This window comes from Jejuia sp. G7-7 (assembly GCF_055808955.1).
On the sequence record NZ_JBVVSZ010000001.1, the window covers coordinates 922744 to 1153429 of the forward strand.

Here is a 230686-nt window from a genome sequence, read left to right on the forward strand (position 1 = left end):
TGTTTGGCTCTCCACAACGAGATATTACTGCTGAAACTGCTGTAAAAATGATAAAAGCTCTTTTATAAAAAAACAACTTAAACTAAATTTTACTCAACTGAGAACCTGATATGTCGTAAAAAACTATCAGGTTTTTTTATTAAAATGTTAAGAGTTCTTTAATCTTTGTGTTAAAGTATCTTAATACTATATAACCTATTTGTCAAAATACTTTAATTTGAAATTCATTATAAAAAACCATGGTATTAAGAATTCTTATTTTAGCACTATTCCCTTTTTCAATGTATTCTCAAAGCATAAAAGGGAAAGTTTATGATAATGAATCTACCGTTAAAGGCATCAAGATTTTTAATATTAGTAAAAAAACAAAAACTTATACAGATAACGAAGGTAGTTTTATAATTGCTGCAAGCGTGAAGGATACATTGATATTTGAATCACTATTTCATCATGAAAAAAGTGTAATACTAAAACCTAGTGATTTCAATAATATTGTCGTTTTTGAACTAAAAAAAATATTGAATGAGCTCGGGGAAGTTCTAGTAATTGATGAAAAAGTCAAAACATTTAACCCTATTGAATATTCAGAAAATACTGGACTTCAATTAGCTAATGACATGAAAAACAATCCCCATTTGTACATGCCCAAATCCTCATATTCTAGTGGTATTAATTTTGTTGAAGTTGCTAAATTGATAGGTAAACTTTTTAAAAAGAAAGACAAGCCTAAAGTACAACCTGTAGAATTAATCACTTATAAAACTCTAGATTCTCTTTTTAAAAAAGACAAACTATTCAATTTGAGATTACTAAATCAAGATTTAAATATACCGCAAGAATACGCACACCTTTTTTTGGATTACTGTGATTCTAAAAATTTGAATAAACAGTTAACTTCAGAAGAAAACAAAGTGGTCTTTTTAGATTCTTTATTTAAATTTAGTAATGAATTTTTAGAAATCACCCGAGAATATGAGAAAACAATAGATTCTTTTTCAGTAAAAAAGTGATTTCATAATAATTCTTCTTTTCAAAAGTTATATTTTTAGCCATTAATTACTTTTGCTTTAATGAAACGCTATATCTACTTTACAATTACCATATGTTTTTTAATTCTTTGGAGTTCTTGTCGTAAAGATTTTGAATTTGCTCCAAGTACTGGAAGTCTTGAATTTTCAAGAGACACAGTTTATTTAGATACGGTTTTCACAAACATTGGTTCTAGTACGTATAACCTAAAAGTTTACAATAAAAGTGATGATGACATTCTAATACCTAGTGTAAGATTAGCAACGGGTGATGCATCTCAATACAGACTAAGTGTTGATGGAATTGCTGGAAAGACCTTCGAAAACATTGAGTTATTGGCAAATGATAGTCTATTTATCTTTGTTGAAACTACACTTGATATCAATACTACTCCAAATATAAATGGTGAATTTTTATATAACGACCAAATTGAATTTGATTCTGGAGGAAACATGCAAAAAGTTGAGTTAGTTACCTTAGTTAAGGATGCAGTTTTTATATATCCAAACAGGGATAACACCACAAAAATAGTGGATACACTTACGCTTAATATTGGCGGGCAACAAGTTATTACTAATTTACAAGGACGTGAATTTTCACCCAATGAGTTAACCCTTACCAATGAAAAACCTTATGTTATTTATGGTTTTGCTGCAGTACCAAGTGGACAAACATTGAATATAGAAGCTGGTGCTAGATTGCATTTTCACGAAAACTCTGGAATTATTGTACAAGCTGGAGCCTCAATAAATGTGAATGGCGCTTATAGCCCAGATCAAGAAACTTTAGATAACGAAGTAATTTTTGAAGCTGATAGATTAGAGCCAAACTTTTCGGAAAGACCAGGGCAATGGGGAACTATTTGGATTTTAGATGGCAGTATTAACAATACATTTAACTATGCCACTATAAAAAATGCTCTTGTTGGTATTTTATGTGATGGCAATGCCAATAGCTTTTTTAATAAATTAACCATTAACAATTCGCAAATATATAATTCTGGAAGTTTCGGTATTTTAGGAAGAAACACTTCCATTACTGGAAAAAATGTGGTTTTAAATAATGCTGGTCAATCTTCACTTGCAGCTACTTTTGGTGGAAAATATAATTTTACACATTGCACCATTGCTAATTATTGGCAAAACAGCTTTAGACCCTTACCCGCACTTTTAATTAATAATTTTGTGATTGATGAAGATGAAACCGCTATAGTTGCTGATTTAACTGAAGCCAATTTTAATAATTGCATTATCTACGGAAACGATAATCCTGAATTTCTATTAGATGAAGTTGAAGATGAAGCTGTGAGTTTCAATTTTAAATTCACTAATTGTTTAGTTCGCTTTGAAGATAGAAACAACAATTTTACTGGTGATAATTACGATTTTGAAAACACCTCTCTTTATGAAGGTATAATTTTTAATGAAGACCCTGATTTTAAAGATCCAAGTAAAAACATGCTGATTATTGGTGATGATTCTGCTGCAAATGGTCAAGGAAATTCAACATTTGCGAGTCAGGTACCAAATGATATATTAGAAGTTAATAGAACTGCTAGTACCGACATTGGAGCATATCAGCATATTACTTTTCCTGAACCTGAGGATAATTAACCTCTTTTAGTTTTTCTAAAATACTAGCAGCTGTATTTTCACTATTTGTGTTCATAAAAATGAGTTGCAAACCCCAACCGTTATCGATATTTAAAATACCATAGTCTTGATTAAACAGCATTGGACCATTTCCATCATCCCAAGAATCTATGGATTGTAACAAATTAAATTTATTTTTCGATAAATTAAGATTCGAGTATGAAAATTTAGTTTCACATTTAAAGTCTGTATCCCCAAAACGTATAAGTCTTGAGTTAATATTATAAGTTAATGATATGTCCTTCTTTTTATTATTTAAATTGAGATATTGATATTTAATTAAACTATCCGAATTTATAATATGCAACTTATAGTTTTCTATACGTTTTAAAGAGTCTAAATCGAAAACATGCAAATTCCTTGGTTCAATTTTATTTTTTGATTGTTGACAACCAGCAACAATTATAGAAGTAATTAAAATATAAAACCACGTTTTCGTTTTCATTAGAAAATAGTTTAACTATTCACTCTCCAACTGTTCCTTATACAACGATAAATTAGCTTTTGTTTTATCATCTAATTCTGGTTCTACAATATCAGTATATGATTTTAATGTATCATACAAAATTTTAGCAACCATATATCTTGCAACAGGTTTATTATCTGCAGGAATAGTATACCAAGGCGCATGAGGCTTGGATGTTCTATTAATAGCATCTTCGTAACACTCCTGATAGTTATCCCAAAGTTTACGCTCTTTTAAATCGCCAGCAGAAAATTTCCAATTTTTTTCCTGTTTATTTAAGCGACGTAATAATCTGTTTTTTTGCTCATCCTTTGATAAATTCAAAAAGAACTTAAAAATAAGTGTACCATTTTCAGCAATATGCTTTTCAAAATTATTGATTTGGTCAAAACGTTTATCCCAAAACTGGTCGTCTATATCCTCAACAGAATTTATATCTGGTAAGTTTTCGCCTAAAATATAATTAGGATGGACTCTGGTTACCAAAACATTCTCATAATGGGTTCTGTTAAATATACCAAACTTTCCTCTTGAAGGCAGCGCAATGTAATGTCTCCATAAATAATCATGGTTTAACTCTAATTCTGTAGGCACTTTAAAACTATGCACTTCTACACCACGAACATTAAAATCTTTAAACACTTCACGGATTAAACTATCCTTTCCAGAAGTATCCATGCCTTGTAAACAAATTAAAGCAGCATATTTTCCATGTGCATACATGGTATCTTGAAGCTTCCCTAAGTCTTTTCTAACCTTTTTTAATTCTTTCTTTACATCATTATCTTCTACTTGTAAGTTTAAGTTAGTAGTACAATTACTAAGCTGTATTTTACTTGTAACTTTAAAATCTTCTAAATTAATATCTTCCATAATATCTTATTTACTTGCAAATAGTTTTACATCTTGTTCGCTAACTTCAGTTCCTCCTAAGATAATTAAACGTTCTACAACATTACGTAATTCTCGAATGTTTCCTGTCCAATCATAATCTTGAAGTAATTTTATAGCTTTATCAGAAAAGTTCTTTAGAGCAGTACCTTGTTCATCTGAAATCTTTTTGAAAAATGGTTTATTAGCATAGGAATATCGTCTCGCCTTTCATTTAAAGCTGGTACTTTAATTAAAATAACAGCTAGTCTATGGTATAAGTCTTCACGGAATTTACCATCCTCAATTTCTTTTTTAAGGTTTTTATTTGTAGCTGCTACAACTCTTACATTCACTTTAATGTCTTTATCACTACCAACTCGTTGAATTCTACTTTCTTGTAAAGCACGAAGCACTTTAGCTTGAGCCGATAAACTCATATCTCCTATTTCATCTAGAAAAATAGTACCACCGTTTGCTGCTTCAAATTTACCTGCCCTATCTTTATTAGCACTTGTAAAGGCACCTTTTACATGGCCAAACAACTCACTTTCAATAAGTTCACTTGGTATTGCAGCACAATTAACTTCTATCATTGGTGCTTTAACACGTTCGCTCTTTTCGTGTAACCAATGTGCAACTAATTCTTTACCTGTTCCGTTTGGTCCAGTAATTAAAACTCTAGCATCTGTAGGAGCTACTTTATCAATAATATCTTTAATTTGAGAGATGGAATCGCTCTCTCCAATCATTTCATATTTCTTACTGACTTTTTTCTTAAGAATTTTGTTTTCAATAACTAGCTCTTTTCGGTCTAAAGCATTTCTAACGGTATTTAATAATCGATTTAAATCTGGCGGTTTTGAGATATAATCAAAAGCCCCTAAACGCATTGTATTTACTGCAGTATCTAAATCGCCATGGCCAGAAATCATTACAATTGGAGTTTCTGGTTTTAGTTTTCTAGTAGCTTCTAATACTTCAACACCATCCATTTTTGGCATCTTAATATCACAAAGTACCAAATCATAATCTTCTTTCTTTATCTTTTCTATTCCGCTTAAACCATCATCAGCTTCTTCTACTTTATAAGTATCACTTTCTTCTGAAAGAATTTTAACCAACACACGTCTAATAGCAGCTTCATCTTCAATTATTAATATTTTCGGCATAATTTTATATTTTAAATTTTATTCCTGTTCTTAAGTAAAACGCATTTATGTTGTCTAATTTAAAAACTTCATCTCTATTTTTATTACGTAATACATTATTTAATCTGAATGTGTAGCCTGTATACAAATACCCTACCAAATGTTTACTAAATAAATATTCGTAGCCTAAACCACCAACAGCTACCGATAATGATATATGATCTACTTCTTGACCATTAATAATATATTCTTCTTGTAAATGTGCTAAATAACCATCCAAAGCTACAAACGCTTGTACATTGTTTTTAGAATTTACGGCATATTTTAAATTAGATTTTGGTACACCTACATTAAAGCTCCATTTTTCGTTTATGGCTCTAAAATAACTTACAAAAGGTAGCGGAAATGGTATTCCTGTTGTAGCGTTATAGGTTAATCCTAAAATTAAACGATATGGTCTTTTTAAATTTTCTTCTTTTGTTCTATCATTAATCAAAAATAGGCCGCCATTCATAAAATAATCATCAGATCCCAAACTCTTTGTTAATGTTGAAGCAATTCTTGGATTTAACTTTAAACCTACTCTCCATTTTTCATTCCATTTAAATGTATATGCTAAACTTAAATCTATAACATGTATTCGATTTAATTTATTGACATCAAATGGATAATCTTCTTCAAGATTTAAAATGATATTATTATACTCTGCTCCTATTATAAAATAACAATCTTCTTTTATTTCTATAGGAAAATTTAAAAGTGCTCTTAATCGAGTATATTGATCTTCTGAATTACTCTGAGGAATAAACGAATATTCTAATCGTGCCAAATCGGTTAATTGCGCAAAACTAGAGTTACAAACACCTATGAATAGCAAAATACATAAAAACCATTTTAACCTATAACTCATACTATTCTTTTGAATCTTTTTCTAAAGGTTTCTGAATAATATGAATATCTCTTTGAGGGAAAGGTATGGAAATGTTATGAGCTCTAAATAACCTATCTATTTCAAAACGAATTTCACTTTTTGGAATTACGCCTTGAAAACTATCATTTATTGTAAATACTAACCTGAATTCTAGAGCGCTATCTCCAAAATTATCAAAAAACACATATGGAGCTGGATGTACTAAAACCTTATCATTGCTTGATGCGGCTTCTATTAATAGTTTTTTAACCAATTGCACATCACTACCATAGGCAACGCCTATTGTAACACTTTCTCTGGTGGTTGATCCATTTTGAGTCCAATTGTACAAGCTATTGGTTAGATATAAATGATGTGGAATAATAAGAACTTTATTGTCTCTTGTTACTGCTCTTGTGGTTCTTAATTTAACTTCTTCTACTCTACCTACTTTACCATCAATTTCTATAATATCTCCAACATGAATGGTTTGATCTAAAAGAATTAAAACACCAGCAATAATATCTTGAAACAATGTTTGCAAAGCTAAACCAACACCAATTAATAAAGCCGCAGATGCTGCAAAAACAGCAGTAACATTTACACCAATAGCATTAAAGGTAATTAACAGGATAATGAGATAAACTATCCATTTACCATAACCAAACAAAATTTTAAACTTAGTTTTATCATCATCAGGCAATCGCCTCGTTAATACTCTTCTAGCGATATTTAAAACTAAAGAAGTGATAAAAATCACAAATATAACAAGTAAAACGCCTTTAATTGTAATACTTATATCCTTTGTAATTGACAGGTCAGTATTCAATATCTCGCCAATTTTAGACCAAATAGAACTTTTCTCAATCTCTTCTTTTATGTTCTCTATTTCCTGATACATTAATATTTAATCCATTTGATTAATTCTCTGTAGGTTGGCTTTTTGCCATACATTAAAATTCCCACTCTGTATATTTTGGCAGCTATCCAAACAGTAAATATAAAAGTCGCAATTAATATAAGTAAAGATAGTATTTGTTGCCATATGGGCACACCAAAAGGAATACGCATTAACATTACTACTGGAGAAGTAAGCGGTATAAAAGAAAACACAGTAGATACTGTTCCATGAGGATCTTCAATAACCGTAAAAATCCCAATATAAACTGCTAATATTAGAGGCATTATTATTGGAAGCATAAATTGTTGTGTATCTGTTTCGTTATCAACTGCAGCCCCTATTGCTGCATAAAGCGAACTGTATAATAGGTAACCACTTATAAAAAACAGAACAAAAGCTATAATTAAATTGGCTAGTGGTAAATTATAAAACCCTTTTAATACTTCTTGAATTTTCACATTAATATCAGGGTTTTCCATGGCTTGTTCTATAACTGCTTGCTGTGGTGTTTGCATTTGCGCCATATCTATTCCCAATATAGCAGAAACTACGAAAAGTAAAATACTACCCAGCACAATCCATATGGTAAATTGAGTAATTCCAGCCAAAGAAGTCCCAATAATTTTACCAAGCATGAGTTGTATTGGTTTTACAGAAGACACTATTATTTCTATAATTCTACTGGTTTTTCTTCAATAACACTTCGCATAATCATGTTTCCATAAATAATGATAAACATAAACAGCAAATACCCTGCTGCGCCTCCAAAAATGAGTTTGATAACATTATCAGTAGTTGAAGATGTTTCTCCTTCAAAATTTTCTTGAAAAATTGTGACATTAACTTTTGATGCTTCTATTTTAGCAATATCAATCTCTAAATTTTCATAATTTAATTTTGTGAGTCGTTTTGTTAATTTATTCTCTAAACTTGAAATTGTGGAAAGTGAAGGCGAATCTTTTGAGTAAAATCGAATCCCTTTAGAAAGTAAATTGATATCACTATTATTTTGAATATGCAATAGTCCATACCCCGAAGACTCTATTATCATTTCTTTTGCTACATCTAAAGAAACACCATCTAATATGTGATATGTAGTAGTCTCGTTATTTTCAAAAACATCTTTTACTAATCCAGATTCATCTAAAATTGAAATAACTCGAACTTTATCATTATTTACTTGTGATAAATATGCAACTACACTAACAAGCACTATCATGATAATAGGACTTAAAAATGTCATTATAATAAACGATTTATTTTTAACTTTAGACAGATACTCACGCTTTATAATTAGAGGTAAATGATTCATCAATTATTGTAGGTTATTTTGAGTTACAGTTTGAATAAAAATATCATTAACACTAGGAATTAACTCCACAAAATGAGACACTTCTCCTTTCGATGTTAAATAATTCAACAAATCATTAGGTTGCTGGTTTTCATTAAGCTTTATGTTTAACTTTAATTCTTCATTTAAGGTTTTAAAATTTGCTTGTGAAATTTCAAAGGTCTTTGATAATTCATTTTCAAGAATTGCGGTATCAGATGTTTTAACACCAACCTCATAAGTATTAGTTTTATAACTTCGTTTTACGTCCAAAATTTTACCATCCAAAATTTTATTCGATTTGTGGATTAAAGCAATATCATCACATAATTCCTCAACTGATTCCATGCGGTGTGTAGAAAATATAACCGTAGCACCATTTTCGCGTAAACGCAAAATTTCATCTTTAATTAAATTGGCATTAATAGGGTCAAAGCCTGAAAATGGTTCATCAAAAATAAGTAGCTTAGGTTCGTGCAAAACAGTTACCACAAACTGAATTTTTTGCGCCATACCCTTTGAAAGCTCCTGAATTTTCTTGTTCCACCAATCTCCTATTTCTAATCTGTCAAACCAATATTTTAAGCGTTCTTTTGCTTGCATTTTACTTAAACCTTTTAGTTGTGCTAAATACAAAGCTTGTTCTCCAACTTTCATGGATTTATATAAACCACGTTCTTCTGGGAGATAACCTATATCTTTTATGTGAGAGCTATTAAGCAGCTCTCCATCAAGCTTTACAGAACCAGAATCAGGCAAAGTAATTTGATTAATAATTCTTATTAAAGTAGTTTTTCCAGCACCATTGGGTCCTAGAAGACCATAAATACTACCTTTTGGCACAGAAATAGAAACATTATTTAATGCAGTAAAATCTCCAAATTTTTTACTTGCACCATTTACTTCTAATATGTTATTCATTCACAATTTTTAATTGATAAGGAGTTGTAAAGATATTAAATGTAGTTGAGCCTTTATTAAGTAAGTAAAGAAAATATAAAGCAAAAAAGTAGTGTAAAACGTCCTAAAAACAAAACCCACCCTCGATAAAATCAAGGATGGGAAAAAAATTGCTATGAAAAAGAAAAATTATCACTAAAGTTAATTAGCGATAATCAAATATAGTTTTTTTCTGAACTAATAGCAAAACTATTAGAATAAGTTAACACTTACATAAAAAAATTCCGCTTTCACGGAATTTTAAAATCTAGCATATTGATTTTCAACTAAGAAAACATATCCTTTACTTTTTCAAAAAATGATTTATCTGACGTTTCTGGTTTTGGTGAAAAATGGTCATCATCCAACATAGTTTCAAAAAACTCTTTCTGTTCTTTATTCAACGTTTTGGGTGTCCAAACATTAACATGAACTAACAAATCGCCTTTTCCGTAACCATTTATGCTAGGAATTCCCTTTCCGCGTAAGCGTAAGATTTTACCAGATTGTACACCAGCTTCAACTTTGATACGTACTTTACCAGTAACAGTATCTATTTCTTTTGAAGTTCCTAAAACTGCTTCTGGGAAACTCACGTACAAATCATAATGTAAGTTATCGCCTTCTCGCTGCAAGTTTACATGATCTATTTCTTCAATGGCCACTAATAAATCTCCTGAAATTCCATTTCCAGGAGCTTCATTACCTTTTCCTGAAACTTTGAGTTGCATACCATCAACAACACCAGCAGGTATTTTAATAGAAACTGTTTCTTCTGAAACTTTTAAACCTTGAGCATCAGCATCAGCAGGTTTTTTATCAATAGTTTGCCCTGCACCACCACAAGCATTACAAGGGGCAGACGTCTGCATTCTGCCTAATATAGTATTTGTTATACGTGTAACTTGACCCGCACCATTACAAGTAGAACAAGTTTTATAAGTTGTTCCTGGCGCTTGAATTTTACGTTTTACTTTTATCTTTTTCTCAACACCGTTGGCAATTTCTTCAAGTGATAATTTTACACGAATACGAAGGTTACTACCTTTTACACGACGTTGACCGCCTCCGCCACCAAAACCAGAGAAACCGCCGCCAAAGCCACCTCCACCGAAAATATCACCAAACTGACTGAATATGTCATCCATATTCATGCCACCACCACCAAAGCCACCTCCACCTTCAAAGGCCTGATGTCCATATTGGTCGTAACGTGCTTTTTTATTGTCGTCACTTAATACTTCATAAGCTTCGGCTGCTTCTTTAAATTTAGCTTCAGCATCTTTATCATCTGGATTTTTATCAGGATGAAACTCTATAGCTTTTTTCTATAAGCCTTTTTAATTTCTGCTGCAGATGCACCTTTATTTATGCCTAATATTTCGTAAAAATCTCTCTTTGCCATATTTCTATTTTATTGACCTACAACTACTTTAGGAAAACGAATAATAGTTTCTCCAAGTTTGTATCCTTTTTCAACTACATCAACAATTTTACCCTTTAAATCATCACTTGGTACAGGTATTTGTGTGATTGCCGTGTGAATATCAGCATTAAAAGTATCACCTTGAGACACTTCAACAATAGCTAATCCCTTTTTCTCTAAGGTGGATAGCAATTTTTGGTAAATTAATAACACACCTTTACGTAATTCTTCAGCTTCTTTATCGTCTTCAATGTGTGTTAAAGCACGTTCAAAATCGTCAAGAACAGGTAATAACTCAATCATTACTTCTTTTCCTGCAGTTTTAAATAATTCTACGCGCTCTCTAGAAGTACGTTTTTTATAGTTTTCAAACTCTGCAAATAAGCGTAAAAATTTATCCTTTTCTTTTTGAACTTCTTCTTGTAATTTTTCTTCAACAGTTAATTCCTCAACTGCTTCATGCTCTTGTTCTTCAACTGCTGCAGCCTGATTTTCGGCGCCGTTTAGTTGCTCTTCTTGTATATCTTTTGCTTTATCTTTTTTACTCATGGTGTATCTAATTAAACACTACTACATTTCGGTTGGCAAAAGTACTGCCAATATTGTTAAAATGCCACATTGTCATTAATTAATTTGACACAAATTTTGTTTAACTTTTTTTATTCTGTAAAACAATTTGTTTAAATTTGACACTTAACTTTAAAAATTGAATACAAATGAAAATGAATTTTAGAAATATCTTATGCGTTGGAGCTCTAGCATTAGCGTTAGTTGGTTGTAAAGACAAAGCTAAAGAAGCTGAAACAAGTGCTGCCGAAGCCGCTGCTGAAGCAAAAGTAGAAGCAGTTAAGTATACTGTAGATACCGAGGCATCTGCAATTGAATGGAAAGGTTTTAAACCTACAGGTTCTCATAACGGAACTATTAAGTTAGACTCTGGAGTTTTTGCACTTAGTGGAAATACTATTGAAAGTGGCTCTTTTTTAATTGATATGACATCTATTACTGTTTTAGATATTCCTGCTGAAGAAAAAGGCAATGCAAAGTTAGTTGGCCATTTAAAAAATGATGATTTCTTTGATGTTGAAAAACACCCAAGTTCTGCTTTTGAAGTAACTGGTGTAAGCGAAACTGATGGTAAAACAATGCTTTCTGGAAACTTAACCATTAAAGGCGTTAAAAATAACATTACAATTCCTGTATCTGTTTCCGAAACTGCTGGTATAGTAAGTTTAACGAGTGAAACTTTTACTATTGACCGTTCTAAATGGAATGTACAATATGGTTCTAAATCGTTCTTTGATAATTTAGGAGATAAATTTATTAATGATGATATTGAATTAAAGATTAACGTTACGGCTAAAAAAGGCTTAATTAGTAATTTAGCTGACGGAAATATTATTTTAAAACCACCTTTTGAGGTGGTTTTTTTGTTTTCAAATTATAGTTTTTGAAGTTATCAAAAATTTCAACTACTTTTGTTTAAATAACATACAAAATATATTAGATTACGCCTTTTTATGTAATTATTTGCTAACATTATCAAGAATAAATTAAATAATATGAATCACCTTAAAATATTGAATAGATTAAAATATATCATACTATGCGTTATAATTCTAAATATAGTTTCATGTACAAAAAAAGAAGAAGGCTGCGAAACTGAAACTGTCTGTTTTGGAGAAGGAAATTGTATAGAAAAACCAATACCCGGAACTTGTTTTTAGTTGCTTATTATTTTACATAAACAAAATTAAATCTTTCAAACTTATGAAAATTAGAATCCTACTTATTTCCTTTATATCCTTAATCATTTTATCATGTAGCAAATCTGATAATCCTGCCGAGGATGATAAAATTGTTGATATTTTAAAACCAGTACTTACAGTTAATGGGTTATCTGGGATTATTGAAAAATCCACTAAAATATCAGTTAGTGTTGTTGACGATTCCACTACAGAAACTAAAATATTTCATGATGGTAAAGAACTTGCTGCTAGTACAGAAAAGCAATTTGATGTAAACTTAAGCCCATATGCACTAGCTGTTGGTCAAACAGATTTTATAGTAGTATCAAAAGACGCTTTGGGTAACGAAACATCTAAAACATTTTCTGTTGAAATTAAGCACCTTTTATTGGAATACGAGTTTAATCCTCATGAAATTGATGAAAATCAGCATTGGTTATTTTTCAACAATTTGGATGGTACTGAACTTGAAAGCACTTTAATTTCAAGTGGAAAACAAAAAATTTATACCGATAAAATAATTCTTGATGAAAAAGTTTATATTTCTAAAGCCGATAATGCTGTAAAATTAAATGGAAGATTAAAACTTTTTAATATTTCAACTTTCAAACTCTTGTTGGGCAGCTCAAAACTTCCTGAAATTGCGGAAATGCCTCTTCAATTTAGTCACACCTTAGATTTAAAAATTAATAATGTTCCTTTTGAAAATCAACCACGCTACTATGCAACTGGTTATGGCTATGGAGCCAGTCCATATTCTGGTACTGCACAATACTCTACCATAACAATTAAACATAATGCAGATAGACCCATTTATTTAAGAAAGAGTTTCGTGGGGTTAGCATCAAGCTTAATTGGAAAAAAGGAAAGTTACGATTACTTGAGTTTTACCCCAGATACAGGAAATACCAATAAAGAAATTGATGCAAATCAATTCATAAATGCTGAAGAAACCACAAAGATAGATATGCCAGACCACGACAATGGCTCATTATTTTGGTTAAGAAATGGGTTTAAAAACGAAGCAGAATTAGAACTAAATCAAGGTCATCTTATATATGATGCAACCGAACCTGATCAAGAAAGTATTGATTATTTAGATTTACCTATTATATCTGGACTAAGTCAATATCGTAACCGATTTTCTTATAGTAAAAATGGAATAACATATATTACTCAAGGTGCTGATGGAGAAATAGAACTTAATATTCCAAATTGGACTGCGAGTGTAGAAGTATCAAATACATCGATTAAATTAAATGCTAGTAATAGCGATGTAGATTATTACTCTGTTGCTCTAAACAAACGATTGAATACGAGAACAGGTAGTCAATTTGTAAGCAGAAGCATGTATTGGACTTACAAAGTTTTTGCAGAAGATGGTATGGAAAAGATTGTTCCTCGTTTGTCGTTACCAAATTCAATTATTAATGCATTAGAAGATTCATTTTTCCATACAACAAATGATTTAGAACTAAATGATGGAATTAAGGCATATGATTACGACAAATATAATTCCTATGATGAGATAATGGAATGGGAGTTTTTTAAAACTAATATTCTTGAAATTGATGAAGACAATTTTCGCCTTATAGAATTTCCAAAACCTCTGTAATTTATTTTAAATAGAAATTTAATATTTGCTTACCCCAACAAATCCTGTAAAGCAGATTTTAAGCAATAATATTCAAATTGAAAGCCTTTGTTTTCAATTTCTTTAGAGCTTACACGTTGGCTTTCAAATAGGATAATATGCATTTCTCCTAAAGCTAATTTCATAACAAACTTTGGAATGTTTGGCAGAAAAAGTGGTTTATTTAAAACGCTTGCTGCGGTTTTGGTAAGCTCTTTATTTGTTACAGGGTTTGGTGCTACGCCATTATAAATACCAGTTAGTTTATGCTCTAAAACATATAGAAATACTCTTGCTAAATCTTTTATATGTATCCAAGATTGCCATTGTTTACCACTACCAAAAGCTGCTCCAACGCCATATTTTATGGGCTTCACTATTTCTTTTAAAGCGCCGCCTTTATCACTTAATACCAAACCTATTCTAACTTTGGAAACTAACACATTAACTTCTGAAAACCTATCAACTACTGCTTCCCATGCGTTTACGACTTCTCCTAAAAATGAAGTACTTATTTCTTCATGAGTTTGGTCGTAATAATTGGTTAACGAGTCTGGATAAATTCCAATGGCACTCGCTGAAACTACTTGTTTTACTGAATGTGTTAATCCCTTTAGTGTGTTAATCAGTAATTCTGTGCTTTCTACTCTGCTTTTTAAAACTATTTGCTTGTAACTTTCTGTCCACCGCTTTGAAATTGTGGCACCTGCTAGATGTATTATGGCTTCTACGTCTTTAAAACAATCAGTATCTATTTCTTTGGTATCTGGATTCCAATGAAAGCCTTTGTAATTTTCTGTATCGGTAATTTTAGACTTCCTAGTAGTTAAATAATTGACATTTATAGCTTTAGAATGGCACAGTTTTACTATTTCCTGACCTATCATCCCCGTTGCTCCTGTAATTAATATGCGCATTTATCTTTTTTTATTAAAGTTACAAAATGTGGTATGGAGATACTAAAGGTTTAAGTTAGGTTTAACAGTTGAAGTGGATGAAATAAATGGACAGAAGACTGGTGACAAATGACGGTGCATTTGAGCTTGGGTGGAAAATTGATTCAGAATATTGAAATCATAGACATTACTACTGAATACTGTAACTGTGACTGTAACTGTGACTGTGACTGTGACTGTGACTGTGACCTAAAACTTAAAAAAATTCTCTCGCAAAGACGCAAAGAGTTTAGGAATGATAAATAAAGGGTTATAATATTTTTGGATGCTACTTCTGAAAACTCACTTAGTTGCTCTAAGCATTTCTCGTTTTCCAGGTGGACCTTGGAGTCTTTCTACTGTGAAACCTACGGATTGCATGGCTCTACGTACACTTCCCTTTGCGGAATAGGTTACCAAAACGCCATTCTCTTTTAGTGCGTTATACATGAGTTGGAAGATGTTTTCTGTCCAAAGTTCGGGTTGTACTCTAGCGCCAAAGGCATCGAAATAAATGAGGTTGTATTCATTTTTATCATCAATTTGATGAAACATTTTTTGTTGTTTTTTTAAACTGAATTGTGGATTGATTTGATGGTGTTTTTCCCATGATAATTGGTGTAATTGCCCAAACAGTTGTTGTTTTTTCTTTTACTTTTAATTCTGAAGGATAATTTAAAAGTGAAACTTCTTCTGGAGGAACTGGGTATGCTTCTACCCCATTATAATTGATGTTTATATTTAATGTTTCGGCTTCTAATAAAGTGATGAATGCGTTTAACCCTGTGCCGAAACCTATTTCTAGGATTGAGATTTCCTGATGAGATTCTGAAACAAGTTCAGAACTAACGAAATGATGTAAGCCGTGTTTTATAAATACATGATATGCTTCTTGAATGGCGCCGTGTTTAGAATGGTACTGCTCGTCCCAATCTGGAAGATGTATGGTTGAAGACCCATCGGCTGTTATTACAACTTGTCTTTTCATGTTTTACTTTTAGAATTTTATAAATATGATTTAAGATTGTTAGTTATTACTGATTATTGCAGATTTGCCTGCGTTAGGGATTGCAACGGCATCCTTTTTTAAGAATAAAACCAACAAACCTTATTTTGAACTAACATTTAACAGATAGCCACGTCCTTCGTCCTCGCTATGACGCTTAAAAAAGATATAGAGGAAAGCCCGACCCCTTTTCGGGGTAACGCCCAAAAACTTTAAAGGCTTAATACTATTAATTTATTGTGTTATTAAAACACCATCGGCTTCAAAAGAATAGGTGCGTTTTGGTGTTGTGATTGCGGCTATATCTTCTGGAGATTTCCCTGCATCTTCGGCGTAATGACGCTGTTCATCTACCGAAACTTCTTTTACATAAGCTTTTCCGTTTACGATAACTTCTTTTCCTGAAATATCTTTTGGCACAAAAAAACCGTAGTCTTTAAATTTTACCATAACCTCTTTTCCATCGGCTAAATTTAACGTCATCCAGCAGCCTTTGGCTTGGCATACGTTATTTACTTTGGCTTTTATCTTGGAATTTATGCTATCGCCTTGTTGCATGGTTTGGTAATGTGCTGCCATTGATTTTGCTGCAACGGCATCATCTGCTATAATTTTTTTGCCGAAAGAAGCGTGTTTATCTTCGCATGAACTTAAAGTTAAAATGCAGATTATGAGTAGTATTATAGGTTTCATTGAATAAAAATTTGAATTTTAACGCTTTTATGTAAATATACCGTTTTTTTGACAATGATTTTTATAAATTTGTAGGCTAAAATAACAAGACATGAGTGCTATAATCAAAGACATCGAGATTATAAAAACCAAAGCTACAAAGATTAACGATGTAGATTTTGATGATTTAAAGTTTGGAAGCGTATTTTCAGACCACATGCTTGTATGCGACTATAAGGATGGCAATTGGCAAGCGCCTAAAATTATGCCTTACCAGCCTATTACCTTAGACCCTTCGGCTAAGATTTTCCATTACGGACAATCGATTTTTGAGGGCATGAAAGCATACAAAGATGCCGCTAAAAATGTCTGGTTATTTAGACCTGAAGATAACTGTAAGCGTTTAAATATTTCGGCAAAACGTTTGGCTATTCCTGAATTGCCTGAGGCCTATTTTATGGATGGCTTAAAGGCTTTGTTGGAATTGGACAAAGATTGGATTCCTACTAATGATGGAAGCTCATTATATATTCGTCCGTTTGTATTTGCATCTGGAAATGGATTCCATGCCTCCCCTGCCGATGAATACAAGTTTGTGATTTGTACTGCACCTTCGGGATCTTATTTTTCAGGCGAAGTAAAAGTTTTAATTGAAGAAACATATTCTCGTTCTGCTAATGGCGGTGTAGGTTTTGCTAAGGCTGGTGGAAATTATGCGGGTCAGTTTTACCCAACCCAATTAGCTAAAGCTAAAGGCTATCAACAGGTAATTTGGACAGACGACCATGAGCATGAATATATTGAGGAAGCTGGTGCAATGAATATTTTTGTACGTATTAATGATACTTTAATTACGGGACCTACTAGTGATAGGATTTTGGATGGTATTACTCGAAAAAGTATTATTGAATTGGCCGAATCTGAAAATATTCCAGTAGAGGTTAGAAAAATAACTGTTACCGAAGTTGTTGAAGCTGCCAAAAATGGATCGCTTAAAGAAATGTTTGGTGCTGGTACTGCAGCGGTTATTTCTCCTATTGCTGGTTTTGGATATAAAGATACTGATTATGATTTGCCAAAAATAGAGAAACCGTATGCTGATTATCTTAAAAAGCGAATTACGGATATTCAGACTAATAAAGTGGAAGATCCTTTTGGATGGCGTGTTAAGGTTTAGAAAAAGCCCTTCCTATCTCTTCCCAATTGGGAAGGAAATACTCAACTAATAACAAAGAGAAGCAAATTGCTTCTCTTTGTTATTTAATACTAAATAATTTTTTTCGAGATTCTGTATCAAATTCAGAATAACAAAAGTCTATTTATTTAAAATCTCTTCTATATTTGGCTTAAAATAATTTGGTCCTTTTAAAACTTTTCCATCTTCACGATAAATAGGCTGTCCGTTCTCCCCTAGTTTACTCATGTTACTACGTTGTATTTCTTCAAAAACTTCTTCTATTTTATATTGCATACCGTGCTCTATAATTGTACCACATAAAATGTAAAGCATATCGCCTAGAGCATCAGCAACCTCTACTAAATCGTTATTATTTGCTGCTTCAAAATACTCTTCGTTTTCTTCTTTCATTAAGTTGAAACGCAAGGTGTTTTTATCTAACCCCAAATCTGCTTTTGGTGTTTCTCTATGTCCAATTTTAAATGCGGTATGAAATGCTTTTACAGCGTCAATTTTATTCTTCATAAATACTTGTTTTGTTATTACCGCAAAGGCGGGAATCTCATCTTTATTAATTAAATTTGCATAAAAATAACTATATGTTTAGTAAAGGTCAAATCATTTTTGGAATTATCTTCTTCATCGTCTTTGCTATTGTTATTGGTTATACCTATCGCAGAGATTTAAAACTGCATAAAAAGTTTTATAAAGGTAGCTTTTGGGTGCTATTGGCTTTTATTGGTTTTATTGGAATGATAAGTGCTATTAAGTTTTTCTTCATGTAAAACCTTACTTCGGTTTTATTTGCGTTTTGTCTATTTTTTAAAGTCGTCTTTTTAATTTCTTTTAACTTAAATGAGAAATATACCCAGTAACGGGTATTTTTTATTGCTTACTTTTTATTGAAGTTTGCAATATAACTAACCATAAAACCCTTTGAATTATGAAAATCATAATGATTTTATTTGGCATGTCCATTTTTTTATCTCAATGTAAGAATGAAACTAATCAGTCAAAATTAGATAAGAATTGTGAAGAAGATTTATTAACAATGAAAGCTAAAAACGATAGCTTATCAGATGATTTATATGATATTGAGAAATATTTTACTGAAATTTACGGGTTGAACCTTGATTTGAGAAACCAACAAATCATTGACATACAGAATCGTACTCAGCAACACAAAAGGTATCAAGCATTTGGCACCATAAAAAATAACATATTAGATATTAATATTCCTGTTTCTGACAAAGCATTGAAAATCGAAACATGTGTAAACATTTCCAATAATAAATTCAATGTCTTAGTTATCGGTTTGAACAAAAAAACAACGATGGCTCCGAAACTGATTGTGAAGCTAAATATTTGATTAAAAGGAAATTTGACATCTCTAAACTAAGATATAACAGCAACCTTAAAAAATTATGTATTATTACCATAAATACTAATAATTTTAATTACAAGCATATTATTAAATATAGTAATACTGTGTTTAAATGCTCAAATTACCAAGAAATTAACGACAGTATTAATGCTAGTGGTTGTGATCCTGACAAAAATAATTTAAGACCAGATGAAGATGGCGGAAGCACTATTCCATAATAAAACCATCCCCATAATATTATTTATCCTCTTGTGCCAAATTAATTATGCACAAGAGGATTATTCTATTTTTAACAGAATAGATTCTCTTTTCTCCAGAAAAAACTATGAGGAGATAATTAAAATTCACAAAAGCAAAAAAAACAATTTACTTGATGAAAAGACAAAAGCAAAATTAAATTTTTTAGTAGGAAATTCTTTTGATAATATAAATCAAGCAGATTCATCTCTAATTTATTATCATAAATCTTTAAATCAATATGAAACTCTGGAAATTAAAGAAAAAATAATTGAACTAAAAGTTAGTATTTTTGAAGTACTAAAAAGTCAAAACAACTTAAATTTTAAATCGGATAAATATTTAAAAGACATATTTGATTATTCAAAACAAGAAAAAAACAAAATGGCTTTCATACTATTACGCAAACATTGGGATAGCCTTTTACAAAGAAAATTTGTTAGATTCAGCAAAACACTACTTTAAGAAAGCTTTATCTCTACCCAAGTCACATAAAGATTTTTATTCTAAAAGTGAACTTTTCTCTCTTATGGGTTTGCTATATAGCATAAAATACAAAAAAAATGACTCCGCTTTATTTTATTACAATAAAGCTTTAAAAACACTCTATCAAGACACTTTATTAAATAAAGACATAAATAAAAAATTTAATCTTTTTAACAACATTGGGAATGTTTATAGAAGGGCTAAAAAATTTGACAGTTCATTAGTTTATTATGCTGAAGCTGAAATAATGAATTTACCCAAACTCAATAGAAAAAGTAAAAAAATCTTATTCAATAACATGTCGACAACCTACTATCACATGAAGAATTGGGAAAAAGCTTATGACTATTTGTATAAATATGATTCCATAAAAGAACTTATAAATCTTAAAGAACAAAACGTACTTATTTCTGACATCAAAGAGCAATACGACAACGAAAAACTACGCGCCGATAACCTAGAAATAGAAAGTAAGCGGAAACAAAATAAAAATTTACTTTTAGGAGCTTTAGCATTCATTTTTTTGGTGGGATTACAGCATTTTTAATCCATAAAAACACAAGAAAAAAACAAAAACTAGCTGAGCAAGAAAAAACACTTGAAACCCAAAAACTAGCAACAGTTTTAAAAGAACAAGAATTAGTTAGTATTGATGCGATGATTGAAGGCCAAGAAAAAGAACGTCAACGTATTGCCAATGATTTACATGACGACTTAGGTGGACTTATGGCAACCGTAAAATTGCATTTTGAAGTTTTAAAAAACAAAAAAACACCCGAATTATTTGATAAAACCACTACCCTACTAGATGAAGCTTACCATAAAGTACGTTCTATAGCCCATGCTAAAAATTCTGGTGTAATCGCCAAACAAGGCTTACTGATTGCAGTACAGAATATGGCGGATAAAATTTCAGCCTCCAACAAAATAACAGTTGATGTGATTGATCATGGTTTAGAAAATCGTTTGGAAAACAGCTTAGAATTGACAATTTTTAGAATAATCCAGGAATTAATTACCAACGTTATTAAACATGCTGAAGCTACCGAAGCAAATATACATTTAACCAATCATGAAGAAACCCTAAACATAATGATTGAAGATAATGGCAAAGGTTTTAACCCAAGCCAAGTTACAACCAAAAATAAAGGCATGGGTATTAGTAGTATCGACAAACGTGTAGAACACTTAAATGGCAATTTGACCATAGAATCTGAACCTAAAAAAGGCACTACCATAATAATAGATATCCCGATATGATAAAACTAGCTATAGCAGAAGACCACCAGTCCCTAATTGATGGTATAAAATTACTTTTAGATTACGAAGATGGCATTTCCATTGTAGGCACCGCCAATGATGGAGAAGCGCTTTTAGAAATTGTAGAAAAAAACAGCCTAATGTTGTCTTGACCGATATAAGAATGCCAAAAATGGATGGCATTGAAGCTGCCAAACACATTAAGAAAAACTACCCGTCTATCAAAATTTTGGCGTTTACTATGTTTGATCAAACCGAAGCTATTCAGCAAATGTTAAATGCTGGGGCATCTGGTTATATTTTAAAAAACTCATCACTTGAAGAAGTGCATAAAGCAATTATTTCTGTGTATAATGGAGAAACTTATTTTGATGCCAATATTAACACCAATATTTTAAATTCTGAAGCTTCAAACAAGTCAAAAGGTATTTTAACCAAACGTCAAATTGAAATTCTAGAACTTATTGCTCAAGGTAAAACCTCTCGAGAAATAGCTGATATTTTATTTATTGGGATTCATACCGTAGACACACATCGAAAAAACATGGTGCGAATTCTAGGACTTCAAGGTAAAGGCGAATTGCTGCGGTATGCTTTGGAGAAGAAATATAAATTTTAAGACCAATAACTATGAAAAATTCCCTTACTACGCTTATTTTTATAAACTTTATTTTAATTTTTCAATATCAAGCCTGTGGGCAAAATGATATTAAATTAGGATACTTTTATGAACTTACTAAAAACATAAAAGCTCTGGAATTAACAGAGACTCAAAGTACTTCTCCGTTAATTGGCAGAACCAACATTACCATTTCAGAATTTGCAAACGACCAACCTCAAATAAACTCCAAAGGTATTAGAGCAGAATTACCTAAAGGTGCATTATTGAAAATTTTAAAAAAAGATCCAAGTCAACAATTATATGTAATTCAAATTTTTGATGATTCAGATTTCGAAAATAGGTTATTTGGACTTACTGAACTTCAAGTAGTTAATTATACAAGAATTTATGATGGAGACAAACCCAAATGGAGTTTCGTAAGTACAGCAGTAACGATACCAGTAAAAATCCGACCAGGAGATGGTAAAGACGATACTGAAAAAAAACGCTACTTTGATTTTGAAGGCAATGCAAACATTGGACTCTCTGCAGGTGTTAGAAGGCGCATTGCTTCTAATGGCAGTAGTTATTTAAGTCTTTTTGGAGGAATTAGTATTGGTTCTTCTAAGTTAACAATGGAAAATTCTGATGTAACCTCAGAAACAAACATTAGTACATTAACGCCATTTATTGGGTTAATGCTTGAATATAATAATTTTGAGGTTGGTTTAATTACAGGCTGGGATCATGCAAGTGGAAAAATTGGACAAAGTTGGGATTACAATGCTTTACCGTGGTTAGGTTTGGGCTTAGGGTATAATATTTTTACATCCAAAAACAAAAAACCAGATTAACATATTATTGAATTTAATATTAAAAATCCCCAGTACTGGGGGTTTTTTGGCTTTACTCCGTTTCATAAATTTGAAGAGGTATTAATTATTAAAACTCTTAATTATGAAACAATTATCTCTTCTTTTTACGTTATCAATTTTCACATGTTTTAATTTAACTGCACAAATTTTATGGCAGAACACCATCGGTGGTGATAGCTACGATGATATTGAAGACGTTATTTATACATCTGATGGCGGTTTTTTACTCGTTGGTTTATCAGAATCAGGGATGGCTGGAGATAAATCTGAAACTTCTAGAGGTGGCACAGATTATTGGATAGTAAAAACTAATAATGTTGGCGTTATAGAATGGGATAAAACCTTTGGTGGTAGTGGTAATGACTATCCAGTATCGGCCATAGAAACTTCAGATGGTGGTTTTGTTATTGTAGGCGAATCAAACTCTAATATTTCTGGAGATAAATCTGAAAACTCAAAAGGCAATACTGATTTTTGGGTTATAAAAACAAATAATTTAGGTACTAAAATTTGGGATAAAACTTTTGGTGGTTCTGGTAACGAATATGCTGTTTCAATAAGAGAAACAGCAACTAATGATTTAATTATAGCAGGAGACTCAGATTCTGATATTTCTGGTGATAAATCTGAAAACTCTAGAGGATTTACAGATGTTTGGATGATAAAAATAACAAGTACTGGTACATTTGTATGGGATAAAACTTTTGGAGGTGATGCTGATGAGGAGGTTACAGGTCTTGTGTTAACATCAGATGGTGGTTATGCACTAGGAGTTATTGCCGAATCTGGTATTTCTGGAGATAAAACTGTAAACTCAAGTAATAATGAAGATTACTGGTTACTTAAAATAAGTAATACAAATACCATTGATTGGCAGAAAACTTATGGTGGTACTACTACTAATTCAACTAGTTCAATATCAAATTTAATTCTTACTTCTGATGGAGGTTACCTTCTAGCTGGTGATTCAAACTCAGATATTGGAGGAGAAAAAACAGAAAACACAAATGGAGGTACAGATTTATGGTTTATAAAAACAAATAGTACAGGAGATATACAATGGCAAAATACAGTTGGTGGTTCTGATGATGAATATTGGCCTCTTGGATTTGAAAAGCCAAGTGGTGGTTATATGTTTGTTGCAGAAACATTATCGAATATATCTGGAGACAAAACTGAAAATAGTAATAGTAACGATATATGGTTGGTGGAATTAGATACAAATGGTAATGTAATAGCTGATAAAACCTTTGGGACAAATTCTACCGAGTATCCTGAGCAAATAATACAAACTAACGATGGCAATTTTGTAATAGTTAGTAGTATAGACGAATTATCTGGAGATAATACAGAAGCTCCCAATGGCAATACCGATTATTGGTTGTTTAAAGTTGATAAAAACACATTATCAGTTTCATCAATTTCAATAAACTCAAACTTACAGGTCATACCTAACCCTGCACATAATTATATAAATATCATATCGGAAGCTACAATAGAATCTGTTGATATTATAGATGTAACAGGTAAATTGGTATCAAAAGTTGAAACGCCATATAAAACATTAAATATTTCAGAACTATCAAGAGGTATGTATATTTTAAAATTCCACTCTAAATTTGGAACAGTAAATAAACGCATAATCAAGCAATAGTTAAAAACCAACCGTTTAACGATAAACTTTTCGACCAATTACCTTAAAATCCCCAGTACTGGGGATTTTTTTGCTTTAAAGTGTTCCATAAATTTATCTAACAATTAATTAATCAATTAAAACCCTCTCATTATGAAACGATTATTACTCTATTGTACTGTTTTTTTAGCTCCTTTTTTCATTAATGCTCAATTTTATTTTGAAGAAATTGCTAATTCTGGAATACCATCTGTAAATCAAGGTTCTACTGATTTAGCTGATGTAGACAATGATGGAGACATGGATATATTTATTACTGGAAACCAAGTTGGCACTTATATTGCCAAACTTTACCTAAATGACGGTAATGGCATTTTTTCAGAAAGTACTAGTAATAATTTTGAAGGCATCACCATAAGTAAAGTTACATTTTTTGATGCTGATGGAGATAATGATCAAGATATAATATATTTGGGATTCAACGGAAACAACAGAGTAACCAAACTTTATTTTAATGACGGCAATGGCAATTTCACCGAAGACACACAAAATAATTTTATTGGTATAAGCCGTGGAGATATAGCATTTGGTGATATTGATGGAGATAATGATAATGACCTTATATTAAGTGGAGAAATAGGTGCTACTGCAATTACAAACCTCTATTTAAATAATGGTAATGGTGTTTTTTCTATTGTAAGTAATACAGATTTCCCGCAAGTATCAGTAAGTAATTGTGAATTTCATGATATTGATGGAGATAATGATTTAGATTTATTTATCATGGGATATGATGGTACTGAATACTTAACTAAGTATTACTTTAATAATGGCTCTGGTTCTTTTACAGAGCAACCGTACCATCAATTTAATTCTGGAAATGGAAGTCTTTTATTCTTGGATGTAGACAATGATTCCGATGAGGATATAATAATTACTGGGGCTAATAGCAACACAAGTGGACAAAACACATCTGCCACAATATTCTTAAACCGAGATGATGCTCCTGGGTATTACACCTACCAAGGCCAACTATCTTATTTTTCTACTGTAGCCCATACTTACAGTTCCATAGATAATTCAGATCTAAATAATGACGGTAACCAAGATATAATTCTATGTGGTCTTGATGCATCAAACAATGCAAATACAAGTATTTATTTTGGTAATGGCGATGGTACTTTTGATTTATCGTTCGATTATGCTTTAATCGGTGTATACGACACAAAAATTAACCTTTTAGAAGATATTGATGGAGATGGGGATGATGACTTGTTTATAATTGGAAGTGATTTCTCTACAGCACAAGTTTATGGAAAAGTTTACAGAAATAATGAATTAGATATTATTAATCACCCAGATTATAGTGCTTTATTAGCTTTATATAATGAACTTAGCGGTGATAACTGGTCCAACAACACCAATTGGTTAGACATCACAAAACCTATTTCATCTTGGTATGGTATTACCGAAACTAATGGAAGAGTAACACATATCAATTTAAGACAAAATAACCTAAATGGTACTATCCCAAATTCGATTGAAAACCTCTCTAATCTTACGTTTCTTGATTTAGCTCAAAACAATCTAGTAGGTGAAATACCTAGGAATTTCGGTAATATTCAAACACTAGAATGGTTGGATCTTGCTGTGAATAATTTATCAGGATTTATACCAAATGAATTAACAAATTTACCAAACTTGACAAGATTAGGCTTAGGAATAAACAATTTAACTGGTACTATTCCAGATTTTACTCAACAGAATTTATTCGTTTTGACTTTTGACAACAACAATTTCCAGTTCGGTGATTTTGAAGATGAGTTTGTTTTCTACCAAAATAATATTTCTCAATTTTTATACACACCCCAACAAAATCTAGATGAAAACCATACTGTAGAGCAAACTTTGAATGTTGGCGATAATGTTACACTAACTTCAGCACCAGCAAGTGGAACGAACACCTATTACCAATGGTTTTTTGGTAACAATGCTATACCTGGCGCGAATTCTACATCATTAGAATTAGAAAATATTCAGTTGAATGAAATGGGAGTTTATACCTGTTATGCTTTTAACTCTATAATTCCTGGACTAACACCAAGAACAGGAATATCTACTCTAAATAGAAATCCTAGTTTACATCCAGAATATGATGATTTGGTAGCCTTTTACAATGCCACAAATGGAGATAATTGGACTAACAACACCAATTGGTTAACGGATGCACCAATAAATACTTGGTATGGCATTGGCACTTTATACGGAGATGGCAATTCAAGGGTAACATCCATTTATTTGAACAATAATAACCTATCTGGAATTATTCCAATTGAAATTGGAAACTTTTCTAATTTATTTAATTTAGGGTTATCCAATAATAATTTAAAAGGAAATATCCCGCAATCTATTGCTAATTTAATCCTGCTTGGAGGGATAGAAATTCAAAATAATAACTTAAGCGGTAATGTGCCCAACTTACTATTAAACAACTCTAACCTAACGTATCTCTATATGTGGGACAATAATTTTCAGTTTGGTGATTTTGAAAATGAATTCGCAAGATACCAAGTGCAAATGGGTAACGATTTTATATTCGCTCCACAAAAGAATATAGGTGAATTTTATAGCGAAGCCATAGGAGTTGGAAACTCAACAACGTTCAGTACCAATGTTAGGGGATCTCAAAATAACTATAACTGGTATAGAATTAATTCAGATGGAAGCGAAGGTGGTTTTGTTTCATCTGACGAAAGCATAAATGTTGCCATAAATACTACAGATGACTATAAATGGTATTATTATTACATAGCAACCAGCAACCTTGTCCCTGGGCTTGACCTTAGAAGTGAATATTTTAAATTAGGAGACCTTCCAACAAACCACCCAGATTATGATGCGCTTATAGCAATATACAATGCATTGGACGGCTCCAATTGGGACACCCCATGGAACATAAACGTACCAATACATGAATGGTCACCGTTTTTACATTTCCATCCTGAAAATGGTAGGCTAACCGCACTAAACTTACCATTTGGAGAATCAATTACTGGTGAAATACCAAAGGAGGTTGGAAATTTAACAGAATTAGAAAGGTTAAATATATTGGGACAAAACATTACAGGCAACGTTCCTTCTGAAATTTGGACCTTAACAAAATTGAGATCATTAGTCCTAGGGTCACAAGGCGACAGGCAATTACGTTTGCCCAATGGAGTTCCTCCAGAAATAGCCAATCTTCAAAATTTAGAATGGTTAAACATTACTTCAATCCCACTTACGCAACCTTTACAGCCAGAATTGTTCAATTTACCAAACTTGATAGGTTTAGAAATATCAGATTGTGGATTAACGGGAACACTCCCTATTGAGCTTGCCGAAATAGACTACGTTATTGCTCATAGCAACATGTTTGAAGGTGCAATTCCTTCTGAATTTATAAACTCGAGTGTCAACACCCTTCTTAATATTCGTAATAGCTACTTTGATTTTAACGATTTAGAACCCTTGGTACAGGCCAACAACTACGCAAATTTGCTGTACTCTCCTCAACGCACAAAAGACACACCTTTAGATTTGGAGTTTGCACCTGGAACAGACATTACCTTGACTATAGATGATACCAGACTCAACAAAAATAAAAACTCCAAAGGCGTGGGCGACAACTACCAATGGTTTAAGGATAGTGTGGCTATAAACGGAGCCAATGCAAGTAGCTATACTATTACAAATTCACAAGAATCTGATAGCGGTGTGTATTATTGTGAAATCACTAATAATTTGATTCCAGATTTAGTAATTATAAGGGCAGATATAATACTAGTCATTGATGCTAATTTATCAGTTTATGAAAATGATAAAAATAGTTTTAGTATCTACCCCAACCCAACTAAAAATAACATCAATATAAAATTAGAAAACTATAAAGAAGCTCATGCCACTTTATTCGATACTAACGGAAGAAAAATTTTAGAGCAAAAATTTAATCAAGGAAAATACTATTATGGATATAAGTAACTTAAATACTGGCATGTATTTATTTCATATAAAAACTAAAGACAATATTTTCATAAAACGTATAATAAAACAGTAGTTTAATTTTTAGTTTAGTTTAGTGAGTTTAAAATCCCCACTACTGGGGATTTTTTTCTATTACACACTTTTTGTATGTTTGAAAGCTATTATTAACCAATCAATATTCAATATGAAAAATTTAATTACCTCTTCCCTTTTACTATTTAGTATTAGTATTTGTTCTTTCTTAAATGCTCAAAGCTATGTTGGCTTTGCAGTAGATAATTATGCTGGAGTACACGGTTTAACATCTAATCCATCCAACGTTGTAGATTCTCGTTATAAAGCAGACATAAACTTAGTTTCTGCAAGTGCTTTTGGCGGTAGTGATTATTTTGGTATCAATTTAAGCGACGTTATTAAATCTGAAGATGGTTTCGATTTTGATGTGGATACTGAAAAATTTCCAACCAATGCCAATAACTTCTTTTTAAATGCGGATGTTTTAGGGCCTTCATTTATGTTCAATCTATCCCCTAAAAGTAGTGTTGGTGTTGTGAGTAGAGTGAGAGCCTTTTTCAACATAAATAATATCAACGGTGAACTTTATGAAAGTATAGCTGATGGTTTTGATATTGCAGAAGATTTCAGTTTTAACTCTGAAAACTTAACAGGCACAGTACATGCTTGGGCTGAAGTTGGTCTAGTTTACGGACGTATACTTATGGATAACGATACTAACTTTTTAAAAGCGGGTGTTACCTTAAAATATCTTCAAGGTGCTGGTGGTGTATTTGTAAATAGCCCTAATTTTAATGGGCAGTATAGTGCTGCAAACGAAACACTTACAACTACAGGAGAATTAGTTTATGGTATTAGTCAAGATTTTGACAACGACGATATTGAATTTGATAACTTAACTTCTGGTTTTGGTGCAGATATTGGATTTACTTATGAATTTAGACCCAACAAAATTAAAGATTCCTTAACTTCGAGAAAGCAAAACAAATATAAATTAAAAATTGGTGCGTCTATAACAGATATTGGCTCAATAGATTATAGCGAAAGTACCGTTACAACTTATAATGTAAATGGTACTGCCGATACTTCTGGCTATAGTGAAGACGACGATACTGAAGATTTCTTAGATGATAACTATACATTTACTGAAGCAACCGCTTCTCAAAAATTACAGTTACCTACAGCCTTTCATTTTTTAGCTGATTATCAAATTAAAAACAAATTATACATCAGTTTACAAACCAATTTATCATTAGTTAAAAAGAATACTGCTAATGCTAACAGTATCATAAACTCTGTTGTAGTATCGCCACGTTTAGAAACCAAATGGTTTAGCATTTATTCTCCAGTAAGTTTTAGACAATACGGAGATTTTGCCTGGGGTACCGGTTTAAGACTTGGGCCATTAATGGTAGGCTCTAGTTCTGTAATATCAAATTTAATATCAGATACATCAAAAACTACCGATGTTTATGTTGGTCTAAAAATACCAATCTATCAATAGAAATTAGATTAAAATAAAGTTTAAAAATCCCCACTACTGGGGATTTTTTGGTTTAAAAGTGATAATTAAATTTGAGAACTAATCTTAAAGTTATTCACAATGCAACCTCTTATAAAAAAACTCCTATTAATTGTCTTAATAGGTATTTCAAAAAGCTTGCTTGGACAAGATGCCCCTAAAACTGACATTTTAGATATTACAGGTAAAATAAAAAACAATTTACATTACTTAAATGCCACAACTGAATCTACTGATACTTTAGTTAAATATTTAAATTTTATTGAAAAAACAGAAAAATCAAGACGCAAAATTACTGGTTCTATTTCTTTTGGTTTAAATGGTAACGAAGTAGATAATAACAACTTATACATCATCACTACGGGTATGGAAGCTAATTATGATAATTATCCTTTAGAGGTTAGTGCAAAAACAGATTTACAAACTCAAATTACAAATGGAAAATTTGAAGAGAATTTTTCAACGCTTGATATTTCAATGGATTACAATCTTTTTAATTCTATTAATCATGAATCTTATGCTTTTGTAAAACGTACTAAAATTAAATTTTTAGGTATAGACCAACGCTATGAAATTGGAGGCGGCTACATATATAATTTTTATTCATCTTATCACAAGAATGGTGATGTCAATAAAAAACACCAAAGCATCCTAAAGAAAGGAACAAAACTATTAGACGAACTATATAAATGGAAAAAGAAATATTCTAAGAAAAAATTAACGAAAAAAGAAATCTATAAATGCCTTACTAATAATCTTTGTAGAAAAACAAAAGTTATTGACAAATCTGAAGTAGACACCTTATTTTCTGCCATGAATGACTATGAAAATATTTTTAAACGAAAATATAGTCATTTTAGAATTGCCTTTCTATTTGGCATAAACTATGAAATTGAAAAAACTCAAGATAGTTTGAGTTTATATGGCAAATCAAATGATACTATTTTTAAAAATACTTTTGAACCGACCAACCTTTACAGATTCGTTTTTGCTCCAAAATTTGAACTTCGGGGTGAAAAATATAAATGGAAAACAACCTGCTATTTTAAACAAGCTTTTATAAATTCAGAAGATAATATTTATACCAATGAGAGCTTGCTATCTACCCCTCCAACACAGCAAATATTAACCGATAAACAATCAGATTATTTCATAGACATACTAACATCTTTTGAATTTGAATTAAACAAAAGCTTAACTTTAATAGCGAGCTGGAACTACATTTATGATAATGCACCAAAAAGACAATTCTTTTTGGATACGGATGGTTTGTATAAAATTGCTAAAGCTGAGAATTCATTTACAGCAATAAATTTTAAATTGAAATATAAATTATAATGTAAACTAACTTGTAATTAGGTCTAAAAACCCCCACTAATGGGGATTTTTTTATGCTCATATTTCATCTAGATTTATAGAAACATTAGCAATACTTATGATAGCCCACAAAGAAATTATTAAAACTATAAATAGTCTAAAAAACGATGGAATTGTACTATCTAAAGATGGTATTTTAAAAGTCCTGAACGCCACAAAATCTATCACAGTCCATACGAAAACTGTAGAATCACTAATTTTCTTTTTATCTACTTTGGATACCATAAATGAACATAGAATTGATAGACTCACAAAAAGAGAATTGCAAATTCTAAGACTTATTGGTCATGGTAACAATTCTTCTAAAATAGCCGAAGAATTCAATCTAAGCCTATCAACTATAGAGACACATAGAAAAAACATAAGAAAAAATTAAATTTAGTAGGTAAAGGCAAACTCATTGAATTTGCCATATTACATAATCTAAGCAGACCTGATTAATATTACTAATCTATAATTAGGAAAAACTGAACCTAACCTGTTATATAAATATAAAGTGTGTATTACGCAACCTTTTTGAAAATGTGCATCTTATTAATAACTAAACACTACTAAAATGAAAATATTTCTAATAATTAGCTTACTTATAGTAGTCAATCTAATTTTCTTAGCTTTTAGTTCAAACGGAAAAACAGAACCTTAAATTATTTTTGTGATGACATTTTGGTAGTAAATGAGATGTACTAGTATACAACCATTCAAAAACTAATAACATGAAAATTGTTTTAATCATCACAGTATTGCTGCTTATCAATGGAATTCTTTTAGTATTCAGTACAAACAAAAAAACAGAACCTTGATTTAAGATTCTGTTTCTAAATTTGTCAACTCTAAAATTATCTAATTTACTTCTGGTAAAAAATTGTATTGTTTACTATAATTCAACATCTGTTCAGAAAAAGATTTTGGTTGTTCTACTTTTATCTTGGTAATTTCTCCATACTCATTATCAGCAACCAAAACAGGATTTACAAAACCACTATACGGGGCCGATGTAAATTGCTTGTTTCGTTCTAAAACTTCGGCATGAATTGCTTGATTTACTTTTACGCCATAACCTTCAACTAAAGCCTCTACAGCAGCATAATCACCTTCAGACTTTATACGTTGCGTTTCTCTTAATAACTGACCAAAAAGTTCATGTAATTTATCATAGTCGTTAATGTTGAAATAGGTTTTACCATCTCTAGTTACTTTTTCAATAACGTTATCCTTTTGCCCTTTTTCAAAAACCCAAGCAGAAACCCATTGCCTGTTTCTCATATGTGCTTCTTCTACATTATCGCCTAAATTTAAACGAATTAATTGCATCATTAAACCGTTTCTAATATAACCATCATAAGCTGCCATTCCTATTTTTTTCCAATCGTCAACTAATCCTAGTTCTTGTAATTTAGAATCGTATAAATAATACAAGCCTACCAAATCTGCACGCCCTTCTTCTAAAGTAGAGGCATAATTCTTTAAAGTTTCTTTGGTCTCTCCTACTCCCGGATTTAATTGTCCAGAGGCATGCCCAATCACTTCGTGCAATGCAGTATGTAATTTATCTGCTTGTTGTCCATATTTTTCTTCTAATTCATACTCTTCATCATCATGTACAAATTCTTTTAAGCGCCCTGAACTTCCAGCATTATTATAAGCATTCGTAATATTTCCTAGTGAAACCGATTTACTACCAACTGCTGCACGAATCCAATTTGCATTTGGTAAGTTTACACCAATTGGAGTACTTGGAGATGCATCTCCTGCCTCTCCTGCTACGTTTACAACTTTATAAGTAACACCAACAACATTTTTCTTTTTGTGAGCGTCCATTAATGGCGAATTATCTTCATACCATTGTGCGTTATCTGATATTACTTTCATCTTTTGAGACATATCAAAATCGTTTATCTGAACTATAGTTTCATAAGAACCTCTGTAGCCCAATGGGTCGTTATATACTTCAATAAAACTATTGATATAATCGATATTTCCCTCAGTAGCAGCAGTCCACGCAACATTATAGTCATCCCATGTCTGTAAGTCTCCTGTTTTATAATAATCAATCAGTAAACCTAGAGCATTTCCTTGAGCTTCGTTTTCAGCAACACCTTTTGCTAGTTCTAACCACTTGGTAATTTCATCAATAGCAGCGCCGTATAATCCGCCTGATTTGTAAACACGCTCTTTTAAAACACCATTTTCTTTAACCAATTGAGAGTTTAAACCATACGACAAAGGTTTTTCAGGGTTTGGCGATTTTTTGGCTTTGTAATACGCTTCAACATCAGCATTTGTAACATTTGGTCCGTAAAAATTAACTGCCGAAAGTCCTACATTATCAACACCTTTCGCTTGGTTTACTTTTTTAGAATCTTTATCATTAAAAATAACCGCAAAAGCTTCGCCTTCTAAAGTAGTATTCGTCTGCTTTAATAATTCAGCTAAATAATCAGAAGTGAATTCTGGTTTTATTTTATCATTTGAATAATGATGATGAATCCCGTTACTGAACCACACTCTCTTTAAATAAGTTTCAAAAGCGTTCCAATTATCTGAAGTTTTATCGCCTTTGTAATTCGTGTAAATGTTTTCTAAAGCTTTTCTAATTGTTAGGTTATGACGGTAATTTTGATCCCACATAATATCGCGCCCAGACAACCCAGCCTGAACCAAATAATACACTAGTTTTTGCTCTTTTAAAGTTAATTTTTCCCAACCAGGAATTTGATAACGTAGCACTTTAATATCCGCAAACGACTCCACATTATAGTCAAAACTTTTAGATGTTTTTGTTGAGGTAGTCTCAGTTTTTGTTGCGGATGTATCATTTCCACAGGATAACAGGGTTACCGCAACCATAAAAAGGCATAAATATTTTAGTTTCATAAGTTTTTTAGAATTTAATTTATTATCAGAAATTAGAGAATTAACGCTTTTTGATTATTGATTATCGTGAAATTTCAATTTTTAGTTATTGAAAATTCAATTTCACAGTAACAAATGTAACAATTTATTAATCGAAAATTAAAAATGTTTATATTTGTTTTACACAAACTAAACAACAAATTATGAAAGCGTTAAAGTATATTTTCTTTCTCTTGCTTATTGCCATAATAGGTCTTGCCATTTACATTGCGGTGCAGCCTAACTCATTTGAAGTAACGCGTACAAAAACCTTAAATGCACCCACTCCTGTTGTGTATAATAATGTGATTGACTATAAAAATTGGGAATCGTGGTCGTCTTGGGCAGATGAAGATCCTGATATGAAAATTACACTTGCAGAGCAAACCAATGGTGTTGGCGGATCTTACCAATGGGAAGATGAAGATGGTATTGGCACCATGAAAACTACTGCGGCTATACCAAATACCTCTATTACACAAGAGATGCAGTTTGCAGATTTTCCAAAGTCTGATGTTACATGGGATTTAAAACCTAATGAAGATGGCACAACAAAGGCTACTTGGACTATTTCTGGTAAGGATTTACCATTTGGCTTTAAGTTTTTTTCAGTTTTGATGGGAGGCATGGAAAAACAAATTGGCCCACATTACGAACGCAGTCTGGAAAAACTAGATAGTATTTTAGTAGCCAGTATGAAAAAATATAGTGTTACTGTAAATGGAGTTACAGAGCATGGTGGTGGTTTCTATATTTATAATACGGTGTCTTGTAAAATTCCTGATATGCCAAAGCATATTCAACAAATGATGCCGAAGTTGGGGGAATACGCCATGAAGAACAATATTAAAATGGCTGGAGCGCCTTTTAATTATTATCATAAATGGGATGAGGAAAATAATACTGTTATGTTTTCGTGTTGTGTGCCAACAATTGATAAAGTAACTTCTAATGAGCCCGATATATTAACAGGGCAATTACAATCTTTTAAAGCTATAAAAACAACACTTAAGGGCAACTATAGCAATTTAAAAGAAGCATGGGAAACAACTATGAAGCACATTGAAAAAAATGGTTTAATTACAGATGAAAACGGACCTGCATTAGAAGCCTATACTAACGACCCGATGGAACATCCAAACCCAGCAGATTGGACTACCGAAATTTACATTGCCTTAAAATAATATGAAACAACTTTTATTAGTTTTTTTAGGTGGTGGCGCTGGTAGCGTATTGCGTTACATTATTGGTAAATATTTAAATAGCCCCGAAACAGGAATTCCTTATGGTACATTTGCTGCCAACATTTTAGGGAGTTTATTAATTGGTGTTATTTTAGGATTGGCTGCAAAAAATGATGCGCTTTCTCAAAATCAAACTTTATTATTAGCTACTGGTTTTTGTGGTGGTTTTACAACCTTTTCTACGTTTGCTTATGAAAACCATGTGTTTTTAAAATCTGGTGATTTTATGAGTTTTGCAATTTATACTATTGCGAGTTTTGTTATTGGATTTTTGGCTGTTTTTGCTGGGATTTATTTTGTGAAGTAAGACTTGATTTTGTAAAAAAATCAGCTAACTTCGTTTAACGTCGGATATAAAACATTAAAACGATTTCATATCCGCTGAACAATTGGCAATAATTATGAAGAACAATTTGCAAAATTTGATTTTCACTCTATTTATGGGGCTTTCTCTTGTTTCACATGGACAAAGGGAAAAACCAAAGTATACCTTCAAAATGGACAAAGTTGCTGCGGAATTTGAATCTGAGCTTTCTCGAAAAAAGTGGATACGATAATGCAGGCTTTCTATCTGTTTGACAATGGACGAGGACCTGATGCAACTAAACTGTTTTTTTGGACGGAGCAAGGGAAAAGCTTTGTTAAGGCGATAAAAAATGCTAAAAAGAATGGAGTAAAAGAATTTGATTCGAAAGAATGCCCGGAGTTTTCAACGATGCTTGACTATTATTTTGAAAATATAAAAAATATCTCAAGCCCTATTTCAAAACCTAGATTGTCCGTTAGTCACAGCTATGGCTATTTAGTTAAATTAGAAATTAACAGAACGGAATTCAAAACGTATCTTAGAAATGAGAGACTAATGGATAATAACCACGCTCTAGTGGAATGGATTAATATGATTGCGGAGGTGGCTAAACCATACATTACGGATAAATAACTATTGCCAACAAAACCTAAAATTCATTGCTTGCGGATTTCCTAAACGGAAATCACGCGCAAAAAGTTATCTTTAGGTTCGGCTGGATTGTCCTTCGGACGAATCACAGCAACGAACCTTAGCCGAACCGTTAAACGAACTACCTCTTCTTAAACTTCATAACCCCAGCTTCCACCCTAGTTTTTAAATAATTTACTCTTGGTACAATTGGGCAAGAATATTTATCATTATAAGCGCAATATGGGTTGTAGGCTTTGTTAAAATCTAAAATTAGGGTATCGCCTTCTGGAATTCTAGCATCAATGTAACGGCCTCCACCATAACTTTCCAGTCCGTTTGTTTGGTCTAAAAAAGGTAAAAAGAGATAATCTTCAAAGCCTTCTTTGGTCATTAAATCTTTGCCTTGGTAAATGTTTAATTGGTATGGTTTGCCTTTTAATTCAAAATGCAATACGCCATATATGCGCTCTTTAGAGACACGTTCGGTTGTGGTTTTCATGTTAAACCATTCTGAATCTGGATTGTGTTTTAATGTTGCTTTTACAACATAGGTAGAATCAAACTTAAAAAATCCAAACCTTTAAATTTCTTCCTATCCTTGGTTTTTAATGGCGATGTGGATGCATCTTTATATTCGGCATTTAATTCTTTTTGAAATGCTGTTTCTCCTTTTAATGGTCGTTTTTTTGTGCACAACTTGTGCATACTATAACCATTACAAGCAATACTGACAATAATGTTTTGGTAATTGTTTGCTGATTTTCTCGCGTTAGGGATTGCAGAGTAAAGCCCACAGCCCGACGTAGGAGGTGCGAGGACTTGAAACGGAAAGCCCGACCGTAGCTTTTGCGGAGGTAACGCCCAAATAATTTATGCATTAGTTTTCTGGATTGAATGATGGATTGATATTGGTTTGATAATTCTGTAATAAATCTGTGGAAAAGGCATTAAAGGTATTCTCGTCAGCAAAGGATTTGATTTTATCTGGATCGAAATTTCCTTGTAAATAAAACGCCGAAATATCTGTGCCTTTACTTATAAAAATGATAGCATCTGTAACTATTACGCCTGCTTCTTTTACGGATATTATTTTGGTGTTTTCTAATTCGTTTTTTCGAAAAACATCAATATAATTGGTTTTTGTTACGGCATTCATTTCTGTAATTAAACTTTGCCGTTTTAGTGCATTTACGTTTTTAAACTTGATGTATTTAAAATCTGAAATATTACCTATGGCATGTTTTACTTGGGGAGAAATGTTACTGAGTACGGCTTTCATGAAATTAGGAACTTGGAAAGATGTGGTTCCTAAATCGGCTTTATGATTATTAAAAAATGATTGAAAACTGCTGCCGCAAGATGTGATAAAAAAGCAGAGTGTTATTACTAAAACTAATTTCTTCATTTTAAATAATTATAGTTGTAAACTGCAAGTTAAATATATTTTACCTAGATTTGAACTCTAAAAGAAATAAAAATGCGTAATAACGTCACTATTTATAGAAAGCAATGGACCTCTTGTTTAAAGACAAGTTGTTGGGCTGGTTATATATTGTGCTGATGTTTTTATGAATATTACAATATTGAACAGTCCGACTTCTTAGTCGGACTTTTTTTTGGTCTAAACTTTAAAATTTAAAAAAATGATTATGACATCGATTAACAAAAAACTTAGGGTCGCTTTAGCACAAACGGGAACTCAAAACATTGAACACATCAGATTCTTGCATCAGCAAGAATGACAAAAACATTAGAAAAAATTAGAACTCATAAACCATTCATAAGCTAAAAGTTAATGCCAGCGAAAAAAATCATGAATGCACCATGTATCCTCTAAGAAATAAGAATTACCAGATGAAAACACTTTACCACAATTACCTAAACACTTTTAAAGGCTTATCTCAAGAAGTATGGTGGCTTGCATTAATCACGTTGATTAATAGGGCTGGCACCATGGTTATTCCGTTTTTATCATTGTATTTAACTGAGGATTTAGGCTTTACGGTAAGTAATGTGGGTACTATTATGGCATGTTTTGGATTAGGTTCTGTTATTGGTTCGTGGTTGGGTGGAAAATTAACCGACAAAATTGGATACTACAAAGTAATGGTAAGGAGTTTGGTAAGTACTGGAATTTTGTTTATTGGTTTGCAATTTCTAAACACATTTGCATCTATCTGTTTAGGGATATTTTTGGTAATGTTGGTGGCAGATATGTTTCGTCCAGCTATGTTTGTTGCGTTAAGTGCTTATAGCAAACCAGAAAACAAAACCCGAAGTGTTACGCTTATTAGGCTTGCTATAAATTTAGGTTTTTCAGCGGGTCCTGCAGTTGGTGGTTTAATTATTACATCTATTGGTTACAGCGGTTTATTTTGGGTAGATGGCATTACGTGTTTATTGGCTACAGTTTTATTGATTTTAGTGTTGCATCCTAAAAAATCTAGAGTTCAAGATGATGTTAAAGTAGCATTACCAGAATCTGCTTATGGCGATAAAGCATTCATTATATTTTTGTTTGCTATGTTTTTATTTGGGTTTATATTTTTGCAATATTTCTCAACAATGCCTTTGTATTACAGAGATAGACATGCTTTAAATCCGTTTGATATTGGTTTGCTTTTAGGTATGAATGGTTTTCTGATTTTTTTACTAGAAATGCCATTAATTACTTGGTTAGAAAACAGCAGATGGTCTAAAATTTCATTGATTCTATTTGGTGGGTTTTTAACGGATTTAAGTTTTTTAGTATTGAATTTAACGAGTTGGACTGGAGTTTTAGTTATTGGCATGTTATTAATGACTATTGGAGAAATGATAGCGTTTCCTTTTTCTAATGCATTTGCTTATGACCGTGCAAAAAGGGGAACCAAGGCGAATATATGGCGTTGTATTCCATTGCTTTTTCTATGTCGCACATTTTTAGTCACAAGGCTGGAATGGAAATGGTTGCGCATTTAGGTTATGATAATACTTGGTATATCATTACAGGAATAGGTGGTATTTGTGTATTTTTAGTGTTCATTTTAAAACACTATTTGAGTAGTAAAAAAGAGTTGGTATAAATGAAAGATGTTATTATAATTGGCGGAGGCCCTATCGGTATTGCTTGCGCTTTAGAATGTAAAAAACGAAACTGGAATTATTTAATTATAGAAAAGGGAGCCTTAACCAACTCCCTTTTAATTACCCAAAGAACATGACGTTTTTCTCTACTTCTGAAAAGTTGGAGATTGATGCTATTCCATTTATTAGTAATAATTCGAAACCTAATAGAGATGAAGCTTTGGAATATTATAGACGTGTTGCAACTTCAAACCAAATACATATTAATTTATTTGAAACGGTTGAAAATTTAACGAGTGTTGGAGAACATTTTAAGGTTTCAACCAACAAATCTGATTATAAAACCAAGAAAATTATTTTGGCTACGGGGTTTTATGATATTCCTAATTTATTGAATGTTTCTGGGGAGGATTTACCTAAAGTTACCCATTATTACAAAGAAGCCCACCCATATGCTATGCAAGATATTGCAGTAGTTGGTGCAAGTAATTCATCAGTTGATGCTGCATTAGAAATTTATAGGAAAGGTGGACATGTAACTATGATTATTCGTGATAAAGAAATTGGTAAGCGCGTAAAATACTGGGTACGACCAGATATTATAAATCGTATTGAAGAAGGCAGCATTACTGCATATTTTAATTCTGAAATAACCGAAATAAAAGAAGATACGCTAACTTTTAAATCTCCTAGTGGTTTAAAAACAATTCCTAATGATTTTGTAGTTGCACTTACAGGCTACAAACCAAATTTTGACTTATTACATCAAATAGGAATTACATTATCTAATGATGAAAAAAAGCTTCCGCAATATAATTCTGAAACTATGGAAAGTAATGTAGAAGGGGTTTATTTAGCTGGTGTAATTTGTGGCGGTATGGAAACCCATAAATGGTTTATTGAAAATAGTAGAATTCATGCGAAACATATAGCAAATCATATAGAAAGATCCCTAATTTTTTGATTAAGACTACTACACTTAAAACCTTAGAATTACTTTATAGGAATAATTTCCTTTTGTTTTATAACACGAGATAAAACAATTTGAGTCTTAGATTCTCCATAAATAATTAAATTATCAATAAAAGCTTCTAAGTGCTTTTGATTTTTTAAAACCACTTCCATTACAATATTTTCATCGCCAGTAATCCGGTAGCAATTTACCACCTCATCAAAGGTTTTTACTTTTTCTAAAAAAGGTTTTAATTTCCCCATAAAAGCGCGTAATGTTATAATTGCTTTTAATTGATACCCTATTTCAAAAGGAGAAACTAGTGCTTTGTAGCCTTCAATAATACCTAAATCTTCCATTTTTTTTATACGCTCTGATACCGCTGGAGAACTTATCCCAACTTGCCTGCCAATTTCAGCATTAGATTGCCTCGCGTTTTGTTGTAAACACTTTAAAATCTTTGTATTAAGTTGATCTATATTCATTTAAGGTCTTTTGATAATAAAAACATAATAATTAAAGCAAATATACTAATTTACTTTAATTATTAAAGTTGAATGTCAATTCTTGTGACTAATTTTGGTACTGTTGCTAAGAAAAAATAGTCATGTCACACAATACCCCAGTAAATCTATCGGAATTACCGATTTATAAAAAAGCAATTGAGATATTTGCCTTGTCTCAAAATATTTCATTGTACTTAAATGAAGACTTAGCACCATTACAAGATGATGGTTCTGAGGACAATAACATTTATTTCTCTGGAGATATAGTTCAACATTCAGTTTCTTTAGCTCCTGAAATTGCTAATGCAGAACGTGAGCGTTATTCAGAAAGAAAGCATAGACATCTTGCTTCTCTCAGACGTCTTACAAATACTTTATATAAAAATTCTTATCGTTTAGAAAAAAGTAACAGTAATGGCAAAGACTTTCTACCTGTTTTAAGACGTGAGTTAAAAAATTCAAAAAGTTGCAACATAACTGGATGTTGACTTTATAATTTTAGTTTACTTTTTCAAATTTTTGAGCACACCCTTCTATACATTGATACCAAAGTATTAAGTTTCCACTTACGGGTAAATCAAAATATACTCGTGCAGAACGAGAACTACATGTGTTAGGGATAATTTCTCCATCATTTTGTGTATCAGAATCTGTGATGAGTTTATAAGTTCCTGTTTCCTTATCTCCTACTTCACTAGACATAAAACACAATACGCCATTAATACTTATAGTGCCATCACTAAAAAATTCAATAACCCGATTACTAGAGATAGGTTGAAACGTTCCACTACCATCTCCTGGATCTGCTAGTTGTTCTATGAGTTTCCATTTTCCTATTAGTCCTGTTTCATCGGTTGGTTTACCATCATCTGATGAACAACTCTCTAAAATTAGTAAAGTAAAAATGAATAAATAAGTTCTCATAATTTGAAAGTTTGTTTTTATTAAGATGAACAAATTGCAAAATGGTTGCGTAATAAACTTTATCAATGTGATTAAGTTTGCTTTCATTGATAGAACTAGTTTATTTAGATCCCGAGAAAACTCGGGATAAGCGATTCACACAAGTTTTTTTCAAAAACTTGGTGCTCTGCTTACATGTTTCTACGATACTGCCCTCCTACTTCAAACAATGCTTTAGTTATTTGTCCTAAAGAGCATACTTTACAAACTTCCATTAAAGCTTCAAAAATATTTTCATTTTCTACCGCTTTTTTCTGCAAGTCTTTTAATAATATTGAAGTATCATTTGCTTTATGAAGATTTTCTAAAGTCTTGATTTGAAATTCTTTTTCTTCTTCCGTAGCTCGAATCACTTCCGCAGGTAAAACTGTTGGAGACCCTTTACTGCTTAAAAAGGTATTAACACCAATAATTGGGAATTTCCCATTGTGCTTCAATGTTTCATAATACAAACTCTCTTCTTGGATTTTAGAACGCTGATACATAGTTTCCATAGCGCCTAAAACACCTCCTCGTTCAGTAATTCTATCAAACTCTAATAAAACAGCTTCTTCAACTAAATCAGTTAACTCTTCAATAATAAATGATCCTTGAATAGGGTTTTCATTTTTAGCCAACCCTAATTCTTTGTTTATAATCAACTGAATAGCCATGGCACGACGTACAGATTCTTCGGTAGGGGTTGTTATAGCCTCATCGTAAGCATTGGTGTGAAGCGAATTACAATTATCATAAATAGCATATAATGCTTGAAGTGTGGTACGAATATCATTAAAATCAATTTCTTGAGCATGCAAACTTCTACCTGAAGTTTGAATATGATACTTCAGCATTTGCGCTCTGGCGTTAGCTCCATATTTATGTTTCATCGCTTTGGCCCAAATTTTACGAGCAACACGACCTATAACAGCATATTCTGGATCGATTCCGTTTGAAAAGAAGAACGATAAATTTGGACCGAACTTATTGATGTCCATGCCTCTACTCAAATAGTATTCTACATATGTGAATCCATTTGATAAGGTTAAGGCTAACTGCGTAATTGGATTCGCACCAGCTTCTGCAATATGATAACCAGAAATAGACACCGAATAAAAATTACGAACATTATTATCTATAAAATACTCTTGCACATCTCCCATTAACCGCAATGCAAACTCCGTTGAAAAAATACATGTGTTTTGTGCCTGATCTTCTTTTAAAATATCTGCTTGAACTGTTCCTCTAACTTGAGCAATAGTTTTTGTTTTGATATCTAGATAAATAGCTTCTGGTAACACTTGATTTCCTGTAACACCTAAAAGCATTAACCCTAAGCCATTATTCCCTTCTGGTAAATCACCACTCGTATTTTGGACGCTCTTTTTGGTTATAAATTTTAGCTATTTTGGCTTCTACTTCTTTTTCTAAACCTTTTTCTCTAATGTAGATTTCGCATTGTTGATCTATGGCTGCATTCATGAAGAAACCCAACAACATAGGTGCTGGTCCATTAATAGTCATGCTTACAGAGGTCATAACATCTGCAAGATTAAAACCAGAATACAGTTTTTTTGCATCATCTAAACAACAAATTGATACTCCTGCATTACCAATTTTTCCGTAAATATCTGGTCGATAATCTGGATCGTTTCCATAAAGTGTAACACTATCAAAAGCAGTAGATAAACGTTTTGCTGGCAAACCTGCGCTTACGTAATGAAAACGCTTGTTTGTGCGTTCTGGTCCACCCTCACCTGCAAACATTCTCGCAGGATCTTCTCCGGTTCTTTTAAATGGATATAAACCTGATGAGAATGGAAATTCCCCAGGAACATTCTCTTGTAAACACCATCTTAGAATATCTCCCCAAGCTTGATATTTTGGAAGTGCTACCTTAGGAATTTGAGTATGTGATAAAGATTCTGTTTGAGTTTCTATTTTAATTTCTTTATCTCTTACTTTAAAAGTGTAAATAGGGTTCTGGTATTTATTAACTTTTTCATCCCAGCTTGTAATTACTTCCCAATTGTACGGATCTAAATCGAGCTTTACTCTATCAAATTCTGAAATTAATAGTTTTATAAAATCTTTATTATCGTCCTGAACTTGCTTTATGATTTCATCAGAATCAATTCCAGACTTACTCAAATGAGATTTCTCACTATCGTTCGAAATGACAGCAACAGAACAAATAGTCTTATAGATGCCATAAAGCTTTTGAGACACTTCTGCCTGTTCTGAAGCTTTTTTATCATAAGCACGATTATTTTCAGCAATCTCAGATAAATATCGCGTTCTAGAAGGCGGAATCACAAAAATCTTTTCACTCATTTCATTTGAAATAGCAAAAGTAGAATTCAAATCTGAATCTGCTTTTTCAACCAGCTTATCCATAACCGCTTTGTATAGCGTATTCATTCCAGGGTCATTAAATTGAGAAGCAATCGTCCCAAAAACTGGTAAGTCTTCTTGGGCAACATCCCAAAGATTATTATTACGCATATATTGCTTTTTTACATCACGTAATGCATCCAGAGCACCTCTTTTATCAAACTTGTTTATGGCAACTAAATCAGCAAAATCTAGCATATCAATCTTTTCAAGTTGTGTTGCTGCACCAAACTCAGAAGTCATAACATATAAAGAAACATCTGAATGTTCAATAATTTCAGTATCAGATTGCCCAATTCCAGAAGTCTCCAAAATAATTAAATCGTATTCTGCAGCTTTTAAAACTTCAACAGCTTCATTAACATGTTTGGATAATGCTAAATTAGATTGACGTGTTGCCAAACTTCGCATGTAAACCCTAGAGTTATTTATGGAATTCATTCTAATTCTATCACCTAATAAAGCACCACCAGTTTTACGTTTTGAAGGATCAACAGAAATAATCCCAACTGTTTTCATTGGGAAATCAATTAAAAAGCGTCTTACCAACTCATCAACTAAACTAGATTTCCCTGCACCTCCTGTACCAGTAATTCCTAGAACTGGAGTTTTTGAATTTTCATTTTTGGTGTGAATTTTATCTAAAGTATCTTTTGCTATTTCATGAAAATTTTCAGCAGATGAAATAACTCTTGCAATAGCTTCTGGTTTTTTATCTTTTAGATTATTTACTTGAATATTCAACTTATCTCCAATTGCAAAATCAGATTGCTCAACTAAATCATTAATCATCCCTTGCAAACCCATCTCTCGACCATCATCTGGCGAATAAATTCGAGAAATACCATAATCCATTAAATCTTTGATTTCAGAGGGTAAAATAACACCGCCTCCACCTCCAAAAATCTTAATATGTTCAGAACCTCTTTCTTTCAAGAGGTCATACATATATTTAAAATACTCATTATGCCCACCTTGGTAAGAGGTTAAACAAATAGCATTTACATCTTCTTGAATAGCAGTATTTACAACTTCTTCAACACTTCTATCATGCCCTAAATGAATTACTTCTACACCTGTTGCCTGTATAATACGACGCATTATATTAATAGACGCATCATGTCCATCAAAAAGTGATGCTGCTGTTACAATTCTAACTTTATACTTAGGCTTATAAGTGAAAGGTTGATTCATTCTGAAAAAAATTAGATTTTATGTGATGCAATTTACGAATAATTCAAAATAATAATCAATTCATAATAAATTATTCAAAACTAATTATAGGGTGCATTACTAAATGATTTTAATTTAAATTTGATGTCTTAGTACAAGAGAAACTCATGAATAAGATTACTATTTTAATACATTGTAAAGACAGACCAAACATTATTGCATCTGTAACTAATTTTATAGCAAACAATGGTGGTAATATTGTTTATATAGATCAGCATGTAGATAGAGAGCAAAATATCTTTTTTATGCGATTGGAAAGTGAATTTGATGCTGAAACATTTGCTACAAATAGTTTTAAAACTTCTTTTGAAAACGATTTAGCAAATACATTTGATATGAAATGGCGTATTTATTCTTCTGAGAAGAAACCAAAAATGGCATTATTTATTTCTAAATATGACCATTGTTTATATGATATACTGGGGCGTTATAATTCTGGAGAACTAAACTTGGAAATTCCTTTCATCATAAGCAATCATTTAGATTTAAAACCTATTGCTGATAATTTTAAAATTCCGTTCTACCATATTCCCGTTACAAAAGATACCAAACAACAAGCGGAAGACAAGCAGTTGGAGTTACTCCAAGAGCATAAAATCGATTTTATAGTACTTGCCAGATACATGCAAATTGTATCTAGTAAACTAATTGACAAATACCCTAATAAGATAATTAACATACACCACTCCTTCTTACCAGCATTTGTTGGTGCAAAACCTTACCATTCAGCATATAAAAGAGGTGTTAAAATTATAGGTTCTACGAGTCATTATGTTACTGAAGAATTGGATGCGGGGCCAATCATTGAGCAAGATGTTACACGAGTAACACATGCACATTCCATATCTGATTTAATTGCTAAAGGTCGAGATTTAGAAAAGATTGTACTGGCCAATGCTATTAAATTGCATTCAGAACGTAAAGTAATGGTCTTTAATAACAAAACAGTTATCTTCTCATAACTACTGATTATCAGTTAATTATGTTTTTATTGTAAACAAATGTTAATTTTTTTGGCATAAACAAATGTTAATTGTGACTTAATTCATTACTTTGTGTCTCAAAATTAAATAATAAAAACACCATTAACTAATTTCTTAATTTTTATGAAATCAAATTTTATTTTATGCCTAACTTTTTTATTAGGTTTCGGAATGTCCCAAGCACAAAACTTACCTGCAAATCCTGATCCAGGTAAATGTTATGTAAAATGTATTACTAAAGATGAGTTTAAAACTGTTGAAGAAACTATTGAAGTTTACCCAGCATACACTAGACTTGAAGTAGTACCTGCCACTTACCGCACAGTTGAAGAGCGTGTATTAATTAAAGAAGCTTCGAAAAAATTCGTTTATGTACCAGCTACATACGAAACTATTCAAGTTCCTTATGTTAAAAAAGAAGGAAGATCAGACTTAAATGTTAATCCTGCAACATTTGGATCGAACTCTAGAACTTTTGAAACGTATCCTAAAACTTCTGGTTGGGAATACAGAGAAACTGCTTGTGACTCTCCTAACAAAGAGGATTGTATGGTAGCATGTTTTGTAGAGTATCCTGCTCAATTTAGAGATGTAAGTTTTACAACTTTAGCAAACGATGCTACAACTAGTAGTTCTCCAGTTCCTGAAGTAAGCACAACTTACAAAAAACGTGTGATTAAAACTCCTGCAAGAATGGATGAAGTTGAAATTCCTGCTGAGTATTCTACAATTAAAAAGCAAGTTATTGCTACTCCTGCTTCAACAAGAAGCGTAACAGTACCTTCAAAAAGCAAAACTGTAACTAGAACAGTATTGGCTAAAAAAGGTGGTCTTACAACTTGGGAAGAAGTAGATTGTGGGTTATTAAACGCTAACGTTTTACCAATATTCTATGAACTAGGTAGCGCTCGTATTACTCCAGCTTCTAAGAAAATTATTGATGAAACGTTATTACCATTGTTAAACAGCAAGCCTGTAAGCATCGAATTAATGTCTCATACAGATTCTAGAGGTAATGATGATTTCAATATGTCTTTATCACAACAACGTGCTAATTCTGTTGTAAACTATTTAGTATCTAAAGGTATTTCTAGAAGTAGATTATCTGGTAAAGGTTACGGAGAATCAAGATTAGTAAACCGTTGTTCAAATGGCGTTGAATGTTCAGAAGGACAACACCAAAAGAACAGAAGAACTGAGTTTAGAGTTATTAATAACTAAGATTTAGTTAGTAGTTTTACTATACAAATAACGAAAAAGACACCTTTTAAGGGTGTCTTTTTTTTGTTGTAACATTGTTTTTAGGCAACTACAAACCGAATAGTAAATACGCAAGATTTATCGTAAGATGCTTTCGCTAGTAATTAATTTTATAGAGTGTTGCAGTCAGTTTTTTCTTTTATATTCTTTCCCCAAGCAATAACTTTTACTCCGTTTGAGTATTGAATTTTGTTTGGTTCGTTTTTAATTAGTTTACCAAATTTTGGATAATTAAATTCTAAATTTTTCAATTCAATTTTATTAATTGGCCATTCCAAATGGTGGATTTCAAATTCGTTAATCGATTTTTCTGTGTCTTGAAAAAGAGCATATCTTTCGGTTAACCATTTTTCCAATTCCGTTTTCTCAGTAATTTCTTTTCCAATCTCAAACTGAATATTTAATTTGTCATTAAATTCCGAGTTATTGGATTCGTATTGATTTTCAGTCCGTTTAATTTTTGAAAACCTATATGGAAGTTCAGACATTCCTTTCGCAACTTTACAAGACAAACTTTTTCCTCCTTCAATGCTCAAAAAATACACTCCCGTTTTGTTATTAGATTTTATATAAGTTCGGATATTAATTTCATCAAAATCCGAAATCGGCGGGAATGCAGGTAAGTTTTTCGGTCTTATCCTTTCCATAGTAAAAGCAACTACCGAAATCCAAGGTTTACCGTCAAAAAGGTCAATTTCAAGTTCCTTTGGGATAAATTTTTTCAATTCGGATAATTCCACTTGCCAATGAAGAAATATTACATTATTCCACTCTTGATAAAATTTCCAATTTTCCTTTGGGATTTTCCAAGGTCTGTGTGCTGTAGTATTTAATATTTCTTGGATTGTCATTTCTCAAATTGACTACTAGTTATAAGTTCTTATTAAATATCAAACATTGAATTAGTATTACTAAAGATATATCTAAGCGTAACGTAAAATAAATACTCTTAACGTTTCTTCTTTGTTATAGTATAATTTGGATAATCAACAACTTTTTTTCAATCTTAACACCATAAGTGTCACTTAATATCGAAGACATCAAATCAAAATACTTATAATGAATTTCCCAATCATGAAGTTCATCAGCCATTTTAAAGTTACTAGTTATAATTGGCATCTCTAATAAATTAGCTAATTGATAACTTACTTCATTAAGCGATACGTTATCTGCTTTTATATCGGTATCCCCTATTAAAAAATTAGGTGTGTCATTTCCCCAATCTATTTGATATATATCCCAAAATTGAGCCGCATCAATATCTAAAAACAAAACCTCTCCGTTTACTAAATTACTTTTTTCATGAAATTTCAAAGCCTTGAGAATAGTTTTAGCTTTGTGTTTTGATGCTTTAGTATCGTTCTTAAAACGCACACGATAGTGATTATTAATATCAGATTCTACATTTACCTGATTTCTATAAACACTATTTAAATACGCAATAATATCTTGTAAACTCCCTGCTAATTCTAAAAAGTCTTGTTTTTTAATAACTTGTAAACTGAAAAGAGGTTCATTAAGTTCACTTATCTCAAAATCTTTTTTTATGGGTACTTCTTTAACAGCTATTACTGGCTCATAAGATTTTAGTTTAAGCATATCATCAACAGCCACAGTTTTCTTATTTGTACTTAAATAGCCTTCAAGATGGTAATTTTTAAATTCTGCTGGATGACCTTCCCATAACTTTTGACCATTGGCATTAAACAAAATTCCATAAGGGAGACTGCTAATATTATATTTTGAAAACGTTTCTCCATCGTAATCAATAGCAACCGCTAAATCTAACGGATGTTTTGTCATAAATCGTTTTACTAAATCCGGATTTTCCTGACTTAAAGAAACTATATAGAAGTTATCTGGGTATTGTCTCTGCAATGATGTTAAATATTTAGAAACATGAATACAAGGCCCGCACCAAGTTGCCCAAAAATCTACAAAATATAACGCATTATTTGAGTTTATTGCTATTTCTGATTTTTGAATATTTTCTGAAATTTGTATTTGTCCAAAAAATAACGCTGGGAACAAACAAAATAAAATACCTATTGAGAGCTTATTGATTTTCATTTTTATCTTTTATCCGAATGATTTCTAGTTAAATATAACAACTATTGTGCTAAAATAGTATTTATACCATTTATCATTCGAAATTACCATAATAAAATGCCCTTTTTTTCTTTCTTCTTCATTAAAAAAACAAAACGTAACTAAGGCTATGCTTTATTTTTTATAACTCAAATAAAGAAAAAATCATCGTTTTCTTTACTATAATTCCAAATAACAAATGGTACTAAGTGAAAATACTTGAAATTTGATGCATTATTTTTTTGAAATGTGACCGATCAAATTATTATGTGTCTTATAACAAAATGACTAAATCAAATTAATTGAGGGATTAATCTGATTTCCATATAAAAAGACACTCAATTTTATTGGGTGTCTTATTTTTTTATCTATTATAGACTTATATTTGACAAATAAAACCCCATATCATGATACGCAAAATTCTTTTCATTTTTTTATTTTTAATATTACTGCATGTGCAGAATTACAAGGTGTTATTGATCAATTACCTCAAGGTGGTCCAATTTCAAATTTAGAAATTGCTTCTGGTTTGAGACAAGCCTTAGATTTAGGAATTGACAAACAAGTTACCAAACTTACCCAAGAAGATGGTTTTTATAAAAATGAACTAGTTAAAATTTTACTACCCGAAGAACTTCGAAAAGTAGATAAAGCATTAAGAGATATAGGTTTAAGTAAATTAGCCGACGAAGGGTTAAAGGTTCTTAATCGTGCTGCTGAAGATGCTGTTAAAGAAGCTACTCCCATTTTTATAGATGCTGTTAAAGGCATTACCTTTGCTGATGCCAAAAACATTTTATTAGGTAATAACGATGCTGCTACTCAATATTTAACTTCAAAAACAAATACTGCTTTATACTCAAAATTTAATCCAGTTATTAAAAATTCTTTTAGTAAAGTTGGTGCAGATGATATTTGGAATAACTTAATCAACAAGTACAATACGCTACCTTTTACAAAAGATGTGAATCCAGATTTAACAGATTATGTAACTACTGAAGCACTAAAAGGAGTTTACACTATGATTGCGGTTGAAGAAAAAGAAATTAGAACCAAAATAGGTTCTCGAACAACCGATTTGTTAAAAAAGGTTTTTGCGCTTCAGGATTAAATAAAATATTTAAAAATGAAAAACCGAATAAGAGATTATTCGGTTTTTTTATTTAGCATTTCTTTAACTTTTACAAAACATCTAATCCTCATAAATTCTCGTATTTAACTTAAAACAAGAACATTATGAACACCCATTTCTGTAGAGTTGGTAAAATTAAAGCCAATACAAGTCCCACAATTAGTCTAAAAAAACTAGAAAAAAGAATTTCAAATTTTGTTGATGATATTAACAAAGTAGAATTTTCTAAAGATTTAAACGGAGCCTTTTAAAATAACTAAAGGCTTTCGTTAGTCTTGAACCATACCAAGAAAAGAACTCTCCATCCACTAAAAGTATTTTTGCTTTTGGATAAAATTTTTGTAGCTCCTTTTTATGCACTTCTTTAAACGGAAATGGCTCACTAGATAATAAAACTAATTCTATATCATCATTGGCTTTTAATTCTATCTCAGGATACCTTTCTGTATTACTAAAATAATTTTCAAACTTATTTAAATTTAATAAGTGATTGATAAATGTGGTGTTACCAACTACCATCCATGGGTTCTTCCAAATAAAGTATGCTGTTCTTATACTTTTTTATTCTTTATAAAAGCTCTAAAATCTTCAACTTCATTTTTAATTTTAGAAATCAATTTAAAAGCTTCATCGTTTTTATTGAATAGAATTCCATATTGTTTTATAACATCCAAACTATCTTCTAAAGTAAAAATATCTGTTAAGTGTACTTGACAAACCAACTCACAAGCTTCAACAATTTCTCTAGTATTTTCTTCTTTATTACAAAGAATAATATCTGGTTGCAGCGCTCTTATCTTATCAATATGAATTTGTTTTGTACCTCCAACTACTGTAACTTTAGCCTTTATATGATTAGGATGCACACAAAACTTTGTTACTCCAACAAGATGATTTTCTAAACCCAAATCACATAATAACTCTGTTTGACTAGGTACCAAAGAAACAATCCGTTTTGGATGACTTTCAAATTGAATTCTTCTATTTAATTGATCTGTGATTTTTAACATTTCGTTTTAAACTTCAACACTTTTCCAATTTCCTCTTTTAAACCAAATTATAGCAATAACAGCAATGAATATTTCTGCTAAAGTAACTGCCCAAAATACTCCCGAAGGCCCAAAATCCAGAGTAATAGCCATAACATACGCAAAAGGTAATTGCAGAATCCAAAAACAAAAAAGTTTATATATGTTGGGGTTTTAGTATCTCCGGCACCATTAAATGCATTGATGACCACCATGCCATACGCATAAAACACATAACCAGCAGCAAGAACTCGTAAACATAAACCGCCATACTTAACAACATTTGGAGTGTCATTAAATAAAACGATGATTTGTGGTGCAAAAACAAGATATACTATGGAAACTATACCCATAAATATTGCACAATACTTCCCTGTTTTCCAAACGGATTGTTCTGCACGGTCTGGTTTTTTAGCACCTAGGTTTTGTCCAACCAAAGTAGCTGCTGCATTGCTCATTCCCCATGCTGGCATTAAGGTAAACATCATAACTCTAATGGCAATGGTATAACCTGCAAGAACTTCACTTCCAAACTCGCTCATAATTCTCATTAAAAAAACCCATGAAGATGTTCCAATTAAAAACTGACCAATTCCTCCTAATGACACTTTTATTAGGTTTAACATTACGCCTACTCTCAAGACTAAATCTCTAATGCCTATTTTGATTTTACTAAAACCAAAAAATAGAATTCCCAGTTGAAACAATACTGCTGTTCCTCTACCAATTGTAGTTGCAATTGCGGCTCCTTCTACTCCAAAAGCTGGAACAGGTCCAAAACCAAAAATAAAAATTGGGTCTAAAATTATATTAAGTCCGTTTGACAATACCAAGGTCCACATTGCAACAGAAGCATTACCAACACCTCTAAATATAGCATTGATTAAAAACAGTAGCATTATTGTGATATTGCCACCAAGAAGTACTTTTGTATAGCCATAACCTTCTGCAATTAAATCTGGTTCGCCACCCATAAGCCCTAAAATTTCTTTAGGATACAGGGTTCCTATCACACTAATAATTATGGCTACAAATGTGCCTAAAAATATAACCTGTACTGCTGCATTTGATGCACCTTTTAGGTCTTTTTCTCCTGCTCGTCTAGCTACAATTGCTGTTGCCGCCATACTTAAACCAATAGCTATAGCATATACTAAAGTGATTACTGATTCTGTTAAACCTATAGTTGCCACGGCATTGACACTAACTTGTGATACATACATAATATCTACAAGCGCGAATATAGATTCCATGAGCATTTCCAAAATCATAGGAATGGATAACATAAAAACGGCACGCCGAATACTGCCAGAAGTAAAATCCTGTTCCTTACCTGTAATGGCAATTTTTAAATAGTTGAGAAACTGTTTTATAGTGATTTTCTGTGATTGCATTTCTGAATATTTTTTATAAATAAGACATGACTAATCAAAAACATGATTAGTGCTTTTTTCGAGAGAACCTCGATAAGTACGGAAGTCAAATTATACAATCATAAGTAACAAAGATGTTGAATTAATTTGAAACTACAAAATGAATTTTTCTAGGTGTTTCTCACTTCTTAACATATCTTCGCAAAAAAATTAAGATGCTAAAAGCTGTTATTTTTGATATGGATGGGGTTATTATAGATAGTGAACCTATGCATAATAAGGCATATCATGATATGTTTGATGAAGTTGGAATTGAAGTTTCAGCAGCATTATACGAATCATTCACAGGACAATCAACACTAAACATTTGCAAGCGTTTATGTGATAAATTTAATTTAAATGAAGCACCAGAAACTTTAGTTTCTTTAAAACGAAAACATTATAAACAGTTTTTTGATACAGATTCTGATTTAGGTTTAATTGATGGTGTTTTAGATTTAATAAAGAATTATCACAGTAACGGATTAACTCTGGTTTTAGGCTCTTCTGCATCCATGGCTGGCATTAACATGATATTTGATCGTTTTGATTTAAATAAGTACTTTACAGCAAAACTAAGTGGTGCCGATTTAAAACAATCAAAACCACATCCCGAGATATTTAAAAAAGCAGCTGAAGCAACGGGTTTTAATCGCAACGAATGTATCGTAATAGAAGATTCAACCAACGGTATTGAAGCTGCAAAATCTGCTGGAATTTATTGTGTAGGGTATGACAGTTTTCATTCTAAAAACCAAGATTATTCAAAAGCAGATAAAGTAATAAGTGATTTTAAAGCTATTTACTTTGATGAAATCTCTAAAGAATTTTAAAATTTATTATTTCAAATTATATTTACGCTAAAAGAATATTTATAATACTTCTATTTCGCTTTTAATAACGCATTTTGCTCTTCCATTAACTGCGTTAATTTATCTAATAACTCGATATCTTTTGGAGTAGCCACAGTCACATCTTTTGTATCTTGAGCTTTTTTCTTCAATTTATTCATAAATTTCACAACAATAAATACTGTAAAACCTATAATCATGAAATCGATAAACGCTTCTCCTAAAGCCCCATAACCAATAGCTACTTCTTCAGTAATAATAGTTCCTTCAGCATTTTTAACGATTTCTTTTAAGATGATTTTTTTATTCTGAAAATTAACACCATCCGTAAGTAACGATAGGGGCGGTAACATCACTTTCTTAACTAAAACATCAATTACCTTGTTGAATGCAGCACCAATAATAATACCAATGGCCATATCCATCATATTTCCTTTTACAGCAAACTCTTTAAACTCTTCAAATAATTTCATAATTTCTAATTTTAGAATTACAAAACTATTGAATTATAATATGATAGTTAACTGCAAATACAACAAAAGTGAACGAGATTAGTATTCTTATTTAAAAATTTACTTTTGATAATACTTAGCGTATCCACGATACCCAAAAAACCTAAGATAGCCCAAATTACTAAAGCTCCTAGAATAAATTGAATACTTACAATTTGGTCTCCGCTAGCATAAGAGTGCAGTCCTGCTAAATAAAAGTTCACACCAAAATAGGTCATTAAAATACTCGCAAAAGCGAAAATTGACATCAAATTAAAAAACCATCTACCACGTAATCCAGGAACTAATCGCATATGAATTACAAATGCATACACCATAATACTGATTAATGCCCAAGTTTCTTTTGGATCCCAACCCCAATAGCGCCCCCAACTTTCGTTAGCCCACATACCTCCTAGGAAGTTTCCTATGGTAAGCATTACTAAACCGACTGTCAACGCCATTTCATTAATTATGGTTAACTCTTGTATATTAAGCCCCATAATCTTCTTGTTCTTTTCAGTAGTAAAAGCCATTAAAAATAAAGACACAACTCCTAAAATCATTCCTAAGGTAAATGGACCATAACTTGCTACAATAACTGCAACGTGAATCATTAACCAATAACTATTTAAAACGGGTTGCAGGTTTGCAATTGCAGGATCCATCCAATTCCAATGTGCAATCATTAAAATCATTGAGGTTACAAACGCCGATGCTGCTATGGTTAAATCAGATGATTTCCCTCTAGTAATACCTGTAATTAAACCAAACAACATTGTAGACCAAGCTACATAAATCATAGATTCGTAGGCATCACTCCAAGGTGCATGCCCCGAAATATACCAACGCACAATCAATCCTGTTGTATGTAATAAGAACAAACCTACAATGATATATTTGAAAACATTTACTGTAATATTTATAGCTTTGTTTTTGTTATTAAATATTTGAATAATTAAAAATACAAACATCAAAGTACCAGCATACATAAACCATTTATAAAGCTTTTTAAAAATATCATATTTATTATAAAGCACTTCAGTTTTTACTTTGTCATCACTTAGCATGACATCTCCACCATAACGATGTTGTGTCTTTTTAAATGCTTCTAGCAATTTTGAAGCCTCAGAGAAATCCCCTGAATTTTTTGCATTATTCAATGTATATAAATAAGCTCTAAATCCATTTTTCACAAAATTACTATATAATGAATCCCTTATTTTTGTTGGTTCTAATCGGTAGTCATAATTAGAAATCCACTTATTATTCTCATCATTAGGGATTGGAAATATTTTAAGCGAGCGCCCTTCAATAGTATTAAATAATAAACTTACACGTTGATCAGTTTCCTTTAACTTCTTTTGATAGCCATTGGGAATAGCAGCACTATAAGCTTCATTCAAATAAGGTGCCAATTTGTATGAGCCATCTTGATTCAAAAAATCTACTAGCGCAAAATGTTTGCCTTCTTTTGAAACACCAATAATATTTCTTAAAGAATCCGTTTCCATAGGTCTTAAGTAAATGATTGGGATATTATACCATAATCTAGGACTCTCTTGAATGGACAAAAACACCTGATTAGCATCTAAATCTTCATAAGTATCACTTTTGCTTAACTTCCGAAGCATTTCAGAAGCATACGTATTCACGGGCATCATACGCCCGCTTAAATCTTGAATTACCAAATGTCCAAATTTTTCAGCATGCGCTTTTGGTGTAACATTTGCAATTAAAACAGAATCTATTTGCCTTTTAGTTGGTTTCTGAATTTCACTATGCTTATGCCCATCATCTGCTGAATGTTGCTCATCTTGTGCAAATCCATTCAAACCAAAACATAACATTAAAACTGCTAAAAACTTCGCTTTTTTCTCTTTAACATTTTCTAAACGTTCCTTTAAATCTGTAAAACGAGAACCTTTGCTAAATAGAATTGCCATTAACCCAAAGTAAAGCATCATATAACCTATGTAGGTTATTAAAGTGCCCGAATAATCATGGTTTACAGAAAGTACAGTCCCTTTCTCATCAGGATCAAAATTCGACTGGAAAAATCGATATCCGCGATGGTCTAGAATATTATTCATAAAGATTTTATAATCAAAATCGCCTTCTTTTTCATCAATTACAGTAACTTCACTAGAAAATGCCGAAAAACTTCTTTCTGTCCCAGGATACCGTTCTGCTTCAAAATCATTCAGCTTAATAGAAAATGGTAATTCCAGCAGTTTAGAGCTATACTTAAGCGCAAACTCCAACCCGCCTACTTTTATTTCTTTATGATTATTATTGATATACTGTCCACCTAATAAACCAACACGTTTAGTTTCTCCATTGGCTGTGATTTTAAGCAATACTCCATTTTCACTACTTCCTTTTAATAATTTTGACTGCTCAACAACATCAAAAACACCTTTAACAACTGGCTTAGGAAACACCATTTGCATGTTCCCAATAACATAACGAGAACGTAGGTGTAATGGCTGTAAACTATCTTTAACTAACTGTCCTTTCGCTCTAGTAGCCATCGTCATGTACTCACCTTCAAAAGGAGATTGAATTGATAATGAATCGCCTTGATAAGTTATATTTATGGCACCGCTGGTAGGTTTATTTAATGCAATCAAAATATTATGAATACTAGAAACCTGACCTACTTTTAAGAAATGATTATGTGGGCCATTGGTACCAGCTTCAACCAATTTTAAATAAGAATCACCATTTGCATCTGGAATAATATCTTCTTCAGCACCTTCAATAAACTTTTCTAGCTCAATTGTAATAGGTAGTTTGTTATACTCTGTTTCTACTTTAAAGTCATTATCCAATCGAGGAGAAAAATCTACTTCTTGCTCAAAAACTCGCATCTGGCTTACGCCATTAATTTTAAAATCGCCATAAATATTCCCAGATATATATGTTTTTTGAGATAAGAATGTATTAGCAGTTGCACCTTCACGAATAGGCATCATACCTTCAAAACTCACATAACGCGTAATAAAAGCACCTAGTAAAATAAAAATGAATGCTATATGCAAAATAAAAGTCGCCCACTTTTCTTTTTTATATAATCGAAATCTAAAAATATTACCTGTAAAATTGATAACAAAAAACACCATAATTCCAGTAAACCACCACGAGTTATATATCAATGCTCTAGTATAAGGCGTTGGAGATGTATCCATATGCCTATCCATAAGCGTTCCTGTTGCCATCGCAACAGCAAAAGCAACAAATAAAATAGCGGTAAGACGTGTAGAAAATAGAATTTTGGCGAGTTTCTCTTGCATAATAATTGCTCAATTTTTACTCGTGCAAAAATACGGATTAATGTTTATTTTATTTCGTTTTTAACGAAATATAAAGAAGTGAGTTACAGAAGCTAATACTACCCTTCTATAACATCCTTATATTCTAAAAAGAAACTCTCAAATAAGCTCATAGTTTCATTAAAAAACTCCATAACATCGCGCCAAGAGTTTTTATTATGAATAGACACTTTTTGCTCTAGAGGCACATAAATTCTGGAAATTTCTTTACCGTTTTCTAAAAAAAATTCTTCTTCAAAAATAGCATCAGGTAAGTATTCTTCCTGTAAAATAGATTTTAAAGCTTCGAGTTTTTCCCAATGTTTTATGCGGTATTCCAAATCGTCTTCTAAATCTAAAGTTACCAAAGCTTTTTTAGTATCAAAATGAAATTTGAGGCTCAGCCCCTTTAATTTAGTATCATACAGAATCCACTTTCTGGGAAAAGACTTCCCAAAACTTATCCAAAACTCTTCTCTTAAAATTCTTGATTCTTCTTTTGAAAACATATAAACAGCCCCATCTTAATCTTCCCTATTAGGGAAGAAACACTCAAACTTAAAAAACAACTTTTTCAACACATCAATTACTATCCCCTTCGGAAAGGGTTAGTAAAAGGTTTCTTTTCTAAATAAAATAAGCAATCCCAATCCCTAAAATAATAGACACAAATTTAGAAAGGTTAAACTTATGCCCTTCTCCACTTTCAAACAAAATGGTTGTAGAAATATGAAAAAATATACCAATTACAATAGCATTAATACCATGCACAAAATGCTCACTTAAATTAGCCGTGTTAGAAATTAAAGTCCCTAAGGGTGTCATAACAGCAAAAACCACTAAAAATGTAACTATTTGTATGGTGTTGTAGTTAGACTGAAACAAAAAAGCACTAACCAAAGCCGCAATAGGAATTTTGTGAATCAAAACACCATAAACCATATCATTATGCTCATGTATCGGGAAACCCTCTAAAAAACTATGTATACACAAACTAATAAACAATAGCCAAGGAAAAGCTGTTTCGTTTTTATGAATATGAACATGGCCATGTTCTGCACCTTTTGAAAATAATTCCAAAATAATTTGCAACAAAATACCAAGCATTATAAAAAGCCCCGTCATTTTAGTATCCAAATGACTGTACACCTCTGGTAATAATTCAAAAAGTGTTAGCGCCAATAAAAAAGCACCACTAAAAGACAATAGCAACTTCGTATTCCAAGTCTTTTTATTCTTGGAGAGTTTTGCAATAACAACACCCAAAATAACTGCAAGTATGGGAAACAAAAATTTATTCATTAAAACACCAATTAAATTCTAGTACTAAAAGGATTAACAGTAAACAAAACTAAATGTCGATTATCCGCTTATTTAAAAATCATAATTAAACGTTCAGAGGTTTTTGCATCAAACTTTCGCAATTTATAATCACCAAAAACATCCAATAAATGCACACCAGCAGCTTCAAACAACTTTTCAAAGTCCGCTAAAGTAAACGCTTTTACCCGTTCCTCAAAATTATATGTTTCTCCATTGTCCACAAAGTTAATCTGCTTCACAATGTAACCATCTTTCAAAAAGCGTTTTAAGTTAAACCTAATACCATCAACAGTTTTAGAATTTTCTGGCACTAAGTTATCAAGCACAAATTCAGTATTCATAAAATCAATTACTGCAAAACCAGTCTTGTTCAAATCGTCCTTAATCGCTTTTATGGTATTTAAATTATCTTCTTCGTTATCAAAATACCCAAAACTGGTAAACAAATTAAAAACCGCGTCAAACCTTTTATGGTAAGGCTTACACATATCGTGCACTTCAAATTTCAACCGATGATTTTCAAACTGTTTCGCAAAATCAATACTGTTTTCACTCAAATCAATCCCGGTAACATCATACCCAATCTTATTCAAATATCTTGAATGTCTGCCCTTTCCACACGCTAAATCTAGTATAGTTCCATGCTCAGGTAAATTCAAATAATTCGTCAAATTATCCATAAAAACCTGCGCCTCGGTATCGTCCCTGTCTCGGTATAAAATATGGTAAAATCTGGTATCAAACCACGATGCAAACCATTTTGTAGTCTCTTTTATCATGTGTTATTTTGGGGTTACCCTAAAGGGTCGGGCTTTACGCTACAAGTCCTCGCTCGTACCTCGCTGTGGGCTTTCCACTTCAATCCCTAACCCAATATCTGCTTTCGCTAGTTAATTGCCGCAAAATTACGTTATTTTTGCAATCTATCAGACGAAAAAAATGGGAGAAAATTTCAATATGGTTGCCAAAACATTATTTGGCTTTGAAGATTTATTAGAAAAAGAGCTTACACAACTAGGTGCAATGTACGTAAAAAAAGGTGTGCGTAACGTAGCATTTTCAGGCGATAAAGGCTTTATGTACAAATGTAATTTGGCATTGCGTACAGCAATAAAAATCTTAAAACCTATTCATTCGTTTAACGTCAATAATGAGCAAGATTTATACAATAAAATCTACGCTATGGATTGGAGTCAATACCTAAAACCAATAGGCTCTTTAGCTATTGATGCAACAATTCATTCGGATTTATTTTCACATTCGCTATACATCGCTCAAAAAACAAAAGACGCTATAGTAGATAAATTTAGAGATACCGACGGACAACGACCAAACGTAGATCTAAAATTTCCTGACCTAAAAATAAACGTTCATATTGACAGAAGAAAATGTACAATCTCTCTAGATTCCTCTGGAGATTCCTTACACAAACGTGGTTACAAAACTGCCACCAATATTGCGCCAATAAACGAAGTATTGGCAGCTGGGCTAATTATGTTATCTGGTTGGGACGGGCAATCAGATTTTATGGACCCTATGTGTGGTTCAGGAACCATGCTTGTTGAGGCTGCAATGATAGCCTGTAACATACCACCAAACCTCATGCGAAAAGAATTCGCCTTTGAGCGTTGGCAAGATTGGGATGTAGAATTATTTGAAAAAATAGAAGAATCCTTACTCGGAAAAACTCGAGATTTCCATCATAAAATCACAGGCTACGATAAAGCACCAAGCGCTGTAAACAAAGCCAAAGAAAATGTAACAAACGCCCAGCTAGAAGATTTTATAGACGTAAAACACGAAGATTTCTTTAAAACCCAAAAAGGCGGCGACAACAAATTACATATGGTATTTAACCCACCCTATGGCGAGCGTTTAAATATCGACATGGAAGAGTTTTACGCCAACATTGGCGATACCCTAAAACAAAACTACCCAGGTACAGATGCGTGGTTTATTACATCAAATTTAGATGCCTTAAAGCATGTAGGATTGCGACCTTCAAGAAAAATACAACTTTATAATGCTAAATTAGAATCACGTTTGGTTAAGTATGTGATGTATGAAGGGAGTAAAAAGGGGAAGTATATGAAATAATAATTCCTGTGAACGTAGGAATCTCGTAATATCAATCAAATATCGCATGTGTGATTTCTCCTTTCGTCGAAATGACAAAGCTTACCGTTAAAAAAATGGCAACCTCTCAAACTGTGCAATTAAAAACAACTTCCCACATGCGCGCGCATCAGATAGCGCATCATGATGTTTTAAAGCAATATTGTGCACTTTACAACACGCATCCAATTTTGCAGGTTTATAGCCTTTTATACGATAAATTTTAAGAGTACATTCCCAACGTTGTTGCATTATTAAATCGGTGTGTGGAATATTATAATCATTCATCGTTTTAAGTAAAACGCCTCTATCAAAAGATTCGTTGTGTGCTACGGTGGTAATACCAGAAATACGTTTTTTAATTTCAGGGTATATACTTCTAAAATTAGGAGCAAATCGAGTATCGTCCTCAGTAATACCATGCACTTGTATATTGTGCCAATTATAAGCGTTATTTGGCGGTTGTATTAACGCATGAAATTCATCTACAATAACACCATCTTTAAACGTTACAATACCCACAGAACAAATATGATGACCTCTTGCGGTCTCAAAGTCTATGGCGGCGAAAGTGTTTGACATGGTTTTGATTTTGAGCTTGAAGTTATGGATTTATGTTGTTAGTTTGGTTTTAATATTTAATCAGTTTTGCATAACAATTAATCTTCTTGTTTTGGGTGTTGTGTTAATCGTTATTGTATATGGCACGTTGCCATTTGTTACTAAGATAGTAAAAAGCGTTTAGTGCTAGAACTTCGTGAATAGTCTTTAAACGACTTTGACAATATGCTATATACGTTATTGGCAACTAGTTTTATTCAGTTCGTTTTTTGGTGTTAAGAAAAATTAGGTAGGATTTTTTCGCCAATCTCTTCTATCAATTTATCTGCTGGCCCTGAACCGTATTTTAGATTCAGGATGACATGATTTACACCATATGATTCTAATAGCTTCAAATGCGCATTTAAATAATCGGTTCCCGATTTGAATCCAAGATGAATTGGTGTCGGCTTAACCGTTGAATCTTTAGTGATGTCGACATATAAGGATTGCATAAAGGGTTTCCAATCTTTTTTTGCTTTAGACAATGCTTCTCTCCATTGATACATTACCATTTGTAGTGTTTTGAAATCTCTTGGATAGTATAACCAACCGTCTGAATGCTCTGCAATCCAGTCTAATGATTGTCCAGAATGTCCAGTTACAAGCATTGGTGTTCTTTTATAATATTTTGGCAGTAAGTCTACGCCACCATTTGTGCTTCCATAAAATTTTGAAGTATAGTTTGGAAAGTCTCCTTGTAACGCTTTTATGTAGAAGAAGCTATCTCTAAATAACTCAGATTTATTTTCCAAGTTTTGATTAAAAGCAGGATATTCTATGGGTCTATCGCCTGATGCTACACCTAAAACCAATCTTTTGTTTGAAAGTATTTGAAGACTATTAATTGATTTTGCGGTATGTACTGGATGACGCAAAGGCAAAATAATACTTCCTGTAGCTAAAGCAATGTCCTTTGTGTTATTCATTATATGCGTCATATAAATCCAAGGATCATACAATTGTCCAGCATCTCCAAAATTTGGATCATTAAAAGGGACATCTCTAAACCAAAGTGCTTTAAAACCCAATGCTTCTGCTCGTTTGGCAAGCTGTTCTTGATTTTCCATTTTTGCAATAGAACCACTATACGCTTCTAATGGAAACACCAATCCCAAGGTTAATTTGCCTTTGGATGCTATTTTAGAATAAACATTCATCTATGAGTTTAAAATTTTGTTCGTTTCAGAAATTAATTGATTTATTTTTTCCTGATTGTAAGCGTCATTATGGGCATCAGAAAATATTCCTTTGTCATTATCAAAGTATCTTCCGTTACTTTCTTGATATTCTTCTAATATGGTTAATTCGTATAATATATCTGCTCCTTTGTCCGCCGAAGACCAATGATGGCCATAGGCTTCTTTAACCATATTTGTGTTTAATAAAGAACCAGGATTTACAGCAATGGTTGTTATACCTGAATTCTCTTTTGCGAAACCGAAACTCCACATAGTTAAAGCTAATTTGCTTTGAGCGTAAGCTTCATTACTTGAAATTAGTTCGTTTCCTTTTAATGCTTCTATCGAAACAGTTGATTGTGCTGCCGAACTTAAATTAATAATTCTTGGTGAAGTGCTGTTTTTTAGAATGGGCAACAATCCGTATGTAAGCAGGTAAGGTGCAAAATAGTTTACTGCAAACCGCATATCTAGCCCATCTTTATTTTGGTTAACAGAGCTCTTAAAAACCCCTGCGTTATTGATTAAAACATCAATGGATGAAAATTCATTTGATATTTCGGCAATCATTTTTTCTATACTACTGAAGTCTGACAAATCCGATACGAAACCGCTAATTTTAACGTTGTTTGATTTTTTCTTAATCTCTGAAATAGTATTTATTAACTTCTTTGAATTTCTTCCGTGTAAAAGTATTTGATGTCCACTTTCAGCTAGTTTTATTGCTGTTAACTTACCAACGCCGTCTGTACTTCCTGTTATTAATATAGTCTTCATAGTTCATTAATTTTAATACTTCCGTTAGTTCTTATGTATAAAATAACTTCATTGTCTGCACTTGAAACTGCATGAATTGCTTTGTCGGTTGCACTAAAATAGCTTCCTACATCGAGGGTTTGGGTTTCTTGATTTTGAGGTAAGGTATAATTCAATACACCTTGTATGACAACGGAATGTAAAACGGTTCCATCTGTTTTTATTGTTCCATTAAACGTTTTTGGAAGCTTTATAAATAGTCCTTTGGAATCTGAATCATCCCAAAGAAAACATATTTCTGCTTTACTTTCAGTATCTATCCAATTTGTCTTTTTACTATTCAACCAAACCAAATTAGAGGCATCTATGTTGATTGGTCGCTCTCCGTTGTCAAATGCTTCCTCAATAGGTTGAACTAAATAAGGACCTTTATCTATTTCAACCAAAGCGATACTTTCACCTTTAGAAGCCGTAATATGGGATTCGCCTAATGGTTGCGTCCAGAAACTTCCAGGTTTCATCCACATAATTGCTGCTTTTGGATCGTCATTATGTATGCTTCCTTTGATGACAACCGCTCTATAAGTTGCATTATGAATATGTGGTGGTGAAGAAAATCCGTCAACAAACTTTGCTAAAAACCCAGTCGCAACTTCTTCTTTTCTATCTCCCCAAAGTGTCCCTGCTTGTGGACTTTGGTCTCCTCTTGCCGGATTTAATTTTTCCCAAATGATTTCTGAACTCAAAAGAACTTTGTTCGTTGGATTTTGAATCTGTTCAGAAATATTATTTTCAGTTTCATTTTTAATCCGTTTACTATCATTACACGACGAGACTAATAATAAAAGTGTAACTATAAGAGATGTGTATGCAATTCTTATATTCATATTGTTATTTTTTAATTTTCCACAACAACTTTACCAATAGCTTTTTTGCTTTCAAGTCTTGTATAAGCTTCGCCTATGTTTTCTAATGAAAATTGATACTCATCAAGTAAAGGTTTTAAATTTCCTGCTTCAACAATTTTGGTAATATTACTCAAAATTTCACCGTGTTGTTCTCTTTTAAAATTATGTAGCATTGGTATCAACATAAATACTACGTGTAGTGATAAACCTTTAAAGTGCATTGTACTTAAATCAAGTTCGCATAAAGAAACTGTAGATGCAACTTGACCATTTAAAGCAGCAGCTTCAAAAGATTTAAGCATATTTTCTCCTCCTACAGAATCAAAAACAATATCAAAACCAACTCCATTGGTGTATTTGTTTACATAATCTTCAACTTGTTCTGTTTTGTAATTTATGGGTTCAGCACCAAAATTTTTGATAATCTCCATTTGATGTTCTCCACCACAAGTTGCATAAACATCTGCTCCAAAATGTTTTGCTAATTGTACAGCAATGTGTCCAACACCACCAGTTCCGCCGTGTACTAAAACTTTTTGACCGCTTTTTATGTTTGAACGAATTAAACCCTCGTAAGCGGTTATTCCAACCAATGGAAGAGCAGCAGCTTCTTTCATCGATAGGTTTTTGGGTTTTAGTGCAATAAGTTTGCTATCAGCAGCAACATAATCAGCAAGAGTTCCTTGCAAGTCTCCCAATCCACCTACACAACCATATACTTCATCTCCTGCCGAAAATTCGGTAACATCTTCTCCTACTTTTTCAATTGTTCCAGCCAAGTCCATTCCAAGTATTGCAGGGTTTTCAGGCGAAAAAGGCAAATCGTCACCCATACTTCGAATCATTGTATCTACGGTATTGACACTCGATGCAGAAATTTTAATAAGTACTTGACCACTTTTTAAAGTTGGCATTTCAACTTCTCTGGAATTAAAGGTTGCGTTTTCTCCATATTCATTAATTGTCATTGCTTTCATCATATATTGTTTTTATTTACTATAAAAATTATAGTTGCAAAAGTAAGTATAGTATTCTATCTTTGCAATAACGGTCAAAAATGATAGTATATATTTTATGGAAACAGGAGAACAAAAAATGCTCAAATTTAGAGGGAATGAATATCCTTGTTGTGCAAGTTTAACGATGGGAATTATTGGTGGGAAATGGAAAACGGTTATTCTATACCATTTAATGACTGAAAAATTGAGGTATAATGAGTTAAGGAAATCAATGCCAACAGTTACTGAAAGGACTTTAAGCTTGCAACTAAAAGCTTTAGAAGAAGACGGATTAATTAAAAGAAAAGTTTATACTTCAAAACCACCACTCAAAGTTGAATATTCTCTAACAGACTTCGGTAAAACTTTAATTCCGTTAATTCAGTCTATTGCGGATTGGGGCGATTCTGTGGTTGAAAAATTTTCGAAGTAGGTTTTCAGTTCAGCATGTTACAAACTTTAATGATATAACTTCGTTTTATTGACTTATATCAGTAGATAAGCGAAGTTAGAATTTTTCCCACTCAAAAAGCAATACCTATAATCCAACCCATTCCGTACCTTTAAAAAAAATAAACCAATGTCCTACAACCACATCTTCAAAGCCAAAGTAAACTGGCAATTAGGTAGTAACGAAACCACACAAAACCCAAAAGGTTTTAGTAGAAACCACGTGGTTACTATGGCTAATAAAAAAGCCCCATTAGAAGTATCGGCAGCAAAGCCATTTAGAGGAGATGAAACACTTTATAATCCAGAAGATTTGTTGTTATCTGCGTTGGCGTCTTGCCACATGATGTCGTATTTATATGTTTGCGCACAACATAACATCGCAGTTTTAAACTATGAAGATAACGCCGAAGCTATTTTAGAAGTAGAAGCATCAGGTAGTGGACATTTTAGAAAAGTAACTCTAAATCCTGTAGTAACCATAAAAGATGCCTCTAAAGAAGTACTCGCTAAAACGCTTCATGCCAAAGCCAATAGTTTATGTTTTATTGCTAACTCTTGCAATTTTCCTGTGGAGCATCATGCTGAAATTATAATTTTTAAATAAAAAATTAAGTATCTATTCGTCCTTCAAATTTAAATAAACAAAAAAAAGTCCGATTTTTAAAAAATCGGACTTATACTATTTTACTATTAATTGAAATTTTATTCGCCCATTGCAGACATAACTGCCGCCGATAAACGCTTATATGTTCCATTTACTAATCTATCTCTAATAGCATCAAAAGCATCCAAAGTTTCACTTACATCTTCTAAAGTATGCGTAGCTGTAGGAATCAATCTTAATAAAATTAATCCTTTAGGTATCACAGGGTAAACCACTATAGAACAGAATATTCCGTAATTTTCACGTAAATCTTTTACCAATGCCATGGCTTCAGGAATACTTCCTTTTAAGTAAACTGGTGTTACACAACTTTGTGTTGTACCTATATCAAATCCTCTCTCCTTTAATCCAGATTGTAATGCATCAACTACCTTCCATAGATTTTGCTTTAACTCTGGCATAGTTCTTAACATATCCAAACGCTTTAAAGCTCCTTTTACCAATTGCATTTGCAAAGATTTTGCAAACATTTGAGAACGCAAATTGTATTTTAAGTAGTCTATAATTTCTTGATCTCCAGCAATAAAAGCTCCTGTACTTGCCATAGATTTTGCAAACGTTGCAAAATATACATCAATATCATCTTGAACACCTTGTTCTTCTCCTGCTCCTGCTCCTGTTTTTCCTAGAGTACCAAAACCATGAGCATCATCAACAAATAATCTAAAATTAAATTTTTTCTTAAGCGCTACAATTTCTTTTAATCGCCCTTGCTCTCCACGCATTCCAAACACACCTTCAGATATTACTAAAATACCTCCACCCGTTTGTTCTGCCATTTTAGTAGCACGCTCTAAGTTTTTTTCTAAACTTTCAACATCGTTGTGCTTATAGGTAAAACGTTTACCCATATGTAAACGAACACCATCTATAATACATGCGTGTGCATCAACATCATAAACAATAATATCATCTTTAGCTACTAAAGCATCAATGGTAGATACCATGCCTTGGTAGCCAAAATTTAAAAGATATGCTGCTTCTTTACTAACAAATTCAGCTAACTCGTTTTGTAGTTTTTCATGCAAATCGGTATGACCAGACATCATACGCGCCCCCATTGGATATGCAGAACCATATTCGGCAGCAGCTTCAGCATCCACTTTACGAACTTCTGGATGATTAGCCAAACCTAAATAGTCATTAATACTCCAAGTAATTACATCTTTCCCTTGAAATTTCATTCTATTAGAAATTTCTCCTTCTAATTTTGGAAACACAAAATAACCTTCAGCGTGGGCTGCCCATTTACCTAATGGCCCTTTGTCTTTGTAAATCTTCTCAAATAAATCTTTCATCTACTATTAAATATATAAACTTAAAATTAAGCATAAATTAAAGAACAAATAATTATCTGCTCTTTTATGTTTAGAAATGAAGTTTTTAGTTCTTAGTTAGTTGGTGCAAAATTAAATATTTATCTGGTTTGAACATAATTTTTACACTCCAATTATTGACAAAATAAAAAAAGAGACAACTTTTTGCGTGTTTTGCAAAAAACTGTCTCTTAAAAAGTATAGATTTACTTACTTTATTTGATGTACTGAATTTTTTGTGATGCTTCTTCATGGATGCTATCAAAGAATCCTTGATCGTTCATCCACTTATCAGAATATACTTTACTCATGTAGCGCGATCCATGATCTGGAAATATAACCACTACATAATCATCTTTTTTAAATCTCTTCTCTTCTCCTAATTGTTTGATAGCTTGAGTAACAGCACCTGAAGTATAACCTACAAACATACCTTCTGTTCTTGCTATTTCTCTAGCAGTATGTGCACTATCTTCGTCATTTACCTTTACAAACTCATCTATAATATCGAAATCTGTAGCAGCAGGTATTAAATTTTTACCTAAACCTTCAATACGGTAAGGGTAAATTTCTTTAGCATCAAACTCTTTAGTTTCATGGTATTTCTTTAAAACAGAACCAAAAGCATCAACACCAATAACTTTAATATCAGGATTTTGTTCTTTTAAATATTTTGCTGTTCCAGAAATAGTACCTCCTGTACCACTACAAGCTACTAAATGCGTTATTTTACCTTCAGTTTGTTCCCAAATTTCTGGACCAGTTGACGCATAATGCGCATCTATATTCAGCTGATTGAAATATTGATTGATGTATACAGAACCCTTCATTTCGTCATGCAAACGCTTTGCTACTTGGTAATACGAACGAGGATCGTCTGCACTAACATGAGCTGGACAAACATAAACTTTTGCGCCCATTGTTTTCAGCATATCAATTTTATCTGCAGATGACTTTGAACTTACGGCCAAAATACAATCATAACCTTTGATGATACTTACCATTGCTAAACTAAAACCAGTATTACCAGAGGTAGTTTCTATGATGGTATCGCCAGGTTTTAAGATACCTTGCTTTTCAGCTTGCTCAATAATATAAAGTGCTATTCTATCTTTGGACGATTGCCCAGGGTTGAAAGATTCTACTTTTGCGTAAAAACTTCCTTTTAATTTTGAAGTTATTCTATTAAGTCTAACAAGCGGTGTATTGCCAACTAGATCTAATACATTATCAAAAACTTTATTTCTATGTTTCATAAATGTAATTTATAAGCTACTTTCCGAATTTGATAAATTAAGTACCTTAAAACTTGGCAAAAATAAGGATTTTTTTTTAGTTACTAATTTCCTCTAAATCTAATAAAAAAGCGTATTCCAAAGCAACATCTTTCAAACTTTCAAATCTTCCAGATGCACCACCATGGCCTGAATCCATATCTGTATGCAGCAGTAGTTTATTAGTGTCTGTCTTTAAATCTCTTAATTTTGCTACCCATTTAGCTGGCTCCCAATATTGTACTTGAGAATCGTGCAAACCAGTTGTCACTAGCATATTTGGATAACTTTTGCCTTCAACATTGTCATAAGGCGAATACGATTTCATATAATTATAGTATTCTTCCTCATTAGGGTTTCCCCATTCGTCATACTCTCCTGTTGTTAAAGGAATACTATCGTCAAGCATCGTGGTCACTACATCAACAAAAGGAACAGCCGCTAAAACTCCATTATATAATTCTGGATTCATATTTATTATGGCTCCCATCAATAATCCTCCTGCAGAACCTCCATACGCATATAAATGCTTTTTTGAAGTATAACCCTCTGAAATTAAATGTTTTGAACAATCTATAAAATCGGTAAATGTATTTTTCTTTGTTAACAATTTTCCGTTTTCATACCAATCACGTCCTAAATATTCTCCACCTCTAATATGACTGATTGCATACACAAAACCTCTATCTAACAAACTTAAACGAATACTAGAGAACGATGGGTCTATAGTTGAGCCATAAGAACCATAAGCATATTGTAACAAAGGATTTGAACCATCTAAGACTATTCCTTTTCTATAAACTAAGGAAATAGGAACCTTTACACCATCTCTAGCTACTGCCCAAATACGCTTAGATTCATAATTTTCTTTTTTAAAAGTACCTCCAAGAACTTCTTGCTCTTTTAAAACTTCGCTGGTTTTAGTTTTTAAATTGTATTCAATAACCGAACTAGGCGTAGTTAAGGAATTATAACCATATCTTAATTTATCGCTATCAAAATCAGGATTATTACCAATAAAGGCATTATAGGTTTCGTTATCGAACAGCAAATTATAATCTTCATTGCCATTCCAAGTCATAATTCTTATGTTGTTGAGTCCATTTTCACGTTCGTTAACAACTAAATAATCTTTAAAAATCTCAATATCTTCAACAAGAACATCTTTTCTATGCGGAATTACATCTTCCCAATTTTGTTTTTCTGTAGCAGTTTCAAGTGTTTTAGATACTTTAAAATTGGTTGCTCCATCTGCATTAGAAATGATATAAAAATTATCATTATAATGTGCTATCGAATATTCTAAATCCTGAGTTCGCTTTTGAAATACAGTAAAGTTTTCATTAGGTGTATTAGCATTCAAAAAACGATATTCTGAACTTAAAGTACTGGACGAACCAATAACGATATATTTCTTAGATTTCGTTTTATAAACAAATGTATTGAACGTATCATCTTTTTCATGGAACACCTCAACATCTTTACTAGAATTAGTGCCTAAAACGTGCTTAAAAATTTTATACGAGCGTAATGTTGTGTCATCTTTCTTAGCATAAAACAATGTTTTGTTATCGTTTGCCCAAGTAATACTTCCTGTTGTATTTTCTATTTTATCAATAAAAATTTCTTCAGACTTAATATTTTTAATTTGAATAGTATACTGTCTCCTACTTAAAGTATCTGTTGAAAAAGCAGCCATAGTATTATCTGGACTTATTGAGATGCCCCCTAGTTTAAAATACGCATGCTCTTTTGCCATTTTGTTACAATCAAACAATGTTTCTTCAGGCGCTTCTAATGTTTCTTTTTTCCGAACGTAAATCGGATAACCTTTTCCTGTTTCAAATCGTGTTTGATACCAATAGTCATTTAATTTATAGGGGACTGAAGTATCGTCTTCTTTGATACGACCCTTCATTTCTTCAAATAAATTGTTCTGAAATTCTTTGGTATGCTTCATTATCGCTTTTGTATAGGCGTTTTCAGCATTTAAGTAATCAATAACTTTTGGGTTTTCTCTGTCATTTAACCAATAATAATTATCAATTCTAGTATCTCCATGAATGGTTAATTCTTTTGGAATTTTATTTACTATTGGTGGATTAGGTATACTTATTACACTCATATCGTCATCTCGTTCTGTTCTTTACACGAATGCGCAAAAATAATGCTAAAGATTAAAATAGCGACTTGTTTATTCACTTTAATAAAATTTGTTATTAAACTATTGTTTATTTTAATAATTTAGCTAAACAAATGTTTTAAATACAAGAAGCTATGTTCGGAGATATGATGGGTATGATGGGAAAACTTAAAGAAACCCAAAAAAAGTTGAAGAAACTAAAAAGCGTTTAGATACTGTTTTAGTTGATGAGGCAAGTAATGACAATAAGTTAAAAGTTACTTTAACCGCCAACAGAACTATAAAGTCTATTGAAATTGATGATGAATTGCTAGAAGATAAAGAGCAATTAGAAGATTATTTAATTCTAACGTTAAATAAAGCTATTGAAAAAGCAACTAGTATTAATGAAGCAGAATTAGCCGCAGTTGCCAAAGAAGGCATGCCTAATATTCCTGGGATGGATATGTTTAAATAGTTGTTAGTCGTTAGTAAAATTAATTTTCTGCAACATACTTATCATTTTTTCATGCATTTTGTTAGTATAATCTATATGAGTTACCATTCTGAGTTTTCTACCCCCATTCCAATTATTAGGATATTTTTTTCTTTTAATTTTTGAATAAATTGAGATTCATCTACATCGCTATTCAATTCGAAAACAACAATATTGGTTTCAATTGGCTCAACCGTCTTGATATAAGGTAATTTAGCTAGTTCCTCTCCTATTTCTTTGGCCTTTTTATGGTCTTCTTCTAATCTATCAATATTATGATCTAAAGCATAAAGTGCAGCTGCAGCCAAATAACCCGTTTGCCTCATGTTACCACCAAAAACCTTTCTTATTCTAATAGCTTCATTCATTATTTCAGAATCTCCAACCAAAATAGAACCTACAGGACAGCCCAAACCTTTACTAAAACAGATAGAAATAGTATCAAACAAATCTCCATATTGTTCAGAAATTTCATTTTTAGCCACTAAAGCGTTCCATAAACGTGCACCGTCCAAATGAATACCTAGATTGTTAGCTTCACAAACTTTTCTGATTTTAGATATCTCATTTATGTCCCAACAAGCACCACCACCTTTATTTGTTGTGTTTTCAATTTCAACCAAACTTGTTTTACTATAATAATAGGCATCTGGATTTATAGCTTCTTCAACTTGCAGAGCTGTAAACATACCTCTGCCCCCATCAATTAATTTGCAGGACACACCACTATTAAATGAGGTTCCACCAGATTCGTAATTATAAATATGAGCATATTTATCACAAATCACTTGATCTCCAGGAGCTGTATGTAATTTTATAGCAGTTTGATTTGCCATAGTGCCGCTAGGAAAAAACAACGCTTTATCTTTACCAAACATTTTGGCAACGCGCTGTTCAAGGATGTTTGTAGTTGTATCTTCTCGAAATACATCATCGCCAACTTTGGCATCAAACATAGCTTCTAACATTGCTTTTGATGGCTTTGTAACTGTATCACTTCTAAGGTCTATTATCATAAAAAATTTAAATAGTTAAAATTAAACTATAATTTGAAAAAACAATACTTATTGATTTATCTTTAAACTTTAAAAATTACAACTTTATTTAATGAAAAAGATTACCACCTTCTCTATCTTATGTATTTTATTATGTTCTTTTTCTTTAATATTCCAAAATCACTTTACTGAATTAGTAGATGAAAAACTTGAAGAATATAGCACAGCAAATTCTCCAGAAAAGATATATATTCATACTGACAAGCCTTTTTACTCATTAGATGAAACCATATGGTTTACAAGTTACTTAGTTGACGGTATTACCCATGAAAAAAGTAACAAAAGTTGGGTAATTCATGTTGAACTAATTGATGAAAAAGATAGCTTAGTCTCTAAAAAAAGTTATTTACAAATGCTATTTCTGTTGCTGGAGATTTTAAAATTAAAAAAACTGGAAATCTGGAAAATATCTTTTGAGGGCCTACACTAATTATATGAGAAATAATAGTCCTGATTATTTTTTTAAAAAAGAAATTAATATTTGGTCTACTGATAAAGCTGATAGTTTAAAATTAGCATTAGTAAAACCTCAAGATGTAAGTCCGAACACTAATTTTCATCAAATAAAACCTGACTTACAGTTTTTTCCAGAGGGAGGAGAGTTGGTAGAAAACATTAGAAGCAAAGTTGCTATTAAAGTAAAAAATGTAGGCTTAAAAGACATTACTTTTTCTGGTAAAATTATGAACACTCAAAATGATGTAATTTCAGATTTCAGTACTTCTAAGTTTGGACTGGGTGTTTTTACAATAAGCCCTGAGCCAGAAACCACATATTTTGCTCAACTAGAGGTAAACGGCATAGAATACAAATATCCTTTACCCAAAGTGTTACCAAATGGTCATACTTTAGGAGTAATTAATACTGGGAATCATTTGATAATAAATGTAAAATCTAGTGAAACTCTGAATTTAAACAATACTTACCTTGTGGTTCACCAAAGGGAAAACAAATTTTAAACAAGTTTGAACCCAATATAAAAAACAATTACACACTTAAAATCCCTATTGATAATTTAAAAGATGGTGTAGTGCATGTTACGCTATTTAACTCCTCAGGAAATCCAGTTTGTGAACGCTTAGTATTTGTTATTAATGAAAATAATGAAGGTGTAATTGAAATTAAAAAAGATAAAGAGGTTTTAGGAACTAGAAAACAACAAACCATTCAAATTACATCAAAAAACAAAAATGGTGAAACGCTCCCTAGTTATTTGTCAATGAGTGTAAGAGACTTAAATGCATTTCCTTATAACAAATTCAATAAAAACATTAAAACATATTTATTGTTAAATTCAGATTTAAGGGGTGAAGTTGAAAATCCTGGATATTTTTTTGATGACATAGATAATAGAAAACGTTACCTACTAGATTTAGTAATGCTTACTAATGGCTGGAGACGCTTCACTTGGAAAGACTTACTATACAAAAATTCAAAAAACACTTTTGAAGCTGAAAAAGGGATATATATTTCAGGAAAAACAAAACGCTTAAAAAAACCATATGGGCCAGTAGCTGCTCCAACAAGGTTAACGTTTTATAGTAAAAACATTGTTCAAGAGCCAATTAAACAATCTAGTTCAAAAGGTGATTTTAAATTTGGACCTTATATTTTTTTTGATTCTATTCAAACCATAGTTGAATCAAGACTAACCAATTTTAAATCTAAAAAAAACACAGACAGAAACATACTTATTTTGATTAATCAGAATGAAGAACGTCCTAAAGTAGACAGGAATAAGATTTATAAAAACAATATGTCTTCCGATTTACAACTAGAAAACTATATAAAGATTACGAAATACATACAACAATTAAATTTTGAGCTTGATCAACAAATACAACAATTGGAAGAAGTAACTATTACTGCAAAAAGGCAAGAAGATTTTGAAAAGCGGATAGAAAATATGAATAATCAAACTGATTATGGATATCCTACTAATAGATTAGATCTTGAAACAGATTTTACAGACAATGGGCAAACAGTTTTTGATTTATTAGCAACCGTCCCAGGAGTTAATGCTTACAATGATAGCATATCTATACGAGGAGGTACAGGAAGCCCTTTGGTGCTTCTAGATAAATTTCCAGTAGATATAGATTTTTTATTAACACTTCAAGCCAATGAAGTATCTTTTATTGATGTATTGAAAGGTGCAGATGCAGCTTTTTATCCAAATAGTGGAAATGGTGTTGTAGCAATTTATTCTAAAACGGGTAATATAAACTTTTCTAGAAATGTAAAACGAAAGCCTGGTATTATAGATTTTCCTGCACAAGGATTCTATACCGCTAAAAAGTTTTATGCACCAGACCATCTAATAGGTTTTGAAGAAGCAAGCAAACCAGATATTAGAACTACGTTACATTGGGAACCTAAAATTATCATAACTGTTGAAGGTGCTCAGGAAGTTTCTTTTTTTACAAGTGATTCTAAAAGTGATTATTTAATTGAGATTGAAGGTGTTTCACAATCTGGTATACCATTGCATGGTGTTAGCACCTTTGCTGTTAATTAATGATATTCCTTTTAAAATTCCATAGTATTATTATTGATTTATTCAATAATCTATAATAAGTCAATATTCATCTCACTTCTATCGACAAAATGTAAATTGTATCTAAAATCTTTACGAATACTGTGGTTTTAACGTAAAAACTTACGATTTATCTAAAAAAATCGTATTTAATCTATTGAACCCTAAAAAGTTGGGTTTAATCTATTAATCGAAAAAATATCGGTTTTAACAAAAATTTAATAGGTGATATAACTCTTTTTATAAATTTGACCCAGTTAACTATTAATCTGATAAACACAAATTTAAAATCATGAAAAAAAATCTACTAATGCTACTTGGTGTAGCAGTAATGTTTTTCGCTTGTCAAAACGAAGCGGTAACAGCAGAACAAGAACAAGAAGCTCAGGTAACTGAGGAATCAATGGAAGATGAAATCATCGTTCCTGACGGAGAAGAAGATGCAACACTAGAATTTGACAACGAAAGTGAAAATCTAGTTGATACTTCATCAGATTTAAGTTTTGATTTAGCAAGCTTATCTAAATCTGATGGCCCTAAAGTTGTACAAAAGTACAAAGCTATCAACTTAAATCGTTGTGATGGTATTCAACCAACTGCCAACTTTTGGTGGCCAAGTCATCCAACAGATTGGAATAATGGATATTTTGCTTCAACTGAAGATAAAGCATTAACTTTTACAACGTATGAAAACGGAACAGCAAATATCAAAGGACAAACTGTTCTTGGATCTTGTACTGTAACGGTTAACGTTTGGCTTAAAAACAAATTAGACTGGGATGGTTTTGTTGCAGACGGAGGTTCTCATAAAAATGAGACAAACGATTGTACTGATATAGATCCAACAATTCTTGATTATTATGTTATTGATTCTTCAAGAAGTACAATATCTGCATCAGGAGATTGTTTAGAAGAAGGTACTTTTGGAGTTGAACAAAGACCAGATCCAGAAGATGGTAACACACCACACTTAGGAGTATTAGTTGGAAAAGGTGCAGGATTATTTGATGCTGCTAATAAAGACATGGATGGCTTAAGTACTTGGGGTTGGTTAACCAAAGATGGAGAAAGAAAATTTATAATGGATTTTAATTTCAACTTAGAGCCTATTGAAGAATGTCAAGATTGTAAAGGTGATGTTGATGAATTAACTTTAGAATTTGATTGGTGTAGAAAAAGAAGAGTAAGAGTTTACCAAAAAATAGATGGACAATGTTGGGCTAGAAAAATATTTGATAAAGAATTAGCACCACATGAAAAATTCACTCTTAACGGTAAAAATAGTGATGGATCATTTGGTAGATATATTTACATCAAAATTGGACATTGTTATTACACTAAAATCAATACTAACTGTTGGACTAAAATCGGTCCTGGATACGAAAAAGGAGTATTTAATGTAGTAAGTGGTACTAGTACCGATGGTGGCGAACTTTGTGAGTATGTAAAGCCAGATAACAAATGTTACAGACACTGGTTCTGTAGATACTACAGCAAATGTAGATATTGGTAGAATAACCAATCTCAATAAAAGAATAGATAGAGGCTACCAAATGGTAGCCTCTTCTTTTTTGTAATAAAGACTTCTCTATACTCTATTTAGTTTTGGTTTATAAAAGAGATGACGATATAAATCTCAAAAACGCACACTCCTCTATCACTTTTTTAGTAGCTCTTAAAAAAGGTTTAATTTTCTAATACAGTATAATGGTGGGATTACTAAAAAAACTATGTATTTAAATTCTCTTAAGAATAGGATTAAACATTTTAAAAAGGGAAAAGAATATATATTTATTATTAAATAATCTAGATAAGAGAATGTAGACAAACTTATTATAATCGTTACCTATAAAAGAATCCAAAGGATAAGCCCCTTTAGTTTTCATAAGTTGCAAGGTGGATTTTATTTCTTTAAATTCTATATTTGAACGCAACATTCTTACCATCATAAAGAAAACAAATGATTGTTGTTGTTGTTTTAAGCGATTAACAACTTTAGCGTTTAAATTATTTTCCAGGTTTTTTATGCTATTTATAATAGGGTTATAACCATTTATAACTTCTACCATAGCATAAATCATTTTTAACTTATCTTCTTCACTTTGAGTACTCATTATTGAGCCTACTCTTTTTATATATCTATGAGCATCAATTGGTAAGTTAGAAATTTTATTTGCCTTCAATAGAATAGTAATTGTGAAAATCGCATCTTCTAACCATCTATCTTCAACAAATTTAATCTCTATTTTTTTTACATATTCTCTTTTAAGAACATACCACCAAGCCTCATTTCTATATCCGAATTCATTAATATACTCGTAACCATTTATAGACCTTTGAGAAAATTTTTCTAATGATTTAGTAGTAGACTCCTCTAGGTTAAAATCATTAGTTGTTGTAGATAAAAAAGTTAAAACGTCTAATTCATTCTTATAAGCATAAGAAATCATTTTATCTAAAACATTGTTAGCTAAATAGTCATCAGAATCAATAAAATAGATATAATCTCCTTTTGCCAATTCCATCCCAATATTCCTAGTTGCTCCTAAACCTTTATTCTCTTGGCTAAAGACTTTAATATTAGAATGTTTTTCAGAGTATTCATTTAAAATTTCTAGTGAATTGTCTTGAGAACCATCATTAATGAGTAAGATTTCATAATCACTTGAATCTAAATTTTGATGCAGTAAACTATCCAAACACCTTTCAATATATTTTTCTACATTGTATACAGGAACTATAATACTTAATTTCATCATTTAAATTTTGAATAGATTCGTGTTATAAAATATAAGGTTTTCTCATTATTTATAATTTTAATCAAAAATTTATACAAGATGGAATTATATTCTTCTCCAATAAAGTTTTTTAAAGGGTAAGCTTGATATTCTTTTAGTTGATTTATTTTCAGTTTTAGTGCTTCTAAATCAGGATTAGTTCTAATCATTTTAATTAAAGTAAAAAACGACAACTTATCTCTGCGAGACTTAATATTAACAATTGCTTTTCTGTAATGATTAGGGTTTTCTTCTATTAGGTTATTAATAAATTTACTAATTTCAAAAATAGACAAAAACATATTTTTAATTTGCATAAGTCTCTTTTGAAAATCGCCATGTCTCATTACAGAATCTGGTGTTTGAATATACCTGTGAACTGATGCCGGATAAAAAACAAATTTATTTGCTCTTATAATTAAGTCAAGTGTAAAGACAACATCTGAATTGAATTCATTTTTACCAAATTTAATTTTCGTTTTATCTAAAAAGGATTTTTTTATAAAGTACCACCAAACTTCATTTCTTATGTCTCGATTATTTTCTATATAGTTTAGGCCAGTTTCTTTCTGTATATCAAACTCTTCGTCTTTTAAAGTAACATCATTTAAACTATTAGTCACTACTGTTTTAAAACCAATAATCTCCGCATCAGTTTCTATTGCAATGTTTAAAATTCGTTTCAATGAATTATTAACAATATAATCATCAGCATCAAAATTATATATATAATCACCTTTCGCCATACTCAACAATTTATTTCTTGTTGAAGACTCTCCTAAATTACTTTGAGAATGAAGTACAATATTCTGATATTTTTCTGCATATTTTGATACTAGTTCAAAAGAATTATCTGTTGAACCATCATCTAAAATAACAACCTCGTATTCACTTTTTGGTAAATCTTGATTAATTAAACTTTCCAAACAATAACCAATATACTTACTGGCATTATACATAGGAATTAAAACACTCAATTTTATGCTCACAACTAATATATTTTTATTAGGTTAAATCTGTAAAGTAATCGTAAAGGATAAAGAAGTAAAAAAACAAATACTTATTATTAAAAATAAAATATGTGAGTTTAAATTTCAAACTATTATATCTTTCTCCAATAAACCCTCTCATCGGATAAGAGTTATTATCTTCTAATTTTTTAGCAAATTGTTTATTTCCTTAATAGACAATTTTGATTTTATAAGCTTTAAAAACATAAAGTATGTACTACTTGTTTTTTTAAAAGATATGTTTTTTACTATTTTGGGGTTATAATTATCCTCCTTTAATATGTTTTGCACTAAAAGTTCTAATCTACATATTACACTTACAAATTCTTCTATAAGCTTTCTTAAATGATGCTCGTCTTCACTATTCATTATAGAATTTGGAACATATACATATCTATGGATATCTAATGGCAAGTATATTACTTTTTCAGCATTTAAAAATATTCTGAATGTAAACAGCATGTCAACTAAATACTCACCTTTATCGAAATACAATCCTACTTCATTAAAATAATCTCGTTTAATAATATACCACCAAATTTCTACGCGATGATCTTTATGTTTCTCAAAAAACTCTACACCATTAATTACAGAATAATCACTTAAATTATTAGTATTAGAAGATTTATGTAAACCCAAATCTTCTGTTTCTATAGTGTTAAAAGCTAATATATCTAAATCTTCATTTATTGCTGTAGTAAGTAACTTGTCCAAACAATTATCAACAATATAATCATCAGCATCTAAATTATAAATATAATCTCCTTTAGCTAGTTTTAATAGCTTGTTCCTTGTAGAATATGCTCCAGAATTTTTTCTTTATATAAGAAAATATTTGAATGATTTGCCATGAATCCCTCAACTATTTTAACTGAATCGTCTGCTGACTCATCATCAATTATGATGATTTCATATTCATTCTCAGATAAATTTTGGTTAATTAAGCTATTTAAACAATTACTAATATAACTACTAGCATTGTACATAGGAATTAATACACTAAGCTTCATATATAAAGATTGATTTTAAAATCTAAAAATAAAGTAATAACAAATCAAAGCATTAAAAAATCGATAATATAACTTAAATAACTTTAAAATTTACTCACAATAAATTTTCATCTCTAACTTTAAAACATATTTTTGTTTAAAATAGAAAAAGAATGATAACATCCGATCAAATTAAAGATCTCAATACCCGCCTCGATAAACTTAGGCACTATCTTTGACATAGATGCCAAACTTATAGAAATACAAAACGAAGAAGAACAAACCTTCGACCCTAACTTCTGGAACGACCCAAAAGCTGCTGAAGCCATTATGAAAACGCTTCGTGTCAAGAAAAAATGGGTGCAAGACTACAAAGATTTACAAACCTTAATTGAAGACTTAGAAGTAATTTATGAGTTTTTTAAAGAGGAAGAAGCTACAGCTCAAGATGTTGAAAACAGATACAATAAAGCATCTTCGTTACTTGAAGATATTGAGTTTAGAAACATGCTTTCTGAAGAGGGAGACAGTTTAAGTGCCGTTTTACAAATAACGGCAGGTGCTGGCGGAACAGAAAGTTGCGATTGGGCGAATATGCTCATGCGAATGTATTTAATGTTTGCCGAAAAAAGTGGCTTTAAAGTAAAAGAACTCAACTTTCAAGAAGGAGATGTTGCTGGCATTAAAACGGTAACTTTAGAGCTAGAAGGCGATTTTGCTTTCGGGTGGCTAAAAGGCGAAAACGGCGTGCATCGTTTGGTACGCATCTCCCCTTTTGATAGCAATGCCAAACGTCATACAAGTTTTGCTTCTGTTTACGTATATCCATTGGTTGATGACACTATTGAAATTGACATAAACCCAGCCGATATTGATATTACAACAGCACGATCTAGTGGTGCTGGTGGACAAAATGTAAATAAAGTTGAAACCAAAGTTCAGTTAACGCATAAACCCACCGGAATTCAAATTTCATGCTCAGAAACACGTTCACAACACGATAATAGATCTCGAGCAATGCAAATGTTGAAGTCTCAATTGTATGAAATTGAATTGCAAAAACAATTGGCACAACGCGATGATATTGAAGCTAGTAAGATGAAAATTGAATGGGGAAGCCAAATTAGAAACTACGTGATGCATCCCTATAAATTAGTTAAAGATGTTAGGACTGGTCATGAAACTGGGAATGTAGATGCTGTAATGAACGGCGATATTGATGCGTTTTTAAAAGCGTATCTAATGACAATGGGGCAAACTATTGAAGACGACAACCAACTGTAATGAAGATTGATACAATTATTTTTGACTTAGGTGGTGTTTTAATAGACTGGAACCCTGAATATGTTTTTCTTGATGCTTTTGATGGTAATAGAGAAAAAATGGATTGGTTCTTTAAAAACATCTGTACTATGGATTGGAACGAAAACCAAGATGCAGGTTATCCCATACAACAAGCTACTGAGGATTTGGTAAAACAATTTCCTGAATACGAAAATTACATTAGGCTGTATTATGGAGATTGGGAAAACATGCTTGGTGGCGCAATTGAAGGTACTGTATCTATTCTTGATACATTAGTTGAAAATGAGAACTATAAAGTTGTTGCATTAACTAATTGGAGTAGTGAAACCTTTCCTATTGCCCAAAAACGATTTGAATTTTTAAATTGGTTTGAAGGCATTGTGGTTTCAGGTAAAGAAAAAACAAGAAAACCATATAAAGATATTTTTAATATCACTTTAAAACGATTCAATATTATACCTGAAAACTCAATCTTTATTGATGACAATTTGAGAAATATTGAAGCTGCTAGTACTCTAGGGATTAATGCCATTCATTTTAAAAACCCTGAACAATTAACTTCAGAATTAAAAAATATAACATTCAATTATAATGATCAAAATTTATCACAATAACAGATGTAGCAAATCACGTTGCGGATTAGATTTACTCGAAAAATCAGGAAAAGAATTTGAAATTATAAAATATCTAGAAGATATTCCTTCAAAGAATGAATTAAAAGAAATTATCAAGCTACTTAATATCAAACCTATAGAATTGGTTAGAAAGAATGAAGCCATTTGGAAATCTGATTTTAAAAATAAAACTTTATCTGATGATGAAATTATTACAGCAATGGTTGAAAACCCTAAATTAATAGAACGTCCAATAGTTATTAATGGTAATAAAGCAACTATAGGTAGGCCTCCTGAAAATATATTAGCAGTTCTATAAACTGACTGCTACAGAATAACTCTTTTTAACAAACATTTAACCCTACACGATTAAACTTAGCTCTAATTTTGCGGTCAAAATAATCTTACTCAATTCTTGACATGAGCAAAACCACTTTTGTTGTTATAATTTTACTCCTAGTTTCTTCTTTAGCAATTGCACAAAAACCCCAGCAAAAAGAAGTTACAATTACTGGAAAGGTTTTAGATAAAGAAACGAAACAACCTCTAGAATATGCCACAATTGCTTTTTTTAACAAACGTTTAAACAAAATAGTTACTGGTGGCATTACAGATATAAAGGAAATTTTAGTATCCCAGTTAATACTGGCCTATACAATATTTCCATTGAATACATTTCGTTCAAAACAATTACTCTTGAAGATCGAAAAATCACAAAATCACAAAATATTGGTGTTTTTGAATTAGATTTAGATACAGAATCTTTGGAAGCTGTTGAAATCATTGCAGAAAAGACAACAGTTGAAATTCGTTTAGATAAAAAGATTTATAACGTTGGAAAAGATTTAACGGTTAGTGGTGGTACTGTTAGTGATGTTTTAGATAACGTTCCTTCCGTTTCTGTAGATGCAGAAGGTAATGTTGCGTTAAGAGGAAATGATAATGTTAGAATACTAATAAACGGGAAACCATCTGGCTTGGTGGGTTTAAATTCTACTGATGCTTTACGACAACTACCTGCAGATGCTATTGAAAAAGTAGAAGTAGTTACATCTCCTTCAGCTAGATATGAAGCAGAAGGAACTGCTGGAATCCTTAATATAATTTTAAGACGTAGCAAACTACAAGGTCTTAACGGCTCTATAACTACTAATGTTGGTCATCCCGATGCTGCTGGTATTTCTGGAAATATAAACTATAGAACTGGGAATATTAATATTTTTAATACCTCTTCTTATAATTACACAGAAAGACTAGGAAGATGGTATAACGATGTAAGATACTTTGATATTAACACGCCTGATTTAGATGAAAGAAGAGATTGGACGGAGACTAGAAAAGGTTTAACCACAAACACAGGTATTGAATGGTACATCAACGATTCTGCATCGTTAACAACAGCCGTGGTTTACAGAGATAATAGTTCTGAAAATAATTCTGTTAACAATCTCGTTCAATTTAATAAAGTGAATAATACAACAAGTACCAGTTTTAGATTAGACCCTGAGTTAGAAGACTCTAAAACCATTCAATACTCGTTGAATTTTACCAAAAATTTTAAAGAAACAAATCATAAGTTTTCACTTGATTTTCAATATGAAAACAATAATGAAGATCAAAACTCGATAATAAATGTAAATGGAATAGATTCAGAAATTGTTACTACAAAAGAAGATCAATCAGATATCTTATTACAAACTGATTATGTTGTGCCTGTTGGAGAAAAAAGTCAGATTGAAATGGGTTACAGAGGTAATTTTGACACTAGGTCTACAGATTTTGAAGTGTCACTTTTTGATCCTAATTCAGGAGATTTCGTTATCAATACCAATCTTACCAACATATTTAACTTCAAGCAATACATCAATGCTTTATATACTCAATTTGGAAGTAAAACTGGAAAGTTCTCCTATTTATTGGGTCTAAGATTGGAAGATACGAAACTAACCCTAGACCAACCTACATCTGGAGATTTTGAAAGAAAACAGTTTACTGGCTTATTCCCTACCGTAAATTTGAATTATGAGTTTACTGAAACGCAAAGTATAAGTTTAGGGTTTAATAGAAGGATAAGACGTCCAAGAGGATTCATGTTAAACCCCTTTCCTTCTCGATCAAGTGTAACAAGTGTATTTCAAGGCAACCCGGGGCTAATACCAACTTTTGCCAGTACCTTAGAATTGGGGTATATCAATAGATTTAATAAAGTTACGTTATCAACTTCTGTATATTATGCTCATGCTACCGATGTGATGAGTTTTGTAAGTAGAAGAACTGGAGAAAACGTAATAGTAAATGGAGAGGAATTTCCTGTTATTGAAAGAGGTCCTGTAAATCTTGGAACAGATAAACGTATTGGATTTGAGTTTAATGCAAATTACAATCCTACAAAAAAATGGCGTATAAATACCGATTTCAATATTTTTAATTTTAAAAGAGACGGTACTTTTAATGGTATAGACTTATCAGCTAATAATCTTACATGGACTGCTAGATTTAGTAATAAGTTAACGTTACCATATGCTATAGATTGGCAAACCAATATAAATTATAGAGGTCCAAGTAAGGATGCTCAAAACGATAGAAAAGGCATATTTTCAACAAATCTTGCATTTAGTAAGGATTTATTTAAAGAGAAAGCATCAATAGCATTCAATATTAGGGATATGTTTAACACTTCATTTTTTAGCAATGATATTACTGCGGAAACATTTACTGCATATCTAGAAGCTCAATTTAGAGGTGGTCGTATTTATAATTTATCTTTTACCTATCGATTTAATCAGAAGAAAAAACGTGAACGCCAAGGCGGTTATGATGGCGGCGGAGGAATGGACATGTAAATAAAATAATGTTATTTTGAAATTATAAAAAATAAGTGCATAAAAAAAGGAAGCAAATTTGCTTCCTTTTTTTATATGATATTAAATTATGTACTAACTCTGTAAGCGTTTAGCTTTCTTTTCTTCTCTAATTTCTTTTAATCTTTCAATTAAAGAACCTCCAATCCAATAAGGAATAACAAAAGTTAATAAAAATATCATTAACCAAAATCCTAAAGTTAAAATGGATAAGAATGCTAAAAATCCTAAATACTGGTCAAAGTCAAACATAATAATAAGTGTCTTTTTAAAATCTGTTGCAAAGTTACTATAAAGTCAATTATTTTACAATACTAAATCAAAAATTATTAACATATTTTTTAACTAATCCAAATTTGGCTGTGGTGTTGTACGTAAATATGGCTTTACTACCTTATGTCCTTTTGGAAACATACTTGGTATATCTTTAGTATCAATTGCAGGCGATACCACAACATCATCACCTTGTTTCCAGTTTGCAGGTGTAGCTACTTTATGATATGCAGTTAATTGTAATGAATCAATAACTCGCAATAATTCATCAAAATTTCTTCCTGTTGAAGCTGGATATGTTATAATTAACTTTACTTTTTTATCATTTCCGATAACAAATACTGAACGCACCGTTAATTTACTATCTGCATTTGGATGAATCATATCATATAATTCAGATACCTTTCTGTCTTCATCTGCTATAATTGGAAAGTTAACCGATGTGTTTTGAGTTTCATTAATATCCTTAATCCATCCATGATGAGAATCAATACCATCAACGCTTAATGCTACTACTTTTACATTTCTCTTATCAAATTCATCTTTATATTTTGCTACTGTTCCCAATTCTGTGGTACAAACTGGTGTGTAATCAGCTGGATGCGAAAATAAAATTCCCCAACCGTCTCCTAACCATTCATGAAAATTGATAGTACCTTCTGTAGATTCTGCTGTAAAATTTGGAGTTTCATCTCCTAATCTAATTGTTGCCATAATATTTTTATATTGAAATTTTTATTTCCTACTAAATTAATAGATTTAAGGTTAATTACCCAATGGTATTCGTTATTTAAATGTTAAAAAGAAGTTGTAAAAACTAACAAAAATCATAATATAAAAAGCTCTAAAAGAATTAACTTTGCAGCTTACATTTAACACATACAAATCATGAGTTTCAGAATAGAAAAAGACACAATGGGCGAGGTAAAAGTACCTGCTGATAAACTTTGGGGAGCGCAAACCGAACGTTCTAGAAATAACTTTAAAATTGGGCCTAGTGCTTCTATGCCTCTAGAAATTGTTTACGGATTTGCCTACCTTAAAAAAGCTGCAGCTTACACCAACTGTGAACTTGGAGTTTTAGCTATTGAAAAACGTGATTTAATTGCTCAAGTTTGTGATGAAATCATAGAAGGAAAGCACAATGACCAATTCCCGCTTGTAATTTGGCAAACTGGTTCTGGTACTCAGAGTAACATGAATGTAAATGAAGTTATTGCCAATAGAGCGCATCAAATTGCTGGAAAAGTTATTGGAGAAGGCGAAAAAACAATTCAACCTAATGATGATGTAAACAAGTCTCAATCTTCTAACGACACCTTCCCTACAGGAATGCATATCGCAGCTTATAAAAAAGTTGTAGAAACTACAATTCCAGGAGTAAAACAATTAAGAAATACATTAAGTAGAAAATCTAAAGATTTTAAAGACGTTGTAAAAATAGGCAGAACTCACCTTATGGATGCAACGCCTTTAACACTTGGTCAAGAACTTTCTGGTTATGTAGCGCAACTAGACCATGGCTTAAAAGCACTTGAAAACACACTCTCTCACTTAAGTGAATTAGCTTTAGGTGGAACTGCTGTTGGTACAGGCTTAAACACACCCAAAGGCTACAGTAAGCGTGTAGCTGAATACATTGCAGAATTTACAGGACTACCATTTGTAACTGCACCAAATAAATTTGAAGCTTTGGCTGCTCATGATGCCATAGTTGAAACTCACGGCGCGTTAAAACAATTTGCCGTTTCTCTAAATAAAATCGCTAACGATATTAGAATGATGGCTTCTGGACCACGTTCTGGTATCGGAGAAATAATTATTCCTGCTAATGAACCCGGAAGTTCTATTATGCCAGGAAAAGTAAATCCAACACAATGTGAAGCTCTAACCATGGTATGTGCTCAAGTTATTGGTAATGATGTAGCTGTTTCTGTTGGAGGTACTCAAGGGCATTATGAACTTAATGTATTTAAACCTCTTATGGCTGCAAATATTTTACAATCTGCTGAATTAATTGGCGATGCTTGTGTAAGTTTTGATGTGAATTGTGCTGTTGGTATTGAACCAAATCGTGCCGTTATTAAAGAATTATTGAATAATTCGCTAATGTTAGTTACGGCATTGAATACAAAAATAGGATATTATAAGGCTGCTGAAATAGCTAATACCGCTCATAAAAATGGTACTACATTAAAAGAAGAAGCCATCAATTTAGGTTACGTATCTGCTGAAGACTATGATGCATGGGTAAAACCAGAAGAAATGGTTGGGAGTTTAAAATAACTACAACTCAATCATATAAAAAAAGCAGGTAATAAATTACCTGCTTTTTTGGTTGGTTGTTAGCTATTAATCCTCTAATATTAAATATCCAGAAGACTTCGCTACAAATATATACTTAACAACATTCTTAAAAGATAACATTTGTTAATTAAATTGTTGTTTTAGTTTTTTCTTATTCGGCTAAGTTGAACAGGTGTAATACTTAAATAAGAAGCAATATGGTACTGTGGTACTAATTTGTCAATGTTAGGAATATCTTTTTTTAGTTTTTTATAACGCTGAGATGCATTCATAGAAATAAGTTCTAATTGTCTTTTTTCATATCGCATAAAAACCTTTTCTAAAATTCTAGTATATAAATTGCTTATTATTATATTCTCTTCACAAAGTTTATTCATAGCAGTAAAATCTATTTCATAAACTTCACATTCAGTTAATGTTTCGTAAACTATTTCGGAAGGGGCTTTTCTAATCAATGCAGTTAAAGAACCTGCAAAATCCATCGAAAAAAAGAATCTTTTATTGAATTCTTTTCCTGATTCTGATGTAACGTAACAGCGCATTACACCTGAAATAACAAGATAGATTTTTGACGGTATTTTGCCCAATTTGTCAACTTGGGTATTAGCATCAATTCTTTTGTACTGAGAGATTTTTTTTAACTTATTAAAAACTTCCTCTGGTATGTATCCAAAAGAGTTTAAAAAGTCTTCACTTTTTAACATGGTTTGATTGTGGTTGGTTGGTACACGCAATATAAAACATGTTCTACTAATGCTAAAAAAATCTTCATAAGGTAAAATATAAGGTATAAAAAAACCCAAAAGAAATTCTTTTGGGTTTTTTAACTTTAATATAGTCTTTATTTAAGTGTAAACTCTGATGTAGACACTAAGTCTTTTTGGTTAAACACATTAACTACATAACGTCCTTTTTCAAAATCTTCATCACTATTAGCAGTAACAAACTCACAAACGTTTAAGTTGCTTTTTTCATAGTTAAACTTACTTACTATGCTGTAATTTAATGTTTTTTCCCCAAAAACTACTTGTTCGTTTGCGCCTAATATATTGTTTTTTGGGTCAATAACTTGAACATATAATTCTTGATCTCCTGCTTGTACTAATGGATTTTTTGCAACTGTAAAACAAACTCTAATTTTATCTGCTCTACGAGCTCTTTCAGTAGGGATTAATTTCCCAGAAGTTCTTTCAATAACTCCAAAACCCTTTAAATCAACAGTATTTAAAATTGAAGCATTTTCAACAACTTCAGCAAGTGCTGTATTCTGTACCAACAAAGAATCTGTAAACATTGTACGCTCTTCTAGCCTAACACGAGTACTATCCAATGACGTTGCTAGATATGAATTCTCAACTTTTAAGGAATCATTTTGAGCCAACAACACATTCATCTCCTTCTTAAGATTACTATACTTTGTTTTGTAACGCCATAAACTTTTCACGTTAGTTTCAGAAATTCTTAAAGAATCTATTAACCCTTGAATACGGTCTCTAGCAGAAATCAAGTCTTCATTAGCAATTTTATTTTCACCAATAGCTTCATCGTATTGTTTTGCCATAGCACTTAATTCACTCATAACCTCTTTCTTTTCCTTATTTAAGTCACTTGTAATTTTATCGCTCTCACCTTTTAAATTCATTGTATAAAAACCGGTGGCTACAAATAAAACTAATGCTATTCCTAAAGCGACTTTTAACCCAGTATTACTTTTGTTGTTTTCCATAATTATTTGTGTTTTTTAGAGTTATACTAACTAATTTTATTAGTTAGTTATTTATGTTAATTGCTAAAAGACAATTGATTCTATCTTTCAAAAACATATACGCTTAATTATATTTTTTAGATGTTTTGCCACATCTCTACTATGCTTAAACAAATATAACTCTATTATTTTCAATGCCTTACACTTAAATTAAAATTTTGTTAATATAATTGAAAATAATAAAAATAGGATTAAAATACACAGGAAATAAAAAACAGAGTGTATTAGTATTACACTCTGCTTATAGCTAAAAATTTATTTTTAATATTTACTCATCTTCTAGCTTCCATGTTCTAACCCAATCAATTCTCATGGTATTAATTGTGTTATCTGCTAAATCAGATTTTGGAGGAAGTCCACCTAACCAACCTGCTGCATTAGTCCAAACATCGAATATAATTTCCAATTCTCTAGTGAATTCTCTATCGGCATATACACTACCAGATCTATCTTCTCCTACAACTACACTTCCTGCTGGCTCTCCGTTTAAATAAAATTGTATGTTTTTTGAATCTTTCCACCAAGCACCATAGATATGATAATCTTCATTCCACCCCTTATTTTTAAGAGGATTTACATCTAAAAGATTGGATCTTTGGAAATTACCATAATTCCTAATTGTTCCTGGACTTCTATTTGAATCAGCATGAAAGTATTGTGAATTCATTTGCGCTGGAAATGCTTCTGCTTCACAATTAGTACAAGAAGGTTTAGAGTTATTTTCTATAATGTCAATTTCATCCCTATTATTAATATCTCCATTATTTAACCAATACGTATTATAGGCAGAAATATGAGCAGTTTTAATTCTTGCTTCAGTATACATTGGATATTTTGTCTCAGCAATAGAATGTATTCTTGCCGTTTGAAACCATCTACCTTCAGCATTTGACTCATTAACTGTAGGCTTAATCCATAATTTACCATCTGTTACTCCAGAATTTTGGACTGAATTAGAAACTGATACTGGAACTGGGTAATCCCATGTAGATTTGAACCACTTAGAACTATCCCAAGTATCAAACTCATCGGACATTGCATCAAACTTAACCCACTTTTTACCATCAGGTGTTGTATCGTCTATGGAAGTAAATGACGGGAAATCTGGATTCATATTGTTAAAATCTTCAGCGGTTGGTCCATCTGGAATGTTAGTTACAGTAACAGTAACCTTAGCAGTATCTGTATCTCCATCTTTATCTGTAATGGTATAAGTAAAACTATCAGTTCCATCAAAATTAGCATTAGGTATATATTCAAATACACCATCACTAACCTCAGTTACGCTTCCATTAGATGGAGCTGTAAGTAAACTATAATCATCTCCATCTCCACCATCATCTCCAATATCGTCATTAGTAGAAACATTTTTTTGATTTGCAGTTCCAGCAACACTATTTTCTACTACTACTATAGTATCATCTATAGCAGTAGGCATATCATCTGGATTCTCTTTTGGATCTTCTTCAGTACTAGCATCGCTACTACAACTTGCTATTAAAATAAATAGTGAACTAAATAATAAAGTAATAATTCGTTTTTGCAAAGCATTTTCTTTTAACATAATTTTTATTTAAACATTATGAATACAAAATTAATGAAGACTTGAAATTTTAAAAGTATCATTTATTGCTTTTTAACTAGCAAATGGCTTTTTTAAATTTAAAAACCACTAGAAAAAAACTCAACAAATCCATTAACTAAGAAAAAACAGTACTTTTTGATATTAATCCACATCAATATCATCACTAGGCTCCCTTCTCAGTAAATCTGCTTCTAAGCATTTCTTTAGCGCTTTCGAAAAATGTAAATACTTAATATTATTATTACACAAATTTTGATGCATACTTTTTATAGTATTGTGTTGCATTTTAATTCTTGGAATATAAATTTCATTAATCTCTAATTGATAATCATTATATAAACCAAGCAACTTTTTTTGCTTATTTATTTTAATCCAATTAAAATTTTTAGCATAGTAGTCTAAATTTTTAATTAATAATTGTTTAGCTGGCCTATTATATTCTTCATTCTTACCTAGATATTTATCTAAAATGAGATGTATTATCTTGTACAAATCATTTTTTTCTTTGTGTTTTGATTGTGATACATTAATGAAGTTTATAATAGTATCTGAGAAGAAATCATTAGTTTTTTCATCTATAGGTTTAAGAGTTTTAAAATAGTAATCTTTTGAATTAATCTTAAAGGCATTGAATAAGTATGTTTTTTTATCTTTAAAATAAATAATTTCAATTCTTCTATTATTTACCAAATTAAGAATTGCCAAACTAAAGGTTTCAAAAACTAAAGTGCCCCATTCTTGCTTTTCGCTAAAAGAAACGTTATTATATTTTAATCTTGGATACTCACCCACCAAATAAATACCGATATTTTCACATGGGATATCTTCAATCTTTAAGCTAAGTACTTTCTCTGAAATTCTTGAACGTTCATATAATTTTAAGCCAAAAAAGTCAAAACTAGAAATTATCATAAAACAACTTAGTTTGAAGCAGCTTTTAAAGAATCAATCTTTTTTTGAAGTCTTTCAATTTCTTCAGATTTTTCATCAACAGCAGGTATTTTTAGTATAGTATCTATACTTTGTTGAACCATATCAATAGTTTTAGTTTCTTCAACAAAATAATAACCAATCTTTTCGCTAGAACGCCATGCTTCATTAAGTTGATCATAGACGGTTTTGTTCCATTGACTTGGATGTTTAACGTCTATCCAAACCACATCACGATATTCACTATCAATCAATACTAAATCTGGAGTTGCAGAACCATCAAATTGTTTAGAATCTGTATCGCTAATTGAAGATACCGTACCCATAAAAAACATACGTTTTTTGCCAGCAATATCTTTTATGTATGGTCTAAATTCAACAGGTGTGTTAGCTGTCCAATCATATTCTTTTCTAGACTCTTTCACTTTTAAAGGCATAGCAGAAACACCAGCGTATCCTTGTTTTTTAGCAGCGTGATTGTAATAATACAACTTATCAGTACCATCAGCAGGAACAAAAACACTAAAACTTAAACTGGTGCGCTCATCACCTACTGGCTCTAACCCAAACCAATGATACAAGCCACTAAAAGCACCTGTATCGGTATCTGAAAAATCAAAATCTGTTACATAAGGCTGTTGGTTTTGGTCTTTTGGCATTTCAGGAATCTTAACCGCTGTTTCCATATTCCATGGCAACGGATCGCTAAACCCGCCTAAAAATTTTAAAGACTCCGCTTGTAGTCTTGACACTTTTTCTGCTAATGTATTTTGTCTAGTTAAGTATTTATGGTTTCTCATGTTTTCAGGGCTAATGTAAGTTCCTTTTCCAATGAGAATGCGTTCTATATAATCGTTAAAATCATGTTCTCCATTATCTACTACCATAACTCCTCCAAAAGTTGGATAAGGAAATAGAAAACCCTTCCATTTAATTAAGCTCACTACTTGCACCCATTGTCCTGAATCGTTTTTCATATAATACGTATCGCTAGGTTCCATGGTAAACAATTGGAAAAAGTTGAAACGTTGTACTACGGCATTATAGGTGTTTCTACTAAACTTTAAAGATTCCCCAATTGAAAAGGTTACTGGAATTCTATTTTCGCTTGAAAATCTTGGAAATGGTGTTGTACTTGATACTGCAAAAACCTCTTCGGTATTATCAGTCATACCTTGCCACATGTACTTTTCAGTAGGCTGAATGGCCATGGTCCATTTATTTTCGTCTCCAATTCTAACTAAATGTGGAAGTGATACATCTTTAGTCTCTCCTACACTTTCATTAGCCATAGAGAATACATTGCGAAGCGGTTGAATACGTTCGTTTTGGGTTAAGGGTAATTCAGCAATTTCAACTTTATTAAGATGATTAAAAACATTATATGTTTTCATATAATCATACATTTTAAAGTGCCAACCAACTACATACAAAACTCCAAAGAACACAACCAAAAGTCCTAAAATTGCTAATCGTCCTGCAGAACTTGCTGATTTTCGAAACTTCCTCAAACCTAAAAATAGCACAATACTACTTAGGAGAATTATGAAAATAAATTTCCTAACAAATAGTAATGCAGGTTGATAATCATCTCGTAATACAAATAATGTTACAAGTAAAATTAATGAAACAATAATGGTAATTGTTTTTTGCTTTTTTCCTTTATTCCAGTAGTTTTTTATCATCTATAATTTTATTTTTCATTTCCGCAAATAACGGAATGACAGTTACATTAGGCCTTTATCCTTTAAACGTTGTCTCGCACTCTTCTCTTCTACTTTTGGAGTTTCTTTAGCCTGCTCAACAACTTCTTCTGCATCTTTGGTTTTCAAATCTTCAATAAAGTCTTTTCCCTTTTCGATGGTATCTTGAACCATATCCTCAATGGAATCACTTTTTTCATCAATTACTTCACTAGATTTAAAAATAAAATTTGCTAAATATGTTCCTGCTATTGTTCCCACTATCATAGATGCAAAAATGGAGATTGTTGCAATATCAATAGGAATTAAAAAACGTGTTACTACTATTCCGATTAAAAACAGAAACCCAACAAAAACTAATCGTAGTAAAAACGTTTGCTGATACACAAAACCTGTTTTATCTTCAGGCTTCATTTGAAGCTCTTTAGAGTTAATTATTTTATTAAAAAATCGGTAAAGCCCGTTACCTTTAGATTCTCTCCAATATAAAAAGATTCCGAAAAGTATAGCGGCAATAAATACAATGAGTTCTAGTGTCATGATGTTTTATATGAAGTTGTTTTCTATAAAATTAGTCTATAATTATTAAATATTGTTACTAATCGTTTCAATTGCCCAGTCTTTTAATGAATCATCCCAAGTTTTAAAACTGGCATAAAATGCTTCTTTATCATACCAATACCAATATAAAACGTCTTTTTCTGAAATATTAACGAGTAACTTCCAGATTAAATCTTGATGCTTAGCATCTAATGAAGAATGCGGTTGGTGTAGGGCTTCAAAAAGCTTTTCATCTACAATATCAGCTATTTTGTATTGATTGCTCGTTTCTAACTTCTCCAAATAACGCTCAACACTCATCACTTTTTTTCTAGCCTTAATATCAAGTTTATTCAAATAACTTTTGAATAATATCGGATCATTTAAAATATCTTTAATTGAATGCTGAGGCTTTTTAAGATGCTGAGCCATTTCAAATTTCTTGATACGCTCATAACGTTTGGTTTCAACTACTTTTTCTAAATCATACTCAATAATCACATGGTCTCGAAGTTTATCCATAAGTTCAGGTTGCTCAATATGATAAATCAAAACATCATGATTGGTATCTTTAATAGATTCTTTATGCCAAGTTTCATCCTCAAAAACAACTATTGGTTTTATAAAATCTCTTAACACATAAACACCTCCAAATGCTCTGGTGTAAAATGAATCAGTTTCAAATTGTAATTGATGTAAATTTAAATCACGCTCTCGTAAATCGCCATAAGCCTTAGCTGAATCTAGAAGCTCTTGATGCAATACTTCATCTATAAAATTATTGCCAGTATTGAATGTTTTAACAAGCTCTAACTGCTCTTTTTGAATATACCACAACCTATCAATCAAGTGAAAATTAATAGTTATTTTATTGTATTTTAAAACATCTAAGGGGTCATAAAAGGCATCAATACCCTGATCGAAATCTAAACAAATAGCACAATCTCTTGTGATATCTTTAATTTTTTCGCCATGAATTTTAAAAACAAATTTCATGATATCTCTATCAAACGTATGAAACGGTAAATACACCGGTTTTCCTTTTTGAAGTGGGGAAATGATAATCCCATGCGGGTTAGCTTCTCCATTATTTAGATAGCTATTATCTTCCTTTTCTTTAGCAACTTCAGGACTCCACCCAATACCATCAATATGAAACGTTTTTAGTTTAGTTTCTGTAAAACCAAGTTTTACTAAGCATTTATTGTAACGCTCAACGAGTTTTCCGCTTACTGGAATAAGTTCACTTCTATATAATTTGGCTTGTTTTAGTTTGTTCATTTATTTACTCTTGATTACTATAGTTTTAGCCACTATATCTCCTATTCGCTTTTTGTTTTTATTTGTACAGGCTATAATTAAACCCATCAAAAACATATAATCTATAAAACCAAAAAAGAACCTAACAAATGATTTTTTAAATCCTATATCTTCATAATTATCTGAAACAACTTTCAAATTTAAAAAGCCCTTACCTATGGTCTTACCAAAAAATCCTTCACTTACAGGCCATAAACAAAAACCTATGAAAAACATAAATAATGCTGGCAACCCATTTAAATGAACTCCAATTTCATTTTCAATTGGCTCGCCAAAAAAATTCCTACCACCATAGTTATTAACCAAAAAACAAAAAAATCAATTACAAAAGCTAAAACTCTATAACGAATTTTAGCAAGCTCAAGTTTAGTTTTTTCTTCAAATTCTTCAAACATAAAACTAACCAAGTAACTTATGAATTATAGCATACTGCAACAATACAATTGTTCTTGTATCTACAATTTCTCCATTATTCAACATTTTAGTAGCTTCTTCAAAAGAAATTTCCAATACCTCAATATCTTCATGCTCTGAATCTAAACCACCACCTTCATTCACTTTCATATCATCGGTGTATTCACCAACAAAAAAGTGCATTTTCTCTGTCATTACTCCCGGCGAAGAATAGGCTTCATATACTTTTTTTACTTCTTTTAACCTATAACCAACTTCTTCTTCAGTTTCTCTAATTATACAAGCTTCAGGGTTATCTTTATCCAACATGCCTGCAGCAACTTCAACCAACATACCATCTTTATTATCATTCAAATAGGTTGGCATTCTAAATTGCTTAGTTAAAATAACAGTTTGTTTTTCCTTATTATAAAGAAGAATTCCTGCACCATCTCCTCTATCATAAACCTCGCGCATTTGGTTTACCCATTTGCCATTAGGCATCAAATAATCAAAATTGACTCTATTGAGAATATAATAGTTGTCCGAAAGTAACTTTTTCTGTATGTTTTTTATTTGCTTATCACTCATTTTCAAAAGTTCTTCTTGCTTCAGTTTCTATATTTAACTGATTCACTCTAGCATCTACTTTTCGTTTAAAATCTGTATCAGCAATAGTTGCAACATTATCTAAATAACGCACAACTTCTTGTCTTCTAATCTCTGAGAAATCTAAGCCTTTCATATTACCTCTCATTAATTCTTGAAGCATATTAAATTTGGTTTCATAATCTTGCTTGAAATAGATTTCTGGATTTTCAAACCAATCTTCTTCCAAATCAAAATCGGTTAATCGCAATGAAATAGCCGATTGAATATTACGAACATCACGAGATGAAAAGAACGGAAACACAGCTTGCATTTCTTTATACAAATTCGCATAAAACAAATGCTGATTTGTTTTAAAATGTTTTTCTACATTATCATAAATGGCATGAACACGAGCTTCAGTAGGTTTATCAACGTTACTCAAAATATCGCCCATATTTTTTGCTAACCCTTGATCTTGCAGATAACTATAATTTTCTGGTCCTTGCATATTTACAAAATCTGGCATGGTGTCATCTAATTTTCTCCACCATAAATGATCTTGATCTAGAAAATCATGTTCTGTTCTTGCTCCATCAATTTTAAAACGCCCTTGCACACGAGAAATCACAGCTTTATCTAACATTTCTGGTAGGTTTGTAAATAATCCTATAGAACTGTTTCCGTAATTTACAGCATAAGCACCTTCAGTATATCGTAAAAACACACCAATAACCTCCTTTACACCAGCCGAAACACCTTGAGCAGTTCTTTCTTGTAAGTTATTTTCAGCATCATCAATAGGTGCAAAAATTAATTTTGAAGGATCTTGCATCGGTTTCATCCACTCCACCATTTTTTCAGCTGAACCACCTTGAAATGTTGAAATTAAGGTATCTGGCATAGGGTGAAACAAAAAAGGAATATCTAAAGTATCACAATGTTCTTTTAATCTTGTTGCTATAGCTGCAATCAACATACTTTTTCCTGTACCAGGAATGCCATAGCCCATAAACACAGGCATAAAACCACCTAGTTCTTGAAACGGATTTTTCTTAGCAGTAAAATCGTAGCTTAACATACGTTCTGTTAAACGACGTGCAAAATGTTTTGCATCACGATTACCAACAATTTGTTCAAATTGAATTTTATTAAATTCTACACTTTTTGCTGTACCTTGAAATACGTTATTCCAACCTGAAACTGCAAACTCCGATTTTTCTAACTTATACGTTCTGTCTTCAATAGTTTCAGTATATTCTAAACTTCTTTTTCGTAATTGAATCTCATCAATTAAAGCTTCGAAATAAACTACTGTAAAATCGACAACATCTTTATCTGATTTGATAATTTCTGGATGATCTAAATACTTGTCATAATAAAACAAACAGCAAGAAATTCCTTTAATTGGAGACATTATAGACACCTCTGGAATACCTGCAAACTTTTGCTTCATCACACTTAAATCATCTGATGCAAATGGTTTTAAATCGTGCAATATTTTATAAGCTTGAGCAAACAACATAAACGCTGTAGCGGTATGCATTTTACTTTCAAACTCGCGTTTTCCGTTAGTATCTAAAGCCGATTTATTCTCATTTAAACTTGATAAACCCGAAGCATCATAGTAGCTATCCTTAATCCAAATACCCAATGTTATCCCCTCTTGAACCGCATATAAAGTTTGGTTTAAATAAATAGGAATAGCTACTGAATCTGGCAACAAACGCTTTTTTAAAGCTAAAATGGTTTTAGATACCGAAGTAATACTTGCAGTATTAGTACCATTGTTGGCGCGAGACAAATACAATAAGATAGATTCATCTTTAGCACTTTTATCTCTATTTTTTGCACGAGACCCTTGCTCCCATTGTATGCTTTTTAAGTATGAAGACGCCTCGTCTCGAAGCATGTCTAATTCTGATAATTTTATAGGGAAAGTTGAGTTGTGCTCCATATACTTTGGTTAGTTTTAATTATTTTTTCAATTTATAGGATTGAAAAATAAACAAATTCAATCACTCTATAAAATTAGTATTAAAAGAGTAGCTTTTGTTACTTCTTTGATATATTTTTTATAATTTACTCTGAGACACTTATTGTAAACTCAGAATTACATATTTAAAGTTAAAGAAAAGTATTTTCGCTTAAAATAATTGTTATTCGAATGAAATTTAAAAACTACAATTCAAGTTATTATTTTTTAGCTTCTGTTTCTTATGTTTTTTCTCACTTACGGCTCAGGACATTGTAAATCCTTCAGAACCTTTAGGCGAACAGAAAAACAACAATTTTTACTATGGATTTGAAGCAGCTGGAAATTTAGCAAAATGGGGAACTTCTCAACCTGCAAATTGGACAACTACTATCGAGCAAAGTACACAAGGTAGTAAAAGTTTAAAATTTACTCTTGATGAAACTACTAACGCTATTACAAATTTTGTTACACCTTACACCATTTCAAAAGTTAGAAATGCAGTAAGTAGTGGACAATCCATGATTATTGCCAGCAGTTATGATGGTAGAGTATTAGGAATGGACTTTAGCAATGGTAATATTCTCTGGGATATTGAATTAAAGCCTTCTAATAGCAACGAACCTTCTGGTGTTGGAAATAACGACATTTTTTGCTACGATTTAGATAACGACGGTAATGATGAAATATTAGTAGCTAGCGCTGATGGTAAATTATATTGTTTAGATTCTAGTAACGGTGCTAAATTATGGGACACCTTTTCTGTTAATCAAATAAGTGGTGTGACTCCAATGTATGCTGTTTGCGTTGTTAAAAAGAATGGCACTCCTTATATAGCTTGTGGTAATTTTGATAATAGTATTTATTATTTAAATTCTAATGGTTCTTTTAACAAAGAAGTTGATTCTAAAAACTATTCAAATGCTAACGTTTTTGGTGATAAAACTTATAATCTCTTTCCAAACAAAACACACATCGCTAATTTTTTGAGACCAATCCCTCAAGATGCGAATAACGACCACTTAGGCATGATTGCCACTAATAACAGTATGCAAGTAAATGGTACGTTTTATCAATTTGAACCTCTAGAAGATTTACCCATTCAAATACCAGGAGCAGGAACTAACGCAGGTATTACTTTGAGTACTATGAAACCCGTGGGTGATTTCAAATTGGTTAACGATCCTTCCAATAACGAACCCATAATACTTTTAGGTAATAGTACGCAACGTAATAGATCTGGAGCATTCACATTAAATCCTGATATTGATAATTACACCTCTAATTCAACTGTTGGAGGACAACCCATTCAAGGTGTTTTGGTTGATTTAATAGGAAATGGTTATACCAACGTCAACGGTTATCGCGTTCCTCAATCTGAAGTTGTAAATACTACAACTGGTCCTGTATTCTTAACACTTTTTGGTTCAGATATCATCATTCAAGATGAAAACCGAACGTCAAGTAGACGTATTCAATCAACATATGCCTACAATGATTTATGGAAAGATTCTGTTTCTGGAAAACTTTTATTTGCAGGTAGTCAGTCAGGAGGCAGCTGTGTACATGTTATTGATACTATGAATCCAGATTGGGAACAAAACTATATAGATTTAGTTCCTCCAGGAAAAATAAGTGCATTATTAGCAAATGTACAAAACATAAAAACACAAGTATCAACTTTTACCAGACCAAGCTATGAGGTGCCAACTACACCAAATAATGTTTATTTTGTAACAGGGTTAAATAAAAACACAAGTAGCACAACAAAATCTTTTATTACTAGTATGGAAGCTATAGATCCAACAAATGGTCCTAGAGTTTTAGAAAACGTATTTAACCAGAGGTATAGAAATTGGGATCGAGTATCTGATATTTCAAGTGTAACCTATCAAAACAAAAGAGATAGTAGATTTACTTATTTAGATTGTACTGAAATTCCAGATATTTCTATCTGTAGTGATGATTATAAAAATGTAACAGAAATAAGAATTGATGCTTTAAACAGAAATCCTCATGGTGTTTCGTTTTGGGGTGGCCACGGTAATGACCCTGCACCTTTTTCTCAACCCGTACTAAATGAAATAATGACTGCTGATACCAGTAAAATGAAAGTATTCATTTATCCAGAAATTGTAGATTTAGATTCTGAATTTGAAAGTTTTATGGATGATTATATTTATGAAATAACTGATAATATTGAAAATAATAACCTGAATACCAAAATGCATATTAGAACCAAACATTCGTTTTGGCAAGGTGATGTTCATAACCCAGCTTGGGATAGATTAATTTCTGGAGAATTTGCAGATGTTTTTATTCCTTCTATGGAAGAGACTCAAGACAAATCAATGGAATTAAGTATTGCAGGAAGAATGGGCGTATGGATGAGTGGGGCAGTAAATGATTGGGGATCTAGAAGCGTACCTGATAATGCATCATATGATAGACTCAGACAGTTTAGTCATGCTAGATCTGGAAATCATTATTTAAGACATACTATTTATGCTCTTGCAAGTGGTGCAACTCATTTTAATAATTTTGAATCGTTTGAAAGTGATTGGATGCAATTAGTATTAGAATTAACTGCCAAAGGCGCGATTTATGTACCTGAACGTAATCAGCTATTAAGTATTTCTCCTGTAAGATTAAGTGTGGTAAATCCAGATTTGCAATATTTATACAAATCAACTTCGGTAAAGTTTTTAACCGCTTTTGATAAAACGGCAGGCGAAGAAAAGTTTGTTTTTGGTAGACTACATGGAGCATTTCCTGGAGCAAAAAACACACCTTATGATTTTTCAACATATGCTGCCGGAGTAAAAGAAAGACGATTAAACTTTATTCCTCCTTATGAAAACGGGATGGTTTTAATAACACCTCCAGATGTACCAAATGGACAACCACAACCTGTAAGAGGAAAAATAGAAGATCATATGCATCCTTTCTACACAGGAAAAACTAAAGAATATTTTACTGATGGAAAAAAGTATTATTCTGATTTTAATCAAACCGCTGCTTTTGATCCTGACAGTAATTATTATGAAACCATAAAGACCGATATCGAAAATTCAGCAGACTTATTACCTATAAAAATTTCAGGAAATGTGGCATGGGTAGTTTGTCAGACTGATAAAAGGCATTTACGATTAACACTCATTGATACAGGCTATTTAAATCCACACGGAGGTACTGCTAAAGTTCAAATAAATGCATCAGAAATTAGTGTTTCAAACATAAAAAACATTCTTGATCCTTCAGAAACTTATAGCGGCAGTAACATCGATGTTGATATTCCTATTGGAGGTTTCAAGTTTTTTGATATTACACTTTCAAGTGATTACTACTAAAGTTTTAGACATGAAAAAGACATTATATTTTATATTCATTTTTACTGTAAGCATCAATTTCGGGTATTCGCAAACGTATACTTTTAATTCTTTTCCCACAGTACCAAGTTCTCGTTATACACTTGCTGCTAATAAAGCACATAGCATTCAGTTAAGTGTTTTTATAGATTCCAACTCCACTTTAAATGGCTTTACAACAACGCTTGATAACGATTATGAGCTTACTTGGGATTTAACTGCATTTAATAAAAACGAATGGGTAGACTTAAAACACGATTTTACAACAACAAGTGAATTAGTAGATCCCATATTTAAAATAGAAATAATTGACGACAATACTACAGGAACTGGATTTGGAACGTTTTACATAGACAAAATAAGAATCTTTGATAATTCAGCATTATCTATTGATGATGTTAATAATCAAATTAGCATAGCTCCGAACCCAGTTGAAAACAAGCTTACTTTAAAAAACATACCTGTTAATTCTGAAATAAAACTTTATAATATTTTAGGAACTGAATTTAAAGCCAATAAAACTGGTAATGGAAGTGAATTTAATTTAGACATGTCGAATTTATCATCTGGCGTTTATATTTTGAAAATAGTAAATGATATAGGAAGCCTTTCTAAAAAGATTATTAAGAGATAATTAGCTGACTACTTACTTTTGTCTATTGTAAAACTAGCTATTTCAATAGGTGCTTTAGCGAGATTATTCATCATCTCTGGGGTTTTGTTATAGAGCAATTGTATTATTCTATGTGGTGCTAAAACGTATTTTTGTTTAAATACATCGTCCCATTTTTGTAGAATTTGTTTACTAAAAAAACCACCTTCTTTAAATTCACTTTTAGAACTGACTTCATCAACTCGCAATGAAAACGCATACGATTCTAGAGGAATTTCTTTTTTGCCAATACTTTCTAGAATAGTGTGTGTTACTTTGTGCTCATCTTTTGCGAAAACATTGTGTAATGGTCCTAAATCAATTCGTTTAATACGTTTTGGTGAAACTTTTGGCAGCTTTCTATCAATGGTATACGCCATAGCATCCAAAGACATATCTCTATCTGCTACTGTTTTTAAAACCGAATAAATTTCATCTCTGTAATCGTTTATTTTATTACCATCATAATTGAAATACATAAAACAGACGAATGGACGATTATGAGAAACATCATAAAAACTCCAGCTTGTAACTAAATCTGCTTCGTCGTTTTCTGGTACTCCTAAAATTTTACCTTGTACAAAACGATTAAAAATGTATTGTTTATTTACAGACGAATAATAGACTATAGATGCTGCTTGAAAGAGCTTGCTCTTTTTTACAGGTTGTTTTTTTCGCATAAGCGAATCTAAAAACTCATCTTTTAAAGTCGCTATTGGTGTTAAACGTTCAAGATATTCATCGCGTAATTCTAAATCGTTGAACAAATACCTAAACTCTAGATAATTAGGAAATCCAGAATCTGTTAAATCAACCTTCATATTATCTTCATCATCGTACATGTACTTAACACGCATAGCTTCGATAGAATACAATAACAAATCGCAATATTGTTTAAACAATTGCACCTCGATACCATTACATATTTCTTCTCTTTGAACAGCTACAATTAATTCTTTAAAAGCAAAGTCTACCATTTTATGATAGAATACATAATGCTCTTTGGAATCGAGTATTGCAGAATCTAAAGGTGTTACTATGTGGTTGATTGACATTTATTTAGTATTCGGTAAGTGATTTTTTAATGCTTATTTCAATAATTTCTTAAAATTAAATCTTGCTTTGGTTCTTTGCCACAGAGAAATATTTTCATTATCGTAATTTTTATTTCTTATTTCGACTTTTTTAGTAAGTTTATCAAATTCAAAATATTTTGTTTCCCATTGATAGTTTGATGAATCAAACAATCCAGCAATTTTATTATCATCTTCTTGTTCTATCTTTATCCAATCAAGTGAGTTCATTTTTTTATTTCAGTTAAACAATCTTCAGAATCCAAAATAAAAAACCCCATCCAATTAGCTAATAAACATTCTTTCTCATTAATTTTAGTACCCAAAATAATACTATCTAAATCAATTTCGGATTTTAAAGAATTAGTTTCATTATAAATCCTATAAGCTTTTCCTGATGCAATAATTATAAATTCATTATTGGCTTGTTCTATAATTGCTCTAACTCCTGTTTCTCCACATTCAAAACTTCCTCTCCAAATGGAGCTATCAGATTTTTGAAATTCAATCCACATACTAACTGACCCAATATTTCCGAAATGAAATTCGGGGTAGAATCTGATGTTGGAATGAAATTAAATTCTTTAGCATAACTCATAAATATAAACGCGTTAAGGATTGAAGCGGCATCCTTTTTTGCCATTAAAAGCAAAAAAGATATAGCGGAAAGCCTGACCCCGATTTCTCATCGGGTAACGCCCATGTTATTTTAAGACAATAAATCGTCGTCGTTAGCTTCTGGTTTTGGTTTTCCTGCTGGTTCACCATCGTCTCCTGAAGGTGCATTGGCATCAGCATTATAATAGTCTTCAAAAATCTCTTTCATATCGATACCGTAACGCTCTGCGAAGTTCTTTTGGATCTCGCCATCTTTCGCACGAATTTCTTGTAAAGCCTCGGCATAACTACTGTAAACGCCTTGCATCACTTTCTCGTGTACTGGAATATTATCCATCATATCTTGACGTGCTTTGGCACTTGCTGTATGCATAGACGCTAAAGTTTCACCAATATGCTCATCGGTTTTTACGCCTAAATGCTCTAAAATAGCTGCGAATTCTTGATCGGTTCTGGCTTTTAATGCCACTACGTAACCATCGTAATATTTAAGACGCTCTTCAGTATCTGACTTTAATTTTGCTCGATGCGTTTGCAGATTGCTACGTAAAGACGTTAACACTTTTATAGTTAAATTGTGCTTGTGCACAAAGCTATCCTTACTGGCAGCTAATGTAGTATAAGCGTTTTTAAGACCTTCAAGTTCTTCTACTTTTTGCTCTAATTCGGTAACTTTTGCAATGGCTTGAGCATATTCTGCAGATTGTTTGTCGGCAATATCTTCAAGCTCTTGACGTGCTTGTTTTAATAAAGCATATTGCTCTTCTAACTTCGCCTCTACTTCCTTCTTTTTCTCTAGAGCTTTAGTATGGTTTTTTGAAGCTTCTACAATAGCATCTTTAAGCTTTTCTTCAACTTCTTTAATCTCTACCTCACGATTTTTTAAACGTGTAACTGCTGCTTGAGATTTATATGATAATTCGCTTAAAAGTGTTTGTACATCTGCGCTTTCAATACGTTCTTGAAACATAGCTTTGGCTTTATTGTCTGCCCCTGCTCTAACTTTTTCAGCGTCTTTTAATGCAGATTCTGCTTTGGCTATTTTGCTCTTACGCCCCCATAGGTTATTCCACCACGTATCTGGTTTTGCTTGTGCATCTTCTAATTCGATTTTTGCACGTTCTAATGCTTTTTGAGCATCATCAATAACTTTTTGCTCTGTTGGATTTAACGCCGAAAACTTCTCAAATATAATACCTACCTCATCTTGATAGTCAGTTAAATCTTTAATAGCATCTAAAAGTGTAGTTCTGTCTTTTTCTGCCATGTGTACTACATCATCCAAAGTAGCATTCAATATTTTTTGACGCACTTCTGGATCATCCTCTTGAGACAATTTAGATTTCATAGTGTCAATGGCTTTACCCCAATTAACATCTACTTTCTCAGTTTTTTCATTGGAATTTGTTTCTAATAAATCAAAATCATCAGACATATTATATTTCGTGTTTTAAAGTTGAACAATTTTATGGACAAGCAATTTCGTTAAAAAAGATGACTTTTAAAATTTAATTGGCTTTAATTTATCAGTATAATTTCTAATCAAAAAGTTACAAAAAACAAAAAACAAACAATTATTACGTAGGACTATACATCAAATTAAGTGAGCTAAAACCCTTGAACTCTAATAGATTAGATGAAATCAATATATAAATATGTTAGCAAAATAGTAGATACTGACTTCATTTTTAGTTGATTAGTAAATAAAAAGCATTATATTTGTAATGCTATTAACCTAAATCTTTCATTACAATGCTCCTCCATAGTTTACTTTTTAAACCTATTCCAATTCTCATAAGTCAAAGTCAAATCGTAACAATATTATCTATTGTTGTAGTGTTTTTCTTAATTCTTTTAATCTTAGGTGTAAGAAAATCTTATGTTCTTAAAAAAGAAAATGATAAATTAAGTAAATCCAGTCCCTCTCTACAAAGTGATGAAGACAATAAAGCTTATAAGGATTTTACCGACGGACATATGTATGGTAATAACTAAAAGTAAACTTTACGATAATTCTAATCTTCTTTATTACCTTCTTTTGTTTTATTATTTTTAATATGTAATAATTTTATAGAAGAAAAAAATATCAAGGAATTTGATTTTAATAAAAAGACTCTAGATAATATTGAACTTTTTAATTATAATTTAGGATCTGGACATTTGTATATATAGTAAAAATCAAATGCATACATTTTAACACAAAAAAAACAATTTATATTATAAATATACTGAGTTTTTTATTTATGATATGCTAATCTATCTCACTAGTTTCTTATACTTAATCCGCTTAGGCATCAAGTCTCCGCCCAAACGTTTCTTTTTATTTTCTTCATAATCAGAAAAACTGCCTTCAAAGAAATACACTTGAGAATCGCCTTCAAAAGCTAAAATATGTGTACATATTCTATCTAAGAACCAACGGTCGTGACTAATAACCACCGCACAACCTGCAAAGCTTTCTAAACCCTCTTCTAACGCACGTAATGTATTCACATCAAGATCATTGGTAGGCTCATCTAGAAGTAACACATTACCTTCCTCTTTAAGTGTCATTGCCAAATGCAGACGGTTACGTTCGCCTCCAGAAAGTAATTTTACTTTTTTATTTTGTTCTCCTCCAGAAAAGTTAAATCTGCTTAAATAAGCTCTAGAATTCACTTCCTTGCCTCCCATTAAAATTAACTCTTGCTCATCACTAAAGTTTTGCCAAATGGTTTTTTCTGGGTCTATATTAGAATGTTTTTGATCTACATAAGCTAATTTAGCAGTATCTCCAACTGCAAACTCACCTTTATCGGGAGTTTCTTCTCCCATTATCATTCTGAAAATTGTGGTTTTACCAGCACCGTTTGGTCCAATAATACCAACAATTCCGGCTTGTGGCAAATTGAAGTTTAAATCATCATAAAGCAATTTATCATCATAACCTTTAGCGACACCTTTGGCTTCAATAACATTAGTTCCTAAACGTGGTCCGTTAGGAATATATATTTCTAGTTTTTCGTCAAGTTGTTTCTGGTCTTGACTCATTAATTTATCATAATTCTTTAAACGTGCTTTTTGCTTAGTTTGACGCCCTTTAGCACCTTGACGCACCCATTCTAACTCACGCTCTAATGTTTTCTGGCGTTTAGAAGCAGCTTTACCTTCCTGAGCCATACGCTTCGATTTTTGGTCTAACCATGATGAATAGTTCCCTTTCCAAGGAATCCCTTCACCTCTATCTAACTCTAAAATCCAACCTGCTACATTATCTAAAAAGTATCTATCGTGTGTTACTGCAATTACAGTTCCCTTATACTGTGCTAAATGGTGTTCTAACCAATGAACAGATTCAGCATCCAAATGGTTAGTAGGCTCATCTAAAAGCAATACATCTGGTTCTTTTAAAAGTAAACGGCATAAAGCCACACGTCTACGTTCACCACCAGAGAGCACTCCAATTTTTTTATCGCCATCTGGAGTGCGCAACGCATCCATGGCTATTTCAAGCTTAGTATCTAATTCCCAAGCATTTGCTGCATCAATTTGATCTTGCAATTCTGCTTGACGATTCATCAATTTCTCCATTTTATCTGCATCAGAATATACTTCCTCTAATCCAAACTGTTCGTTAATTTTATTGTATTCGTCAAGGATAGCAACAGTTTCTGCAGCGCCTTCACGAACTACTTCCATAACCGTTTTATCATCATCAAGCTTTGGCTCCTGCTCTAAATAACCAACAGAATAATCTTGTAAAAAGGTTACATCACCTTGAAAATTTTTGTCAACACCTGCAATAATTTTAAGCAAAGTAGATTTCCCAGAACCATTGAGTCCTAAAATTCCAATTTTTGCTCCATAAAAAAACTCAAGTAAATATTCTTTAAAACAGGCGTATTTGCCCCAGAAAATGTCTTGGTTAAACCAGACATTGAAAAAATCACTTTTTTATCGTCACTCATTTGTTATAAGTTGTAATTCGTTAATTTATAAAATTGTAAGTCCGCTATACCCTTCCTTTTAATGCATTAAACACCCATGCAATAGCAAAAAAGCCAATACCAACAGTTGCAAAGCCCCAACCAGCAACATCATCATATCTGTATGCGCCCATTAAAATGAGAACAACACCCATAATTATCATTAGAATTGTTGCCCAAGCTAAAACTGTATTTTTATTCATCGCCATAATCTTTTCTTTTTATTTGGTTGAAAAGCAAATATCGTAGTTTTTAATAAAAAAACTTCTATTTACCCCATTTTTGCTTAATAACTTACCAACACTATCTTTACTGAATCATCTTTCAACACTTTTCTTACGTCAAAAAAGGATTTAAACGTACTTGAATTTCCTAAAATCCAGATGTACTTATCTTTTTTAGGAAATTCTTTTTCCATTATCGAATAATTTGAAAAATTTGAAGAAACCCCTATTTCTGGTTGTAATTGAAGTATTTTTTTAATGTATATCAAAGTGTCTCGCTTTTTGTTTTCATCTAAAGCATTAAAATATGGTAAATAATAACTTGTTTGATACCCTGAATTAGTAAAAACAGAAAGTGTGCTTGGATATCTTGATTCTATTAATACATCGCCCTTTTCAATACTCATCAACTTTAACTCATTATCAATTTTAGTAAAAATAGCATCACTATTTGAAGGTGTTAGGTTTTTTATATCAAGCCATAACTTGGTTTTCTTATTCTTTATATAAGTCAAATAATTACTAAAAGAAAGGTTGATAGATTTTGCTGGAGGGTGATTGACATCCAATATATTTAAACTATCGATGTAAACCAAATCAATCTCTAGTCCATTAAAATAGTTTTGCCCAAGCTTTAATCTTTCTAAATCATTGGCACGGTGTCCCCAAATTTTTGTTGAATAATAACCAGAAAATTGCACTTTATATGTTGAAAAATGATTGATAACAACCAAAAGAATTACCAAACATATTGGTACAAGAAACAAACCCAATTTATTCTTCTTCCTTATCATAATCTATTCCTTCTCTTACAAGTCTGGTTTTCTCTATAAAATTAGAGCTTATTATACTTTTATTTGGTTCGTACAAATTATGAGAAATCCCTAACAAATCGGTAAAAGTATGCTCAAAATCTTCAAGATTATATTTTCTATCTAAATATCCTCTAATTTCACTACTATTTATTTTAAGAGAATGTTTAGGTGATAACCAAAGTAAAAAAGGAACTTCATACATAGGGCGTGTGGCATTAAACTCGTCATGGCCTACACTATCGTAGCTAGTATCATAAACATCGTCCCCATGATCAGAAAAGTAAATTACAGAACTATCGTCTGCTATTTTCTTAACCATATCTATAATATTTCTAACTATATAATCATTATATAACACAGCGTTATCATAATAATCAATAACTTCTTGATTTGATTTTTTGAATAATGAACCTTCTTCATAGTTATCTTTCGTAAAAACATCAAAATCTTTGGGATACCTATAATTATAACGACTGTGAGTACCCATTAAATGTATAAAAATCACCTTTTGGCTACCACCATCTTTTAAAATTTCTTCTAATTTATTAAATATAATCTCATCATAAATAGTAGCAGAATCACCATCTCCGGCCAGAAAATATGTGTTGTGTGCAGCCGAGCCAATTACTGTCGCTACAGATTCATGTAAACCTGTAGCTTTTTGATTGCTCAACCAATACGTTTCAAACCCAGCCATATTAGCAAGTTGAACTACAGAAGCATTATTTTTTTTATTACTATTTAAATAATCCGAAAAAGTTAAAATCTTATCCAATGACAGAATGGTATGAACATTAGGAGCTATAACGTCTTTAAAAATGTATAATTGATCACTAACTTCTTTTAACCTAGGATTTGTTTCTCTCTCGTACCCATAAAGTTGCATGTGCCAACTGGAAGTCGATTCTCCAATTATAACAACAGATGTATGACTATTTGAAGCATTATTGTCTACTTTTAAATTATTACTGAAAGGCTTAGACAAATTATCTTTAGATAAATTTTTATAGCTCTTATACTCTTTATATGCCACAACACTAGAGACAAATAAATTAAATCTTTGAAATTTGACATAAATAGTACCTACACTCAATAGAATAGCTATTGTAAAAAAAGATATTCTTGTTTTTTTGTTCTTGAAAATTTCCAAATTAAATTTCGAAGCATCATTCTTACTAAAAAAAACAATAAACAACAGTAAGGAAATTGTTACAAAAACAAGTAACAAAGTTACTGAACTGGTGAGATAAACATCCAAAAAACCTATAGATTCTTTTTTATTAGTCTCAAAAATCAAATAAAAAGCAGATGCATTAAGTCTTACACCATAATTAATATAAAAACTAAGTTTTATAAATACCAATAAGTGTAAAATAGATATAAAAAAGCTAAAAACCATTTTCTAATAACATTAGAATAGATTAAAAAAAATAAAGATTGACCAATTAAAGTGATAAGCCCAAAATTTATAAACTCCTTTAATAAGGTTTCAATAGGTATTATAAAAAAGTACCCAACTAACGCTAAAGTTAAAAGCGGAATATATACAAACAAAAAAGGGGACTTTACTACAAAAGATATGTTTTTAATCAAATTAAAAAATAATATAATACATTATTAAAAAAATAAAAAACTAGCTATATATATATAGAATTTGCTTAAGTCATAGGCACTTCAACAATAATAAGTTTAGCATTTTCTTGAGCAGAAATTAAAGTATTCTGAACATCTGAAACTCCTATTGCATCTCTAGCACCTAAACTATTACTGCCAACCAATAGTTTTCCTTCAACAACAAATATATACAATCCGTTATTATGGTCTTTCAAAAAAACATTAATTGATTGTCCGTCATCCAAATCAGCTCTATAGATATAAGCCTGTTGATTAATAGGCAACGCATCACCTATCAATTTACCCTTAGGAGCCACAACCGTTTGCAACCTGTTTTTTTGTTCTAAAATATTAAACTCCCGTTGTTCATAATTTGGCGTAACACCCTTTTCTTCAGGAATAATCCAAAGCTGCAAAAAGTTTACGGCATCAGTTTTACTATCGTTAAATTCCGAATGCGTCAAGCCCGTTCCCGCACTCATCACCTGCACTTCTCCTACTTCAATCGCGCGTTTATTCCCCATACTATCTTTGTGCGATAACGCTCCTTTCAACGGAATTGATATAATCTCCATATTCTGGTGCGGATGCGTTCCAAAACCCATTTTAGGCTGCACCACATCATCATTCAACACACGCAACATTCCAAAATTCATCCGTTCTGCATCTTGATAACTCGCAAAACTAAACGTATGATGCGATTGTAACCAACCATGATTTGCAAAACCTCTAGACTCTGATTTGTGAATTATTGTTTTCATTCTTATTTAATTTTTTCTAATTATTAGTTTGGGCGTTACTGCAAAGGTCGGGCTTTACGTTGCAAGTCCTCGCACCTCCTTTGTCAGGCTGTGGGCTTTCCTCTGCAATCCCTAACGCGCCACTATTTTGTGTTTACTCAACCTTTAAAAAAATCTGCATGGTTTTAAAATCATGCAGATTTATTTTTAAGCAGGTAAAAATCCCATTTTCCCCATTTGAAAATCGCGCATCGCCTCCATAATCTCAGTTTGCGTATTCATCACATAAGGTCCATATGTGGTTACTGGCTCATTAAAAGGTTCTCCCGAAAGAAACAATAACTTACTACTTGCACTCCCTTTTATTGAAATCCCTTCACCATCTTTATTAAACTCAATTAATTGATTGTCATTCAATTTTAAAGTTTCTAAACCATTAATTACCACATCACCTTTTAACAAATAAATCGTCGATTGATGCGAATTAGGCACTTTAATATCAAAAGCTCCACCAGATTCAACATCCAGTATGAAAGCATTTACAGAAGTTTGTGTTTTAATGCGTCCGTAAACACCATCAAGTTCCCCAGCTATTATTTGAACATTCACTTTACCATCATCAGAAATCACAACTCTAAAATCTTCGTTTTTAACATGTTGATAATTAGCTTCAATCATTTTCCTTTCAGCTGGTAAATTCAACCATAATTGAACCCCTTCTAAAACACCGCCTTTTTGTACAAAATCTTTTGTTGGAGCTTCTGCATGAATAATACCGCGTCCAGCTGTTGTCCATTGGACATCTCCGGCATTAACCACACTTTCATTTCCAAGAGAGTCTCTATGTAATTGTTCCCCCTGTATTAGAAATGTAATCGGTTCAAAACCTCTATGGGGATGCGGACCCAAATCAAAAGGGTTATTTTGTTCCGAAATATCATATGGTCCGTAATGGTGTAATAATATAAACGGATCTATATTATCTATCTTTCTTGTTGGTATAGGCTGCCTTAATTCTATAGGCCCCATATTAACAAAATCACTCCGCTCTACTGTTTTTATTGTATTTAGTTTCATAATAATTACTTTTAAAAATACTTTCCATGGAAAGTATTTGATTAAAAAATATGCTATTATTTTATGAGATACTGAAACAAGTTCAGCATGACAAACAACAAGTTTATCATCGCATTTTATCAAGCAGATTACTTAATTGGTCTGCCTCTTCTTCACTCAAATTCTTTAATAATGCCGCATTAAAGTTATTTGGTATAGATTCTAGAAAATCTTTACCTTCTTTAGTTATGGCTATTTTAACCACGCGTCTATCATTTTCTGAAGGACAACGTTCTATTAATTCTTTAGCACACAATTTATCCATTAATCGTGTGGCGTTGGGAGAGCGTTCTAACATTCTATCTTTAATCGTTTGAACATTCAAAGGCTTATTAGCACCTTTCAAAATTCTTAAAATATTGTATTGTTGAGGAGATATTCCAAAAGATTTAAAAAATTCATTTTGATGACTCGTTATCCAATTCGCAGTATAAATAACATTCAATAATGCTTTTACTCTGCTATTTGCAAATTTAGAATTAATATCTTTTGATAAATCTCCCATTTTTTTCAGTTTTGGTCTAGGTTATATGCTCTTTTTAAAAACTTCAACTTTATCCTTCAATGCTGCATTAAACTCATCATTAGTAATCTTTCCCTCTGAGAAATTATCTCCAAACGATGGAAAACTAAAATCCGCAACTATATTTCCACCCATATATTGAAAACGTCCTTTTGCTATTTCTAAAACTGTAGCGCCTCCTCTACCTCCTGGAGATGTCGCCATTAAAAGCATCGGCTTCTTACTCCAAAGCTTTCCGTCTATTCTAGACATCCAATCAAATAAATTTTTAAATACGGTGGCATAGGCACCATTATGTTCTGCTAAAGACAAGACAATACCATCTGATGCTTTTATGAAGTTCAAAAATTTATGTGCATTATCTGGAATTCCCTGTTTATTTTCTAAATCAATACCATAAAGCGGTAAATCAAAGTCATTTAAATCTAAAACTTTAGCTTCAACATTCTCCACTAAACCAGCTGCATATTCAGCTAATTGTTTGTTAATTGATGTTTTACTATTACTTCCTGCAAAGGCTATTATATTTTTCATATTATTCTTATTTATAGTACAAAGGTAGGAATAAAAATATTATATTCCAAGGAATATAATTCCATGTAATATATTTTAACAAATTATTCACTTTTAATACAGGAATAGGTTTCGTAAATTCGTGTAAAATAAACTTCTCATATGGATATCAACTTCAATAAAAACGAAGATCATAATAAACTCCTAGTATCAGAATTACAGAAAAGATTTGCTAAAGTTAGTTTAGGTGGCGGTAAATCTCGTATAGAAAAACTACACAGCAAAGGTAAAATGACAGCTAGAGAGCGTATTGATTATCTATTAGATGCGAAAGCTAAATCTATTGAAATTGGTGCATTTGCAGGAGAAGACATGTATGCGGAACACGGCGGATGCCCTTCTGGTGGTGTGGTTGTAAAAATGGGTTACGTTAAAGGAAAGCAATGTATTGTTGTGGCTAATGATGCTACCGTTAAAGCTGGTGCATGGTTCCCCATTACAGGAAAAAAGAACCTTCGCGCACAAGAAATAGCCATAGAAAATAAATTACCTATTATATATTTAGTGGATTCTGCAGGCGTCTATTTGCCTTTACAAGATGAAATTTTCCCTGATAAAGAGCATTTTGGGCGTATTTTTAGAAACAATGCCATTATGAGCAGTATGGGGATTACTCAAATTGCAGCAGTTATGGGAAGTTGTGTTGCTGGTGGTGCCTACCTCCCTATTATGAGCGATGAAGCTTTAATAGTTGATAAAACAGGAAGCATCTTTTTAGCAGGCAGTTATTTGGTAAAAGCTGCTATTGGAGAAAGTATTGATAATGAAACCTTAGGTGGCGCAACAACGCATTGCGAAGTTTCTGGTGTTACAGATTATAAAGCCAAAGATGATAAAGATGCTTTAGAAAAAATAAAAAATATTATTGATAAAATTGGGGATTACGATAAAGCTGGTTTTAATAGAATTGATGCAAAAAAACCTTCAGAAAAACCAGAAGACATCTTTGGTATTCTTCCTAAAAGTCGCGCCGACCAATATGATATGTATGAAATTATTAAACGCTTAGTTGATAATTCAGAATACGAAGAGTATAAAGCAGGCTATGGACAAACCATAATAACATGTTATGCTCGTATTGATGGTTGGGCAGTTGGTATTGTGGCAAATCAACGTCAGATTGTAAAAACTACAGGTTCTAAAACCAAACCTACCGAAATGCAATTTGGGGGTGTGATTTACAATGATTCTGCTGATAAAGCTACGCGTTTTATTGCCAATTGTAACCAGAAAAAATACCATTAGTATTTCTACAAGATGTAACTGGTTTTATGGTGGGCAGTAAAAGTGAACATGGAGGGATTATAAAAGATGGTGCTAAAATGGTAAATGCCGTTAGTAATTCGGTAGTACCAAAATTCACCGTTATTATTGGTAATAGTTATGGTGCAGGTAATTATGCCATGTGTGGTAAAGCTTATGACCCAAGATTGATTTTTGCATGGCCTAGTGCAGAACTAGCTGTTATGAGTGGAAATTCTGCAGCTAAAGTTTTACTTCAAATTGAAAAAGCTTCACTTGAAAAACAAGGCGAGAAAATTACTCCTGAAAAAGAAGAAGAACTCTTTAATAAAATAAAAGACCGTTATGATAACCAAGTCTCGCCATACTATGCAGCTGCTAGAATATGGACGGATGCTGTTATTAATCCGTTAGATACTAGAACTTGGATTTCCATGGGTATTGAGGCTGCTAACCACGCTCCTATTGAAAAACAATTTAATTTGGGGGTTTTACAGGTTTAAAGAAAAAAATAAAGCGACTTAAAGTCGCTTTTATTTATATGACTAATTATAAGTTCTGATATGATGACACTAATCTTTTAAATTCTGATCTATAACCGTTATCATCATTCCCTCTTCCTGCTTTAGCTAACCTAACTACATTCTCAATAGTAGAATTGTTATGATACTTAGATTGCCTTAATTGCATACCAAATAAAGCTACAGCAGATGCGAATTTTAAATCTTCTGATGCTTCAGAAACTTTATCTTTCTGAATGTGAATCATTTCAATACTTTTATCCCCATTAGGTTTTTTATAGCGAAACTTAACAGTAAACAATTCATCTGAATAATTATTAACCACTTGTGGCTTAGTATATTTTAAATCTGAAACATCTTTTAAATAATCAGTTTTAACACCAACTGGTACAACTTCATATAGAGCAGTTACAGTATGTCCGCTTCCAAGTTCCCCAGCATCTTTAGTATCATCAACAAAATCTTCATCTTCTAACATTCTATTTTCGTAACCTATCAATCTGTAAGCTTGTACTTTACTAGGGTTAAACTCTACTTGAATTTTTACATCTTTAGCAATAGTAAAAAGTGTGCCTCCAAATTCTTTACCAAACACCTTTTGTGCCTCTTGCATATTATCTATATAAGCATGATTTCCATTTCCTTTATCGGCTAAGGTCTCCAATTTTGAATCTTTATAATTACCGTAACCAAATCCTAATACTGATAAAAATACACCAGACTTACGTTTTTCTTCAATTAACTTTTCCATAGCTTTATCGCTCGATGCTCCAACATTAAAATCGCCATCCGTAGCTAGAATCACTCTATTATTTCCATTTTTTTTAAAATGCTTTTCAGCTAACTTATAAGCTAATTGAATTCCTGCTCCTCCAGCTGTAGACCCTCCAGAATTTAAATTATCCAAAGCTTTTAAAATCTTGTTTTTATGTTTTCCAGACGTTGGTTCTAAAACTACCCCAGCAGCTCCTGCATAAACAACTATTGAAACTTTATCTTGTTCTCTCAACTGATTTACCAAAAGTTTAAAAGCCGATTTTAGCAATGGTAATTTATTCTGAGCCCCCATTGAACCAGAAACATCAAGTAAGAATGTTAGATTTGATGGAGGTAATTCCTCATTGTCATAAGTCTTTCCTTGTAGGCCTATTTTAACGATTTTAGTATCATTATACCAAGGTGTTTTAGCCACTTCAGTATTTATAGAAAAGGGATGTTCTCCTGTTGGTTGTGGATATGAATAATCAAAATAATTAATCATTTCTTCAATTTTCACCGCATCTGGTGCTATCGACATGCCGTTATTAATCATTCTCCTAATATTACTATAAGACGCTTTATCAACATCTATTGAAAATGTAGAAAGTGGAGATAATGTTGTTCTTTCAAAACTATTTTCTTCAATAACAGCATAGCTTTCATTATTTTGAATTCTAAAATTACCTTGATGGGTTGTAATTACTATACAGCCATGTTTTGCTATTTTTCCATATTTATCTTTTGCATCTTTTTTACCATACTCAATTTTACTATCAATATCCGTTTTTGGAATATTTTGAATAATATAATTATTCTCTTTTTTTATTGGTTTGCCATCTACAATATACAAGGGAGATTTTTCTTTATTTTGCTTATTATTCTTGGTTGAAATAAGAATAACGCCATTACTACCTCTACTTCCGTAAATTGCGGTTGATGCAGTATCTTTTAAAACATCTATAGCATTAATATTATTTGGATTAATTTGCTCTAATCTATTATAAGGAGAAACAACCCCATCAATAACTACCATTGGAGTACTATTTCCAGAAATAGACGAAATTCCTCTTATTAAAATTTTAGAAGTAGAACCAGGGTTTCCTTTAGCTCCTGAAACATTAACTCCTGCAATTTGTCCTTGCAATGCTTTTTGAATAGAATTAGATTGAATTTGACTCGCTATTTGATTATGATAAGCTTTTTTCTTTTGACGTTTAATCTCCGAAGCTGATGGTTTGTACGAAGAAATCGCTCCTGTAAAATCAGATTTTCGTTGAGTTCCATATCCAATCACAACTACTTCTTCTAAACTCTGTAAATCTTCTTCTAATGCTATGGATAAAGTCTGTTGATTTTTAATTGTAACTTTTTTTGTTAAGAATCCTAAGTAAGAAAATATTAAAACATCATTTGATTTTACTTTTATTTCATACTTACCATCAAAATCTGTTACCGCGACTTGTTTACTTCCCTTTACTATAATATTTACGCCAGGTAGTGGTATATTATCACTTGCCGATGTTACTATTCCTCTAATAAACCGTTCTTGAGATTGTGACTGTAGTGCTATAGCAAATGTAAAAAAGAATAAGAATACTGTTTTCATAATAATTGGTTTTAAAATTTAGTTCAAAACTATAACCAACTACTATTTTATAAAACCAAGAATGAGTAAAGTGTGTTTTTGATTGAGTGAAAACATAAAAAAAGAGACTCTCATATAGAAAGCCTCTTTTAATTATAGTATTCCTGCTTTCGCAGGAATATGTTATTTAATCTCCGTACTAAAAGGAAACAATAACTGCACACCTTTTTTCTGAGATAAACGTTTTACTTCCTTAATTAACTTGTAATTTTCTTCTCCTAATTCTTCAGCTAAAATAGTTTCTTTAGCTTTAGCTAAGCCTAAGGCTTCAAACATTTCGTCAAGATTTTTTTCAAAAACTGGAAACTCTTTTAATTTATAATCTTCAATTTTGGCAGCTGCAGCAGCATATTTAAGCGCTACATCAAGACCTCCTAATTCATCAACTAAACCGTGTTGTAAAGCATCAGTACCTGTCCAAACCCTACCTTGAGCAATTGCTTCAACTTCATCAATTGTTAATCCACGCCCCTCTGCAACTCTTTTTCTAAATAAACCATAAATATCTACAACACCTTCTTTAATAAAATCATGCTGTGCTTCACTTAAAGGTTCAAAAACACTATATGTCACAGCGTTATTATTCGTTACAACTTGCTCAGCATTTATGCCTATATCATCCGCTAATTCCTTAAAATTTGGCAAAGTTCCAAATACACCTATACTTCCAGTAATAGTTGTAGGTTCAGAAATTATTTTATCGGCATTTGCAGCAATATAGTAACCTCCAGAAGCTGCCAAATTCCCCATAGAAACAATTACTGGTTTTACCTTTTTCGCCAATTCAATTTCCCTCCAAATTAATTCACTAGCTAGAGCACTTCCTCCTGGAGAATTGATGCGTAATACAATGGCTTTGATTTTTTTATCTTCTCTTGCTTTTTGGAAAGACTCATTTATTGTAATGTGTCCAACAACACCTGCTTCTCCTTCTCCATATATAATATCCCCTTCTGCATAAATAATAGCAATTTTATTTTTACTAGACTTAGCCTTAAGTTTTGGTGCTACATATTTCGCATAATCTGCAATGGTCACAACTTTTAAATCTTTATCTTCTGAAATACCTACAGCATTTTTCAATCCATTTACATATTCATCATGATAACCGATTTTATCGATTAAATTCGAAGTCATTGCCAATTTAGAAGTTCTAGCTAACAAACTATCTGCAATAACATCCAATCTATCAACAGGAATATTTCTGCTCTCGCCTACTTCTTTCTTTATTTCTGTCCAAAGTCCGTTTAAATAAGCTGCAATTTGCTCTCTATTATTATCACTCATTTCGTTTTCTAAAAATGGCTCTACAGCACTTTTGTATTTTCCGTAACGAATCACTTCCATTTTAACGCCCGATTTTTCTTGAAAATCCTTAAAGTATAAACGTTCTGTATACAAACCTTTAAACTCCATCATACCAACTGGATTGATAAAAATAGTATCAGCTACCGAATTTAAATAATAATCTTTTTGCGTATAAATATCGCCATAAGACATTATGAATTTTCCGGATTTTTTAAAGTGTATCAGAGCATCCCTCAGCGCTTTGGTTTGCGAAATTCCTGCACTAATAAAATTATTATCGATTGAAATCCCTTTTATTTTATCATCAGTCTCAGCATATTTAATCGCATCAATTAAATTGAAAAGTCCGTTTTTATTGTCTTCATTTAAAAAAGGATACTCTTTAAATACCGTTTTTCCGGCATAATCGTTTATCGGGAAGTCTAGTTTTAATTCTAAAACAGAATTTGATTTTACAACAACTACATCTTCAGAAGACCCACCAAATAAAGCACCTAGCAAAAATAGAAACAAGAAACAGATAACGCAAAACACGATAATACCTGTAACGGTGGATAATACTCTCTTTATAAAATTCATTATTATTTAATGTTTATTTATTAGTACAAAAAATGAAATATTGTTACACAACCTTGACTTTTAAATTTAGCCAAATTATCATTTCACTCTATTTTGCAAATCTAGAAAACTTAACCTAAAGAATTTATAACTTTGCGTTTTCATTTTTGATATATAAATACAAGTGATACACATTCACGAAAAGACATTACAGGATTTAGAATTCCAAACGGTTTTACAACAGGTAAGTGAGCTATGTGTTACGCCATTGGGAAATGCTGCCACTTTAAAAATTCTACCTTATAAAACTGAAGAGGAATTACGTAGTGCTTTAAACCTGACGAATGAATACGTATCGTCTTTCTACAATGACAACCGCATACCCAATCATGGCTTTGATACCATTGCCAAAGAATTACAACTTTTAAATATAGAAAACACTTATTTAGAAGTTCATGGTTTGAAAAAAATAGTAGCGATGTCTATTACGGTAAATAATATTGTAACTTTTTTAAAGAATTTTGAAGAATATTACCCTAATTTGAATGCTCATGCATCTCATATTGAAGTCACTAAAGTACTGATAGAAAAGGTAGATACCATTGTTGATCGTTTTGGAGATATTAAAGACAATGCTTCTAATACGTTGTTTGACTTACGACAGTCAATTAACAAAATAAAAGGAAAAATAAATCAAAGTTTTTCTTCTGCTTTAAACACCTATCATAATTTAGAATATCTAGATGATATTCGAGAATCGGTTGTAGAGAACAAAAGAGTTTTGGCGGTTAAAGCCATGTACCGACGTAAAGTAAAAGGTGCCATAATGGGTGGCAGTAAAACTGGAAGTATTGTTTACATTGAACCAGAAACTACGCTACAATACACACGAGAACTCAACAATTTAGAATACGAAGAAAAGCAAGAAGTAATTCGGATTTTAAAGGAAGTTACTGATTTTATTCGTCCATATTTTCCTTTACTTAAAGATTATCAAGCATATTTAATTGATATTGATATGATTTCTGCGAAAGCGAAATATGCAAAATCTATGAACGGTATTTTACCAGAAATCTCTGAAGACAAGAGCATGTACCTCCGTGATGCATACCACCCACTACTCTACTTAAATAATTTAGAAAAAAAGAAAAAACATTTCCGCAAACTTTAGCACTTAAAAAAAACAGTAGAATTATTGTTATTTCTGGACCAAACGCTGGTGGAAAAAGCATCACTTTAAAAACCGTAGGATTGCTACAAGTAATGCTACAAAGTGGAATGTTAATACCTGTACATGAGCGTAGTACTGTGTGTTTATTTGATAGAATATTAAGTGATATTGGAGACAATCAATCTATTGAAAATCATTTAAGCACCTATAGTTATCGTTTAAAACAAATGAATTATTTTCTTAGAAGATGTAATAAAAACACACTATTTCTAATAGATGAATTTGGTACAGGAAGTGATCCAGAACTTGGTGGTGCTTTAGCCGAAACCTTTTTGGAAGAATTTTACCATCGAGAAGCTTTTGGCATTATTACAACACACTACTCTAATTTAAAGATTTTGGCTACCGAATTACCTGATATGATAAATGCCAATATGCTTTTTAACGAACGCACATTAGAACCTATGTTCAAATTAGTTGTTGGGCAAGCTGGAAGTAGTTTTACGTTTGAAGTGGCTCAAAAAAATGGCATCCCTTACAGTTTAATTAATCGTGCGAAAAAGAAAATTGAACGTAGTAAAGTCCGTTTTGATGCGACTATTGCTAAATTACAAAAAGAACGTTCTAGACTTGAAAAAACAGGGCAGTCGTTAAAACAAAATGAAAGAAAAAAAGTGAAGAAGCCGATAAACTTGAAGAAATAAATGCAAAAGTTCAGAGAAAACTGGAAAATTACCAAGAACTCTACGATAGCAATCAACGTTTAATTTATCTCGGACAAAAAGTAAATGATATTGCCGAAAAATACTTCGAGAACAAGCAAAAACGTGAGTTAATGGCTGAGTTATTCAAATTGGTGCAAATTGAAAACTCTAAACGTAAAAAAGTTTCTGCAAAACAAAAAAAAGTTCAAAAAGCCAAAGAGCGCCAAGTAAAACAAGAGGCTGAAAAGAAAGTAAATGTTATTAGAAAAAAGAAAAAAGCAGAAAAGAAAAAAGCTATTGAAGTTCCAAAACCTAAACCTGTTTTAAAAGTTGGAGATAGAGTGCGTATGGAAGATGGTCGAGCCGTTGGAAGCATTGATAAAATTGAAAAAAACAAAGCTGTTGTAAATTATGGTATGTTTACTACAAATGTTGCCTTAGATTTATTGGAACTTGTAGAATCTATAAAGTAGCTAACTAAAATTGGTTAACCAATTTTAGTTATATTTACAAAAAAATATAATGAAAAATAGTTACTTTATTTTATTCATTAGTTGCTTTATTCTATTTTCAACTTGTAGCTCTAGTCCTGATGCACCCATTATTGAGAATGAAAAAGAAGGGGAAGAAGAAACTCCTAAAGATGTTTCCAAAATTATTTGGAAAAATTGGTACCTCTCAATACCAATTAATCGAGGTAACGGCAAAGCAACCTCTATTTTTTATCAAGATATTATTAATGACAAGCTTAATACTGAAGAATCAAAGTACTTTTATAAAAACAGCGACGGTAGCTATACTATGTTTACTAAATTTACTGGATTTACAACCTCTGGTTTATCACAATTAGGGGAAAAATATTGTAGGACAGAATTGCGCGAATTTTGGAGAGGCAACCAAAGCACAAGTGATAACTGGTCTATGACTACTGGCACTCATATTCTAGAAACTACGTTAAAGGTAAATTATGTTCAAGGAAATGGAAGAACAATTGTTGCACAAATTCATGGTATTGAAACACCTGGTTTAGTTGGTTCTCCTGCTACGGTTAAAATCAGATGGAATAGCGGTCAAATTCAAGTAGATCATTATACTAAACCCGATAATAATGAACCTTGGACTAGCAAATATGACAAAAAAGTAAATGTAGGACAGGTTGACAATGAAATTTTTACTTTCAAAATTAAAATAGAAAATGGAAAGTTTTATTATGGATTAATTTGTGAAGCTAAAAATATTAATACCGACTTCACTTTTGTTTTCGATTATGTCAAAAATGGTTACGGATATAATAACTACTTTAAAACAGGTAATTACTTTGGTTGGAATACAGATTATGAGAAAACAGCAGAAGTAGTATTGTATGAAGTAAAAACTCAGCATTTATAAAAAACAGCCAGCACCAAGTTGTTGAATCACAACTTAAGGCACCAACTGCTTTAACTATTCAAAATATTCTTAAAGTTTATTTTCTCCTAATCCCAACTTCGGTACAAATACCAATAAGGTTTCTTTTCGAGCAAAAAGCCTCAAATTTTTTATCTTTTGTCATGTAGCCTTCATTAAACTCTCCCATGTGTTTCCATGTAAAGCCATCTTTAAATTCAAATTGCACTTTAACATCATGTGCTCCATTAGCAGGTTGAGATGCAACCGGAGCAACGTTTTTCTTCACAGTTTTCCAATTGCTATATGCAACAGTATTTGTTCCCCTCTTTTTGTAACGAAAACGAAATCGCACATCTTGACTAATATTATTATCTAAAAATGCATTGGCGTGTACAAAAGGCTTTGTACTACAATCTTCAATTTTATAATCGGTAGTATAGCCCATTTTGGCAAATGTATTATCCTTTAAATATCTAATAGTATATGCAATTGGCACACCTGGATTGTCTCTACTATATACTGCATTTTTACCTGTTATAATATGTTTTAATGACTCAAAACCTGTGGCGTTAACTGCTTCAGAAGCTACTTCGGCATTACCTCCTATTGTAACTACTGTAATACTTGATTTCTTTAAAACCTCATCATATTCAGAATTCACAGTTCCGGAACCACTTGCTGCTCCTGTGGCGTATTCTAATACCAAATCTAAATCTATTGATTTTCTCATGTCTGTAGTTTCCATTCTAAACATAATAATCCTACCATAAGAAACAGAATTGATATAAGCTGGTGGCGTTCCTGATGTTATTTTTGATTCTACTTCTTCATAAGTTACATCAGCTCCAAATACACTTACTGGAGTTTTTGGTGTGTCCATTGTCACGGTATAAAATACTTGTTTATAAACCATTGCAGCCACACGCTTTGTGGTACTACTTTCGTATTCTAATTGTGAAGCTACTGAACCATTTGCCCATTCTATATTCAATCCTACATCTAAACTTAATTGTTTTGATGAATATGAGGTTTCAGCCTGATATGTAGAATTTGAAGCATTTACATAGCCCTCTTGATATGCATTGGCATTCCACCATTCTAATGCATTATCAATACTTGATTGTATATTGGAGTTTCTTGGATCTTCAACTACAATTGTTCCTTCATTGCCCATTCCTGGTAAATCCAATCTTAACGTTACTGGAGCTCTGTCCAAAGTAATTGGATCTGGCATCCCATCAAGCATACCTTGATTTCCAACAACTAATGCTCCTGGCCATAAAATACCATTAGTTGGTCTTAATATGGCAACATCATTAAAATTTGATTCTAAAGTGTAAAATTTAGTATCGCATTTTTGATAATAGCCTTTAATAGGGTTGGTAGTAGATGGTGTTGTTTTATTCAACGTACGTTCGGACGGTGCACCTCCAGTATCTTTTACATTTAAAAGTTTACTGGCATCATAACTTAGGTTTGAAATTAAATCTGAAATTTCAGCAGCTTCAGGATTAATTTTTGGCCCGGGGTCTACTGCTTCTTCGGTACTACATCCTGTAAATGTAAAAAATGTTAGTAAAAAAATTGTTTTTAAAAGTGTTCTGTTTGTTAATAGCTGTGTTTTCATAATGATATATTTTATTGATTCAACACTCCAAACCTAGGTATTAAAACAAGCTATATCTAATTTTTTGAGTGGACAAAAAGGGGACATTAGTCTAAAATACACCTAGATTAACCGCAGGACAAAACATTCATGAATGCAAAAAAATAGTTTTAAATATTTGATTACCAATTACTTAAAATTACAACCAATAACAGCAACAACTATAAAAGCATGGACAAGCGATGGACAAAGGCTTTTATACTCTTATCCATTACTGTAATATGAATTGATATAATATTTAACTTAGCAGAAGCAAATTAACTTTTGAAATAATGAAAAATATAATACTCCTTTTATTTATTTTCTGTTTTAATACCAAGATGAGTTTTTCCCAAAACACAAAATTGATTGACAGTTTAAAAACAGAATTGAATTCAAGAAAAGAAAATGACTCAGTAAAAGTTATGATTCTTACTAGACTTCATGAAAAGCTCATGTTCTCTAAACCAGATGAAGCAAAAAAATATGCGCTTCAAGAATTAAAAATTTCAAAAAAGATTAATTACACCAAAGGTATAGCAGTTGGAAATATGCACATTGCGGACTATTTTGCAAATAGAAGCGAAAATGATTCTGCGCTACATTACTACTCTATAGCAAAAGAATACTTTAAAAAAGCCAATAGCACACGAGGTATCATATTTGTTAACCATTCTTTATCTTCAATTGAAAGTACCAATGGCAATTTAAATAAGGCTATAGAAATATCAAAAGAAAACATTGAGCTGATTAAACTACATGAAAAAGAAGGAGAAGCTAAAACTAAATTTATTGGTGCTCAATACAACGCTCTGGCTAATATTTATATTGAAAAAGGAAACTTTAAAACAGCATTAATATATGCTTTTAATGCTTTAAAATGTTTTAAAGAAATTAGCCATGAATCTAGAAAAGCAGATGCTTTAAAGCAAATTGGAGACATAGAAAGTGGTTTAGAAAATCATGAGTCTTCAATAAAATATTTCAATGAAGCATTAGAAATATACAAACGTTTTGAGGAAACTTTTTATGCAGCTTACACTTATAACTCACTAGGTATATCTTATCAAAATTTAAAAGATTACGAAACTGCTGAAACTTTTTTTGAATTAGCCGTTAAAAATGCTAAAACTGTTGAAGACAAATTAGGAATATCTAATGCGCTACACAATCTTGGAGACATTAAAAGGCGACAAAAGAAGTATACTGAATCTAAAAAAATATTACTAGAAGCTAAGGGCATTGCAGAAGAGGAAAACATTAAATTAGGTAAAGTAAACGTGCTTCATAGTCTTTCAAAAATCGACTTTCACTTTAAAAATTATTCGGGAGCATTAAAGAACAATCAAGAGGCTATAACGATTTCAAAATCATTGGGTGCCATGTCTCATTTGGCAGATTTGTATAAATATCGTTCCACAATATTAGAAGGTTTGAATAAGAATAATGATGCCTTAGAGTTTTTAAAACTCTACCAAACCATAAATGATAGCTTATTTACAACTAAAAAATCGCAGCAAATCGAGGAATTAAAAGCCATTTATGAATCTGAGCAAAAGGAATCAGAAATTGCATTACAAAAACAGGAAATTAAAGCTTTAAGCGTGCAAACTAAAAATGATAAATTAACAAAGACATTATATGGTATTGGTATGATTGCGTTCCTGATTATTGCTGGTTTAACTTATTTCAGTTTTAAACAACGCCTAAAAAAGAATAAAATAGAACGCGAAAGACAAGAAGCTATTTACCAACAAGAAATAGAATTCAAGAAAAAAGAACTTGCTACTCAAACGCTTCATTTAGTTCAAAAAAACACATTTATCCAAGAATTAAAAGAAAATTTGGTAAAAATAAAACAGTCCCCAGAGCTATTTAAAGTAGAATTTAGACGCCTAGTAATGCTACTTAAAAAAGAAAGTGCTGAAGATAAAGATTGGGAGGTATTTAAAAGTTACTTTACTGAAGTTCACAACAATTTTGATCTTAAATTGAAAGCAGTTTATGAAGATATTAATGAGAAAGAAATGAGACTAGCATCTTATTTACGTATGAACCTTTCTACCAAAGAAATAGCATCAATGCTTAACGTATTGCCTGAAAGTGTTTTAAAATCAAAATACCGACTTAAAAAGAAGTTGAATTTAGACAAAGCAACAGATTTAAATCAGTTTTTAAGTGATTTGTAAAGTGGTATCTTTGCAATATGAATTTTGGAGTACCAAACGATAAAAAACTAATACTGTTTGATGGCGTTTGCAACCTTTGCAACAGCTCTGTTTTGTATGTTATTAAACATGACAAGAAAAATTTATTTATGTTCGCGCCCTTACAAAGTGAGATTGGACAAAAAATTACTGAACACCACAACATAGATATTTCAAAAACAGATTCTATTCTATTATATACTCCAAAAAATCGTATTGATTACAAAAGTACTGCTGCTTTAAAAATAGCTTCAAAATTAGGGCTCCCTAGAAATTTAATGGGTATTTTCTTCATTATTCCGGCTTTTATTCGGAATTGGATTTATGATTTTATTGCAAAAAATCGGTACAAATGGTATGGAAAAAAGATGCATGTATGATTCCAACACCTGAGTTGAATAGTAAGTTTTTGGACTAGCTGTTTAAAAAAACTTAAATTTCAAAAGATATTATGAAAACAATATATTGGTCATCTACTGTATTCTTATCGATTTTCTTGATATGGAGTGCTTATACTTACCTTTTTAATAAACCCACAATTGACGGGGTTAAAAAATTAGGGTTTCCAGGTTATTTTAGAGTACAACTTGCTATTTTAAAAATAATAGCAGTTATTATTCTTTTAACACCTCAAATCCCCATTCAAATAAAAGAATGGACTTATGCTGGGGTTGGGTTGTTTTTTATTACAGCAATTGTAGCCCATACTGTTCACAAAGATTCATTTATTATTACCATAATAAACTTAATTTTTATATCCCTGCTAATTATTTCTAACATATATCTGCATAAACATACTGGTGTTTGATGTAGATGATTTTTATATTTTAATAAATACATAAAAACTCATTCAAATCATCACTTAACTCACTAATAACTACAAATTACTCATTTCTCATTTTTTAATGACTTGATTGGTTATAGTTTTATCAAAAACTTAAAATAACCAATTATGAAACAACTTTGTATTTTATTTCTATTATGTAATTCTATTCTTTTTGCTAACAACACCAAACCTACATCATCTTCAGTTAAAGCAGTAACCGTTTTTGTAGATGGTGCACAAGTTACCCGATTAGCCACTATTACATTACCTGCTGGTACTTCGGAGTTCTCGTTTACCAAGTTATCTCCTCATGTACAAGAAAATAGCATTCAGATTTCTGGATTAGATAATGCATCTATATTATCTATAAATTATGCAATAAATCATTTATCTAAATTAGATAAATCAGAAAATATTGAGAATCTTCAGAATAATATCGAAAAACTTAATGATGCTATTCAATTAGAAGAAGATATTATGGAAGGCTTAGTACAGGAAATAAAGATTATTGAAGAAAACAGAAAACTAGGAAATGAAAACCAAGTAGTAAGTCTTGAAAAATTAAAACAATTTGCAGCCTATTATAGAGAACGTATTACGGAAGTGAACAAACTCATTTATAAATCACTAAAAAAGAAAAAGGATTATAACGAACAAATTAACGATATTAAAAGACAGTTAACAGAATTAAATGTTGATGATAAAATTCAAACTGGAGAAATAAAAATAAAGCTAAATACAACTGTAAGTAAACAATTAAATCTTAAAATAAAATACAATGTAAACAATGCAGGTTGGTTTCCTATCTATGACTTAAAAGCAAAAAACATCAATAAACCACTCGATTTACATTACAAAGCACACGTGTACCAAAATACTGGAATTAGCTGGGAGAATGTTAAACTTACTTTATCTACAAACGACCCAAACATCAATAATATAAAACCTGATGTAAACACTAAATACTTAAACTTCATTAGCCGTTACAGTAATTATAAAAGTGAAAACTCAACCAAAAGCTATAACTTTAAATACAACCCTTTTATAAAACAAATTAGCGGAATTATTACTGATGCATCTGGCACACCGTTACCAGGAGCAACAGTTTTAATAAAAGGAACAGCTAATGGAACTGTAACCGATTTTGATGGTAATTTTAGCTTAAAAACTGAAGGAGGAAAAGAACTAGAAATATCTTATGTAGGATATAGAAGTGAAATTATTCCAATACACTCAAGTGTGATTAATTTAAGTTTAGCAGAGGATGTTAGTGCTTTGGATGAGGTTGTGGTTATTGGCTATGGTACAACCAAAAAAGATGTAACAGGTGCTGTGGCTTCTGTAAAGTCTGAAGATATCGGAAATGCACTTCAAGGACGTGCAGCTGGTGTTAGAGTTAGAGGGATGAGTTCATTTAAATCTAATTCAGAACCACTTTATGTTGTTGATGGTGTTGCTATGAGTGCAAATAAATACAACACTATAGATGAAAATATGATCGCAAATATTGAGGTTGTTAAAGATGTTTCTGCTACAAGTATTTACGGGAACAGAGCAGCTAATGGAGTTATTATTGTAACAACTAAAAAAGGAAACTATACATCTTCTGGCGATATTATTACAGAAGGCATTACAAACACTAACTTTGAAATCAAGAAACTTTCTACAGTAGAAACTGATGAAAATATTACAGTAATAGAAATTGATAAATACGCTGTTCCAGCAAGCTTTTCATACTTTGCTGCTCCGGTGATAAATGAAAACGTATTTCTAACTACAAAAATTGGAGATTGGCAAAAATATAATCTATTACCGGGAGAAGTAAATATATATTTTGAAGATAGTTATTCAGGTATTACAACTATTAATCCCTATGCAACAACAGATAGCTTAACTATTTCATTAGGCGTTGATCCAAATGTAGTCATTAAAAGGAAACCTATAAATAACTTTAAGAAAACTACTTTTATTGGCAATAATAGAGTTTTGGATAAAGCTTATGAAATTGAATTAAAAAACAATAAATCAACAGCAATTGACATTGTAATTGTTGATAGAATTCCTGTGAGTCAAAATAAAGATATTAAAGTTGATGATATAGAAACTGGAACTTCAGATTATAATACTAAAAAAGGTATTTTAAAATGGAAAACTACAATTTCTCAAAATCAATCTAACACCTATAAATTCTCATATTCTTTAAAATATCCTAGATTTAGGAAAATCAATCTCTAGAAATTCAATACTAGAAAAAAACAACCATAAAATCGCTATGAAACAGAAACCTCAACAACTCATAAATCTTTAGAAAAAGTTATATCTTTGCTCCAGATTTCAGCATCATGATTTACAGATTTAGAGTTATTTTAGATAACGATACAGAGGAAGATATTTTTCGCGATTTAGAAATTCGAGAAACAGATACTTTAGAAGATTTACATAACATTGTTACACAATCTTTTGGATTTGATGGTTCAGAAATGGCATCATTTTATATTAGTAATGATGCTTGGGATCAAGGCGAAGAAATTTCATTATTTGATTTAAGTGAAGATAATTCTGCACGTTTAATGAATGAAACGTCAATTAATGATGTTGTACATGAGGTACAAACTAAACTAATTTATGTGTACGATTTTTTAAGTATGTGGACGTTTTATGTAGAGTTAGCAGAAATTGTTGATGAAACTGAAGGACATGATTACCCAAACTTAATGTTTGTACAAGGGCAAGTCCCTGATGAAGCCCCTGAACGTTTATTTGAAGCAGATGTAGATGATAATTTTAGCGAGTTTGAAGATGATCTTGATATTGAAGATTACGACAACCTAGACTTCAATGAGAACTGGAACTAAAATACATTAACTATTAATATTTAAAGGATTTACGTTTTCATAATTACGTGTTAAAAATTCTAAAGAATACTTTAAAATTTCACCCATACCTTTACTTTTCTTAAAATTCACATCATGTGTATAATTAAAAATAGTTGTTGATAATAGTTCAACATGAGCATCAGTTGAAATCTTATCTTTTTGCATACTAGCTATTAACTTATCAATTCTACGATGAAAACTCTTTAAGCGTTTTACCAAAATAGAACGTTCTTCGGTTTTATATTGATCTATGGATAATTTCTGTATACTGTTAGAGACCAATTCAACCATTTCGTAATTTTCTTTAAAAAATTGAGGTCTATAAATATTGAATTTCCCCTCATAGGATTGTTGATCAAAATCAATAGCTCTTATTTTATAAACCACCTTGTCAAAATCATGAGTTGGCACAATAACATAATTATAAGAGCGCATATCTCCAAGAAGCCTAATCATACAACGTTCATTAAACTTAACAAACTCTTTTGCTATTTGAGACTTCTCAGATTTACTACACTTTGGCAGCATATTTTTAATAAATTCATCGCCAGGGATTCCCACTATATGCTCCTCTATTAATGTGTTTTCATGCACTAAAAAATTTAAATTATATGGAGACAACATATGCTCCAACTCTAATCCATAAACACGCGATGCATCAGCGGTTTTTACATAAAAATAAGTGGAATTATCATTTAAGATATTCCTAATTTTAATTCTAAAAGGTTTTGAGTTTCCAAAAGTGCAATAATCAATAGCATCAACACTTAAAAAAGGTAATATATTTTCGTTTCCATCAGAATGAAAAATGGTATAGACTTTTTTTAATGACGATTCAATTTCTTCTCTTTCAAATTCATTATAGTACACCCTAATCCAAAGTGTATCATTATCATCTTTATCATAGACAACAATAGATCCTTGAAAACGCAATAAATCCTCATAAAAAATTGGAATTTCTACATTTCTGTTATATCTGGATAAATAAGCATCTAATTTTTCAGAAATTGGATAAGAGGGTTTTCTCTTTGAAATTTTTAAATCTTGCATAATTTGTTAATTCCTCAAATTTAAGAATTTCTTAGTATTAATGTAACAAAATTACTGGACCTTCGTCTTAAAAATATAACTAATAACTTGCTGAATTATTTCAGTCTAAAATATTTGCGTTTGGAACCAATCTTAACTATCAACAATCTCACTAAAAAATTCGGCTATTTAACCGCTGTAAAAGACCTCACGTTTACTATAAATAAAGGTAATGTTTACGGTATTTTAGGCCCTAATGGTAGCGGAAAATCAACAACACTAGGCATTGTGTTAAACGTTGTAAACAAAACCGCTGGAGATTTTAAGTGGTTTGACGGCAATACCACAACACATGATGCACTTAAAAAAGTAGGTGCCATTATTGAACGCCCAAATTTTTACCCTTATATGACGGCGACGCAAAACCTTAAATTAGTATGTAAAATTAAAGGTGTTGATTACAGTAAAATAGATGAGAAACTTGGAATAGTTGGACTTCAAGAACGTAAGGATAGTAAATTCAGAACTTTTTCTTTAGGAATGAAACAACGTTTAGCTATTGCTTCTGCTCTATTGAACGATCCTGAAATTTTGATTTTAGACGAACCTACAAACGGTTTAGATCCTCAAGGTATTCATCAAATTAGACAAATTATAAAAGATATTGCTAATCAAGGTACTACTATTTTATTGGCCTCTCATTTATTAGACGAAGTTGAAAAAGTATGCTCTCATGTTGTTGTTTTAAGAAAAGGTGTAAAATTATATTCTGGTCGTGTTGATGAAATGATTTCGAGTCATGGTTTTTTCGAATTAAAATGTAATAATCAAAAACTATTACTAGAAGCCTTAAATGACAACCCAATATTTGGAAAAACAAAAATTGAAGGAGATTTAGTAACAGCATTTTTAAATAAGCCACTAGCATCTGAAGATTTCAACAAACAGCTTTTTGAAAAAGGAATCATTTTAACACATTTAGTTCAGCGTAAAGAAAGCCTTGAAGAACAATTTTTACAACTAACCGACAACCAATAACCCACTACTACACATGTTACGTCTTTTAAATTTAGAATTACAAAAGTTACTGCTTAACAAAACAAGCAAAGTACTTATTTTTATATCATTTATTTTACCACTTTTCATCATACTTATTTCATCATTTAAAATACCTGTTTTTGGTTATTTTACTATAGAATTAGGGGAATGGGGTGTTTTTAATTTCCCTATGATTTGGCACTTAGTCACTTACTTTGCTGCGCATTTCAAGTTGTTTTTTGCTATTGTAGTAGTGAGTATGATTGGTAATGAATACAGCAATAAAACCATTAAGCAAAACCTCATTGACGGGTTAAGTAAAAAAGAGTTTATCCTTTCAAAGTTTTACACAATTGTGTTTTTCTCGTTCGTATCAACAATAATCATCTTTATTTTGAGCTTATGTATCGGTTTATTCTATTCAAGCTATAATGAATTTGGAATAATCATTAGAGAAACTGAGTTTTTATTTGCTTATTTCGTGAAACTTATCGGTTTCTTTAGCTTGTGCCTTTTACTAGGTATGTTGGTAAAAAGGTCTGCTTTTGCATTAGCTTTTCTATTCGTTTTATTTCTTGTTGAATGGATATTATATGGTGTTATATGGAAAATTAGTACTGAAGAAATAGCGACAAAAATCCAAAATTTCTTTCCATTAAAATCAATTTATAAGCTAATAGATGTGCCTTTTATGAGGATTGCCGCTTCAAAAGCTCCTGACAATAAAGAGTTTATACATGATTACGCCGTACATTGGCATGAAATAGGAATTGTTTTAGCTTGGACTGCCCTATTCATCTTTTTATCGTATAGATTATTAAAAAAGCGAGATTTGTAATATCTTTGATAGCATTTGCTATGTAAAGATGAAAAAGACTGCAATATTCATAATTCTATGGGTAATAGCCCTTAGTGTTTCTGCCCAAAAACAAGCCGCTAATTGGTATTTTGGTGAGAATGCTGGTCTTAAATTTGATTTAGATAATAGCATTGTTACAACACCTATTGATGGTCAACTTAGCACTAGAGAAGGTTGTGCTAGTATATCAGATGATAATGGCAATTTATTATTCTATACAGATGGCGTTACCATTTGGAACAGAAACCATATTGCTATGAGTAATGGTTCAGGCTTAAATGGTGATTCATCGAGCTCGCAATCTGCTATTATAGTTCCTAAACCAGAAAATCCTGATATTTTTTACGTTTTTACTGTTGATAATTTTTTGGACGGTAACAATACTGGTTTAAACTATTCTGAGGTAGACATTAGTCTTGATGGAGGTTTAGGTGCTGTTAAAGTAAAAAATACTAATCTTTTAAGTCTTTGTTCAGAAAAAATAACCGCAGTTATAAAAGACTGCTTGGATGGATCTATCTGGGTTTTATCGTTTGCCTCAGAAGATGGAGATTCTAGTATCTATGACACATATCACGCATTTGAAGTTTCAAACAATGGTGTTAACAAAACTGCAGTTAAAACTACTTTTAGTTCTGGAATATCCGATGCTCGTGGCTATCTAAAGCTTTCCCCAGATGGTAATAGAGTAGCCTCTGCCCATGTTACTGGCGGTTTGTTTGTTTATGATTTTGAATCATCCACCGGAAAACTTTCAAATGAAAGATCTTTAAATATAAATGGAGCCAATAATGCTATATTTCCTTATGGTGTTGAATTCTCTCCTAATAGCAGTTTGCTTTATGTTAATTCATCAAACAATTTTTTTGATCCAGATAGCCAAAGTAACTCAAGGAACCCTTCCAATCATTTCGCAACACTAACGCAATTTGATTTAAGAGAAGATTTATTACAAACTACAGAAATAACACTAGACGAACGTCAATCCTACAGGGGTGCATTACAATTAGGGCCTAACGGAAAAATTTATAGAGCTTTAAGTGCCAGTTATATTGATGGACTATCTACTTTAGGAGTGATAGAAAATCCAAATCAGATTGGAACTTCATGTGAATATAACCATAATGCTATTAGCCTTTCCCCTCTCTTTCATCACAAGGTTTACCACCATTTATAGCATCGTTTTTTAACTCTCAAATAGATATTATAAAAAATGGAAAAAGCACCATAAATCTTGATATTTGCGAGAATGGGTCTTATACTTTAGAGTCTGTTGATATTCCGGGTGCTACATATATTTGGACTTTAGATGACACGCCTTTAGCTGATATTGATTTTGACTTAAGGGTAGATAAATCTGGCCATTATGAAGTATATATTGATCCAAATAATGGAGAATGTGCCATTGAAGGACAAGCTTTTGTATTTTTTAATCCCAACCCAAGTGCATTTCAGCAAACTATTTATCAATGTGATGAAGACGGAGTCGCAGACAATCGCACTACCTTCAACCTAAAAGAAGCTGAAAGTGGTTTAACTGGTAATGTAGCAACCTCAGGTGCTAGGTTTTATTTAGACGCAGCAAGAACTATTAAAATTACCAACCCTGAAAGTTTTTTAAACACCTTAAATCCTCAGATTATTTATGTGGAAGTTATTAATCTTAATACATCTTGTTTTACTAATACCGAACTAATTTTAGAAGTAAGCGGCACAGATTCTTTTGACACAGAAATTTCAGTTTGTGATGAAGATGGTACAAATGATGGTTTTCATGTTTTTAAATTAACTGAAGCTAATGATGCTATAATAAATGGACTACCTCTAGGCCTAGATATTTCATATTTTGAAACTTATGAAGATGCGCTAGTAGAGAAAAATGACTTAGGAGACACCTATACTAATACTAAAGCATTTTCACAAATAATCTATGCTAGAGTAGAAAACAAAAACAACTGTTACGGCATAAGCGAAATCACACTCACAGTTGATGACTCCCCCGATGTTAAAACTAGTGATTTAGTATACTATTGCTCTAATTTTTTTCCTAAAACTATTACAATAGATGCCGGGCTTAATAACACAAGTTTTTCTGACTATACTTATAACTGGTCTACTGGAGATACTGGGTATCAAATACCAATAAATAAGATTGGTAGCTACACCGTTACAATTACCAATAATGCATCAGGTTGTTCTACAATTAGAACCGTCACAGTTGAGCCTTCAAGTAATGCTACCATAAAAACTTTCGAGGTAACTGATGCCTCTCAAAATAATACAATAACGGTTATTGCTGAGGGTAATGGCACTTACCAATATCAATTAATGGATCGTAATAAAACCGTAGTTACATCGTTTCAGGTTAGTAATTTTTTCGAAAATATAAAACCTGGTTTTTATTTGGTAGCCGTAATGGATGTTAAAAATGATTGTGGTACCATAGAAGATAATGTTGCAGTTATTGGCTTTCCAAAATTTTTCACACCAAATAATGATGGAAAAAATGACACTTGGCAAGTATATGGAGTTTCAAAAGAATCTCAACCAAATACCAAAATAAAAATTTATAATAGATATGGTAAACTCATAAAAGAGTTAAGTCCACTTTCTGCAGGTTGGGATGGCCTTTTTGAAGGACAAAAACTTCCTTCTGATGATTACTGGTTTGCTGTAAAATTACAAGACGGAAGAATTTATAAAAATCATTTTACATTAAAATATTAACTTTTTGATATCAAATTTAAAATCAATACTTCTAGTAAATATCATTTTACTTTTCAATTTTGTTAACGCCCAAGTGCCTACAGATTGTATAGATGCTGTAATTGCGTGTGGTAATTCTCAAATCAACCTTGATGTTAATGGTGCAGGGACTCAAGAGTTATCTGGTAGCAACACATGCTTTAGTCAAGAAAACAATAGTGTTTGGTTAAAAGTTACAACAGTTACTACAGGAACACTAGGTTTTACATTAAAACCTGCAAGTACTGATATAAATGAAGATTATGATTTTTTTGTGTTTGGTCCTAATGTATCATGTAGTGCTATAGGCCAAGCAATTAGATGCTCTACAACAAATCCATCAAATGCAGGTTTATCAAGCAATTTTACTGGTATGAATGGTGTTTCTACTGATATTGCTGAAGGCCCAGGAGCAGATGGCAATAGCTTTGTAAGATGGATTGATGCACAAGCTGGAGAAACCTATTTTATAGTAATTGACAGACCTATTGGACAAAGTGCATTTTCTTTGGAATGGACTGGGACTGCCACATTCTCCTCACCACCCACAAACGAAGCTACAACCGCGGGGACACCTTTAAATTTGGAAGATTGTGATGTTACTGCCCCCTTTGATGATGGTTTTACACAATTTAATCTAGAAACAAATACTAATGCTATAAAAGGTTCTCAAGCTGATGTCTCTATAACGTATCATGCCTCTGAGAGTGATGCAAATATAGGTTCTAATCCAATCAAAAGCCCTTTTATAAACACCTCAAATCCTCAAACCATCCATACTAGAATAACTAATACTATTACTGGATGTTTCGAGTTATCTAAATTTAATCTTAATGTAAATATTGGACCACCTTTTACAGAACCCTCAGATTACATATTGTGTGATAACTTAGATGATGGAGATAATACAAATGGTAGAACTGTTTTTACTTTGTCAAGTAAAAATTCTGAAATTTTAAGCGGACAAAATATGGCAGACTATAATATTTCCTATCATAATACAGCTACTGGAGCAGAATTTAATACTCCTGGAACTCAATTGCCAGATTCATACTATAATAATACTGAATTTACAGAAGACATCTTTGTAAGGATTGAAGATGCTATTAATCTAGATTGTAAAAGTGTAACACCATTAACTTTAATAGTAAATCCGCTCCCGGATAGTATAGATCATACTATTTTGCAATGTGATGAAGATGGTACTACAGATGGCATTACACTATTTAACCTAACAGAAGCAAATGATGCTTTAACTGCTGGATTAGCAAGTCTTACTACAAAATTTTATTCTGATTCAGCAAGAACATTAGAAATAATACAACCAAACAATTATAAAAACACTAGTAATCCTCAAACTATTTATGTTGAAATAATTAATGGCAACACAACTTGTAAAAACAATGCCGAATTAACCTTAAGCGTTAGCCTAACTGATGCTTCTGATACGATACTCACCGAATGTGACGATGATGGCACAGAAGATGGTTTACATATATTTAATTTATCTAATGCAGATATAGCCATTACAAATGGCTTACCTACTGGATTAAACATTGCTTATTATAAAACTTATGAGGACGCTTTACTAGAACAAAATGTACTGAATGCTAATTATACAAACGAAACTGCATACTCTCAAGTTTTATATGCAAGGGTAGAAAATGATAATAATTGCTATGGCATAAGTGAAGTTACACTTATAGTAAATGAATTACCAAATATATCAGTAGAAGAATTGACCTATTATTGCACCAATTTTTTTCCTAGTACAATACCTATCAATGCTGGTTTAAATAATACTAATTTCGCAGATTATTCGTTTAATTGGGATAATGGCGAACAAACTTATATCATACAAATTAATACAGAAGGTAACTATAAGGTTACAGTAACCAATTTAAATACAGGATGCTCAAAAGACAGAATAGTAACTGTAAACCCTTCAAACACAGCAATCTTTGAAACTATAAACGTTATAGATGCATCTCAAAATAATATAATAACAGTTAACGTTTCTGGAGATGGTATCTATCAGTATAGTCTACTTAATCAAGACAATTCTATTTACATAGATTTTCAAGATAGTAATGTATTTGAAAACATAAAACCAGGCATATATACCATTGCTGCTAGAGATATTAAAAATAATTGTGGAACGGTTAATGATATTGTGTCAGTAATTGGTTTCCCTAAATTTTTTACTCCAAATAATGATGGAAATAATGATACATGGCAAGTTTATGGTATTTCTAGCATGTTTCAACCAAATACTAAAATTAAAATTTATAACAGATATGGTAAACTCATGAAAGAATTAAACCCATTAGGAGATGGATGGGATGGTTTGCTTAACGGACAAAAACTGCCATCTGATGACTATTGGTTTTCTGTAAAGCTGCAAGATGGCAGAGTAATTAATAACCATTTCACACTTAAATTATAAACCTAAAAACTTAATTAAATGTATTTTGTCCGATATTTTTGCATTTCATCCAAAATATATTTACATTCGAACCCAAAATGAACCTTTGAATAGTGTCATTTTCCCAAATATATAAAATTGAAGAAAGCCCTACATTTTTGCATTTTTATTGCAACCCTCGTGTGTTGCTGCCATGCTGTACACTCTCAACAAATTTCTGTTAATGGAAATGTTACTATTAGAGAACTTATTGAAGATAATTTAGTAGATGGTTGTGTTGAAGTATCTAATATTATTTCTACTATAAACGGTAACGCAACTGGTTTTAGAAGTTATGCTGAGTTTAATAGAGGAACTTCAAACTTTCCATTCGAAAATGGTATTATGTTAACAACTGGTGCCGCAGAGTCTGGTGGAAACAACCTTACAACTACTCCTCTTAGTGAAGGTGCTACAACCTGGGGAACTGATCCAGATTTAGAAACAGCTTTAGGCATCACAAATACATCAAATGCAACTTCAATCGAATTCGATTTTGTTTCAATATCTAATCAAGTTCAATTCAACTACCTTTTAGCTTCAGAAGAATATTCAGGAATCAATCCGTGTAATGTTTCTGATGGCTTTGCTTTTTTGATTAGAGAAGTTGGAAGTGCGCTTCCATATCAAAACATAGCAGTTGTACCAGGTACAGCCACACCTGTAAATACAAATACAGTTCATGATGAAATTGTTGGTGTATGTGCAGCTCAAAACGAACAATACTTTGATGGGTATAATATTGGAGATACAAACTATAACGGTAGAACCGAAATATTTACAGCTTCAGCATCTATTACACCTTATGTACAATACCATATAAAATTGGTTATTGCTGACGGATTTGATGAAACGCTAGACTCTGCTGTTTTTATTGAAGGTAATAGTTTTAAAATTCTTGATTTAGGAGATGATATAGAGACCTGTGCACAATCTGTACCGCTTAATGCAGATATTGGAAACCCAACTTCCACCTACGAATGGTTTTTTAATGGAAGCCCAACACCTATTCCTGGACAAACAAACCCAATTTTGGATGTAACACAAAGCGGAACTTATAGAGTTGAAATAACAAATCAACTTAATAGTTCTAATTGTATTGAAGAAGATGAAATTGTAGTTAATATATCAAACGAATTAACTCTGGATCCTTTAAGTGATTATATGCTATGTGATGATTTAAGTGGAAATGAAATAGAAACTTTTGATCTTTCTTCAAAAGACACAGAATTACTGGGCATTATTACTTTTGCAAATCCTGATTATTCTTATCATTTAACTGATTCTGATGCGAGAAACGATATCGATCCTATTACAACACCTATTCAAAATTCATCACTAACCCAACCTATTTTTATTCGAATTGATGATATGGATTCTGGATGTATTGCTTACTCAACATTCAATTTGGTGGTGAACCCAATTCCTAATATAGTTGACCCAACAAATCTACCTGTTTGTGATAGTGATAATAACCCAAGTGATGGTATTACAGCAATTAATTTAAGAGAAAAAGACAATGAGATTACTAACAGCCAATCAGGATTAGTAGTATCATATCATTACAATAGTTTAGACACTACAACAGGTAATAACCCAATACCTGATCCTGAAAATTATGTAAATACAAACACCCCAACAGAAACTATTTATGTAAGGGTTGTAAACTCTGCTACTGGATGTTATAATAACTCAAGCCTTACAATAGATGTTACAAATGGCCCAGTTGTTAATAGAGAACCAATTCCATTAGACGGCTGTGATGCAGATCATGACGGTACAGATAATTTTGATTTAACCCAAGCTATAAGTGATATTTTAGAAGGATTAACTGGAGCTACAACAACATTTCATGAAAACTTAACAGATGCTGAAGATAATATTAATGCGATAGCCAATGAAACTAACTATCAAAACATTACACCAGATGTTCAAACAATTTTTGTAAGAGTAGAAGATAATGTTACGGGATGTGCATCAATAGTACCCTTACAAATTCATACAAATTTATTATTAACAGGAACAGATACAGGCGATTTTGCACTTTGTGACGACCCAAGTAATGATGGTATTATAAATTTTGATCTTTTTACAGTTGAAAGATTCATACTTTCAAATTTTGCTGATGAAAATGGAGATATTCCTTCTGAATATAAAGTCACTTTTTTTGAGTCTGAAACAGAATTTAATAGTAACAATCCAATTGATAAAAACGTATTCTATTCAGCATCAAACCCCACTACACTTTTCATTCAAGTAGAAAGTGGTTCTTGTAGCGAGATAACCGAAATAAATTTAATAGTTAACCCTGTTCTAGTATTTACTCCTATTGATCCTGTTGAATATTGTGATGATGACGATGATGGTGTAGTAAGTATAGATTTAGCTTCTTTTGATGATTTAATTACTGGTGGAAATACAGACTTTATAGTGTCTTATTTTGGCTCTCAAACCGATGCTGAAACTAATTTCAACCCTCTACCACCATTTTATGCGAACTCACAGCCAACAGAAACTGTTTTTGCAAGAGTAGAAAATGAAGGTACTGGTTGTTTTACCGTTAACCCTTTTGAAATTTCAGTTGTTCCAGCCCCTGCCATAACTAATCCAGACCCTTGGTTAATTTGCGATACAGATCAAGATGGTTTAAGTATTTTAGATTTAGAAGATAGATTTGATAGCGAGAATATTGTAGCTAACAGAACAGGTTTGATTATTAGTTATCATACAACACTAGATGATGCCAATAATAACACTAACTCAATAGATACTCCTACAAGTTTCGAAACTGGCACACAAGATATTTTTATTCGTGTTGAGAGTATTACATCTGAATGTTATGCCATAGCAACTCTTGAAATTTTTGTGAATACTTTACCTCAAATTACTTCAATTGACAATTTTCAAATATGTGAAGATGATGATGATGAAATGGCAGAGTTTTTATTTTCCGATTGGGATGAATCAATTTTAAACGGACAAACAGAAAAAGAAGTATTTTACTTTGAAGATGCTGCACTAACAATTCCTATTGATAAAAACACACCATACATAAATACATCAAGCCCACAAACTATTCATGTAAGAGTAGAAAATATAACTGATCCAGATTGTAGCGCAATAGCTTCATTTTTTATAGAAGTTGGAGCAAATCCTTCTTATAATACTCCCGGTTCGTTCTTAATTTGTGATGATGCCTCAAATGACGGTATAGGGATTTTTGATTTTAATAGAAAAATCAACGAAATTTCTCAAGGCTCCACTACTAATTTAGATGTTCTTTTCTTCGCTAGCGAACAGAATGCTCTGGATAATATAGACCCTCTCCCTTTACAATACACAAATACACTTAATCCAGAAACAATATATGTTAGAATAGAAAATCTAGACTCTTCTTGTATTTTATTTGAAGATTTTGGTATAAACGTTGTAGCCTCTCCTGATCTTTCTGATGCTGAAGTACTTTCTCTTTGTGATGAAGATTATGATGGTATGACTGAATTTAACCTAGATGATGCTGTATATGAAAATTTTGATAGATTCCAAACAGATATAACCATCAACTATTTTGAAAATATTGCAGATGTTGAGAATGATGCCTTAGCCATACCTAATCCTAATACTTATATTTCTAGCTCGAAAACTGTCTTTATTAAAGTAAGGAATAATCAAACCACATGCTACACCGCTATCCCTTTAGAACTTGAGGTCATGCCAATACCTGTAGTTAATTTTAGTAGTACACTACAAATTTGTGACAATAACACAAATACTTTCGATTTATCTACAGTAGATAATATGTTAGTTGATGATACAAGTACAGTTATAATTAATTATTATGATAGCGCAATAAATGCACAAAATAACACAGGTGCTCTCAGTAGCAACTTTACATACACATCTACCAGCCATGTAATACATACTCGCATTGAAAGTACTGCTAATAACTGTATAGCATTGAGTAATTTCACTTTACAAATTAACCCTAATCCAGTTGCAAACACACCTCAGGATTTAATTAAGTGTGATGATGATTTAGATGGCCTTTTAATTTTTGATTTAACTGAAGTAAATAGTGATATTTTAGGAGTGCAAGCTTCAAGTGATTATACTATTACTTATTATAACACATTAACTAATGCAGAAGCAGAAACAGATCAAATAAACCCCATGCATGAATCTGTAGATGGGGAAATAATATTTGTACGAATAGAAAACAATACTACTGGATGCTTTGATACAACTCAATTTACAACCATTATCAACCCTTTACCAATTATTCCTATTGCTGAATCTGTAACGTTATGTTTAGATGATTTACCACTTATTATTGATGCCAGTACAGGTAATCCAAATGATAGTTACCTATGGTCCACCACATTAAATCCGGGAGTTAATAATTCAACCTCTCCATCTATCGTAGTCAATAATGCTTCACAAATAGGAGAATATACTGTAACCATAACAACTCAACACGCTAATGCTGATAATTGTGTTAATGCAAAAACCATAACTGTAATTGAATCTGAAAAAGCTACAAACATCGTATCAACAACAGCAGATTTCACAGACCCTAATAGAATTACAGTTAATGTTAGCGGCATTGGGAATTATGTATTTTCATTAGATGGTGGTGAACCGAAAACGTCAAACATTTTTGAAAATGTAACTATTGGCCCACATACAGTTACAATTGAAGATTTAAATGGATGCGAACCCATTTCAACAGAAGTTTTTGTTATTGACATTCCAAAATTTGTCACACCAAACGGAGATAATAGTTTTGATACTTGGCATATAGTTGGTATAGAACAATTGCCAGGAACTTTAATTTACATTTATAATAGACACGGTAAGTTGTTAAAAATGCTACCTCACACTTCTCCTGGTTGGGATGGCACATTTAACGGTCAAAATATGCCTGCAGATGATTATTGGTTTTCTGCAGATATTATTCAAAACGGAGAATCGTTCAACATTAGAGGTCACTTTGCTTTAAAACGTTAAATTCTTAAACTTTTCGTAACTTTTTTACACAAAGGATCATAAAAACTGTTTTTTTAACACTAAAAATTAAACCTTAGACGTTTATTTAAGTCAAAAAGATTAAAAATCTTTTACTTTAGTAAATTACTAATGTATTAATGCTCCTTATATTAAATGTTTAATAGCCATCCGTTTAAAAAAGTACTATTAATTTTACTTGTTCTTTTCAGTTACAAAGGATTTTCTCAATTAAGTAAAAAACACTTTATTCCACCTTTAACAAGTGCAGAATTTGGAAACGCAAATCCTGAGGATCAATACATATATTTATCCACACCCAACAATGGCAACGTACCATATACAATAATTCCTGTAGGACAACCTATGGCTAATTACATTACTGGCACGGTTTCTAACGCTGCTCCAGAAGAAATTAATATCGGCACGGGAAATGGACAATTATTTATTCCATCACCTCAAACAAGCGTTGTAGCAAATAATAGAGGTTATATTATTGAAGCTGAAGCACCTGTTTATGTTTCCGTTAGAATGAATGCTGGAGGAGGAGCGCAAGCTGGAGCTTTAGTTAGTAAAGGAGCATCTGCTTTAGGTACAACTTTTAGAGTTGGCAGCTATACAAATGAAAACCCACAGAATAATTACCTTAATTTTGTATCCGTTATGGCTACAGAAGATAATACTCAGGTAAATTTTAGTAATTTACCAGCAGGACTTATCATAAAAAATTATACTGGAACTACACCAATAAATGTTACTTTAAATGAAGGTGAAAGTTACACAATTGCAACCAATAGTCTTGATAGTACTATTAACAGAGACGGTTTAATTGGGTGTCTTGTAACATCTGATAAACCTATTGTTGTTAATTGTGGCTCCGCAAATGGTAGTTTTGATAATGGCAATGGTAGAGACTATGGTATAGACCAAATAGCTGGATTATCAAAAATTGGAAATGAATATATTTTTGTTAAAGGAGGCGGTAACAACGATTGGGAAAATGTATTATTAGTTGCTCACTTTAATAATACTATAATAAGAATTAATGGAAACGCTCCAATTGCTACAATAAATGCTGGAGAGTATTATTTAATTGAAGGCAATCAGTTTAATGCTGCTGGAAATATGTACATTGAAACATCTGAACAGGTTTTTGCTTACCAAGGTGTGGGCTCTAATTCTGAAGCAAATCAAGGTATGTTTTTCGTACCTCCGCTAAGTTGCGAAACCAGAGGTAATATTGATAATATAGCTAATATAGATGATATTGGTAACACGCAATACGCTGGTGGCTTATCTATAGTCACTAAAGCTGGAGCCACCGTAACAGTAAATAATCAACCTTTAACTAACTTTTCTACCGTAGGGCCTAGTATTGTTAATGGAAAAACAGATTACATCACATATAAAATTACAGGACTAAATGGAAACGTTTCTGTTCAAGGGGATGATGAATTGTATGTTGCATATTTTAATGTAAATGGAGCTGCAACATCAGGAAGTTTTTATTCTGGTTTTCCTTCCCCTCCAGAAATTAATTTCGATGCTCAATTTGCGACCTTAGGAAATTGTATTCCTAACATCACACTAGAAGCAGCAAATACTCAAAATTTCGATAGTTTTGAATGGCAATTTGATGATGGTTCGGGTTCTGGTTTTCAAGACTTAATGCTTACCACAACTTCAATTACACCAACAATTCCTGGCAAATACAGGTTAATAGGAATTATTACCTGTACTTTGGAGCGGCTTGAATCTGCAGAAGTACCTGTAAGCATATGTCCAGATGATAGAGATAACGATGGTATTATTGACAATTTAGATATCGATAATGATAATGATGGTATTCTTAATTGTACAGAATCTAGAGGAGATGTTGTTATGGACCTATCAGAAACAAGGCCTCCAAGGCTAAGATTTCAAGATGGAACAGTTGATACATCTATAGCATCTGACAATATAATAATAAATCGTTCTGATGCAGGAAATAGTTCTATTAGACTAACTGGAACAGGACTTATTGAAAGCACTATAGATGCTACTGCAAATGGAGAAAACACCTATGAATTATCTTTTACTGAATCTGTAAATGTTAAGTTTTCTGAAGACCTATCAATTGCTGATACTGGGTTAGATGATGAATTTTTTATTGTTAGTGTTTTACCTGCTAGCAAAAATATCACCTTAGTCGATCCTGATGATAGACTATTAATAGACTCTAATTTTGATGGTATTTTTGAAACTGGTGTAACGCAAATTTCTGGTTCAGAAATACATTTTAGAATCAATGCTTCCGCCACAGGAAGTAATCCTTATCAATTTTTTGCAAACCAAGTTGATGGGTTTATCTTCTATCATAAATCTGAAGATGTTGCTACCACATCTGGAATTAATGCTATTATTTCGCTAACCTGCTTTAAAAAAGATAACGATTTTGATGGCATAAAAGACGCTTTTGATTTGGATAGTGATAATGACGGCATTCCTGACTTTATAGAAAATCAAGGTACATTAATTCCTTTATCAGGAAACGATGTTGATGCAAACGGACTTGATGATGCCTATGACGCCTCTCTCTTACCAATAGATACCGATGCAGATACCGTATTAGATTTCTATGACCTCGATAGTGATAACGATGGTATTACAGATTTAATTGAAACAGGAATTTTAGGCACCTTATCTGATACAGATTTAAATGGAATTGTAGAAAACAACTTAGGTTCAAATGGGTGGGCAGATGAAGCTGAAACTGCTCCCGATAGTAATTTCATAGGCTATACTCTTAACGATTTTGATAACGATACAATATTTAGCTATACAGATGAAGATAGTGATGGCGATAGTTGTAGCGATGTTATAGAAGCTGGGTTTTCTGATGGAAACGGAGATGATTATCTAGGAGATAGCATTGTAGTTGTTGATACAACTCCAGATACTATTAATGGACAAGGCTTAGTTACAAATGCCACAGATGGATACACATTACCAAATGCTGATTATTTGGATACTGCTCCAATTACAATTACTACACAACCAATAGATACTGAAATTTGTGAATTATCAAATGCTTTAATTTCGGTCGTTTCTCCTGAAGCAGAAACTTATCAATGGGAGTTGAGTACTGACGGTGTAAACTGGACACCAATTATAAATGATGCTACCTATTCAGGTACATTAACTGATGTACTTACAATTAGTAATGTACCACTAACTTTTAATGATAATCAATATAGACTAAGGTTAGATAGAAGCGGTAATACTTGTGGGTTTTATTCTGATGAAATAGATTTAACTGTTATTCTTTTACCATTAGCTAATACAGCTCCAGTAATACGTTTATGTGATGATGACAATAATGGCACAATGCCTTTTGATTTAACTTCTCAAGACAACTCTATCAGTACTCAAGCAGGAATGACGATTACCTACCACCCTACCCAAGCTGATGCAGATGATAACCTCAATGCAATCACAAGCCCTTTTGAAAGCGGAAATACTACAATTTTTGCAAGAGTAGAAAACGATGCAAATACATCATGTTATGCAACCTCTAGTTTTGACTTAGAAGTATATGATAGTGCTGTTCCGACAAATGCTACGACAATGAGCAGATTGCAAGAATGTGATAACACTTCCGTGGGAACAGATACAGACGGTTTTATAACTTTTGATTTAACAATTAAAGAAATAGAAATTCTAAATGGACAATCTCCTTCAGATTTTAATTTAACCTATTTTACTGATATTGGTTATACAAGCCAAATTCCTAATCCAGAGGCTTTTAATAATTCGGTTTCTGGAACACAAACAATTTACGTTAGAGTTACAAATAATTTATTCACAGATTGTTTCACAGATACATCATTTGAAATTGAAGTTTTTGAGTTACCACAAGCTAATAATCCTGACACTTATGCACAATGTGATGACGATTCAAATGATGGTCAAGCGTTATTCAATTTAACTTTAGATACTATAAAAGAAGAGATTAACACAAACTACATCGCCGAAGTTTTAACGTTTACATATTATGAAACCCAAACTGAAGCTCTAAGCGCTACAAACGCTATTACAAATCCAGATATGTACCAAGACGCTTTAGGTTTTGTTGCAGAAACTGTTTGGATTCGTGTTGAAAATCCTAATACATGTTTTAGAGTTGTTCCAATAACTTTAGAAGTTAACCCTAGTAGTGCAGCATTAGCAACTTACAACCCTACAGCGAAATTTCAATGTGACGATGGTACAGATGTTCGTGATGGGATTGCAACATTTGACATGACAGATATTAGAGATGAAATATCCAATAATATTTTTCCAACAATAAATGTCACAGTCCATTTTTATGAAAGCCAAACTGATGCCGAGTTAGAAACCAATGAAATACTAAATATTGCAAACCATGAAAACACAAATTCTCCAAATATTCAAAGTATTTGGGTAAGAGTCAAGAGTGATTTAGGCAACGATTGTTTGGGGCTTGAAGAATTTCAAAATTTATTAAATGTTGAAGCACTGCCAGTTGCAAATCCTGTAACTATACAAAGACAATGTGATTCTGACTTGAGCGATGCTGTTTTAACTTACCCGTTTGATACATCACAGTTAGAATCGGACATTTTAAATGGACAAAATCCAACTAATGTAACTATTACTTATTTTGATGCTACTGGTTCCGCATTGCAATATACAGATGGCTCAATGGTTACAAGTCCAATTCAAAATATATTTTTATCTGATAATCAAACTATTACAATAAGAGTAACCAATAACAACACACAAGATCCTGATGGCCCTTGTTATGATGAAACTTCATTAGCATTTGTTGTAGACGAACAACCTATAATAAACCCTATTGCTCCACAAATTGTTTGTGATGGTGCTCTAGGCGATATAGATGATGATGGTTTTTATGAATTTGATACTTCTAATTTTACAAATACTATATTAGGAACGCAAACAGGAATGCTAATATTTTATGATTACATTGACAATACTGGAGATGTTATTACAGACAGCCCTGTATTACCTCCTATATTAGCTTCAAAAAATCAAACTATATTTGTAGAGGTTATAAATCCCAACAATCCTTCATGTTCTGCGAGTACTAGTATAGATTTAATTGTTAACCCGTTACCTGAGTTTACAGTAGACACTCCAAGACTTGTCTGTTCTTCAAACCCAACATTCAGCATCAATTTAGAGCCATTTGAAGCTACTAATGAAACGTTTGATTATGAATGGTTATGGACTAGTTTAGATGGAACTACTACAAATCAATTTCTTGCAAATACAAGGACTATCGATGTTTCAAATCCTGGAACTTACACCATAACATTAACAAAAACTGATGGTACAAGTTGTTTTCGATCAAGAGAAATTTTTGTAGATGCCTCAGAAATAGCAACTATAACTCTTGAAGATGTTACCATTGTAGATTTAACAGAGAATAATTCTGTAACCATAGACCCAACTAATCTCGGTATGGGAGATTATGATTATGCTTTAGTTGAAAAAGATTCCAATTTTATTACCTACCAAGACGAACCATTCTTTAATAATGTTAAGCCTGGTTTCTACACCATATATGTTAGAGATGAAATTTGTGGTGTATCCACTTTAGAAATCTCAGTAATAGGCTATATAAGATTTTTTACGCCCAATGGAGATGGTTTTAATGATGTCTGGCAAATAAAAGGAGTTGACGAAAATAATCAAGCAAACAGTACTATTCATATTTATGATCGATATGGAAAATTGTTAAAACAAATTGCAACCTCATCCAATGGTTGGGATGGTACTTTAAATGGTTCATTAATGCCAACAGATGATTATTGGTTTAAAGTTTTTCTAGAAGATGGTAGAACGTTTATGGGGCACTTTACATTGAAACGATAACACTTATTTTTGTAGTTTTGTAAGATGCAATTTAAAATTGAATCTGAATTTAAACCTACTGGAGATCAACCACAAGCTATTAATAAACTTTCGGATGGTATCTCCTCAGGAGAAAAATATCAAACTCTACTTGGTGTAACTGGTTCTGGTAAAACGTTTACCGTTGCTAATGTTATTGAGGAAGTACAACGACCTACACTAGTTTTAGCTCACAATAAGACCTTAGCAGCACAATTATATTCTGAATTTAAACAGTTTTTTCCCAATAATGCAGTTGAATATTTTGTATCTTATTACGACTATTATCAACCGGAAGCTTATATTCCTGTATCAGGAGTGTATATAGAAAAGGATTTATCTATAAATGAGGAGATTGAAAAAATGCGTTTAAGTGCAACTTCATCTTTACTTTCTGGGCGTAGAGATGTTTTGGTTGTTGCTTCCGTCTCTTGTATATATGGTATTGGAAACCCAATAGAGTTTCAAAAAAACGTCATTACTTTAAAGCGAGATCAAGAGATTTCGAGAACACAATTACTACATCAATTAGTTCAAAGTTTATATTCAAGAACTGAAGCAGATTTTAGACATGGTAATTTTAGAATAAAAGGAGATACTGTTGATGTTTTCCCGAGTTATGCTGATGATGCTTTCAGAATTCACTTTTTTGGAGATGAAATAGAAGATATTGAATCTTTTAATATTCAAACCAATCAAGTAGTTGAAAAATATGACCAACTCACTATTTATCCAGCAAACATGTTTGTGACTTCACCAGATGTGCTTCAAGGTGCTATTAAAGAAATTCAAGATGATTTAGTGAAGCAACACGATTATTTCAAAGAAATAGGTAAACACTTAGAAGCAAAACGCTTGAAAGAACGTACTGAATTTGACTTAGAAATGATACGTGAATTAGGCTATTGCTCTGGTATTGAAAACTACTCACGTTATTTGGACCGCAGGCTTCCTGGAACACGTCCATTCTGTTTATTAGATTATTTTCCTGACGATTATTTAATGATTGTAGATGAAAGTCATGTAACTATTTCACAAGTGCACGCCATGTATGGAGGAGACCGAAGCAGAAAAGAAAATTTGGTAGAATATGGTTTTAGGCTTCCAGCTGCGATGGATAATAGACCATTGAAATTCGAAGAATTTGAAGCCATTCAGAATCAAATAATTTATGTAAGTGCCACTCCTGCCGATTACGAATTACAAAAAACAAATGGTGTTTACATCGAACAAGTTATTAGACCTACTGGATTATTAGACCCTATTATAGAAGTGCGCCCAAGTTTAAATCAAATTGATGATTTAATTGAAGAAATTCAGCAACGTATTGAAAAAGACGAACGCACATTAGTGACCACACTTACCAAACGTATGGCTGAAGAGTTGACGAAATATCTAGATAGAATTCAAATTAGATGTCGTTATATTCATAGTGATGTTGACACCTTAGAGCGTGTAGAAATAATGCAAGATTTAAGAAAAGGACTATTTGACGTTTTAGTAGGTGTCAATTTATTACGTGAAGGTTTAGATTTACCAGAAGTTTCTCTAGTTGCTATTTTAGATGCTGATAAAGAGGGTTTTTACGTTCTACGCGTTCATTAACACAAACTGTTGGAAGAGCAGCAAGACACTTAAATGGTAAAGCTATAATGTATGCTGATAAGGTTACTAAAAGCATGCAAAAAACGATTGATGAAACGGAATACAGACGCGAAAAACAAATTGCCTATAATACAGAACATAACATTACACCAAGAGCTCTCAATAAAAGTTTAGATAATGTACTTTCAAAAAATTCAGTCAGCACATATAGTTACGAACTAGAAGCTGCACGAGCTGCAGAACCTGAAAGTGAATATTTAAGTAAACCTGAATTAGAAAATAAAATTCGCGAAAAGCGTAAGCTTATGGAAGAAGCTGCAAAAGCATTAGATTTTATAATTGCTGCACAGTTGAGGGACGATATCAAATCTTACCAAGATAAATTAGAAAAGCTAAAAGTTTAGAACTTTTAGCTTTTCAAAAAATATAGCCGATTAACAACTTTCCAGTTGTCAAAAAAATAATTAGTTGTATTGTGTTTTAAATATATCTATTAAAACATCCGGAGGGACAATTTTATTTGGAAAACTTTCCATAAGGTACAACACTTTTGAGATAGATTCGTGACTTAATCCCATTCTTAATCCAAAATTATAGAGTTTTATAACACCAGCAGAAGTATTGTTATTCTCATGTTCTTGTTCAATGTTCATTAATAAAACAAGTCTATGAAACTGAACAATACGTTCACTATGAGATTTTAAATGTGTATAATTTATTGGATGTTTAATTAAATACTCAAAATCTTCACGAGAAATATCTAATTGTTTGGCAACACCTAACAAAAAGTTATATTCTATTTTCTTAATATCCTTTTCGTATTGCGCAAAGGCAATCATTTCAGATAAAAGACTTAATTTTTCTACTCTATTAATCATTCCTTAGGGTTCTTTTTTATTATGATATAAATTTACATAGAAAGGGTTTTTAATAATCGTAGATATAATGTCTCTTATCGAAAAAGAGGCTGTTTTTAATCGGCTATTTTATCAACTTCATCAATTCTTTTTTTAATCTAAAAAAATGCATGTCAACATTTCATCGATATTTAATTTTAATCACAAAAAAACAATTTAAATTACTGATTAATAGATGTTTAAACATATTAATTCTACATAAAAACACATTTAGAGTAAGAATTTTTGCGGTATATTTACAAAAATTATAAAAACGTTAGATATGCATCTATCAATTTTCAAAATCGATGAAATGCAGCTATAAATTACATTAAACCAAAATATATGACCAATAATGATGTTCTAAAGAAATTACGAGTTGCATTAAAATTACGTGACGATGATATTGTAAAAATATTAGCGCTTGTAGATTTTAGAATCTCTAAAAGTGAATTAGGTGCTTTTTTAGACGTGAAGACCACCCAAAATATATGGAGTGTGGCGATCAAATTCTAAGAAATTTCTTGAACGGTTTAGTGATTCATTTAAGAGGACCAATGCCTCCAAAACAAAAATCTACTCCAAAGGGAGCACATAGATCACAAAAAAAGAGCAACACATAATTAATGTATTGCTCTTTAATATTTATATAATTCTTTTTTAACTTAAGACAGCTTGTACTTTATCAGCAGCTTCTTGGAATTGCGTTGCACTTAATACATCCAATCCAGAGTTATCTATTAATTCTTTTGCTATGTCAGCATTAGTTCCTTGTAATCTAACAATTATAGGAACGCTAATATTACCCATGTTTTTGTATGCGTCAATAACACCCTGAGCAACTCTGTCACAACGTACAATACCTCCAAAAATATTGATCAATATCGCTTTAACAGCTGGATCTTTTAATATTATTTTAAAAGCAGCTTCTACTCTAGCAGCATCAGCAGTACCACCAACATCTAAAAAGTTTGCTGGCTCTCCTCCAGCTTGTTTAATTAAATCCATTGTCGCCATAGCTAAACCTGCTCCGTTTACCATACAACCTACATTACCTTCCAAATCTACATAGTTTAAACCAACTTCATTTGCCTCAACCTCTATAGGGTTCTCTTCACGTAAATCTCTTAAATCTACATAATCTTTATGTCTGTATAATGCATTATCATCAATAGTAACTTTTGCATCAACAGCCATTATTTTATTATCACTTGTCTTTAACACAGGATTAATTTCAAATAATGAAGAATCAGATTTTACATAAGCTGTATACAAAGCTGTAACAAATTTTGTCATCTCTTTAAAAGCAAGACCAGACAATCCTAAGTTAAACGCAACTCTTCTAGCTTGAAATGGCATTAAACCAACAGTTGGATCAATTTCTTCATGGAAAATTAAATGAGGTGTTTCTTCAGCAACAGTTTCGATATCCATTCCACCCTCAGTAGAATACATAATCATATTTTTACCAGTACCTCTGTTTAATAAAACAGACATATAAAACTCATTAGTTTCAGTTTCTCCAGGATAATAAACATCTTCAGCAACTAAGACTTGATGCACTTTCTTACCTTCAGCGGAAGTTTGAGGTGTTATCAAATTCATACCTATAATTTGTCCTGCAATCTCTTCAACTTCTTTTAAGTTTTTAGCAAGCTTAACACCACCACCTTTTCCACGTCCACCTGCGTGAACCTGAGCTTTTATTACATGCCAGCTTGTGCCAGTTTCTGAAGTTAATTGTTTTGCAGCCGCAACTGCTTCATTAGCATTTTGTGCTACAATACCACGCTGAATGCGCACACCAAAACTGCTCAATATTTCTTTACCTTGATATTCGTGTAAATTCATAGTCTGCTATATCTTTTTAAGAAGAACAAATGTAAATAATCACTCTTAATTAAGCTAATATTTAACGTAGTATTGATTATAATTTATTCGAGCTATTTTTTTGTTAAATAATTAACACAATGTTTAATTTGTTTAAATTTGAGTTATTTGTTTGTTTTTATAAGTAAAAAAATATCTTTGTCCGAAATTATTAAAAAGCCGATGGAAAACGCACAATTATTAAAAATTGCCCAAGAATTTAGAAGCCCTGTATACGTTTATGATGCAGAGAAAATTGAATTTCAATATAACAGACTTACCAATGCTTTCAAATCTGTAAAAAAATTAAAGCTTAATTATGCTGTTAAAGCATTATCTAATATATCCATATTAAAACTATTTAAACAATTAGGTTCTGGTATAGATACTGTTTCTATTCAAGAAGTAAAATTAGGTTTAGCCGCTGGTTTTTTACCAGAGCAAATTATATATACGCCAAATGGTGTATCGCTTGATGAAATTGAAAAAGCTGCCAAACTAGGGGTTAAAATTAATATAGACAATTTATCTATTTTAGAACAATTCGGTACTAAGCATCCAAACACACCTGTTTGTATTAGAATAAATCCTCATGTAATGGCTGGTGGAAATGCTAATATTTCTGTCGGACATATAGATTCTAAATTTGGAATTTCTATTCATCAAATACCACATTTACTGCGTATTGTTGAAAACACAAAAATGAATATTAATGGTATACATATGCATACTGGTAGTGATATTTTAGATATCGATGTATTTTTATATGCTAGTGAAATTTTATTTGATACGGCTAAACAATTTAAAAATCTTGAATTTATAGATTTTGGATCTGGATTTAAAGTGCCTTATAAAGTTGGAGACATTGAAACTAATATTGAAGAATTAGGTAAAAAGCTTTCCGCTAAATTTAATGCGTTTTGTAAAGAGTATGGAAAAGATCTAACACTTGCTTTTGAACCAGGAAAGTTTTTAGTAAGTGAATCTGGTCATTTTTTAGCACAAGTAAATGCTGTAAAGCAAACTACTTCAACAGTTTTTGCTCAAATAGATTCTGGTTTTAACCATTTAATTCGCCCAATGTTTTATGGTTCTCATCATGATATTGATAATATTTCAAATCCAAAGGGTCGTGAACGTTTTTATTCTGTTGTAGGCTATATTTGTGAAACAGATACATTTGGAAATAACAGACGTATTAATGAAATAAACGAAGGCGATATTTTAAGATTTAAAAACGCTGGTGCTTATTGTTTCTCTATGGCGAGTAACTATAACTCAAGATTTAGACCTGCAGAAGTACTTTGGTATAAAAACAAAGCCCATTTAATAAGAAAGCGTGAAACATTTGATGATATTATTCACAATCAAATTGAAGTTGATTTTTCAGTTAAAAAAGAAAAAGTGACTACCGCATAAAACAAGAAAAGCGTTTCATTCATGAAACGCTTTTTTTTATTCTTATAATTTAAAAACGATCTCTTATTGTTTAACAAATTTTTTGGAGGCAAAGCCAATATCTGTTGTTATTGTAGCAATATAAATTCCAGAAGTAAGCTCTGCTACGCTCAATGCGGTTGCATTTGTCTTTTTATTTAAAACCTGTCTTCCTGTAATATCAGAAATGGTAATCGCATTAATTTTAGCATCGTCATTACCTAAACTAAGTTTTAAAACATCTTTAACTGGGTTTTCAGATATAGTCAACGAGGCATCTGTTAATTGAAACTCATCGTTATTTAAAGTGCTTTGTGTTAAAGATTCCATTATAGTTACATCTTCATTTAATAAAGCTGAAGTAATTATAATTCGAGAAGTTCTAAATACCAAATCTCCATTGTTATCATCATAGTAATAGTAAGAAGTTTGAGTTGCTGTTCCATAAAGATTAAAAGCAGCAACAAACAAATTCAAACTTTGCTCAACTTTGAGTCTAGTTACCGCACCGTTAAAAGAGCTATCGCAATCATCACCAGAGGCACAAGCGTTATTTAAAATTAAAGTCCCATGTGCATCAACATTAACCAATATTGTACTAGGTGAACTAATTTCAGGTTTTGAGGTATCATTATCAATAATCCCAGCTACTGTAATAGCCCCATTATCAAATACAAAATCCCCATCAACAATATCTGGAGTTCCTGCTGGATTGCTAAAACTCATTGGGAAATTACCTATAAAAGCATTATCGAGGCTGTATCGTAAATCTAAACCTTCTATTAAAAGACCTGTAAATGAAACATCTTGTGTTTCATTAGGTGCAACCCCAACAGTAACTTTTTTTAACAACATTTTATTTTCTGAAGTTAAATTAGCGGTAGAAACTACAACATCAGTTGTTCCAAAATAATTAGTAGGTTCTGGTGCAACAGGTGCTCTTTGTACGTCTACAGATGTACCATCTTTTACTAAATCGTTAAAAGTCCATGTTTGATTTCCTCCTCCAACAGCATGAACAACATTTGAGGAGGTTACAATTAAAAATTTCGATCCATCAGTACTTTCAAAATTTTGAATATCTGTCTGAGAGTAACCTATTACCGTAATAAGAAATATAGATAGTAATGATAAAGTTGTTTTCATAATTAAATAGTTAGAAAAACAAAAATATCATTCTTGCTTAATTATTAGAACTTTAACATATGAAAAGCTAAAATAATAGTTGAAGTAACATTTGACTCTTAATTAATTTACAAATCAAATATGCATTGATTATTTTTTTAAAGTCCCACTAAACACACTAACTTTTGAATTAAAAGGATTTCCAGAAGCACGACGTAGCATTACCACTTGTCCACAATGCCATAAAGCATCTGCAATTGGTCCGTTAATGATATTCCAAAATGGAAATTTATCGTTATCAAAAGTTGACAAATCTTTGGTAGATTTTAAAATATTGGATGCTTTTTCAAAATTTAAAAGCGTTTGTTTTCTTTTTGATTCAAAATCTGCATGTTTTAATTCTAAAGCCTTTTCGTTCGTCATTGAAGTTAAAATAAAATTAGATAACCCGTATAAATGGTCTATTGTTTCAGCAGATGTTCTTCCAGATTCGCTTGGTTTATATTCTAAATCTTCAGGTCTTAAACCTTCAGTTGCCCAATAATATCTAAACCCTAATCCATCTACCATTCTTGAGGCTACGGCTCCTGTCGTATAAGTTTCTGATGCTTTTGGTATTTCGTAATATGGCAATTTTTCTGTGTTTTGCGCCATGATAAAAGTTGATAAGAATAAGGTAAACAGTACAATTAGTTTTTTCATTTTTGATAATTTATTTTGGTGGTAAACTCATCACATAATCATAACTTTCGTTAAAGAGGTTTATCATAGTTTCTGAGTCTTTTAATATATCGTCTGGAATTAATACATAACCTTTCATGGTCGCCCCGTAAGATTTGTATAATGATGAAGGGAATACTTCGATATATTTTTCTTGTACTTCTTTTGAAAACCGAATCCCAATTTCTCCAGCTTTATTTAATAGTGAAAACATATAGCCATTAGCAGAGGTGTAAATCATGGATTTCCCCTTTATCTCAAATCTTGGACACATCTCTACAAGTGCATCATATCGTTTTAGTTGTTTTTCCCACGTCATGACATTAATTTTTGGTTTTCTAAATATAAGGTTTATGTAAATTTTAGCGTGTAAAAGGAATCTTAAAATTTGATAATTCTGACTTCTCTTTTTTTAAATAGACGGATTCGCGTTAAGGATAGAAGCGGCATCCTTTGTACGAAGCTTTAGGTGTCAGAATTTTCAAGTTTAGTAATATGTTTTTAGGTTGGAGATATCACGAAGCTATTATGAGACTGCTTCGCAGAAAGATATAGCGGATAGCCTGACCCGTTTGGGTAACGCCCAACTCCAAGATGCATAACGCTTTCACGTTACACTCGAAACAAAAAAATCCCGCACAAGGCAGGATTTTAATTTATGCATTTAGGATGAGGTTACACAAATAAAGGTTTATCCTTCATCATGGCATTCACTCTTTCTTTAACTGACTCTAAAACTGTTTCGTTATCAAAATTGGTAACCACTTCGTCAATAAGCTCTACTATGGTAAGCATATCGTCTTCTTTACAGCCACGTGTAGTTATTGCTGCAGTACCTAAACGGATTCCAGAGGTTACAAACGGCGATTTATCATCGAACGGCACCATGTTTTTATTTGCAGTAATATCGGCTTTTACCAACGCTTGTTCTGCATCTTTACCAGAAACGTTTTTGTTTCTGAGGTCTATTAACATCATGTGATTATCAGTACCTCCAGAGATAATATTGTAACCTTTTGCTACCAATGCATCTGCCATGGTTGCTGCATTTTTCTTTACTTGTAATTGGTAATTCAAGAAATTATCAGTTAACGCTTCTCCAAAGGCAATTGCTTTTGCTGCGATAATATGCTCTAATGGACCTCCTTGATTCCCCGGGAAAACCGCTGAATCTAACAAAGATGACATTTTTCTAAGTTTTCCACTTTTTAGTGTGATCCCAAATGGGTTTTCAAAATCTTTACCCATCATAATCATCCCACCTCTTGGGCCTCTTAAGGTTTTATGAGTTGTTGTAGTTACAACGTGACAATGAGGTAGTGGGTCATTTAAAATACCTTTTGCAATTAATCCCGCAGGATGCGAAATATCTGCCAATAAAATAGCACCAACGCTATCTGCAATTACTCTAAAACGCTTAAAATCTATATCTCTTGAGTATGCAGACGCTCCAGCAATAATTAATTTTGGTTGCTCTTTAGTAGCTATCTCTTGAATTTTATCGTAGTTTAAAACACCTGTTTCTTTTTCAACACCATAAAAACTGGGTTGTACAATCTACCAGAAAAGTTTACTGGCGACCCATGTGTTAAATGCCCTCCGTGAGACAAATCGAAACCTAAAATAGTATCTCCAAGTTTTATACACGCATGATAAACCGCTGTATTTGCTTGACTTCCTGAGTGTGGCTGTACATTTACATACTCTGCATTAAACAAGGCTTTTGCACGATCTATAGCGATTTGCTCTACTTCATCAACCACTTCACAGCCTCCGTAATAACGCTTTCCTGGGTAACCCTCAGCATATTTATTGGTTAAAACAGATCCTCCAGCTTCCATCACTTGGTCACTTACAAAATTCTCTGATGCTATAAGTTCTATACCATGTAATTGGCGCTGTTCTTCAGCTTGTATTAATTCAAAAATTTGTTCGTCGCGTTGCATAAAAATAAATTGTCGTTAAATAATTGCGCAAAAATAACAAATACAACACTTAAAAACATCAAAATACATATATTTACTAAGCAAGTTATACACCGATTTATTAACCTTGTAACGAAACCTATATTTTATTGATTTTTTTCTATAAAAATGAAAAAATTATGTAGGTTTGAGTAGTAATATAAAACCTTACTTATGCCCTTATCAGCAAACAACCCAGATAGAACGTCGTGGTTACACGTCGATAAAAACTCCGATTTCCCAATTCAAAATATTCCTTTTGGCGTGTTTTTAACACGCGATGATATTATAACCATTGGCACTCGTATTGGCGATACAGCTATAGACCTAGGCGCTTTACACCAATTAGGGTACTTTGAAGGTATCCCGTTAACCGATGATATTTTTCTTCAAGATACTTTGAATGATTTTATTGCAGACGGCCGTAAAACATGGCGTCTTGTAAGAAACCGCATTGCAGAAATTTTTGATGCCGAAAACGCTACCTTAAAAAACAACAAAAAAGATAAGGAGACGGTTTTGTTCCGTTTAGATGAAATAGAAATGCAATTGCCAGTTCAAATTGGCGATTATACTGATTTTTATTCCAGTATAGAACACGCCACAAATGTAGGCAGCATGTTTAGAGACCCAGAAAATGCGCTTTTGCCAAACTGGCTGCACATCCCTGTGGGCTATCACGGTAGAAGCTCTTCCATAATTCCTTCAGGAATCCCGGTGCATCGTCCACAAGGACAAACACTACCTGGCGATGCAAAAACACCAATTTTTGGTCCCAGTAAATTGGTAGATTTCGAATTAGAAATGGCATTTATTACTACCGATGCCAATGATTTAGGAGAGCCCATTCCTATCGAAGAAGCCGAAGAATACATTTTCGGACTTGTATTATTAAACGATTGGAGTGCGCGCGACATTCAAAAATGGGAATATGTGCCACTCGGCCCATTTTTAGCAAAAAATTTCGCATCGTCTATTTCTCCATGGATTATCACACTAGATGCGCTTGAGCCTTTCCGTGTTCAAGGTCCAAAACCACAGAAAAAGCAATTGCCTTACTTACAATATAAAGGCAAAAAAAGTTACGATATTAATTTGGAAGTTTCCATTCAGCCAAAAGGCGCAAAAGAAACTGTGGTAAGCAAGTCCAACTTCAAACACATGTACTGGAATATGGTGCAACAATTGGCACATCATACCGTAAACGGATGCCCAGTAAATTCGGGCGATATGATGGGTAGTGGTACCATTTCAGGCCCAGCAGAAGACAGTTATGGCTCCATGCTAGAACTCACTTGGAAAGGCGAAAAACCTTTAAAAATGAACAATGGCACCGAACGTAAATTCATTAACGATAACGATACGGTCATCATGAGAGGTTACTGTGAAAAAGACGGCACACGCATCGGTTTTGGAGAAGTTTCCACGAAGTTATTGCCAGTTTACAGCAAGAAATAATTTAGATGTTTTTTAGTTTTTTTGGGCGTTACCCACAAGGGGTCGGGCTTTCCGTTGCAAGTCCTCGCACCTCCTTCGTCGCGCTGTGGGCTTTCCTCTGCAATCCCTAACGCTAGGAGGTTCTGAAAAGTAAGTATCTATTCATAAGTCATCACTATCCTTTAAATGTTTAGGTGTTTAGGTGTTTAGGTGTTTAGGTGTTTAGGTGTTTAGGTGTTTAGGTGTTTAGGTGTTTAGGTGTTTAGGTGTTTAGGTGTTTAGGAAATTGAAAAAGCTTTAAATAAAAACAATAAAATAGTAGAAAATCAACACCCGAATCAATTCGAAGAATTGAACGTCAAGACGCAGAATAGATGCAGAAAAGCTCCGAGAACAGGAGAACGCAGTTCGACGCGGAGTTTTCAAATCGGTTTTCATTCCTTTTTTTGGGCATGAAAAATTCCTCGGCTTGATCTTGATTTTTTGGTTCGTTTTTTATCAAAAAAAAATGAACAATATAAAAAGCATCAAACATCAAAGCAAAACAAACAAGAAATCATATTAAAAGCTAAAAAGTAATAAACAACCTACTTTTTTAACAAAAATATCGTATTTCATCGTATTTATTAGTCCGTTAATCCAATATTTACTATTTTGGCACAACTATTGAAAACTACCTCAAATAACCAAAACAATAGACCCATGAAAAAAGCATTACTTTTTACACTATTAGTTTCAATACTACTATCATGTAGTACAAGAAAACAAGTTGCAACAGCAGTAAATTCTGGGAATTACGACCAAGCGATTACAACTGCTTTAAACAAACTTAGAAAGAACAAGAACAAAAAGCGTAATTATGATTATGCAATTATGTTAAAAGACGCCTATTACAAAGTTGTAGAGCGCGATTTAAATACCCTTTCTCATTTAAAAAAGGATAACAATCCAGAAACATTCAAAAGAATTTTTGAAATGTATTCAGATTTAGATGCTCGACAAGAAGCTATAAAACCTATTTTACCTTTAAACGTAAATGGTAAAAATATTGCGTTTGATTTTAACAATTACAGCAATGATATTTTAGTATCTAGAAATAAGTTGGCCGATTATTTATACGAAAAAAGTATCGATCTCTTAGAAAGTGATGACAAGCGTTTAATACGTGAAGCCTACAATGAGTTATCATATTTGAATGATATTAGCCCAAATTACGAGAACACTAACGAATTGTTAACAGAAGCTCATGAACGTGGAAAAGATTACGTTCTAGTATCTATAAACAATACCACAGAGCAAGTAATTCCTGTGCGTTTGGAAGAAGAGTTACTAAACTTTGATACCTATGGCTTAAATAAATTTTGGAGCGAATACCACGCCAATAAGCAAGCAAACCGTAAGTACGATTTTGCAATGCAATTAAATTTAAGACAAATAAACATTTCGCCAGAGCGTATTAACGAACGTGAGTTTTTAAGAGAACGTGAAGTAGCAGATGGTTGGGAATACGAAAAAGACCGTAAAGGCAACGTTGTAAAAGACAGTTTAGGAAACGATATTAAACACGAAAAGTTTATTAAGGTAAGCGGGCGCTTATTTGAAACCATACAAACCAAATCTGCGCAAGTAGTTGGAGATGTGGTGTATTTAGATAACGATACCCGTCAAACCTTAGACACCTTTACCATTGATAGTGGTTTTGTATTCGAGCATATTTTTGCAAGATACAGAGGCGACAAACGTGCCTTAACTAGTGAAGACAGACAATTGTTAAATAACAGACGTCTCCCCTTCCCAACTAATGAACAAATGGTTTTTGATACTGGCGAAGATTTAAAACTCCGACTAAAGGATATTATAAATTCCTATTCTGTAACAACAAGATATTAAAACGTAAAAACTCCCAAAGTGATTTGGGAGTTTTTTTCGCTACATATTGTAAAACTTAACTGAATAGCAGAAAGCTATTTTTTAGTTGTAATTACAACTACACCATTGGGCGCATTATATTTTTTTATGGCCTGCTCGCCTTTAAAAACATTAATACTCTCAATGTTATTAGGATCCATCTTATCAAGTTGTGCTTTCTTAGTTACTTTCCCATCAATAATTATCATAGGCTCGTTGTCCCCTCCTTTGATTCTTAATGTAGGTTCAACTGACTTTTTTTAATTTTTGTAGTAATAAGTACAACACCATTTGGGGAATTGTATTTTTCTAATTTCTTAGCATCTTTAATAACAAACACAGATTCAATTTTACTTTGATCTATCAACTCTACTGGAAAATCAAATTTCTTTTCATCTACATAAATATGTGGTTTTGCATCTTCTTTTAACTTTACAAATAGTTTATCCAAATTTGGTGCTCCTACTATAACTTTTTCTTTGTCTTTGGCTTTGTTTTTATCTTTCTCTTTATCTTGTGCTTGCACCATAGAAACGGATAAGCATAATGCAAAAATTACTAGTACTATGTTTTTCATCTTTTTAAATATTTAACTGTTCGTATTATTTTGATTTAAATGTTTTAAGGCTTGGTATATACAATTACCAAATCATCTTCGTAAATAATGTTTTGTGAGGTTTGTACCTGTTCTGTTTCCGGGAACATACTCAGAGCTTCGTCAAGCAACGCCTTTTTCTCTGCATAGCTTAACTCTTTTGGCTGAAAACTATTTATAGTTATCGTAATTAATAACAAAACTGATGCTGCAGCGGCTATCATGCCAATTTTAAACCTTGGGCTTTTGAAATTTTTATTTTCAAAATCATCCCAAAGCTTAGCATTGAAACCTTCTGGTGCTCGCTTTTTATGGTTTTTTACAAAAGCTGCCAAAGCTTTTAATTTAGGTGCTGAAGTATCGGCAGTTTCAAACAGAAATTGCTCTTCTTCTAAAGTACTCGTACCAGCTTCGTACTTTTCAATCAGGGTTTTAATATGCTCCTTTTTCATAGCTGTATGTTTTTTCTAATGCTTCGCTTATTTGTTTTCTTGCTCGCGACAATAAAACTCTTGCATGTTCTACTTTAATTTCTAGTGCTGCGGCTATTTCTGAAAACTCATAACCATCTATATCTCGCATCATAAATACGTCTTGCTGCTGCTCTGGAAGTGTTTTAAGGATATCTTCTACAATAACACTTAACTCATTATAAGCTATATCTTTATGCGCGTTTCCTGATTTTAAAACTTGAAGGTAAGGTGTGGCATCATCTACCATATTCATCTTTTTACGCAACACATCAATACAATAATTACGAGCGGTTAAGAATACAAAACCTGTGACATTAGGATGCTGCTCAAGCTGTTTACGTTTGCTCCAAAGCTTTACCATGATATCTTGAATGGCATCTTCTGCATTGGCATTACTCCCTAACATACGAGCCACCATTGGAAATAACCGTTCGGATAACGAAAACACTTTAAGTTTAAAATCGTTCTTGTTCATTCTATTTTAATAACGTTAAAATAGATGTATTCATAACAGCATTTTTTGATTTTATTTTTGAAATAAGTAAAAGTGGATCAATAATCTTAAGTATATCAAAGTTTTTAGCATCAAAATAATCATAAAAAAAACTCCCAAGTGTATTGAGAGTTTTCAAAAAAGCATTTAACATAATGTCATTGGCAAACTATCTTTTTCAATCTATGTATTATTTACCATCTAAACTCGGGTTATACTCATAGCCTTCGCTATTCCTATAATCTTGAATGATTTGATGTGCTTTATTTACAGTATTACCATGCTCTAAAGATAAATTACAATCAAAACGTACAAAATGGTAATACGGATATACTTTATGGCCAACGCCCCAAGTGATACCTTGCCCTGGTTGCTCATCAACATCGGTGTAATTTCCTGAGCGATATACACCACCACCCCAAGGTAAACTCAAGCCTTGAATTACAGGATGAAAATTTATACCATCCTCAGAGAATAGAATACTATTACGCTCCGGGCCTTCAGGCAATGTAGCACATACACCATTTCGGTATGGCCAAACCATACTCCCATGACCTCCCATTAATACTGGGTTGTATTTTGATTTAATATATGGGCCTTCAGGATTATCGGCAATGGCAACTCCTGTAGCTAATGGCATATCAGCATGTTCTTTATTAAATTCTCCTGGAGTGATATTTGGTGTCCATGGCAAACGACCTTGGCTTTTGTAGTATAAAAAATATTTACCGCCTTTAACAAAAAATGTAGGTTCGTGTATCACTTCTCCATCCCAAGCATCTTGCGAACCTGGTGTTAAAATAGGGGCATCTAATCCCTTCCATGGCCCATTAGGAGAATCGGCTACTGCCATACCAATAACGTTTGGTGCAAAATCTCCTGCCGTTGCAAATGTTTTCGCCCAACGTGCATCTTTTAAACTTGCTGCCGCTTGATATGCCAAATAATACTTGCCATTTGCAACCAATATATCTGGATTAAATGCGCTACGATGATCAAAACGTCCTTTTGCACCACGTTGGATTGCTACACCTTGTTCTTCCCATGTAATACCATCGGCAGAAGTGGCATAATATACATCGCAAATATCCCAATGGAATGCTCTTGTGTTATCATTCGCCTTATTTGGCCCTACTACTGCTGTACCAACTTGTGGTTTGGAATACCACATATAGTATGTATCTTCTACTTTTATAACACTTGACGGATAATACCGTTCCACACCGCCTGCAAAATCAAAGCCTTCAAGTTTTACATATTTAAAATCGGTATGAAACTCATTAAACTTTTCATAGCGAATCTTACCCTCACGAAAACGTTTATACGATGCACTTTCAAAGGCTTTCGTATCTTGGTCTGATTCTTTAGTGGTTTCTTGGTTTGACTGCTGGCATGAAAACAAATTCATTATTACCAATGCTAAAACAATACTGATTTTTTTCTTCATGGTGGATTTTAATGTTATAATACTTTACCTCTATTATTTATCGAACTAAAATTTAAAAAAATTAGGTTACCCTTAAATCTTGATAACAAAATCTTAAAGCGTAAGGATTAAAGCTAATGATAATAGCGAAAAACCCAAAATGCTCAAAATGCTATTTATTGCGTTTTACGTTTCAATATTTGGTAGAAAAAAACTCAAATTTTTAACAGATTATAACCTTATTACTGTAATACTTTAATAACAAAGGTCTTACAATTATGAGCTTTCACAATAAAACGTATTTAATATAATATTGAAGATGAACACTTTAAATGGCTTGTTTAGTTTTTATCTAGTAAATTAACGTTTATTTGACTACAATAATTTCTGAGAGCAACTTTTTGTTTACATTTTTTTCATAAGTTTAGATTCAAAGAATAATTAACACCTTTTTTAATAGATTCATTATGAAAATTAACATTAGTACAAGTAACAACAAAAACAACATTAGTTTAAACCCTATTTACAGATACTGCATCATTGCTTTATTTTTATTTTTAGGTACAAGTTTTGGTTACGCCCAAAAGGCAGATGCGAAAAAAGAAACCAAAGAAGAAGCAAAAGTTATTGGCTTGAAATACATTTGTGTACATGTGCTTCAACTTGAAAAATCACTTAAGCTATACCGTGAGATTCTTGGTTTTAAGCTTGACAACGCAGAAGTACTTCATGGACCAGGATTAGAAGGTATGCTAGTAATGAAATTAAAGGCAAATGATTTAACCATTGGATTATCAGTTACTGCTCCAGAATTTCAACACACCATTGGGCCTATTGGAAACACGAACCACAACCACTTTATGCTTAAGGTAAGTGATATTGGACCTATTGGAGATAAGTTGAAAGAAGAAGGTTATGAATTAGAAAATGAGAACTACAAACGTGACAAATACACATTTTTTGTAGGACCAAATGGCGAAATCATTGGGCTTTCGGCATGGGATTAAATATATTTATTTTTAATGTGATGTAAAACTAAAAAACTCCCAAGAAAATTCTTGAGAGTTTTTTTATTCTTAAATGTTACTTTGTCTGCTTGTTTTCTCTAAAAAAGTGCTTTTTGTTTTTGAGTTAGTGAATCTATTTCTCTAATTCTTATGTCTTTAAAAAACACTTCGGCAGCTTCACTTTGCAATTGAATTTTCCCTTTTATTAAAGGCACTCCATTACCTTCTTCATCAATATATCTAGAGTTTTTGAGAATCATAACAACTTCTCCGTTTACCACATGTAAACTCTTACCTTCGTAACAGTATAAATCAAGAGTATTCCATTCGTCATGTGGTTTTTCATAATTACCTTTTCTTCTACAATAGTTTCTGTACGGACTATTCATTCCAACAGGTAAAAATTCCTGAGACTCATGTGCCAAAGGATCTAACACAGACTCTGGTTTATAAGCTCTGATATCTATAGCAGAATTTTTCTGACTCCAAAAATCTCCTGTATGCCCCTCCATAATTTGAAATTCTTGAGACAGCATCCACGATCTCCAATACTCAACACCCATTGGGCCAACGGAATGGTAAAGAATACCAGAATCTTTTAGTAAATTTTTTCGATAAGCCCATGTTTTATCTCCCCATTTGTATTTTAATTGGAAGTGATAGTTTTTATACTCTTCTTTGGTAATCAAGCATCCATAATATTCACCAGTATTTTTTATAATGGTTTCAGTTCCTTCTTGAAACGTTGTAAAAACATCATAACCTGGTTTATTTAATCCGATAGGTGGAATTAACTCCCCATTTTCATCTTTTGGCTGCGAACCATCATAACCCACTTGGTGCTGATAGCTTAAAAACACATCCCATTTGGATAGGTCCGTATCAATCAAATTTTTCCAATTATAGTTTTCTGCAAGATTAGAGGTTTTTTCAGTCTTAACTTGAGAACAAGACGTTATTACTAAAAAAATGAAGAATGATATTTTACTGTAGTTCATTTACTGATAAATTTTTATTAATTATTTTACTTTTTACTTAGATAGTTTTTTCACATTTGTTTCATTACTATAGCAATTTTACAAAATTTCATTACTTATAAAATACTAATTTTTGACTTTAAATTGTTTGTTAAGTTTTAGTTCAGTATAATTTTACTTCTAATTTTTAGCTTTTTTGCTAAGTTACTATCACGATGTATTACTTGAAAAATTAAATTTTATGTTAGAAACTTAAAAAGGCGCTTCACAAACAAATTCTAAAACTTCTTGTGTTACTGGGTGTATGAATTTTAAAAGTTCAGCATGTAAATGTAATCGTTCTCCTCTGGTACCATATAAATCATCGCCAACAATTGGAATATTCAATCCATCAGCATGTGCAGCATGAACACGTAATTGATGTGTACGCCCAGAAATAGGATAAAAGTGAATACGTGTGTTGCTGTTTTCAATAGCAACCACTTTGTATTTTGTTTGAGCAGGTTTACCATGTTCATAGCACACCAATTGCTGCGGACGATTATCCAAATCTACTCGCAATGGCAAATCTATAACACCTTTTTTTGTTTTAAGTTTACCATCCAATATAGCAACATACCTTTTTTTATAGTACGCGCTATGAATTGCTTTTGAAGATTTTTGTGTGTTTTCTCGTTTTTAGCTACCAATAATAATCCTGAGGTTGACATATCCAAACGATGCACCAATAAAGGCCCTTTAGCTTTTGGCAAATAGCGTTTCATTCTATTTAATACCGACTCTTGAATATGCTTCCCAGGTACCGATAAAAACTCATGAGGTTTGTTTACTAAAAGTAAATACTCATCTTCATAAAAAATCTCCAATGGTGCCTTATATTCAATACTATGCTGAATAGGGTTTTCAGCAACATTCAAACCTTGCATCATATGCCCCAAAATAGGTTCGCATTTGCTACGGCATGATGGATAGAACTGTTTGTGTTTCCGCACTTCTGATTTTGGCGATGTTCCCCACCAAAACTCCGCCATAGCAATCGGCTTTAAATTATTCTCATAGGCATATTGAAACAGCTTTGGTGCGGCACACTCTCCTGAACCGGCAGGCGGTGGCACTAGAGCATCTTTGAATATATCTAATAAATCTTTTATCTGGCCTTTCGCATTCAAGAAACGATATTGCTCATGCAAACGCTTTTGCAAAAACGCAGATAGTGCAGCCCGTTTTTCTCTGAGACTTGCAATAGGTTTTACTATAGTGTTTAATTCAGAAGTAGCACTTTTAATTTTAGTATCCCAATCTTGTTTTAAATCTTTCAAACGGAAATGATAATAAATACTCTGCTGTTTTAAATCTTCATCTAAAACCTCGTAATCTGTTTTAGATAATTCGTTTAAAGCGGTTTCACGTTTTGCCCTTCGCTCTTTTCTCTTCGCTTTAATCTCAGCTTTAAAATCTTTTAATTCAGTATCATAACGCTTAAGAGTTTTATCTAAATTAGATTTTGCTACTCTTAATTCTGGAGCTGCTTCTAAATGTTCTATATCACGATTTAACCTGTTTAATTCGGCTTCTCCTCTTTTGTAAAATCCGTTTTCATCTAAGGTATCATAAACTGTAGGCACAAAACCGTTATGGTAATTATTCTCAGCTAATTTCCCTGAAAACGCTGCTAAATAGCCTAATTCGTTGTTTACATTTTGCACTACCATCACGCCAAACATCTTTCCTATTACTAAGCCTTTTTGTTTTTGATTTAATCCGAAATTATGATCAAAATCAGTTTGCGTTTCTAAATACTGTTGCAAATCTTTAGCAGCAAGACGACTTAATGCATGTGGTTCATAATAAAAAGGAAAAGTGAATTGTTTTGGTAACTCAAACTCCAAAGGAACATCAAGCGTATGAAAAAAAGTATCGGTAAACTTAGGTGTGCGCATCGTTTAAAAAATCCCCAGATAAAATCCGTTTTTTATCTTTTAAATTCTGGTTGTAAAGATACACCCAAGAATTTACAGAATTTCCATTTTCCAAAAAAACTGTTGTGATGTCTCTAAAAAATAAACTAGTTTTAGGATGATTTATATCACAACCTTCATAATTATCTAAAGTTTTAAATATTTTAAAAGTATCTTTTAATTTAAAAACAGTACCGTAAATATGTTCAGAAGTATTTTCACTTAAAACAGCTCCTGGAAACCAAGAAATAGCATATAACTTTCCCAATATAGAACCTCTACCTATAATTTCAGAATTGTTTGATAAAAATTGAGACATTTCATTATCTAAATCTTTTTGTAAGGTGCCGTAAACAAACAGGTAATCAGAATTCAATAGGGAGATTGACTAAATAAATCGATTCAAATCAACTTGATTAATTTGCCCATGAGAAGCATGTGCCACCAATTCACCATTTTTTATAACCAAAAGTTGTGGAGATTCATGTATTAATTGAAAAACATAACCTACTTCATCAGAAATTTGTCGATAACTCAATAAATCCAAATAGTATAAATCTATTTCTTTTTCACTAAAATTATAGTCCTTAATAAACTGGCGTTGTACCATGCTACTAATTCCACAACGCGTAGAATGTTTAAAAATCACTTGTGGTTTTATGCTCGACTTTTTCTTAATATAATCAATTTGCTGCAAATCATTAAAAGGTATCCAAGGAATTACCTTTTCTTCTTTAACTACTTTATCTCCTCCAAATATCTTATTCAATAATCCCATATCACTATTAACTCTTTACTATTTTAAACGTAAAATTCTCGTTTACATTGTTTTATTTTGGACGTTATCCTAAAGGGTCGGGCTTTACGTTTCAAGTCCTCGCACCTCCTACATCGAGTTGTGGGCTTTACTCTACAATCCCTAACGCGCCACTATTATGTGCTTACTCAAACCTTAAGTCGCATATCAATTTAAAATCTTACATCTGACGAAAAGTCACTTATTTCAAAGAAATTCACGACATTTTGTCTTGAAAAAGAGTGCTTTTAAAATTGGTAAGATAATTGACTAAAACAGGATGTAAAGTTAAGTAAAAAGAATACAAATTATATAAAAATGAATTTTAATAATTATACCATAAAATCTCAAGAAGCCATACAACAAGCGCAACAAGTTGCTCAAGGTTTCGGGCATCAACAAATTGAAAATGAACATCTATTTAAAGCCATTTTTGAAGTTGATGAAAACGTATTACCATTCCTATTAAAAAAATTGAATGTAAACGTTTCGATATTAGAACAAGCGCTTGATAAACAATTAGAAAGTTTTCCTAAAGTTTCAGGCACAGATTTAATGCTTTCTCGCGAAGCTGGAAAATCTTTAAATGAAGCATCTATCATCGCAAAAAAAATGAAGGACGATTTTGTGTCCATTGAGCATTTAATTTTAGCTGTTTTTAAATCGAAAAGCAAAATTGCGCAAATGCTTAAGGATCAAGGAGTGACCGAAAAAGGACTTAAAGCTGCAATTGACGAATTACGTAAGGGAGAAAATGTAACCTCTCAAAATCAAGAAGAAACTTATAATTCTTTGAGTAAATACGCTAAAAATTTAAATCAACTTGCTAAAGACGGTAAACTAGACCCTGTTATTGGGCGAGATGAAGAAATACGTCGTATACTCCAAATCTTATCTCGTCGTACTAAAAACAATCCTATTTTAGTTGGAGAACCTGGAACAGGTAAAACCGCTATTGCTGAAGGTTTAGCACACAGGATTATCGATGGAGATATTCCAGAAAACCTAAAAGACAAACAAATTTTCGCTTTAGATATGGGTGCACTAATTGCAGGTGCAAAATATAAAGGAGAGTTTGAAGAGCGTTTAAAAGCCGTTATCAAAGAAGTTACTACTAGTGACGGTGACATCGTGTTATTTATAGATGAAATTCACACTCTTGTTGGAGCCGGTGGCGGGCAAGGTGCTATGGATGCCGCAAACATTCTAAAACCTGCTCTTGCCCGTGGCGAATTGCGAGCAATAGGCGCAACCACTCTAGATGAATATCAAAAATACTTTGAAAAAGATAAAGCCTTAGAGCGTCGTTTCCAAAAAGTAATGGTTGATGAACCTGATACTGAAAGTGCGATTTCAATCTTAAGAGGTATCAAAGAAAAATACGAAACGCACCATAAAGTGCGTATAAAAGATGATGCTATTATTGGTGCAGTAGAATTATCGCAACGCTACATTACAAACCGTTTTTTACCAGATAAAGCTATTGATTTGATGGACGAAGCTGCTTCTAAAATGCGTATGGAAATCAATTCAAAACCAGAAGAATTGGATGTTTTGGATCGTAAAATCATGCAGTTAGAAATAGAGATAGAAGCCATTAAACGTGAAAAAGATGAAGCGAAATTAAAAACGTTACGTTCTGATTTAGCAAATCTAAAAGAGCAACGCAACGATTTAAATGCCAAATGGAAAAGTGAAAAAGAAGTGGTTGATAATATCCAAAATACAAAACAAGATATTGAAAACTACAAGCTAGAAGCTGAAAAATCCGAACGTGAAGGCGATTACGGAAAAGTTGCAGAATTACGTTATGGAAAAATCAAGGAAGCCCAAGAGCAACTTGAGGTATTTCAAAAGCAATTGCAAGCTCAATCTGAAAACTCTTTAATAAAAGAAGAAGTAATTTATGATGATATCGCAGAAATTGTTGCAAAATGGACAGGTATCCCTGTAACTAAAATGATTCAAAGTGAGCGCGAAAAATTATTAAAACTTGAAGACGAATTACACAAACGCGTAGTTGGTCAAGAAGAAGCTATTGAGGCTGTTAGTGACGCCGTAAGACGTAGTCGAGCTGGTTTACAAAACCCTCAAAAACCTATTGGAACATTTCTATTTTTAGGAACTACAGGTGTAGGTAAAACCGAATTAGCAAAAGCCTTAGCTGAATATTTGTTTGATGATGAAAACGCAATGACTAGAATTGATATGAGTGAATATCAAGAACGCCATGCAGTAAGCAGGTTGGTTGGTGCTCCTCCAGGATATGTGGGGTATGATGAAGGCGGACAATTAACAGAAGCTGTGAGACGTAAACCTTATTCTGTTGTATTGTTAGATGAAATTGAAAAAGCTCACCCTGATACGTTTAACATCTTGTTACAAGTTCTAGATGAAGGACACTTAACAGATAATAAAGGCCGTGTAGCAGATTTTAAAAACACAATCATAATTATGACTTCCAATATGGGAAGCACTATAATTCAAGAACGTTTTGAAGCCACAAAAGACATTGATTCCGCCATTGAAGCTGCAAAAGTTGACGTACTAGCGTTGTTGAAGCAAACTGTAAGACCAGAGTTTTTAAACAGAATAGATGATACAGTAATGTTTACACCATTAAGCAAAGAAAATATTGTTGATATTGTTGGCCTACAATTAAAAAGTGTTACTAAAATGATTGCTCAACAAGGTATTACTTTTGACGCTACACAGCAAGCTATAGATTACCTAGCTGAAAAGGGTTATAACCCAGAATACGGCGCTAGACCTGTAAAACGTGTCATACAAAAAGAAGTGCTAAATGCATTGAGTAAAGAAATTTTAGCAGGAAAAGTAACAACAGACAGTATCATTCTACTAGATGCTTTTGATGATAAGCTAGTATTTAGAAATCAAAGTGACTTGGTAGAAAACATATAATAATTAGTTTGGTTGGTTAGTTGAGAAGCAACGTGAGTCTTTTATAAGATAGCGTTGCTTTTTTGTTATTATAAAAAATATACCGATTGGTATATTTTTTATATATTTGTCCTAATATGTTAACAAAAGCCGAACTTACAGCACAACACATCATAGAAATTTCTGCTCCAATATTCAACAAAAATGGGTATGCAGCAACTTCAATAGCAGATATCACAAAGGCAACAGGGCTTACTAAAGGCGCCATTTATGGGAACTTTAAAAACAAAGAAGATTTAGCTTATGCCTGTTTTAAATTTATGGTAAACTACTTAATGAGACCAATAGCTAATCATTTAGAACAAAGCGACTCACCCATCCAAAAATTATATCTAATTACAGATTTTTATAAAGATTACTATCCTTTTAGCAAAAAAATGGGAGGTTGTCCCGTTTTAAATATCGGTGTAGATGCTAATAATAGTAATTCAGAATTATTAAGAAAAGTCCGTGATGTTATTCAACGCATTCAAGATAATTTATGTACAATTATAGAAAGCGGTATAGAAGCAGGTGAAATTTCATCTGAAATTAATTCAATGCGTTATGCCAAAAGAATAGATACCATTATTCAAGGAGCAATTTTTATGACTTATACGATGGATGATGAATTTTATATGAAAGACGCCATGAAATACATCAATCAAATGATTAGAACCGAACTAAAAAAGTAAAAAATTTACAATAAAATATACCGATTGGTATATTATAACACTAAAATTATGAAAGCACTTCCAAAAATATTAGAAACAAGCACAAAAATTAGATTTCAACATTGCGATCCATTTAATCACCTTAACAATGGAAGTTATATTGATTACTTTATGAATCATCGAGAAGATGCACTAATTAAACACTATAATGTTGATATTTTCAAAATGGCAAGGTTAGAAGGCAAAAGCTGGGTATCTAGCAGTAATCAAATTGCATATTTAAAACCAGCTTTTTTAATGGAAACTGTAATTATTGAATCACAACTTATTGAGTTTGATAATAGTGCTTTAAAAGTTGAAATGCGCATGTTTAATGAAAATAAGACTCATTTAAAAGCCATTATTTGGTGCGGCTATGTTCATTTTAATCTTTTGAAGCAAAAACGAGAAGTACACTCCGAGGATTTTATACAATTATTCAAAAAAGTAAATTACCCTGTAACTGCTTCTAATTTTGAAAACAGACTGCTACATTTTAAAAATAAAACTATAAAAAACGTTTAAATTAATCTTAATAAGTATCGATATAAAGTTTCAATTCGTCGAATATTCAAATTATATCTAAAAATACTCTACAATAATGCCTAAATTTAAATGTTTATTACTCTGTTGATAAAAAAATAACATATCTCCCTCTTGTTGGTCCTAAATTTTTAATTTCACAGTTGTCTTATCGCTCCAATCAAGACAGCAAAAAACTATTAATTTTTAAAGAAAACCTACTTTTTATTTATGAATTTATCTAACTATATTGATTACACATTTTTAAAACCAACAGCTACTGAACGTGATATTATAAATGTGTGTAAGATAGCAAAGGCAAATAATTATTTTTCTGTATGTGTTAACGGATGTTACGTGCAATTGGCGAAACAACTTTTAAAAGATACCGATGTTAAAGTATGTACTGTAGTAGGGTTTCCATTGGGTGTTACATCTACAAAAAGTAAAATTTCAGAAGCTTTAAATGCTATTGAAGATGGTGCCAATGAGATAGACATGGTTATTAACTTAGGTTATCTTAAAAGTAGAAATCATGTATCTGTTTTAAGAGATATTAGTGATGTAAAACGTGCCGTTGGAGATACACCTTTAAAAGTAATTTTAGAGATATCTGAGTTGAATAAAAATGAGATAGTAAAAGCTTGTGAAATATGCGTAGATGCTAATGCTGATTATGTAAAAACCTCAACAGGTTTTGCTTCTGGTGGTGCAACATTTACCGCGGTTAAAATCATGAAGAAAATCATAAAAGATAAAGCTAAAATAAAAGCTTCTGGTGGTATTCAAGATTTTGAAACTGCTGTAAAGTATCTAGAATGTGGTGCTGACAGAATTGGAACATCAAAAATGCTTAAACCAGAAAGCGATACACTACAAAAAAGAAATTCTAAAATTTACAGACGTTATATTGAAACCTCTCAAAAAAGTGAAGTTTCAATTACTAATTTGAATTTAAAAGAAAGTAAGGTTTAATATTACTTTAGTTTAAAACACACAGCGTTCCCTGTAAACTTTTGTGCTAAAATAGCAATAGCATTTTCAGATAATTGCATAACTCTGGGATAACCACCAGTAGTTTGGCTATCTCGCATTAAAACTATTAATTTCCCTGAAGGTGTTAATTGTATTGTCCCTGGAAGTACTGACGAGGTAATAATTGAGGCTAAATCATTTTCAAGCACCTCTTCTAATTGATACGCCATTCTATTATTTTCTTTTGAAATAGTGAAATCTTTAGAAAACAACATTTCTATTTGTTTTTCTGAAAGTTGGTTGAATTCTGGTCCTTTAAAAACCTCTAATACTGAAGATTCTAAATAATCCATATCAATTTTTACACTAGAAAATTTCTTTTCATTAGAACTATTATGTTCAGAAATTTGAAGTTCATCCCCTTTTTTAATTTGAATTTGCTCAGTAATTCTAGGATACATACTTCTACTTTCCATTACAGGTTGGGTTCTAATTCCTCCAAATACTGCTAAATAACTTCTAAAACCTGATACTAATTTCCCAAAACTTAAAATATCTCCTTTTGAAACAACAATTAAATTATTATTTTTAATTTTATTTCCATTTAACTTAGGACTCATATCCCCCCTGCAACACAAATCGAAGTGTTTACCAAAAATTCTATTTTTGGACCACTCATGGTTATCTCCAAAACTGCAGCATCAACTTTATTTCCTAATAATATATTGGCTGTTTTGAGAGCTCGTACATCCATAGCACCAGAAATTGGAACTCCATATTGCTGATACCTCTCTCTTCCTAAATCTTGGACTGTGGTATAAAAACCAGAAGTTAAAAATTTAAGCATCTAATACCTCACTTTCTATTTGATACACACCAGCTTCAACTAGCGTCTTAATATTTTTATGTTCTTTTAAAGTAATAGGGTAAAACTGAAGAGTATCTCCGGCTTCTGCAAAACATGGAGTGTTTTTAGTAACATTGAAAAATTCTATTGGAGAATTTCCAATGATATGCCAACCCCCTGGACTTTCAGAAGGATAAACTCCTGTTTGCTCTCCACCTATGGCTACTGCCCCTTTTTGAATTTTTAATCTAGGAGTTGATTTTCTAGACATAAACAACATTTTATCTAGTCCGCCTAAATATAAAAAACCAGGTAAAAAACCTATAAAATAAATGGTGTATTTTGGTTGACAATGACGTTTTATAATTGCTTCAATTGAAAGGTTTTTTTCTTTGGATATGCCTTTTAAATCCATACCGAAACTAGAATCATAACAAACTGGTATCTTCCATGTTTTTGAAAGTTTTTTTAACTTCAACTGTCGAATTATAAACTAATTTTAACTTTTTAACCTCTTCATTTAAAACTAAAGGTTCATTGTTGTAAGTTATTAATATTGAATTATATGCGTGATTTACAGAAATAAAATCTGAAGTATGATTCATTTCAATTTTACGCTTAAAATTTAAAATATCATTTAAGATGTTTTCATCAATTTTAGATGGCCATTCAATAAGAATTGAACGCTCTCCAAATGGAATATATTTTAATTGAAATATCATTTTACTATTGAACACAAATCCCTTTTTCTTCTAATTGATTATTCAATTTATTGAGCAAACCAATTGCTTTTGGATTATCTCCATGAATACAAAATGTTTGAGCTTCAATATCTTTTTCTTTACCTGTAATAGTTATAACTTTTTTTTCTAAAATCATTCTATATACATGTTTAAAAACATCTTCTGGATTATCAATAAGCGCACCTCTTTCTTGTCTAGAAACTAATGTTAGATCGTCATTATAATTTCTATCAGCAAATGCTTCGTATATAATTGGAATGTTATTTTCAATGGCAATTTTAGCAATAACAGAATTATAAGGCACATAAAGCGATACAGGTAACTGCATACTTTTCATGACTTCAATAATCACAGTAGCTACTTTTTCATCTTTCGCAGCCATATTATATAACGCCCCATGAGGTTTAACATGGTGCAAACTCATATTTTCCTCTCCGAGAATTTCAATTAATAAATTAATTTGATCTTCAATAGATTTAAACAGAGCTACACATGGCATATTCATCTCTACTCTTCCAAAGTTTTCAGTATCTGGAAAAGATGGATGTGCGCCTATTTTTACTTTATGAATTCTAGCAAGTTTCACAACAAATCGCATTGTATCTTCATCGCCAGAATGACCTCCACAAGCAATATTACAAGATGAGATAAAAGGCATTAATTGTGCTTCGTTACCAATACCCTCTCCTAAATCGGCATTTATATCTATAAAAAACTTATGCATTAAAATAAATTCAAATGAAATACCTTATTCAGAGCTGCACTAGCCAATAAAACACTCACTAAAAATATAATTAAACCAAATATATTATTGACTATTGAATTCTTATATTTTCCTAAAAGTGCATTTCTATTCATTACCCACATTAAAAAACCAGTAATAACGGGAAGTAACAACCCATTAGCTACTTGTGCAAATTTAATTATTTCAATTGGTTTTATACCCGATGATGATAGCATTACACCTAAAATTAAAATAAAAGCCCAAACGCTTCTAAATTTTATAGATTTTAAATTTGAATCCCAACCTAAACAACCACTAGCAACATATGCGGCTGCTAATGGGGCAGTAATTGCACTTGTAATTCCTGCAGCAAATAAGCCTATTGCTAAAAAATATTTTGAAAAACTTCCGAATAATAGCTCTAATCCAAGTGCCAAATCTGCTGCGTTATTTACTTCAGTACTTTGTATGGCATTAGCAGAAACCACAATACTAATAGACACCAAACCTCCGAGCAGTATAGCTATAAATGTATCTTTTCGCGCATAACTTAAATCACTAATATCTTGCCATTTTTCTTTTACTAAAGATGCATGCAAAAATAAATTATAAGGTACTACTGTTGTTCCAATCAAAGCTACTATTAGTAATGTACTTCCGTTAGGAAATTTTGGTATAAATGCCCCATATAATAATTCTGAAATATTAGGTTTAGTAAAAATTGCTGTGGTTAAAAATGCTAAACTCATTAAAACAACTAAAAAAACGAGTGCCTTTTCAATGATTTTATAATTACCTAGATATAATAATGCAAATGCAATGATACCAATAATAACACTTAAAATGTTTAATGAGAAATTTCCGAAATTAATTTCATAATTACCAATTATAGCCTCCAGTCCAAGAACGCCACCACTAATATTTCCAGCCTCGTATGCTGCATTACCAATAACAATTGCTGACAGTACTAATGCAATAGATAAAAATTTAAATACTGGAGCTTTTATTTCTGATCGAATAATCTCAGATAAACTCTTTTGAGTTACTAACCCCAATCTCGCAGCCATTTCTTGAAGTACAATAGTAGCAATGACAGATAATACCAACGCCCACAATAATGTAAATCCGAATTGGACTCCAGAAAGGGTACAAATAGTTACTGTTCCAGGACCAATAAATGCTGCTGCTACTAATGGTCCTGGGCCGATATTTTTAAATAGTTTTTTCAATTGAATAGTGTTGAGAGTATCATTATTTCAACTGGCTCAACAATTCCTCTACTGCTCTTTTTAACTGTGTATCTTTTTCTTTAGCTTTATCGTCTGGGTTGTTATTCACGATAATATCTGGTACAGCAGGACCTAATTCCATATTAGATCTTGTTTCCTTAACATACCAACCTCTAAAAGGCATTCTTACATAAGAACCATCAATCAAAGTAGTACCACCAGTTGAAATTACCGCACCAAATGTTGGCACTCCTACTAAAGTTCCTAAATCTAAAGCTTTATAGGCATGTGAAAAAATCTCAGCATTTGAATAACTATTTTGGTTACACAAAGCAATTGATGGTTTTGTCCATGATGCTAAAGGTAAACGCTCGCTAAACGGATAATGATCCATAAATTTAGTATGTTCTTTTTCTAAGTTTTTAGCAGCACCTCTAGGAACAGTATAAGCATGTTGCTTTACGTTGAGAACAGCCATAAGATAATCAGTTGTCCAACCACCTCCATTAAATCTTACGTCAATTACAATACCTTCTTTTCCTAATCCTGCTGCAGTTAATTCTCGTTCAAAACGCTCAAAACTCGTCCAGTTCATCCCTTGAATATGAATATATCCTAATTTACCGTTTGAATATTTTTCTGTTAGTCGTTGACGCTCTTTAACCCAAGCTTTATAATTTTCCGTTCGGTTACTACTTTTCGGTCTAACAACAATTTCATTTGAATTACCACCTCTATTTACTTCAATATAAATTTTTTCATTTGAAGTCCCTTCTAATAAACTATAAACATTTAAACCTTTAGTTAGTTTTGTTCCATTAACAACAGTAATGATATCTCCAATAAAAAACTTACTAGAAGTTCTATCGCCCGGCATTGTTGGCACAACAGAAATTACTTTTAAATTTCCATTTGATGTTGGCTGCAATTCAATACCTAACAGACCTGTAGTTTCACTTTGTACATCTTCTCTAGTTTCAACACGATATAACCCCATATGGCTTGCATTTATTTGCCCTAACATCCAATTAAACATTGATTGAAAATCTGTTCTAGTAGAAGCTTCTAAGGCTAAGGGTTCATATTTTTTTCTAAGGTTATTCCAATCTTGACCATGAAAATTAGGGTCGTAAAAACCATCATTTATGGCTTTCCAGGCTTCATTGAAAATTTGTTGAGATTCTGTATCATAATCAATATTTAGTTTAGCTGAAAATGATAATGCTTCTGTTTTATCTTTTGATAAATTAATACTTGACAGGCTTCCCCGCTTTTAGTTAAAAATATAGTTGATAATTTTTTATCAGCTACAATATTAGATGGCCTACTATTTTTTGAGGTTAATGCTTTTTTATCTTTACCATTCCATTTTATTTTGAATAAATCTCTTTCAACATTAGCATCTCCTCTACTACCGTTTCCCGTGGTGTAATAAATAGTTTTACTGTCTTTTGAGAACAACTGTCCAAACTCTCCCCCAACTGAAGAGGTTACTTGCACTTGGCGCTCGTGAATATCTTTAAAATCTATAACTACATTTTTTATTTTATTTTTTTCTTCTTTACTCTTTTCATCTTTTTTATGCTCATCGTCTTTTTCTTTAACTTTCTTCTCTTTAGATTTTTTATCTTCCTCAGACTCTTCTTCCCAATCTTGTGCTGTTTTTTCCCAATCGACTTTTGTTAACCATATAAACCAAACGTCGTAGTCATTATTATTTCTGTTAGAAGAAAACATTAATTTTTTTCCATCAGGACTCCAAACTGCACTTCTATCTTGTTTTGGGTGCATTGAAACATTAACGGGTTTAGCACTATTATCTGCCTTGTGAATATAAATTTCAGAATTAAAATCTAAATTACTTAAACTATAAGCCAACCATTTAGAGTCTGGCGACCATGCCACACCACTTGGTGTTGCCCAACCATCTTGTAAAGTTTTCTTATTTGACAACTTACCTTTACTATCAATTGAAGCCACAACTAGTTTGCCCCTTCCGACATTATATGCTAAAGATTTTCCATCGGGAGATAATTTCAAATTACTTTCATCATCTTCACTATTTGTTAATCTTTGAATTTTGTGTTTTAGAGTTTTGAAAATATCTGATTCATTTTCATTATTGGACTTTACTAAATAAATATCCTTTTGCCCATCTCTATCAGAGATAAAAATAAGTGTATTATCATTTAACCAAGTGGCATCTCTTTCTCTATATGATGATTTTGAAACGTTAATAGTTCGTTTTTTATCTTTTGAAGTTTCCCTAATAAATAACTCGCCTCTAATATTAAGTGCTACATATTTTCCATTAGGAGAAACTGAGATATCACTCACTTTATTTCCATATGTTTCATGAACAACAGGATCAAACCTATAATCTGAAGCTAAATTAATAGTAACCTCTTTTTGTGCTTTAGTTGATGTGTTAACTACAAATATTTGACTTCCTTTGGTAACAACAATATCTTTTTTATTTCTACTAATTTGAAATGAAAAAATACCCATATCTTTAAAACTAGTTACTTGAGATATAGCTCCAGATTTTTTACCAGAATCAGTAATCGTTAGTTTATGAACATTATATTTCCCACTTCTTGAGGACTGAAAGTAAATGGTACTATCATCTCCCCATTGCGGATAAAAATCGTTTCCATCATAATCAGTCAGCTTTGTGTAACTATCATTCTTGATAGTATACAACCATAAATCTCTATTCGCAGGCCCTTTATATGCTTCTCTTTCTAATCTACAACTTCCTTTTGTAAATACCACAAATTTACCATTTGGAGATAATTTGGCATCAAAACCAGTAGCATCTAAATAACGTTTGGGTGTACCACCATTTTTGTTTATAATATGAGTTTCAAATTCGCGTTCAACTTGAACAAAATTTCTTCGTGTTGAAAAAAGTATATCGCCCGAAACTGTAAAATCTGTTATGATATCTGAAGCAGAGTGATAGGTTAATCTTTTTGGAACACCGCCAGAAGTAGGCATAATATATACATCATTGTTACCGTAACGCTCACTAATAAATGCAATAGATTTACCATCTGTACTCCAGGTAGGTCTCGTATCATAAGCCTCGTGAACGGTTAATCGTTTTGGATTTTCTCCATTTATGGAAGCAGTCCAAATATCACCTTGATAATTAAAAGCTATGGATTGTCCGCTAGGACTAATAGCTGGAAAGTTGATTAATGGGTTTTGAGCAAAAATAAATGATGCCATTAACAAGTATAAACTTGCCAAAAACTTAGAATAGAGTTTCATTTTTTATTGATTATTGTAGTTATGACCCTAAAAATATAACTTAAAAACAATTACAAGATATATTATTTAGCTTTAACAAAGATTTTACTATTATTCTGAAACTGAATTTAGAGCATATATAGCAAAACTCCCTAACCAATGTCCACCCTCGTAGCTATCGCCAAAAATACTTGGCAAGGAATAATTGATGTGTTGATTTGCTATATTTTTAAGATGATTATATTCCGGAATGCCTTCTGCAATTTTTGATAAACTCCAGGCTCTAGAAAAATTCACGCCATCTAAATGGACCAAATGACCATCACTTCTATCGGAAACAATACCAACTTCCAACGTAAAATTTTTATCTTTTAATTGCGGTAAAAAATCATTTAACCAAACTTTATATTCTTTCAGAGACAACAAACGTTTCATTAAAGCTGCCTCTTCTAAACAAGGAGATAAAAAATCACTTCCGCTAGGTTCCCAAGACATTGGACAATTTTTATCATTCATAAAGAAAAACTTAGCACGATTAGAAATTCCAGATTTAAGTGCTTCATCGTTTAAAGTCTCAGCATAATCATAGGCAAACGAAAGCCCAAATGCAGTATTTGTATGTGTTCCTACACGAAGCGAATAATTTAGTCTTGGTAAAAAATCTAAATACTTTTCAACTATTAAATTGGTTAAAGGTTGAAGATTTATTTCCAATTCTCTCGCAGTTTCATCATCCCATGTATGCAATTCTTCTGCAAGTTTTAATAGCCATGCCCAACCATAGGTACGCTCGTAAGATTTGTTATGTATTCCGTAAAAATAAGCAACTTCCGTCTCTATATTTTCTTTTGAAATATTATTCAATAATTTTTGCTTGATAGCTTCTGCATTATCAATATTTGGAAAAGATTTCAATAAACTTACCAAACTCCAATGTCCGTGAACTGAAGAATGCCAATCAAAACACCCATAAAATGCAGGATGCAGAGCAGTTGGTGATTTTAAATCTTCATCACCACCCAAAGTTTGAGATAAACGGTTTGGATATTCTGTATTGATACAATGCAATGGTAATTCAGCTAACTTCAGCGCCTGATCTACATCTAATTTAGGAGCCTGAATACTAATCTCTGAATTCATATCAGACTCCTTACTAGGATTTTGAATTTTCACATCTTTCTTTTTAGAAAAATTACACCCTAATACGACTAAGGTTATGACTATAAAAACAATTCGTTTCATAAATACGATTTAAAAATAACGATACGCTAAATTTACCTTACCTTAAAAGAATTGCCAAATATTTACCCCTTAACATTTTATGTTTTCAAAATTTAGTGCATTTGTTATGCAAATACAGACAAATGTTATGGGATAAAATTTCGATACTAAGTTTAAAACAGCATATAATAATATATTTGTAAAAACCATTATTTAACTCGCCATACAAATAGATGAGACAATTTAGCACTACTTTATTTTTATTCATTACCACAACACTATCTCTTTTTTCTCAACAAAACGATTGGGAAAACCCTCATGTAAATCAAATTAACAAATTACCTGCAAGAGCCACGTTTTATTCATATGAAACTATAGATTTAGCAAAAACTAATGTTAGAGAAAATTCTAAAAACTACAAATCTTTAAACGGAGATTGGAAATTTAAATGGGTAGCAAAACCTGCTAATGCTTCGGATAATTTTCAAGAAAACAATTTCAATAGTTCAAGTTGGAATATTATAGATGTTCCTTCCAACTGGGAAATGCGCGGTTATGGTACTCCAATATATACAAACTCAACTTATCCGTTTTTTCGTGATTTCCCAAATATAAATCATCATGATAATCCTGTTGGCCATTACATTAAAAGCTTCAAATTTGAAGAGTCCTGGAAAAATAAAGATGTTATACTTCATTTTGGAGGTGTTTCTTCTGCATACTATGTATGGGTAAATGGAAAATTTATTGGTTACAGTGAAGACACAAGATTACCTTCAGAATTTGATATCACAAAACATTTGGTTGATGGTGATAATAAAGTGGCCGTAAAAGTATATCGTTGGGCTGATGGCAGTTACCTTGAAGCACAAGACCATTGGCGAATGAGCGGTATTGAACGTGAGGTTTATTTACAGGCATTACCAAAAGTGAGGCTCGCAGATTTTGCGGTTAGAACAGTTTTAGATGAAGATTATAAAAATGCTTCCTTACAAATAAGACCAGAAATCACAATTAATATTCCAAATAAATACATAGAAAAAATTGGGCATTTTGGCAATAGTCCGTTAAAAACTGTAGTTGATAATTGGACGTTAACAACTAAATTAATTGATGATAAAGGACAAACTATTGGAGATGGGAACACAGTAAAGTTACGACAAATTTTAGGTGAATTTTATCCTCAACGAGATAATGTAGAATTTGGATTAATAAAAACACAAATTACAAATCCTAGAAAATGGTCTTCTGACGATCCGTATTTATACACTTTACTTTTTGAACTTAAAGATGATAAAGGTAGTTCCATACAATGTACCAGTACCAAAGTAGGTTTTAGAAGTATAGAAATTGATGAAAGAGGTCGTTTTTTAGTGAACGGAAAGCCTGTGAAAATAATTGGTGTAAACCGTCATGATCACGATCAAATTAATGGTAAAGCAGTATCACGCAAAAACATGGAGGATGATGTGAAGTTATTAAAGCAATTCAACTTTAATGCCGTAAGAACGTCTCACTACCCTAACGATCCTTATTTCTATGATTTATGTGATATTTACGGAATTTATGTTATGGATGAAGCTAATTTAGAAACTCATGGTGTTCGTGGAGAATTATCTAATGTTCCTAGCTGGGGAAGTGCTTATTTAGAACGTGCTATTAGAATGGTTGAGCGTGATAAGAATCATCCTAGCATTGTATTTTGGAGTTTGGGTAACGAGTCTGGTAGTGGTCCTAATCATGCAGCTATGGCAGGTTGGATAAAAGAATTCGACCCTACACGTTTCATTCACTATGAAGGTGCACAGGGAGATGCTACAGACAAACGCTATAAGCCAAAACATTTTCCAAAAAATACTGGAAACCCTACAGATCCTAGATGGGTTGATATGTTAAGTCGTATGTATTTTACACCTACTGGCACTCAAGGTTTAATTGACAGTACAGATGATTTTGACAAACGTCCAGTAATTCTCTGTGAATATGCTCATTCTATGGGGAATTCTACCGGAAATATGAAAACTTACTGGGACATGATTCACAAAAATGATCGTGCCTTAGGTGGTTATATTTGGGATTGGATTGACCAAGGGTTGATTAAGAAAGATAAAAATGGTAAAGAATTTATTGCCTATGGTGGCGATTACGGTGACAAACCCAATGATAACAGCTTCTGTTTAAACGGAATTATTGCCTCTGATAGAACACCTAAACCAGCAACTTACGAATGTAAAAAAGTAAATCAACCTGCTATTATCACATCGACTGATGCCGAGAGCGGTGGTTTTCAAATATTAAACCGTCATCATGCTATTGATTTATCTGGTTATGATTTAAAATGGGAATTGACCGAAAATGGAAAAACAATCCAGAAAGGAGATTTAAATAGTCTAAACACAAAACCATTCGAAACTTCTTCACTTAAAATAAACTTCAAAAAACCGAAACTAAAAGCTGGTAGCGAATACTACATTACTATTAGCGGATATTTAAAAAATAATACACTTTGGGCTAATAAAGGTTATTTGATATTTACCGAACAATTTAAACTTGAATATGCTACTAAAAATGTAAAACCGATGGAAAGCAAAGCGGCTTTGAATGTGGTTGACACAAAAGATGAAATCATTATTTCTAATGCATCAATTGCTCTTAAAATTGATAAGGCTTCTGGGTATATTTCATCTTTTGAATCAAAAGGAAATACATTATTCAATTCTCCACTTAGACTTAATTTTTGGCGTGCTGAAACTGAAAACGATATTGCTTACAGACGCGCTAAAAAACAAACATCAGAACGCGATTGGATGACAGCAGAAGATAATTTTACACCAAGTAAAGTTGAAATAGTTTCAAAAGAAAAAGGAAAAGTAGTTGTTGCTGTAAATGGTAATATTACAAACCCAAAAACAGAGTTGCAATTAGAATATACCATTCTTGGAAACGGGGCTATTAAAGTAAATTACACCGCCAACATTGATAAAAGCGCACCAAATACGCCAAGAATAGGTATGCAATTTGATATTTCAAATACTTATAAAAACCTTACTTATTTTGGCAGAGGTCCAGAACCAAATTATCAAGATAGAATGTATGGTGCACAAGTTGGCTTATATTCAGGGAACATTAAAACAATAAGTTACATGCATCCAGTTCCTCAAGAATATGGCAATCATACAGACACACGTTGGTTCAAACTAAAAAACAACAATTCTCAAGGTATTTTGGTAAAAGGTGAAGATAATTTAAGCTTTAGCGTGCAAGAGTTTAGTTCAATGAATTTACAAGAAGCTAAACATATCAACGAGCTAAAAACCGTAATGTATTGTGTGTAAACATAGATTTAAAACAAATGGGCGTGGGTGGAGACGATACTTGGAGTACAAATGCAGAACCGCATGATGCATTTTTAATTACACCCGGTAGTTATAAGTTATTCTTTTTATTTGATGCCTTTAAATTCTAAATTAAAACCTGAATTGGTGAAGTTCTAAACGACCAATAGCTCTTAGCATTACCTATATCTTAAGCTTTCTTAATTGAAAACTAAAAGGGGTGATAATGTTACAAAACAAAAAAACCGAACAGATGCTCAGTTTTTATTTGCCAGAATTAGAATTAAATACACACTTATATACTTCTATAAATCAGCATATTAAATCATTTACTCATATACAAACACCTATTTACATACTTAAGTCTAAAAGAACTATTAAAAAAATCGTTTACTTTTTACTAACATAAAAGTAAAATAATATTAGAAAAGTAGGAAATTCATTGGTTTATGGCTATTAATTAATAAATTGAAGTTTCTCAGTTTATTACTAATATTCGCATAAATAGAATTATTTTCAATGTCGCAATTGTTAGCGACCTATTTCTTCTGTTTTTTTTAGATTTTAAAGTTAATTTTATTCTTTAGATGACAAATAACGTTCGGCATCTAAAGCGGCCATGCAACCAGTTCCAGCAGCAGTTATAGCTTGTCTATAAACATGATCGGCAGCATCTCCAGAAACAAATACGCCTTCTACATTGGTTTTTGAAGTTCCTGGAATATTTATGATATAACCTGTTTCATCTAAACTCAAATACCCCTTGAAGATATCAGTATTCGGTTTATGACCAATGGCAACAAAAAATCCTGTTGCTGGAATTTCTAATTTCTCATTTGTTTTATTATTGAATACCCGAATACCTGTTACCACTTGTCCATCACCCATAACCTCGTCTGTTTCAGTATTGAAAAGAATCTCAATGTTTTCAGTATTCTTAACACGGGTCTCCATAATTTTTGAGGCTCTAAACTCATTCCTTCTTACTAACATAGTTACCTTTGCACATAGCTTAGACAAATAATGTGCTTCCTCACAAGCGGAATCTCCTGCCCCAACTATTACAACCTCTTGATTTCTATAAAAGAACCCATCACATATAGCACAAGCTGAAACACCTCCACCAAGTTTTAAATATTTTTGCTCAGAATCCAAACCTAAATATTTAGCTGTGGCTCCTGTGGAAATAATTACCGTCTCACAATGTATTTCCTTGGTGTCGTTAACCCAAACTTTATGAATATTTCCAGAAAAATCTACTTTGGTTATCCAACCATCGCGTACATCTGTTTCAAAACGTTCGGCTTGTACCTGTAGTTCCAGCATCATCGCAGGTCCAGTAACACCTTCTGGGTAGCCTGGGAAATTTTCAACTTCATTCGTTGTAGTTAACTGGCCTCCAGGTTGTGTTCCTTGATATAAAACCGGACTCATATTAGCTCGTGCAGCGTAAATTGCAGCGGTATATCCAGCTGGTCCAGAACCTATAATTAAGCATTTTACTGTTTCTATTTGTTGTGACATGATTATTTGATTTGTTAGTTAGTTTTTATGAATTTTTTGTTAATCTATCAAGGTAGGTTGAGTATATTTTTTTCAACCTCTCTTGCATGAGAAATGCACAACTTTAATATGTCATTTATATCATTAAGTGTAGTTCGCGGATTAATAAGACACATTCTTAAAACGATTTGGTTTTGAAGAATAGTTGTAACCAACATAGCCTTTCTTGAATTTACGATTTTTTGAGAAATTTCTTGATTAATTTTATCTAATTGCGCTTCACTAAAGTTCTTATGAGTTGGGTTGTATCTAAAATTAATTACTGCCAAAGTAGCTGGCGAAACAATTTCAAAATTTTTACTTTTTCTGATGTACCCTTCTACTTTTTCAGCTAAGTCTATACTATATGTTACTGCTTCACGAAAAGCTCCTAAGCCAAATGTTTTAATGGACATGTAAAACTTTAAAGCCCTAAATCTTCTGGTTAACTGAACCCCATGGTCATAAAAATTAATTTCAGATTGATTGCCTTCAACATCCTTTAAATATTCAGGTTTTTCAGTAAAAGTTGCACTTAACCATTTATGGTTTTTTATTAAAAGACACCCCATCTCATAAGGTTGAAAAAACCATTTATGAGGATCAATAGTTATAGAATCTGCTTTTCTAATACCTTTTAAAATTTTAGCTCCTTTTTTAGATAAAATTGCACCGCCACCATAAGCAGCATCTACATGCATCCAAATATTTTCTGTTTTACAAATTTTGGCTATTTCATCTAAATTGTCTACAGTTCCAGTATTTGTTGTACCTGCATTGGCTATTAAACAAAAAGGTTGTAGTCCTTCCAATTTATCTCTAGCTATAGCATTCAATAGTTTATTCAAGGACATCTTAAATTCTAAATCTGTAGATATAATCCTAACCTGACTTTTCTTAAATCCTATTGTTCGTATTGCTTTTATATTTGAAGAGTGAGTTTGGTCTGACATATAAATTACTGCTTTACTAAAATCATCGCTGCATTTTTGCCTTCTAGCCGTTACCAAAGCTGTTAGATTTGCCATTGAACCTCCACTAGTAAAAATACCGCCCCCTTTTTTACTGGAAATTTAAACAGTTTCAATAACCAATTAATAGTTACAATTTCTAACTCTGCTGCTGCTGCAGAAGTAGACCAACCTCCTGAAAACACATTATAACCAGTTGCCAAACTATCAGACATGGCACTTATAAAATTACTGGGACCAGGTACAAATGAAAAAAACTTGGGATGTGAAACGACATTGATTTCAGAAAGAACGTTTTTTTTGACAAATTCCAATACCTTAAAAGCGTCTGTAGGCATTTCTGGCGCTTCTTCCAAAAAAAGATTATCCATTTCATCTCTTGTGGACATTGAAACTGGACTCTTTAAATGTTGGGTATCAAAATGCTCAACTATAGCATCTATAATTTGATATCCATATTTTTTCATATCATCTTTAGAAAGAGTCATATCCTTTCTATCCAGCCCATCAAAACTGCATTCTTCTGCAAAGTGAATATCCTTCATTATATCTTGATAATATTAAAAGCCATTATTTTATCTGTTTAAGAATGCAACAAACTAAAAATCAACCCGCTTCTTTCCTGAAGTAAAATTATTTTAAGCTAAACCAATTTTGAGTAATTTCTTTTTCGGTATTAGGGTTTTCAAAATGGATAAATTCATTCTTAACTGCATTATATTCATATTCTTTTCCCCAAACTTCACAATTTTTAGCTACCTCAGCTATGGCTTCACAAATAAATTCAATGTCTCCATTAGTCATTGTTGGGTGAATAGACATACGAATCCAACCTGGTCGTTCCATTAAACAACCTTCAAGTATTTTTTCTTCAATAGCTTTGGAAGTTAATTGATCTACGTGTAATAAATAATGACCATAAGTACCAGCACATGAACAGCCGCCACGTGTTTGAACTCCAAATTTATCATTTAAAAGTTTAACTATTAAATTATAGTGTACATCTTCAATATAAAAAGAAAAGACCCCTAACCTATCTTGATGTTCAGGAGCTAAGATCGTTAAGTTCTCTATTTTATTAAGTTTGTCAAAAACTATATCAATAAGCTCATGTTCTCTATCTAAAATATTCTGAACCCCCATTTTTTCTTTTAATTGAATGGAAAGCGCAATTTTTATGGCTTGAAGAAAACCTGGAGTCCCACCATCTTCACGAGTTTCAATATCATCTATATAATCATGGTCTCCCCATGGATTGGTATAACTTACGGTACCTCCGCCTGGGTTATCTGGCACTAAATTTTTATAAAGTTTTTTATTGAAGATTAAAACGCCTGAAGAACCTGGTCCTCCTAAAAATTTATGAGGTGAAAATGTAATAGCATCTAAGTATGCATCTTCATCATCAGAAGGATGGATATCAATATTTATGTAGGGTGCAGAACATGCAAAATCCACAAAACAAAGTCCGTTATTTTGATGCATCATTTTTGCTACTTCATGATAATTTGTTCTGATACCTGTAACATTAGAACATCCGGTTATAGCAGCTATTTTAATAGGAGTATTTTGATGTTCCTCTAGCAAAATTTTCAATTTATTTATACATGGTAATCCTTCATTATTAGACGGAATAACTTTTACATTTGCAATAGTTTCTAACCAAGAGGTTTGATTAGAATGGTGCTCCATATGCGACACAAAAATAATAGGGCGTTTCTCTTCAGGAACAATGGTGTTTTCTTTTAAATTCTCACAAAGTTTAAGTCCTAAAATACGCTGAAACTTATTTATTGCACCTGTCATACCAGTACCAACAGTAATTAGCACATCATCCTTTGAGGCATTTACATGTTTTTTAATAATATTTCTGGCATCATGATATGCATGAGTCATAGCCGACCCTGTTATTGAAGTTTCAGTATGCGTATTAGCGACATAAGGTCCAATTTCATCAATTAACTTGTCTTCAATTGGTCTATATAATCTACCACTAGCAGTCCAATCAGCATATATTATTTTTTTCTTCCGTAAGGTGAATCAAAATACTCATCTATTCCAATAACATGCTTTCTAAACTGTTCGAAATATTTTTCAAGGTTTGTTGTCTTTTTCTTTAATGAATCTATCATAACACAAATCGAGATATATGAAAATTTATGACGTTGTTATTTACTCTTCTTGAATACTTCTAAACCACTTTCTAAAAATTTAGCATAATCATCTTCGTCTGGTGTATAACCTACAGGCTCATTTAAAACTTGATTACCTTCTGAATTAAGTAACACATAATAAGGTTGCGAATTCGACTTAAAAAATTGTGTTTGGAAATTAGCCCATTTATGACCGTAATTTTTCAATAAACGTTTACCGCCATTAACCCTGTTTACTTCAACTTGTTCTTCTGATGGCAAATCTTTTTTATCATCTACATAGAGTGAAATTAAAACATATTCATTTCTTAAATAATTATCAATTTTTTGCAATGGCCACACATGTTCTTCCATCTTTCTACAATTAACGCAAGCATATCCTGTAAAATCAATCATGATGGGTTTATTAACTTGCGTTGCATAAACAATACCTTCCTTTAAATCTTTAAACGTTTTCAAGTTATTTGTTGAAGTACTTGGATACAACCAACTGTATCCTACAGGAGGTGCTAAACCGCTTAATAAAGTTAAAGGTGTAAATGTGTTTGTTTCTTTATTTACTCTAAATCCTGATGCCAAATAGATAGCGAAAGCAGCAACTAAAATACCTCCACTAATTCTAAAAAAAGATAGTTTTTTAATTGGAGAATCATGTGGAAACTTAATTTTACCGAATAAGTAAAGTGCTAATCCTGCAAAAATAATAATCCATAGTATCAAGAAAGGCTCAATTTTTAATAGCCCCCAATGTTTTACTAGATCGGCATTAGATAGGAATTTGAAAGCCAATGCTAATTCTAAAAACCCTAAAATAACTTTAGTAGTATTTAACCAACCTCCAGATTTAGGCAACGCATTCATCATATTTGGAAACATCGCAAATAATGCAAATGGTAAGCCTAAAGACACTCCAAAACCAGCCATGCCTGCTGTAAGTTGCCATGCTCCACCATCAGCAGTTAACGAACCTGCAAGTAATGAACCTAAAATAGGACCTGTGCATGAGAAGGAGACAATGGCTAGGGTTAACGCCATAAAGAAAATCCCGATTAAACCACCTGCGTTCTCGCCTTGCGTAGTTTTATTTGTCCAACTTGATGGTAATGTTAATTCGTAAAACCCAAAAAATGAAAAGGCAAAAAACATAAATACTAAAAAGAATATCACATTTAACCAGACGTTGGTAGATATTTCATTTAATATATCTGGATTTACAGAATCTAAAAGATGGAAAGGAATACTTAAAATTAAATAAACTAATAAAATAAAGAAACCATATAGTAATGCTTTTCCAATACCTGATGTTTTACTCTGTCCTCCTTTTTTAGTAAAGAAACTAACTGTTAAAGGAATCATTGGAAAAACACACGGTGTTAAAAGCGCCAATAACCCCCCTAAAAACCCTAAACCGAAAATGGTCCAAAGGGATTTTTTTTCTTGAATTTCACCAGATTTTAACTTAACATCTTTAGGCGTCATACCGTAAAGCATTTTGTTTACTGAGTCGTTATCTATGGATTGTCCGTCAGTAGAATTTGTGTTTTCTGAATTAATAGTTCCGTTTATATTGAATACCAAATCTACTTCAGTAGGTGGTAAACATCTGGTATCATCACAAACCATAAATTCTACGGTACCATTAAAAGTATTTTTATCGCCAGATACTTCAATTTTTTGTTCAAAAACAGCCTTGTCTTCAAAAAACTTGATCTTCATTTCAAAAACAGGATCGTCAACAATATGTCCATCTTCTTCTGATGTTTTTCCAATGGTTTTAAATCCTACACTATCATAAGTAAAAGTTGTTGGTATTGGCCCATCTTCAGGAACATCTTGAGAATATAAATGCCAACCATCTTCAATAGTCGCTTTTGCAATTAAATTATACTCTGTATCTGATATTTTTTCAACAGAAGTTGACCATTTTACAGGTTCTAAAATTTGCGAAAAAACATTTGCGGTTAAGAATAACGCAACTACTAATAATAAGTTTTTCATAATTATGGTTTGGTTAAAAAAAGGACTATTGTAAAAAATAGTCCTTTTTATCATCTTTCTTTTTATTGACTGACTAACTCAAAAAATTACACTAAAACAAATGTATGAAGAAAGACTTTTCTATTTTATCAAAGAGTCTAAAAAAAGGATTAACCCTTATTAATAAAATGTTAAACTTTATTTTAAAGGCTCACCATTATCATCTAGTGATCCTGATTTTATAATTATTAATTTATTTAAATCTATGTGCTTAGTTATGGCTGCATTAACTTGTTCTAAAGTAACGGCTTCAATATCTTTTGAATATTGATCTATATAACTTGGTTCTAAGCCACGTTCTACAAAACTTAAAAGCGCACCTGCTAATCCTCCTGTAGTTGAAAGTCCAACTTTAAAACTACCTGTTAAGTTTGTTTTTTTAGCAGCCAACTCTTCCTTCGTTATACCTTCTTCAACCCATTTTTTAATTTGTACCATGCTTGCATCTAGCCCTTTTTGAAATAAATTAGGGTTGAATGATGCATTTACTGCCCAGTAGCCTCCTGCATAAGTATGTCCTGAATGACTAGCTCCAATGCTATAGGTTAAGCCATCATTATCTCTAACTGTCTGCATTAACCTTCCTGAAAAACCACCACCTAAAATACTTGTACCTATGTAAAAAGGCATATAATCTGCGTCCATTCTTTGGATTCCTGTATACTGCCCTATATACATTTCTGCACTTGGTTTTTGAGGAATTGTAACCACTTTGGTTAAAGCATCAACTTTAATTGGGTTTTCAAAATTAGCCTTAGCTTTAACGCCTCCAGTCCATCCTTTGAAAGCAACTTTAAGCGCTTTATATAAAGCTTTGGTGTCAACATCGCCAACAGCTACTAAATGCATATCTGCTGGACCAAAATAGGTTTTGTGAAACGCTTTTAATTCATCTAAAGTCACCTTATTTAAATTGTCAATTGATGTCTGAATATCGGTAGTATAGTTAGGATGTCCTTTTGGGTATATGGCTTGAGAAAGCGCTATGGAACCTTGAGTTCCTGGGTCTGTTAGTCCTCGTTTCATGCCACCTTCATTTTGCTGTTTTACCAGCTTAAATTCTTTTTCATCAAATAAAGGAAATCTCAATTCTTCGGCTAATAAATTAATAACTTCATTTAAATCTTTTTTCAAGCACTTAAAACCTATACTTACTTTATGAGTGCTAGCGTTAACTCTTAATGTAACGCCTAGTTTTTCTAGTTTTTGAGAAAATTGAAATTTATCATTATTAGAGGTACCTTTACTTAGCATTTGTGCTGTTAAGGATGGTACCATTTCATTGCCATTTGTATTTAAATAATCGCCTATAGGAAAACTTGCCGATACGGTTAAAAAATCTTTTGCTCCCGTTTTGGCAGTAATTACATCAATTCCGGCAATGTTTTTTCGAGTGAATTTTTCACCCTTGGTCGATATTTCAATGGTTTGGTATGCTGAACTAATCTCGGAAATAGCTTCTTGAGATACTATACTAGAATCGTCGTGACCATCTTCGTTTGTATGCTCAGGATTTCTGTAAAAATATTTATTGTCGCTATTAGGCATATAGTTAGCAGGCTTTTGACCTACAGCTTTATTCCCTCCTGGTACTTTTGGTATAAAATATCCCGTTGTACTTTGGTCTTGCAATAAATACGTATTTGCTACACGTTTTACATCTTCTGCTGTAACTTTACTAAGTCTTTTAATTCCATTGATATAATCTTTCCAATCGCCTCCTGCAATGGCTTCATTTAATTCCCCAGCAATACTACCCGAACCGTCTCTAGATAAAATAGTTTGCGCATTAAGCTTTGCAACAATGCGATCAACATCTTTTTGAGTTACACCATTTTCTTTTACTGCAGCTATCATCTCAAGTAATTGTGCATTTATGTCTTCATGATCTTTATCTGGAGTCATACCTAATGCGACATTAAGTAATCCTACTTCTTTAAAATTTGAAGCTCTTGAATACCCAAAAAGCGCTATACCATTATCTACAAATGTTTTGTTAAGTATAGAAGAAGTTCCAGAACCTATAATTTGACTTAACACCTGTAAGGCAGGTAAATCTTCATGCATTCTACCTGGTATTTTGTAGCCAATAGAAACAATACCTTGTTGACCAGGTTTCTTAATAATTATTCTTCTTGGTCCCAATTGAGCTGGCTCAGTTGTATAAGGCTGTGGCATATCGTGAGGAGCCTTTGTTATTTTACCAAAGTATTTATTAACCAAATTAAAAAGGGATTCTTTTTGAAAATCACCAATAATGGTTAATGTTGCATTATCTGGCCAATAATAGGTGTTATAGAATTTTCTTAATGTTTCTATAGGCATGTTTTCAATGTCTGAACGCCATCCAATAGTAGAATGATGATAAGGATGCGCCATATAAGCTGTTGCCCACATTTCCTTACTTAGCAACCTATTGGGGTTATTTTCTGCACGTTCAAATTCATTTCGAACTACTGTCATTTCTGAATCTTTATCTTCTTTTAACAATAAAGAGTTTCGCATTCTATCTGCTTCTATATGAAGCGCTGTTTCTATTTTATCACTTGGGATGGTTTCGTAATAATTAGTTCTGTCGTTCCAAGTCGTAGCATTCATTTGGGCTCCCATACCCTGTAATACGTTAAATATGGCATTTCCGTTTCGTTTATTAAACGTTGGCGTGCCTTTAAAATTCAAATGCTCTAATAAATGTGTAGAACCTGTATTTCCTGGCACTTCGTGTTTAGAACCAACCCTGTAAACTATTTGTACTGTTACTACAGGGGCTGAATTATCTTGCACCAATAAGATATTCATTCCGTTAGGCGTATATAAATATTCTTCTATACCCTCAAGTTCTGTCACTTTTGTAAATTTTGATGTGGTTTCTTGTGCATTCAAGAAAAAGGACGTCAATACCGTTGAAAGTATAAAGACGTAAGTTTTTAAAAACGTTGTACTAGTCATATTAATTATTAGTTTTATTATTCGTTTATATAACTATAGAGTTGAAAATCTTAATCTGCCCCTATTAAGGAAATGTTAAATTGGTATAAATAATTTTATTCTTAATTTGATTTATTCTTTTTCTAACTTAGAAGTTTTTTTCAGTTTAAAAAGTTGTTATTATTTATAACCTTAGAGCTTTAATGCTTTTGTTTTTGTTTCAGGCGGAAAGCACTTGTGCAAATCACATGTTTGGTAATACATGCCACTTGTAATCATAGCTTCATTGCTATAATTACCAACCGAACAATACTGAACAAACACTAAATCGCCATGATAAACATACACCCCATCGTCATAAGGTTCGCTATATGGTTTTTCCCAATCTCCGATTTTAATAATTCCTTTAGGAAGCTCTAACCGTAATTCCGAAGTAATGTATGGCTCTGTTTTTGGCACATAGGCATAAATATGCCATTGATCTTCAATACTAACTTTCATTACAACTGCCAACTGCGTTTTATCGTCGGACCAAACAAGCGTTGCGTTTATGGAAACCGGATCTACAGGGGTGGTTTCATTTGTTTTAAGAACCATAGCGGCTTTATCAACTTTTTGCTTTAGAGCTGACAATACTTTTGTGGTTTGTGCCCAACTGAATTGAACTACTAAAATGATGATAAAGAAAGAATACGTTTTGATTTTCATACGATTACTTAAATTTTAATACATCAATATCCTTTTCGCTTCTTGGTTTTACTTTTGGATTAGCATTAGCATCATTTATCATCCATACATAACCACCAGTTTCAGTAAAGAACATGTTATCTTTATTTTTATTAAACCAAGATCTCCATGCTGAAGCAGAAGAAAAATTTTCTAAAGTATATCGCAATAAGATTCTATACCCTTTATCAACATCAACATTTTCTTCTAACAAGCTAATGGCTTTATCAAGCACTTTTATATTTGTATTTGCAATGCCCAGACTTTTAATATCGTTATCAACTTTTAAATCATACAAGCCTGCCGGTTCAGAATAAAAATAATCTCTATTTTCATTAAGGTAGGTTCTAATAGCAAGCGTATCTATACCTGTTATTTTAGACCATGAATTTCTTCCAATATTCTTTTTCAAATATTCTTCTCTTGTTCTAATAGGTTGTGGTTTACTATTAAGCATCATTTTTTCCGTCTCAGTTAGGCCCTTTCCTTCTGCTTGCTTTTTTTCTGCTGCTGCTTTAGCTTTAATACCATCTTCGTTAAACTTCTTATATGTTTTTACATGTGCTAAATATGATGCCTTTGTGGTATAATATAACAACTCATCTATATATACCTTAGTTGCAATTCTTTCATTGTATTTTTTAGCTATAATCTTATCATTTTGATGCTTATTGATGTAAACAACGGTGTTGGCAAATACTTTTTTAGCTTCTTCGGTCATATTATCTGGTGATCCGGCAAAACCCCACAAAAAGAAGTTTCCATGTCTGCCAAGAGCAACAGCCGTTTTTTGTTTGGTACAAACGCCACTTGAAATAACTTCAGCATTAGGAGAATCTTCAAATCCCCAACCACGAGCTACCATACCTATTCTAAACCCTTTGCCATCTTCATAGCCTTCGGCATCCACTTCCCACATAGGAATTTCTTTGGGTACATTTCCGCCATCAAAAGCTTTAAAAACACCACTTGGTGTAGTCCTGTTTTTTAGAGTGATATCTGTTTTAAAAGGCCCTTTAAAAATTGTGTGCTCGGTTTTTATATGGTGTGCATGTCTATCTAGACAAAGGCAATACCAATCTAATTTAGAGCCTAAGCTAGCGCCTATAGTAGATGCCGTGTGGCCTATAAAAATTGATGGACTACTAAAATCATCACTCACATATTTAGCAGGTTCCACTCCTATAACCCTTCCAGTTATAGAATCTTTGTGAATTACACGTTCTTTTATTGGTGTTGGAGCTTGATCGAATATGGTTACATCATGTTTTAACGACATACTCTCATTATATTCTCTGGCATCAACAGTTGTAATTTTGGTGAAGTATGTGCTTAAAAGTGTTTTAAATGCAGGCATTCTTTTTCCATATTCGGCTTTAAAACGTTCTGGTGTCATGCCTCCTGTAACCTGAACAGCTTCTATATTTTCGGGCATTGGTTTATCTGAACTATAACCAACATATAATACTGTTATATCTAATTTTTCCTGACCATGATTTATGAATGGTATTAGAAGAACAGTAATTAGAAAAAATCTATTTATATATATTTTCATAAATAATGTTTAATAGTTTATTGCATTTACTAATACTTACTTTTAATGATATGCCCTTGCTAACAAAACACTAAGTTTAAAAAAGGGGTTGGGAGATAATCCACCCCCCTTTTTTACCTTTCATTTATAGTGACTAACTCAAAATAACTATAAGAAAAATTTAACGAAAGGAGTTACTTTTATTAATGTCCAAAAAGTTCTTTTAGTTTTTCGTCTAATTCAGATTTTTTAGGATTTCTAAGAATTATTTTTTCATTTTCATCCATTAAAAACGTAGTTGGCAAGAATGGAACACCATATTGTCTTGCCACAACGCCCCATTGATGATCTGCCCCAGTATCATTTAAATGCATCCATGGCGTTTGGTCTTCTTCAATGGCCTTTTTCCATTTTCCTTCTTCATCGGCTGTTCCAATGCCTACAATTTCGAATCCATCTTTATTGTATTTTTTGTACAATTCTTTTAAATGTGGAAAGGAAGCTCTACAAGGTACACACCAAGATGCCCAAAAATCAACTAACTTGTATTTGGCGTTTATTTTAGAAAGCGTAACTTCTTTACCGTTTAAATTATTCAATATAAAATCAGGTGCTATTGCTCCTTCTCCTAAGGATTTAAATATATCATTATAGGTTTTATCGTAATACTTAAACATGGCTGTATGTTTGGCAGCACCTTTAAATATTGGGTAAATCTGTTTCATTTCTTCTTTGGACATACGTCCTTCACTAAACTGAAAACCTAAGATCCAAGGTGCTACTGCAGACTCTTGGTGGTCTTTTGCATATTGAATCATAAAAGATTTTCTTTCATTTTGCTGTTCATTTAGCAAATCCATAAATTGACTCCTCCATACTTTGAATGCATTTATTTTAGCATCATCTTTGGATTTATAAGCAGCTTCCATTTTAGATCTTATCGTTTTTAAAACAGTAAATTTTTCCTGATTATTGATACTGTCTAGTTTTGCTTGCTGTACTTCATAGGTTTCCTGTAATACTGAACCTGTAACTTTTGCTTTAAGATTACCGCGGTTTGATTCAGCTGTATCAAAACTTAAAACAATATTACTGTTCTCTAAAAAAATGAACTCCTAAATTCATCACCTATTGTTATGGTTACACGATCAGGATGTTTAATAATTCCTTTAAATTTAAAAGTACCATTTATCATTTGGGTACTATCAATAATTTTAGGTTCAGCGCCTCTATCTGTAAAATTATTTTCTATTAATTTAACTGTGGCTTGCTCTATGCCTTTTACAGTTCCTAAAACTGTATAGCCATTAAATGGTATTTCTTTTTTACAGCTGGTAAAAGCTAATGTTACTAATAAGCAAAACGTCAATACATACTTTATTTTAAATCCTATTTTCATGATTTTTATTTATTTTGATTGATGATTATTTTAATAGTTCTTCTAATAGTTTAAAGGCATCTTCTCCACCTCCAACAAATCGTTTTACAATATTTCCTTTTGGGTCAATAATAAGCTTTGTTGGAAATCCTTGTACGTTAAATCGGGTTACAAAATTATCAGAAGTGTTTTTTCTCTCACTTAGTATCTGTTGCCAATCATAATTATTCTCATTAACAAATTTTTGAACTTTTTCTTTCGTGTCCCCAGAATTAACACCTAAAACAACCAGCTTGTCTTTATGCTTTTCTTGAAATGCTTTTACATCAGGCATTTCTTTTACACAAGGGCCGCACCAAATACCCCAAAAATCGATGAGTACATATTTCCCTCTTAGTGAATTGATGTTGAATTCACTACCATCTAATGTAGCAGTTGTTTTAATTGAGGGTACTGGAGCACCTTCTTTGGTATTCTTTATCCCTGCTATTCTGGTGGCTATACTTTTATAGTCTTCATATTCTGACAAATCTGTTGACAATCCATCAAACAGGGCTTCAGCCTCTATTTCATCAATTTGTTTTCTTCGTAGTAAATCATTTAAATACCATGTGGCACCCAATGATTTTGGATTGCTTTTAATATGGGCAATTATGGCGTCTGTATTCTTTTCAAAAATGCTGTTTGCCTTTTCTTCATTTTTAGTTATTACTAATGAATCCTTTTCATGTGTATTAGCTACAGCAATGTTTCCTATTTCATTATAATTTGGAAACGTAATTTTATTAATAACAGCTAGTGCATCGTTAAACTTATCACCTTCAGGATAAGCATTCATAAAATCTGTAGCTTCTCCAGAAACCTTAATCTCTGCTCCAGGATAGGCGTAAAACATGAAATTGGTACATTTAAATGGAAAATAACCTTGACCGTCAGCAGGAACCTTAAATAGTTTTTTATCTGGCCCTTGAAAACTTGGGAACATTCTAATGAGTGTTAATTTGGAAATGGTATCTGAAAAATTAAATTTCCCATCAACAACTACTATAGAATCTGGTTTTGTTTCTCTTGTATATTCTTTATCCGGATGCCTGAAATATAAATTTCCTTCAAGCCCCCTAATCTCTCCTTTTAGAGTGAACTGGTTGGGGTGTTTTTTTTCTTCTGTTTTACAAGACACCACAAATATGGCTGTCAATAAAAAAAATGTGATGTATTTTAATGTCTGTTTCATTAATATCAATTTTTATGTTAAAACAATTAATTATTTATACACTCCTACTAAATTTAATATCAAATACAAGCTAAATAGAATTAGCTGAGTACGTAAAAGGACGTATTGCCATTAAACATAGTATACCAGATATTTTGAAAAAGTGAAGTTCTTTAAAGTTTCCAATCATCTAAATGAAATTAGATGATTGGAAATAAAGTACTAATAACTTGGATTTTGCTCTACAACATTACCTCCAGATTGAATTGATTCTGATGGAATTGGTAAAATAAATTTATCAGGATTTGTTGCAGAAGATTTGACATCTGATACTTGAAAACCAGACCCAAAGCCATCAGCTGCATCATAACGAACCAAATCAAACCATTCTTCTCCCATTTCTGTACCTAACTCTACCCATTTTTCAACTCTAACAGCTTCTAAAAAGTCAGATAGTGTAATACTTGTGGGGTATGTTTCAAAACCATCAGCACCAGTTGTAGTAGCTCCAGCTCTTGTTCTTACGGCATTTAATGCATTTAATGCATCTGTAGTAACTGCATTATTTGCTCTAGCATCAGCCTCAGCATAAATTAAGTATAGTTCTGCTATACGCATGTGGTATAGCATTTCAAAAGTCTCTCCCGCAAAAGGGAAAAACTCTGCAAATTTACCTGTACCTCCAGAAAAGTCTTCAAAAAACCGACTATTATCATCGTAATTAATAGTTTGACCATTGATTACAACGCTTCCTGTGAAAATATTACGATAGTCTTCAGTAAGTTCTGAATAAAATCCACTCCAAAAATTACCTAATCTTAAGTCTTCTTCATTTGTAATGCCTCTTGAGCCAAAAAGAAGCTCGCTAGAATTAAAAAGTGCATCATTTGTATTATCAAAAATCTCATTAACTGTAGCAGCCAACTGAAAATCACCTCCAGAAGTATCAAGCACCTCTTTTGCCAATGTAGCTGCCTGAGAATAATTACCTTGATATAATAATACTTTCGCTTTTAAAGCTTTTGCATAAGACTTATTAATAAAATATTTAGCTCTTAAATCTGGTGCATTAGCTATAGCATGGTCTAAATCTTCCATAATACTAGCATAACTATCTGCTACGTTATTTCTAGGAAAAGCTATATTTGATTCCGCTGAAGCTGTTTTTACAACAATTCCGAAATTAGAATTTAAATCATAAAATTGTCCCCAAAGGCGCAATAAATAAAAGTGAGCTGTAGCACGCATTCCTTTTGCCTCTGCGATGATTTCATTTTTTCTATTGGGGTTAGAAAATGTAGCTTCTGGTATATCTGCAATACCTTCAAGTAACCAATTGGCATTATTAATAATACCATACAATCTTGTATACCCCCTCTCATATCAACGGTACCAGTTGCGAGTGGTACATTAATTGAAATCGCCTCACTTTCTGCTCCTCTATCAAAACCAGGTTGTGCTACACCACTTAGTAATGAAGGTATAATGTAAATATGTGGATTTCCTGCTCCTATAAAAGTTCCAAAACCAGAATAAACCCCAGTTAATGCAAGTTCTGCAGTAGATTCATTAGTTATTTCTGTAGCTCCTAGAGAAAAAGGACGCTCAAAATCATCTATTTCTTCTGTTAATTGACACGAATTAAAGCATGTAATCATTAGAATTAATGACAGTATATATATGTTTTTTATTGTTTTCATTTGATTCATTTTTAATGATTAGAAACTTAATTGAACTCCAAAAGTGAATGTTTTTGCTTGAGGATACGCAAAACCTGCATCAGTTCTTCTGCCGATTGATGAACCTCCTGGGAATACAGTTACATTTTCAGGGTCTTGTCCTGGGTAATTAGTTATAGTAAACAAATTATTACCACTTAATGTTATTCTAGCCGTATTAAAACCAATATTATTAACTAATTTTTGCGGTAGATTATAGCCTAACCCAAGATACCTTAATCGTGTATAAGAACCGTCTTGTACATCTTTTGATGTAGCTCCACCTGAAGGTCTATGCGTACTAGAACCTAATCTTGCATATGTTGCAGAGTTGTTATTTTCACTCCATGTATTTAATATTTGAATAGGGTGATTAAAACTTAAATCTATTCTACTCGCAGCAAATCTTCCTGGAATCACCCACCTCCTACTATTACCTTGTACAAATTGAAAATTAAATGATAAATCAAAGTTTTTGTAAGTTATCGTATTATTCCAACCACCAAAATAATCTGGATTAATATCTCCTAAATTCTTGCGGTCATTATCTGTAATTTCACCATCGCCATCAATATCTTTAAAAATATAATCACCTGGGGCTCTTAAACCACTAAAATAATTCCCACTTGGTGCAGCTGCATTTAAAGCGTCTATATCATCTGGTGTTTGCGCTATACCTACCACATCATAACCTAAAATATAACCAATTGGCTCGCCTTCTTGAATACCATCAAGTGCTGGTAAAAATGGACTGTTTTGATTTGTCCCACCATTTAAAGCGTCCACATTGTTTTTAATAAAAGAGATGTTAAAATTAGTATTCCATTTAAAATCTTTAGCTCTAATAACATCTGCACCGAGGCTAAATTCCCAACCTTTGTTAGATACATCAGCAACGTTACCAAAGAAATCTTGAAATCCAGTTTCGTGAGGAACGGGTGTTAATAAAATAAGGTCGCTTGTGTTCTTTTCAAAATAGACAATCTCGCCGTTTACACGTCCATTTAACAACCCAAATTCTAAACCTAAATCTAATTGATCTGTTGATTCCCATTGTATATCTGGGTTTGGTAAGTCTTGTACAGAAATACCATTTATGCCATCATAAAACGTTCCAACTCCTAAAGTGGTGTAGAAAGCTTGGTACGAAAAGGCCTGTATATTATCATTCCCTGTTCGCCCTAAACTAGCTCTTAGTTTTAACTGATTAATAAAACTTTCTTTATTGAAAAAAGCTTCATTGTGTATATTCCATCCAAATCCTGCTGAAGGGAAAAAACCACGTCTATTGTTGGGGCCAAATTTAGCAGACGTATCGCTTCTTGCAGTAAATGTAACTAAATAGCGATCTTTGTAGTTATAGTTTATTCTACCAAAAATAGAATTTAAACCCGTTTCAGATGTAGCACTTCCAAAATCATAAACATTAGTTGCAGAGCTTATGTCTATGAGTTCAAAATCATCTGGGAAGCCAGAATAATTCTGAGTTTCTAAATTTAAATAGAATCTATCCCAAGATAAACCTGCAACCACATCTAAACGATGGTCTTCTTTAAGCGTTACGTTATAATTTAATGTATTACTGAACGATGTTGTATAACCATCTGTAATTTGGTTGGCCATATAAGCGCCTTCAAAGTTTCTCCTTTGTCCCTCTATTTGTGCAGTAGAAGTGAACGACGGATTAAATATTGAACTTTTGTCGTTATTTAAACCCACATTAATTTGTGATCTTAGCTTTAAGTTTTTAACTAACTTAAGTTCCCCGTATACTGAAGCTAAAACATTTTGAGAAATAGCCTGATCACTTACCTTAGCTAAATTTTCAACGGGATTTATAAAAGTACGTCCTCTAAAACCATTACTAGATTGTACTTCAGTAGGATTGCCATCCGCATCATAAACACCTAAGTCTGGTCTAAAATTCCCATTATTTAAAGACAAAAGACCGGATTGATTATTTTTGCCGTACGTATAATTTATAGAGGCTCCAATTTTAAAATTATCTTTTATTTGAGAATCAAAATTAGCGCTTAAATTATATTTCTTAAACTTATTCCCTATTAAGAGACCGTCTTGTTGATTTATTGAAGCTGAAGCAAAATAATTTGTTTTTTTTGAACCACCATTAACACTAAAGTTATACTGATTCTATAAGGCATTCTTGTTAAGAATTTTATCCTGCCAATCCGTATTTGCATCTCCAAAATAATTATCTGGATCATTTACTATAGCAAAAGGTACTGCAAAAGCAGGTTGAAACCTGTCAGGTAATCCATCCAAAATTATTTGTGCTTGTTCTGAAGCAAATGTTTTGTATTGGTCTGCATTTAAATAATCTTCTTTTTGAGTTGGATTTTGAAACGTTGCATTTGCAGAAAAATTAAAACGTGGCGCTTGATTGCGCTTTCCCTTTTTTGTGGTTATTAAAATAACACCGTTAGCAGCACGAGAACCATATATAGCAGCAGAAGATGCGTCTTTCAAAACATCAACACTTTCTATATTATTTGGGTCGATTGCCAATAGTGGATTCTCCCTGTTTCCTGCACCAGTAAAAGTTCCGAAATTTGGGTTCGCAAGAATAGGAACCCCATCAACAACATATAGTGGTTGATTATCTCCTATAATTTGACTTAACCCTCTAATATTTACTGAGGCACCAGCTCCTGGTGCTCCAGCGTTAGACTCAACAAAAACACCAGATAACTGACCAACTAAAGCCTGATCTACCGTTTGAGATTGTACCTGAGTAACTTGCTCATTTTTAATTGAACCAACAGAACCTGTAAGATCTTTTCTTACTGTACTACCGTAACCCACAATAACGACTTCATCTAATTTACTAATATCTTCTTCCAGTACAAAATCTATAGTTGTTCTTCCATTTACAACTTCAAAAACAGTTTTATAACCGTACATCCGTGTATAAATACGCTCTGTTTCATTTTCCTTTTGCATGTATGTTAAACTATATTTACCATCAAAATCTGTAGCAACACCAATTTTATAAAAACCTTCTTTGTCATTATCACCTAGAGTGACCAAAACACCAGCCAAAGGAACACCATTTGTATCTGTAACCGTGCCAGTAATTGTAACCTCCTGCTGAATTACACTTTTAGACTCTGTAATTACAATCGTTTTATTTGCTGTTAAACTTAAATCAAACTCACCATTAGAAAGGCTTCTTTTTAAAAGTTTGCTAGCTTTAACTATTCCTTTTTCTAGATTAACCTTTGGAAAATCTTTAAACATATCTATTTGGTAGATAAAGGTGTAATCTGTTTGGCTCATAATCAGATCAAAAACTTCATCAACAGTTACTTGTTTATTTTCGTCAATCTTAATTTTTGCGTTTTGTGATAAAACATTAATTGGTGTAGCACTAAAAACGCTTAGACACAATAAGAAAATAAGTGTTCTCATAATGTTTTGCAGTAATTTCCTTTCAAAAAAAGAAAAGGTTTGGTTAGTTTAAATTCCATAAATTTGCATGTTATTAGTTAGTTAAACATTTAATTAATTAGTAATTCTAAAAATTGGGGGATAAAGCCTTATACTTTGGACGGTCTAAGCTTTGTTCCTCTTTATTTTTAATTATTTGATGGTGATTGTATTTTTGTTTATCCCATAGGCGTTAATAAAATTTGTATTTTTTATAAGGATTAATATTTCTTCTATATTTTGATTTTTACTGATAACGCCTTTAAAACGTATATCTTCTAGCGTTTTAGTTTCAAAAACGACATCCACATCATACCATCTTGACATAACCTTCATAATACTTTTTAAGGACTTATCCTTAAAATTAAACAGTCCTTTTTTCCAGGCGATTTCAGAATATACATCTGCCTCTGTAATTACAATATCATTATTATCTATATTTATAATAGACTGCTCATTAGGGTTTAAGACTTGTTTATAATTACCACTATTAATAGCTACTTTTCCTTCTACTAAGGTTGTGTAAATGTGGCTTTCATCTTTATAAGCCTTTATATTAAATTCTGTACCCAAAACTTCAATCTCTTGAATTCCTGATACTACCTTAAATTTAGAACCATTATGCTTTGAACTTGGAGATACATCAAAATAAGCTTCTCCATAAACTAGCTCCACCTCACGCTTTTCTCCTTTTATAAAAAATGTAGGGTACTTTAATCTAGATTCAGAATTCAACCAAACATTAGTTCCGTCCTCAAGCTCAAGATAAAATTGCCCGCCTCTAGGGATTGTTAAGTAATTATATGTAATTTCTGATTTATCTGCTTTTGTATTGCTGATATAAACCAATTTTTGCCCGTTACTTTTTATATTATTGATACTTAAACTTTCACCTTTTTCTAAAACTATATTAGAACCATCGTCTAAAGTTAATGTAGCCTTATCGCTTCCAATTTTGATATTATTATTTATGATATTGACTACTTCTGGCTCTACGGTAATATTGTCTCTCTTTTTAAGAACAAAGGGCAATGAAATTAATAATACCAACGATGCAGCAACTAAATATTTAAATATAGTTTTTTGATAAAACGGAATGACCTTAATACTATTTATTTCATCGTTTTGCAGTTCTTCAAGGATATTAATGAGTACTCTATTTCTAGTTACTTCTTCTGAACCTAGTTCTTCAACCCATGTGTATTCCTGCTGATAGCTTTCGTAGTAGTTAACTAACAATTTCAGCTCTTCAAGAGTCGTTTTTCCATCAAGATATTTTTCAATTAACTCTTGAAAGTCCTCTTTGTTTATCTCTTCTTTATTCATCAATTTGTGATTTAAGATTATGGGGTATATATATAGTGTGTCTTTTTGTATAAGTATCCCCTAAAAAAAATGTTGTTTTTTTGAAAAAACAACAAGAAATTATTGATAACCGTAGTATTATCAATACGATTAATCAAAAATTATTATTGAATTAATAAATCAGTTACTTTATATTTTGACTTATAAATACTATTAATTCAATACTCAGCATGTGTCCAAGGGCACTTCGTAAAGTTCTCAATGCAAAACTTATATGGTTTTCTACTGTTTTTGTCGAAATATCAAGTTCCTTGGCAATTTCTTTATGAGTTAATTGCTTTTGTCGACTTAGTTTATATACGTTTTTACATTTTTTAGGAAGAGTTTCCACAACAGCATCAATCTGAGCGACTAATTCCTTGTGCATTATTTTGGTTTCAGGTGTAGAATACTGAAATCGTTTTTTTAAGTCTTCATATAATTCTACCCTAATTATTTTGCGTTTTCTAAATTGCGCAAATACTTTATATCTAGTGCAGGCATATAAATAAGCTTGAAGTGAAACCGATATTTGTATTTTTTTCTATTGTTCCATAAATCAATAAAGACATCTTGTATTATTTCTTCACAAAGTTCTTTGTTTTTTAAAAGGTTATATGAAGAAATGAATAAAGGTTTCCAAAAATCATTATATATAAGTGTAAGTGCCTTTTTGTCATCATTTTTAAGACGTTCTATTAACAGATTATCTTTTAATTTATTCTGATTGGACATTTAAAAGAATTTAACATGGTAAAAGTATATAAAATTATTATAAGGTAAATTTAGTTACAACTATGAAATTATTAGTAAAGTTCAAATATTGTTAAATGACAATTATTGAATGTAGCCTCAAACACTCACAGATGAAATGATTTTATCTTCTTGTAAGAACTATTTTTGGTAATCCAGCAATTGGTTATATGTTTAATCCAGTTATTGATTTAAAACTCTTGCTTTGTTTGAATACTCTCGCATCCTATTTTTGGTACTATCTCATTCATTTGATGGCACACTAAGTTTTAGAGTAGTTTCTGAACGTTTTCCGTTTATAAATGGATAGTTCACCTAGAAGGCTTCTTGTTTTTCTCGTAAAGAAAATGACTAAAAATATTTTGCTTATCAGCATTGTTATTGTCTTTACTTAATAAATAATTTTGTAAAGACAAAAGTCAAATCACTCCTAAAAAACTCCTTAAAATTATGACAATTCAGCGAAGAAAGTATATACTTAATTGTTCACCTTTTAATTGGTTTTGAATGATTTTAAACGGTATCATAAAAAACAAAAAACACCTGAAAATTATATAATTAACAGCGTTTTAGTTTCACCTATTACTAGGTAGTCGGGGTGGCAGGATTCGAACCTGCGGCCTCCACGTCCCAAACGTGGCGCGATAACCGGGCTACGCTACACCCCGAATAGTATCTAATAATTTGCGGAGAGACAGGGATTCGAACCCTGGGTACCTATTTCTAGGTACGACGATTTAGCAAACCGCTCCTTTCGGCCACTCAGGCACCTCTCCAATAATTTTGAATGAACTACGCACTTAGTTTAAATGCGGATGCAAATTTAGTTTTTCATCTTAAACAACACAAACATTTTCTTCGTTTTTTTTAGAATTTATTCAGGGTATTCAATTCGTAAATGATAAATGTTTGCAAGCTTGTGTTTTAGGACTTTCTTTATGGATTGAATTTCTTTAAATGTAATATTCGCATTTAAAAATTGCTCCTCCTCTATTTGTTTATTTATAATGTTTTCAACGAAAGCGTCAATTTTTGTAGAAGTTGGATTTTTTAAACTTTTACTAGCAGCTTCAACACTATCACACATCATTAAAATAGCGGTTTCTTTACTAAAGGGCTTAGGACCAGGGTATCTAAATAAATTTGCATCAACTTCCTTGTCAGACGCTTTTGCTTTCATATAAAAATAATACACCACACTAGTCCCATGGTGGGTTCTAATAAAATCGATAACTCTATCTGGTAAATTATGTTTTTTTGCAATTTCAATGCCGTTAATTACATGGTCGGTAATAATTCTTGCACTTTCTTTTGAAGATAATTCATCATGCGGGTTAATTCCCGTAGATTGGTTTTCCGTAAAATAATTTGGATTTACCATTTTCCCAATATCATGATACAAGGCACCTACCCTAACCAACATGGCATTTGCTCCAACTTCATTTGCAGAAGCTTCAGCAAGATTAGCAACATTCAATGAGTGATGAAATGTACCAGGTGAGACATTCGATAGCTCTTTTAATAACTTTGTGTTAGTGTCAGACAATTCTAATAGAGACACATCAGAAACTAAACCAAACAATTTTTCATAAGCATAAATTAATGGCTGTACAAAAAGTGTTGCTAATCCACATAAAATGAATAGCAGAAACGTATTTAAATCTATAGTTTCAATACTACCTTCATGGATTACAAAAAAGGCGAAATAAGCTATGATATATATTAAAGTAATTTGACCTACTGAAATAAACAAATTAGCACGTTTATATAATTCTGAAACAGTAAGTATCGTTACAATACCAGCAATAATTTGCAAAAACATATACTCATAACTATTTGGTACAATAGATCCCAATAAAAGCACGGTAATAACGTGAGCAAACATTCCCAAACGCGCATCAAAAAAGGCTTTTAAAACCAACGGCAGCACACAAATAGGAACTACATAAAGATATTCTGAATTATAGTTTACCACCAAAGTCGTAATAAAAACCATCAATAACACATTAAAAAATATAAAGGTTACTTTGGTATTATTCTCGAATACTTCAATACGATATTTTCTCAAAAACAGCAATAACATCAACAGAGCTAAAGCTACAAGTAATGTGTAAGCAAACAGAATCCAATTGTAATTGGACTCATTCCAAACCTGAGATTCATACTCAGATTGTAACGATTTTAATTTTTGATATTTATCGCCTTCAACTACTTCTCCTTTGGAAATAATAAGCGTATTTTTTTCTACACTACCTCTGGTATATGATATTTTATTTAATTCGTCCGTAAGCGCTTTTTCTGTAAAAGATTTGTTATAGGATAGATTAGGTTTGATAATATCAAAAAACAATGAAGTAAACTCAGATTTGTATTGATTCAATCTTCGAGCATCTAAAGTTTTTTCAATAATTTTTTTAACTTCTTCTTGAGCTATTAAATTACCAAAAGCTGTATTCGTCTTTTTTATATTTCCGCTAAGGATATTGACTTGTTTATCATCCTTAAAATTGTAATTTTCAGATAACACCCCATAATTATAAAGATTTGAAATAATATTGTTCCCAACTATCGCTAAGCTATTCAACCTTTCAACAGAAAGAGAATCGGGAAAAGTCTTTTTGAAATTCGCTTTATACTCTTCTTCAACCTTCGTTTTAATAGATTCGTCTACATCAAAATACAAAAGTCCTCTATCCTTAATTTCCTGCTTTTCTTGTTCTATTTCATCTTGAGATTTTTTTATTGCAAAATCAAAAGGTGCTTGTAAATCTTCAGATTGCCAAGGCTTACCCTTTTCAAAATTATATTTAAACTTTCCACTCTTAGGAAATAAATACACAATTAAAAACGTAGTACAAACAAATAATAAGGCTTTGTAAATCAATGAGTGATTTCTATATAGCTTATTTATAAAGTCTTTCATGAATTGAAAATAATATTATCAAATGTAACAAATTCTTGGTGGTTATTTAGATTTTTATAATCCTGTTCATACTTATTTAATCTATTAAAAATTGATTATTTTCGCTTTAAGTAATTCTAAATTTTGAATATGAATTCAGAAGTTGTTATTGTATCTACCGCAAGAACGCCAATTGGTAGTTTTTTAGGCGCTTTATCTACTGTACCAGCAACAAAGCTAGGCTCGGTTGCGATAAAAGGTGCATTAAACAAAATTAATTTGGAACCAGAATTGGTTGACGAAGTTTTTATGGGCAATGTGGTTCAAGCAGGCAACGGTCAAGCACCAGCTAGACAAGCTGCTATTGGTGCAGGTTTGCCAAATTCGGTACCTTGCACAACTGTAAACAAGGTTTGTGCTTCTGGAATGAAAGCGGTAATGTATGGTGCGCAAGCTATCAGTCTAGGCGATGCCGAGATTGTAGTTGCTGGCGGCATGGAAAATATGAGTTTAATTCCCCATTATTTATATGCCCGAACAGGAACAAAGTTTGGACCAACAACTTTAGTTGATGGCTTACAAAAAGACGGGTTAGTTGATGCTTACAATCAAAACGCTATGGGCGTTTGTGCGGATGCTTGCGCTACAGAATATGAATTCTCTAGAGAAGCACAAGATGCTTATGCTATTCAATCCTATAAACGATCTGAAGCAGCATGGAAGTCTGGAAAATTTAAAAACGAAGTTGTTCCAGTTGAAGTACCTCAACGCAGAGGGGACAACATAATAGTTGATACAGACGAAGAATTCACGAAAGTAAAATTAGATAAGATACCAAGTTTAAGACCCGCTTTTTCTAAAGACGGGACTGTTACAGCTGCCAATGCATCAACCATAAATGATGGTGCTGGCGCAGTAATTTTAATGAGTAAACAAAAGGCAACCGAATTAGGATTAAAAATTTTAGCAACTATAAAAAGTTATGCTGATGCAGCCCACGAACCAGAATGGTTTACAACTGCGCCAGCAAAAGCATTACCCAAAGCATTACATAAAGCAGGTATTTCGCAAGATACTATTGATTATTTTGAATTTAACGAGGCATTTTCAGTTGTAGCTTTAGCAAATATGAAAATTTTAGGATTGACTGATACTAACGTTAACGTTAATGGTGGTGCTGTTTCATTAGGGCACCCGCTAGGTTGTTCTGGAGTTAGAATTTTAATTACATTACTTAGTGTTTTAGAACAAAATAATGCAAAAATTGGTGCTGCAGCTATTTGTAATGGTGGTGGTGGCGCTTCAGCAATAATAATAGAACGTAATTAATCTGCCTGAATGCAATACGGAATTTGTAATTTAAGTATCGTTCCTTTACGATTTGAAGCCTCCGATAAAAGCGAATTGGTGTCGCAAGTATTGTATGGCGATTTTTTCAAAGTACTGGAGCAACGTAAAAACTGGAGTAAAATCCGTTTGGCATTTGATAAATATGAAGGTTGGATAGACAATAAGCAATATTTTGAAATTGAAGCTGATGATTATAACACTCTAAATTCTGAAACTCCTAAGCTTTCTTTAGATTTAGTCGAATTTGTACAAGATGAACATGAGCAGCTTTACCCTATTCAATTAGGCTCTACTTTAAACGGTTTGTCAATCCTTAATCATTCTTTTGACGGTACTTTAACCGAAGGAGTTACTGATAAGAGTAATATAATTCAAACTGCTTTCATGTATTTAAATAGTCCGTATTTATGGGGAGGTAAAACACCTTTTGGTATTGATTGTTCTGGTTTTACACAAATGGTGTATAAGCTCAATGGTTATAAATTATTACGTGATGCATCACAACAAGCCACTCAAGGCGATGCTTTAAGCTTTATAGAAGAAAGTGAACCTGGAGATTTAGCATTTTTTGATAATAATGAAGGTGCTATTATTCATGTAGGTATTATTATGAAAGACAATTACATTATTCACGCCCATGGAAAAGTTCGCATTGACAGACTAGACCATTCTGGGATTTATAACGTGGATACTAAGATGCATTCGCATAAGTTGCGGGTCATTAAGAAAGTTGTTTAGTAGAGATTATAGATTCCTTTTTATCATGCCGAAATGAGGCACGATCGAGACATCACATTATTTTTGTAGATTACCTTATACTTTTTGTGATTTCTCTCAACGTTCGAAATGACAAAGAAAGCCCAGATTAATCTACAAAAACCGACTATGCCAACTCTCACTCGCTGGCACTTCCCAGTTCTCTTTAAACTCCGCTATATTGGTTACTAGATTATTAAAAACAATAGTGTTTTTAGATACGGCTCGGTCTTTAGCCATCTTTTTAAAATCGATTAAAGTTTTGTGGGCAATGAATTCGCCTTGTTTATAAGACACATTCATTTTATCCATTAAATCTACATTATATTCTTTTTCTAATTGTTGAATAAAATGTACTGACGCATCAATAGAACACCCCGTAGCAGCATTTAAGTTTTGATTTAATCCTATAACTATAAATCGCTTGTATTTAATAAGATAACCGGATTGCAAATCACTTCCGTGAGCTGTCCAGTTTTCAATAAAAACGTTTAATTTATTTTGAATTGCTTCAATTTCTTCTGGTGTAAATGATCGATTGGCTTGGTAGATCCAAACTCGTGATTCTTCTGGTAATGTATTAAAGTCTACTAGCATTTTTTTGTTTTGTGATTTGAAAGAGAATAATTCATTTAGATGCTTTGACTAAGCTCAACATGACTAGAATTATAAATCCTGAGCATTAGCAATTAACTCAGCAACATCCATAACTTGTACGTTTTCTTTTTCTTTTGCTTTCATACCATCAGTTAGCATGGTGTTACAAAACGGGCAACCTGCTGCAACTATTTCTGGTTTCACTTCTAAAGCTTGCTCTGTACGTTCAACATTTACTTCTTTATCTCCAGGTTCAGCATCTTTAAACATTTGCGCACCTCCAGCTCCACAACATAAACCGTTTTTTCGACAGTTTTTCATTTCAACCAATTCTGCTTCTAGCTTTTGTATAAGTTCTCTGGGTGCTTCATAAATATTGTTAGCACGACCTAAATAACAAGGATCATGAAACGTGATACGTTTTCCTTTAAATTTTCCACCTTCAACAGTTAAACGTCCGTCGTTTAAAAGTGTTTTTAAAAACTGTGTGTGGTGCATAACTTCATATTTCCCACCCAATTCTGGATATTCATTTTTTATGGTATTGAAACAATGCGGACAAGCTGTAACTATTTTTTTAACCTCGTAGGCATTTAAAACTTCAATATTAGTTACGGCTTGCATTTGGAATAGAAACTCGTTTCCTGCCCGTTTGGCTGGATCACCAGTACAACTTTCTTCTGTTCCTAAAACAGCAAAATCTACTTTTGCTTTATGTAATAGTTTTACAAAAGCTTTGGTTATTTTTTTTGCTCTATCATCAAAACTTCCTGCGCAGCCTACCCAAAATAATACTTCGGGTTGTTTGCCTTGAGCCATATATTCTGCCATTGTTGGCACTTTGAGTGTTTCGCTCATAGTTATTTTTTTGAACAATCCCTAAGTTTTAAAAACTATAGGAATTGGTTTAATATTTCTAAATGTTCTTTTGCGTTAGGGATTGAGGCATTTGTTGAAGCTCCTCGCAGAGAGCGACTGCCGAAAGCCCGACCCTTGTGGTAACGCCAAAATTATTTTATTTTTCGTCTTTCCAGTTTAGCCTGTCCATTTGATTGTATGGCCAAGGTGCACCGTTATTTTCTATATTGGTCATCATGTTATTGAGTTCAACTGGTGCAGCGGATTGTTCCATGACCAAATAGCGTCGCATATCCATAATAATTGACAACGGATTAATACTTACCGGACAAGCTTCAACACAAGCATTACATGAGGTACACGCCCATAACTCCTCCTTTGTGATATAGTTTTCCAGTAACTGTTTACCATCGTCCTTAAACTCACCATTGTTGGAATCTATATTTTTCCCTACCTCTTCTAGACGATCTCTAGTGTCCATCATTATTTTACGAGGGGATAACTTTTTACCCGTTTGATTTGCAGGACATTCGCTAGTACAACGTCCACACTCGGTACAGGTGTAAGCGTTTAACAATTGAATTCTGCTTAAATCTAACACATCACTAGCTCCAAATTTTGCAGGTACTTCATCGTCTGCGTCTTCTGCTGGAACTGCAAATGGATCAGCATTTGGATCCATCATTAACTTTACCTCTTTAGTAACTGCTTCTAAATTATCAAACTCGCCTTGAGGTTTAACCCTTCCAAAATATACATTTGGAAATGCTAGCAGAATGTGTAAATGCTTAGAGAAGTATAAATAGTTTAAGAATATTAAAATGCCTATTATGTGTAGCCACCACGCACCTCTTTCAATGGCATAAAGTGTTGCTTCTGATAACCCTGAAAATAATGGCGAGATATATTGGCTTACTATATTTCCTGAATTTAATGCTTGAAAATCCAAATCGGTAGCATTCATTATTAAAAAGAGTGACATTAACACCATTTCAAAATATAAAATGAAATTTCCATCGTTTTTTGGCCAACTGGTCATTTCACTTTTCCAGAAACGCGCCAACTTTAAAATATTTCTTCTAATCCAGAAAATGATAACTGAGACGAATACTAAGCATGCTAGCACCTCAAAAGTGCCAATTAAAAACCCATAAACTGAAGTTGGTAACACCTCTAAACCAATTCTATGGGTTCCGAATAAACCATCTATAATGATTTCTAAAACTTCAATATTAATGATAATAAAACCTACATAAACAATCAAGTGCAAAAAACCAGATACTGGACGACGCACCATTTTACTTTGCCCAAGGGCAATGTTAATCATGTTTTTCCAGCGTTGAGATGTGTTATCGCTTGTATCTACCTCATGCCCTAACTTAATATTTCTAATGAGCTTTTTTACATTTTTGGTAAAGTAGCCTATTCCAGAAATTAGGATAATTGCAAAGAGAATATTGGGCAAGTACTGCATATTGAATACAATAAATTAGTTAGTTTCTTTAATTTCGTTGCCTTCAGCATCATAGCGTTTTGGCTTTTTTCCAAACAGCGAGAAGTGAACGTATCGTTTAGGATTCAACTTCATATCTTCTAGCAACTGCTCTAGTTGTAAACTAGCACCTTCTAGGTTTTGATATAAACCATCATCTTTTAAAAGCTTACCTATTGAGCCTTCGCCTTTATCGATTTTAGCAGAAATACTATTGAAATTTGAGATAGTGTTTTCTAAATTTTTAATAGTTTTCTTTAAATCAGCCTCAGCCAAATCTTGAGTAGTTTTAGATAAGTTTGAAGAAATATTATCAACATTGGTTAAAGTACTGTTTAATTTTTCTTGATTACTTGCAATAAGACTATTAAAACCTCTTGAAGCAGTTTTAAAATTCTGCATAGTTTCATTTAATCCCGCAATACTTCCTCTTAAATTAGCCTTAGTTTTTTCATCAAAAACCTGATTTAAATTATTTAGTAGTGAATCTGCACCTACCATCATAATTTCAATTTTTTCTTGCAAAGGCGTTAAGCGTTGGTTTACCAAATCGGTTAATCCTGCTTTTACTGTTCCTTCTAAAAAACTGTCTTTTTTTGCTTTTTCTGCACCATCAAAAGCTGGTATAATGGCAATAGCTTTCCCCCTATTAATCCCGTTTCGTATAATTCTGCTTTACTGTTTTTTGAAAATTCAAAATCGCTTTCTACTAGCAACTCTATCTTTAATTTACCAGAACCATCTCCTTTAAAATCAACATCAACAACTCTACCAACACTTAGTCCGTTTATTGTAACTGGTGTTGATGGTACTAAACCTTCAACATTATCATATTCAGTATAAAATGTTTGAGAAGAATTAAAAAGATCATTTCCTTTCAAATAATTAATGCCATAGTATAATAAAACTATACCAGATATTGCAAGTATTGCAGTTTTTACTTCTCTTGATATTTTCAAAATATGCTTTGTTTTAAAAACAAATTTAAAATAAATTTAGATAGTAACTTGTTAATTAGAAGTTGTTTTTAAAACTTCGGTTAAAGGAACTTTTGCATCATCTTTAAAAGCAACTACAAAACTGGATTTATAACCTTTTGCTTTTGCTTCTTTTACAAGTGTTTTTGCTTGGTTATAATCGGATGTTTTTCCATAAAAATATTTATACAAATTACCTTCTTTAGTTCTTGAGATATTGTTTAATCCTTTAAAGTTGTAGGGTTTTGGCATGAGTTTTCTGGAGCTTGCTGCTATTTGCACTTTAAAATCTATGCCATCAAATTGAATTGGAGAAGATTCTATTAAATCATTATTTTTAATTGAAATACCTTCAGTATTCAAATCTAATGACTTTTTATATTTAAGAATTGCACTAAGAATCGCATCAGCCATTTGTTGCTGTCCCTTTTTAGAATTTAAATATTTACCTTCTCTATTGTTAGTTAAAAAACCTAATTCTACAAGAACACTAGGCATTACGGTTTGGTGTAATACAATAAAACCAGCTTGTTTAACCTTTCTATTTTTACGCTTGAGTTTTACAAAATTATCCTGTATTAAACTAGCTAAATAAATACTCTGGTCTAAATATTCTTCTAACCCTAAAATAACACTTATAGCATCTTCTGGAGAATTAGGATTAAACCCTGCGTAATTCTTTTTATAATCATCCTCCATAAAAATAACCGAGTTTTCCTTTTTAGCAACTTCAAAGTTTGTTTTGTTTCTGTGTAAACCTAAAACAAATGTACCTGCGCCATAGGCTTGTGTATTATGGGAATCGCAATGAACAGACACAAATAAGTCTGCATTTGCCTTATTTGCAATTTTACCTCTCACAAATAAATCTATAAATACATCTTTCTTACGTGTATAAATAACTTCTATATTGGGGTTTTTCTCTAATTGCTTCCCTACTTCTAAAACAACTTTTAAGGCAATTTCTTTTTCCCTAAAACCATTACCTAAATTACCAGGATCTTTTCCTCCATGGCCAGCATCTAAAACCACAACAAATTTATCAACAGATTGTGCGTTAACTATTTTTGGAAATGTTAATACTATTATAAAAGATACGAAAAGTAATATTCTGTTCGTTTTCATGTGATAATTAAAAATTATAATCTTTTAAGTTTTACAAATTTTGAGTTTTTCTAAGAAAGGCTCAATTTTTGCAATGTTTTAAAGATTTAAACGGCTAAACAAATCGGTTTATTTCAAATGATAATTTTTATAGAGAAATATAAATTAATCCACAAAAAATATATGTAATTTTGGCGTTTCAAAAACCGAGCCATACTTTTACAAAAATACATTTAAAAGCGTTGCGTACAAATAAGTTTAAAATACTTTTTGCTTTAAGTTTTACAGTGTTTATCAACACGTTCTGCTATACTCAAGATATCCCTAAAAAGGGCGAACCCATAAAACCAAAAACTCAAGATACTATTGTAAAATCTATAGATAGTATTATTAAACCTGAAGTTACTGAAACCCTTCAAGACACTACGGTAGTTGATTCCATTAAACCCAAGAAGAAAGAGTTTTTAGAAAACATAGTTACTTACAAAGCTACCGATTACACTTCTTTGAATCAGAAAAAACAAAAAATATACCTTTACAATAATGCTGAAGTTACTTATGGAGACATTAACATTAAAGCAGGAGATATTACTATAGATTACAAGAAAAATGAAGTCTATGCACGAGGTATTATAGATTCTTTGGGAGAATATACACAAGCACCAGTATTTACTCAAACAGGTAATAAGGTAGAGCCAGACTCAATGCGTTTTAACACTAAGTCGCAAAAAGCTTTAATTTATAATAGTGTTACTGAGCAAGGAGAAGGTATTGTTATTGCAAGTATTACAAAAAAAGAAAATGATTCTGTTTATTTTATTAAAAACGCTAAATATACAACAGCAGAAAACATTGAAGATCCTGAATATTATTTAAAGCTAAGAAAGGCCAAAATTGTTCCAGGTAAAAAAATTGTAACTGGTTTAGCTAACCTTTTTATATATGACGTACCTACACCCTTAGGTTTGCCTTTTGGTTTCTTTCCTCAATCTGAAACACAAACCTCAGGTGTATTAATTCCAACTTTTGGAGAACAAAACGAGCGCGGTTATTTTCTTCAAAATGGTGGTTATTACTTTGCTATTAGCGATCATGTAGATTTAGCACTTATGGGGGATTACTATACCAATGGTAGTTATGGTATTAGAGGTGAAAGCACTTATGCTTTACGTTACAAATTTAGAGGGAATTTTGGATTTAGATATGAGAATTTAATTACTAGCGAACGTGGTTTTCCAGATTATTCAAGATCTACCGTATACAATTTGCGTTGGTCTCATAGTCAAGATGCAAAAGCAAGTCCTAATTCCAGATTTTCAGCATCTGTGAATTTAGGAAGTAGTACCTTTTACAGAACATCTCTAAATCAAGCCACAACTGGTGCGTTCTTAAACAATACTCTAGCGTCTTCTGTTTCTTATTCCAAAACGTTTCAAGGCGAGCCGCAATTGGATTTTAGCCTAACTGCTACACACTCACAAAACACCCAAACGCAGCAAATAAATATGACCCTTCCTACATTTCAAGGAAACATGGGAAGAATATTTCCTTTTGCGCCTAAAACAGGAAGTAAAAAAGGTGTCTTTCAAAATATTAACTTTCAATATAATGTAAGAGGTGAAAATAGAATTCAAACTACAGATTCTTTATTTTTCAAAAAAGAGATGTTTGATGATGCAAAAACAGGCTTTCAGCACTCCATACCTTTAAGTACAAATTTTAAAGTTTTTAAACATTTTAGTGTAAGTGCTAGTACAAATTACAATGAAGTATGGACGTTTAAAACCATAGATAAACGTTTTGATTTTGATACTCGTGAAACCATAACCGATACTATAAACGGATTTGACTCCTACAGAACATACAATTTCAGTACAAGTATAGGAACGACTATCTACGGAATGTTTAATTTTGAAAAAAAGGGAGAAGACAAAAAAATAAAAGCAATTAGACACGTAATAAGACCATCTATAAATTATAACATTAACCCCGCGTTTGATAAATATTATGATAGCTACAATACCGAGGTTGTTACGGCAGACGGATTAACTGCAGATGAGGTTGAGTTCTCTCGCTTTGAACAAGGTTTATTTGGTGCGCCTAATCAAAACTTCTCTAGTTCAATGGGCTTATCGCTTTCAAATAATTTTGAGGCAAAAGTTAGAGATAAAGACAGTACTGCTACTGAACCTAAAAAAATAATTCTTCTTAATAACCTTAACTTTTCTACCGCATATAATTTTGCTGGTGACTCTTTACAATGGAGTCCTGTAAGAATGAATGGAGGTACACAATTATTTGACAACAAATTAAGCGTAAACTTTAGTGCTACTTTAGATCCTTATGCATTAGATAATAATAACAGAAGAATTGATAAGTTTAATATTGATAATGGAGGCAGTTTATTCAGACTTACGAGTGCTAACGTAAATATGAGTTATTCTCTTTCCAGTAAAAATGGAGATAAGAAAAAAGATGATAGAAACGACCCCAGTGTACAAGAAAATATACGTAACGGTGGTCGTGCAGATGATTTATTTGGTCGTTCTGAAGATTATACAAGTAAAAAATTAGACCAGAAATCAGATGATGACGAAGAAAAAAATAGCGAATTCTATAATTTTAAAGTGCCTTGGAGTTTACGATTAGCCTATGCTGTTAATTACAGTAATCAAAGACGAAATAGTGAAATTTCTTCACACTCCTTAATGTTTTCTGGAGATATAGAGTTATCACCTAAATGGTCAGTTGGTGGTTCTTCTGGTTATGATTTTAAAAATCATGGATTTACATTTACACAATTGCGCTTTGAACGAGATTTATTAAGCTGGCGTATGAATTTTAGTTGGGTACCTTTCAGCTCTAGAAGTTCTTGGAATTTCTTTATTGGTATTAAGTCTAGTCTATTAAAAGATTTAAAATACGAACAGCGAAGACAACCAGACCAAACGCTTTAAATATTTTGCTCTCTCTTTTTATACAATTCTATTTATTCTTACCTTTAGAAAACAATAGTAACCTTATAAATGAAGACAATAATAACTACCGAACATGCCCCTGCCCCTTTAGGACCTTACAACCAAGCTGTTTTATATGGAAACACGCTTTACATTTCTGGGCAAATTGCTATAAATCCTGAGAGTGGTAATTTAATTTTAGATGATATTAAAAGTGAAACTCTTCAAGTAATGAAAAACTTGGAAGCTATTTTAAATGCAACAGACTTAACTTTTAACAACGTAGTTAAATCTTCAATTTTCATTAGTAACATGGATGATTTTGGCGCTATTAATGAAGTTTACGGTAGTTTTTTTGATGATGCCAATGCGCCTGCAAGAGAAACGGTTCAAGTAGCTAAATTACCTAAAAATGTAAACGTAGAAATAAGTATGATTGCTGTTATTGCTGGTATTTAGGAAACACTTTCTTTTTTAACAGCATATTTTTCCAACAACGTTTTTAGTTTTTCAGTATCAATAGGTTTTGCTAAAAACTCATCTACACCAGCTTTTTTTGCATTTTCTATGTCTTGCTCAAAAGCACTAGCAGAAACGGCTATTATTGGAATATTGTTTTTAGCATATTTATCAGAGTTTTTAATAATTTTTGTAGCGTCGTACCCATCCATTTTTGGCATATAAATATCCATGAAAACCATATCAAAATTGATAACCTTATAAAGGTTAACCGCATCCAATCCATTGGTTACAAATGTACATTCTGCACCTTGACGCTCCAGCAAAAACTTAATCACTTTTTGATTCATTATATTATCTTCTGCTACTAAAACATTAAATCTGTATTCAAATTTATTAAGTAGAATAGGCTTTTCCAGAGGTAACTCTTCTTTTACATTAAGTGTCTTTTGCAATTGTAAACTAAAATAAAAAGTAGAACCTTCGTTTTCTTTACTTTCAATTTTTAAATCTCCACCCATTAACTTTACCAGTTTCTTTGTGACAGATAATCCTATACCAGATCCCCTATAATGTTGTAAGGGTTTAGTACTTCCATCTTCAACATCAGTAAAAGCATGCTCCATTTCATTTTTATTCATGCCAACTCCAGTATCCTTAATATAAAATGTTACCACTTGATGGTCGTCATGCGTAACTGTATGGTCTATAGTAATTTCAATCTTACCATTATTAGTGAATTTTATGGCATTGCTTACTAGATTAACTAAAACTTGCTGAATTTTACTTAAATCTCCAAGTAACAAAAAGTTGTGCTTTTTATCACTCATAAAATTACTTGTAAAGTTCAAACCTTTCTCCCAAAGCTTGATATTCAAAAATTTTGAATAATCTAGATAAATCAGATTCAATATCAATTGTCACCATGTTTAATTTCAAATCATGCTCATAACCTTTTGAGTTATTCAAAATCATATTTACTAGTTGCAATAGATGTTCAGATGAATACTCAGCTATTTCAACTTGAGCAGTCTGGTCAGAATCTAAATCAGTATTTTTCAGCATTCGAATCATACCTAAAATGGTACTCAAAGGAATCCGTATTTCATGACTCATATTGGCTAAATAAATAGATTTATGATCTGATGCTTCTTCAGTTTTTTGCAGTTCCAACTCTAATTCAGTCAATCGTTTGTTCAAAAAAGATTCTACAACCTCAGTTTCTAATTGAGACCAGATCAAATACAAAACTGTTGCAGTAGCAATAATAAGTAAGATAAAAACTAATAATGAAAAGGTAATAAGGTAATTTATATCCTCAATAAATTTAATTCCAATAAAAAAAGGCACCAAGAATTATTATTCCAATTATGGAGCTTATAACCCATATAGTTAGTTCTTTTTTTGTCCTTGGGGGGAATATCATGATTCAAAATAATAGACTTTAAATATACGAAAGTATATTTACTAAAAGTAATACAAATAGTAAGGTATTAGGGGTTCTAACATATCTCACCAGTTGACCCCATATCTTGAGGTATCAATTCATAAACAAAATCAGGTTCTATATACTCTTCTTTTCTATGAGAAACATAAAGAATAGCAGTATTACTTTCTGTTGAAATTTTATTTACTAATTCTGAAAACAATAATGCATCATCGTCATCAAGTCCGTTTATGGGTTCATCTAAGATAAGTAATGGTGGTTGTTTAACCATTGCTCTAGCAATTAAAACTAATCGTTTATGACCTTCCGATAATGTTGTAAAGCTTTTATCCTTTTTATCTAATAAATTTAAAATCCGCAACCATTGATGTGCTAAACTAATTTGTCGCTCATTAGGAAACTTATACAGCCCTACAGAATCCAAAAAGCCAGAAATAATCATCTTTTCTATGGAATCCCTTCGTTTAAAACCTATAAGCATATCTGAGGAAAAATAGCCTATGTGTTTTTTAATATCCCAAACACTTTCACCACTACCCTTTTTCATTCCAAAAAGCGTCATATCTTGATTATACCCTTTAGGGTTATTTCCAAATATTAATGATAGTATGGTGCTTTTTCCTGAACCGTTTGGACCAATCAATTGCCAAAACTCACTTTGTTTAATAACCCACGAAATATTATCAAGTATTGATCTATCTTCATAACTTACACTCACGTTTTTAAGCTCTATAAGTGTTTCAGGTGAATTAGCTTCATTGCTCAAAGGCTTCGGTAACTCGTGGATGAAGTTTTGAAATTTACCAGTATTGGATTCATTTAAATACTTCTGTAATAACAATTCGCCATTTTTTAACTTGTAGATGGTTTTAATAAACGGTAAAATATCACGTTTTCGATTTGTAATCTGAACTATTAAAGTTGTTTCACTTAAATAGATTAATGTCTTTTTGATGTTTTCTTGAGCTTCAACATCTAAACTATCGTATAAATTATCTAAAATTATACATTCAGGATTTCTAGAGATGATGTGCTTTAACAAAGCCCTTTTTCGTTCACCTTGTGAAGAATTTTTTAAGCTATTTTTAGTTGAAGTTTTAACATCAATATGTCCATGACGTGTTTCTTCATCTATAAACCGATTTAAAGTAATATCTGAAAAAGTTCGTGATTTAATTTAGAAATATTAAGATTGAATTGGCCAGAAAGTATACGTTTTATAAGTCCCTTTTTGTTTTCATTATTAGAACTATAAATCGCAATATGTTTTGGCACGGATATTAAGTATTACTTAAAAAAATTGAAATTTTATAGGTCTGCAGTATGAAAAGGCACCAGACCATCGATAGGTCTACGCTCAAAGTTACCAACTTTAAAGCCCATTTCATCTGCTACTTCTTTTATTTCTTTCTGAGAAAAATATGCAATGGAACCAGCAAAATGCACAGGAACTGTTTTAAGTTCGTCCTTATATTGCATAATCATATTTTTTGCAAATACTCTTATACCATTTTTAATAAGATTAATAGTGTATTCAGAATCTTTATGCAAAAACATAAATTCGGCGAAGTTTGCCAAATACGCATTTGGACTAGGTTGCTTGTAAAGATTATATTTTATAAAATCTGCATCCATATTGAATTTAGCACCAAAAGCAATTTTTACATTTTCTGGCATATGATCAAAATAATAATCTCTAATTAATTGCTTACCATAATAGTTGCCAGAAGCATCATCCATTAATGTATAACCAAGAGATTTAACACGTTGATGTAATACATTGCCATCATAATAACTACAATTAGACCCTGTGCCTAAAATACAAACTACAGCAGCTTCTTTAGGGTGATTAATGGTAGCATAAACAGCTGCTAAAGTATCCTCATTTACCTCAACATGTGCATTTGTAAATATTTCTCCTAAGACACCATTTAATAATTCTCTTGCATTATCAGTTCCGCAACCAGCACCATAGAAAAAAACGTGTGTAACTTTTTCTTTATTATCTCTTAACTCATTGCTTTTATTAATAATTTTAAACAGCTTTTTCTCACTTAAAATTGCTGGGTTTAATCCTTTTGTGCGGATTTTATCCATTAATTTATTTCCGTTATTATCTACTGCCAACCAATCTGACTTTGTAGAACCACTATCAACAATTAAAATCATAAGTTTAGATATAAAAAATCCACAGCACTATCAGAGAATAATACTGTGGAAATATATTAATAATTAATTACAAAGAACCGATATGTTGAGCTAAATCAATCAATTTAGTTGAATAGCCAAACTCATTATCATACCAAGACACTAATTTTACAAAACCATCATTTAATGCCATACTTGCATTAGCATCAAAAGTACTTGTTTTAGGTTCAGACACAAAGTCTTGAGACACTACACCTTCTTCAGTATAACCTAATACACCATCTAATTCACCTTCAGAAGCATCTTTTAAAGCTTTCTTAACATCAGCCCAAGGTGCTGGTTTTTCTAAACGACATGTTAAATCCACAACAGATACATCAACAGTAGGAATTCTAAAAGCCATACCAGTTAATTTTCCATTTAATTCAGGAATTACTTTTCCAACAGCTTTAGCTGCTCCAGTTGAAGCAGGTACAATATTATTTAATGAAGCTCTACCTAATCTGTAATCTTTTTTAGAAACACCATCAACAGTTGATTGAGTTGCTGTTGCAGCGTGAACTGTAGTCATTAAACCTTCAGCAATTCCGAATTTATCGTTAATTACTTTAGCCAATGGCGCTAAACAGTTAGTAGTACAAGACGCATTAGATACAATTGTATCACTAGCTTTTATATCTTTATGGTTAACACCCATTACAAACATTGGTGCATCAGCAGATGGTGCAGAAATTGCAACTTTTTTAGCTCCCGCAGTAATGTGTGCTTGAGCTTTATCTAAAGTTGTAAAAATTCCAGTACAATCTAAAACAACATCCGCTTCAACAGCATCCCATTTTAAATCTTCTGGGTTACGTTCAGCAGTTACTCTTATTGTGTTTCCGTTTACAATTAAGTTACCATCTTTTGTATCGATAGTTCCATCAAACTGTCCGTGAACAGAATCATACTTTAATAAGTAAGCTAAATGATCTACATCTAATAAATCATTAATCCCTACTACTTCAATATCATTTGATCTAGAAGCTGCTACTCTGAAAGCAATTCTACCTATTCTCCCAAATCCGTTAATTCCAATTTTTAATTTTGACATAATCGTGTTTATAAATGTTAAGTGCTCATAATATCTGAGACACGCAATAATTCTAAGTTAATTTTTGATTTTCCTTTTATGGCTTTATCTAATGGTGTTAATTCCATTTTATTATTTAACAAACCAACCATATAATTGGTTTTGCCGTCTAATAAAGATTCAACAGCTTTTACACCCATTCTACTAGCTAGAACACGATCAAAGCAAGATGGTGAACCTCCACGTTGCATGTGTCCTAAAACAGAAACCCTAACATCGTAGCCTTCCATGTTTTCATCTACATAATCTTTAAGTTCAAAAATGTTTTTACCTATTTTATCACCTTCTGCAACAACAACTATACTAGAAGATTTTCCAGATTTTCTACTGCGTCTTAATGACTCTACTAATCTATCTAATCCTAAATCTTCTTCAGGAATTAAAATTTCTTCAGCACCACCAGCAATTCCAACGTTTAAAGCAATGTGCCCAACATCGCGTCCCATAACTTCTATAAAAAACAACCTGTTATGCGAACTTGCTGTATCTCTAATTTTATCTATAGCTTCTACAACTGTATTTTGTGCAGTATCGAAACCTAAAGTATGTGATGTACCAAAGATATCATTATCTATGGTTCCAGGAATTCCCATTACAGGAAAATCGAATTCTTCGTTAAAGATCATGGCTCCAGTAAAAGTTCCATCACCACCAATAGCAACTAAACCATCAATACCTGCTTTGTTTAGTTGATCGAATGCTTTTTGTCGTCCTTCTTTAGTACGAAACTCTTTAGATCGCGCAGATTTTAAAATAGTACCCCTTTGTTAATAATGCCTTTTACGCTTCGGGCGTTCATGATTTCTAAATCACCTTCCATCAATCCTTCATATCCTCTGTAAATTCCATAACATTCAATATTATGGTAAGCACATGTTCTAACAACAGATCTAACAGCGGCATTCATCCCAGGAGAATCCTCCAGATGTAAAAACACCTATTTTCTTAATTTTTGTAGACATTAAATCTTTTAATTTCTAGGTAAAATTACTAAACAAAAACCATATTTCTATAACTTATATCATATTTTAATATGATTTTGAAACTATAACGTTTTAGTTAACAATAATATAGATTTTGTTAATAAAAAGGGTATGTAAGATTACTTCTAATTATCCTTTTTAGATGATTTAATAGAAATAAAATCAGGCAAAGATTCTTCAGTTTCTTCTTTTGTTTCTGGTACTATAACTTCAACAGTATCTTCCTTTTTCTTGAATAAACTGCGAATAAGTTCTTGAAAGGTATCAAAATCTACATTATACGAGATTCCTACGCCTTGTGTATAACTTATATTGTCCCCAAAATTACGAATACTATTTTCTCTATTAAAAACTTTTGCAGTTAGTGTTCCTTCATCATTTAATAGAAAATTAACTTCTAAATCTCCCGCTACAACTGTTTGAGTTTCTCCTGCTCCACCTACAGGCACTCCTACTTTTCCATTAAAAAACACACGATCATTTAATTGTGTTTGAAATGTTAAACCAACTCTGTCATCAGTTTGATAATCTGGGCGATTTTGTCCAGCTTCGTAATAAGGATTCAAATTGAATTTCCCGTTTTCACTAGAAAAAATACCATTTACAATACCATTTAAACGTTCTGCGATAGTTCCCGAGAAATTTAAATCGTTTAAACCTCTAGAAAAAGAACCTGTTGACACCAAATACAGAGCTTGGTTTTGTTTATCATCTGTAGATTCTAATCTATAATTTAACTCAGATTTTATAGTTGAATTTACATTGGGGAAATCAAAACTAAATTCTGGTTTAGGCTGCTCTAAATCTCCTACTATATTAATATTTAACTCAACAGGAATACTTCTATTAATAGGATTATCTAACAAAGGAGAAGGATTAGCTTGTGTTTTATAGGTAGCCAGCATATTTATTTGAGCTTTTAATGGATCACCTTCCCATGCAATAGTACCACCAGGCTGTACAATAAATTGTTTTTGAAATAAACCTCCGTAGGCAAAATTATAAACCCCTTCAAATACTGAGAAATCTCCCCACATATTAAATTTCCCATTCGTGTTAATCTCAACTAATAAACCACCCACTCCTCGACCTTTTAAGGCGTGTCCTGTTTCTTTATTGATGATGATTTCTACTTCGGCATCTTGAGTAACATCTAAATCAAAATCTAATTCCAAACCTTTAATTTCTTCGAATACAAAAACCTCCCCTTTCTCACGTGCTAATTTTTGTTCTGGAGTTATAAAACGAATGAATGAATTATCTCCAAAAGATTCAGTATCGTTTAATGGAATTTTAAAAACTGTACCGCGCTTTGTTTCTCCAACCACACTAATTACTAGCTCTTCTGTAGGACCATAAATATTTGCAGTACCTCCAACAAAACCAGTACCGTAATATAAAGACTCTTCTGTTTCTTTAGTATCTAAGACAAGTAAGCGCTTGGTATTTATACCTAAATCTAAACTCCAATCTGATAGGTTTACATGACTAAGTTTCCCGTTTAATTCACCTTTGGATCTGTGCTTGGTGTCAGTTAATTCTATATTTTTAAATATAAAACTCTGGTTTTCTAAACCAACTTGCGCACGATCATTAAATTGATAATCTACATTTAAATATGGAATAGTAAATCCTGAATTATCCAAACGTAATTCGCCATTAATATCTGGTCTATTTACACTACCAATAATATTTGCTTTTCCTGTAACTTCTCCTCTAATATTTGATAAAACATCAACCAGCGATGGATTTAAAGGAACAAGATTCAATTTATCCAAAGTTAAAGCTACATCCATAGTAGCATTTTTCCCTTTTACAGTAATATCGCCAACTGCATTAAATGTTTTTTCGGTATCATTATCAATACTTACGTCAACGTTGTAATTTGTTAAATCTTCATTACCAATAATATTTGCTTTAAAATCGCCTAGTAGAAATTTATTAACTCGAAAATCATTCACAACAATTTTAGAATTTGGTAAGTAACTCCCGTTTTTTTGGAGAATATCTAACTTTCCATTTACATTTCCTGTGAGCAATAAACTATCAACATCGGGTGTGATTTTTGAAAGTCGAACGTTTTTAAAATTTAACTTTAAATCTTTTTCTGTAGAATCCTTTAAGAACCCAGAAAGCCTTACTTCCTCTCTTCCGTGATTTAGTTTTAATTTATCAATATCTATATAGCTCAAATCTTTATTAAAGGCTATTTTGTTATTTTTATCATCATCACCGTTTATATACCATTTGAAGTTTTTAACGGTAAGATCGGAAGTTTTGAAACCTATAACAGAATTATTATCTTCATTAATTGTATGATAAAAACTAAGATTAAATTTATCATTATTACGCTTACCTCCTGTAAATTCAGAGCGCATAAAAAGTGTATCATTTACTGTAACATTAATTAGATTGAATTTTGAAGTGTTGTAATATTTCGTATTAATACTATCAACTTCTACATAAGTATTAAATACAGGGTTATTATTATCTACTTGAAGTTCTATTTGTTTTGCAAAATTATTAAGATATTTTATTTCTGGAGATTTAAAAGTCAACCTAAATCGTTCTGCATCGCTCTCAACTCTACCTCGTATAAACGTATTTTTACCTAATTCTATTTCTGGATAAAACACTTCTATGATTTTGTTATAAATTTTGAAATTGAAGTTTATATTTTGA

General features: G+C 32.0%; 184 protein-coding genes, 2 tRNA genes and 23 pseudogenes (2 of these 209 running past the window's edge). 80 read left to right on the top strand and 129 right to left on the bottom strand.

Annotated features, from left to right (window positions below; all coding sequences use genetic code 11):
- The 3 genes from AC0L5U_RS04540 to AC0L5U_RS04550 form a co-directional block, all read left to right on the top strand.
- Positions 1–68, top strand: partial view of a UDP-glucose--hexose-1-phosphate uridylyltransferase gene (locus AC0L5U_RS04540; protein ID WP_473414881.1) — the final stretch only. Its footprint begins 955 nt before the window's first position; only the last 68 of its 1023 coding nucleotides appear in the window; the start codon falls outside the window, past its left edge; the stop codon is at positions 66–68.
- Positions 69–239: 171 nt separating this feature from the next.
- On the top strand, positions 240–1010 hold the full coding sequence (locus tag AC0L5U_RS04545) for a carboxypeptidase-like regulatory domain-containing protein (protein WP_473414882.1): 771 nt from the start codon (positions 240–242) through the stop codon (positions 1008–1010).
- 60 nt (positions 1011–1070) lie between these two features.
- Positions 1071–2642: a hypothetical protein gene (locus AC0L5U_RS04550; protein ID WP_473414883.1), complete on the top strand. Its 1572-nt coding sequence runs from the start codon at positions 1071–1073 to the stop codon at positions 2640–2642.
- On the opposite strand, the gene AC0L5U_RS04555 is transcribed toward AC0L5U_RS04550, so the two are convergent.
- From AC0L5U_RS04555 to AC0L5U_RS04595, 9 genes and pseudogenes are all read right to left on the bottom strand, one after another.
- Entirely contained in the window at positions 2614–3126 is a 513-nt protein-coding gene (locus AC0L5U_RS04555; RefSeq protein ID WP_473414885.1) for a hypothetical protein, read from the bottom strand. The two genes, AC0L5U_RS04550 and AC0L5U_RS04555, sit on opposite strands and share 29 nt — an antisense overlap.
- A gap of 15 nt (positions 3127–3141) precedes the next feature.
- Positions 3142–4020: a PPK2 family polyphosphate kinase gene (locus tag AC0L5U_RS04560; RefSeq protein ID WP_473414886.1), complete on the bottom strand. Its 879-nt coding sequence runs from the start codon at positions 4018–4020 to the stop codon at positions 3142–3144.
- Positions 4021–4026: 6 nt separating this feature from the next.
- A pseudogene (locus AC0L5U_RS04565) lies at positions 4027–5189 on the bottom strand (sigma-54-dependent transcriptional regulator).
- A 4-nt stretch (positions 5190–5193) separates the two neighbouring features.
- Complete coding sequence (locus tag AC0L5U_RS04570; RefSeq protein WP_473414887.1) at positions 5194–6078, bottom strand: DUF6268 family outer membrane beta-barrel protein; 885 nt, start codon at positions 6076–6078, stop codon at positions 5194–5196.
- Position 6079: 1 nt separating this feature from the next.
- Complete coding sequence (locus AC0L5U_RS04575) at positions 6080–6979, bottom strand: mechanosensitive ion channel family protein (protein WP_473414889.1); 900 nt, start codon at positions 6977–6979, stop codon at positions 6080–6082.
- A pseudogene (locus tag AC0L5U_RS04580) lies at positions 6979–8291 on the bottom strand (ABC transporter permease). The gene AC0L5U_RS04575 and the pseudogene AC0L5U_RS04580 overlap by 1 nt, the downstream one beginning before the upstream one ends.
- 3 nt (positions 8292–8294) lie before the next feature.
- On the bottom strand, positions 8295–9230 hold the full coding sequence (locus tag AC0L5U_RS04585; RefSeq protein ID WP_473414890.1) for an ABC transporter ATP-binding protein: 936 nt from the start codon (positions 9228–9230) through the stop codon (positions 8295–8297).
- A 305-nt stretch (positions 9231–9535) separates the two neighbouring features.
- A pseudogene (dnaJ, locus tag AC0L5U_RS04590) lies at positions 9536–10653 on the bottom strand (molecular chaperone DnaJ).
- A gap of 9 nt (positions 10654–10662) precedes the next feature.
- Positions 10663–11223 (bottom strand): nucleotide exchange factor GrpE, encoded by a 561-nt coding sequence (locus AC0L5U_RS04595; RefSeq protein WP_473414891.1) that lies wholly within the window; start codon positions 11221–11223, stop codon positions 10663–10665.
- Between the two features lie 173 nt (positions 11224–11396).
- Here AC0L5U_RS04595 and AC0L5U_RS04600 point away from each other — a divergent pair, with 173 nt between their 5' ends.
- Positions 11397–12128, top strand: a complete 732-nt coding sequence (locus AC0L5U_RS04600; RefSeq protein ID WP_473414892.1) for a YceI family protein — start codon at positions 11397–11399, stop codon at positions 12126–12128.
- Between the two features lie 316 nt (positions 12129–12444).
- Complete coding sequence (locus AC0L5U_RS04605) at positions 12445–14037, top strand: hypothetical protein (protein ID WP_473414893.1); 1593 nt, start codon at positions 12445–12447, stop codon at positions 14035–14037.
- Between the two features lie 29 nt (positions 14038–14066).
- Here AC0L5U_RS04605 and AC0L5U_RS04610 read toward each other — a convergent pair whose 3' ends face one another.
- The 3 genes and pseudogenes from AC0L5U_RS04610 to AC0L5U_RS04620 all read right to left on the bottom strand — a co-directional run bounded on the left by AC0L5U_RS04610 (position 14067) and on the right by AC0L5U_RS04620 (position 16689).
- Entirely contained in the window at positions 14067–14972 is a 906-nt protein-coding gene (locus tag AC0L5U_RS04610) for a TIGR01777 family oxidoreductase (protein WP_473414894.1), read from the bottom strand.
- A gap of 321 nt (positions 14973–15293) precedes the next feature.
- Positions 15294–15978 (bottom strand): annotated as a pseudogene (gene mnmC2 / locus AC0L5U_RS04615) (tRNA (5-methylaminomethyl-2-thiouridine)(34)-methyltransferase MnmC2).
- A gap of 252 nt (positions 15979–16230) precedes the next feature.
- Complete coding sequence (locus AC0L5U_RS04620; RefSeq protein ID WP_473414895.1) at positions 16231–16689, bottom strand: DUF4920 domain-containing protein; 459 nt, start codon at positions 16687–16689, stop codon at positions 16231–16233.
- A gap of 91 nt (positions 16690–16780) precedes the next feature.
- On the opposite strand from AC0L5U_RS04620, the gene AC0L5U_RS04625 reads away from it, so the two are divergent.
- Positions 16781–17845: a branched-chain amino acid aminotransferase gene (locus AC0L5U_RS04625; RefSeq protein ID WP_473414897.1), complete on the top strand. Its 1065-nt coding sequence runs from the start codon at positions 16781–16783 to the stop codon at positions 17843–17845.
- Between the two features lie 138 nt (positions 17846–17983).
- On the opposite strand, the gene AC0L5U_RS04630 is transcribed toward AC0L5U_RS04625, so the two are convergent.
- Positions 17984–18370, bottom strand: a complete 387-nt coding sequence (locus AC0L5U_RS04630) for a pyrophosphohydrolase domain-containing protein (RefSeq protein WP_473414898.1) — start codon at positions 18368–18370, stop codon at positions 17984–17986.
- Positions 18371–18444: 74 nt separating this feature from the next.
- Between AC0L5U_RS04630 and AC0L5U_RS04635 the strand changes: the two genes are divergently transcribed.
- The 15 genes from AC0L5U_RS04635 to AC0L5U_RS04705 all read left to right on the top strand — a co-directional run bounded on the left by AC0L5U_RS04635 (position 18445) and on the right by AC0L5U_RS04705 (position 31634).
- A complete protein-coding gene (locus AC0L5U_RS04635; RefSeq protein WP_473414899.1) occupies positions 18445–18630 on the top strand; it encodes a hypothetical protein in 186 nt (61 codons plus the stop codon).
- A gap of 158 nt (positions 18631–18788) precedes the next feature.
- Positions 18789–19214, top strand: a complete 426-nt coding sequence (locus AC0L5U_RS04640) for a hypothetical protein (protein ID WP_473414900.1) — start codon at positions 18789–18791, stop codon at positions 19212–19214.
- Positions 19211–19447, top strand: coding sequence for a hypothetical protein (locus tag AC0L5U_RS04645; protein ID WP_473414901.1), 237 nt, complete (start codon positions 19211–19213; stop codon positions 19445–19447). The genes AC0L5U_RS04640 and AC0L5U_RS04645 overlap by 4 nt, the downstream gene beginning before the upstream one ends.
- Entirely contained in the window at positions 19425–19931 is a 507-nt protein-coding gene (locus AC0L5U_RS04650; RefSeq protein WP_473414903.1) for a hypothetical protein, read from the top strand. Before AC0L5U_RS04645 ends, AC0L5U_RS04650 begins: the two co-directional genes overlap by 23 nt.
- Positions 19903–20499 carry a hypothetical protein gene (locus AC0L5U_RS04655; protein ID WP_473414904.1) on the top strand — a complete coding sequence of 199 codons (597 nt, stop codon included), beginning with the start codon at positions 19903–19905 and terminating at the stop codon, positions 20497–20499. Before AC0L5U_RS04650 ends, AC0L5U_RS04655 begins: the two co-directional genes overlap by 29 nt.
- Before the next feature lie 110 nt (positions 20500–20609).
- Complete coding sequence (locus tag AC0L5U_RS04660; RefSeq protein WP_473414905.1) at positions 20610–21212, top strand: sensor histidine kinase; 603 nt, start codon at positions 20610–20612, stop codon at positions 21210–21212.
- A complete protein-coding gene (locus tag AC0L5U_RS04665; protein ID WP_473414906.1) occupies positions 21209–21364 on the top strand; it encodes a hypothetical protein in 156 nt (51 codons plus the stop codon). The genes AC0L5U_RS04660 and AC0L5U_RS04665 overlap by 4 nt, the downstream gene beginning before the upstream one ends.
- Positions 21361–21831: a response regulator gene (locus tag AC0L5U_RS04670; protein ID WP_473414907.1), complete on the top strand. Its 471-nt coding sequence runs from the start codon at positions 21361–21363 to the stop codon at positions 21829–21831. Before AC0L5U_RS04665 ends, AC0L5U_RS04670 begins: the two co-directional genes overlap by 4 nt.
- An 11-nt stretch (positions 21832–21842) precedes the next feature.
- Positions 21843–22667, top strand: coding sequence for a hypothetical protein (locus AC0L5U_RS04675; RefSeq protein ID WP_473414908.1), 825 nt, complete (start codon positions 21843–21845; stop codon positions 22665–22667).
- Positions 22668–22770: 103 nt separating this feature from the next.
- Positions 22771–24342: a T9SS type A sorting domain-containing protein gene (locus AC0L5U_RS04680; protein ID WP_473414909.1), complete on the top strand. Its 1572-nt coding sequence runs from the start codon at positions 22771–22773 to the stop codon at positions 24340–24342.
- A gap of 132 nt (positions 24343–24474) precedes the next feature.
- Positions 24475–28341: an FG-GAP-like repeat-containing protein gene (locus tag AC0L5U_RS04685; RefSeq protein WP_473414911.1), complete on the top strand. Its 3867-nt coding sequence runs from the start codon at positions 24475–24477 to the stop codon at positions 28339–28341.
- A gap of 13 nt (positions 28342–28354) precedes the next feature.
- Complete coding sequence (locus AC0L5U_RS04690; RefSeq protein ID WP_473416168.1) at positions 28355–28417, top strand: hypothetical protein; 63 nt, start codon at positions 28355–28357, stop codon at positions 28415–28417.
- A gap of 111 nt (positions 28418–28528) precedes the next feature.
- Positions 28529–29863 (top strand): DUF5723 family protein, encoded by a 1335-nt coding sequence (locus tag AC0L5U_RS04695; protein ID WP_473414912.1) that lies wholly within the window; start codon positions 28529–28531, stop codon positions 29861–29863.
- A gap of 99 nt (positions 29864–29962) precedes the next feature.
- Positions 29963–31219: a hypothetical protein gene (locus tag AC0L5U_RS04700; protein ID WP_473414913.1), complete on the top strand. Its 1257-nt coding sequence runs from the start codon at positions 29963–29965 to the stop codon at positions 31217–31219.
- A gap of 97 nt (positions 31220–31316) precedes the next feature.
- Entirely contained in the window at positions 31317–31634 is a 318-nt protein-coding gene (locus tag AC0L5U_RS04705; protein ID WP_473414914.1) for a response regulator transcription factor, read from the top strand.
- Positions 31635–32098: 464 nt separating this feature from the next.
- Here the strand turns inward: AC0L5U_RS04705 and AC0L5U_RS04710 are convergent, their stop codons facing one another.
- The gene (locus AC0L5U_RS04710) at positions 32099–34132 is read right to left on the bottom strand and encodes a dipeptidyl-peptidase 3 family protein (RefSeq protein ID WP_473414915.1); all 2034 of its coding nucleotides are present in this window, start codon (positions 34130–34132) and stop codon (positions 32099–32101) included.
- Between the two features lie 182 nt (positions 34133–34314).
- Here AC0L5U_RS04710 and AC0L5U_RS04715 point away from each other — a divergent pair, with 182 nt between their 5' ends.
- The 3 genes from AC0L5U_RS04715 to AC0L5U_RS04725 all read left to right on the top strand — a co-directional run bounded on the left by AC0L5U_RS04715 (position 34315) and on the right by AC0L5U_RS04725 (position 36334).
- Positions 34315–35334 (top strand): SRPBCC family protein, encoded by a 1020-nt coding sequence (locus AC0L5U_RS04715; protein ID WP_473414916.1) that lies wholly within the window; start codon positions 34315–34317, stop codon positions 35332–35334.
- 1 nt (position 35335) lies between these two features.
- Positions 35336–35701, top strand: a complete 366-nt coding sequence (gene crcB, locus AC0L5U_RS04720) for a fluoride efflux transporter CrcB (protein ID WP_473414918.1) — start codon at positions 35336–35338, stop codon at positions 35699–35701.
- A gap of 237 nt (positions 35702–35938) precedes the next feature.
- Positions 35939–36334 carry a hypothetical protein gene (locus tag AC0L5U_RS04725; protein WP_473414919.1) on the top strand — a complete coding sequence of 132 codons (396 nt, stop codon included), beginning with the start codon at positions 35939–35941 and terminating at the stop codon, positions 36332–36334.
- A gap of 139 nt (positions 36335–36473) precedes the next feature.
- Here AC0L5U_RS04725 and AC0L5U_RS04730 read toward each other — a convergent pair.
- The 3 genes and pseudogenes from AC0L5U_RS04730 to AC0L5U_RS04740 form a co-directional block, all read right to left on the bottom strand.
- Positions 36474–36845: pseudogene (locus AC0L5U_RS04730) on the bottom strand (DUF1684 domain-containing protein); the annotation flags it as partial.
- A 29-nt stretch (positions 36846–36874) separates the two neighbouring features.
- The gene (locus AC0L5U_RS04735; protein WP_473414920.1) at positions 36875–37039 is read right to left on the bottom strand and encodes a hypothetical protein; all 165 of its coding nucleotides are present in this window, start codon (positions 37037–37039) and stop codon (positions 36875–36877) included.
- 172 nt (positions 37040–37211) lie between these two features.
- Positions 37212–37739: a DUF4252 domain-containing protein gene (locus AC0L5U_RS04740; RefSeq protein WP_473414921.1), complete on the bottom strand. Its 528-nt coding sequence runs from the start codon at positions 37737–37739 to the stop codon at positions 37212–37214.
- A 449-nt stretch (positions 37740–38188) separates the two neighbouring features.
- Here AC0L5U_RS04740 and AC0L5U_RS04745 point away from each other — a divergent pair.
- Both AC0L5U_RS04745 and AC0L5U_RS04750 read left to right on the top strand, forming a co-directional pair.
- Positions 38189–39399 (top strand): annotated as a pseudogene (locus AC0L5U_RS04745) (MDR family MFS transporter).
- Positions 39400–40364: pseudogene (locus AC0L5U_RS04750) on the top strand (YpdA family putative bacillithiol disulfide reductase).
- 29 nt (positions 40365–40393) lie between these two features.
- Here AC0L5U_RS04750 and AC0L5U_RS04755 read toward each other — a convergent pair.
- Entirely contained in the window at positions 40394–40837 is a 444-nt protein-coding gene (locus tag AC0L5U_RS04755) for an Lrp/AsnC family transcriptional regulator (protein ID WP_473414923.1), read from the bottom strand.
- Positions 40838–40959: 122 nt separating this feature from the next.
- Here AC0L5U_RS04755 and AC0L5U_RS04760 point away from each other — a divergent pair, with 122 nt between their 5' ends.
- Positions 40960–41346 (top strand): hypothetical protein, encoded by a 387-nt coding sequence (locus tag AC0L5U_RS04760; protein WP_473414925.1) that lies wholly within the window; start codon positions 40960–40962, stop codon positions 41344–41346.
- 10 nt (positions 41347–41356) lie between these two features.
- On the opposite strand, the gene AC0L5U_RS04765 is transcribed toward AC0L5U_RS04760, so the two are convergent.
- From AC0L5U_RS04765 to AC0L5U_RS04775, 3 genes are all read right to left on the bottom strand, one after another.
- A complete protein-coding gene (locus AC0L5U_RS04765; protein ID WP_473414926.1) occupies positions 41357–41782 on the bottom strand; it encodes a hypothetical protein in 426 nt (141 codons plus the stop codon).
- A 170-nt stretch (positions 41783–41952) separates the two neighbouring features.
- Entirely contained in the window at positions 41953–43128 is a 1176-nt protein-coding gene (locus AC0L5U_RS04770) for a methylmalonyl-CoA mutase family protein (protein WP_473414927.1), read from the bottom strand.
- A gap of 31 nt (positions 43129–43159) precedes the next feature.
- Complete coding sequence (locus AC0L5U_RS04775; RefSeq protein WP_473414928.1) at positions 43160–45388, bottom strand: methylmalonyl-CoA mutase family protein; 2229 nt, start codon at positions 45386–45388, stop codon at positions 43160–43162.
- A 146-nt stretch (positions 45389–45534) separates the two neighbouring features.
- Between AC0L5U_RS04775 and purU the strand changes: the two genes are divergently transcribed.
- Entirely contained in the window at positions 45535–46389 is an 855-nt protein-coding gene (gene purU, locus AC0L5U_RS04780) for a formyltetrahydrofolate deformylase (protein WP_473414929.1), read from the top strand.
- Between the two features lie 144 nt (positions 46390–46533).
- Positions 46534–47631 (top strand): OmpA family protein, encoded by a 1098-nt coding sequence (locus AC0L5U_RS04785; RefSeq protein WP_473414930.1) that lies wholly within the window; start codon positions 46534–46536, stop codon positions 47629–47631.
- Positions 47632–47780: 149 nt separating this feature from the next.
- Here the strand turns inward: AC0L5U_RS04785 and AC0L5U_RS04790 are convergent, their stop codons facing one another.
- On the bottom strand, positions 47781–48521 hold the full coding sequence (locus AC0L5U_RS04790; RefSeq protein ID WP_473414931.1) for a YqjF family protein: 741 nt from the start codon (positions 48519–48521) through the stop codon (positions 47781–47783).
- Between the two features lie 115 nt (positions 48522–48636).
- Positions 48637–49740, bottom strand: a complete 1104-nt coding sequence (locus tag AC0L5U_RS04795) for a TlpA family protein disulfide reductase (RefSeq protein WP_473414932.1) — start codon at positions 49738–49740, stop codon at positions 48637–48639.
- 454 nt (positions 49741–50194) lie between these two features.
- Here AC0L5U_RS04795 and AC0L5U_RS04800 point away from each other — a divergent pair, with 454 nt between their 5' ends.
- Positions 50195–50869: a DUF4197 domain-containing protein gene (locus AC0L5U_RS04800; RefSeq protein ID WP_473416169.1), complete on the top strand. Its 675-nt coding sequence runs from the start codon at positions 50195–50197 to the stop codon at positions 50867–50869.
- Between the two features lie 246 nt (positions 50870–51115).
- Here the strand turns inward: AC0L5U_RS04800 and AC0L5U_RS04805 are convergent, their stop codons facing one another.
- The 3 genes and pseudogenes from AC0L5U_RS04805 to AC0L5U_RS04815 form a co-directional block, all read right to left on the bottom strand.
- Positions 51116–51409, bottom strand: a complete 294-nt coding sequence (locus tag AC0L5U_RS04805; protein WP_473414933.1) for a helical backbone metal receptor — start codon at positions 51407–51409, stop codon at positions 51116–51118.
- Positions 51410–51441: 32 nt separating this feature from the next.
- Positions 51442–51900 carry an ABC transporter substrate-binding protein gene (locus AC0L5U_RS04810; protein ID WP_473414934.1) on the bottom strand — a complete coding sequence of 153 codons (459 nt, stop codon included), beginning with the start codon at positions 51898–51900 and terminating at the stop codon, positions 51442–51444.
- 6 nt (positions 51901–51906) lie between these two features.
- A pseudogene (locus tag AC0L5U_RS04815) lies at positions 51907–53312 on the bottom strand (MATE family efflux transporter).
- A gap of 194 nt (positions 53313–53506) precedes the next feature.
- On the opposite strand from AC0L5U_RS04815, the gene AC0L5U_RS04820 reads away from it, so the two are divergent.
- Entirely contained in the window at positions 53507–54163 is a 657-nt protein-coding gene (locus AC0L5U_RS04820) for an HAD family hydrolase (RefSeq protein ID WP_473414935.1), read from the top strand.
- A 50-nt stretch (positions 54164–54213) separates the two neighbouring features.
- On the opposite strand, the gene mscL is transcribed toward AC0L5U_RS04820, so the two are convergent.
- The 5 genes from mscL to AC0L5U_RS04845 form a co-directional block, all read right to left on the bottom strand.
- Positions 54214–54654, bottom strand: coding sequence for a large conductance mechanosensitive channel protein MscL (mscL, locus tag AC0L5U_RS04825; RefSeq protein ID WP_473414936.1), 441 nt, complete (start codon positions 54652–54654; stop codon positions 54214–54216).
- A gap of 47 nt (positions 54655–54701) precedes the next feature.
- Positions 54702–57968 (bottom strand): cytochrome c biogenesis protein, encoded by a 3267-nt coding sequence (locus tag AC0L5U_RS04830; RefSeq protein ID WP_473414937.1) that lies wholly within the window; start codon positions 57966–57968, stop codon positions 54702–54704.
- Positions 57969–58066: 98 nt separating this feature from the next.
- Positions 58067–58495: a DUF4268 domain-containing protein gene (locus AC0L5U_RS04835; RefSeq protein WP_473414938.1), complete on the bottom strand. Its 429-nt coding sequence runs from the start codon at positions 58493–58495 to the stop codon at positions 58067–58069.
- Between the two features lie 118 nt (positions 58496–58613).
- Positions 58614–59288 (bottom strand): ZIP family metal transporter, encoded by a 675-nt coding sequence (locus tag AC0L5U_RS04840; RefSeq protein ID WP_473414939.1) that lies wholly within the window; start codon positions 59286–59288, stop codon positions 58614–58616.
- Between the two features lie 68 nt (positions 59289–59356).
- On the bottom strand, positions 59357–60088 hold the full coding sequence (locus AC0L5U_RS04845) for a class I SAM-dependent methyltransferase (protein WP_473414940.1): 732 nt from the start codon (positions 60086–60088) through the stop codon (positions 59357–59359).
- Between the two features lie 160 nt (positions 60089–60248).
- Here AC0L5U_RS04845 and AC0L5U_RS04850 point away from each other — a divergent pair, with 160 nt between their 5' ends.
- Positions 60249–61406 (top strand): THUMP domain-containing class I SAM-dependent RNA methyltransferase, encoded by a 1158-nt coding sequence (locus AC0L5U_RS04850; RefSeq protein WP_473414941.1) that lies wholly within the window; start codon positions 60249–60251, stop codon positions 61404–61406.
- Positions 61407–61493: 87 nt separating this feature from the next.
- Here the strand turns inward: AC0L5U_RS04850 and AC0L5U_RS04855 are convergent, their stop codons facing one another.
- From AC0L5U_RS04855 to AC0L5U_RS04875, 5 genes are all read right to left on the bottom strand, one after another.
- Positions 61494–62006 carry a 3'-5' exonuclease gene (locus tag AC0L5U_RS04855; protein WP_473414942.1) on the bottom strand — a complete coding sequence of 171 codons (513 nt, stop codon included), beginning with the start codon at positions 62004–62006 and terminating at the stop codon, positions 61494–61496.
- 254 nt (positions 62007–62260) lie between these two features.
- A complete protein-coding gene (locus tag AC0L5U_RS04860; RefSeq protein ID WP_473414943.1) occupies positions 62261–63184 on the bottom strand; it encodes an LLM class oxidoreductase in 924 nt (307 codons plus the stop codon).
- A complete protein-coding gene (locus AC0L5U_RS04865) occupies positions 63185–63982 on the bottom strand; it encodes an SDR family NAD(P)-dependent oxidoreductase (protein ID WP_473414946.1) in 798 nt (265 codons plus the stop codon).
- On the bottom strand, positions 63979–64848 hold the full coding sequence (locus AC0L5U_RS04870) for a DUF4437 domain-containing protein (RefSeq protein WP_473414947.1): 870 nt from the start codon (positions 64846–64848) through the stop codon (positions 63979–63981). The genes AC0L5U_RS04865 and AC0L5U_RS04870 overlap by 4 nt, the downstream gene beginning before the upstream one ends.
- Before the next feature lie 11 nt (positions 64849–64859).
- A complete protein-coding gene (locus AC0L5U_RS04875) occupies positions 64860–65849 on the bottom strand; it encodes a zinc-dependent alcohol dehydrogenase family protein (protein ID WP_473414949.1) in 990 nt (329 codons plus the stop codon).
- 115 nt (positions 65850–65964) lie between these two features.
- Between AC0L5U_RS04875 and AC0L5U_RS04880 the strand changes: the two genes are divergently transcribed.
- Both AC0L5U_RS04880 and AC0L5U_RS04885 read left to right on the top strand, forming a co-directional pair.
- Entirely contained in the window at positions 65965–66300 is a 336-nt protein-coding gene (locus AC0L5U_RS04880) for a winged helix-turn-helix transcriptional regulator (RefSeq protein WP_473414951.1), read from the top strand.
- A 147-nt stretch (positions 66301–66447) separates the two neighbouring features.
- Positions 66448–66924 (top strand): OsmC family protein, encoded by a 477-nt coding sequence (locus AC0L5U_RS04885; protein ID WP_473414952.1) that lies wholly within the window; start codon positions 66448–66450, stop codon positions 66922–66924.
- Between the two features lie 98 nt (positions 66925–67022).
- Here AC0L5U_RS04885 and AC0L5U_RS04890 read toward each other — a convergent pair whose 3' ends face one another.
- From AC0L5U_RS04890 to AC0L5U_RS04900, 3 genes are all read right to left on the bottom strand, one after another.
- Positions 67023–68282, bottom strand: a complete 1260-nt coding sequence (locus AC0L5U_RS04890; RefSeq protein WP_473414955.1) for an aminotransferase class I/II-fold pyridoxal phosphate-dependent enzyme — start codon at positions 68280–68282, stop codon at positions 67023–67025.
- A gap of 233 nt (positions 68283–68515) precedes the next feature.
- Positions 68516–69556, bottom strand: coding sequence for a PLP-dependent cysteine synthase family protein (locus tag AC0L5U_RS04895; protein WP_473414958.1), 1041 nt, complete (start codon positions 69554–69556; stop codon positions 68516–68518).
- 76 nt (positions 69557–69632) lie between these two features.
- Entirely contained in the window at positions 69633–71699 is a 2067-nt protein-coding gene (locus AC0L5U_RS04900) for a S9 family peptidase (protein WP_473414959.1), read from the bottom strand.
- 152 nt (positions 71700–71851) lie between these two features.
- Here AC0L5U_RS04900 and AC0L5U_RS04905 point away from each other — a divergent pair.
- Positions 71852–72174: pseudogene (locus AC0L5U_RS04905) on the top strand (YbaB/EbfC family nucleoid-associated protein).
- Between the two features lie 3 nt (positions 72175–72177).
- On the opposite strand, the pseudogene AC0L5U_RS04910 reads toward AC0L5U_RS04905, so the two are convergent.
- Positions 72178–73208, bottom strand: a pseudogene (locus AC0L5U_RS04910) (threonine aldolase family protein).
- Between the two features lie 91 nt (positions 73209–73299).
- Here AC0L5U_RS04910 and AC0L5U_RS04915 point away from each other — a divergent pair.
- From AC0L5U_RS04915 to AC0L5U_RS04930, 4 genes are all read left to right on the top strand, one after another.
- Positions 73300–73677 (top strand): hypothetical protein, encoded by a 378-nt coding sequence (locus tag AC0L5U_RS04915; protein ID WP_473414961.1) that lies wholly within the window; start codon positions 73300–73302, stop codon positions 73675–73677.
- A gap of 4 nt (positions 73678–73681) precedes the next feature.
- Positions 73682–74206: a hypothetical protein gene (locus tag AC0L5U_RS04920; protein WP_473414962.1), complete on the top strand. Its 525-nt coding sequence runs from the start codon at positions 73682–73684 to the stop codon at positions 74204–74206.
- Positions 74207–74277: 71 nt separating this feature from the next.
- Entirely contained in the window at positions 74278–75765 is a 1488-nt protein-coding gene (locus AC0L5U_RS04925) for a TonB-dependent receptor (RefSeq protein WP_473414963.1), read from the top strand.
- A 310-nt stretch (positions 75766–76075) separates the two neighbouring features.
- Entirely contained in the window at positions 76076–77296 is a 1221-nt protein-coding gene (locus AC0L5U_RS04930; protein ID WP_473414965.1) for a hypothetical protein, read from the top strand.
- Positions 77297–77519: 223 nt separating this feature from the next.
- Here the strand turns inward: AC0L5U_RS04930 and AC0L5U_RS04935 are convergent, their stop codons facing one another.
- The 4 genes from AC0L5U_RS04935 to AC0L5U_RS04950 form a co-directional block, all read right to left on the bottom strand.
- The gene (locus AC0L5U_RS04935) at positions 77520–78542 is read right to left on the bottom strand and encodes a glycosyltransferase family 2 protein (RefSeq protein ID WP_473414966.1); all 1023 of its coding nucleotides are present in this window, start codon (positions 78540–78542) and stop codon (positions 77520–77522) included.
- Positions 78539–79549, bottom strand: coding sequence for a glycosyltransferase family 2 protein (locus AC0L5U_RS04940; RefSeq protein ID WP_473414967.1), 1011 nt, complete (start codon positions 79547–79549; stop codon positions 78539–78541). Before AC0L5U_RS04940 ends, AC0L5U_RS04935 begins: the two co-directional genes overlap by 4 nt.
- 162 nt (positions 79550–79711) lie before the next feature.
- Complete coding sequence (locus AC0L5U_RS04945; RefSeq protein ID WP_473416171.1) at positions 79712–80326, bottom strand: glycosyltransferase family protein; 615 nt, start codon at positions 80324–80326, stop codon at positions 79712–79714.
- Between the two features lie 20 nt (positions 80327–80346).
- Entirely contained in the window at positions 80347–80580 is a 234-nt protein-coding gene (locus AC0L5U_RS04950; protein WP_473414968.1) for a glycosyltransferase family 2 protein, read from the bottom strand.
- A gap of 152 nt (positions 80581–80732) precedes the next feature.
- Here AC0L5U_RS04950 and prfB point away from each other — a divergent pair.
- The 5 genes from prfB (at position 80733) to AC0L5U_RS04975 (ending at position 85321) form a co-directional block, all read left to right on the top strand.
- A protein-coding gene (gene prfB, locus AC0L5U_RS04955) for a peptide chain release factor 2 (RefSeq protein WP_473414969.1) occupies positions 80733–81843 on the top strand; the annotation gives its coding sequence in 2 pieces (ribosomal slippage) (positions 80733–80795 and positions 80797–81843; 1110 coding nt in all).
- On the top strand, positions 81843–82478 hold the full coding sequence (locus tag AC0L5U_RS04960) for an HAD family hydrolase (protein WP_473414970.1): 636 nt from the start codon (positions 81843–81845) through the stop codon (positions 82476–82478). Before prfB ends, AC0L5U_RS04960 begins: the two co-directional genes overlap by 1 nt.
- A complete protein-coding gene (gene arsC, locus AC0L5U_RS04965) occupies positions 82456–82797 on the top strand; it encodes an arsenate reductase (glutaredoxin) (protein WP_473414971.1) in 342 nt (113 codons plus the stop codon). Before AC0L5U_RS04960 ends, arsC begins: the two co-directional genes overlap by 23 nt.
- 101 nt (positions 82798–82898) lie before the next feature.
- Positions 82899–83225, top strand: coding sequence for a hypothetical protein (locus AC0L5U_RS04970; RefSeq protein WP_473414973.1), 327 nt, complete (start codon positions 82899–82901; stop codon positions 83223–83225).
- Positions 83226–83242: 17 nt separating this feature from the next.
- Positions 83243–85321: a TonB-dependent receptor domain-containing protein gene (locus AC0L5U_RS04975; RefSeq protein WP_473414974.1), complete on the top strand. Its 2079-nt coding sequence runs from the start codon at positions 83243–83245 to the stop codon at positions 85319–85321.
- A gap of 93 nt (positions 85322–85414) precedes the next feature.
- Here the strand turns inward: AC0L5U_RS04975 and AC0L5U_RS04980 are convergent, their stop codons facing one another.
- Positions 85415–85591 (bottom strand): hypothetical protein, encoded by a 177-nt coding sequence (locus AC0L5U_RS04980; RefSeq protein WP_473414975.1) that lies wholly within the window; start codon positions 85589–85591, stop codon positions 85415–85417.
- A gap of 93 nt (positions 85592–85684) precedes the next feature.
- Complete coding sequence (locus AC0L5U_RS04985) at positions 85685–86326, bottom strand: peroxiredoxin (protein ID WP_473414976.1); 642 nt, start codon at positions 86324–86326, stop codon at positions 85685–85687.
- Positions 86327–86500: 174 nt separating this feature from the next.
- Between AC0L5U_RS04985 and fumC the strand changes: the two genes are divergently transcribed.
- Positions 86501–87898 carry a class II fumarate hydratase gene (gene fumC, locus AC0L5U_RS04990; protein WP_473414977.1) on the top strand — a complete coding sequence of 466 codons (1398 nt, stop codon included), beginning with the start codon at positions 86501–86503 and terminating at the stop codon, positions 87896–87898.
- A gap of 161 nt (positions 87899–88059) precedes the next feature.
- On the opposite strand, the gene AC0L5U_RS04995 is transcribed toward fumC, so the two are convergent.
- The 10 genes from AC0L5U_RS04995 to AC0L5U_RS05040 all read right to left on the bottom strand — a co-directional run bounded on the left by AC0L5U_RS04995 (position 88060) and on the right by AC0L5U_RS05040 (position 98700).
- The gene (locus AC0L5U_RS04995) at positions 88060–88623 is read right to left on the bottom strand and encodes a Crp/Fnr family transcriptional regulator (RefSeq protein ID WP_473414978.1); all 564 of its coding nucleotides are present in this window, start codon (positions 88621–88623) and stop codon (positions 88060–88062) included.
- 137 nt (positions 88624–88760) lie between these two features.
- Positions 88761–89645 (bottom strand): chromosome partitioning protein ParA, encoded by an 885-nt coding sequence (locus AC0L5U_RS05000; RefSeq protein ID WP_473414979.1) that lies wholly within the window; start codon positions 89643–89645, stop codon positions 88761–88763.
- 307 nt (positions 89646–89952) lie between these two features.
- Positions 89953–91248, bottom strand: a complete 1296-nt coding sequence (locus AC0L5U_RS05005) for an Ig-like domain-containing protein (RefSeq protein WP_473414980.1) — start codon at positions 91246–91248, stop codon at positions 89953–89955.
- 162 nt (positions 91249–91410) lie between these two features.
- Positions 91411–92181: a hypothetical protein gene (locus AC0L5U_RS05010; RefSeq protein ID WP_473414981.1), complete on the bottom strand. Its 771-nt coding sequence runs from the start codon at positions 92179–92181 to the stop codon at positions 91411–91413.
- 8 nt (positions 92182–92189) lie between these two features.
- A complete protein-coding gene (locus AC0L5U_RS05015; protein ID WP_473414982.1) occupies positions 92190–93884 on the bottom strand; it encodes a hypothetical protein in 1695 nt (564 codons plus the stop codon).
- Between the two features lie 42 nt (positions 93885–93926).
- A complete protein-coding gene (locus AC0L5U_RS05020) occupies positions 93927–94442 on the bottom strand; it encodes a hypothetical protein (RefSeq protein WP_473414984.1) in 516 nt (171 codons plus the stop codon).
- Positions 94443–94487: 45 nt separating this feature from the next.
- Positions 94488–95723 carry a DUF6638 family protein gene (locus AC0L5U_RS05025; protein WP_473414985.1) on the bottom strand — a complete coding sequence of 412 codons (1236 nt, stop codon included), beginning with the start codon at positions 95721–95723 and terminating at the stop codon, positions 94488–94490.
- Positions 95724–96068, bottom strand: a complete 345-nt coding sequence (locus AC0L5U_RS05030) for an RDD family protein (RefSeq protein WP_473414986.1) — start codon at positions 96066–96068, stop codon at positions 95724–95726. It lies immediately after the preceding gene.
- A 93-nt stretch (positions 96069–96161) separates the two neighbouring features.
- The gene (locus tag AC0L5U_RS05035) at positions 96162–96746 is read right to left on the bottom strand and encodes an NUDIX domain-containing protein (RefSeq protein ID WP_473414987.1); all 585 of its coding nucleotides are present in this window, start codon (positions 96744–96746) and stop codon (positions 96162–96164) included.
- Entirely contained in the window at positions 96739–98700 is a 1962-nt protein-coding gene (locus AC0L5U_RS05040; protein WP_473414988.1) for an AAA family ATPase, read from the bottom strand. Before AC0L5U_RS05040 ends, AC0L5U_RS05035 begins: the two co-directional genes overlap by 8 nt.
- 539 nt (positions 98701–99239) lie before the next feature.
- Here AC0L5U_RS05040 and AC0L5U_RS05045 point away from each other — a divergent pair.
- Both AC0L5U_RS05045 and AC0L5U_RS05050 read left to right on the top strand, forming a co-directional pair.
- Positions 99240–102068 (top strand): hypothetical protein, encoded by a 2829-nt coding sequence (locus AC0L5U_RS05045; RefSeq protein ID WP_473414989.1) that lies wholly within the window; start codon positions 99240–99242, stop codon positions 102066–102068.
- A 10-nt stretch (positions 102069–102078) separates the two neighbouring features.
- On the top strand, positions 102079–102720 hold the full coding sequence (locus tag AC0L5U_RS05050; RefSeq protein ID WP_473414990.1) for a T9SS type A sorting domain-containing protein: 642 nt from the start codon (positions 102079–102081) through the stop codon (positions 102718–102720).
- 8 nt (positions 102721–102728) lie between these two features.
- Here the strand turns inward: AC0L5U_RS05050 and AC0L5U_RS05055 are convergent, their stop codons facing one another.
- The 4 genes from AC0L5U_RS05055 to AC0L5U_RS05070 all read right to left on the bottom strand — a co-directional run bounded on the left by AC0L5U_RS05055 (position 102729) and on the right by AC0L5U_RS05070 (position 105864).
- Positions 102729–103793, bottom strand: a complete 1065-nt coding sequence (locus tag AC0L5U_RS05055) for a hypothetical protein (protein WP_473414992.1) — start codon at positions 103791–103793, stop codon at positions 102729–102731.
- Between the two features lie 33 nt (positions 103794–103826).
- Positions 103827–104042 carry a hypothetical protein gene (locus tag AC0L5U_RS05060; protein ID WP_473414993.1) on the bottom strand — a complete coding sequence of 72 codons (216 nt, stop codon included), beginning with the start codon at positions 104040–104042 and terminating at the stop codon, positions 103827–103829.
- A complete protein-coding gene (locus tag AC0L5U_RS05065) occupies positions 104039–104326 on the bottom strand; it encodes a hypothetical protein (protein ID WP_473414994.1) in 288 nt (95 codons plus the stop codon). Before AC0L5U_RS05065 ends, AC0L5U_RS05060 begins: the two co-directional genes overlap by 4 nt.
- A gap of 194 nt (positions 104327–104520) precedes the next feature.
- On the bottom strand, positions 104521–105864 hold the full coding sequence (locus AC0L5U_RS05070; RefSeq protein ID WP_473414995.1) for a microtubule-binding protein: 1344 nt from the start codon (positions 105862–105864) through the stop codon (positions 104521–104523).
- A 317-nt stretch (positions 105865–106181) separates the two neighbouring features.
- Here AC0L5U_RS05070 and AC0L5U_RS05075 point away from each other — a divergent pair, with 317 nt between their 5' ends.
- On the top strand, positions 106182–106424 hold the full coding sequence (locus AC0L5U_RS05075) for a hypothetical protein (protein WP_473414997.1): 243 nt from the start codon (positions 106182–106184) through the stop codon (positions 106422–106424).
- 261 nt (positions 106425–106685) lie between these two features.
- Here the strand turns inward: AC0L5U_RS05075 and ettA are convergent.
- From ettA to AC0L5U_RS05115, 8 genes and pseudogenes are all read right to left on the bottom strand, one after another.
- Positions 106686–108376: pseudogene (ettA, locus tag AC0L5U_RS05080) on the bottom strand (energy-dependent translational throttle protein EttA).
- Between the two features lie 44 nt (positions 108377–108420).
- Positions 108421–108603, bottom strand: coding sequence for a CAL67264 family membrane protein (locus AC0L5U_RS05085; protein ID WP_042243884.1), 183 nt, complete (start codon positions 108601–108603; stop codon positions 108421–108423).
- Positions 108604–108680: 77 nt separating this feature from the next.
- Positions 108681–109412, bottom strand: coding sequence for a hypothetical protein (locus tag AC0L5U_RS05090; protein WP_473414999.1), 732 nt, complete (start codon positions 109410–109412; stop codon positions 108681–108683).
- Positions 109393–110526 (bottom strand): sulfatase-like hydrolase/transferase, encoded by a 1134-nt coding sequence (locus AC0L5U_RS05095; RefSeq protein WP_473415000.1) that lies wholly within the window; start codon positions 110524–110526, stop codon positions 109393–109395. The genes AC0L5U_RS05090 and AC0L5U_RS05095 overlap by 20 nt, the downstream gene beginning before the upstream one ends.
- A gap of 565 nt (positions 110527–111091) precedes the next feature.
- Positions 111092–111808, bottom strand: coding sequence for a pirin family protein (locus tag AC0L5U_RS05100; protein ID WP_473415003.1), 717 nt, complete (start codon positions 111806–111808; stop codon positions 111092–111094).
- 186 nt (positions 111809–111994) lie between these two features.
- Positions 111995–112864 carry a pirin family protein gene (locus AC0L5U_RS05105; RefSeq protein ID WP_473415006.1) on the bottom strand — a complete coding sequence of 290 codons (870 nt, stop codon included), beginning with the start codon at positions 112862–112864 and terminating at the stop codon, positions 111995–111997.
- A gap of 106 nt (positions 112865–112970) precedes the next feature.
- On the bottom strand, positions 112971–113408 hold the full coding sequence (locus AC0L5U_RS05110) for a MarR family winged helix-turn-helix transcriptional regulator (protein ID WP_473415007.1): 438 nt from the start codon (positions 113406–113408) through the stop codon (positions 112971–112973).
- Positions 113409–113429: 21 nt separating this feature from the next.
- Complete coding sequence (locus AC0L5U_RS05115) at positions 113430–113960, bottom strand: NADPH-dependent FMN reductase (RefSeq protein ID WP_473415008.1); 531 nt, start codon at positions 113958–113960, stop codon at positions 113430–113432.
- Positions 113961–114101: 141 nt separating this feature from the next.
- Here AC0L5U_RS05115 and AC0L5U_RS05120 point away from each other — a divergent pair.
- Positions 114102–115744: pseudogene (locus AC0L5U_RS05120) on the top strand (acyl-CoA carboxylase subunit beta).
- Positions 115745–115790: 46 nt separating this feature from the next.
- Here AC0L5U_RS05120 and AC0L5U_RS05125 read toward each other — a convergent pair.
- Positions 115791–118127 carry a vWA domain-containing protein gene (locus AC0L5U_RS05125; protein ID WP_473415009.1) on the bottom strand — a complete coding sequence of 779 codons (2337 nt, stop codon included), beginning with the start codon at positions 118125–118127 and terminating at the stop codon, positions 115791–115793.
- 162 nt (positions 118128–118289) lie between these two features.
- Complete coding sequence (gene sppA, locus AC0L5U_RS05130) at positions 118290–120053, bottom strand: signal peptide peptidase SppA (RefSeq protein WP_473415010.1); 1764 nt, start codon at positions 120051–120053, stop codon at positions 118290–118292.
- 163 nt (positions 120054–120216) lie between these two features.
- Between sppA and AC0L5U_RS05135 the strand changes: the two are divergent.
- Both AC0L5U_RS05135 and AC0L5U_RS05140 read left to right on the top strand, forming a co-directional pair.
- Positions 120217–122380: pseudogene (locus AC0L5U_RS05135) on the top strand (endonuclease MutS2).
- 49 nt (positions 122381–122429) lie between these two features.
- A complete protein-coding gene (locus AC0L5U_RS05140; protein WP_473415013.1) occupies positions 122430–123296 on the top strand; it encodes a polysaccharide lyase family 7 protein in 867 nt (288 codons plus the stop codon).
- A 76-nt stretch (positions 123297–123372) separates the two neighbouring features.
- On the opposite strand, the gene AC0L5U_RS05145 is transcribed toward AC0L5U_RS05140, so the two are convergent.
- Positions 123373–124923: a thiol-activated cytolysin family protein gene (locus AC0L5U_RS05145; RefSeq protein ID WP_473415015.1), complete on the bottom strand. Its 1551-nt coding sequence runs from the start codon at positions 124921–124923 to the stop codon at positions 123373–123375.
- 133 nt (positions 124924–125056) lie between these two features.
- Here AC0L5U_RS05145 and AC0L5U_RS05150 point away from each other — a divergent pair, with 133 nt between their 5' ends.
- From AC0L5U_RS05150 to AC0L5U_RS05175, 6 genes and pseudogenes are all read left to right on the top strand, one after another.
- The gene (locus AC0L5U_RS05150) at positions 125057–125182 is read left to right on the top strand and encodes a hypothetical protein (RefSeq protein ID WP_473415016.1); all 126 of its coding nucleotides are present in this window, start codon (positions 125057–125059) and stop codon (positions 125180–125182) included.
- A gap of 124 nt (positions 125183–125306) precedes the next feature.
- Complete coding sequence (locus AC0L5U_RS05155) at positions 125307–127130, top strand: tetratricopeptide repeat protein (protein WP_473415017.1); 1824 nt, start codon at positions 125307–125309, stop codon at positions 127128–127130.
- Between the two features lie 17 nt (positions 127131–127147).
- Positions 127148–127566 (top strand): annotated as a pseudogene (locus AC0L5U_RS05160) (thiol-disulfide oxidoreductase DCC family protein).
- Positions 127567–127599: 33 nt separating this feature from the next.
- Positions 127600–127956 carry a DoxX family protein gene (locus tag AC0L5U_RS05165; protein WP_473415018.1) on the top strand — a complete coding sequence of 119 codons (357 nt, stop codon included), beginning with the start codon at positions 127600–127602 and terminating at the stop codon, positions 127954–127956.
- 144 nt (positions 127957–128100) lie between these two features.
- Positions 128101–130209 (top strand): DUF4139 domain-containing protein, encoded by a 2109-nt coding sequence (locus AC0L5U_RS05170; RefSeq protein WP_473415020.1) that lies wholly within the window; start codon positions 128101–128103, stop codon positions 130207–130209.
- Between the two features lie 107 nt (positions 130210–130316).
- Positions 130317–130829 (top strand): IS1096 element passenger TnpR family protein, encoded by a 513-nt coding sequence (locus AC0L5U_RS05175; RefSeq protein ID WP_473415022.1) that lies wholly within the window; start codon positions 130317–130319, stop codon positions 130827–130829.
- Positions 130830–130835: 6 nt separating this feature from the next.
- Here the strand turns inward: AC0L5U_RS05175 and AC0L5U_RS05180 are convergent, their stop codons facing one another.
- Entirely contained in the window at positions 130836–131900 is a 1065-nt protein-coding gene (locus AC0L5U_RS05180) for a hypothetical protein (RefSeq protein WP_473415023.1), read from the bottom strand.
- Positions 131901–132020: 120 nt separating this feature from the next.
- Between AC0L5U_RS05180 and AC0L5U_RS05185 the strand changes: the two genes are divergently transcribed.
- The 8 genes and pseudogenes from AC0L5U_RS05185 to uvrB all read left to right on the top strand — a co-directional run bounded on the left by AC0L5U_RS05185 (position 132021) and on the right by uvrB (position 151917).
- The gene (locus tag AC0L5U_RS05185; RefSeq protein WP_473415024.1) at positions 132021–132917 is read left to right on the top strand and encodes an ABC transporter ATP-binding protein; all 897 of its coding nucleotides are present in this window, start codon (positions 132021–132023) and stop codon (positions 132915–132917) included.
- A gap of 13 nt (positions 132918–132930) precedes the next feature.
- Entirely contained in the window at positions 132931–133755 is an 825-nt protein-coding gene (locus AC0L5U_RS05190) for an ABC transporter permease (RefSeq protein WP_473415025.1), read from the top strand.
- Between the two features lie 28 nt (positions 133756–133783).
- Entirely contained in the window at positions 133784–134953 is a 1170-nt protein-coding gene (locus tag AC0L5U_RS05195; RefSeq protein WP_473415027.1) for a hypothetical protein, read from the top strand.
- Positions 134954–135423: 470 nt separating this feature from the next.
- A complete protein-coding gene (locus tag AC0L5U_RS05200) occupies positions 135424–136503 on the top strand; it encodes a T9SS type B sorting domain-containing protein (protein ID WP_473415030.1) in 1080 nt (359 codons plus the stop codon).
- Between the two features lie 4 nt (positions 136504–136507).
- Positions 136508–138967 carry a T9SS type B sorting domain-containing protein gene (locus AC0L5U_RS05205; RefSeq protein WP_473415032.1) on the top strand — a complete coding sequence of 820 codons (2460 nt, stop codon included), beginning with the start codon at positions 136508–136510 and terminating at the stop codon, positions 138965–138967.
- 117 nt (positions 138968–139084) lie between these two features.
- A complete protein-coding gene (locus AC0L5U_RS05210; protein ID WP_473415034.1) occupies positions 139085–143992 on the top strand; it encodes a choice-of-anchor L domain-containing protein in 4908 nt (1635 codons plus the stop codon).
- 153 nt (positions 143993–144145) lie between these two features.
- Positions 144146–149890, top strand: coding sequence for a T9SS type B sorting domain-containing protein (locus tag AC0L5U_RS05215; RefSeq protein ID WP_473415035.1), 5745 nt, complete (start codon positions 144146–144148; stop codon positions 149888–149890).
- A gap of 24 nt (positions 149891–149914) precedes the next feature.
- Positions 149915–151917 (top strand): annotated as a pseudogene (gene uvrB / locus AC0L5U_RS05220) (excinuclease ABC subunit UvrB).
- Positions 151918–151977: 60 nt separating this feature from the next.
- Here the strand turns inward: uvrB and AC0L5U_RS05225 are convergent.
- Positions 151978–152391, bottom strand: a complete 414-nt coding sequence (locus AC0L5U_RS05225; RefSeq protein ID WP_473415036.1) for a TerB family tellurite resistance protein — start codon at positions 152389–152391, stop codon at positions 151978–151980.
- 363 nt (positions 152392–152754) lie between these two features.
- Between AC0L5U_RS05225 and AC0L5U_RS05230 the strand changes: the two are divergent.
- Positions 152755–153014, top strand: a pseudogene (locus tag AC0L5U_RS05230) (DUF1456 family protein); the annotation flags it as partial.
- Between the two features lie 55 nt (positions 153015–153069).
- Here AC0L5U_RS05230 and sucC read toward each other — a convergent pair.
- Entirely contained in the window at positions 153070–154260 is a 1191-nt protein-coding gene (gene sucC, locus AC0L5U_RS05235; RefSeq protein WP_473415038.1) for an ADP-forming succinate--CoA ligase subunit beta, read from the bottom strand.
- Positions 154261–154461: 201 nt separating this feature from the next.
- Between sucC and lysA the strand changes: the two genes are divergently transcribed.
- Positions 154462–155697 carry a diaminopimelate decarboxylase gene (lysA, locus tag AC0L5U_RS05240; protein ID WP_473416172.1) on the top strand — a complete coding sequence of 412 codons (1236 nt, stop codon included), beginning with the start codon at positions 154462–154464 and terminating at the stop codon, positions 155695–155697.
- 63 nt (positions 155698–155760) lie between these two features.
- Here lysA and AC0L5U_RS05245 read toward each other — a convergent pair whose 3' ends face one another.
- From AC0L5U_RS05245 to glyA, 4 genes and pseudogenes are all read right to left on the bottom strand, one after another.
- Positions 155761–156861: a T9SS type A sorting domain-containing protein gene (locus tag AC0L5U_RS05245; protein WP_473415039.1), complete on the bottom strand. Its 1101-nt coding sequence runs from the start codon at positions 156859–156861 to the stop codon at positions 155761–155763.
- A gap of 129 nt (positions 156862–156990) precedes the next feature.
- On the bottom strand, positions 156991–157542 hold the full coding sequence (locus AC0L5U_RS05250; protein ID WP_473415040.1) for a hypothetical protein: 552 nt from the start codon (positions 157540–157542) through the stop codon (positions 156991–156993).
- 10 nt (positions 157543–157552) lie between these two features.
- Positions 157553–157879, bottom strand: a complete 327-nt coding sequence (locus AC0L5U_RS05255; RefSeq protein ID WP_473415041.1) for a hypothetical protein — start codon at positions 157877–157879, stop codon at positions 157553–157555.
- A 356-nt stretch (positions 157880–158235) separates the two neighbouring features.
- Positions 158236–159506: pseudogene (glyA, locus tag AC0L5U_RS05260) on the bottom strand (serine hydroxymethyltransferase).
- Between the two features lie 192 nt (positions 159507–159698).
- On the opposite strand from glyA, the gene fahA reads away from it, so the two are divergent.
- Together fahA and AC0L5U_RS05270 are read left to right on the top strand one after the other, a co-directional pair.
- Complete coding sequence (gene fahA / locus AC0L5U_RS05265) at positions 159699–160982, top strand: fumarylacetoacetase (RefSeq protein WP_473415042.1); 1284 nt, start codon at positions 159699–159701, stop codon at positions 160980–160982.
- A gap of 681 nt (positions 160983–161663) precedes the next feature.
- Positions 161664–162851, top strand: coding sequence for a hypothetical protein (locus tag AC0L5U_RS05270; protein WP_473415044.1), 1188 nt, complete (start codon positions 161664–161666; stop codon positions 162849–162851).
- Between the two features lie 74 nt (positions 162852–162925).
- Here the strand turns inward: AC0L5U_RS05270 and AC0L5U_RS05275 are convergent, their stop codons facing one another.
- The 5 genes from AC0L5U_RS05275 to AC0L5U_RS05295 form a co-directional block, all read right to left on the bottom strand.
- Positions 162926–163078, bottom strand: coding sequence for a hypothetical protein (locus AC0L5U_RS05275; protein WP_473415045.1), 153 nt, complete (start codon positions 163076–163078; stop codon positions 162926–162928).
- Positions 163079–163104: 26 nt separating this feature from the next.
- Positions 163105–163446: a hypothetical protein gene (locus AC0L5U_RS05280; protein WP_473415047.1), complete on the bottom strand. Its 342-nt coding sequence runs from the start codon at positions 163444–163446 to the stop codon at positions 163105–163107.
- 44 nt (positions 163447–163490) lie between these two features.
- Positions 163491–163916, bottom strand: a complete 426-nt coding sequence (locus AC0L5U_RS05285; protein WP_473415048.1) for a hypothetical protein — start codon at positions 163914–163916, stop codon at positions 163491–163493.
- Positions 163897–164412 (bottom strand): RNA polymerase sigma factor, encoded by a 516-nt coding sequence (locus AC0L5U_RS05290; RefSeq protein ID WP_473415051.1) that lies wholly within the window; start codon positions 164410–164412, stop codon positions 163897–163899. Before AC0L5U_RS05290 ends, AC0L5U_RS05285 begins: the two co-directional genes overlap by 20 nt.
- A 208-nt stretch (positions 164413–164620) precedes the next feature.
- A complete protein-coding gene (locus AC0L5U_RS05295) occupies positions 164621–165877 on the bottom strand; it encodes a glycoside hydrolase family 117 protein (protein ID WP_473415052.1) in 1257 nt (418 codons plus the stop codon).
- Between the two features lie 446 nt (positions 165878–166323).
- On the opposite strand from AC0L5U_RS05295, the gene AC0L5U_RS05300 reads away from it, so the two are divergent.
- Positions 166324–166863, top strand: a complete 540-nt coding sequence (locus AC0L5U_RS05300; protein ID WP_473415053.1) for a VOC family protein — start codon at positions 166324–166326, stop codon at positions 166861–166863.
- Positions 166864–166961: 98 nt separating this feature from the next.
- Here the strand turns inward: AC0L5U_RS05300 and AC0L5U_RS05305 are convergent, their stop codons facing one another.
- From AC0L5U_RS05305 to ytxJ, 4 genes and pseudogenes are all read right to left on the bottom strand, one after another.
- Positions 166962–167861, bottom strand: coding sequence for a 3-keto-disaccharide hydrolase (locus tag AC0L5U_RS05305; protein ID WP_473415055.1), 900 nt, complete (start codon positions 167859–167861; stop codon positions 166962–166964).
- Positions 167862–168092: 231 nt separating this feature from the next.
- A pseudogene (locus AC0L5U_RS05310) lies at positions 168093–169780 on the bottom strand (RluA family pseudouridine synthase).
- Positions 169767–170174 carry a gamma-glutamylcyclotransferase family protein gene (locus tag AC0L5U_RS05315; RefSeq protein ID WP_473415056.1) on the bottom strand — a complete coding sequence of 136 codons (408 nt, stop codon included), beginning with the start codon at positions 170172–170174 and terminating at the stop codon, positions 169767–169769. Before AC0L5U_RS05315 ends, AC0L5U_RS05310 begins: the two are co-directional and overlap by 14 nt.
- 12 nt (positions 170175–170186) lie before the next feature.
- Positions 170187–170576, bottom strand: a complete 390-nt coding sequence (ytxJ, locus tag AC0L5U_RS05320; protein ID WP_473415057.1) for a bacillithiol system redox-active protein YtxJ — start codon at positions 170574–170576, stop codon at positions 170187–170189.
- 336 nt (positions 170577–170912) lie between these two features.
- Between ytxJ and clpB the strand changes: the two genes are divergently transcribed.
- The 4 genes from clpB to deoC all read left to right on the top strand — a co-directional run bounded on the left by clpB (position 170913) and on the right by deoC (position 175744).
- A complete protein-coding gene (clpB, locus tag AC0L5U_RS05325; protein ID WP_473415059.1) occupies positions 170913–173516 on the top strand; it encodes an ATP-dependent chaperone ClpB in 2604 nt (867 codons plus the stop codon).
- A gap of 116 nt (positions 173517–173632) precedes the next feature.
- Entirely contained in the window at positions 173633–174229 is a 597-nt protein-coding gene (locus AC0L5U_RS05330) for a TetR/AcrR family transcriptional regulator (protein ID WP_473415060.1), read from the top strand.
- 48 nt (positions 174230–174277) lie between these two features.
- Positions 174278–174772: an acyl-CoA thioesterase gene (locus tag AC0L5U_RS05335; protein WP_473415061.1), complete on the top strand. Its 495-nt coding sequence runs from the start codon at positions 174278–174280 to the stop codon at positions 174770–174772.
- A gap of 228 nt (positions 174773–175000) precedes the next feature.
- On the top strand, positions 175001–175744 hold the full coding sequence (gene deoC / locus AC0L5U_RS05340; RefSeq protein WP_473415062.1) for a deoxyribose-phosphate aldolase: 744 nt from the start codon (positions 175001–175003) through the stop codon (positions 175742–175744).
- Positions 175745–175746: 2 nt separating this feature from the next.
- On the opposite strand, the gene AC0L5U_RS05345 is transcribed toward deoC, so the two are convergent.
- The 10 genes and pseudogenes from AC0L5U_RS05345 to AC0L5U_RS05390 form a co-directional block, all read right to left on the bottom strand.
- Entirely contained in the window at positions 175747–176364 is a 618-nt protein-coding gene (locus AC0L5U_RS05345; RefSeq protein WP_473415063.1) for a 5-oxoprolinase subunit C family protein, read from the bottom strand.
- Positions 176361–176591: a hypothetical protein gene (locus AC0L5U_RS05350; protein ID WP_473415065.1), complete on the bottom strand. Its 231-nt coding sequence runs from the start codon at positions 176589–176591 to the stop codon at positions 176361–176363. Before AC0L5U_RS05350 ends, AC0L5U_RS05345 begins: the two co-directional genes overlap by 4 nt.
- Positions 176584–177069: a 5-oxoprolinase subunit B family protein gene (locus AC0L5U_RS05355; protein ID WP_473415066.1), complete on the bottom strand. Its 486-nt coding sequence runs from the start codon at positions 177067–177069 to the stop codon at positions 176584–176586. The genes AC0L5U_RS05350 and AC0L5U_RS05355 overlap by 8 nt, the downstream gene beginning before the upstream one ends.
- On the bottom strand, positions 177020–177313 hold the full coding sequence (locus AC0L5U_RS05360) for a carboxyltransferase domain-containing protein (protein WP_473415068.1): 294 nt from the start codon (positions 177311–177313) through the stop codon (positions 177020–177022). Before AC0L5U_RS05360 ends, AC0L5U_RS05355 begins: the two co-directional genes overlap by 50 nt.
- 4 nt (positions 177314–177317) lie before the next feature.
- Positions 177318–178058 (bottom strand): 5-oxoprolinase subunit PxpA, encoded by a 741-nt coding sequence (gene pxpA, locus AC0L5U_RS05365; protein WP_473415070.1) that lies wholly within the window; start codon positions 178056–178058, stop codon positions 177318–177320.
- Positions 178058–179287 carry an Nramp family divalent metal transporter gene (locus tag AC0L5U_RS05370; protein ID WP_473415073.1) on the bottom strand — a complete coding sequence of 410 codons (1230 nt, stop codon included), beginning with the start codon at positions 179285–179287 and terminating at the stop codon, positions 178058–178060. Before AC0L5U_RS05370 ends, pxpA begins: the two co-directional genes overlap by 1 nt.
- Before the next feature lie 22 nt (positions 179288–179309).
- On the bottom strand, positions 179310–180311 hold the full coding sequence (locus AC0L5U_RS05375; protein WP_473415074.1) for a S41 family peptidase: 1002 nt from the start codon (positions 180309–180311) through the stop codon (positions 179310–179312).
- A gap of 3 nt (positions 180312–180314) precedes the next feature.
- Positions 180315–180548: pseudogene (locus AC0L5U_RS05380) on the bottom strand (hypothetical protein); the annotation flags it as partial.
- Positions 180488–182563 carry a hypothetical protein gene (locus AC0L5U_RS05385; protein ID WP_473415076.1) on the bottom strand — a complete coding sequence of 692 codons (2076 nt, stop codon included), beginning with the start codon at positions 182561–182563 and terminating at the stop codon, positions 180488–180490. The pseudogene AC0L5U_RS05380 and the gene AC0L5U_RS05385, both read right to left, overlap by 61 nt.
- A 90-nt stretch (positions 182564–182653) precedes the next feature.
- Complete coding sequence (locus AC0L5U_RS05390) at positions 182654–183784, bottom strand: DUF2891 domain-containing protein (protein ID WP_473415077.1); 1131 nt, start codon at positions 183782–183784, stop codon at positions 182654–182656.
- Between the two features lie 212 nt (positions 183785–183996).
- On the opposite strand from AC0L5U_RS05390, the gene AC0L5U_RS05395 reads away from it, so the two are divergent.
- Together AC0L5U_RS05395 and AC0L5U_RS05400 are read left to right on the top strand one after the other, a co-directional pair.
- Complete coding sequence (locus tag AC0L5U_RS05395) at positions 183997–187098, top strand: glycoside hydrolase family 2 TIM barrel-domain containing protein (RefSeq protein WP_473415079.1); 3102 nt, start codon at positions 183997–183999, stop codon at positions 187096–187098.
- The gene (locus tag AC0L5U_RS05400; RefSeq protein WP_473415080.1) at positions 187089–187229 is read left to right on the top strand and encodes a hypothetical protein; all 141 of its coding nucleotides are present in this window, start codon (positions 187089–187091) and stop codon (positions 187227–187229) included. The genes AC0L5U_RS05395 and AC0L5U_RS05400 overlap by 10 nt, the downstream gene beginning before the upstream one ends.
- 445 nt (positions 187230–187674) lie before the next feature.
- On the opposite strand, the gene trxB is transcribed toward AC0L5U_RS05400, so the two are convergent.
- The 19 genes and pseudogenes from trxB to AC0L5U_RS05495 form a co-directional block, all read right to left on the bottom strand.
- Positions 187675–188622 (bottom strand): thioredoxin-disulfide reductase, encoded by a 948-nt coding sequence (gene trxB, locus AC0L5U_RS05405; protein ID WP_473415081.1) that lies wholly within the window; start codon positions 188620–188622, stop codon positions 187675–187677.
- A 47-nt stretch (positions 188623–188669) separates the two neighbouring features.
- A pseudogene (locus AC0L5U_RS05410) lies at positions 188670–190156 on the bottom strand (pyridoxal phosphate-dependent decarboxylase family protein).
- Positions 190157–190244: 88 nt separating this feature from the next.
- Positions 190245–191743 (bottom strand): annotated as a pseudogene (locus AC0L5U_RS05415) (aminotransferase class V-fold PLP-dependent enzyme).
- A 36-nt stretch (positions 191744–191779) separates the two neighbouring features.
- Positions 191780–193762 (bottom strand): protein-disulfide reductase DsbD family protein, encoded by a 1983-nt coding sequence (locus AC0L5U_RS05420; protein ID WP_473415083.1) that lies wholly within the window; start codon positions 193760–193762, stop codon positions 191780–191782.
- A gap of 177 nt (positions 193763–193939) precedes the next feature.
- Positions 193940–196750: a M16 family metallopeptidase gene (locus tag AC0L5U_RS05425; RefSeq protein ID WP_473415085.1), complete on the bottom strand. Its 2811-nt coding sequence runs from the start codon at positions 196748–196750 to the stop codon at positions 193940–193942.
- Positions 196751–196921: 171 nt separating this feature from the next.
- On the bottom strand, positions 196922–197437 hold the full coding sequence (locus tag AC0L5U_RS05430) for a protein-disulfide reductase DsbD domain-containing protein (protein WP_473415086.1): 516 nt from the start codon (positions 197435–197437) through the stop codon (positions 196922–196924).
- A gap of 4 nt (positions 197438–197441) precedes the next feature.
- The gene (locus AC0L5U_RS05435) at positions 197442–199010 is read right to left on the bottom strand and encodes a hypothetical protein (protein ID WP_473415088.1); all 1569 of its coding nucleotides are present in this window, start codon (positions 199008–199010) and stop codon (positions 197442–197444) included.
- Between the two features lie 182 nt (positions 199011–199192).
- Complete coding sequence (locus AC0L5U_RS05440; RefSeq protein ID WP_473415089.1) at positions 199193–199918, bottom strand: TlpA family protein disulfide reductase; 726 nt, start codon at positions 199916–199918, stop codon at positions 199193–199195.
- A 170-nt stretch (positions 199919–200088) separates the two neighbouring features.
- On the bottom strand, positions 200089–200388 hold the full coding sequence (locus AC0L5U_RS05445; RefSeq protein WP_473415090.1) for a DUF4369 domain-containing protein: 300 nt from the start codon (positions 200386–200388) through the stop codon (positions 200089–200091).
- A 25-nt stretch (positions 200389–200413) separates the two neighbouring features.
- A complete protein-coding gene (locus AC0L5U_RS05450; protein WP_473415091.1) occupies positions 200414–201601 on the bottom strand; it encodes a redoxin family protein in 1188 nt (395 codons plus the stop codon).
- A gap of 201 nt (positions 201602–201802) precedes the next feature.
- Positions 201803–202942, bottom strand: coding sequence for a RagB/SusD family nutrient uptake outer membrane protein (locus tag AC0L5U_RS05455; protein WP_473415092.1), 1140 nt, complete (start codon positions 202940–202942; stop codon positions 201803–201805).
- A gap of 356 nt (positions 202943–203298) precedes the next feature.
- Positions 203299–205434: pseudogene (locus AC0L5U_RS05460) on the bottom strand (SusC/RagA family TonB-linked outer membrane protein); the annotation flags it as partial.
- Between the two features lie 15 nt (positions 205435–205449).
- Complete coding sequence (locus tag AC0L5U_RS05465; protein ID WP_473415093.1) at positions 205450–206727, bottom strand: TonB-dependent receptor plug domain-containing protein; 1278 nt, start codon at positions 206725–206727, stop codon at positions 205450–205452.
- A 171-nt stretch (positions 206728–206898) separates the two neighbouring features.
- Positions 206899–208071: a FecR family protein gene (locus AC0L5U_RS05470; RefSeq protein WP_473415094.1), complete on the bottom strand. Its 1173-nt coding sequence runs from the start codon at positions 208069–208071 to the stop codon at positions 206899–206901.
- Between the two features lie 163 nt (positions 208072–208234).
- Positions 208235–208627: a sigma-70 family RNA polymerase sigma factor gene (locus AC0L5U_RS05475; protein ID WP_473416174.1), complete on the bottom strand. Its 393-nt coding sequence runs from the start codon at positions 208625–208627 to the stop codon at positions 208235–208237.
- Positions 208543–208824, bottom strand: a complete 282-nt coding sequence (locus AC0L5U_RS05480; protein ID WP_473415095.1) for an RNA polymerase sigma factor — start codon at positions 208822–208824, stop codon at positions 208543–208545. The genes AC0L5U_RS05475 and AC0L5U_RS05480 overlap by 85 nt, the downstream gene beginning before the upstream one ends.
- 611 nt (positions 208825–209435) lie before the next feature.
- Positions 209436–209510 (bottom strand) — tRNA-Pro (locus tag AC0L5U_RS05485).
- 19 nt (positions 209511–209529) lie between these two features.
- Positions 209530–209618 (bottom strand) — tRNA-Ser (locus tag AC0L5U_RS05490).
- A gap of 98 nt (positions 209619–209716) precedes the next feature.
- A complete protein-coding gene (locus AC0L5U_RS05495; RefSeq protein ID WP_473415096.1) occupies positions 209717–211765 on the bottom strand; it encodes an HD family phosphohydrolase in 2049 nt (682 codons plus the stop codon).
- 129 nt (positions 211766–211894) lie between these two features.
- On the opposite strand from AC0L5U_RS05495, the gene AC0L5U_RS05500 reads away from it, so the two are divergent.
- Both AC0L5U_RS05500 and AC0L5U_RS05505 read left to right on the top strand, forming a co-directional pair.
- Positions 211895–213073 (top strand): acetyl-CoA C-acyltransferase, encoded by a 1179-nt coding sequence (locus tag AC0L5U_RS05500; protein ID WP_473415097.1) that lies wholly within the window; start codon positions 211895–211897, stop codon positions 213071–213073.
- 9 nt (positions 213074–213082) lie between these two features.
- A complete protein-coding gene (locus AC0L5U_RS05505; protein WP_473415098.1) occupies positions 213083–213832 on the top strand; it encodes a C40 family peptidase in 750 nt (249 codons plus the stop codon).
- 132 nt (positions 213833–213964) lie between these two features.
- On the opposite strand, the gene AC0L5U_RS05510 is transcribed toward AC0L5U_RS05505, so the two are convergent.
- From AC0L5U_RS05510 to AC0L5U_RS05535, 6 genes are all read right to left on the bottom strand, one after another.
- Positions 213965–214447 (bottom strand): ABC transporter ATPase, encoded by a 483-nt coding sequence (locus tag AC0L5U_RS05510; protein ID WP_473415099.1) that lies wholly within the window; start codon positions 214445–214447, stop codon positions 213965–213967.
- A 69-nt stretch (positions 214448–214516) separates the two neighbouring features.
- On the bottom strand, positions 214517–215305 hold the full coding sequence (locus tag AC0L5U_RS05515) for a (Fe-S)-binding protein (RefSeq protein WP_473415102.1): 789 nt from the start codon (positions 215303–215305) through the stop codon (positions 214517–214519).
- Positions 215306–215462: 157 nt separating this feature from the next.
- Positions 215463–216779 carry a 4Fe-4S dicluster domain-containing protein gene (locus AC0L5U_RS05520; RefSeq protein WP_473415105.1) on the bottom strand — a complete coding sequence of 439 codons (1317 nt, stop codon included), beginning with the start codon at positions 216777–216779 and terminating at the stop codon, positions 215463–215465.
- 15 nt (positions 216780–216794) lie between these two features.
- Positions 216795–217322 carry a hypothetical protein gene (locus tag AC0L5U_RS05525; RefSeq protein WP_473415107.1) on the bottom strand — a complete coding sequence of 176 codons (528 nt, stop codon included), beginning with the start codon at positions 217320–217322 and terminating at the stop codon, positions 216795–216797.
- 53 nt (positions 217323–217375) lie between these two features.
- Positions 217376–217756: an MlaD family protein gene (locus AC0L5U_RS05530; protein WP_473415111.1), complete on the bottom strand. Its 381-nt coding sequence runs from the start codon at positions 217754–217756 to the stop codon at positions 217376–217378.
- A 51-nt stretch (positions 217757–217807) separates the two neighbouring features.
- Entirely contained in the window at positions 217808–218899 is a 1092-nt protein-coding gene (locus tag AC0L5U_RS05535; protein ID WP_473415113.1) for an N-acetylmuramoyl-L-alanine amidase family protein, read from the bottom strand.
- Positions 218900–219069: 170 nt separating this feature from the next.
- On the opposite strand from AC0L5U_RS05535, the gene AC0L5U_RS05540 reads away from it, so the two are divergent.
- Positions 219070–221835, top strand: a complete 2766-nt coding sequence (locus tag AC0L5U_RS05540) for a putative LPS assembly protein LptD (protein ID WP_473415114.1) — start codon at positions 219070–219072, stop codon at positions 221833–221835.
- Positions 221836–221904: 69 nt separating this feature from the next.
- Complete coding sequence (locus AC0L5U_RS05545) at positions 221905–222294, top strand: Rid family detoxifying hydrolase (protein WP_473415116.1); 390 nt, start codon at positions 221905–221907, stop codon at positions 222292–222294.
- Here the strand turns inward: AC0L5U_RS05545 and AC0L5U_RS05550 are convergent.
- The 7 genes and pseudogenes from AC0L5U_RS05550 to AC0L5U_RS05580 form a co-directional block, all read right to left on the bottom strand.
- Positions 222291–223124 carry an ATP-binding protein gene (locus tag AC0L5U_RS05550; RefSeq protein ID WP_473415117.1) on the bottom strand — a complete coding sequence of 278 codons (834 nt, stop codon included), beginning with the start codon at positions 223122–223124 and terminating at the stop codon, positions 222291–222293. The two genes, AC0L5U_RS05545 and AC0L5U_RS05550, sit on opposite strands and share 4 nt — an antisense overlap.
- A 4-nt stretch (positions 223125–223128) precedes the next feature.
- Positions 223129–223644: a sensor histidine kinase gene (locus AC0L5U_RS05555; protein WP_473415118.1), complete on the bottom strand. Its 516-nt coding sequence runs from the start codon at positions 223642–223644 to the stop codon at positions 223129–223131.
- Positions 223645–223796: 152 nt separating this feature from the next.
- Positions 223797–224783 (bottom strand): ABC transporter ATP-binding protein, encoded by a 987-nt coding sequence (locus AC0L5U_RS05560; RefSeq protein ID WP_473415119.1) that lies wholly within the window; start codon positions 224781–224783, stop codon positions 223797–223799.
- 266 nt (positions 224784–225049) lie between these two features.
- Positions 225050–225910: an N-acetylglucosamine kinase gene (locus AC0L5U_RS05565; protein ID WP_473415121.1), complete on the bottom strand. Its 861-nt coding sequence runs from the start codon at positions 225908–225910 to the stop codon at positions 225050–225052.
- Between the two features lie 67 nt (positions 225911–225977).
- Entirely contained in the window at positions 225978–226982 is a 1005-nt protein-coding gene (gene gap / locus AC0L5U_RS05570) for a type I glyceraldehyde-3-phosphate dehydrogenase (protein ID WP_473415122.1), read from the bottom strand.
- A 17-nt stretch (positions 226983–226999) separates the two neighbouring features.
- Positions 227000–227983, bottom strand: a pseudogene (gene pfkA / locus AC0L5U_RS05575) (6-phosphofructokinase).
- A 146-nt stretch (positions 227984–228129) separates the two neighbouring features.
- Positions 228130–230686, bottom strand: partial view of a translocation/assembly module TamB domain-containing protein gene (locus AC0L5U_RS05580; RefSeq protein ID WP_473415124.1) — the 3' portion only. 1934 nt of this gene lie beyond the right edge of the window; only the last 2557 of its 4491 coding nucleotides appear in the window; the start codon falls outside the window, past its right edge — the gene reads right to left on this strand; the stop codon is at positions 228130–228132.

Bases quoted from the DNA above. Each gene is read 5' to 3' on its own strand.
- AC0L5U_RS04545 (WP_473414882.1), top strand. From the start codon at position 240: ATGGTATTAAGAATTCTTATTTTAGCACTATTCCCTTTTTCAATGTAT.
- AC0L5U_RS04550 (WP_473414883.1), top strand. From the start codon at position 1,071: ATGAAACGCTATATCTACTTTACAATTACCATATGTTTTTTAATTCTT.
- AC0L5U_RS04555 (WP_473414885.1), bottom strand. From the start codon at position 3,126: ATGAAAACGAAAACGTGGTTTTATATTTTAATTACTTCTATAATTGTT.
- AC0L5U_RS04560 (WP_473414886.1), bottom strand. From the start codon at position 4,020: ATGGAAGATATTAATTTAGAAGATTTTAAAGTTACAAGTAAAATACAG.
- AC0L5U_RS04570 (WP_473414887.1), bottom strand. From the start codon at position 6,078: ATGAGTTATAGGTTAAAATGGTTTTTATGTATTTTGCTATTCATAGGT.
- AC0L5U_RS04575 (WP_473414889.1), bottom strand. From the start codon at position 6,979: ATGTATCAGGAAATAGAGAACATAAAAGAAGAGATTGAGAAAAGTTCT.
- AC0L5U_RS04585 (WP_473414890.1), bottom strand. From the start codon at position 9,230: ATGAATAACATATTAGAAGTAAATGGTGCAAGTAAAAAATTTGGAGAT.
- AC0L5U_RS04595 (WP_473414891.1), bottom strand. From the start codon at position 11,223: ATGAGTAAAAAAGATAAAGCAAAAGATATACAAGAAGAGCAACTAAAC.
- AC0L5U_RS04600 (WP_473414892.1), top strand. From the start codon at position 11,397: ATGAATTTTAGAAATATCTTATGCGTTGGAGCTCTAGCATTAGCGTTA.
- AC0L5U_RS04605 (WP_473414893.1), top strand. From the start codon at position 12,445: ATGAAAATTAGAATCCTACTTATTTCCTTTATATCCTTAATCATTTTA.
- AC0L5U_RS04610 (WP_473414894.1), bottom strand. From the start codon at position 14,972: ATGCGCATATTAATTACAGGAGCAACGGGGATGATAGGTCAGGAAATA.
- AC0L5U_RS04620 (WP_473414895.1), bottom strand. From the start codon at position 16,689: ATGAAACCTATAATACTACTCATAATCTGCATTTTAACTTTAAGTTCA.
- AC0L5U_RS04625 (WP_473414897.1), top strand. From the start codon at position 16,781: ATGAGTGCTATAATCAAAGACATCGAGATTATAAAAACCAAAGCTACA.
- AC0L5U_RS04630 (WP_473414898.1), bottom strand. From the start codon at position 18,370: ATGAAGAATAAAATTGACGCTGTAAAAGCATTTCATACCGCATTTAAA.
- AC0L5U_RS04635 (WP_473414899.1), top strand. From the start codon at position 18,445: ATGTTTAGTAAAGGTCAAATCATTTTTGGAATTATCTTCTTCATCGTC.
- AC0L5U_RS04640 (WP_473414900.1), top strand. From the start codon at position 18,789: ATGAAAATCATAATGATTTTATTTGGCATGTCCATTTTTTTATCTCAA.
- AC0L5U_RS04650 (WP_473414903.1), top strand. From the start codon at position 19,425: ATGGCGGAAGCACTATTCCATAATAAAACCATCCCCATAATATTATTT.
- AC0L5U_RS04660 (WP_473414905.1), top strand. From the start codon at position 20,610: ATGATTGAAGGCCAAGAAAAAGAACGTCAACGTATTGCCAATGATTTA.
- AC0L5U_RS04665 (WP_473414906.1), top strand. From the start codon at position 21,209: ATGATAAAACTAGCTATAGCAGAAGACCACCAGTCCCTAATTGATGGT.
- AC0L5U_RS04675 (WP_473414908.1), top strand. From the start codon at position 21,843: ATGAAAAATTCCCTTACTACGCTTATTTTTATAAACTTTATTTTAATT.
- AC0L5U_RS04680 (WP_473414909.1), top strand. From the start codon at position 22,771: ATGAAACAATTATCTCTTCTTTTTACGTTATCAATTTTCACATGTTTT.
- AC0L5U_RS04685 (WP_473414911.1), top strand. From the start codon at position 24,475: ATGAAACGATTATTACTCTATTGTACTGTTTTTTTAGCTCCTTTTTTC.
- AC0L5U_RS04695 (WP_473414912.1), top strand. From the start codon at position 28,529: ATGAAAAATTTAATTACCTCTTCCCTTTTACTATTTAGTATTAGTATT.
- AC0L5U_RS04700 (WP_473414913.1), top strand. From the start codon at position 29,963: ATGCAACCTCTTATAAAAAAACTCCTATTAATTGTCTTAATAGGTATT.
- AC0L5U_RS04705 (WP_473414914.1), top strand. From the start codon at position 31,317: ATGATAGCCCACAAAGAAATTATTAAAACTATAAATAGTCTAAAAAAC.
- AC0L5U_RS04710 (WP_473414915.1), bottom strand. From the start codon at position 34,132: ATGAAACTAAAATATTTATGCCTTTTTATGGTTGCGGTAACCCTGTTA.
- AC0L5U_RS04715 (WP_473414916.1), top strand. From the start codon at position 34,315: ATGAAAGCGTTAAAGTATATTTTCTTTCTCTTGCTTATTGCCATAATA.
- crcB (WP_473414918.1), top strand. From the start codon at position 35,336: ATGAAACAACTTTTATTAGTTTTTTTAGGTGGTGGCGCTGGTAGCGTA.
- AC0L5U_RS04735 (WP_473414920.1), bottom strand. From the start codon at position 37,039: ATGCACAAGTTGTGCACAAAAAAACGACCATTAAAAGGAGAAACAGCA.
- AC0L5U_RS04740 (WP_473414921.1), bottom strand. From the start codon at position 37,739: ATGAAGAAATTAGTTTTAGTAATAACACTCTGCTTTTTTATCACATCT.
- AC0L5U_RS04755 (WP_473414923.1), bottom strand. From the start codon at position 40,837: ATGAATATAGATCAACTTAATACAAAGATTTTAAAGTGTTTACAACAA.
- AC0L5U_RS04760 (WP_473414925.1), top strand. From the start codon at position 40,960: ATGTCACACAATACCCCAGTAAATCTATCGGAATTACCGATTTATAAA.
- AC0L5U_RS04765 (WP_473414926.1), bottom strand. From the start codon at position 41,782: ATGAGAACTTATTTATTCATTTTTACTTTACTAATTTTAGAGAGTTGT.
- AC0L5U_RS04770 (WP_473414927.1), bottom strand. From the start codon at position 43,128: ATGCTTTTAGGTGTTACAGGAAATCAAGTGTTACCAGAAGCTATTTAT.
- AC0L5U_RS04775 (WP_473414928.1), bottom strand. From the start codon at position 45,388: ATGAATCAACCTTTCACTTATAAGCCTAAGTATAAAGTTAGAATTGTA.
- purU (WP_473414929.1), top strand. From the start codon at position 45,535: ATGAATAAGATTACTATTTTAATACATTGTAAAGACAGACCAAACATT.
- AC0L5U_RS04785 (WP_473414930.1), top strand. From the start codon at position 46,534: ATGAAATCAAATTTTATTTTATGCCTAACTTTTTTATTAGGTTTCGGA.
- AC0L5U_RS04790 (WP_473414931.1), bottom strand. From the start codon at position 48,521: ATGACAATCCAAGAAATATTAAATACTACAGCACACAGACCTTGGAAA.
- AC0L5U_RS04795 (WP_473414932.1), bottom strand. From the start codon at position 49,740: ATGAAAATCAATAAGCTCTCAATAGGTATTTTATTTTGTTTGTTCCCA.
- AC0L5U_RS04805 (WP_473414933.1), bottom strand. From the start codon at position 51,409: ATGGTAGTTGGTAACACCACATTTATCAATCACTTATTAAATTTAAAT.
- AC0L5U_RS04810 (WP_473414934.1), bottom strand. From the start codon at position 51,900: ATGTTAAAAATCACAGATCAATTAAATAGAAGAATTCAATTTGAAAGT.
- AC0L5U_RS04820 (WP_473414935.1), top strand. From the start codon at position 53,507: ATGCTAAAAGCTGTTATTTTTGATATGGATGGGGTTATTATAGATAGT.
- mscL (WP_473414936.1), bottom strand. From the start codon at position 54,654: ATGAAATTATTTGAAGAGTTTAAAGAGTTTGCTGTAAAAGGAAATATG.
- AC0L5U_RS04830 (WP_473414937.1), bottom strand. From the start codon at position 57,968: ATGCAAGAGAAACTCGCCAAAATTCTATTTTCTACACGTCTTACCGCT.
- AC0L5U_RS04835 (WP_473414938.1), bottom strand. From the start codon at position 58,495: ATGTTTTCAAAAGAAGAATCAAGAATTTTAAGAGAAGAGTTTTGGATA.
- AC0L5U_RS04840 (WP_473414939.1), bottom strand. From the start codon at position 59,288: ATGAATAAATTTTTGTTTCCCATACTTGCAGTTATTTTGGGTGTTGTT.
- AC0L5U_RS04845 (WP_473414940.1), bottom strand. From the start codon at position 60,088: ATGATAAAAGAGACTACAAAATGGTTTGCATCGTGGTTTGATACCAGA.
- AC0L5U_RS04850 (WP_473414941.1), top strand. From the start codon at position 60,249: ATGGGAGAAAATTTCAATATGGTTGCCAAAACATTATTTGGCTTTGAA.
- AC0L5U_RS04855 (WP_473414942.1), bottom strand. From the start codon at position 62,006: ATGTCAAACACTTTCGCCGCCATAGACTTTGAGACCGCAAGAGGTCAT.
- AC0L5U_RS04860 (WP_473414943.1), bottom strand. From the start codon at position 63,184: ATGAATGTTTATTCTAAAATAGCATCCAAAGGCAAATTAACCTTGGGA.
- AC0L5U_RS04865 (WP_473414946.1), bottom strand. From the start codon at position 63,982: ATGAAGACTATATTAATAACAGGAAGTACAGACGGCGTTGGTAAGTTA.
- AC0L5U_RS04870 (WP_473414947.1), bottom strand. From the start codon at position 64,848: ATGAATATAAGAATTGCATACACATCTCTTATAGTTACACTTTTATTA.
- AC0L5U_RS04875 (WP_473414949.1), bottom strand. From the start codon at position 65,849: ATGATGAAAGCAATGACAATTAATGAATATGGAGAAAACGCAACCTTT.
- AC0L5U_RS04880 (WP_473414951.1), top strand. From the start codon at position 65,965: ATGCTCAAATTTAGAGGGAATGAATATCCTTGTTGTGCAAGTTTAACG.
- AC0L5U_RS04885 (WP_473414952.1), top strand. From the start codon at position 66,448: ATGTCCTACAACCACATCTTCAAAGCCAAAGTAAACTGGCAATTAGGT.
- AC0L5U_RS04890 (WP_473414955.1), bottom strand. From the start codon at position 68,282: ATGAAAGATTTATTTGAGAAGATTTACAAAGACAAAGGGCCATTAGGT.
- AC0L5U_RS04895 (WP_473414958.1), bottom strand. From the start codon at position 69,556: ATGAAACATAGAAATAAAGTTTTTGATAATGTATTAGATCTAGTTGGC.
- AC0L5U_RS04900 (WP_473414959.1), bottom strand. From the start codon at position 71,699: ATGAGTGTAATAAGTATACCTAATCCACCAATAGTAAATAAAATTCCA.
- AC0L5U_RS04915 (WP_473414961.1), top strand. From the start codon at position 73,300: ATGAAAAAGATTACCACCTTCTCTATCTTATGTATTTTATTATGTTCT.
- AC0L5U_RS04920 (WP_473414962.1), top strand. From the start codon at position 73,682: ATGAGAAATAATAGTCCTGATTATTTTTTTAAAAAAGAAATTAATATT.
- AC0L5U_RS04930 (WP_473414965.1), top strand. From the start codon at position 76,076: ATGAAAAAAAATCTACTAATGCTACTTGGTGTAGCAGTAATGTTTTTC.
- AC0L5U_RS04935 (WP_473414966.1), bottom strand. From the start codon at position 78,542: ATGATGAAATTAAGTATTATAGTTCCTGTATACAATGTAGAAAAATAT.
- AC0L5U_RS04950 (WP_473414968.1), bottom strand. From the start codon at position 80,580: ATGAAGCTTAGTGTATTAATTCCTATGTACAATGCTAGTAGTTATATT.
- AC0L5U_RS04960 (WP_473414970.1), top strand. From the start codon at position 81,843: ATGAAGATTGATACAATTATTTTTGACTTAGGTGGTGTTTTAATAGAC.
- arsC (WP_473414971.1), top strand. From the start codon at position 82,456: ATGATCAAAATTTATCACAATAACAGATGTAGCAAATCACGTTGCGGA.
- AC0L5U_RS04970 (WP_473414973.1), top strand. From the start codon at position 82,899: ATGAGCAAAACCACTTTTGTTGTTATAATTTTACTCCTAGTTTCTTCT.
- AC0L5U_RS04980 (WP_473414975.1), bottom strand. From the start codon at position 85,591: ATGTTTGACTTTGACCAGTATTTAGGATTTTTAGCATTCTTATCCATT.
- AC0L5U_RS04985 (WP_473414976.1), bottom strand. From the start codon at position 86,326: ATGGCAACAATTAGATTAGGAGATGAAACTCCAAATTTTACAGCAGAA.
- fumC (WP_473414977.1), top strand. From the start codon at position 86,501: ATGAGTTTCAGAATAGAAAAAGACACAATGGGCGAGGTAAAAGTACCT.
- AC0L5U_RS04995 (WP_473414978.1), bottom strand. From the start codon at position 88,623: ATGTTAAAAAGTGAAGACTTTTTAAACTCTTTTGGATACATACCAGAG.
- AC0L5U_RS05000 (WP_473414979.1), bottom strand. From the start codon at position 89,645: ATGGAAAACAACAAAAGTAATACTGGGTTAAAAGTCGCTTTAGGAATA.
- AC0L5U_RS05005 (WP_473414980.1), bottom strand. From the start codon at position 91,248: ATGTTAAAAGAAAATGCTTTGCAAAAACGAATTATTACTTTATTATTT.
- AC0L5U_RS05010 (WP_473414981.1), bottom strand. From the start codon at position 92,181: ATGATAATTTCTAGTTTTGACTTTTTTGGCTTAAAATTATATGAACGT.
- AC0L5U_RS05015 (WP_473414982.1), bottom strand. From the start codon at position 93,884: ATGATAAAAAACTACTGGAATAAAGGAAAAAAGCAAAAAACAATTACC.
- AC0L5U_RS05020 (WP_473414984.1), bottom strand. From the start codon at position 94,442: ATGACACTAGAACTCATTGTATTTATTGCCGCTATACTTTTCGGAATC.
- AC0L5U_RS05025 (WP_473414985.1), bottom strand. From the start codon at position 95,723: ATGAACAAACTAAAACAAGCCAAATTATATAGAAGTGAACTTATTCCA.
- AC0L5U_RS05035 (WP_473414987.1), bottom strand. From the start codon at position 96,746: ATGAGTGATAAGCAAATAAAAAACATACAGAAAAAGTTACTTTCGGAC.
- AC0L5U_RS05040 (WP_473414988.1), bottom strand. From the start codon at position 98,700: ATGGAGCACAACTCAACTTTCCCTATAAAATTATCAGAATTAGACATG.
- AC0L5U_RS05045 (WP_473414989.1), top strand. From the start codon at position 99,240: ATGATTATTGCCAGCAGTTATGATGGTAGAGTATTAGGAATGGACTTT.
- AC0L5U_RS05050 (WP_473414990.1), top strand. From the start codon at position 102,079: ATGAAAAAGACATTATATTTTATATTCATTTTTACTGTAAGCATCAAT.
- AC0L5U_RS05055 (WP_473414992.1), bottom strand. From the start codon at position 103,793: ATGTCAATCAACCACATAGTAACACCTTTAGATTCTGCAATACTCGAT.
- AC0L5U_RS05060 (WP_473414993.1), bottom strand. From the start codon at position 104,042: ATGAACTCACTTGATTGGATAAAGATAGAACAAGAAGATGATAATAAA.
- AC0L5U_RS05065 (WP_473414994.1), bottom strand. From the start codon at position 104,326: ATGTGGATTGAATTTCAAAAATCTGATAGCTCCATTTGGAGAGGAAGT.
- AC0L5U_RS05070 (WP_473414995.1), bottom strand. From the start codon at position 105,864: ATGTCTGATGATTTTGATTTATTAGAAACAAATTCCAATGAAAAAACT.
- AC0L5U_RS05075 (WP_473414997.1), top strand. From the start codon at position 106,182: ATGCTCCTCCATAGTTTACTTTTTAAACCTATTCCAATTCTCATAAGT.
- AC0L5U_RS05085 (WP_042243884.1), bottom strand. From the start codon at position 108,603: ATGGCGATGAATAAAAATACAGTTTTAGCTTGGGCAACAATTCTAATG.
- AC0L5U_RS05090 (WP_473414999.1), bottom strand. From the start codon at position 109,412: ATGATAAGGAAGAAGAATAAATTGGGTTTGTTTCTTGTACCAATATGT.
- AC0L5U_RS05100 (WP_473415003.1), bottom strand. From the start codon at position 111,808: ATGAAAACAATAATTCACAAATCAGAGTCTAGAGGTTTTGCAAATCAT.
- AC0L5U_RS05105 (WP_473415006.1), bottom strand. From the start codon at position 112,864: ATGAAACTAAATACAATAAAAACAGTAGAGCGGAGTGATTTTGTTAAT.
- AC0L5U_RS05110 (WP_473415007.1), bottom strand. From the start codon at position 113,408: ATGGGAGATTTATCAAAAGATATTAATTCTAAATTTGCAAATAGCAGA.
- AC0L5U_RS05115 (WP_473415008.1), bottom strand. From the start codon at position 113,960: ATGAAAAATATAATAGCCTTTGCAGGAAGTAATAGTAAAACATCAATT.
- AC0L5U_RS05125 (WP_473415009.1), bottom strand. From the start codon at position 118,127: ATGAAAACAGTATTCTTATTCTTTTTTACATTTGCTATAGCACTACAG.
- sppA (WP_473415010.1), bottom strand. From the start codon at position 120,053: ATGAATTTTATAAAGAGAGTATTATCCACCGTTACAGGTATTATCGTG.
- AC0L5U_RS05140 (WP_473415013.1), top strand. From the start codon at position 122,430: ATGAAAAATAGTTACTTTATTTTATTCATTAGTTGCTTTATTCTATTT.
- AC0L5U_RS05145 (WP_473415015.1), bottom strand. From the start codon at position 124,923: ATGAAAACACAGCTATTAACAAACAGAACACTTTTAAAAACAATTTTT.
- AC0L5U_RS05150 (WP_473415016.1), top strand. From the start codon at position 125,057: ATGCAAAAAAATAGTTTTAAATATTTGATTACCAATTACTTAAAATTA.
- AC0L5U_RS05165 (WP_473415018.1), top strand. From the start codon at position 127,600: ATGAAAACAATATATTGGTCATCTACTGTATTCTTATCGATTTTCTTG.
- AC0L5U_RS05170 (WP_473415020.1), top strand. From the start codon at position 128,101: ATGAAACAACTTTGTATTTTATTTCTATTATGTAATTCTATTCTTTTT.
- AC0L5U_RS05175 (WP_473415022.1), top strand. From the start codon at position 130,317: ATGATTTACAGATTTAGAGTTATTTTAGATAACGATACAGAGGAAGAT.
- AC0L5U_RS05180 (WP_473415023.1), bottom strand. From the start codon at position 131,900: ATGCAAGATTTAAAAATTTCAAAGAGAAAACCCTCTTATCCAATTTCT.
- AC0L5U_RS05190 (WP_473415025.1), top strand. From the start codon at position 132,931: ATGTTACGTCTTTTAAATTTAGAATTACAAAAGTTACTGCTTAACAAA.
- AC0L5U_RS05195 (WP_473415027.1), top strand. From the start codon at position 133,784: ATGAAAAAGACTGCAATATTCATAATTCTATGGGTAATAGCCCTTAGT.
- AC0L5U_RS05215 (WP_473415035.1), top strand. From the start codon at position 144,146: ATGTTTAATAGCCATCCGTTTAAAAAAGTACTATTAATTTTACTTGTT.
- AC0L5U_RS05225 (WP_473415036.1), bottom strand. From the start codon at position 152,391: ATGATTAATAGAGTAGAAAAATTAAGTCTTTTATCTGAAATGATTGCC.
- sucC (WP_473415038.1), bottom strand. From the start codon at position 154,260: ATGAATTTACACGAATATCAAGGTAAAGAAATATTGAGCAGTTTTGGT.
- lysA (WP_473416172.1), top strand. From the start codon at position 154,462: ATGGAAAACGCACAATTATTAAAAATTGCCCAAGAATTTAGAAGCCCT.
- AC0L5U_RS05245 (WP_473415039.1), bottom strand. From the start codon at position 156,861: ATGAAAACAACTTTATCATTACTATCTATATTTCTTATTACGGTAATA.
- AC0L5U_RS05250 (WP_473415040.1), bottom strand. From the start codon at position 157,542: ATGAAAAAACTAATTGTACTGTTTACCTTATTCTTATCAACTTTTATC.
- AC0L5U_RS05255 (WP_473415041.1), bottom strand. From the start codon at position 157,879: ATGACGTGGGAAAAACAACTAAAACGATATGATGCACTTGTAGAGATG.
- fahA (WP_473415042.1), top strand. From the start codon at position 159,699: ATGCCCTTATCAGCAAACAACCCAGATAGAACGTCGTGGTTACACGTC.
- AC0L5U_RS05270 (WP_473415044.1), top strand. From the start codon at position 161,664: ATGAAAAAAGCATTACTTTTTACACTATTAGTTTCAATACTACTATCA.
- AC0L5U_RS05275 (WP_473415045.1), bottom strand. From the start codon at position 163,078: ATGATAATTATTGATGGGAAAGTAACTAAGAAAGCACAACTTGATAAG.
- AC0L5U_RS05280 (WP_473415047.1), bottom strand. From the start codon at position 163,446: ATGAAAAACATAGTACTAGTAATTTTTGCATTATGCTTATCCGTTTCT.
- AC0L5U_RS05285 (WP_473415048.1), bottom strand. From the start codon at position 163,916: ATGAAAAAGGAGCATATTAAAACCCTGATTGAAAAGTACGAAGCTGGT.
- AC0L5U_RS05290 (WP_473415051.1), bottom strand. From the start codon at position 164,412: ATGAACAAGAACGATTTTAAACTTAAAGTGTTTTCGTTATCCGAACGG.
- AC0L5U_RS05295 (WP_473415052.1), bottom strand. From the start codon at position 165,877: ATGAAGAAAAAAATCAGTATTGTTTTAGCATTGGTAATAATGAATTTG.
- AC0L5U_RS05300 (WP_473415053.1), top strand. From the start codon at position 166,324: ATGAAAATTAACATTAGTACAAGTAACAACAAAAACAACATTAGTTTA.
- AC0L5U_RS05305 (WP_473415055.1), bottom strand. From the start codon at position 167,861: ATGAACTACAGTAAAATATCATTCTTCATTTTTTTAGTAATAACGTCT.
- ytxJ (WP_473415057.1), bottom strand. From the start codon at position 170,576: ATGGGATTATTGAATAAGATATTTGGAGGAGATAAAGTAGTTAAAGAA.
- clpB (WP_473415059.1), top strand. From the start codon at position 170,913: ATGAATTTTAATAATTATACCATAAAATCTCAAGAAGCCATACAACAA.
- AC0L5U_RS05330 (WP_473415060.1), top strand. From the start codon at position 173,633: ATGTTAACAAAAGCCGAACTTACAGCACAACACATCATAGAAATTTCT.
- AC0L5U_RS05335 (WP_473415061.1), top strand. From the start codon at position 174,278: ATGAAAGCACTTCCAAAAATATTAGAAACAAGCACAAAAATTAGATTT.
- deoC (WP_473415062.1), top strand. From the start codon at position 175,001: ATGAATTTATCTAACTATATTGATTACACATTTTTAAAACCAACAGCT.
- AC0L5U_RS05345 (WP_473415063.1), bottom strand. From the start codon at position 176,364: ATGAGTCCTAAGTTAAATGGAAATAAAATTAAAAATAATAATTTAATT.
- AC0L5U_RS05350 (WP_473415065.1), bottom strand. From the start codon at position 176,591: ATGCTTAAATTTTTAACTTCTGGTTTTTATACCACAGTCCAAGATTTA.
- AC0L5U_RS05360 (WP_473415068.1), bottom strand. From the start codon at position 177,313: ATGATATTTCAATTAAAATATATTCCATTTGGAGAGCGTTCAATTCTT.
- pxpA (WP_473415070.1), bottom strand. From the start codon at position 178,058: ATGCATAAGTTTTTTATAGATATAAATGCCGATTTAGGAGAGGGTATT.
- AC0L5U_RS05375 (WP_473415074.1), bottom strand. From the start codon at position 180,311: ATGTTAGGGCAAATAAATGCAAGCCATATGGGGTTATATCGTGTTGAA.
- AC0L5U_RS05385 (WP_473415076.1), bottom strand. From the start codon at position 182,563: ATGAAACTCTATTCTAAGTTTTTGGCAAGTTTATACTTGTTAATGGCA.
- AC0L5U_RS05390 (WP_473415077.1), bottom strand. From the start codon at position 183,784: ATGAAACGAATTGTTTTTATAGTCATAACCTTAGTCGTATTAGGGTGT.
- AC0L5U_RS05395 (WP_473415079.1), top strand. From the start codon at position 183,997: ATGAGACAATTTAGCACTACTTTATTTTTATTCATTACCACAACACTA.
- trxB (WP_473415081.1), bottom strand. From the start codon at position 188,622: ATGTCACAACAAATAGAAACAGTAAAATGCTTAATTATAGGTTCTGGA.
- AC0L5U_RS05420 (WP_473415083.1), bottom strand. From the start codon at position 193,762: ATGAAAAACTTATTATTAGTAGTTGCGTTATTCTTAACCGCAAATGTT.
- AC0L5U_RS05425 (WP_473415085.1), bottom strand. From the start codon at position 196,750: ATGACTAGTACAACGTTTTTAAAAACTTACGTCTTTATACTTTCAACG.
- AC0L5U_RS05430 (WP_473415086.1), bottom strand. From the start codon at position 197,437: ATGAAAATCAAAACGTATTCTTTCTTTATCATCATTTTAGTAGTTCAA.
- AC0L5U_RS05435 (WP_473415088.1), bottom strand. From the start codon at position 199,010: ATGAAAATATATATAAATAGATTTTTTCTAATTACTGTTCTTCTAATA.
- AC0L5U_RS05440 (WP_473415089.1), bottom strand. From the start codon at position 199,918: ATGGAAGCTGCTTATAAATCCAAAGATGATGCTAAAATAAATGCATTC.
- AC0L5U_RS05445 (WP_473415090.1), bottom strand. From the start codon at position 200,388: ATGAAAATAGGATTTAAAATAAAGTATGTATTGACGTTTTGCTTATTA.
- AC0L5U_RS05450 (WP_473415091.1), bottom strand. From the start codon at position 201,601: ATGAAACAGACATTAAAATACATCACATTTTTTTTATTGACAGCCATA.
- AC0L5U_RS05465 (WP_473415093.1), bottom strand. From the start codon at position 206,727: ATGAGAACACTTATTTTCTTATTGTGTCTAAGCGTTTTTAGTGCTACA.
- AC0L5U_RS05470 (WP_473415094.1), bottom strand. From the start codon at position 208,071: ATGAATAAAGAAGAGATAAACAAAGAGGACTTTCAAGAGTTAATTGAA.
- AC0L5U_RS05480 (WP_473415095.1), bottom strand. From the start codon at position 208,824: ATGTCCAATCAGAATAAATTAAAAGATAATCTGTTAATAGAACGTCTT.
- AC0L5U_RS05495 (WP_473415096.1), bottom strand. From the start codon at position 211,765: ATGAAAGACTTTATAAATAAGCTATATAGAAATCACTCATTGATTTAC.
- AC0L5U_RS05500 (WP_473415097.1), top strand. From the start codon at position 211,895: ATGAATTCAGAAGTTGTTATTGTATCTACCGCAAGAACGCCAATTGGT.
- AC0L5U_RS05505 (WP_473415098.1), top strand. From the start codon at position 213,083: ATGCAATACGGAATTTGTAATTTAAGTATCGTTCCTTTACGATTTGAA.
- AC0L5U_RS05510 (WP_473415099.1), bottom strand. From the start codon at position 214,447: ATGCTAGTAGACTTTAATACATTACCAGAAGAATCACGAGTTTGGATC.
- AC0L5U_RS05515 (WP_473415102.1), bottom strand. From the start codon at position 215,305: ATGAGCGAAACACTCAAAGTGCCAACAATGGCAGAATATATGGCTCAA.
- AC0L5U_RS05520 (WP_473415105.1), bottom strand. From the start codon at position 216,779: ATGCAGTACTTGCCCAATATTCTCTTTGCAATTATCCTAATTTCTGGA.
- AC0L5U_RS05535 (WP_473415113.1), bottom strand. From the start codon at position 218,899: ATGAAAACGAACAGAATATTACTTTTCGTATCTTTTATAATAGTATTA.
- AC0L5U_RS05545 (WP_473415116.1), top strand. From the start codon at position 221,905: ATGAAGACAATAATAACTACCGAACATGCCCCTGCCCCTTTAGGACCT.
- AC0L5U_RS05550 (WP_473415117.1), bottom strand. From the start codon at position 223,124: ATGAGTGATAAAAAGCACAACTTTTTGTTACTTGGAGATTTAAGTAAA.
- AC0L5U_RS05565 (WP_473415121.1), bottom strand. From the start codon at position 225,910: ATGATTTTAATTGTTGATAGTGGTTCTACAAAGTCAGATTGGTTGGCA.
- gap (WP_473415122.1), bottom strand. From the start codon at position 226,982: ATGTCAAAATTAAAAATTGGAATTAACGGATTTGGGAGAATAGGTAGA.